The 230686-nt window shown below is 55.5% G+C and carries 189 protein-coding genes, 11 tRNA genes, 3 rRNA genes and 2 riboswitches (1 of these 205 running past the window's edge); of the genes, 125 read left to right on the forward strand and 78 right to left on the reverse strand.

Features of this window, described 5'->3' with window-relative positions:
• The 8 genes from ghrB to AC6I8T_RS00310 all read right to left on the reverse strand — a co-directional run.
• Positions 1-502, reverse strand: partial view of a glyoxylate/hydroxypyruvate reductase GhrB gene (gene ghrB, locus AC6I8T_RS00275; RefSeq protein ID WP_021183671.1) — the 5' portion only. 473 nt of this gene lie to the left of the window's left edge; only the first 502 of its 975 coding nucleotides appear in the window; it begins with the start codon at positions 500-502; its stop codon lies off the left edge, out of view.
• Positions 503-570: 68 nt separating this feature from the next.
• Complete coding sequence (locus tag AC6I8T_RS00280) at positions 571-1851, reverse strand: MFS transporter (protein ID WP_208724478.1); 1281 nt, start codon at positions 1849-1851, stop codon at positions 571-573.
• A 108-nt stretch (positions 1852-1959) separates the two neighbouring features.
• On the reverse strand, positions 1960-2901 hold the full coding sequence (locus AC6I8T_RS00285) for a sugar kinase (protein WP_208724479.1): 942 nt from the start codon (positions 2899-2901) through the stop codon (positions 1960-1962).
• Between the two features lie 10 nt (positions 2902-2911).
• Positions 2912-3658 (reverse strand): sugar phosphate isomerase/epimerase family protein, encoded by a 747-nt coding sequence (locus AC6I8T_RS00290; RefSeq protein ID WP_208724480.1) that lies wholly within the window; start codon positions 3656-3658, stop codon positions 2912-2914.
• 209 nt (positions 3659-3867) lie between these two features.
• Complete coding sequence (locus AC6I8T_RS00295) at positions 3868-4893, reverse strand: LacI family DNA-binding transcriptional regulator (RefSeq protein WP_021183675.1); 1026 nt, start codon at positions 4891-4893, stop codon at positions 3868-3870.
• 66 nt (positions 4894-4959) lie between these two features.
• Positions 4960-5952: a LacI family DNA-binding transcriptional regulator gene (locus AC6I8T_RS00300; protein ID WP_021183676.1), complete on the reverse strand. Its 993-nt coding sequence runs from the start codon at positions 5950-5952 to the stop codon at positions 4960-4962.
• 154 nt (positions 5953-6106) lie between these two features.
• The gene (locus AC6I8T_RS00305) at positions 6107-6769 is read right to left on the reverse strand and encodes an OmpA family lipoprotein (RefSeq protein ID WP_208724483.1); all 663 of its coding nucleotides are present in this window, start codon (positions 6767-6769) and stop codon (positions 6107-6109) included.
• Between the two features lie 110 nt (positions 6770-6879).
• On the reverse strand, positions 6880-7440 hold the full coding sequence (locus AC6I8T_RS00310) for a DNA-3-methyladenine glycosylase I (protein ID WP_208724484.1): 561 nt from the start codon (positions 7438-7440) through the stop codon (positions 6880-6882).
• Between the two features lie 143 nt (positions 7441-7583).
• Here AC6I8T_RS00310 and AC6I8T_RS00315 point away from each other — a divergent pair, with 143 nt between their 5' ends.
• The 5 genes from AC6I8T_RS00315 to AC6I8T_RS00335 all read left to right on the forward strand — a co-directional run bounded on the left by AC6I8T_RS00315 (position 7584) and on the right by AC6I8T_RS00335 (position 11652).
• A complete protein-coding gene (locus AC6I8T_RS00315) occupies positions 7584-8279 on the forward strand; it encodes an autotransporter (RefSeq protein ID WP_497833413.1) in 696 nt (231 codons plus the stop codon).
• 74 nt (positions 8280-8353) lie between these two features.
• The gene (locus AC6I8T_RS00320) at positions 8354-9022 is read left to right on the forward strand and encodes a hypothetical protein (RefSeq protein ID WP_036625895.1); all 669 of its coding nucleotides are present in this window, start codon (positions 8354-8356) and stop codon (positions 9020-9022) included.
• Positions 9023-9125: 103 nt separating this feature from the next.
• Complete coding sequence (gene dnaT / locus AC6I8T_RS00325) at positions 9126-9662, forward strand: primosomal protein DnaT (RefSeq protein ID WP_021183681.1); 537 nt, start codon at positions 9126-9128, stop codon at positions 9660-9662.
• On the forward strand, positions 9662-10402 hold the full coding sequence (gene dnaC, locus AC6I8T_RS00330) for a replicative helicase loader DnaC (RefSeq protein WP_021183682.1): 741 nt from the start codon (positions 9662-9664) through the stop codon (positions 10400-10402). The genes dnaT and dnaC overlap by 1 nt, the downstream gene beginning before the upstream one ends.
• 116 nt (positions 10403-10518) lie before the next feature.
• On the forward strand, positions 10519-11652 hold the full coding sequence (locus AC6I8T_RS00335; protein WP_208724486.1) for an ROK family protein: 1134 nt from the start codon (positions 10519-10521) through the stop codon (positions 11650-11652).
• Positions 11653-11702: 50 nt separating this feature from the next.
• Here AC6I8T_RS00335 and AC6I8T_RS00340 read toward each other — a convergent pair whose 3' ends face one another.
• The gene (locus tag AC6I8T_RS00340; protein ID WP_497833414.1) at positions 11703-13166 is read right to left on the reverse strand and encodes a sugar porter family MFS transporter; all 1464 of its coding nucleotides are present in this window, start codon (positions 13164-13166) and stop codon (positions 11703-11705) included.
• Between the two features lie 392 nt (positions 13167-13558).
• On the opposite strand from AC6I8T_RS00340, the gene AC6I8T_RS00345 reads away from it, so the two are divergent.
• Positions 13559-14551: a LacI family DNA-binding transcriptional regulator gene (locus AC6I8T_RS00345; protein WP_013507234.1), complete on the forward strand. Its 993-nt coding sequence runs from the start codon at positions 13559-13561 to the stop codon at positions 14549-14551.
• Between the two features lie 67 nt (positions 14552-14618).
• On the opposite strand, the gene AC6I8T_RS00350 is transcribed toward AC6I8T_RS00345, so the two are convergent.
• Together AC6I8T_RS00350 and AC6I8T_RS00355 are read right to left on the reverse strand one after the other, a co-directional pair.
• Positions 14619-15653, reverse strand: coding sequence for an acyltransferase family protein (locus AC6I8T_RS00350; RefSeq protein ID WP_415175192.1), 1035 nt, complete (start codon positions 15651-15653; stop codon positions 14619-14621).
• A gap of 238 nt (positions 15654-15891) precedes the next feature.
• Entirely contained in the window at positions 15892-17025 is a 1134-nt protein-coding gene (locus AC6I8T_RS00355) for an EpsG family protein (protein WP_021183687.1), read from the reverse strand.
• A 223-nt stretch (positions 17026-17248) separates the two neighbouring features.
• Here AC6I8T_RS00355 and AC6I8T_RS00360 point away from each other — a divergent pair, with 223 nt between their 5' ends.
• Positions 17249-18214 (forward strand): alpha/beta hydrolase, encoded by a 966-nt coding sequence (locus AC6I8T_RS00360; protein WP_244634005.1) that lies wholly within the window; start codon positions 17249-17251, stop codon positions 18212-18214.
• Positions 18215-18329: 115 nt separating this feature from the next.
• The gene (locus AC6I8T_RS00365) at positions 18330-18728 is read left to right on the forward strand and encodes a helix-turn-helix domain-containing protein (protein ID WP_208725477.1); all 399 of its coding nucleotides are present in this window, start codon (positions 18330-18332) and stop codon (positions 18726-18728) included.
• On the opposite strand, the gene AC6I8T_RS00370 is transcribed toward AC6I8T_RS00365, so the two are convergent.
• From AC6I8T_RS00370 to xylF, 6 genes are all read right to left on the reverse strand, one after another.
• On the reverse strand, positions 18685-19533 hold the full coding sequence (locus AC6I8T_RS00370) for a helix-turn-helix domain-containing protein (protein WP_497833415.1): 849 nt from the start codon (positions 19531-19533) through the stop codon (positions 18685-18687). The two genes, AC6I8T_RS00365 and AC6I8T_RS00370, sit on opposite strands and share 44 nt — an antisense overlap.
• Positions 19534-19564: 31 nt before the next feature.
• Positions 19565-19659: transfer RNA gene (locus AC6I8T_RS00375), tRNA-Sec, on the reverse strand.
• Between the two features lie 61 nt (positions 19660-19720).
• Positions 19721-20899, reverse strand: a complete 1179-nt coding sequence (gene xylR / locus AC6I8T_RS00380; protein ID WP_021183691.1) for a D-xylose utilization transcriptional activator XylR — start codon at positions 20897-20899, stop codon at positions 19721-19723.
• A gap of 93 nt (positions 20900-20992) precedes the next feature.
• Positions 20993-22174, reverse strand: coding sequence for a xylose ABC transporter permease XylH (gene xylH / locus AC6I8T_RS00385; protein WP_208724490.1), 1182 nt, complete (start codon positions 22172-22174; stop codon positions 20993-20995).
• Positions 22167-23693: a xylose ABC transporter ATP-binding protein gene (locus tag AC6I8T_RS00390; RefSeq protein WP_036625761.1), complete on the reverse strand. Its 1527-nt coding sequence runs from the start codon at positions 23691-23693 to the stop codon at positions 22167-22169. The genes xylH and AC6I8T_RS00390 overlap by 8 nt, the downstream gene beginning before the upstream one ends.
• Before the next feature lie 20 nt (positions 23694-23713).
• Complete coding sequence (gene xylF, locus AC6I8T_RS00395; protein ID WP_021183694.1) at positions 23714-24706, reverse strand: D-xylose ABC transporter substrate-binding protein; 993 nt, start codon at positions 24704-24706, stop codon at positions 23714-23716.
• Between the two features lie 366 nt (positions 24707-25072).
• Between xylF and xylA the strand changes: the two genes are divergently transcribed.
• From xylA to AC6I8T_RS00410, 3 genes are all read left to right on the forward strand, one after another.
• Positions 25073-26395 carry a xylose isomerase gene (gene xylA, locus AC6I8T_RS00400; RefSeq protein ID WP_021183695.1) on the forward strand — a complete coding sequence of 441 codons (1323 nt, stop codon included), beginning with the start codon at positions 25073-25075 and terminating at the stop codon, positions 26393-26395.
• Between the two features lie 17 nt (positions 26396-26412).
• Positions 26413-27855 carry a xylulokinase gene (gene xylB / locus AC6I8T_RS00405; RefSeq protein WP_497833416.1) on the forward strand — a complete coding sequence of 481 codons (1443 nt, stop codon included), beginning with the start codon at positions 26413-26415 and terminating at the stop codon, positions 27853-27855.
• 189 nt (positions 27856-28044) lie between these two features.
• Complete coding sequence (locus AC6I8T_RS00410; protein WP_021183697.1) at positions 28045-28977, forward strand: GlxA family transcriptional regulator; 933 nt, start codon at positions 28045-28047, stop codon at positions 28975-28977.
• Here AC6I8T_RS00410 and AC6I8T_RS00415 read toward each other — a convergent pair.
• The 10 genes from AC6I8T_RS00415 to AC6I8T_RS00460 form a co-directional block, all read right to left on the reverse strand.
• On the reverse strand, positions 28962-29957 hold the full coding sequence (locus AC6I8T_RS00415) for an acyltransferase (RefSeq protein WP_208724492.1): 996 nt from the start codon (positions 29955-29957) through the stop codon (positions 28962-28964). The two genes, AC6I8T_RS00410 and AC6I8T_RS00415, sit on opposite strands and share 16 nt — an antisense overlap.
• Positions 29958-30067: 110 nt before the next feature.
• Positions 30068-31183 carry a mandelate racemase/muconate lactonizing enzyme family protein gene (locus AC6I8T_RS00420; protein ID WP_021183699.1) on the reverse strand — a complete coding sequence of 372 codons (1116 nt, stop codon included), beginning with the start codon at positions 31181-31183 and terminating at the stop codon, positions 30068-30070.
• A gap of 34 nt (positions 31184-31217) precedes the next feature.
• Positions 31218-31973 (reverse strand): GntR family transcriptional regulator, encoded by a 756-nt coding sequence (locus AC6I8T_RS00425; RefSeq protein WP_021183700.1) that lies wholly within the window; start codon positions 31971-31973, stop codon positions 31218-31220.
• A 14-nt stretch (positions 31974-31987) separates the two neighbouring features.
• Positions 31988-33364, reverse strand: a complete 1377-nt coding sequence (gene allB / locus AC6I8T_RS00430; RefSeq protein ID WP_021183701.1) for an allantoinase AllB — start codon at positions 33362-33364, stop codon at positions 31988-31990.
• Positions 33361-34287 (reverse strand): ABC transporter substrate-binding protein, encoded by a 927-nt coding sequence (locus tag AC6I8T_RS00435; RefSeq protein ID WP_208724494.1) that lies wholly within the window; start codon positions 34285-34287, stop codon positions 33361-33363. Before AC6I8T_RS00435 ends, allB begins: the two co-directional genes overlap by 4 nt.
• Positions 34287-35339: an alpha-hydroxy acid oxidase gene (locus tag AC6I8T_RS00440; RefSeq protein WP_208724495.1), complete on the reverse strand. Its 1053-nt coding sequence runs from the start codon at positions 35337-35339 to the stop codon at positions 34287-34289. Before AC6I8T_RS00440 ends, AC6I8T_RS00435 begins: the two co-directional genes overlap by 1 nt.
• Positions 35326-36852, reverse strand: a complete 1527-nt coding sequence (locus tag AC6I8T_RS00445) for an amino acid ABC transporter permease/ATP-binding protein (RefSeq protein ID WP_497833417.1) — start codon at positions 36850-36852, stop codon at positions 35326-35328. Before AC6I8T_RS00445 ends, AC6I8T_RS00440 begins: the two co-directional genes overlap by 14 nt.
• 33 nt (positions 36853-36885) lie before the next feature.
• Positions 36886-37776, reverse strand: a complete 891-nt coding sequence (locus AC6I8T_RS00450) for a transporter substrate-binding domain-containing protein (RefSeq protein WP_208724497.1) — start codon at positions 37774-37776, stop codon at positions 36886-36888.
• 150 nt (positions 37777-37926) lie between these two features.
• On the reverse strand, positions 37927-38898 hold the full coding sequence (locus AC6I8T_RS00455; RefSeq protein WP_208724498.1) for a D-2-hydroxyacid dehydrogenase: 972 nt from the start codon (positions 38896-38898) through the stop codon (positions 37927-37929).
• A gap of 9 nt (positions 38899-38907) precedes the next feature.
• Positions 38908-39300 (reverse strand): RidA family protein, encoded by a 393-nt coding sequence (locus AC6I8T_RS00460; RefSeq protein ID WP_021183707.1) that lies wholly within the window; start codon positions 39298-39300, stop codon positions 38908-38910.
• A gap of 335 nt (positions 39301-39635) precedes the next feature.
• On the opposite strand from AC6I8T_RS00460, the gene glyQ reads away from it, so the two are divergent.
• On the forward strand, positions 39636-40547 hold the full coding sequence (gene glyQ, locus AC6I8T_RS00465) for a glycine--tRNA ligase subunit alpha (protein ID WP_021183708.1): 912 nt from the start codon (positions 39636-39638) through the stop codon (positions 40545-40547).
• Between the two features lie 9 nt (positions 40548-40556).
• Positions 40557-42626: a glycine--tRNA ligase subunit beta gene (gene glyS / locus AC6I8T_RS00470; RefSeq protein WP_208724499.1), complete on the forward strand. Its 2070-nt coding sequence runs from the start codon at positions 40557-40559 to the stop codon at positions 42624-42626.
• Positions 42627-42741: 115 nt separating this feature from the next.
• Here the strand turns inward: glyS and selB are convergent, their stop codons facing one another.
• The 7 genes from selB to fdnG form a co-directional block, all read right to left on the reverse strand.
• Complete coding sequence (selB, locus tag AC6I8T_RS00475; protein ID WP_497833418.1) at positions 42742-44610, reverse strand: selenocysteine-specific translation elongation factor; 1869 nt, start codon at positions 44608-44610, stop codon at positions 42742-42744.
• On the reverse strand, positions 44607-45986 hold the full coding sequence (gene selA / locus AC6I8T_RS00480; RefSeq protein WP_208724501.1) for an L-seryl-tRNA(Sec) selenium transferase: 1380 nt from the start codon (positions 45984-45986) through the stop codon (positions 44607-44609). The genes selB and selA overlap by 4 nt, the downstream gene beginning before the upstream one ends.
• A 12-nt stretch (positions 45987-45998) precedes the next feature.
• Entirely contained in the window at positions 45999-46610 is a 612-nt protein-coding gene (locus tag AC6I8T_RS00485; RefSeq protein WP_021183713.1) for a glutathione S-transferase, read from the reverse strand.
• 114 nt (positions 46611-46724) lie between these two features.
• A complete protein-coding gene (gene fdhE, locus AC6I8T_RS00490) occupies positions 46725-47654 on the reverse strand; it encodes a formate dehydrogenase accessory protein FdhE (protein ID WP_021183714.1) in 930 nt (309 codons plus the stop codon).
• Entirely contained in the window at positions 47654-48295 is a 642-nt protein-coding gene (fdoI, locus tag AC6I8T_RS00495) for a formate dehydrogenase cytochrome b556 subunit (RefSeq protein ID WP_036625907.1), read from the reverse strand. Before fdoI ends, fdhE begins: the two co-directional genes overlap by 1 nt.
• Positions 48295-49170, reverse strand: a complete 876-nt coding sequence (gene fdxH, locus AC6I8T_RS00500; protein WP_021183716.1) for a formate dehydrogenase subunit beta — start codon at positions 49168-49170, stop codon at positions 48295-48297. Before fdxH ends, fdoI begins: the two co-directional genes overlap by 1 nt.
• Before the next feature lie 11 nt (positions 49171-49181).
• Positions 49182-52229: a formate dehydrogenase-N subunit alpha gene (fdnG, locus tag AC6I8T_RS00505; RefSeq protein WP_208724503.1), complete on the reverse strand. Its 3048-nt coding sequence runs from the start codon at positions 52227-52229 to the stop codon at positions 49182-49184.
• A 147-nt stretch (positions 52230-52376) separates the two neighbouring features.
• Here fdnG and fdhD point away from each other — a divergent pair, with 147 nt between their 5' ends.
• Entirely contained in the window at positions 52377-53192 is an 816-nt protein-coding gene (fdhD, locus tag AC6I8T_RS00510) for a formate dehydrogenase accessory sulfurtransferase FdhD (protein WP_208724504.1), read from the forward strand.
• On the opposite strand, the gene AC6I8T_RS00515 is transcribed toward fdhD, so the two are convergent.
• Positions 53189-53965, reverse strand: coding sequence for a DeoR/GlpR family DNA-binding transcription regulator (locus tag AC6I8T_RS00515; protein ID WP_208724505.1), 777 nt, complete (start codon positions 53963-53965; stop codon positions 53189-53191). The genes fdhD and AC6I8T_RS00515 overlap by 4 nt on opposite strands.
• 173 nt (positions 53966-54138) lie before the next feature.
• On the opposite strand from AC6I8T_RS00515, the gene AC6I8T_RS00520 reads away from it, so the two are divergent.
• The 3 genes from AC6I8T_RS00520 to AC6I8T_RS00530 all read left to right on the forward strand — a co-directional run bounded on the left by AC6I8T_RS00520 (position 54139) and on the right by AC6I8T_RS00530 (position 57431).
• Complete coding sequence (locus tag AC6I8T_RS00520) at positions 54139-55479, forward strand: aspartate aminotransferase family protein (RefSeq protein WP_021183719.1); 1341 nt, start codon at positions 54139-54141, stop codon at positions 55477-55479.
• A gap of 180 nt (positions 55480-55659) precedes the next feature.
• Complete coding sequence (gene sodA, locus AC6I8T_RS00525; RefSeq protein WP_021183720.1) at positions 55660-56286, forward strand: superoxide dismutase [Mn]; 627 nt, start codon at positions 55660-55662, stop codon at positions 56284-56286.
• Positions 56287-56462: 176 nt separating this feature from the next.
• Positions 56463-57431: a VirK/YbjX family protein gene (locus AC6I8T_RS00530; RefSeq protein ID WP_021183721.1), complete on the forward strand. Its 969-nt coding sequence runs from the start codon at positions 56463-56465 to the stop codon at positions 57429-57431.
• A 4-nt stretch (positions 57432-57435) separates the two neighbouring features.
• Here the strand turns inward: AC6I8T_RS00530 and AC6I8T_RS00535 are convergent, their stop codons facing one another.
• The 12 genes from AC6I8T_RS00535 to AC6I8T_RS00590 all read right to left on the reverse strand — a co-directional run bounded on the left by AC6I8T_RS00535 (position 57436) and on the right by AC6I8T_RS00590 (position 70856).
• Positions 57436-57798, reverse strand: a complete 363-nt coding sequence (locus tag AC6I8T_RS00535; RefSeq protein WP_021183722.1) for a YibL family ribosome-associated protein — start codon at positions 57796-57798, stop codon at positions 57436-57438.
• Between the two features lie 200 nt (positions 57799-57998).
• A complete protein-coding gene (gene mtlR, locus AC6I8T_RS00540; RefSeq protein WP_021183723.1) occupies positions 57999-58544 on the reverse strand; it encodes a mannitol operon repressor MtlR in 546 nt (181 codons plus the stop codon).
• Positions 58545-58589: 45 nt separating this feature from the next.
• The gene (mtlD, locus tag AC6I8T_RS00545; protein ID WP_208724507.1) at positions 58590-59738 is read right to left on the reverse strand and encodes a mannitol-1-phosphate 5-dehydrogenase; all 1149 of its coding nucleotides are present in this window, start codon (positions 59736-59738) and stop codon (positions 58590-58592) included.
• 92 nt (positions 59739-59830) lie between these two features.
• On the reverse strand, positions 59831-61765 hold the full coding sequence (locus AC6I8T_RS00550) for a PTS mannitol transporter subunit IICBA (protein WP_021183725.1): 1935 nt from the start codon (positions 61763-61765) through the stop codon (positions 59831-59833).
• A 442-nt stretch (positions 61766-62207) separates the two neighbouring features.
• Positions 62208-62924, reverse strand: a complete 717-nt coding sequence (locus AC6I8T_RS00555; RefSeq protein ID WP_021183726.1) for a DUF3053 domain-containing protein — start codon at positions 62922-62924, stop codon at positions 62208-62210.
• A 182-nt stretch (positions 62925-63106) separates the two neighbouring features.
• On the reverse strand, positions 63107-64705 hold the full coding sequence (locus AC6I8T_RS00560) for a gamma-glutamyltransferase family protein (RefSeq protein ID WP_208724508.1): 1599 nt from the start codon (positions 64703-64705) through the stop codon (positions 63107-63109).
• A 9-nt stretch (positions 64706-64714) separates the two neighbouring features.
• On the reverse strand, positions 64715-65596 hold the full coding sequence (locus AC6I8T_RS00565; RefSeq protein WP_021183728.1) for an ABC transporter permease: 882 nt from the start codon (positions 65594-65596) through the stop codon (positions 64715-64717).
• Positions 65597-65598: 2 nt separating this feature from the next.
• Positions 65599-66540: an ABC transporter permease gene (locus tag AC6I8T_RS00570; RefSeq protein WP_497834275.1), complete on the reverse strand. Its 942-nt coding sequence runs from the start codon at positions 66538-66540 to the stop codon at positions 65599-65601.
• Between the two features lie 17 nt (positions 66541-66557).
• Complete coding sequence (locus tag AC6I8T_RS00575) at positions 66558-68030, reverse strand: ABC transporter substrate-binding protein (RefSeq protein ID WP_036625909.1); 1473 nt, start codon at positions 68028-68030, stop codon at positions 66558-66560.
• A gap of 53 nt (positions 68031-68083) precedes the next feature.
• Positions 68084-69145, reverse strand: coding sequence for an ABC transporter ATP-binding protein (locus tag AC6I8T_RS00580; protein ID WP_497833419.1), 1062 nt, complete (start codon positions 69143-69145; stop codon positions 68084-68086).
• Positions 69142-70137 (reverse strand): ABC transporter ATP-binding protein, encoded by a 996-nt coding sequence (locus tag AC6I8T_RS00585; RefSeq protein ID WP_021183732.1) that lies wholly within the window; start codon positions 70135-70137, stop codon positions 69142-69144. Before AC6I8T_RS00585 ends, AC6I8T_RS00580 begins: the two co-directional genes overlap by 4 nt.
• Positions 70134-70856 (reverse strand): FadR/GntR family transcriptional regulator, encoded by a 723-nt coding sequence (locus tag AC6I8T_RS00590; RefSeq protein ID WP_021183733.1) that lies wholly within the window; start codon positions 70854-70856, stop codon positions 70134-70136. The genes AC6I8T_RS00585 and AC6I8T_RS00590 overlap by 4 nt, the downstream gene beginning before the upstream one ends.
• Before the next feature lie 459 nt (positions 70857-71315).
• Positions 71316-71410: riboswitch (guanidine-I (ykkC/yxkD leader) on the forward strand.
• A gap of 61 nt (positions 71411-71471) precedes the next feature.
• On the opposite strand from AC6I8T_RS00590, the gene AC6I8T_RS00595 reads away from it, so the two are divergent.
• From AC6I8T_RS00595 to AC6I8T_RS00625, 7 genes are all read left to right on the forward strand, one after another.
• A complete protein-coding gene (locus AC6I8T_RS00595) occupies positions 71472-72530 on the forward strand; it encodes a putative urea ABC transporter substrate-binding protein (RefSeq protein ID WP_208724510.1) in 1059 nt (352 codons plus the stop codon).
• Between the two features lie 15 nt (positions 72531-72545).
• On the forward strand, positions 72546-73358 hold the full coding sequence (locus AC6I8T_RS00600; RefSeq protein WP_021183736.1) for an ABC transporter permease: 813 nt from the start codon (positions 72546-72548) through the stop codon (positions 73356-73358).
• A gap of 67 nt (positions 73359-73425) precedes the next feature.
• Positions 73426-74187, forward strand: coding sequence for an ABC transporter ATP-binding protein (locus tag AC6I8T_RS00605; protein ID WP_021183737.1), 762 nt, complete (start codon positions 73426-73428; stop codon positions 74185-74187).
• A gap of 11 nt (positions 74188-74198) precedes the next feature.
• On the forward strand, positions 74199-74909 hold the full coding sequence (locus AC6I8T_RS00610) for an urea amidolyase associated protein UAAP1 (RefSeq protein ID WP_497834276.1): 711 nt from the start codon (positions 74199-74201) through the stop codon (positions 74907-74909).
• Complete coding sequence (locus AC6I8T_RS00615) at positions 74909-75544, forward strand: urea amidolyase associated protein UAAP2 (RefSeq protein WP_208724511.1); 636 nt, start codon at positions 74909-74911, stop codon at positions 75542-75544. Before AC6I8T_RS00610 ends, AC6I8T_RS00615 begins: the two co-directional genes overlap by 1 nt.
• Before the next feature lie 79 nt (positions 75545-75623).
• Entirely contained in the window at positions 75624-79217 is a 3594-nt protein-coding gene (gene uca, locus AC6I8T_RS00620) for an urea carboxylase (protein ID WP_497833420.1), read from the forward strand.
• Between the two features lie 256 nt (positions 79218-79473).
• The gene (locus tag AC6I8T_RS00625) at positions 79474-79770 is read left to right on the forward strand and encodes an HTH-type transcriptional regulator (protein ID WP_021183741.1); all 297 of its coding nucleotides are present in this window, start codon (positions 79474-79476) and stop codon (positions 79768-79770) included.
• An 82-nt stretch (positions 79771-79852) separates the two neighbouring features.
• Here AC6I8T_RS00625 and AC6I8T_RS00630 read toward each other — a convergent pair whose 3' ends face one another.
• Positions 79853-80461, reverse strand: a complete 609-nt coding sequence (locus tag AC6I8T_RS00630) for an HD domain-containing protein (protein WP_208725480.1) — start codon at positions 80459-80461, stop codon at positions 79853-79855.
• A 61-nt stretch (positions 80462-80522) separates the two neighbouring features.
• On the opposite strand from AC6I8T_RS00630, the gene AC6I8T_RS00635 reads away from it, so the two are divergent.
• The 16 genes from AC6I8T_RS00635 (at position 80523) to AC6I8T_RS00710 (ending at position 102539) form a co-directional block, all read left to right on the forward strand.
• Positions 80523-80987: a MarR family winged helix-turn-helix transcriptional regulator gene (locus AC6I8T_RS00635; RefSeq protein WP_013507300.1), complete on the forward strand. Its 465-nt coding sequence runs from the start codon at positions 80523-80525 to the stop codon at positions 80985-80987.
• An 86-nt stretch (positions 80988-81073) separates the two neighbouring features.
• The gene (locus AC6I8T_RS00640) at positions 81074-81502 is read left to right on the forward strand and encodes an organic hydroperoxide resistance protein (RefSeq protein WP_013507301.1); all 429 of its coding nucleotides are present in this window, start codon (positions 81074-81076) and stop codon (positions 81500-81502) included.
• Between the two features lie 227 nt (positions 81503-81729).
• Entirely contained in the window at positions 81730-83424 is a 1695-nt protein-coding gene (gene eptB / locus AC6I8T_RS00645; RefSeq protein WP_497833421.1) for a kdo(2)-lipid A phosphoethanolamine 7''-transferase, read from the forward strand.
• A 123-nt stretch (positions 83425-83547) separates the two neighbouring features.
• Positions 83548-83624: transfer RNA gene (locus tag AC6I8T_RS00650), tRNA-Pro, on the forward strand.
• A gap of 708 nt (positions 83625-84332) precedes the next feature.
• Positions 84333-85943, forward strand: a complete 1611-nt coding sequence (gene dppA / locus AC6I8T_RS00655; RefSeq protein ID WP_208724514.1) for a dipeptide ABC transporter periplasmic-binding protein DppA — start codon at positions 84333-84335, stop codon at positions 85941-85943.
• Between the two features lie 201 nt (positions 85944-86144).
• A complete protein-coding gene (dppB, locus tag AC6I8T_RS00660; RefSeq protein ID WP_021183745.1) occupies positions 86145-87164 on the forward strand; it encodes a dipeptide ABC transporter permease DppB in 1020 nt (339 codons plus the stop codon).
• A gap of 9 nt (positions 87165-87173) precedes the next feature.
• Positions 87174-88076 carry a dipeptide ABC transporter permease DppC gene (gene dppC, locus AC6I8T_RS00665; protein WP_036625803.1) on the forward strand — a complete coding sequence of 301 codons (903 nt, stop codon included), beginning with the start codon at positions 87174-87176 and terminating at the stop codon, positions 88074-88076.
• Between the two features lie 12 nt (positions 88077-88088).
• A complete protein-coding gene (gene dppD, locus AC6I8T_RS00670) occupies positions 88089-89075 on the forward strand; it encodes a dipeptide ABC transporter ATP-binding protein (protein ID WP_021183747.1) in 987 nt (328 codons plus the stop codon).
• Positions 89065-90075, forward strand: a complete 1011-nt coding sequence (dppF, locus tag AC6I8T_RS00675; protein WP_208724515.1) for a dipeptide ABC transporter ATP-binding subunit DppF — start codon at positions 89065-89067, stop codon at positions 90073-90075. The genes dppD and dppF overlap by 11 nt, the downstream gene beginning before the upstream one ends.
• Positions 90076-91125: 1050 nt before the next feature.
• Positions 91126-91797 (forward strand): cellulose biosynthesis protein BcsO, encoded by a 672-nt coding sequence (gene bcsO / locus AC6I8T_RS00680; protein ID WP_497833422.1) that lies wholly within the window; start codon positions 91126-91128, stop codon positions 91795-91797.
• On the forward strand, positions 91788-92588 hold the full coding sequence (gene bcsQ / locus AC6I8T_RS00685) for a cellulose biosynthesis protein BcsQ (RefSeq protein WP_497833423.1): 801 nt from the start codon (positions 91788-91790) through the stop codon (positions 92586-92588). The genes bcsO and bcsQ (AC6I8T_RS00685) overlap by 10 nt, the downstream gene beginning before the upstream one ends.
• A gap of 51 nt (positions 92589-92639) precedes the next feature.
• A complete protein-coding gene (gene bcsA, locus AC6I8T_RS00690; RefSeq protein ID WP_021183752.1) occupies positions 92640-94745 on the forward strand; it encodes a UDP-forming cellulose synthase catalytic subunit in 2106 nt (701 codons plus the stop codon).
• Positions 94742-97261, forward strand: a complete 2520-nt coding sequence (gene bcsB, locus AC6I8T_RS00695; protein WP_208724517.1) for a cellulose biosynthesis cyclic di-GMP-binding regulatory protein BcsB — start codon at positions 94742-94744, stop codon at positions 97259-97261. Before bcsA (AC6I8T_RS00690) ends, bcsB (AC6I8T_RS00695) begins: the two co-directional genes overlap by 4 nt.
• Before the next feature lie 11 nt (positions 97262-97272).
• Entirely contained in the window at positions 97273-101076 is a 3804-nt protein-coding gene (locus tag AC6I8T_RS00700) for a cellulose biosynthesis protein BcsC (protein WP_208724518.1), read from the forward strand.
• A complete protein-coding gene (gene bcsD, locus AC6I8T_RS00705; RefSeq protein ID WP_021183755.1) occupies positions 101076-101522 on the forward strand; it encodes a cellulose biosynthesis protein BcsD in 447 nt (148 codons plus the stop codon). The genes AC6I8T_RS00700 and bcsD overlap by 1 nt, the downstream gene beginning before the upstream one ends.
• 9 nt (positions 101523-101531) lie before the next feature.
• Positions 101532-102539: a family 8 glycosyl hydrolase gene (locus AC6I8T_RS00710; RefSeq protein WP_036625810.1), complete on the forward strand. Its 1008-nt coding sequence runs from the start codon at positions 101532-101534 to the stop codon at positions 102537-102539.
• A gap of 292 nt (positions 102540-102831) precedes the next feature.
• On the opposite strand, the gene bcsC is transcribed toward AC6I8T_RS00710, so the two are convergent.
• Genes bcsC through bcsR form a run of 5 tightly spaced genes read right to left on the reverse strand, consistent with a single transcriptional unit; the run spans position 102832 to position 112160 of the window.
• Positions 102832-106323 (reverse strand): cellulose synthase complex outer membrane protein BcsC, encoded by a 3492-nt coding sequence (gene bcsC, locus AC6I8T_RS00715; RefSeq protein WP_497833424.1) that lies wholly within the window; start codon positions 106321-106323, stop codon positions 102832-102834.
• Positions 106316-108613, reverse strand: a complete 2298-nt coding sequence (bcsB, locus tag AC6I8T_RS00720) for a cellulose biosynthesis cyclic di-GMP-binding regulatory protein BcsB (RefSeq protein ID WP_036625822.1) — start codon at positions 108611-108613, stop codon at positions 106316-106318. Before bcsB (AC6I8T_RS00720) ends, bcsC begins: the two co-directional genes overlap by 8 nt.
• A 15-nt stretch (positions 108614-108628) precedes the next feature.
• On the reverse strand, positions 108629-111238 hold the full coding sequence (bcsA, locus tag AC6I8T_RS00725; protein ID WP_497833425.1) for a UDP-forming cellulose synthase catalytic subunit: 2610 nt from the start codon (positions 111236-111238) through the stop codon (positions 108629-108631).
• Positions 111235-111966: a cellulose biosynthesis protein BcsQ gene (gene bcsQ / locus AC6I8T_RS00730; RefSeq protein WP_208724522.1), complete on the reverse strand. Its 732-nt coding sequence runs from the start codon at positions 111964-111966 to the stop codon at positions 111235-111237. The genes bcsA (AC6I8T_RS00725) and bcsQ (AC6I8T_RS00730) overlap by 4 nt, the downstream gene beginning before the upstream one ends.
• Positions 111966-112160: a cellulose biosynthesis protein BcsR gene (gene bcsR, locus AC6I8T_RS00735; protein WP_021183761.1), complete on the reverse strand. Its 195-nt coding sequence runs from the start codon at positions 112158-112160 to the stop codon at positions 111966-111968. Before bcsR ends, bcsQ (AC6I8T_RS00730) begins: the two co-directional genes overlap by 1 nt.
• A gap of 197 nt (positions 112161-112357) precedes the next feature.
• Here bcsR and bcsE point away from each other — a divergent pair, with 197 nt between their 5' ends.
• From bcsE to AC6I8T_RS00765, 6 genes are all read left to right on the forward strand, one after another.
• The gene (gene bcsE, locus AC6I8T_RS00740) at positions 112358-113905 is read left to right on the forward strand and encodes a cellulose biosynthesis protein BcsE (RefSeq protein ID WP_208724523.1); all 1548 of its coding nucleotides are present in this window, start codon (positions 112358-112360) and stop codon (positions 113903-113905) included.
• The gene (bcsF, locus tag AC6I8T_RS00745) at positions 113905-114096 is read left to right on the forward strand and encodes a cellulose biosynthesis protein BcsF (RefSeq protein WP_208724524.1); all 192 of its coding nucleotides are present in this window, start codon (positions 113905-113907) and stop codon (positions 114094-114096) included. The genes bcsE and bcsF overlap by 1 nt, the downstream gene beginning before the upstream one ends.
• Complete coding sequence (gene bcsG / locus AC6I8T_RS00750; protein WP_208724525.1) at positions 114093-115748, forward strand: cellulose biosynthesis protein BcsG; 1656 nt, start codon at positions 114093-114095, stop codon at positions 115746-115748. Before bcsF ends, bcsG begins: the two co-directional genes overlap by 4 nt.
• A 240-nt stretch (positions 115749-115988) precedes the next feature.
• Positions 115989-118001 carry a biofilm formation regulator HmsP gene (gene hmsP, locus AC6I8T_RS00755; protein WP_200864661.1) on the forward strand — a complete coding sequence of 671 codons (2013 nt, stop codon included), beginning with the start codon at positions 115989-115991 and terminating at the stop codon, positions 117999-118001.
• A gap of 233 nt (positions 118002-118234) precedes the next feature.
• Entirely contained in the window at positions 118235-119521 is a 1287-nt protein-coding gene (locus AC6I8T_RS00760) for a dicarboxylate/amino acid:cation symporter (RefSeq protein ID WP_208724526.1), read from the forward strand.
• Positions 119522-119765: 244 nt separating this feature from the next.
• A complete protein-coding gene (locus AC6I8T_RS00765; protein ID WP_021183767.1) occupies positions 119766-121274 on the forward strand; it encodes a M16 family metallopeptidase in 1509 nt (502 codons plus the stop codon).
• A 3-nt stretch (positions 121275-121277) separates the two neighbouring features.
• On the opposite strand, the gene AC6I8T_RS00770 is transcribed toward AC6I8T_RS00765, so the two are convergent.
• Together AC6I8T_RS00770 and kdgK are read right to left on the reverse strand one after the other, a co-directional pair.
• A complete protein-coding gene (locus tag AC6I8T_RS00770; RefSeq protein ID WP_021183768.1) occupies positions 121278-122150 on the reverse strand; it encodes an alpha/beta hydrolase in 873 nt (290 codons plus the stop codon).
• Between the two features lie 356 nt (positions 122151-122506).
• On the reverse strand, positions 122507-123439 hold the full coding sequence (gene kdgK / locus AC6I8T_RS00775) for a 2-dehydro-3-deoxygluconokinase (protein ID WP_497833426.1): 933 nt from the start codon (positions 123437-123439) through the stop codon (positions 122507-122509).
• A gap of 247 nt (positions 123440-123686) precedes the next feature.
• Between kdgK and pdeH the strand changes: the two genes are divergently transcribed.
• The gene (gene pdeH / locus AC6I8T_RS00780) at positions 123687-124460 is read left to right on the forward strand and encodes a cyclic-guanylate-specific phosphodiesterase (protein ID WP_036625915.1); all 774 of its coding nucleotides are present in this window, start codon (positions 123687-123689) and stop codon (positions 124458-124460) included.
• Between the two features lie 62 nt (positions 124461-124522).
• Positions 124523-126583, forward strand: a complete 2061-nt coding sequence (locus AC6I8T_RS00785; protein ID WP_208724528.1) for an AsmA family protein — start codon at positions 124523-124525, stop codon at positions 126581-126583.
• On the opposite strand, the gene ppiC is transcribed toward AC6I8T_RS00785, so the two are convergent.
• Entirely contained in the window at positions 126584-126865 is a 282-nt protein-coding gene (gene ppiC, locus AC6I8T_RS00790; protein WP_013507331.1) for a peptidylprolyl isomerase PpiC, read from the reverse strand.
• Positions 126866-127029: 164 nt separating this feature from the next.
• On the opposite strand from ppiC, the gene rep reads away from it, so the two are divergent.
• Positions 127030-129054, forward strand: coding sequence for a DNA helicase Rep (rep, locus tag AC6I8T_RS00795; protein ID WP_208724529.1), 2025 nt, complete (start codon positions 127030-127032; stop codon positions 129052-129054).
• Positions 129055-129115: 61 nt separating this feature from the next.
• Here rep and ppx read toward each other — a convergent pair whose 3' ends face one another.
• Complete coding sequence (ppx, locus tag AC6I8T_RS00800) at positions 129116-130600, reverse strand: exopolyphosphatase (protein WP_497829852.1); 1485 nt, start codon at positions 130598-130600, stop codon at positions 129116-129118.
• A 7-nt stretch (positions 130601-130607) separates the two neighbouring features.
• Positions 130608-131903: an ATP-dependent RNA helicase RhlB gene (rhlB, locus tag AC6I8T_RS00805; protein ID WP_021183774.1), complete on the reverse strand. Its 1296-nt coding sequence runs from the start codon at positions 131901-131903 to the stop codon at positions 130608-130610.
• Positions 131904-132019: 116 nt separating this feature from the next.
• On the opposite strand from rhlB, the gene trxA reads away from it, so the two are divergent.
• The 16 genes from trxA to AC6I8T_RS00885 all read left to right on the forward strand — a co-directional run bounded on the left by trxA (position 132020) and on the right by AC6I8T_RS00885 (position 145646).
• Positions 132020-132352: a thioredoxin TrxA gene (gene trxA / locus AC6I8T_RS00810; RefSeq protein ID WP_021183775.1), complete on the forward strand. Its 333-nt coding sequence runs from the start codon at positions 132020-132022 to the stop codon at positions 132350-132352.
• Between the two features lie 347 nt (positions 132353-132699).
• Positions 132700-133959 (forward strand): transcription termination factor Rho, encoded by a 1260-nt coding sequence (rho, locus tag AC6I8T_RS00815; RefSeq protein ID WP_021183776.1) that lies wholly within the window; start codon positions 132700-132702, stop codon positions 133957-133959.
• 275 nt (positions 133960-134234) lie between these two features.
• The gene (gene wecA / locus AC6I8T_RS00820) at positions 134235-135311 is read left to right on the forward strand and encodes a UDP-N-acetylglucosamine--undecaprenyl-phosphate N-acetylglucosaminephosphotransferase (protein WP_208724531.1); all 1077 of its coding nucleotides are present in this window, start codon (positions 134235-134237) and stop codon (positions 135309-135311) included.
• A gap of 28 nt (positions 135312-135339) precedes the next feature.
• Positions 135340-136389 (forward strand): ECA polysaccharide chain length modulation protein, encoded by a 1050-nt coding sequence (gene wzzE, locus AC6I8T_RS00825; RefSeq protein ID WP_497833427.1) that lies wholly within the window; start codon positions 135340-135342, stop codon positions 136387-136389.
• A 10-nt stretch (positions 136390-136399) separates the two neighbouring features.
• Positions 136400-137524, forward strand: a complete 1125-nt coding sequence (wecB, locus tag AC6I8T_RS00830) for a non-hydrolyzing UDP-N-acetylglucosamine 2-epimerase (RefSeq protein ID WP_208724533.1) — start codon at positions 136400-136402, stop codon at positions 137522-137524.
• Between the two features lie 2 nt (positions 137525-137526).
• The gene (wecC, locus tag AC6I8T_RS00835; protein ID WP_208724534.1) at positions 137527-138786 is read left to right on the forward strand and encodes a UDP-N-acetyl-D-mannosamine dehydrogenase; all 1260 of its coding nucleotides are present in this window, start codon (positions 137527-137529) and stop codon (positions 138784-138786) included.
• 21 nt (positions 138787-138807) lie between these two features.
• Complete coding sequence (gene rffC, locus AC6I8T_RS00840; protein ID WP_208724535.1) at positions 138808-139515, forward strand: dTDP-4-amino-4,6-dideoxy-D-galactose acyltransferase; 708 nt, start codon at positions 138808-138810, stop codon at positions 139513-139515.
• Positions 139502-140632 carry a dTDP-4-amino-4,6-dideoxygalactose transaminase gene (gene rffA / locus AC6I8T_RS00845; protein WP_021183782.1) on the forward strand — a complete coding sequence of 377 codons (1131 nt, stop codon included), beginning with the start codon at positions 139502-139504 and terminating at the stop codon, positions 140630-140632. The genes rffC and rffA overlap by 14 nt, the downstream gene beginning before the upstream one ends.
• The gene (wzxE, locus tag AC6I8T_RS00850; protein ID WP_497833428.1) at positions 140632-141885 is read left to right on the forward strand and encodes a lipid III flippase WzxE; all 1254 of its coding nucleotides are present in this window, start codon (positions 140632-140634) and stop codon (positions 141883-141885) included. Before rffA ends, wzxE begins: the two co-directional genes overlap by 1 nt.
• Positions 141882-142952: a TDP-N-acetylfucosamine:lipid II N-acetylfucosaminyltransferase gene (wecF, locus tag AC6I8T_RS00855; RefSeq protein WP_208724538.1), complete on the forward strand. Its 1071-nt coding sequence runs from the start codon at positions 141882-141884 to the stop codon at positions 142950-142952. Before wzxE ends, wecF begins: the two co-directional genes overlap by 4 nt.
• Positions 142949-144292, forward strand: coding sequence for an ECA oligosaccharide polymerase (gene wzyE / locus AC6I8T_RS00860; RefSeq protein WP_208724539.1), 1344 nt, complete (start codon positions 142949-142951; stop codon positions 144290-144292). Before wecF ends, wzyE begins: the two co-directional genes overlap by 4 nt.
• 24 nt (positions 144293-144316) lie before the next feature.
• The gene (gene wecG / locus AC6I8T_RS00865; protein WP_437180268.1) at positions 144317-145066 is read left to right on the forward strand and encodes a lipopolysaccharide N-acetylmannosaminouronosyltransferase; all 750 of its coding nucleotides are present in this window, start codon (positions 144317-144319) and stop codon (positions 145064-145066) included.
• Positions 145067-145224: 158 nt separating this feature from the next.
• Positions 145225-145301, forward strand: a tRNA-Arg gene (locus AC6I8T_RS00870).
• Between the two features lie 64 nt (positions 145302-145365).
• Positions 145366-145441 (forward strand) — tRNA-His (locus AC6I8T_RS00875).
• A gap of 16 nt (positions 145442-145457) precedes the next feature.
• Positions 145458-145544 (forward strand) — tRNA-Leu (locus AC6I8T_RS00880).
• Positions 145545-145569: 25 nt separating this feature from the next.
• Positions 145570-145646 (forward strand) — tRNA-Pro (locus AC6I8T_RS00885).
• 621 nt (positions 145647-146267) lie between these two features.
• Here the strand turns inward: AC6I8T_RS00885 and hemY are convergent.
• Genes hemY through hemC form a run of 4 tightly spaced genes read right to left on the reverse strand, consistent with a single transcriptional unit; the run spans position 146268 to position 150302 of the window.
• On the reverse strand, positions 146268-147464 hold the full coding sequence (hemY, locus tag AC6I8T_RS00890) for a protoheme IX biogenesis protein HemY (protein ID WP_415174103.1): 1197 nt from the start codon (positions 147462-147464) through the stop codon (positions 146268-146270).
• A gap of 2 nt (positions 147465-147466) precedes the next feature.
• Positions 147467-148600, reverse strand: coding sequence for a uroporphyrinogen-III C-methyltransferase (gene hemX, locus AC6I8T_RS00895; protein ID WP_208724542.1), 1134 nt, complete (start codon positions 148598-148600; stop codon positions 147467-147469).
• Positions 148601-148623: 23 nt separating this feature from the next.
• Positions 148624-149364 (reverse strand): uroporphyrinogen-III synthase, encoded by a 741-nt coding sequence (hemD, locus tag AC6I8T_RS00900; RefSeq protein WP_021183789.1) that lies wholly within the window; start codon positions 149362-149364, stop codon positions 148624-148626.
• On the reverse strand, positions 149361-150302 hold the full coding sequence (hemC, locus tag AC6I8T_RS00905) for a hydroxymethylbilane synthase (RefSeq protein WP_208724543.1): 942 nt from the start codon (positions 150300-150302) through the stop codon (positions 149361-149363). The genes hemD and hemC overlap by 4 nt, the downstream gene beginning before the upstream one ends.
• A 314-nt stretch (positions 150303-150616) precedes the next feature.
• Here hemC and AC6I8T_RS00910 point away from each other — a divergent pair, with 314 nt between their 5' ends.
• From AC6I8T_RS00910 to AC6I8T_RS00955, 10 genes are all read left to right on the forward strand, one after another.
• Positions 150617-153175, forward strand: coding sequence for a class I adenylate cyclase (locus AC6I8T_RS00910; RefSeq protein WP_021183791.1), 2559 nt, complete (start codon positions 150617-150619; stop codon positions 153173-153175).
• 121 nt (positions 153176-153296) lie between these two features.
• Positions 153297-153500, forward strand: coding sequence for an LPS translocon maturation chaperone LptM (lptM, locus tag AC6I8T_RS00915; protein ID WP_208724544.1), 204 nt, complete (start codon positions 153297-153299; stop codon positions 153498-153500).
• Positions 153501-153530: 30 nt separating this feature from the next.
• Positions 153531-154355 carry a diaminopimelate epimerase gene (dapF, locus tag AC6I8T_RS00920; RefSeq protein ID WP_036625919.1) on the forward strand — a complete coding sequence of 275 codons (825 nt, stop codon included), beginning with the start codon at positions 153531-153533 and terminating at the stop codon, positions 154353-154355.
• Positions 154352-155056, forward strand: a complete 705-nt coding sequence (locus AC6I8T_RS00925; protein ID WP_208724545.1) for a DUF484 domain-containing protein — start codon at positions 154352-154354, stop codon at positions 155054-155056. Before dapF ends, AC6I8T_RS00925 begins: the two co-directional genes overlap by 4 nt.
• The gene (xerC, locus tag AC6I8T_RS00930) at positions 155053-155961 is read left to right on the forward strand and encodes a tyrosine recombinase XerC (protein WP_497833429.1); all 909 of its coding nucleotides are present in this window, start codon (positions 155053-155055) and stop codon (positions 155959-155961) included. Before AC6I8T_RS00925 ends, xerC begins: the two co-directional genes overlap by 4 nt.
• Positions 155961-156677 carry a 5-amino-6-(5-phospho-D-ribitylamino)uracil phosphatase YigB gene (yigB, locus tag AC6I8T_RS00935; protein ID WP_021183796.1) on the forward strand — a complete coding sequence of 239 codons (717 nt, stop codon included), beginning with the start codon at positions 155961-155963 and terminating at the stop codon, positions 156675-156677. The genes xerC and yigB overlap by 1 nt, the downstream gene beginning before the upstream one ends.
• 53 nt (positions 156678-156730) lie before the next feature.
• Entirely contained in the window at positions 156731-158893 is a 2163-nt protein-coding gene (uvrD, locus tag AC6I8T_RS00940; RefSeq protein ID WP_021183797.1) for a DNA helicase II, read from the forward strand.
• Between the two features lie 75 nt (positions 158894-158968).
• Positions 158969-159025, forward strand: coding sequence for a YsgD/CorL family protein (ysgD, locus tag AC6I8T_RS00945; RefSeq protein ID WP_367617716.1), 57 nt, complete (start codon positions 158969-158971; stop codon positions 159023-159025).
• 184 nt (positions 159026-159209) lie between these two features.
• Positions 159210-160163 carry a magnesium/cobalt transporter CorA gene (gene corA / locus AC6I8T_RS00950; protein ID WP_021183798.1) on the forward strand — a complete coding sequence of 318 codons (954 nt, stop codon included), beginning with the start codon at positions 159210-159212 and terminating at the stop codon, positions 160161-160163.
• A gap of 144 nt (positions 160164-160307) precedes the next feature.
• A complete protein-coding gene (locus AC6I8T_RS00955; RefSeq protein ID WP_021183799.1) occupies positions 160308-161360 on the forward strand; it encodes an AbrB family transcriptional regulator in 1053 nt (350 codons plus the stop codon).
• Here the strand turns inward: AC6I8T_RS00955 and rarD are convergent.
• Both rarD and AC6I8T_RS00965 read right to left on the reverse strand, forming a co-directional pair.
• Positions 161331-162230, reverse strand: coding sequence for an EamA family transporter RarD (gene rarD, locus AC6I8T_RS00960; RefSeq protein WP_208724547.1), 900 nt, complete (start codon positions 162228-162230; stop codon positions 161331-161333). The genes AC6I8T_RS00955 and rarD overlap by 30 nt on opposite strands.
• A 6-nt stretch (positions 162231-162236) precedes the next feature.
• Positions 162237-162707, reverse strand: a complete 471-nt coding sequence (locus AC6I8T_RS00965; RefSeq protein WP_021183801.1) for a thioesterase family protein — start codon at positions 162705-162707, stop codon at positions 162237-162239.
• A 187-nt stretch (positions 162708-162894) separates the two neighbouring features.
• On the opposite strand from AC6I8T_RS00965, the gene pldA reads away from it, so the two are divergent.
• From pldA to rhtC, 3 genes are read left to right on the forward strand one after another with little or no spacing between them, the layout of a single operon-like run.
• A complete protein-coding gene (gene pldA / locus AC6I8T_RS00970) occupies positions 162895-163773 on the forward strand; it encodes a phospholipase A (RefSeq protein ID WP_021183802.1) in 879 nt (292 codons plus the stop codon).
• A 21-nt stretch (positions 163774-163794) separates the two neighbouring features.
• Entirely contained in the window at positions 163795-165618 is a 1824-nt protein-coding gene (gene recQ, locus AC6I8T_RS00975) for an ATP-dependent DNA helicase RecQ (protein ID WP_021183803.1), read from the forward strand.
• 12 nt (positions 165619-165630) lie between these two features.
• The gene (rhtC, locus tag AC6I8T_RS00980) at positions 165631-166254 is read left to right on the forward strand and encodes a threonine export protein RhtC (protein ID WP_021183804.1); all 624 of its coding nucleotides are present in this window, start codon (positions 165631-165633) and stop codon (positions 166252-166254) included.
• Between the two features lie 70 nt (positions 166255-166324).
• Here rhtC and rhtB read toward each other — a convergent pair whose 3' ends face one another.
• The gene (rhtB, locus tag AC6I8T_RS00985; RefSeq protein ID WP_021183805.1) at positions 166325-166948 is read right to left on the reverse strand and encodes a homoserine/homoserine lactone efflux protein; all 624 of its coding nucleotides are present in this window, start codon (positions 166946-166948) and stop codon (positions 166325-166327) included.
• 104 nt (positions 166949-167052) lie between these two features.
• Between rhtB and pldB the strand changes: the two genes are divergently transcribed.
• The 3 genes from pldB to AC6I8T_RS01000 all read left to right on the forward strand — a co-directional run bounded on the left by pldB (position 167053) and on the right by AC6I8T_RS01000 (position 169944).
• Positions 167053-168045 (forward strand): lysophospholipase L2, encoded by a 993-nt coding sequence (pldB, locus tag AC6I8T_RS00990; protein ID WP_208724548.1) that lies wholly within the window; start codon positions 167053-167055, stop codon positions 168043-168045.
• A gap of 53 nt (positions 168046-168098) precedes the next feature.
• The gene (gene yigL / locus AC6I8T_RS00995) at positions 168099-168899 is read left to right on the forward strand and encodes a sugar/pyridoxal phosphate phosphatase YigL (protein ID WP_021183807.1); all 801 of its coding nucleotides are present in this window, start codon (positions 168099-168101) and stop codon (positions 168897-168899) included.
• A 178-nt stretch (positions 168900-169077) separates the two neighbouring features.
• Complete coding sequence (locus AC6I8T_RS01000; RefSeq protein WP_021183808.1) at positions 169078-169944, forward strand: carboxylate/amino acid/amine transporter; 867 nt, start codon at positions 169078-169080, stop codon at positions 169942-169944.
• Here AC6I8T_RS01000 and AC6I8T_RS01005 read toward each other — a convergent pair.
• Entirely contained in the window at positions 169941-170420 is a 480-nt protein-coding gene (locus tag AC6I8T_RS01005; protein WP_021183809.1) for a YehS family protein, read from the reverse strand. The genes AC6I8T_RS01000 and AC6I8T_RS01005 overlap by 4 nt on opposite strands.
• Before the next feature lie 53 nt (positions 170421-170473).
• Entirely contained in the window at positions 170474-171406 is a 933-nt protein-coding gene (gene metR / locus AC6I8T_RS01010; protein WP_497833430.1) for an HTH-type transcriptional regulator MetR, read from the reverse strand.
• Between the two features lie 177 nt (positions 171407-171583).
• On the opposite strand from metR, the gene metE reads away from it, so the two are divergent.
• A complete protein-coding gene (gene metE / locus AC6I8T_RS01015) occupies positions 171584-173854 on the forward strand; it encodes a 5-methyltetrahydropteroyltriglutamate--homocysteine S-methyltransferase (protein WP_497833431.1) in 2271 nt (756 codons plus the stop codon).
• Between the two features lie 43 nt (positions 173855-173897).
• On the opposite strand, the gene AC6I8T_RS01020 is transcribed toward metE, so the two are convergent.
• On the reverse strand, positions 173898-174734 hold the full coding sequence (locus AC6I8T_RS01020) for a dienelactone hydrolase family protein (RefSeq protein ID WP_208724550.1): 837 nt from the start codon (positions 174732-174734) through the stop codon (positions 173898-173900).
• Positions 174735-175035: 301 nt separating this feature from the next.
• Here AC6I8T_RS01020 and udp point away from each other — a divergent pair, with 301 nt between their 5' ends.
• From udp to tatD, 10 genes are all read left to right on the forward strand, one after another.
• The gene (udp, locus tag AC6I8T_RS01025) at positions 175036-175797 is read left to right on the forward strand and encodes a uridine phosphorylase (protein WP_208724551.1); all 762 of its coding nucleotides are present in this window, start codon (positions 175036-175038) and stop codon (positions 175795-175797) included.
• Between the two features lie 75 nt (positions 175798-175872).
• A complete protein-coding gene (locus tag AC6I8T_RS01030) occupies positions 175873-177141 on the forward strand; it encodes a tetratricopeptide repeat protein (protein WP_497833432.1) in 1269 nt (422 codons plus the stop codon).
• 82 nt (positions 177142-177223) lie between these two features.
• The gene (rmuC, locus tag AC6I8T_RS01035) at positions 177224-178738 is read left to right on the forward strand and encodes a DNA recombination protein RmuC (protein ID WP_208724553.1); all 1515 of its coding nucleotides are present in this window, start codon (positions 177224-177226) and stop codon (positions 178736-178738) included.
• Between the two features lie 75 nt (positions 178739-178813).
• The gene (gene ubiE, locus AC6I8T_RS01040; protein WP_021183817.1) at positions 178814-179572 is read left to right on the forward strand and encodes a bifunctional demethylmenaquinone methyltransferase/2-methoxy-6-polyprenyl-1,4-benzoquinol methylase UbiE; all 759 of its coding nucleotides are present in this window, start codon (positions 178814-178816) and stop codon (positions 179570-179572) included.
• A 12-nt stretch (positions 179573-179584) separates the two neighbouring features.
• A complete protein-coding gene (gene ubiJ / locus AC6I8T_RS01045; RefSeq protein ID WP_036625866.1) occupies positions 179585-180190 on the forward strand; it encodes a ubiquinone biosynthesis protein UbiJ in 606 nt (201 codons plus the stop codon).
• The gene (gene ubiB / locus AC6I8T_RS01050; protein ID WP_208724554.1) at positions 180187-181824 is read left to right on the forward strand and encodes a ubiquinone biosynthesis regulatory protein kinase UbiB; all 1638 of its coding nucleotides are present in this window, start codon (positions 180187-180189) and stop codon (positions 181822-181824) included. Before ubiJ ends, ubiB begins: the two co-directional genes overlap by 4 nt.
• A 110-nt stretch (positions 181825-181934) precedes the next feature.
• Positions 181935-182189, forward strand: a complete 255-nt coding sequence (gene tatA / locus AC6I8T_RS01055; protein ID WP_013507380.1) for a Sec-independent protein translocase subunit TatA — start codon at positions 181935-181937, stop codon at positions 182187-182189.
• Between the two features lie 2 nt (positions 182190-182191).
• A complete protein-coding gene (gene tatB, locus AC6I8T_RS01060; RefSeq protein WP_208724555.1) occupies positions 182192-182713 on the forward strand; it encodes a Sec-independent protein translocase protein TatB in 522 nt (173 codons plus the stop codon).
• Positions 182703-183473, forward strand: coding sequence for a Sec-independent protein translocase subunit TatC (tatC, locus tag AC6I8T_RS01065; RefSeq protein ID WP_021183821.1), 771 nt, complete (start codon positions 182703-182705; stop codon positions 183471-183473). Before tatB ends, tatC begins: the two co-directional genes overlap by 11 nt.
• A gap of 91 nt (positions 183474-183564) precedes the next feature.
• Positions 183565-184347, forward strand: a complete 783-nt coding sequence (gene tatD, locus AC6I8T_RS01070) for a 3'-5' ssDNA/RNA exonuclease TatD (RefSeq protein ID WP_208724556.1) — start codon at positions 183565-183567, stop codon at positions 184345-184347.
• On the opposite strand, the gene rfaH is transcribed toward tatD, so the two are convergent.
• Positions 184344-184832: a transcription/translation regulatory transformer protein RfaH gene (gene rfaH, locus AC6I8T_RS01075; protein WP_021183823.1), complete on the reverse strand. Its 489-nt coding sequence runs from the start codon at positions 184830-184832 to the stop codon at positions 184344-184346. The genes tatD and rfaH overlap by 4 nt on opposite strands.
• Positions 184833-185041: 209 nt before the next feature.
• Here rfaH and pepE point away from each other — a divergent pair, with 209 nt between their 5' ends.
• From pepE to fre, 3 genes are all read left to right on the forward strand, one after another.
• Positions 185042-185773, forward strand: coding sequence for a dipeptidase PepE (pepE, locus tag AC6I8T_RS01080; protein WP_497833433.1), 732 nt, complete (start codon positions 185042-185044; stop codon positions 185771-185773).
• A 73-nt stretch (positions 185774-185846) separates the two neighbouring features.
• The gene (ubiD, locus tag AC6I8T_RS01085) at positions 185847-187331 is read left to right on the forward strand and encodes a 4-hydroxy-3-polyprenylbenzoate decarboxylase (protein WP_021183825.1); all 1485 of its coding nucleotides are present in this window, start codon (positions 185847-185849) and stop codon (positions 187329-187331) included.
• 47 nt (positions 187332-187378) lie between these two features.
• Entirely contained in the window at positions 187379-188080 is a 702-nt protein-coding gene (gene fre / locus AC6I8T_RS01090) for an NAD(P)H-flavin reductase (protein ID WP_208724558.1), read from the forward strand.
• A 162-nt stretch (positions 188081-188242) separates the two neighbouring features.
• Here fre and fadA read toward each other — a convergent pair whose 3' ends face one another.
• On the reverse strand, positions 188243-189406 hold the full coding sequence (gene fadA, locus AC6I8T_RS01095; protein WP_021183827.1) for an acetyl-CoA C-acyltransferase FadA: 1164 nt from the start codon (positions 189404-189406) through the stop codon (positions 188243-188245).
• A 10-nt stretch (positions 189407-189416) separates the two neighbouring features.
• Positions 189417-191600: a fatty acid oxidation complex subunit alpha FadB gene (gene fadB / locus AC6I8T_RS01100; protein ID WP_208724560.1), complete on the reverse strand. Its 2184-nt coding sequence runs from the start codon at positions 191598-191600 to the stop codon at positions 189417-189419.
• A gap of 187 nt (positions 191601-191787) precedes the next feature.
• Here fadB and pepQ point away from each other — a divergent pair, with 187 nt between their 5' ends.
• The 10 genes from pepQ to birA all read left to right on the forward strand — a co-directional run bounded on the left by pepQ (position 191788) and on the right by birA (position 203342).
• Positions 191788-193119, forward strand: coding sequence for a Xaa-Pro dipeptidase (pepQ, locus tag AC6I8T_RS01105; protein WP_497833434.1), 1332 nt, complete (start codon positions 191788-191790; stop codon positions 193117-193119).
• Positions 193119-193751, forward strand: a complete 633-nt coding sequence (locus AC6I8T_RS01110; RefSeq protein WP_497833435.1) for an IMPACT family protein — start codon at positions 193119-193121, stop codon at positions 193749-193751. Before pepQ ends, AC6I8T_RS01110 begins: the two co-directional genes overlap by 1 nt.
• 14 nt (positions 193752-193765) lie before the next feature.
• Positions 193766-195217, forward strand: a complete 1452-nt coding sequence (gene trkH / locus AC6I8T_RS01115) for a Trk system potassium transporter TrkH (RefSeq protein WP_021183831.1) — start codon at positions 193766-193768, stop codon at positions 195215-195217.
• 17 nt (positions 195218-195234) lie between these two features.
• Positions 195235-195771 (forward strand): menaquinone-dependent protoporphyrinogen IX dehydrogenase, encoded by a 537-nt coding sequence (hemG, locus tag AC6I8T_RS01120; RefSeq protein WP_497833436.1) that lies wholly within the window; start codon positions 195235-195237, stop codon positions 195769-195771.
• Between the two features lie 380 nt (positions 195772-196151).
• Positions 196152-197693: ribosomal RNA gene (locus tag AC6I8T_RS01125) — 16S ribosomal RNA — on the forward strand.
• 90 nt (positions 197694-197783) lie between these two features.
• Positions 197784-197858 (forward strand) — tRNA-Glu (locus AC6I8T_RS01130).
• Between the two features lie 214 nt (positions 197859-198072).
• Positions 198073-200974: ribosomal RNA gene (locus AC6I8T_RS01135) — 23S ribosomal RNA — on the forward strand.
• Between the two features lie 105 nt (positions 200975-201079).
• Positions 201080-201195, forward strand: a 5S ribosomal RNA gene (gene rrf, locus AC6I8T_RS01140).
• Together the 16S, 23S and 5S rRNA genes with 1 tRNA gene alongside form the textbook arrangement of a ribosomal RNA operon.
• Positions 201196-201345: 150 nt before the next feature.
• Positions 201346-202383 (forward strand): UDP-N-acetylmuramate dehydrogenase, encoded by a 1038-nt coding sequence (gene murB / locus AC6I8T_RS01145; RefSeq protein ID WP_208724564.1) that lies wholly within the window; start codon positions 201346-201348, stop codon positions 202381-202383.
• Positions 202380-203342: a bifunctional biotin--[acetyl-CoA-carboxylase] ligase/biotin operon repressor BirA gene (birA, locus tag AC6I8T_RS01150; RefSeq protein WP_497833437.1), complete on the forward strand. Its 963-nt coding sequence runs from the start codon at positions 202380-202382 to the stop codon at positions 203340-203342. Before murB ends, birA begins: the two co-directional genes overlap by 4 nt.
• Positions 203343-203424: 82 nt before the next feature.
• On the opposite strand, the gene coaA is transcribed toward birA, so the two are convergent.
• Both coaA and AC6I8T_RS01160 read right to left on the reverse strand, forming a co-directional pair.
• On the reverse strand, positions 203425-204375 hold the full coding sequence (gene coaA / locus AC6I8T_RS01155) for a type I pantothenate kinase (RefSeq protein WP_209012100.1): 951 nt from the start codon (positions 204373-204375) through the stop codon (positions 203425-203427).
• A 96-nt stretch (positions 204376-204471) separates the two neighbouring features.
• Positions 204472-205074 carry a GNAT family N-acetyltransferase gene (locus tag AC6I8T_RS01160; protein WP_497833438.1) on the reverse strand — a complete coding sequence of 201 codons (603 nt, stop codon included), beginning with the start codon at positions 205072-205074 and terminating at the stop codon, positions 204472-204474.
• Positions 205075-205464: 390 nt separating this feature from the next.
• On the opposite strand from AC6I8T_RS01160, the gene AC6I8T_RS01165 reads away from it, so the two are divergent.
• The 13 genes from AC6I8T_RS01165 (at position 205465) to rpoC (ending at position 219649) form a co-directional block, all read left to right on the forward strand.
• A tRNA-Thr gene (locus tag AC6I8T_RS01165) sits at positions 205465-205540 on the forward strand.
• Positions 205541-205547: 7 nt separating this feature from the next.
• Positions 205548-205632 (forward strand) — tRNA-Tyr (locus tag AC6I8T_RS01170).
• Positions 205633-205822: 190 nt separating this feature from the next.
• Positions 205823-205897 (forward strand) — tRNA-Gly (locus AC6I8T_RS01175).
• A gap of 5 nt (positions 205898-205902) precedes the next feature.
• Positions 205903-205978 (forward strand) — tRNA-Thr (locus AC6I8T_RS01180).
• A 107-nt stretch (positions 205979-206085) separates the two neighbouring features.
• Complete coding sequence (tuf, locus tag AC6I8T_RS01185; RefSeq protein WP_013507398.1) at positions 206086-207270, forward strand: elongation factor Tu; 1185 nt, start codon at positions 206086-206088, stop codon at positions 207268-207270.
• Between the two features lie 228 nt (positions 207271-207498).
• Positions 207499-207882, forward strand: coding sequence for a preprotein translocase subunit SecE (gene secE / locus AC6I8T_RS01190; protein WP_497833439.1), 384 nt, complete (start codon positions 207499-207501; stop codon positions 207880-207882).
• A 1-nt stretch (position 207883) separates the two neighbouring features.
• Positions 207884-208429 carry a transcription termination/antitermination protein NusG gene (gene nusG / locus AC6I8T_RS01195; RefSeq protein ID WP_013507400.1) on the forward strand — a complete coding sequence of 182 codons (546 nt, stop codon included), beginning with the start codon at positions 207884-207886 and terminating at the stop codon, positions 208427-208429.
• 145 nt (positions 208430-208574) lie between these two features.
• A complete protein-coding gene (gene rplK, locus AC6I8T_RS01200) occupies positions 208575-209003 on the forward strand; it encodes a 50S ribosomal protein L11 (protein ID WP_013507401.1) in 429 nt (142 codons plus the stop codon).
• A 3-nt stretch (positions 209004-209006) separates the two neighbouring features.
• Complete coding sequence (gene rplA, locus AC6I8T_RS01205) at positions 209007-209711, forward strand: 50S ribosomal protein L1 (RefSeq protein ID WP_013507402.1); 705 nt, start codon at positions 209007-209009, stop codon at positions 209709-209711.
• Between the two features lie 352 nt (positions 209712-210063).
• The gene (rplJ, locus tag AC6I8T_RS01210; RefSeq protein WP_208724565.1) at positions 210064-210561 is read left to right on the forward strand and encodes a 50S ribosomal protein L10; all 498 of its coding nucleotides are present in this window, start codon (positions 210064-210066) and stop codon (positions 210559-210561) included.
• Between the two features lie 63 nt (positions 210562-210624).
• Complete coding sequence (gene rplL / locus AC6I8T_RS01215) at positions 210625-210987, forward strand: 50S ribosomal protein L7/L12 (RefSeq protein WP_208724566.1); 363 nt, start codon at positions 210625-210627, stop codon at positions 210985-210987.
• Between the two features lie 328 nt (positions 210988-211315).
• The gene (gene rpoB, locus AC6I8T_RS01220; RefSeq protein WP_021186424.1) at positions 211316-215344 is read left to right on the forward strand and encodes a DNA-directed RNA polymerase subunit beta; all 4029 of its coding nucleotides are present in this window, start codon (positions 211316-211318) and stop codon (positions 215342-215344) included.
• An 81-nt stretch (positions 215345-215425) separates the two neighbouring features.
• Positions 215426-219649: a DNA-directed RNA polymerase subunit beta' gene (gene rpoC, locus AC6I8T_RS01225; protein WP_021186423.1), complete on the forward strand. Its 4224-nt coding sequence runs from the start codon at positions 215426-215428 to the stop codon at positions 219647-219649.
• Positions 219650-219710: 61 nt separating this feature from the next.
• On the opposite strand, the gene AC6I8T_RS01230 is transcribed toward rpoC, so the two are convergent.
• The gene (locus AC6I8T_RS01230; protein ID WP_021186422.1) at positions 219711-219899 is read right to left on the reverse strand and encodes a DUF1127 domain-containing protein; all 189 of its coding nucleotides are present in this window, start codon (positions 219897-219899) and stop codon (positions 219711-219713) included.
• 174 nt (positions 219900-220073) lie between these two features.
• Here AC6I8T_RS01230 and AC6I8T_RS01235 point away from each other — a divergent pair, with 174 nt between their 5' ends.
• Positions 220074-221495 (forward strand): aminotransferase-like domain-containing protein, encoded by a 1422-nt coding sequence (locus AC6I8T_RS01235; RefSeq protein ID WP_021186421.1) that lies wholly within the window; start codon positions 220074-220076, stop codon positions 221493-221495.
• 62 nt (positions 221496-221557) lie between these two features.
• Here AC6I8T_RS01235 and thiE read toward each other — a convergent pair whose 3' ends face one another.
• The 3 genes from thiE to AC6I8T_RS01250 form a co-directional block, all read right to left on the reverse strand.
• Positions 221558-222193 carry a thiamine phosphate synthase gene (gene thiE / locus AC6I8T_RS01240; protein ID WP_497829886.1) on the reverse strand — a complete coding sequence of 212 codons (636 nt, stop codon included), beginning with the start codon at positions 222191-222193 and terminating at the stop codon, positions 221558-221560.
• A complete protein-coding gene (gene thiC / locus AC6I8T_RS01245; RefSeq protein WP_497833440.1) occupies positions 222190-224115 on the reverse strand; it encodes a phosphomethylpyrimidine synthase ThiC in 1926 nt (641 codons plus the stop codon). Before thiC ends, thiE begins: the two co-directional genes overlap by 4 nt.
• A 77-nt stretch (positions 224116-224192) precedes the next feature.
• Positions 224193-224294: riboswitch (TPP riboswitch) on the reverse strand.
• Between the two features lie 88 nt (positions 224295-224382).
• Positions 224383-224889 carry an Rsd/AlgQ family anti-sigma factor gene (locus tag AC6I8T_RS01250; protein ID WP_021186418.1) on the reverse strand — a complete coding sequence of 169 codons (507 nt, stop codon included), beginning with the start codon at positions 224887-224889 and terminating at the stop codon, positions 224383-224385.
• Between the two features lie 63 nt (positions 224890-224952).
• On the opposite strand from AC6I8T_RS01250, the gene nudC reads away from it, so the two are divergent.
• From nudC to AC6I8T_RS01280, 6 genes are all read left to right on the forward strand, one after another.
• Positions 224953-225726, forward strand: a complete 774-nt coding sequence (gene nudC, locus AC6I8T_RS01255; RefSeq protein WP_021186417.1) for an NAD(+) diphosphatase — start codon at positions 224953-224955, stop codon at positions 225724-225726.
• A gap of 39 nt (positions 225727-225765) precedes the next feature.
• Positions 225766-226833: a uroporphyrinogen decarboxylase gene (gene hemE / locus AC6I8T_RS01260; RefSeq protein WP_021186416.1), complete on the forward strand. Its 1068-nt coding sequence runs from the start codon at positions 225766-225768 to the stop codon at positions 226831-226833.
• Between the two features lie 2 nt (positions 226834-226835).
• The gene (gene nfi, locus AC6I8T_RS01265; protein WP_208724570.1) at positions 226836-227504 is read left to right on the forward strand and encodes a deoxyribonuclease V; all 669 of its coding nucleotides are present in this window, start codon (positions 226836-226838) and stop codon (positions 227502-227504) included.
• Positions 227505-227566: 62 nt separating this feature from the next.
• Entirely contained in the window at positions 227567-228157 is a 591-nt protein-coding gene (locus tag AC6I8T_RS01270; RefSeq protein WP_021186414.1) for a YjaG family protein, read from the forward strand.
• A 188-nt stretch (positions 228158-228345) separates the two neighbouring features.
• A complete protein-coding gene (gene hupA, locus AC6I8T_RS01275; protein ID WP_013507416.1) occupies positions 228346-228618 on the forward strand; it encodes a nucleoid-associated protein HU-alpha in 273 nt (90 codons plus the stop codon).
• Positions 228619-228685: 67 nt separating this feature from the next.
• On the forward strand, positions 228686-229351 hold the full coding sequence (locus AC6I8T_RS01280; RefSeq protein ID WP_208724571.1) for a DUF1481 domain-containing protein: 666 nt from the start codon (positions 228686-228688) through the stop codon (positions 229349-229351).
• Between the two features lie 39 nt (positions 229352-229390).
• On the opposite strand, the gene purD is transcribed toward AC6I8T_RS01280, so the two are convergent.
• Entirely contained in the window at positions 229391-230671 is a 1281-nt protein-coding gene (gene purD, locus AC6I8T_RS01285; protein WP_497833441.1) for a phosphoribosylamine--glycine ligase, read from the reverse strand.
• Positions 230672-230686 lie beyond the last annotated feature (15 nt).

Consider the following 230686-nt stretch of genomic DNA (forward strand, 5'->3'; position numbering starts at 1 on the left):
AGCCGAAATGCGCGCGTTGCGCCGCAGCCATGCCGATACGCCCCATACCCAGAATACCGAGGGTTTTATGATGGACATCCACGCCGTAATGTTGCGGGCCGATGCTGGCCTGCCACTGTCCGGCCTTCACCCAGGCATCCAGCTCGGTGACGCGGCGCGCGCTGCTCAGCACCAGCGCCATCAGAGTATCGGCTACAGTTTCAGTCAGCACCGTTGGTGTATGCATCAGCACCACACCGCGCTGGCTGAGTGCCGCGACATCGAAATTATCATAACCAACCGAGACGGTAGAGCAGGCACGCAGCGCCGGCATCTGTGCCAGCAAATCGCCATTCACTTTACCGCCGGAACCCAGCAGGCCCTGCGCCTGTTGAAACTGCGCCGCGTGCTGTTTGACGCTTTCTGGCGAAATATCGCTGACTTCGGTCACGGTGAAATGCGCATCCAGTTTGGCACGCAGGTCATCCGGCAGGCTCTTGTAAAGAATCACAGCAGGTTTCATCTTTTGCTCCCTGTAGAACGAGTGACGGGCGACAACGTCGCCCGGAAAAGTCATTTTCGCTTACGCTTTCAGGCGTGTTTTGCCCCGTGCAGCGGCGGCGCTTTGTTTTCGGCGGGTTTGACTATCAACGTCAGCCACACCGATGCCAGCAACGCTGCGCCCATAAAAATGTAAGAAGCCGACGGGCTGCCGGTTGCGCCATTAAGATAGCCTACTATCCATGATCCGACGAAGGATCCGAGTGCGCCCATGCTATTAATCAGCGCCATCGCGCCACCGGCCACATTACGCGGCAGCATTTCCGGGATGATGGCGAAGAACGGGCCGTATGGGGCATACATCGCACCACCGGCAATCACCAGCAGCGCATAGGACAGCCAGAAATTGCTGGAACCGACCAGGTAAGAACCGAGGAACGCCAGCGCACCAATCAGCAGCAGCGGCCAGACAAACAGTTTGCGATTCTGCATCTTATCCGATGCCCAGGAGACGACGATCATCGCAATGGTGGCGACCAGATAGGGCACCGCTGACAGCCAGCCCGCTTCCACCATTCCCATCTGCGTGCCGTTACGCAGGATCGAAGGCAGCCACAGCACGAAACCATACACGCCGATGCTCCAGGCAAAATATTGCAGGCACAGCAGAACAACGTTGCGGTTACGGAAGGCTTCCCCGTAGTTACGTACCGCTTTGATCCCTTGCTGCTCTTTCTGCAATTGCGCCTGCAACGCCGCTTTCTCCGCCTCGCTCATCCATTTCGCCTGCGACGGTTTGTCCTGCACCAAAAACCACCAGGCAACGGCCCAAATCACCGCCGGAATCCCCTCAAAGATAAACATTTCACGCCAGCCAAAGGAATCGATCAGATAGCCGGACACCACTGACATCCACAGCACCGTCACCGGATTACCGAGGATCAGAAAGGTGTTGGCGCGTGAGCGTTCGGATTTGGTGAACCAGTTGCTGATGTAGATCAGCATCGCGGGCATCACTGCCGCTTCCACTACGCCGAGCACAAAACGGATGGCGGCCAGCATCGGGATGTTGCTGACCACCCCGGTCAGCGAAGCACACAGCCCCCACAGCACCAGGCAGCAAAAAATCAGCTTCTTCACGCTGCGGCGCTCGGCATACACCGCGCCGGGGATCTGAAAGAAGAAGTAGCCGAGGAAGAACAGCGCACCGAGCAGCGATGACATGCCCTTGGTGATACCCAGATCGTCGTTAATCCCAGCGGCGGAGGCGAAGCTAAAGTTCGCCCGGTCCAGATACGCCAGACTGTAGGTGATAAACACGATGGGCATGATAAACCACCAGCGTTTTGGTGCGATTGTCTGCGTTTTCATAGGATTATCCTCAAGTGTAGCGGCGCGATGTATCGCGTGGTCCTCTGCGGTTGATGACCTTCACCCCGACCCTCTCCCATAAGGGAGAGGGGGGTTACCGCGACGGAATTAGTAATCGCCCAGCGTGGCGCGTGTTGGCAGTCCTTCGCTGTCGCCCGCCACCTGAATGGCCAGCGAACCAATTTTGTTGCCGCGCAGCATTGCCTGCGGCAGCGTTTTTCCTTCCAGCAGGGCGCTGATCAGACCGACGGCAAAACCGTCACCGGCACCCACGGTATCGACCACCTTGTCGACGCGAATCGGCGCCACCAGACCTTTGTCGCCTGCGGCGGTTTTGAACCAGGCACCATCGCTGCCGGTTTTGATCACCACCGCTCTCACCCCCTTATCGAGGTAGAAATCAGCGATGGCTTCCGGTTGACGGTAGCCGGTCAAAATCCGCCCCTCTTTCTCGCCCGGTAGCACCCAGTCGGCATATTCCGCCAACAGGTTCAGCTGCTTGCGCATCTCCTCTTCGCTGCGCCACAGCACCGGACGCAGGTTTGGATCGAACGAGATGGTTTTGCCGCGCGCGCGCATCTCTTTGGCGGCATGTTTGCAGAGCGCCAGCGAACTGTCGGAAATCGCGGCCGCAACGCCACTCAGATGCAGGTGGCGTGCGTTGCCGAAGTAATCGGCGTTGAAATCATCCGGTGACAGATGGCTGGCTGCGGAACCGCTGCGGAAATACTCCACTTCGGGATCGGAGCCATCTTCGACGCGCGATTTAAGCTGGAAACCGGTGCGGTAGCGGGCATCCGTGGTGACGCAGCGGTGATCCACGCCCTCTTTTTCCAGCTGTTGCCGGGTAAAACGGCCAAAGCTGTCATCACCGACGCGGCTGACCCAGCCGACCTGTAAGCCGAGGCGCGCCAGACCAATCGCCACGTTCAGCTCGGCACCGGCGATCCGTTTGATAAAGTGGTCAGCAGCGGCCAGATCGCCGGTCTGCTGCGCGATAAACATCGCCATCGCCTCGCCAATGGTCACGACATCAAGTTGGGTGGTCATCAGCAACTCCTTAACGGGCGCGCAGCAGGTCAACGTAATGGCGGGTTACCGCCAGCAGATCGTCGCCTTCCAGCGGGAATTCAATGCCGCGTGGCGCATCCGCAGGCAGAGCGTGCAGCAGGGCGCGCCAGTCTTCAGGGCTGTCATCCAGCGCGATAGCACGGAAGCTGTCGCGATGCGGTACCGCTGTTTTGACATGCACGTAGCCAACGTAATGGCTCAATTGCTGCGCGGCCAGACGTGCGTCTTCGCCGGTCCAGCGCCAGTTCGCCATATCAAACGTCATCTCCAGCGGCAGCGCCGCATCGCGCGCCTGATGGAAAAAGCGCTGCATCGGAGCCAGTTTGCAGTCGGTCGTTTGGTCGTTCTCCACCACCAGTTCGACGGGAGAAGCGGCCAGCACGGCGGCTAAGGCGGTGGTATGGAGATCGATAAAGTGACCGAGCGACAGTTTCAGCTGCTGCGCGCCAATCTGTTGTGCTTCGGACAGGAACTGCGCCAGATGCGGGTTCAGTGCGCCATCGGCCAGATACAGCGTTTCCGGCACTGAATAACAGGCGCTTAATCCCTGGCGGGTAATGGCTTGACCCAGAGCGGGAAGCTGCGATAAATCCTCCGCGCTGAACAGCTCGCGGCGAATCTCCACGCCATCCGCTCCCGCTTGTTTAATCAACGGCAGCAGGGCCGACTGACCACCAAGTTCTGCCACTTTGCTGCTGCCGTAAGCAGCGGTCACAACAATGATTTCTGGTTTCATCTCATCTCTCCGGGCACCCACGGCCTCCCAAACGTTATAAAAACGTTAGATGGAACCGGTTCCAAAGGGAAGATGCAGACGTTGGAAGTATGATCCTGCTCACGAAGTGAGCCATGAGTTGGGGGAGGCAAGATTCGTAGCGGCGCGATTTATCGCGCGGGGTTTACCCGGGATGGCTCAAAATTGCGCGATAAATCGCGCCGCTTCGATCAACCCAGCCGCTGGCTGGAGCCACGCACGATCAGCTCGCCGGAAAACACTTGTTCTGTGACGGGATGGTCATCGCCTTCAATACGCGCAATGACTTTTTCCAGCGCAGCATAACCGATTTGCCAGGTGGGTTGTTTGAGGGTGGTGATGCCGACGCCTGCCAGCGCGGCCCACTCCAGTTCATCGAAACCGAGCAGACCGATGGACTCGCCCCAGCTCAGGTTCAGCCGTTGCAACGCGCGCGCTACTTGCAGCGTTAGTGCGCCGTTAGCCGCCATCACCGCACAGCGTTTTCCAGCATGGCGCTGGTGGAAATCGCGCAGGGTGGCATCCATCTGCTCAGGTTGGTGCAGCGCAACTTCGGCGTTTTCCGCCTGTACCGCAGGTTGGGTTGCCACGGTGCTGAAGAACGACGCCAGACGCTCACGGCGGGTATTGACGCTGCCAAGCGGTTCGCTGAGGAACAACAGCGCTTCGTAGCCATTAGCCAGCAGATGTTTTGTCGCCAGTTGTGCCGCTTCCGGGTTATTCAGGCCCACCACATCACAGGCGAAATCAGGGATTTTACGGTCAATCAGCACCATCGGCAGCATCGACTGTTGCAGGCGTTTGAGGATGTCTTCGTGCATACCGACGGCGTTTACCACAATGCCTTCCACCTGGTAGCTGCTGAGCAGTTGCAGATAATGCTGCTCAAGATCCACTTCATTGTTGGTGTTGCACATCAGCAAGGTAAAACCGTGGGCGCGGCAGGCGGCTTCGATGCCGCTCAGCACATCAACAGAATAGGGATTGGTGATGTCGGCAATGATCAGGCCAATCAGGCGGGTACGGCCCCGCTTCAGCCCGCGTGCCATCTGGCTTGGGCGATAGTCGAGTTCGGCGATGGCGCGTTCGATACGCGCTTTGAGATCGGGCGACAGCAGATTTTGTTCGCCATTGAGGTAGCGTGAAATGCTGGTTTTACCGGTTTTTGCCGTGCGGGCAACATCGCTGATAGTCGCGCGGGGCGGCCTGGTCTTCATTGCATACACCTGGTTCAAAAGAAACAGGCGAAGACTACCACAGGAACGCCGCTCTGCAAGAATCGGCTAGTCAGAAGTGAGGTGCAGACGCGGTTGCCACAAGGTTTGTAGCTGATTGACCGGTGTCCCCTCCAGCAGTTGCAGCACCATCTCCGCCAGTTTTTCACCCACATGCTGTTGTGAGCATTGCAGGATGGCGTTGACCGGGTGGTCGATGATGGAATCATGCGGCAGCCCGTCGTAGACAAACAATCGGATCGCCTGTGGGCCGCTGAGCCGTCCGGCCTGTTGCAGCGCAATCGCGGCCCCTTCTCCCAGCGGGCTGCAATCGGTGATGATCGCCTGTGGCTGCTGTCCCTCAGCCAGCCAGGTCGCGGTTTGCTGATATCCGGCGCGGCGTGAAGGCGGTACGGTAGCCATCAACGGAACAGGCAACGGTTGATGTTGAGTAACGGTATCAAGGAAACCCCGGCGGCGATCGCGCACAAAGCTGCTGGGTTCATTACCCCCCAGCCACGCCAGGCGGGTTAATCCCGCGGCCAGGCAGTGATCGGTCGCCAGCTTTACCCCGGCGTAATTATCGTAATCAAACCAGGCATAAGGTTGCGCCAGTTGGCTGCGACCGAGTGACAGAAAGCGAAACCCCTTTTGTTGAAGCCGTTGCAGGCGAATGTCCTGCGGCATGGCATGGGTGACGATCAACGCATCAATGGCACCACTGCGCAGCATACGCAAGGTGCGTTGCTGGTCCTGCGGTTTATCGGCCAGCATTAGCAGGTCGATTTCATCGCGGGCAAGGCGTTGGTCGAGTGTTTGCAGCAATTCAATAAAATGGCTGTCGCTCAGGGGCAGGGAGCTGTCGGGAAACACCAGTCCGACGGTGTTGGCGCGGCCGGTCTTCAGACGGCGGGCTGCGGCGTTGGGGCGATAGCCGCGGCGGCTGGCTTCTTCTTCGATACGTTTGCGTGTAACTTCTGCCACATCATCATAGCCATTCAGTGCACGACTCACGGTGGTAACGGAAAGTCCGAGAACGGAGGCGATGGCTTTCAGCGACATGATGGGCTTCCATTGATCAATTTTTGATCAAGCTAACATAAAGAAATCGGCGGCTCTATCGGTTGATAATATTTGACAGTAATGGGTAGCAGCAAGTGCCAAAAGTGGCGTAAAAAAAGACAAAATGGGCCTGTCAATGCAGGCCCATTTATTATTACCCCAGTGGGGTGAGGGTGATTTCAACGCGACGGTTTTGTGCTTTACCTGCCTCGGTGCTGTTGCTGGCAACCGGGTTATCCGGCCCCAGGCCCTGGGTGCGCAGACGACTGGCTTCGACACCCTGCACAATCAGCGCGCTGGCCACGCTTTCAGCACGTTGTTGCGACAGACGCATATTCAGTGCGCGCGTGCCGGTGCTGTCGGTATATCCGGTCACGTTGACCGCCGTTTTTGGATACTCTTTCAGCACCATCGCCACGCCGGTCAGGGTGTTGGCACCCGCCGGTTTCAGGTTGCTGCTGCTGGAATCAAAGGTGACGTTATTCGGCATATTTAGCACGATGTTATCGCCCTGACGCGTCACGCTGACGCCGGTACCACGCATTTTGTCGCGCAGTTTCGCTTCCTGCACATCCATGTAATAACCGATACCGCCGCCTAATGCTGCGCCAGACGCCGCGCCGATCAGTGCGCCTTTACCGCGATCTTTTTTCGATGACGACATCATGCCAACACCCGCGCCCAGCACTGCGCCAAGACCAGCGCCAATGCCGGATTTACCCGCCTGCGATTCGCCGGTATAGGGGTTAGTCGTACAGCCGGACAGGGCCAGGCTGCCACTCAGTAACAAGGCAAGTGCAACAATGTGCTTATTCATTAAAAGTCCCTTAGATTTAAGTGGGGGAAAAAACCCCAAAACGGTGCTGATTATGCCGTCAAATCATGGGAAAAAACGTGAGAATAAGTCTTAAATTGTAAAGAAATGCCTTAACGGTTAGCGGGATGGCAAAAACAATCGGTTTGATGATCGTTAATCAAGCCACAAGCCTGCATATACGAGTGACAAATCGTGGGGCCGATGAATTTGAAACCACGCTTCTTCAGCGCTTTTGACAGTGCTATAGCAGGATCGGAGGTGGTGGGGGCCAGTTTGTAGTCGGCATAATTGTGTAAAATTGGCGTGTTATTGACAAATTCCCAGATAAAGCGGGAAAAGTCCTCTCCGTTGGCTTCCATCGCCAGATAAGCGCGGGCATTGGTAATGATCGCCGCCAGCTTGGCGCGTTGACGAATTAACCCGCTGTCCTGCATCAGGCGATCGAGATCTTGTTCATCCATTGACGCGATGGCCTGCGGATCAAACTGATGAAATGCTCGCTGATAGTTGGCGCGTTTTTTTAACACGGTAATCCATGACAACCCCGCCTGCTGCCCTTCAAGACATAACATTTCAAATAAGGCGCGCTTATCGGTTTGCGGTACACCCCACTCAGTATCGTGGTACGTCAGATAGAGCGGATCCTGTGTTACCCAGCCACATCGTTGCATTGCATCACTCCTTAAGCAGAGGAAAATACTTCGTTTCCCTTGACGTATTCAATAATCGGTTAATAGTTAATCAAAGGGCGCCGATAACTGTTATATCCAATACCTAAACGCCCGGTTCCTATCTGGCTCGTCAGGAGTCTTTCATGTTGCAGAAAAGTCAGCGGTCAGGCCAGCACAATCTTGCGCTGGTGATGGGGTGTGCATGGCTATTTGCCGTGTCCTGCCCGGTATTGGCCTGGGATGAGAACAGCCAGGGTCAGTCGGTAGCTTCACCGGATTACAACGCCATACTTGCCGAAAAAATTTCCCAAAATCACCTGATGTTGACAGAAAATAGCACCAATAATCTGATGGATGCCGCGCTGAATGCGCCGGGTGAGGCCGTGGTCAGCGTCCATACCGAAGCGGCCAGCGTCGGTGCTAACCCTTTTACTCATCGCATGTCGGCAGGCTGGCAGTTACCTGTCAATGAGACGCTCACGACCGGGCCGGTGGCGCAATACGCTGTCGACTCGTCACCGCTGAGCTGCCCGCAGTGCGAATTCGTTGAACCTGATAAAGATGATCACATTGCATCATTGGGGTGGCGCGTTGATTCCAGCCTTGGCTGGATAGCCCCTTACGCACAGATTAGCTACAGCCACCAATTGGGGGAGATGAATTTCACCCCGCGCAGTGATGAGGGGATCGCACGGGAGAACAACTGGATGGATGTCAGCGTCGGCGCCAATATGCCGCTGGGGCAACATCTGTCGGCTTTTGCCTCATTCTCGCAAAACGGTGCCATGAGCAGCGGTGAGCAGTTCATTTATAGCCTCGGCGTCAGCGCCAGTTTTTAATCGGCATAAAATGAGAAGTAAATAAGGATGATAAAAATATAATAAGGATGCTAATCATTATCATTGGTAACAACATGCGCGACAATTTATTTATACTTGGCCGTGAATTATCGGCTTTTTTCATCAGTGGGCTGGTTTTAGTTTTTGCGATGGCGATGGTCTACATCGACGTCAACTGGATGAACGATGCGATGAAGGAGACTTCATTCACCGAAGTGACGCAAGAAATCATGCTGGCAATTAACGCCGGACTGTTTTTTATCGCCTCACGCCAGCGACCCGCTTTGATTCTGGTGGGTGGATTCTTTACCTGCATGCTGATCCGCGAGCTGGATTTTCTGTTCGACATCATCAAGCATGGCTGCTGGGTATGGTTTGCTCTGGCAGTCACCGCAGCTTCACTGGCAATGGCCTTGCGTCAGCCTAAACAGATTTTACCGGGCCTGGTCGAACTGGTTCAGCACCGGAGTTGGCAAATGATGGCGAGTGGCTTGCTGGCTGTGCTGGTGTTCTCTCGCCTGTTTGGTATGCACCAGCTATGGGAGCATCTGATGCTGGATGGCTACAACCGCGTGGTGAAAAATATGGCTGAGGAAGGCAGTGAGCTGCTGGGTTACAGTCTTTGCCTCATCGCCTCGGTGCGTTATTTGTGGCAAACCCGTCCACAGCTCGCTAACGCCCCGGCTGCTGCCAAAGCGAGTTCCAATATGAATCACGCCCAGCCTCAGATCGCTACCCGCTAACCTTTTTTGGCGATCCTGCGCGCTAAAACAGGTACACTGCAACCATAGCGTCGGACGAGGAAATTCGTTCGACGCACTGGGTTTGTCAACGTCAGGTTTCTTCATGTCAGTCAAAATCTTAACTTCTACGTTGGTCGGGTTAGATGGCTTTTGCCATGACCCGATCGCGGTGCTGCAACAGGCAGAAAACGGCACGCTGGCGGTGTTGCAGCATAACGCGCCGGCGTTTTATGCGCTGACGCCACAACGGCTGGCGCAATTGCTGGCGCTGGAAGCCGCCGCGCAGCAACCCAACGATGTCACCCTGGATGACAGTTTGTTTGACACTCCGCTTGCCCCGATAGCGACGCCGGTCGGTAAATTTGCCATGTATGCGGGCTGGCAGCCCGATGCCGATTTTCAACGTCAGGCGGCAATCTGGGGTGTGGCGCTGAGTGAACCGGTGACGGCGGCTGAGCTGGCGACCTTTGTTGCTTACTGGCAGGCTGAAGGTCGTCTGTTTCATCATGTGCAGTGGCAACAGAAACTGGCGCGCAGCGTGCAGATGAACCGGGCCGCCAATGGCGGTCAGCCGAAGCGCGATATCACGCAGATCAGCAATACTGATTATGATATTCCCGATGGTTTTCGAGGTGAATGATGAAAACGCCGAACGATCTATTCAACCGCCTGAAAAAACTGATGCCGACAGAGGTAAAGCCAAAATTCACCAGTGGCGAGGAGCTGCTGGCCTGGAATCAGGAGCAGGGGCGTCTGCGTTCTGAGGCGATTGTGCGTGAAAACCGCGCAATGAAAATGCAGCGCATCATGGGCCGTTCCGGTATCCGTGAGTTGCATATGAATTGCTCGTTCGACAACTATCGGGTGGAAAACGAAGGGCAGCGCAAAGCGTTGAGTCTGGCGAGGGAATACGCTGCGGGTTTTGATAACAGTATCTCCAGCTTTGTGTTTTCCGGCCGCCCTGGCACCGGTAAAAACCATCTGGCGGCGGCTATCGGCAATGATCTGATTATTCGCGGTAAAAGCGTGCTGATTGTCACCGTGGCAGATTTGATGTCGAGCATGAAAGGCACCTTCAGCGGTGGCAGCGATATCACCGAGGAACGCCTGTTGCAGGATCTCAGCACCGTCGATCTGCTGGTGATCGATGAGATCGGTATGCAGAGCGAATCACGCTATGAAAAAGTGATCATCAACCAGATTGTTGATCGCCGCTCCTCGTCGAAACGCCCGACGGGCATGTTGTCAAACCTCGACCCTGCCGGTATGAACGCGCTATTGGGCGAGCGCGTAATGGACCGTATGCGCCTGGGCAACAGCTTGTGGGTACGCTTCGATTGGGAAAGTTACCGCAGCCGCGTGCGCGGCGATGAGTATTAATTATCCAACCTCATTTTATCTGGTGCGCTACGTCAAAAATGACAACAAAGTCTGAGATAAAGCGCACCCGTACACTGCTACACTGAACCTCTACCATTCTGCCGGTTGAGGTTGTCATGAAAACGATGGGCAAAGGGCCAGCGTTACTAAGACTGAATAACCTGAAGCGGGTGATGACGCAGCTGCGGCAAACCCGAGTGACCTCCCGCCAGGATTTAGCCCAGGCATTAACCCTCAGCAAAAATACCGTTTCGCTGATTGTGGATGATCTGCTGGCGCAGGGGTTAATCAACGAACTGGGGCCGGTGAGTGTCGCGGCTGCCGGGCGACCGAAAATCGAGATATCGCTACGCCCGGAGAAACTCAAAAGTGCGGGCATTATGGTCGAACGGCAGGCGATACACTGGCGAGTTTGCGACTATTTCTCGCAGGTGATTGCCGAGCAAACCTGGCGTTCGGAAACCAGCGACCCGGCGTTACTGCTCCAGGAGCTGGTGGAGTGCTGCCAGGCCCTGCGTGCAGCGCACCCGGAACTGATTGGCATCGCGATCGGTTTTCCTGGCATCGTCGATCCGCAACGCGGTTGGATGCATTTTTCTTCCCATCTTGGCTGGCAGGATGTTGATCTGCTGACGCCGCTACGGCGCGGGATTGACCTGCCACTGCGCATCATGAATAACGTCAAGGCAGCGGCTTTGCTGTCGGTGCAGCAACTGGCGTTAGACAAAAGCCAAAGCCATTTCTATCTCCGTATTGCCGAAGGGATTGGCGGGGCGTTGGTTCAGCACGGTGAAGTGTTTACCGGCAGCAGCTGGACCGCGGGTGAAGTTGGGCATCTCACCGTACAGCCTGACGGTCCACGCTGTAGCTGTGGCCGGCTGGGTTGCCTGGAAGCGCTGGTCAGTCAGCCAGCCATTCAACAGCAACTGTTGCGCCGCAAGCCTGGTTTGCGCTGGCAAAATCGTGACAGTGAACCGGCGATTGTGGATGCGGTATTGAGTGAGGCAGGGGCGCAGCTCGGCAGTGCGTTGAGTCAGGTGATGCTACTGCTTAATCCGGCCAGCATAATGATTGATGCCGCGTGGAATGCCTGCCCGGTCTTTACCAGAGCCGTACAGCAGGCGGCGGAGGCGAGTACGTTGGCGTTTACCTTCACCCATACCGCGCTGCATTTTCTGCCGCAGCGTATTGATCCTGCCAACGGTTTGGCGCTGGCAGTGATTGAACAGTATGAGCAGCGGATGGATTAACCTCTCTTCCGATGCGTAGCGGCGCGATTTATCGCGCGCCGCTATATGTGTTAATGACGCGGAATATTCAGCGATTCACTGGTTTTCGTGCTGCCGGTACTGGCCGGCACTTCGGCCTCAACATTAAACTTCTCCAGCACCAGACCGTGAATTTTCTCCAGCGATACCCCAGCGGTTTCCGGTAAATAACGGAAAGTGAAGAAGTACATACCGAGTGAGAAGATTGCGAACAGCAGCAGCGGGAAACCACCGTGGAACATGTCGATCAGCAGCGGATTGCTGTTCATGATCGGGAAGGTGGTGCTGATGACAAAGTTTGCCATCGACATCGCACAAATCGAGATCCCGACGCAGATGGAGCGAATTTCCGTCGGGAAGATTTCACCCAGCACCGTCCAGACAATCTGTCCCCAGGTCATGCCGAAGAAAATCATATACGCGAACAGGCCGATCACCGGCAGCAGGCCAGGCAGATGATAGTAGAAGGCAATAAACGAGTAAGCGAGGAAGATGCAGGAGGTGATTGCGCCAAGCAGCAGCAGCTTGCGACGTCCGACTTTATCAATCAGCGTCATCCCGGCCAGCACGCCGATGAACTGACAGACCGACAGCCAGAAGGTTTGTAACAACGCCGAATCGACACTCCCCGAGACGTTCTTCAGCAGCGTCGGACCGAAATACTGAATCACGTTAATGCCACTGATTTGGTTGCCTACCGCCAGACCGATGCCGATCACCAGCAAAGGCACGGTGGTTTTATCCAGACCGAAGCGCGCTTTATGCTGGCTTGCCGTCTCAGCGGAGAACGAGTGTTTGATCTCGCTAAAGACGCTCTCCGCATGTTCGCGATTGGAGATTTTGGTTAGCGTATCCAGCGCGGCATCGTACTTGCCTTTCAGCACGTTCCAGCGTGGTGATTCCGGGATAAAGGCGATAAAGAAGATAAACAGCGCGCACGGCACCAGCGCCGTCGCCAGAATGTAGCGCCAGCCCAGGGCGATCATCGCGTCAGGCAGCATCGATTTGGTGATGAAGTAGTTGGTCAGCAGCACCACCGATTGTCCACCGACACAACACACCGCATAAAGCGCCGTGGTGCGGCCACGAAATTTGGAGGGTGACAGCTCGGCCAGATAAATGGGAGAGATCACCGAAGCGAGGCCGATTGCCAGGCCACCGATCATGCGGAAAATGACGAACACCGTAAAATTATGCGCAATGGCGGTGCCAATGACCGAAACGGTAAACAGTAACGCGGTGATGGCGAGAGACTTTTTACGTCCCAGCACATCGCTCAAACGTGGCGCGATAAAGCAGCCGACCAGACTGCCAAGCAGGATGTTAGACACTGCCCAGCCGGTTTCTGCTGGCGTCAGTTGGAAGTATTCACTTAATGGTTCGATGGCACCGGAGATGATGGAAGAGTCATACCCCATCAGCAGTCCGCCAAATGCGGCGACGGTACAGCAGAGGATGACATACTTCATGTTGTAGCGTTTTTGCCTGGTATTCATTGTTATAGCCCCTTGTCTCTACGGCCTGAACGTTGCTTGTCCAGAAAGAGGAATGTTGTAGGTTGTCGATGTTCCGTTTCTTCACGCAGGGTACTCAATATTGAAATATATTTTCTAAATGGATATTTTTGGATCATTTTTTCCGAAATGTGTGAGGCGTGTTGCGAAAATTATGGTTTGAGTTAAATCGACTAATGTTTATCCAGATGAAATGATAGGTTTTTTGTCATTTTTGCCGAAGGGGGAGGTTGCACGGCTTGCTTTTTACTGGAATTTTCATTCTGAAAAGACGCGTTGAAAAGGGGCTGTAGCAGCGGCACTCCGTGGTTTCATTTTTTTCCGGGCAGCAGGCATAATACGTTGATTGAAAGGCCGTCTTTGCGGATATCGCGATGAAAACGCAGCGCATCACTCTGGATGATATTGCCACCCTGGCGGGGGTCACCAAGATGACGGTGAGCCGATATTTACGTACGCCGGAAAAAGTTAAAACGGAAACGGCCGACAAAATTGCCAGCGTGATTGCCGAGATCGGTTATACGCCCGATCCTGACAACCTTGCTCAGACCAGTTCCAGCCCACCGCGCATTGGTGTGCTTATTCCTTCCTTTAATAATCAAATCTTTGCCGACCTGCTGGCGGGTATCGAATCGGTGACCAGCGCTCAGGGGTATCAAACGTTGGTGGTCAATTACGACTACAACCCGCAACGGGAAGAGGAACAAATCGCCACGGTACTGGCGTTGAATATTAAAGGGCTGATCCTTACAGAATCGGTGCACACCGTACGCGCAGAAAAATACCTCAAAGCGGCCAGTATCCCGGTGGCGGAGGTGATGGGGCTGACCGAGGCGCGCGATCGTATCAATGTGGGTTTTGACAACTATCGTGCCGGTTACGACATGACGGCAATGCTGCTGGCAAGCGGCAAAAAACGCGTAATCTACTTTGGCTCCATGTCGGACCGTCGTGATGAACAACGCTACGCCGGCTATTGTGATGCGGTGTCAGCGGCGGGGTTGCCGGAAGGGCGCATTGTGCCGAACAAAGTCTCCTCAGTGTCGATTGGTACCGGCATGATGACGCTGGCGCGCCAGCTCTACCCGGATATGGACGCGATTCTGTGTACCAATGATGATCTGGCGGTGGGGGTGTTGCAGGAGTGCCATGCCGCTGGCATTGCGGTGCCTCAATCGATGGCAATCGCCGGTTTCCACGGGCTGGAAATTGGTCAGGTCACCACGCCCCGCCTGGCGAGTGTCATCACACCACGTTTTGAAATGGGTAAAGTGGCGACAGAGATTGTCATCAAAAAGATTAACCATCTGCCGACCATCGAACAGGTCAACCTGCACTATCGTTTATCGATGGGTGCCACCATCTGAATCACAATACCCACACCCCGTAACAGCGCGATTTATCGCGCTGTTTTCATTTGCGCGATAAATCGCTTTAATCGCGTGCGGTGCTGCCGGCGATGGAGGGTGGGGTGTGGTGCGCGCGTTTCAGGAAGCGGCTTTCCAGCAAATTCCATGAGGTGTAGGCCAGCGCCAGGGTGATAACAATCGTCATCAGCAAGCCCAGGTAAGCGTTGGCGGTGAAAACCCCAAAGTGTTGCAGCAGCTGAATAATCGGCCAGTGGTAGAGGTACATGCCGTAAGACAGGTCGCCATACTGGCTGATTTTAATCTCGCTACACAGGTTGGTGCAGAACAGAATCACCACGGAAGAGAACGCGATGGGTTCAATAAGGAAGGAGTAGTCGGTGTTTTTGAACAACAAAAACAGCACCAGCGAAACAATGGTGATCTCTTTCAGGCGGTCAAAAGTGGGTTGATGCGTTGCCAGCAGACTGCCAAAGAAGAAGAAAGAGGCGAGCGAAATAAACTGTTTCGCCAGGGTATCGGCTTTCGGACCGGTATACACCATCGAGAAAAAGAAGAACCACAGGCTGGAGATGATGAAAATCGCCGTCCAGACTTTCAACGGGCTCTTCTTCATCAGCGGCAGCACAAAGGGCAGCAGTACGTAAAGCGTCAGCTCGGCCTTAATCGTCCACAGCGAACCATCCATCGGCTGGTTGGGGTTATTGGTGAACACTCCGGGCAGCGAAGGCTGGATGAAGTTGAGGAACGAAAAGTTCGCAATGAGATACTTAATCGATTCTTTGTTCTTCAGAAAATCGACCAGAGGCAGCGTGGTGACGCACATCCCAATCACGAAACACATAATCACCACGAATATATAGGCGGGGAGAATGCGTTGTGCACGTTTAATAAAATAGGAGGTCAGCGATTTACTTCTCAAGTAACTTTTTGCAATAAGAAAACCACTTATTGCGAAAAATCCTCTTACGGCAAAATCACTATTCAGGAAGTGCGAGAGGAAACGAATGTCAGCATTTCTCGTCACTTCTGCCGAATGCACCAGTAACACGATAAAGGCGAGCGATAGTCGGACGATGTCGAAGTTATTTTTTTCGTTCATATCTGCATTCTTTCATTGAGTGACGTTGCGCCAGTAAAATCGTTATTAGATTTTACATAAGTTGTTAGGAATATTCCGATCACTGCTGACGCAGATGTACTACTATTAGAGTTTTAAAAGGTTCAAAAATCAAGTGAAGCCCTGATGAGGGAAGATATTCGGATTTTCCTTATGTGTCCATCGGGGTATTCTTAAATAGAGGAAGGTGCGCTGGCATTGGATGCCAGCGCATTAGAAATTAGCGGAATAACTGGAAGGTACGTGAAACTTCGTAGCCAGTAATCGACTGCTTACTTGAAATGGTATTGTAATATAGATAGTAAAGAACCATGAGTACCGTAATACCCACGGCCAGAACCTTCATTGCTTTCCTGGTTTCCCAGATACACAGAGAAATAAGTACCGGCTCAACCTGCAACAGATAGTTTGCCAAGCGGCCACCAGAGGCATAATCCTGCAATGCCATCCTTAAACCACTACCAATGGCAAACGTAATGACCAGAATGTAGTAGAGGCGAAACTTTTCTTCGTCGAAATTCTTTATTTTGTCACTTAGCAGCAGAAAGCTAAAAATGAAGACGAAGCCAATATTTTTCAGGTTGGAAAGCGTAATGATGCCTTGTTCCTGCGCGGAATCCTGGTTGGCATAGCCCATTGCCCTGTCGCCCAGAGAACCGATATGGCTGGAAATAAGAGAAATTAACGCCGAACTTCCCATAAAGGCCAGGGGTAGACTGGCGACGACGATAAGTATCGGAATGTATTTGTTTTTTCTGACAATTAATGCCATTGGGATCAGCAGTGCCACAATACCCGTAGCATGGCTGATAAACGACAGAATGAAGGTGGTGATCATCCCTGGTCTACTTCTGCGCGCGAAATGATAGACAAAGCCCATCAGAAACGCGGAACACAAACCAAAGCGGATCTGGTTCATGTCTTTATTGATAAACAGGTGCGCAGAATAAACAGCCAGGGCAACTAACGGTAATGGTGTCAGCTTACGGAAATAATGTGCGTTGACGCAGACCGCTATCATGGTAAAGACATAGATAAAAATATCCGGGTTAGCGGTAAATATTCTGGTGAAGCCTGCAATGGCATAAATAGCCGGTTCATAGCGGAAATTGACAACGGCATTCCAGAACCCTTCGATAATAATCTGATCGATGAATTGAGAAAAGAACTGGCGATACTGAAAATCATCCAGGCCCGTGCCCAGACCACGAATCCCGCCAAAGGTAAAAAGCACGACCACGGCAACAAAATAAATATATGATCGGATTCGCGCTGTGTTTTCATCTTTACTCAGCATGACTTCAACGATTGCAATAAAAGTCAAACTCAGGCTTATGATCCAGTAAATTCCCATGGTCACAGATTCTTATAGTTTAAAATTTACTTATAACATAGGGTGTTGTTAACGTAAACATGAGAAAAGTCTAATTTTTTCTGGTCCGGTATTATATTGAGTGAAAAAGGTGGTCATTATTTGCTATCTTTCCCTACAGATTCAATTGGACTTATTATAATGTTAGTTTTTTCTTCTGGGACAGGATTCTGATTCAGAATGTTGTGTCGTCATGGCACTCAGAATGAATGTTTATCATTGTTTTTATTCAGGATTTGGAGCCAGAGAGATGAAGTCACCTTTTTTATCTGCATTGATTTTCCTGTTTTATCTCCCCTGCGCCTTTGCCAATAAGGAAATTCCGATCTGGCCAAATGAAGTGTCAGGAAATAATACATTTATTAATTTTAGTAAAAACCCGGCAGATAATAATCGTGCTGTCACAAAAGTCGATTCCCCAGAAATAATTTATGTTCCTCCCGCCGGTAAAAATAATCATTCGGCTGTGCTAATCATTCCGGGTGGGGGATTTTCGTATATTATGCAAGATCTTGAAGGGTTAGATGTCGCGAAGGTTCTGAGTAAAAAAGGGTATTCTTCTTTTGTGCTGCTTTACCGTATGCCGCGTGGCGGATCTGACGTTAATCGAAATAATGCTTTTGCTGATGTTCAGCGTGCTATGCGCCTGATTCGCGCCGGTGCTGCTCAATATCGTATTGCGCCAGACCAAATAGGAGTGATGGGTTTTTCCGCTGGCGCATACCTGGCGGCGAACGTCAGCAATGATCCTGATGCCACCAATTACCCACCACGGGATGATGTCGATCAGGTTTCCGCCCGCCCCGATTTTGCGGCGTTGATCTACCCGGTGCTGTCACTACAGGATGGTGTGACTCATAACGGTACGCGTGCGGCGATGTTTGGCAAAGACATCAGCAACGACATCAAACAGCACTTCTCGCAGGAAGACCGCGTGACTGCCCATACGCCACCCACTTTTCTTGTTCAGGCGCTGAATGACGGCACGGCCTCGCCGCAAAACGCACTGCGTATGTTTGAGGCGTTGCGTAAAAATAAGGTGGCAGTTGAACTACATCTTTTCCAGCAGGGCGGGCATGGTTTCGGCATCGTGAAAAAACAGAATATCCCGGCAAAAAACTGGCCGACGCTGTTTAGTGACTGGCAGGCAAGTCTGGTGAAGCAACCCTGACCTGGCACTCGTGTGCACAATTTGGCGAGTTATCGATATTGATTGGCCTTAAGCATCAACATAGCCAGTTGCCGACTTTTTATAATCCTCCTGACTGACCGCATCAGGAGGAATGATGGATATTAACGTGGCCTTCATACATCAGTTGCTGCTGTGGATTGAGGCTAATATCGAACAAAAACTGATTCTGGAAACCGTTGCACAACGGGCGGGTTATTCGCAGTGGCATCTGCAACGCTTGTTCCGCAGTTATACCGGTATCGCACTGGGAACCTACATTCGCGAGAGGAAGCTCACGGCGTCGGTGATTGCGTTGTTAACCGACAATACCCCTCTGATGCATATTGCGTTGCAGTTTGGCTTTGACTCACAGCAGACTTACTGCCGCACCTTTCGCCGCATGTTCAACCTACCGCCAGGGGCATTTCGTCGCAAATATCAGCACAGCCTGCCGCATATTGATGGTCCGGCTAGCCTGCTGATGTTGCGTTCGCATGGTCATCCGGTGCGGTAAAATATTTTCCCGGTGTCGAGCCGAAGGCATGACGAAACGCACTGATGTAGCTGCTGACATTCTCGAATCCAACCTGCCAGGCAACTTGCTGCACGCTGTTGCCCGCGGCGAGTCCCTCCAGCGATTTCAACAGGCGTGAGGTCTGGCGATATTTTGCCAGGCTCATGCCAGTGGCACTGGCCCAGTGGCGGCTCAGACTTCTGGGGCTAAGCCCTGCCCAGCGTGCCAACTCGGGTCCGGTACGCATGTCAGATGGGTTGTCGATTAGCAAACGCGCTATCTGGAGCAAACGCGGATCTTCAGGTAAAGGCAGAGTGAGAGGCTGGACGGTGGCTTCATAGAGTTCATCGAGGAAAACTTCCCCCAACCGGTTGTAGCGTTCACTGCCCCAAAATTCTGGCGTTAAGGTCGCCAGCCGTTCGGCGAGAGGTTCCAGCACTGCCGGGCAGGATAACAATACCGGATGATCAGGCAATGGCGCGGCGAGATCTTCGTCAATCAATACGGTCCACCCCAACACCTGCCCGGGTCCAACGATCGCGTGTTCGAAGTGCGGTGGGATCCAACCGACTAAACGTGGTGGATTGGCAAAGATACCGGATGGCGTGTTAACCGTCATCAACCCCTGTTTCAGGCAATAAAGTTGTCCGGCAGCATGACGATGTGTGTGGCTCTCCCGATCCAATTCTTTGGACAACGATACGGCAATCACCTTCGGCGCATTCGGTTCCAGCAGCCGTTGACGCAACTCGTCTCTGCGTGGGTCACCCGCAAAAGGGATGTTATCGGATGGGTGGATTAACATGGGTTTTCCTGAAGGTCAGGCGTGAACAAGGTGGCGGAAGATCACAGGAGTCGAACCTGCCCGGGACCGCTGGCGGCCCCAATCGGATTTGAAATCCGACCGCCTCACCGGAGACGACGATCTTCCTTTACCGCAGCCGCAGAATTATAGCGGCAAACGGTGTGAAGTTGTTGATCTCACTCGTGCGTCACAGCACGTTTTCGCCGTAATGTTGCCGATACTCCTTCGGGGTGGTGGCGTAACTCTTCTTAAAGACCGAATAGAAATATTGTAATGAAGGGTAGCCGCACATCTGAGAGATCTCATTGATACTTAACGAAGAACTGGCCAGCAACTCACGCGCTTTCTCCAGTTTTTCGCGATGGATCATCGCATGAATGGTATCGCCGGTTTCATCGCGGAAGCGTTTTTCCAGATTGGAACGGGAGATGCCGATGGCGTCCAGTACCTGTTCGACCTTGATGCCTTTGCAGGCGTTAAAGCGGATGTAATGCATCGCCTGAATCACCGCCGGGTCACGCAGTGAGCGGAAATCCGTGGAGCGGCGGGCGATCACTTTTACCGGAGGTACCAGAATACGTTGCAGCGGCAGGGACTGTTTATCCAGTAACCGATGCAGCAGCTTGGCAGCCTGATATCCCATCTGACGCGTCCCCTGGGCCACTGACGAGAGCGCCACGCGAGACAGATAACGCGTCAATTCTTCGTTGTCGATGCCAATAACGGTGAGTTTTTCCGGCACCGGGATTTTCAAATACTCGCAAGCCTGCAACAGATGGCGGGCGCGGGCATCGGTGACGGCAATGATGCCGGTTTGCTGCGGTAGCGTTTGCAGCCAGTCAGCCAGGCGGTTTTGCGCGTGCTGCCAGTTTTCCGGCGCGGTTTCCATGCCCTGATAAACCACTCCCTGATAGCGCTCGCGTGCCACCAACTGGCGGAAGGCATGCTCTCGCTCCTGCGCCCAGCGTTTGCCGCTGGAAGCCGGCAGGCCATAGAAGGCGAAGCGGTTTATCCCTTTCTCTTTCAGATGTAAAAAGGCGCTCTCAACCAGCGCGGCGTTATCGGTGGCGATGTAATGCACCGGCGGGTAGTCCTGTTGTTGGTGGTAGGAACCGCCCACCCCAACAATGGGCACCGGCACATTCGCCAGTAATTTTTCGATTGAACTGTCGTCGTAATCGGCGATCACGCCATCACCCAGCCATTCGCGAATATTGTCGATACGACAACGGAAATCCTCCTCGATGAAGATATCCCAGTCAGTTTGCGACGCCTGTAAATATTCGCCAACGCCTTCGACCACCTGGCGGTCATACACCTTATTGGCGTTGAAAAGTAACGTAATGCGAAATCGTTTCTCATGCATAGTGGCGCGCTCCCTTAAACCCCCAGCGCATTGCATAGCACGGCTGGCTGAGGAGCAGAAAGAATTTGCGCCACATTGTGATCGCCCACGCGATTACACCCGACGCCGGGTGGCGGTATCCATCCACACCGCCAGCAGCAGAATCGCCCCTTTGACGATGTACTGCCAGAAGGTGGGAACATCCATCATGCTCATGCCGTTATCCAGCGAAGCCATAATAAACGCGCCCATCACCGCGCCAGCGACAGAACCGACACCGCCTGCCAGGCTGGTGCCGCCGATAACGCAAGCGGCAATGGCATCCAGTTCAGCAATGTTACCCGCCGAAGGTGAACCCGCACCCAATCGTGAGCTGAGGATTAAACCCGCAATCGCCACCATCACACCATTGATGGCAAACACCGCCAGCTTGGTGCGTGCGACGTTGATGCCGGAGAGCCGTGCTGCATCCAGGTTGCCGCCAATCGCGTAGATACGGCGACCAAAGGCGGTACGCGTTGCCATAAACATCCCGCCCAACAACAGCAGCGCCAGCAGCAGTACCGGCGTTGGCACGCCACGATAGTCGTTCAACAGCCAGATGGCGCCCAACACCAGAATAGCGGTGATTGCCTGACGCGCGACCGCACCACCCGCTGCGGGTTGCGATAAACCAAGCTGCTGACGACGCAGGCGTAAGCGCCATTGCCAGACAATAAACAGCGCCAGACCGGCAAAACCGAAACCAAACCCGACCCCGCCAGGCAGATAGCTTTGGCCAATCTGCGACATCGCCGGGCTGGTTGGTGCGACGGTGGTGCCATCGGTGATACCGACCAGAATGCCGCGAAAGGCCAGCATGCCCGCCAGCGTGACGATAAACGAGGGCACTTTGCGGTAGGCTACCCACCACCCATTCCAGGTGCCGAGCAGCAATCCCATCACCAGCGTGACCACAATGGTTAAGGGCAGCGGCCAGCCGAGCCAGACGTCGAAAATCGCCGCCGCACCACCGAGCAGGCCCATCATGGAGCCGACGGAGAGATCGATCTCTGCCGAAATAATGACAAACACCATGCCAACCGCGAGGATGCCGGTGATGGCGGTCTGGCGCAGCAGGTTGGAGACGTTACGCGGGCTAAGCCAGGCCCCGTCGGTGGTCCAGGTGAAGAACAGGGCAATCAACACAATTGCCCCGAGCATCACCAATACCTGCAAATTGGGGAGCGGAAATTTACCCGCGCCCGCTTTACCCGGCGTCGTCAGGCCGCGTTGTGTACTTTCGGTCTTAAGCATAGTGTTCACTCCGCAGGGCGGCTTCCATCACCTGCTCCTGAGTCAGGTTATCGTTAATCAGATCGGCTTTGATTTGCCCTTCATGCATCACCAAAACCCGATCGCTCAGGCCCAGTACTTCGGGCAGCTCGGACGAAATGACAATCACCGCAATCCCTTGCTGTACCAGCGCATTGATCAGCAGATAGATCTCCTGACGCGCGCCGACATCGATGCCGCGCGTTGGCTCATCGAGAATCAAAATTTGTGGGTTAAGCAGCAGGCATTTGGCGAGGATCGCCTTCTGCTGATTGCCACCGCTCAGGCGACCAATAGGGAGTTCTGACGAGGACGTTTTGACCCGCAACCGGGCAATGGCGTCGTTAATCGCATGCTGTTCTCGTGCCTCATCCAGCGTGGAGAGGCGCTGACTGAACTGATCCAGCGCCGCCAGGGTGATGTTTTTGCCCACCCCCATCAGCGGCACGATGCCATCTTTTTTGCGATCTTCCGGCACCATTGCAATGCCATGCCCAATGGCGTCGCGGCAGTCGTGAATCTGCACCTTGCTGCCGTTGATCGTAATGTCGCCCTGCCAGCGCCCCGGCCAGACACCAAACAGGCATTGCACCGTTTCGGTTCGGCCAGCACCCACCAGGCCTGCGATGCCAAGAATCTCGCCGCGTTTCAGGCTGAAGGAAACATTGTTGACGCGGCGGATATGGCGGTTAACGGGATGCCAGGCGGTGAGGTTATCGACTTGCAGTATCGTCTCGCCGATTTCATGTGGCGTATGTGGATAGAGCGCGGTGAGCTCGCGGCCCACCATCATGGTAATGATGTCATCCTCGCTCAGCCCGGCAGCATCGCGCGTGGCGATGTGCTGGCCGTCGCGGATCACGCAGATGGTGTCGGAAATCGCTTTCACCTCGTTGAGTTTGTGCGAGATGTAGATGCAGGCGATGCCGTGTTCGCGCAGGTTTTTGATAATGCTGAGTAGCACTTCGGTTTCCTGCTCGGTCAGCGACGAAGTGGGTTCATCCAGAATCAGCAGACGTACCTGTTTATTCAACGCGCGCGCGATTTCTACCAGTTGCTGCTGACCGAGGCCGAGATCGCCCACTCGCGTGTCTGGCGACACATTGAGTTTGACCCGTTCCAGTAATTGTTGGCAACGCAGCGTCATGGTTTCGTCATCCACCATGCCGTAGCGCCCCAGTTCGGCACCGAGGAAAATGTTCTCCATCACCGTCAGTTGCCGTACCAGCGCCAGCTCCTGATGGATAATCACAATCCCTTTGCGCTCGGTATCGCGGATGGTCTGCGCCTGAATTTCGTCACCGGCAAAATGGATACTGCCGTCGAAGTCACCGTGCGGGTATAACCCGCACAGGATCTTCATCAGTGTCGATTTTCCCGAACCGTTTTCGCCGCACAGCGACATGACTTCGCCCGCATCCAGCCGCAGGCTGACGTCATCCACCGCTTTCACCGCGCCGAAGCGCTTAGTGATATGGTTCATTTCCAGCAACATCGACATCTCTCCTTCGCGGTCTGCGCTTAGAGTTCGCTCTGCTTGTGGAAGCCGTCTTTAATCACGGTGCTTTCGATATTGCCTTTATTAACCTGGATCGGTGTCAGCAGACGGGACGGCACATCTTTTAAGCCATTGTTAAGTTTGCCGTTGCTGGCAGGTGTCTGACCGTCACCGAGTTCCACGGCGATTTTTGCCGCTTCGGTCGCCAGTTGCGTGATGGGTTTGTACACCGTCATGGTCTGCGTGCCATTTTCGATGCGTTTGATGGCGGCAAGATCGGCATCCTGGCCGGAAATCGCCACTTTGCCCGCCAGCCCCTGCGCGCTCAGTGCCTGAATCGCCCCACCGGCGGTGGCATCATTGGAAGCCACCACGGCATCAATATGGTTGCCGTTTGCGGTTAAGGCGTTTTCCATAATTTTCAGCGCATTTTCCGGTAACCAGGCATCAACCCACTGATCGCCCACGACTTTGATGCTGCCATTATCAATGTAAGGTTTTAAGACTTTCATTTGACCGGCGCGGAACAGACGTGCGTTATTATCCACCGGCGAGCCACCCATCAGGAAATAATTTCCTTTTGGTACCTGCTGCACAATACTTTCGGCCTGAAGTTCACCCACTTTTTCATTATCAAAAGAGATATAAAAATCAATATCGGCGTTATTAATCATACGGTCATAGGCCAGAACTTTAATGCCTTCACGCTTCGCTTCGGCCACCACGTTACTTAATACCTGGCCGTTATAGGGGATGATCACCAATACATCCACGCCGCGGTTAATCATATTTTCAATTTGCGACATTTGCGTTTCTTCGTTGCCGTTGGCGGATTGTACAAACACCTGGGCACCCTGAGATTCCGCTTGTTTTACAAAGATATCGCGGTCTTTCTGCCAGCGCTCCAGGCGTAAATCATCCATCGACAAACCGATTTTCACTTCTTTTGCCGCGCCAGCGTGGCTGACAAGTGCCAGGGCCGCGCAGACGGCTAACAGCGTTTTCTTCATGTTCATGGTGTTCATCCTGTAGGTGGAGGCTATTGTCGTTGTTTAGGGTATAAGGCTATGAACAGGGCGGTTGAATTGTTGACCTGAGTTTCCGGCAACATCAATTACTGATTTTTATCCGGCCATTACGTTTTTTGGTTTATTTGTGATTTTTTGAGCGCGATCGATATTTGGCGGTTTTCGGAAAAATGAATTGCAGCGGGATTGCGGGTTGGATTGCAATGAAATAACGACATTGTTTTGCGAGCTAACGCACAAATAATAATTATCTTAAGTTAAGTGTGAAATATCGTAATTGAGAAGCGGCAGAACGCATCACCACAATAATGGCTCACAGCTGACCATTCGGGTCCTCATGCTAAGGAGCAAAACATGCACGCCTATTTCGACCAGCTTGATCGCGTTCGTTATGAAGGGACCAACACCCATAATCCTCTGGCGTTCCGTCACTACAATCCTGATGAAGTGATTCTCGGTAAAACTATGGCTGAGCATCTGCGTTTTGCCGCCTGCTACTGGCATACCTTCTGCTGGAACGGTGCGGATATGTTTGGTGTCGGTGCTTTTGATCGCCCCTGGCAGAAGAATGGTGATGCGCTTGAGCGGGCGTTGCTGAAGGCGGATGTGGCTTTTGAGTTCTTCCATAAGTTGAACGTACCTTACTACTGCTTCCACGATGTTGATGTTTCACCGGAAGGCGACTCGCTGAAGACCTACCGTGATAACTTTGCGGTAATGACCGATAAACTGCTGGCAAAACAGCAGGAAACCGGGGTGAAACTGCTGTGGGGCACTGCCAACTGTTTTACCCATCCCCGCTATGGCGCGGGTGCCGCCACCAGTCCTGATCCGGAAATTTTTGCCTGGGCCGCCAGCCAGGTGTGCAGTGCCATGCAGGCAACACAAACGCTCGGCGGTGAAAACTACGTGTTGTGGGGTGGCCGTGAAGGTTATGAAACCCTGCTGAATACCGACCTGCGCCAGGAGCGTGAGCAAATTGGCCGCTTTATGCAGATGGTGGTCGAGCATAAACACAAAATCGGCTTCCAGGGCATGCTGCTGATTGAGCCAAAACCGCAGGAGCCGACCAAACATCAATATGATTATGATGTGGCAACGGTATATGGCTTCCTGAAACAGTTTGGCCTGGAGAAAGAGATCAAAGTCAACGTGGAAGCCAACCACGCCACGCTGGCCGGTCACTCGTTCCACCATGAAATTGCCACCGCGATTGCCTTGGGGATTTTTGGTTCGGTGGATGCCAACCGTGGCGATATCCAGTGTGGCTGGGATACCGACCAGTTCCCGAACAGCGTCGAAGAAAATGCGCTGGTACTCTACGAGATCATCAAAGCGGGCGGATTCACCACCGGCGGCTTAAACTTTGATGCCAAAGTGCGGCGTCAGAGCACCGATAAATATGACCTGTTCTACGGTCACATTGGCGCGATGGATACTATGGCGCTGGCACTGAAAGTCGCGGCGCGGATGGTGGCTGATGGCGAGCTGGATAAACGCGTGGCGCAGCGCTACAGCGGCTGGAACGGTGAGTTTGGTCAGCAGATCCTGAAAGGGGAATTCTCCCTGGCGTCGCTTGCTCAGCATGCCCAGCAACAGCAATTTAATCCGCAGCACCGCAGTGGACGTCAGGAACAACTGGAAAACCTGGTCAATCATTACCTTTTTGATTTTTAACCTTTCAGGAGAACAGCATGGTTATCGGGATCGATTTGGGCACCTCGGGCGTTAAGGTCGCGTTGCTGGATACGCAAGGGCAGGTGCTTGCCGTGGAAAGCGCGCCGTTGCAGGTGTCGCGCCCGCATCCTTTATGGAGCGAGCAGGATCCCGAAAGCTGGTGGCTGGCAACCGATAAGGCAATGCAGGCGCTGGCGCAGCGACATGACCTTGGTCATGTGCAGGCGATGGGTCTGAGCGGCCAGATGCATGGTGCGACGCTGTTAGATGCGCAGCAACAGGTGCTACGTCCGGCGATCCTGTGGAACGACGGACGCAGCAGTGAGCAGTGCCGCCAACTGGAGCAGCAGGTGCCGGATTCACGCACCATCACCGGTAACCTGATGATGCCCGGCTTCACGGCACCCAAGCTGTTATGGGTGCAGCAGCACGAGCCGGAAATTTTCAACCGCGTCGCTAAGGTATTGCTACCAAAGGATTATCTGCGTTGGCGCTTAAGCGGCGACTTCGCCACGGATATGTCGGATGCGGCGGGGACGATGTGGCTGGATGTGGCCCAGCGTGACTGGAGCGATAAATTGCTTCATGCCTGTGGCCTGCATCGTAGCCAGATGCCAACGCTGTTCGAGGGCAATCAGGTAACCGGTACGCTCCGACCTGACATCGCCAGCCGTTGGGGGATGCAGCCAGTGCCACTGGTGGCGGGCGGTGGTGATAATGCCGCCGGGGCGGTGGGTGTTGGCATGGTCGAGCCGGGGCAGGGGATGCTGTCGCTCGGTACCTCCGGCGTCTACTTCCTCGTGAGTGATGGTTATCTCAGCAACCCACAGCGCGCGGTACACAGTTTTTGCCATGCGTTGCCACAGCGCTGGCATCTGATGTCGGTGATCCTCAGTGCGGCCTCCTGTCTGGACTGGGCGGCCAAACTCACCGGCTGCGAAGATGTACCACAGCTTTTGGCTGAAGCTGAACGGGCGAGCAGCGATGTCTCACCGGTCTGGTTTTTGCCTTATCTCTCGGGTGAGCGCACGCCGCACAACAATCCACAGGCGCAGGGGGCATTTTTTGGCCTGACGCATCAGCATGGCCGGCCGGAACTGGCGCGAGCGGTGTTGGAAGGGGTGGGATTTGCCCTGGCGGAGGGCATGGATGCGGTACACGAATGTGGCGTCCAGCCAAAGACGGTGATGTTGATTGGCGGTGGCGCACGTAGCGCTTACTGGCGACAAATGTTATCGGATATCAGTGGGTTGACGCTGGATTATTGTCATGGTGGTGAAGTCGGCCCGGCACTGGGGGCGGCACGCCTGGCGCAGTTGGCCGTCGATGCCAACAGCGAACTGCCCACACCGGAACTGGCGCAACGCCATCAGCCGGATACGGCTCGCCATCAGGCTTATCAACCACAACGTGAGGTATTCGCCCGGCTCTATCAGCAACTGAAGCCGTTGATGTCCTGATACGTCAGCATGATGGCCGGAATTGGCATGGGTCTGGCCATAAAGTCAGGTAAGATGAGCACTGACGTAGCGGCGCGATTTATCGCGCAAGTTTTTGGCAGCGGGTATCCCGGCTCGAAAATATGCGCGATAAATCGCGCCGCTACGGGTTTAATGCGGGACGTAAACGGAACCAACCGGAGTATACCCATGCCGCAACCCGTATTTTTCCTGACGTTACCCGGCGTTATGGTGCTTGATCTCACCGGCCCGGCCGAAACCTTCCAGTTGGCTGGCGGTCACTTCTCGCTGCATTACATCGGCCCGGAAGCCAGCGTGCTCGGCTCCACCCACATGACCATCAGCAATATCGCGCCACTGCCCGAACGGTTACCGGCTAACAGCCTGTTGGTGGTGCCCGGTGTGCATGATTCGCGTACCTGCTATGACACCCCGGCGGCGACGCTGGCGCGTGACTGGCTGCGGCAGCAACGGGCGGATATTGAAGCCCAGCGCATCACCCTGGTCTGTGTCTGCTCCGGTTCATTGCTGGCGGCACAGGCGGGATTGCTGGATGGTGTGCTGTGCACCACCCATCATGAAGTGCTGCCGCGTTTGCAGGCGGCGGCCCCGGCGGCGCGGGTAAAAGAGAATCGCGTATTTATTGAAGATGGCGGCATCTGGACCAGCGCCGGGATCACCGCGGGTATTGATCTCGCGCTGCATCTGATTAACCGGCTATGCGGAGCGCGTCAGGCGCTGGCGGTGGCACGCGAGATGGTGGTGTGGTTCCGCCGTTCCGGTGATGATCCGCAACTCTCGCCGTGGCTGCGCTACCGTAATCACCTGCACCCGGCGATTCATCGCGCGCAGGATGTGATGATTGCCCATCCTGAACATGACTGGTCATTACCGGCACTGGCCGAGCGTGCCCACGTCAGCGAGCGGCATCTGACGCGTCTGTTCCGCCAGCATCTCGGCATCAGCGTGCGCGAATATCACGAGCAATTGCGGCTGGTGATTGCCCGGCAACGCCAGCAACAGGGCGAAGCTGCGGAAAAAGCCGCGCTGGCGGCCGGTTTCTCTTCTGCACGACAGTTGCGTCGTGCCAGGGAGCGCTGGGACGATCAACTCACCAGATGATGTTTATCTACCCGTTTAAGCAACATCGCCAGTAACAAGCTGCCGATTAGCGTTACGCCAAACACCCAGGGAAGATCAATCCACGGTTGTGCCATGTCGTCGTAATGATTGGTGCGCAGGAAATGGATAAACAGCGCGTGAAAGCCGTAAATGGGCAGGGAATAACGCGCTATGGTGGCTAAAATTGGCAAACTACGGCGATTGAGGACATTTTTGCTCAAGATCAGCACGCTGATGGCGGCAATAAACACCAGCGGCCCGCAGTAGAGATACCAGGTATCATTGAAGGCTCCGTTTATGCGCAGCATCTGTTTGGTGCCGAGCGCAATCCCCGCCACACAGGCAATAAACGCCAGCGCCGCCAGCCCGGTTATGCCGCGTTTTTCTGTGTCCATACAGCCAATCGCCCGTCCCAACAGCGCGTATAACAGGTAATAAATAGTGTCGCCGCTGACATACAAATTGACCGGCAACCAATGGAACGAGCCAACCGACTGGTTGATGGTATTGGGATTGGCGAGCACCACCAGTACCACCACCAGTAGCGCGACATAGCGTGGTGGCACATTTTTTACCTGAATCAACGGTGACAGCAAGTAAATACCGATAATCGCAAAGAAAAACCACAGGTGATAAAACACCGGCTTCTGCAACAATTTCAGCAGCGACCGCCCTTCGCTGATCGGCGTCAGCCAGGTGATATACGCCAGCGCCACCGCGCTGTAGAACAGCAGGCACAACACGATTCGCAGCAAATGCCGGCCTTGTGCGCTGCGCTCACCAAAGAACAGATAGCCTGAGATCATAAAGAACAGCGGCACGCAGACGCGCGAAACGGAATTGAGCAGGTTGGCGACGTCCCAACTGATGCCGGTTACCGCCAGCGGCCCGGTGATGTACCAGGTGGTGGTATGAATGACGATCACCATCAGGCAGGCGATGGCGCGTAAGTTGTCGATCCAGTAAATTTTTTGCGACATAGCTTCCCCGTGCGCAGAGCGTCCTGGTGGAGAAGGGTAGTCAGCGACCGGCGCGCCAACAACCTTTTGGCCTGAAATTCAGAGCCATCTGGCTGCTGGCGCGTTGACGGTTAATCACGCACGAGGAATTTTTCGATCACTGCTTCGTTCGGCTCCACGCCCAGGCCGGGTTCGGAAGGCAACCAGGCGTAGCCATCAGCGATGCGCACCGGATTTTTCGCCAACGAACGGCTGATCTCACCCGGCTCGACGCAATATTCCATCACCAGCGCATTCTCAATCGCGCACAGGAAATGCAGCGAGGCGGCGGTGTTGATATCGGTGGTGAAGTTGTGATTGCACACCTTACGACCGCGACTGTGCGCATAGCTGGCAATTTCCATCGCCTGGGTAAAGCCGGTGCGCGTCAGGTCAATCTGCACAATATCGATACCGCCTTCGTCGATCAGGCGCTGGAAGCCCACCACTGAACACTCCTGTTCGCCTGCCGCAATGTGCTGCTGGCAGGCTGTCGAGACCTGGCCGTAACCGGCGTAGTTGTCCGGGTGCAGCGGTTCTTCAATCCAGAACAGGTTCAGATGCTCATAACGCTGACCACGACGGATGGTGGTTTTGGCATCCCATACATGGCCGACGTCCAGCATCAGATCCACGCTGTCGCCCATCTCGCGGCGCAGCGCTTCCAGATAGCGTAAATCCAGCGCTTCATCGGTGCCAAACGGCTCCCAGCCAAATTTCACCCCGGTATGGCCGGTATCGATAGCGTGCTTCGCTCGCGCCACGGTGTCGGCCACGCTGAACTGGAACATATTCGAGGAGTAGACGCGCATTTTGTCGCGCAGCGCGCCGCCCAGCAGCTCGACAATCGGTTTACCCAACGCTTTACCTTTGATATCCCACAACGCGATATCAATGCCCGCCATCGCCTGCAACACGGCACCGCTGCGGCCATAGTAGATGGTGGCGCGATGCATTTTTTTCCACAACCGTCCGGTTTCCAGCGGGTTTTCACCGATCAGCAGCGATTTCAGGCCGGTGACCATGGTGTGGGAATAGGGGGCTTCGATGATGGCTTTGGTGACATAGGGGCTGCCATCCACCTCGCCCCAGCCGGTAATCCCGGCATCGGTGGTGATTTTAATCAACAACGCATCCTGTGAACTGTCGGTGCGCTGTTCAATGACCGGGAGGCGCAGGTAAAACGCCTCGACGTTGGTAATCTTCATCGTGGTTATCCTGGTGTAAAAGCAAAAAAAGGCGTCAACCGGCGCTGGAACGTTGCTGTCGGCGCTGCGAAATAATGGTTTCGTAGTCCACATCCAGAGCCTGAATGCGGATATGGTTTTCAATCTCGTCGGTCATTTTGGCGATATCGCCTTCCGCGAACACGTTAATCAGCCGCTGATGCTCTTCGATAATGTCGCTCATCGATTTGCCCATGGTGGAGAGGCCGAAAATCACCGTAAGCTGGCGCGCAATCGACTCCCACAAATTGCTCAACACCGGGTTCTGGGCAAAGCTGCACAGCGTGCGATGGAAATCGGTATCCGCTGAGGCAAAGCCATACACATCCTCGCGTTGCATCATCATCTGCATAGCGGCGACGCCCTGGTACAACTGGGTGAGCTGCGCGGCGCTGTTGCGCCCGGCTTCAATCGCCCGGCGGCAGGCCAGCGTTTCCAGTGGAATTCGCACATCGATAATCTGCTCCAGCCGTTGATGGGAGATCTCCATCAGGCGAATACCTTTGTACGGTTCGCTGGTCACGATGCCCTGACTTTCGAGAATGCGCAGCGCCTCGCGGATAGGGACGCGGCTCATGCCAAGTTTCGCCACCAGGTCCGGCTCGGCAATGCGGTCCCCGGGCAGAATCAGGCCGCGGGAGGCGGCGCTAAGAATGGCATCTACTGCATGATCGACCAGGGTACGCGGGCGCGCCGCGTTCCAGCTGTTTTCGGTCTGTTCTTCCAGTGCCAGTGGGGCGCTGTTTTTATTACGGGTCGACTTTCCTGCCATGGTAATCATCCTGTTTATGCCTGACGGGTCACGAACTGACCAAAGCCAGGTTCAACCTGTATCTGGGAATCCTGGTAAACGGTGACGCCACGAATGAGCGTGCGCACCACTTTACCCTGACAGCGCATGCCTTCAAATGCGCTCCATTTGCCCAGCCCCTGGAAATTTTCCCCGCTCACCGTCCAGCTCTGGCTGGCGTCGTAAAACACCAGATCGGCATCAAAGCCCGGCGCGATGGCCCCTTTTTTGCCCCACAGTCGGAAGGCTTTGGCCGGACCGCTGGCGGTCATGCGGGCAAATTCGGTCAGCGGCAGGCCACGGTCGATATGCGCCGCGCTGAAGAACATCGGGCTGAGGGTTTCCACCCCGGTCAGGCCCATACCGGCATCCCAGATGCTGAATTCACCGGCCAGCTTCTGCTCCGGCGTGTAGGGGCAATGGTCGGAAGCGATCATGTCGATATCGCCCCGCAGCAGCACCTGCCACAGCGCATCGACGACCGGACGTGGACGAATCGGCGGGCCGCAGCGGGCATTGGGACCGATGCGCACCAGATCTTCCTCATCAAGAATCAGGTAGTGCGGGCAGGTTTCGAAGCTGGCGCGCACGGTCTCTTTGGCGGCGATGATGGTTTCGGCGGCGCGTGCCGAGCTGACATGGACGATATGGCAGCGCGCGCCGGTTTCTGCGGCAATCGCCAGCACGCGTCCTACCGCTTCAATCTCGGCAATTTCTGGCCCGGCCAGCGCATGGGCGCGGATATCTTTACGCCCGGCGCGGCGTAGTTCGCTACCTGCGCCAATCAGAATGTCGTGGTTCTCGGCATGCACGCCGATCAAACCGTCGAAGGTCGCCAGTTCACGCATGGCGCGCAGCAGGCCGTCATCGTCAAGGCGCGGTAACCCTTTCGCATCCGTGGCATCACCATTCGGCGCGCCGCTACAGAGAAAGGCTTTGAATGCCAGTGCGCCCGCCTGATCCAGCGCGGCCAGTTCGTGGACGTTGCGACCATCCAGCCCGGCCCACATGGCGTAATCCACCGAGCAATTCTCAGCCAGCCAACTGCGTTTGGCGGTAAAGCTGGCGAGCGACGTGGCGGGCGGTAACGAGTGGGGCATTTCGACGATAGTGGTCACGCCATGCGCCGCCGCGCCGCGTGTGCCTTCGCGCAGCTCCTGTTCGGGGAAATCATGCGAGCCAGTGAAGTGGGTGTGTACGTCAATCGCTCCCGGCAGCACGATCAGACCGCTGGCATCAATCAGGTTATCCACCGTGCCGTCGTAAGCACCTGGCGTCAGAATGCCACTGATTTTTCCCGCTTCGATTAACAGGTCTGCCGGTGCGGCACCGCTTTCTGTCACGACCAGGCCGTTGATAATTAACTGTTTCATGATTCTGCTCCTGCCTGGGTCACCAGCGCGTCATAAGGTACGGGCTGAGAAGGATCGAGCCAGCCGATAGCACCGAGTAACTGGCTGAAGTGGTCAAATTCGGCGCGCGGGATGCGGCTATCCGGCGCAAACACCTGTGCTTGCTGATAGGCCGCCAGCCCGCTGACCAGCGCAGCAAACCGATAATCGGGATACCAGGGTTTCACCCGCTCAGCGAGGCGAGTGGCGTCATGCTGCGCGATCCACGCCAGCGCCTGCTGTGTTGCCGTAGCAAAGGCGGCAAAGGCTTCTGCTTTCTCGTGCAGTACATCGCTGCGGGCGATATAGGCGCTCCACGGCACCCTGCCGCACAGGCCCGCCAGGCTGATCACGCTCGCCAGTTGTCCACGGGTGATGGCAGGCGCGAGCGCATGCATGGCGTGCAACGCGTAATCCACCTCGCCCGTTGCCACGGTCGCAAAGTCATCTTCGGCATTGCCGCTGCCGGGCAGGATGCTGACATCCTCCAGCAGGCCATGTTGGGCCAGCAGCCAGCGAAAGGTCAGGCTGGCGGTGCCGACGTTACCCACATCCAGCACCCGCTTGCCACGTAAATCGCGCAGTTGAAAATCGGGCTGGGGTCGGGCCGCCGCGAGAAACCACGGGTTGGCGGCGACCGAGGCGCAGAAGCACTGCAACTCGGCACCGTGCTGCTGGTAATGCTTCATCACCACCATCGGGCCGCCGAGGGTTAAATCAGCCTCACGACTCAGCACCGCAGGCACCTGGCCGCCCTGAATGGTATGTCCACCGGATTCGCTGGTGGTGAAGGAGACTTTCAGCCGCTGCGCGGCATACAGGCCGAGACTTTCTGCCAGATAGTGGGCGCAGTAATAAATCCGTGATTCGCTGGCATCGCCCTGATTGAAAATTAAGTGATGCATCAGTCACGCGCCTCCGTGACAAAACTGCCGTTGAGCGCGCCCATGTCGCTGACCCCGCACCAGTGGCTGATGGCGCTGATGGCGTTGATCCAGCCGGAAAGCAGGTCAAACACCGCTGTCTCTCCGCCAGTGACCAGCGCGGTGATAACCGGGCGCACGCTCAGTGATAAGGTTGCACCGAGGCAGCGTGCGACCACGGCATCGCTGCCGCTGCGGATACCGCCATCCAGCAGCAGTGGCAGGCGCGTCACCGCCTGCAAATCGGGTAACTGATCGACCGGTGTCACCCAGCGCGCGCTCTGGCGCAGGCCGATGTTGGAGGCGATCAGGCCACTCACGCCGTGCGCCGCTGCCGGGGCGGCATCATCATGATGCAACACGCCTTTCAGCAGCAGCGGCAGACCGCGATCGGCGCAGTGCGTTGCCACTTCATCAATCTGTTGCCAACGCCATACCGGAAACGCCGGCAGGGGTTCCACTCCGGGTTGCGTGCCGCCGATGGTGTGCCAGCCGCGTTGTTTCAATGCATCGCCGACCGAGAACCCACCCGGTTGTAGGCCAGCGACCGGATGGACCGGTGCCAGCACCGTCAGCACGATTGCTTTAAAGTGGCTTTCTGCCGCTTGGTCAATCAACGCTTTGATCCGCGCGACCTCACCTGCTGCGCGCAGTTGCAGCCAGCAGCGGTCATACTCCGCACCAATCTGCGCCAGCGGCGTCACCGTCTCTTCGGAGATCACCAGCGGCAGTTGCAGACGTTTGCAGGCGCGGGCAATCGGCAGCAAACCTTCTTCATGGAAAATACGGTCCCCGGCAAAGGCTCCAACCCCAATGGGGGCAGCCCATGTCTGGTTCATCAGGGTGATGTGCGTGTCGATGCTTTCGTTGCCCTGCAACACGCGCGGCAGCAGGCGAAAACGGCGCAACGCCAGATGGTTGGCATCATTTTCGTCGCCAAAGGCATCCGCCGGTAGCCCCTGCATATAGCGAAACAACGGTTCGCCGAGGCGCTCGCGCGCCGCGCGTTCAAACGGTAATTCAGGCGTTAGCATGCTGCGCCTCCGTGGCGTTTTCGTGTTCAAGGAAAGTGGCAAAGGCTGGCGTGGTCGGGTTTTTCAGGATCGCTGGTGGCCCTTCTTCAATCAGCGCGCCGTTTTGCAGAAACACCACGCGATCAGCGACGCCAGCGGCAAAAGCAATATCGTGGGTGCTGATGATCATGGTGATACCGGTTTGCGCCAGGCTGCGCATGGTCTGGTTCACTTCTCGCACCAGTTCGGGATCGAGCGCCGAGGTCGGTTCATCAAACAGCAAGATTTGTGGTTCGGCGGCGAGGGCGCGGGCAATGCCGACACGTTGCTTCTGCCCGCCGGACAATTCATGCGGTAGCGAAGCCGCAAAATCACCAAGGCCGACCATTTTCAGTGCGCGCATTGCTTTGGCGCGTGCCACTTCCGGCTGCGCACCCTGGACGCGCAGCAAAATGCTCATCACGTTTTCCAACGCGGTGAGGTGATCGAACAAGGCGAAGTGCTGAAACACAATGCCGATGCCTGATTTGGCGCGGTTAACGGGCAGGTGACGCTGCCCCAGCGGCTTACCGTTGGCATCGGTGCCCATAAAATGCCCTTCGGTCTGAATGGTGCCCTTCAGGCGCGGCGTCAGCGCCAGAATCGATTTCAGCAGCGTACTTTTACCGGAACCAGAACGGCCCAGCAGTACCACCACTTCACCACGACGCACGGTGAGCGACAGGTCGTTCAGAACGGTTTTCCCGGCGTATTCGACGCACAGATTATCGATTTCCAGTACCGGCGCGGCGGTTTGCGTATCCCAACGGCGTTTCGGCAGGTGCATCGGCGTGATGTCGGCGTCCTGCGGCAGCGATGCCAGTCGGGCGCGGGCGCGACGGGCGCGTTCGTCGAGGTTATAGAATTTCTCCATCCACCACTGACCACCAGCCAGCAGCGTGGAGAGGATCAGATAGATACCTCCGGAAGCGACCAGCACCGGGATAAACAGGAAGTTTTGCGACACAATCGCCTGGCCGCGCATGGTCAGTTCATTGACGCCCACCACCGAGGCCAGCGAGGTGGATTTCAGCAGGCCAACGGTTTCGTTGCCCATCGTCGGCAGGATGGCGCGCAATGCCTGCGGGATCACCACATGGATCATCTCTTTGGTGCGCGAGTAACCAAACGCCTGCGCCGCCATGCTTTGGTCGCGATCGGTTGCCATAATGCCGCCACGAATGATTTCGGCGCAGAAGGCGGTTTCGTTAATCATCAATGCCAGCAGCGCGCTGGTGAACGGACTGAAGCGCAAGCCAAATTCCGGCAGCACGTTGTACAGCAGGATCAGTTGCAGCAGCACCGGGGTGCCGCGCAGGGTATAGATATAAATCTTTACCGGTAAGCGAATAAACAGATACTTAGAGGTGCTGGCCAGTGCCAGGAAAAAACCAATCACAATGCCGCCCGCTAACGCGCCGACCAGCAGTTCAACTGCGATCACGGCGCCCTGCCAGAGATAAGGCAGGGTTAAATATTTTAAGAAATCATCCACCACACTATCTCCGGCAGGCTTTCAGGAACGTAATTAACCGCGTGCAACCACCGGGCGTTCGGCGCTGCTGCCCTGGCCCCAGTAATCGAGCAGTTTTTTCTGTGCGCCGCTTTCCTGAATCACCTTCATGGCATCCAGCACCGCGCTGCGCAGCGTGGCGTTATCTTTGGCAATCGGGAAGCCCACCATAATCGGCAGATCCACGGTGAAGGCGCTGTCCAGCGTGCCATCAGCTTTGGCGATGGCACGGGCTGAGCCGGCTTCGGTCAGGTAAACATCGGCACGACCGCTTTTCACTGCCTGGATGCTGTTGTCGGTGTTCTGCACCATCAGCATGCTGACTTCCGGTTTCCCGGCGGCGGTGCATTTGGCGCTCTGCTCTGGCACCAGTTTGTTGGCTTCATAGGTGCCAGCGGCAGCGGCGACGGTTTTGCCACACAGATCATCAACGCTGTTGATTTTCTTCGGGTTACCTTTGGCGACCACGGAACCATCCTGCACCTGTACCGACGCAACGAAGGCGATCTGCTTCAGGCGTTCATCGGTGACGTACAGCATCGGGCCGATATCAGCACGGCCACTGGCGATGGAGGTCAGCAGCACGTTGAACGAACCGTTCTGATAGCTGTGTTTTGCGCCGAGGCAGCTGCTGATACGTTCGAACAGCGAAGGATCAAGACCTTCAATGATGCTGGGATCTTTCTCTGACGGCGCTTCAAACCCTTTGGTGTAGCCACCAAGGCCAACCACCAGATCTTTGCCTTTTAGTGACGGATATTTGGTTTGCAGCGTTTTGCACTGCGCCATGGCGGCGAAGTCGCTGGCGGTGGGTTTGATCGGATCAGTGGCCGCATGGGCGCTGGACAGGCCAGCCAGCAAAGTGCCGGTCAGGCCAGATAACAAAGCGAGGCGTGCAAATTTCATAATAAGGTTCCCCTGGTGCATGGTGAATGGTTAAGCGATGACCTTCTGATTTATGAACTTTTTGGTGCTGTTTTAAATTCGCGCGATAAATCGCGCCGCTATGCGTAAAATTCCCCATGTTTTGTAGCGGCGTGATTTATCACGCGTCCTTTAATATCCGCGAGCGACATCCACCTGATTACGCAACGCCCGACCACTGCGGAAGCGCACCAGGTTATCGATAAACACCTCAAGGCAACCCTCAAGGTAAGCGGCGTGATCGTCGAGGCTACAGTGCGGCGTCATCACCACACCGGGGGTGTGCCACAGCGGGTCGTCAGTGGGGAGCGGTTCCTGCGGATAGACATCCAGTACCGCGCCTGCCAGTTCGCCCGCGTTTAACTTCTCGCGCATCGCGTTGTAATCAAACACATCGGCGCGACCAACAATCACAATCCCCGCCCGCTTCGGCAGCAGGTCGAGACGGCGACGATCCAATAACCGGCGGGTTTGCGCCGTCAGTGGCAGCGTTGATACCAACACATCCACCTGCGGCAGCACTTCATCGATGGCATCGATGCTGATGCAGCGCTCCACCGGAGCGCTACATTCGCCGCTGCGCGTGACGCCAACCACGCGATAACCCTGTGCCGTCAGCAACCGGGCCGCTGCGGAGCCGATGCCGCCCACACCCAGCAGCAGCACGGTTTTGCCCCGCGCACAGCCACCGAAGCTCGGACGCCATAACCGCTGGGCCTGATCCTGAAGAAATCCAGGGATGCCGAAGTTAAACATCAGCGCCGCCATCAAAATAAATTCCGCGCCTTTGTCACCATGTACCCCCGAGGCGTTGGTCAGCGTCACGCCTTGTGGCAAATGAGGCAGCCACTGCTCGACACCCGCTGACATCACCTGTACCCAACTGAGGCGAGGGGCTGCGAACTGGTCGAGCGCCAGCTTGCGCCCGGCCCACAGAATGTCGGCATTCGCGAGGAAGGTGGCGCTGTGCGTGGCGTCGCTGTTTTCGGTCAGCGTGAAGTGGCTCCGCAGTTGCGGGTGTGTCTCCAGCCGCTGACGCAGCAGTTCAACGGGGAGTTGCAGTGCATCCGGGCCGTTGGCATCGTTTTCAATATGGATATGCATCGCCGCTCCTTAACGCATCGCGGTGACTTCCATCTCGACCAGCAGGTCAGGATGGTTGAGCTGAATGCCGACGGTGGCGCGCGCCGGGAACGGGAACGAGAAAAATTCGCTGTACGCCTCGTTCATGGCGGCAAAGGTGCTGAGGTCGGTGAGAAAAATGGTCACGCGCACCACGTTGTCGAAAGTCATCTGTGCGGCGCTTAACAGGTCGCCAACATTCTTCAACACCTGACGGGTCTGGCTGGCGATATCGTTACCGATGATCTGGCCGCTATAGGGATCAATCGCGACCTGGCCGGAGATAAACAGCATCGGCTCATGCAATACGGCGGCAGAGAGCGGTGCTGGTCCCATCGGGCGGTCGTTGGCATTCATGCCGGGATAGGCAATCGCGGTTTTCATGGTCAAATTCTCATCAAATTCGTTTCACCGCAATTTCGTATACGATTATACAAGTGTCAATGTGCGATTTTTGACCATGAGGTAAAAAAGGTGATGCGCGTCACGAAGTGGTGCAGATGTGGTATGTATTTATCTTTATGATTTTAAATCATTAAAATTGGTTTTTGGGCGGGATGTAATGGTGTGTCTATAATCGTATACGATTTTCTTATTGTTGCGTTTTAACGGTTTTTACCCGCGATGCCACCGTCAGGATTTCCGGCTGCACATTGCGCGACCAAAGGGTATACTGTCGCACTCTTTTTTAATCCACCCGTATCGCGTGCGAATTCAACATGCAAAAGTTTGATACCAAGACCTTTCAGGGCCTGATCCTGACCTTGCAGGATTACTGGGCGCGTCAGGGCTGCACCATCGTCCAACCGCTGGACATGGAAGTGGGCGCTGGCACCTCTCACCCGATGACTTGCCTGCGCGCATTAGGGCCAGAGCCCATTGCTGCTGCTTATGTGCAGCCGTCACGTCGTCCGACCGATGGACGCTACGGTGAAAACCCGAACCGTTTACAGCACTACTACCAGTTCCAGGTGATCATCAAACCTTCACCGGACAACATTCAGGAGCTGTACCTTGGGTCGCTGAAAGAGCTGGGTATCGATCCGACCGTACACGACATTCGCTTCGTGGAAGACAACTGGGAAAACCCGACGCTGGGTGCCTGGGGTCTTGGCTGGGAAGTGTGGCTCAACGGCATGGAAGTGACGCAGTTCACCTACTTCCAGCAGGTCGGCGGTCTGGAGTGTAAGCCGGTGACCGGCGAGATCACCTACGGTCTGGAGCGTCTGGCGATGTATATCCAGGGCGTGGACAGCGTTTACGATCTCACCTGGAGTGACGGCGCGCTGGGCAAAACCACCTACGGTGATGTGTTCCACCAGAACGAAGTGGAGCAGTCAACTTACAACTTCGAATACGCTGATGTGGACTTCCTCTTCACCTGCTTCGAGCAGTACGAGAAAGAAGCGCAGCACCTGCTGGCGCTGGAAAAACCACTGCCGTTGCCGGCGTATGAGCGCATCCTGAAAGCCGCGCACAGCTTTAACCTGCTGGACGCGCGTAAGGCGATCTCGGTCACCGAGCGTCAGCGCTACATTCTGCGCATTCGCACCCTGACCAAAGCCGTGGCAGAAGCCTACTACGCCTCCCGTGAGGCGCTGGGCTTCCCGATGTGCAATAACAACAAGTAAGAGGCAGCCATGACCGATAAAACTTTCCTGGTGGAAATTGGCACCGAAGAGTTGCCTCCGAAAGCGCTACGCAGCCTGGCGGAAGCCTTTGCTGCGCACGTTACCGCTGAACTGGATGCCGCCGGACTGGCGCATGGTGAGGTGAGCTGGTTCGCTGCTCCGCGTCGTCTGGCGCTAAAAGTGGCAAGCCTGGCGGCTGCACAGCCGGATCGCGAAGTTGAAAAACGTGGCCCGGCTATCGCTGCTGCGTTTGATGCTGATGGCAATGCCACCAAAGCCGCTGAAGGCTGGGCGCGTGGTAACGGCATCACCGTTGATCAGGCCGAGCGTCTGAGCACCGATAAAGGCGAATGGCTGGTATATCGTGCGCAGGTGCAGGGCGAAAGCGCCCAGACGCTGCTGCCTGCGATGATCGCGACCGCGCTCAGTAAGCTGCCGATCCCGAAACTGATGCGCTGGGGTGCCAGTGACGTGCAGTTTGTGCGTCCGGTGCACACCGTTACACTGTTGCTGGGTGATGAGCTGATCCCGGCTACCATTCTCGGAATTCAGTCCGATCGTGTGATCCGTGGTCACCGTTTTATGGGCGAGCCAGAAATTACCCTCGACCATGCCGATCAGTACCCGCAACTGCTGCTGGAACGCGGCAAGGTAGTGGCGGATTACGCGGCCCGTAAAGCACAGATCAAAGCCGATGCCGAGCAAGCGGCGCTGAAGCTGGGCGGCAATGCTGACCTGAGCGACAGCCTGCTGGAAGAAGTGACTTCGCTGGTGGAGTGGCCGGTGGTACTGACTGCCACGTTCGAAGAGAAATTCCTCGCGGTACCGGCAGAAGCACTGGTGTACACCATGAAAGGTGACCAGAAATACTTCCCGGTTTACGCCAACGACGGCAAATTGCTGCCGAACTTCATCTTCGTTGCCAACATTGAATCCAGCGATCCGCAGCAGATTATCTCCGGTAACGAGAAGGTGGTGCGCCCGCGTCTGGCCGATGCCGAGTTCTTCTTCAATACTGACCGCAAAAAGCGCCTGGAAGATCATCTGCCGCGTCTGGAAACCGTGCTGTTCCAGAAAGAGCTGGGTACGCTGCGTGATAAAACCGACCGTATTCAGGCGCTGGCTGGCTGGATTGCTGCGCAAATCGGTGCTGATGTGAATCACGCGACCCGTGCTGGCCTGCTGTCCAAATGCGACCTGATGACCAACATGGTGTTCGAGTTCACCGACACCCAGGGTGTGATGGGGATGCATTACGCGCGTCATGATGGCGAAGCGGAAGATGTGGCGGTGGCGCTGAATGAACAGTATCAACCGCGCTTTGCCGGTGATGCACTGCCGTCCAACCCGGTTGCCTGTGCCGTAGCGATTGCCGACAAAATGGATACCCTGGCGGGCATCTTCGGGATTGGTCAGCACCCGAAAGGCGATAAAGATCCGTTCGCGCTGCGCCGTGCTGCGCTGGGCGTGCTGCGTATTATCGTGGAGAAGAACCTGCCGCTCGATCTGCAAACCCTCACCGAGGAAGCCGTGCGTCTGTACGGCAGCAAGCTGAGCAATGTGAAGGTTGTGGATGATGTGATCGACTTTATGCTGGGTCGTTTCCGTACCTGGTATCAGGAAGAAGGCCACAGCGTGGACACCATTCAGGCGGTGCTGGCACGTCGTCCAACCCGTCCGGCAGATTTCGATGCCCGCATGAAGGCGGTTTCGCACTTCCGTACGCTGGAAGCGGCAACCACGCTGGCAGCAGCCAACAAGCGTGTTTCCAACATTCTGGCGAAATCGACCGAAACCCTGAACGACAGCGTGCAGGCTTCGTTGCTGAAAGAGAACGAAGAGATCCAACTGGCAACCTTCGTGACGGCCCTGAGCAGCAAACTGCAACCGTACTTCGCAGAAGGCCGCTATCAGGATGCGTTGATTGAACTGGCGCAACTGCGTGAATCGGTGGATAACTTCTTCGACAAAGTGATGGTCAACGCGGATGACCAGGCGGTACGTATTAACCGTCTGACGCTGCTGGCCCAACTGCGCGAGCTGTTCCTGCAAGTGGCGGATATTTCGCTGTTGCAGTAACGCGCACCAGGCAGTAGCTGAAAGGGACGAGAAATCGTCCCTTTTGTTTTTCCGTAGCGGCGCGATTTATCGCGCGATTTTTTTCTGGGCATTAATTGCGCGATAAATCGCGCCGCTACGAAATTGCGTGTTCGGAGGAACAGGCGTTAAACAACCGCGCATCGCGCAGCAGGTGCTCATTGCCGCGACGGCGGGTAAAACCGCTGCGGTCAAAGAATTCCAGAATCTGCACCGCCACTTTACGCCCGGTGCCAAGCTGGTTGCGGAAATCGGCGGCGGTGGTGCTGCCACCCAGCGCAGCGCGTTGGCGAATCAGATCGGCGAAGATCTGGATCTGGTCGCTGCGGTAGTAGCGATCACGCACGATCGCCGTGATATGACCGAGCCGTGCCGCAGTCAGCAGCAGGGCGCGAACCGTCAGTTCATCCTGCCGGAGTGCGGAGGAAATATCCCGCACCCAAAGTGGCTGGTCGCCAAACAGCGGCCCAGCCTGCTGCCATAACATCTCTTCCTGCGGGTTAAAGCGCGGTTCGAAGTTGGGGAGGTGCAACCAGCCGTGGCGTTGCTGAATCACCCCTTGCGCCAGCATCTGCTCGATTAACGCCAGCACCAGCCCGGCCGGGGCCTGTGGCAGCGCAATGCGCCGCAGGCGATCGTGACCAATACCCGGTTGTTCCTGGTGCTGCTGGTGAAAATGCGCCAGCGCGTCGCACAATTGCTGCTGCCAGCGGCTGGCCAGGGCCGGGTCCATCAACGCATGATGTAAACGCACCGGGGCAATACGGGCGAGCAGAGCATCCATCGCGGTCGGGGTCAGCTGTCGCGCCCATGCCAGTTCACTGTCGTCAGCCGGTTGATGCCTGAGATGGGCGCGCAGGTTGGTTTCATCATCATCAGACAGCGCCAGCTGCTCAAGCCAGGTCAGGTAATCGGGCTGGCGTTTACCGCGTTTTTTGCTGTTCAGCAGAATCACCCGTCCACCCGCCAGCGTGTGCTGCGCGTTGCTGTCGCGAATGATCAGATGATCATTATCCGCCAGCCACAGTGGGGTGCTGAGAACCAGTTCTCCCAGCTGCTCGCTGAGTAAGGTTAAACGGCCAGTGATATGGCTGGCGGCGTGATGGACGTGTACCGGTTGAGACGCATTTTTCTGGGGTTGCAGCAGGTTAAGCGCCACCGTGAGTCGCGTGGTGCCCTGGTCCTGCTGCTGACTCAGCAACCAGTCACCTCGGGTGATTTGCGCTTTTTCCACCTCGCCAACAATATTTAAGGCGATACGTTGCCCGGTCTGCGCGTGACTCACGGCCTGGTTCTGCGCATGCAGGGCGCGCACGCGCACTGGTTGGTTGACGCCGGTCAGCCACAGGGTATCGCCGATGTGGACTTCTCCGGCCAGCGCCGTACCCGTCACCACCAGCCCGGTGCCCTTGAGGGTAAAAGCACGATCGATGGCGAGGCGAAAACGGTAGCGGGGAGTAAACGGGGGTTCCGTCAGCCCAATCAGATGCTGGCGCAGGGCATCAATACCTTGCAACGTGGTGCTGCTGGTAACAAATTGCGCGGCATCAGGCCATCCCAGCTGTTGCGTGAGCTGCGCGACCTGCTGCTGCACTTCGTCAATGCGTGCGCCGTCGACCCGATCCGCTTTGGTCAACGCCACGCTAAGTGGCGGTTGCCCGGCGAGGCTCAGTAGCTGCAAATGTTCACGCGTTTGCGGCATCACGCCATCGTCACAGGCCACCACCAGCAACGCATGGTGGATGCCTCCGATGCCCGCCAGCATATTGGCGAGAAACTTCTCATGGCCTGGCACATCAATAAAACCGATCACCCGGCCATCGGGTTGCGGCCAGTAAGCATATCCGAGGTCGATGGTCATGCCTCGTCGTTGTTCTTCTGGCAGACGGTCAGCATTGATGCCGGTCAGCGCCTGTAGCAGCGCGGTTTTGCCATGATCAACATGTCCGGCGGTGGCGATGATCATGGCAGCAGATTCCGCAGAAAGGCGGTTTCATCTGTCAGGCAGCGCAAATCGAGCCACAGCTTGCCTTCCTGGAGGCGGCCAATGACCGGCTGCGGCAGGGCGCGCCAACGTTGTGCCAGGGCGTGTAGCGTGCCGCCCTGACCGTCGCGTGGGCTGAAGGTAATAGCAACGCTGGGGAGACGTTCTACCGGTAGCGATCCGCTGCCGATTTGTGACGAACAAGGGGCGATTGTCAGCGAAAAATCCTCACCAAACGCATTCTCCAGAGCAGGCAGCAGGCGTTCCGCCAGTTGCCGGATTTCCGCTGCGGGACGCGTCAGCAGGTGCAGCGTGGGTAGCGCAACCGCAAGATTCTCCGGGTGACGATAGAGTTGCAGTGTCGCTTCCAGCGCCGCCAGCGTCATTTTATCGACGCGCAGCGCACGTTTCAGTGGATGTTGTTGCAGTCGGGCGATCAACGCTTTTTTGCCGATGATGATCCCCGCCTGCGGGCCACCCAGCAGTTTGTCGCCGGAAAAGCTGACCAGGCTGACGCCCGCCGCTATCAACTGTTGCGGCATGGGTTCAGCGGGCAGACCGTATGCGGTCATGTCGATGAGCGAACCGCTGCCGAGATCGGTGATGACCGGCAACTGGTGTTCTTCTCCCAGCGCCACCAGTTCAGCCTCGGACACCGCATGTGTGAAGCCCTGAATCTGATAGTTGCTGGTGTGAACTTTCATCAACAAGCCGCTATCGTCGGTGATAGCGGCGCGATAATCTTTTAAATGGGTGCGATTGGTGGTGCCGACCTCCACCAGCTGGCATCCGGCCTGGCGCATCACGTCAGGAATACGGAACGCACCGCCAATCTCCACCAGCTCACCACGGGAAACCACCACTTCACGCCCTGGTGCCAGGGTCGCCAGCATCAGTAAAACCGCCGCCGCGTTGTTGTTGACGATACAGGCGTCTTCCGCGCCGGTCAGTTCGCACAGCAGGGCGGCAACCGCGCGATCGCGATGACCGCGCGCGGCATCATCCAGCGCATATTCCAGCGTCACCGGCTGGCGCAGACTGGCGGTGACAGCCGCGATTGCCGCATCGCTTAAACAGGCGCGGCCTAAATTGGTGTGCAGCACCGTGCCGGTCAGATTAAACACCGGGCGCAACGCGCTTTGGCGTTGTTGCTCACTGCGGCGCAGCGCTTCATCCGGCCAGTTAGCGTGCCAGGCGGGAAGTCCCTGATGTTGCTGGATATACTCGCGTGCTTCTTGCTGCATCGCGCGGAGCTGTCGGGTGGCAAAGGCGGTGCCTGCATCATCAATTAATGGCTGCAACGCGGGGTCGCGCAGCAGGCTATCAATGGCAGGCAGCTGACTAAACAGATTTTTCATTAAGCAGAACTTTTAACTGGAGGCCGGGACAGTGCGGGCAAAGCTCTCCCGCTTAAATAGCTTCTCTGCCAGTTTGATCAGTGCCGGACGATTGACGCACCAGTTCGGCACCACGCGGCGGAAATTAATGTAGCCAATCATGCAACCGGTGGCGATATCCGCCAGATTGAGGGTGTCGCTGTTGAGCAGATCGCCCTGAGCGGCAGCGATTTCCAGTGCATCCAGACCGCGCAGGATTTTTTCCCGGTTACGCAACAAAACCTCTTCGGATTGCTGATCTCCGGGGCGCATTTGTTCGCGTACAATCAGCAGGGCTGCATCGCTGATGCCGTCGGCCAGTTTTTCCAGTTGGCGGATTTGCAACGCGCGCCAGCGGTCATCAGGCAAAAGCTGAGGTGCTTCACCTCGTAGCTCGATGGCTTCGGCGATGATCGCCGAGTCAAACCAGGTGAGCTTGTTGTCATCAACCAGCGCCGGAACTTTACCCAGCGGATTGTAATGCGGCACATGGCTGTCAGCGTTCCACGGTGATTCGTTAACAAACTCGAAGACGATGCCCTTTTCCAGCATGATCACTGAAATTTTACGCACAAAAGGGCTGGTGTAGCTGCCAATCAGTTTCATCGAACGCCTCCGTGGTGTAGCGCGATTAATCGCGCGGTTTTTTTCGGGCACGGTTCACGATATTGCGCGATAAATCGCGCCGCTACGATGCGCAGAAATATGTAAAACGCAGAATTACCCTTCGCCTGGAAACAAAAACGGGTTCAGGCTACTACGGGAAAACCCTTCCTGCTCCATCCGCGCATCCAGCACCAGTGAAGCCAGGTCGTCTGCCACTGGCTCCACCGCCGGATCTTTCTCCTGGTACAGCATCTTCAGGTAGGTGCCGCAATCGCCACAGCTTTCGGCTTTTATCGCCGCCATCTCGCTGTCCAGCGACCAGTAATGCAGGTCACGCGTCTGCTCGCAATTAGAACATTTGCTGCGTACCACATACCATTCACTTTCGCACAGATTGCAATGCAGATAACGCAATCCCTGCTGACCGACATCCATATGTACCACGCTGGCGACCGGCACGCTGGCGCACACCGGACAGAACTGACGATGCTCGCCATATTCAGCACGGGCTTTACCCGGAATTAATGCCGCCATCTGCGCCCAGTAGATCGATAATGCCGCCCAGATAAACGGTGATTTATCGTTGCTGACCTGGGCGAAGTTACCTTCGAGCAGTGCAGTCGCCAGCGTCTCCAGTTCAGTCGCCGAGGCTTTCTCCAGATTCTCCAGCACCGCCAGCGCCTGACCGCTCATCTCTGGCTTCAGTTCGGCGATCAGCGAATGCAGTAGCCGTTGCCAGTGGGGATCGCGCGGGTAAGTGTGAATATCCAGCGGCGGGATGCCCTGTTCGGCACTTTGCGCCAGGCGGGCACGCAAATCGAGCTGGAGAGGATGGTCATACAGCACGATTTCCTGTGCCTGGGCGATCACGGCGGCAAAGCGCAGATAATCACCGAGCGGATTTTTCGCTGCCAGCTCGCGCAAACGGGCGGCCCGTCGGCTATACAAGTTTTTCAGCCGGGGGAAAAGTAACGGCGGAATGTTATCCGCCGTTTTCTTATCGCTTTTCTCCAGCTGGTCCTGCGGGATAATGCGAATACTCATCAGGGGCGTTTTTCCTGTTGTGTTTGGCGTTGGCGCTGCTCGCGATACCAGCGTGGGTGATGTTTCTTCGCCCACGCGGCAGGGACCCAACCTTCAACCATCGCGGTAATGGTGCCCTTAACCCACAAGGCAGCGTAGATATGCACCATAATCACGATAATCAGCGCCACGGCTGAGACCGAATGCACCACCAGTGCGGCGCGAATTAGCGGAATGGAGAAGGCACCGGCGAAGTATGGCCGCCAAATCACAATTCCACTCACCAGCAGCATGACTAAGCTGATGATAGCAGCCCAGAACACACACTTCTGCCCGAAGTTGTATTTGCCGGTATCACCGACCTCCTCATTGCGCACGATTTTGTGGATGTTTTTCGCCCATATGATGTCCTCACGGTTAATCAAATTCTGCCGCCAGTAACGTAAGAACATGATTAAAAAGGCAGCAAACATCACCACGCCAACAAAAGGATGCAGAATACGCGCCAGCTGCGGCGTACCCAAAACATGCATCAGCCAGTTAAACGACGGAAAAAAGAAACCTAAACCGCTGAGCGCAGCGAAGACAAAGCACAACGCCACAATCCAGTGATTGATGCGTTCCGGCGCGCTGTAGCGTACCAGGCGATCGCGCTTTTTCATCATTTTTCCTCCTCGTCCTCATCTACCCGGTTCGGCCCGACGCCGACGTAGTGGAACACCGCCGCCGCAAAGGTGGCAGCAAAACCCACCGCCGCCAGCGGTTTCCAGATGCCTTTCCAGAAGGTGACGGCGGAGCTGATGCTCGGGTTTTCCGGCAGGCCGTGGTAAAGCTGCGGTTTGTTGGCGTGGTGCAGCACATACATCACATGCGTACCGCCAACGCCTGCCGGGTCGTACAGCCCGGCATGGGCGTAGCCGCGTGTTTTCAGCTCCTCCACCCGTTCTCCGGCCAGGGTCTGCATATCCACTTTGCTGCCAAAATGAATTGCCCCGGTCGGGCAGGTTTTCACGCAGGCCGGTTCCTGACCGACGGTGACACGATCGACGCACAGCGTGCATTTATACACGCGGTTGTCCTCTTTATTGAGGCGCGGCACGTCGAACGGACAACCGGCGATGCAGTAACCGCAGCCGATACATTGCTCAGACTGAAAATCAACAATACCGTTGGCGTACTGAATGATCGCCCCTTCTGAAGGACAGGCCTTCAGACAGCCAGGATCGGCGCAGTGCATGCAGCCATCTTTGCGGATCAACCACTCCAGCTTGCCGTTCTCTTCAACCTCAGAAAAACGCATCACCGTCCAGGACTTGGCGGTCAAATCCGCCGGGTTGTCATACACCCCGACGTTATGACCGATCTCGTCGCGGATGTCGTTCCATTCCGAACAGGCGACCTGACAGGCTTTGCAACCGATACAGGTGGTGACGTCGATTAACTTCGCCACCTCCTGCTGATGGTTGCGCGCCTGCGGTGGCGGCGTCACGCCGTTGGTGGCGGAGCGGCGGATAATGTCTTGCGATTGATAAGCCATCTTCGTTCTCCTTACACCTTCTCGACGTTAACCAGAAACGCCTTAAACTCCGGCGTTTGTGTGTTGGCGTCACCGACAAACGGCGTCAGGGTATTGGCGATAAAGCCTTTTTTCGCCACGCCCTGATAACCCCAGTGAATCGGGATACCGATGGTATCCACGGTTTTGCCATCTACCTGCAACGGACGCAGACGTTTGGTGACCACCGCTTTGGCCTTGATATAGCCGCGATTCGAGCTGACTTTCACCGTGTCGCCCTGGGCGATGCCGAGCTTGTTCGCCAGTACTTCACCGATCTCAACAAACTGCTCCGGTTGCGCGATGGCGTTGAGCCGCGCGTGTTTGGTCCAGAAGTGGAAATGCTCGGTGAGGCGATAGGTGGTGCCGACGTACGGGAACTGTCCGGCGTTGCCCATCGCCGCCAGATCGTCCTTGAACACGCGTGCCGCCGGATTTGACACCACATTGGGGTGCAGTGGGTTGGTGCCAATCGGCGTCTCAAACGGTTCATAGTGTTCCGGGAACGGGCCTTCCGCCATTTTGTCGAGCGCGAACAGGCGGCCCATGCCATCGGGCTGCATGATAAACGGCCCGACGTTGCTGCCCGGGGCGGCGGTGCTGTAGTCCGGGATATCCATCCCGGCCCACTTGCTGCCATCCCATTTCAGCAACTGACGTTTGGCATCCCACGGGTTGCCTTGTGGGTCGGCGGAGGCGCGGTTGTAAAGGATGCGGCGGTTGAGCGGCCACGCCCAGCTCCAGTTCAGCGTGTTGCCAAGACCGGATGGGTCGGCGTTATCGCGTCGCGCCATCTGGTTGCCTTCCGGCGTCCAGCTCCCGGCAAAGATCCAGCAGCCGCTGCTGGTGCTGCCGTCATCTTTAAGATGCGCAAAGGTACTGAGCTGCTGGCCTTTTTTCACCAGCAGGGTGCCTTTGTCATCCATGATATCCGCCAGCGCCTTGCCGTTGCTCTCCATTGCCACCTCTTCCGACGCCGGGTTTTCTGGCGTCAGGTAGTTCCAGGTCATGTTCAGCACCGGTTCCGGCGCGGCACCGCCTTCGCGCGCATACATCTCGCGCAGCCGCAGGTAGATGCCCGCGAGGATTTCACCGTCGTTGCGCGCTTCACCCGGTCCATCCTGACCTTTCCAGTGCCACTGCAACCAGCGACCGGAATTGACGATTGAGCCATTCTCCTCGGCAAAACAGGTGGAGGGCAGGCGGAATACCTCGGTCTGAATCTGTGCCGGATCAACATCGTTAAACTCGCCGTGATGCTGCCAGAAGGTCGAGGTTTCGGTGTTGAGCGGGTCGATAGTGACGAGGAATTTCAGCTTCGACAGCGAATCAATCACTTTGCGTTTGTTGGGGAACGACGCCACCGGGTTGAAGCCCTGGCACAGGTAGCCGTTCACTTTGCCCTGCGACATCATCTCGAAGTACTGCAACACGTCGTAGCCTTTGTCCCACTTCGGCAGCCAGTCAAAGCCCCAGCTATTCTCCGCCTGCGCTTTGTCGCCAAAGAAAGCTTTCATCATGCTTACGAAGAATTTCGGGTAGTTGCCCCAGTAGTTGACCTGGCCGGGCAGCGCCGGTTTTGGCGTGTTGGCGTTGAGATAGGTTTGCAGATCGGTCTGCTTCTCCGACGGCAGCGTCATATAGCCCGGCAGGCTTTGTGACAGCAGGCCAAGATCGGTCAGCCCCTGAATATTGGAGTGGCCGCGCAGCGCATTAACGCCGCCACCTGCCATCCCCATGTTGCCAAGCAGTAGCTGAATCATCGCCATGGTGCGGATGTTCTGTGCCCCGATGGAGTGCTGGGTCCAGCCAAGGGCATACAGGAACGAGGTGGTGCGATCGCGCGCGCTGGTTTCGCCGATCAGTTCGCAGACGTGCAGGAAATCCGCTTTTGGCGTGCCGCAAATGCGTTCGACCATCTCCGGCGTATAGCGGCTGACATGCTGCTTCAGCAGGTTCCACACGCAGCGCGGATGGCTCAGGCTGTCGTCGCGTTTGGCGAAGCCGTCCTCGCCCAACTCGTAGTTCCAGCTGGTTTTGTCGTATTTACGGTTGTCAGCGTCATAGCCGCTGAACAGGCCATCCTCGAAATGAAAATCTTCGCGCACAATCAGGTTGGCGTTGGTGTACGCCTGCACATATTCATGCTGAATTTTGTCGTTTTCCATCAGCCAGCGCAGCACGCCCGACAGAAAAGCGATGTCGGAGCCGGAGCGAATTGGCGTATAGAAATCTGCCACCGATGCGGTGCGCGTAAAGCGCGGATCGATGACAATCAGTTTGGCTTTGTTGAAGATTTTGGCTTCCATCGCCCAGCGGAAACCGACCGGATGCGCTTCAGCCGCATTACCGCCCATTACCACAATCAGGTTGGCATTACGGATGTCGACCCAGTGATTGGTCATCGCACCGCGACCAAATGTTGGAGCAAGACTTGCTACCGTTGGTCCGTGTCAGACGCGTGCCTGGTTGTCGACCGCCAGCATACCGAGCGATCGGGTCATTTTCTGGGTGAGATAGCCGGTTTCATTGCTGGAAGCCGAGGCACACAGCATGCCCGTGGTCAGCCAGCGGTTGACGGTGACACCGGCGGCGTTTTGCGCCATAAAGTGGGCATCACGGTCGGCTTTCATCAACTTCGCGATACGGTCAAAAGCATCGTCCCAGCTGATGCGCTGCCATTTATCCGAACCTGGCGCGCGATATTCCGGGTAGTGCAGGCGACTGTCGCTGTGAACAAAATCCAGCAGACCTGCGCCTTTCGGGCACAACGCCCCGCGGCTGACCGGATGATCCGGATCGCCCTCAATGTGGAAGATAGTTTCTTTAGCGTTTTTTGCGCCATCGCCGAGGCTGTACATTAACAGGCCACAGCCGACGGAGCAGTAGGTGCAGGTATTACGGGTTTCGCGGGCGCGCAACAGCTTGTACTGTCGCGTTTCCGCCAGCGCCACCTCGGGGGTAAAACCGAGAAGGGCTGCCGTGGTCCCCGCCATACCGCCCGCGCAGATTTTGAAGAATTTTCTTCTGCTGACGTTCATGGGAGATAATCCTTGGTTCGACATTACTCACGTTTATTATTTTTGCGGTGCACTGGCTAAGGGTTCAAAATGACCCAACTAAAAAAGCGAGTATAGCGGCTAAATATTACCACTGCTTTTGTAAGGTTGTTGTGCGAGGCGAACAAAGTGACACAGAAAGATCAGGCTAATGTGAGTGAGATCTCAGGCGCGCGTCAGGCGCAGGTGTGGCAGCGGCGTGATATCACTCACGCGGAGCCTGACTGGCTGGCGCAGGAAGTTCCGGTGGCGTTGGTCTACAACGGCATTTCCCATGTGGTGATGATGGCGACGCCCAATGACCTGGAGGCGTTTGCCCTTGGCTTTTCGCTCTCTGAAGGCATCATCGACACACCACAGGATATTTTTGGTCTTGATGTGGTGCCCGGCTGCAACGGCATTGAAGTGCAAATCGAACTCTCCAGCCGTCGCTTTATGGCGCTGAAGGAACAACGCCGGGCGATGGCAGGCCGTACCGGCTGTGGCGTATGTGGTGTGGAGCAGCTGGATCAAATAGGCAAACCGATTACACCGCTGCCTTTTACCCAAACCTTTGCCCTTGAGCATCTCGATGCCGGATTAGCGCGTCTGCGCGACTTCCAGCCGGTGGGTGAATTGACCGGCTGCACTCACGCTGCTGCCTGGATGTCGCCGCAAGGTGAGCTGCGCGGCGGCTGTGAAGATGTGGGGCGTCATGTGGCGCTGGATAAGCTGCTCGGTTATCGCAGCAAGGCCGACTGGCAGCAGGGCGCGGTGCTGGTTTCCAGTCGCGCCAGTTATGAGATGGTGCAGAAGTCGGCGATGTGCGGCGTTGAAATTCTGTTCGCGGTGTCGGCGGCAACGCAGTTGGCGGTGGAGGTGGCGCAACGTAGCAACCTGACGCTGGTCGGTTTCAGTAAACCGGGCCGCGCCACCATCTATACCCACCCCCAGCGGTTGCGCTAAACCACCTGAACCTGCGCCAGCGCCTGTTGCAGCGCGCTGAGCGCACCGGGTTTCGCCTGACCCGCATCGCAAATCAGCAGATCAATCCCGGCAATCGGGGCGTATTGGGTACGGCTCACCACGCCCAGTTTGCTGTGATCCGCCAGCAGGATGGTGCGGCTGGCCTGCTGCACCATGGCGCGCGCAATCGCGGCTTCATGCGGGTGAAAGCTGGTGGCTCCGTGTTTGGCCTCAATGCCCACCGGTGACAACAGCGCCACATCGGCCCGATAGCGATAAATCTCGCCCACCGTTATTTCCCCGCGCGTCTGTTGTGCCCCGGCAGACATCATGCCGCCCAGCAAAATCACCTGATTATTCAGCGGCTCATGTTCTTCCGATGCGCTGAGCGCCAGCGCGGCTTGCAGGCTGTTGGTGATGATAGTCAGCCCGGACATGGTGCGCAGTTCTTCGGCCAGCAGGGTGGTGGTGGTGCCAGAATCGAGGAATAACGTCTGGCCGGGTTGCAGATGTTGTGCCGCAGCCACGGCAATGGCGCGTTTCTCCTTCGCCTGTGCGCTGCGACGTACGCGTAGCGGCGCTTCCGGCTGGCTGTCGACCGCGACTAAACCACCGTGGACACGCCGTGCCACACCCTGCGCTTCCAGCTCGATAATATCTCGCCGCGCCGTTTCCCGCGAAATGCCCAGCTCTTTGATGACGCGTTCGGTACTGACCTGATGATGTGTCGTCAGCAGCGCGCGAATGCGATGTAAACGGGTTTCCTGCAACATGACATTTCCCTGTAGCGAGTTCAGCGTGGGCCTAAGATTACCTGAGCTTCATCATTCCGTCATGTGTATTTGGTTGTATTTGTGTATTTGGTTGCATTTGTCGTAAAAACCGGCATGATATCAGCAGACGGTTATTACGCATGCACCCCTTTCACCTCGCAACGGGAGTTATCATGGCTACACGTTCCACTATCATGGATACCAACAGTTTTCGTGCTGAGCACGCCGACGGTCTGGACGCCGATACGCGCAAACTGACCGATAAACGCAGCAAAGTGCTGGGCGAGTCGTATCGCCTGTTCTACCGTAAGCCGGTGCATCTGGTGCGCGGTGAAGGGCAGTATCTGTGGGATGCCGCAGGTAACAAATATCTGGACGTGTATAACAACGTGGCGAGTATCGGTCATTGTCATCCGGCGGTGATTGAGGCGGTGAATCAGCAGATGAAGATGCTGAACACCCATACCCGTTATCTGCACGAACGTATTCTGGATTACAGCGAAGAACTGCTGGCGACCACACCGGATGCCATCGACCGTGCGATGTATATGTGTACCGGTTCTGAGGCCAATGACCTGGCGATTCGCGTGGCGCGCGCCTTTAGCGGCGGTACCGGGATTATCGTGTCGCAGGAGGCTTACCACGGCACCAGCGACCTGACGTCCGGCGCTTCTCCGGCATTGGGCACCGGTCAGCCGCTGGCACCGACGACGCGTCTGGTGCCGCCACCGGATCATTACCGCGTTAATGCGCCGGATCTGGGCGAGTGGTTTGCCAATGAAATCCAGAAGCAGATCGATGACATGAAGGCGCACGGTATCAAGTTCGCCGGTTTCCTCGCCGACTCAATTTTCTCCTCTGATGGCGTACTGCCGAACCCACCGGGCTTCCTGCAAAAAGCGGTGGATGTGGTGCATGCCAACGGCGGTATCTTTATTGCTGACGAAGTGCAGCCGGGCTTTGCTCGTACCGGGGATGCCTTCTGGGGCTTCGCCCGTCATGGGGTGGTACCGGATGTGGTCACCACCGGCAAGCCGATGGGTAACGGAATTCCGGTCTCTGGCCTGCTGGCGAAAAGCGATGTGCTGGCAGCGTTCAGCGACGAGATCCCTTACTTCAACACCTTCGGTGGCAACCCGGTAGCGATGGCGGCCGCGCAGGCGGTGCTCAAGGTGATCAAAGAAGAGGGCTTGCAGGAACACAGCCGCGTGGTGGGGGCGAAATTGCAGGCCGAGCTGGCGAAACTGATGGCAAGGCACGAGGCGATTGGCGATGTGCGAGGTGCGGGTCTGTTTATTGGTTTTGAACTGGTCTCCGATCGCAGCAGCAAAACGCCGGATAAAGCGCTGGCACTGGATTTAATCGAGAAGCTGCGTGATCACCATGTGCTGACCTCGGTGGCTGGCCCGTACGGTAACGTATTGAAATTGCGTCCGCCGTTGGCGTTCCAGGAAAGTGATATCGACTGGCTGGTCGGTGCGCTGGATAAATCGCTGACCGAGTTGGGTCGGTAAACAGTTCCCCTTTGTAGCGGTGCGATTGATCGCGCCGCTACGCCAAATTCCTCAAATCCTTATCATTACTAAGGCATTGATTACCCTTTTCCGGATCATGAATTTAACTATAATGATCCAACTGCTTACGCGGCACGCCAGCGAGGTCGTGCTGCTCAAACACTAATGGAGAGGAAGAACATGAGTTATTCACTGCCATCCCTGCCTTACGATTACGACGCACTGGAACCGCATTTCGACAAGCAGACGATGGAAATCCATCACTCTAAACACCACCAGGCCTACGTGAACAACGCCAATGCGGCGCTGGAATCACTGAAAGGTACAGAATTCGACGGTATTCCGGTTGAAGAGCTGATCGCTAAACTGGACAAACTGCCAGCAGACAAAAAAGGCCCGCTGCGTAACAACGCCGGTGGTCACGCGAACCACAGCCTGTTCTGGAAAGGTCTGAAAATCGGCACCACCCTCCAGGGTGAACTGAAAGCTGCAATTGAGAAAGATTTCGGCAGCGTTGAAAAATTCCAGGAAGAGTTTGAGAAAGCCGCTACCACCCGTTTTGGCTCTGGCTGGGCGTGGCTGGTGAAAAAAGGTGACAAACTGGCTGTGGTTTCTACCGCTAACCAGGACAGCCCGCTGATGGGCGAAGCGATCTCTGGCGCTTCTGGCTTCCCGATCATTGGTCTGGATGTGTGGGAACACGCTTACTACCTGAAGTATCAGAACAAACGTCCTGATTACATCAAAGCATTCTGGAACGTCGTGAACTGGGACGAAGCTGCTGCGCGTTTCGCCTCTGCTAAGTAAGTCATCGCCATTCTGAATGACATCAACCGGTGGACAGGTTCCGCCGGTTTTTTTAAACCATTTCTAAACAAACCACCTATTCCCGCCAGCTAAACCCTCAGCCGCTAACTTATTAACCTGTCGTTGATAATTTGGGGCATATAGTCGCGTCAGTTTTTCTCGACGAAATAATAATTATGTCCATGATAACCACTTCTGCGGCGAATAATGATTCGTCTACATCGCTGTTTTTTCAGTTAGTCACTGGAAAGTTTGTGCCAAATAAATTGTGGCACAGCAAAAGTTTCCGGTTTAAATTTGCTTTAAGATCGCTTGTTTATCCTGTTACGACTCACCGTTACCTGAATCAACTGGCCGCGCTGCCACAGCTGCCGCAAATGTTGACGGTACAAGGCTTGCTGCCTGCCAAACTGCATCGCCCTTATCTGCGGGCTGGTTTTAGCGTGGCGCAGCGCGCCCAGGCAATTCTTGACCATTACCACCTGATGGCTGCGCTGGAAAATACCACCCTGCGTCAGTTGCTGCAAAGTCCGGGTGATAATTTGCTGGCCAGCTTTAAAGGTAAAAATGACGAATCATTCGTGATTCACTGCTGTCCGGGCCGTTTTGACCGTGAAGGCGAGATTACGCTGGAATTACGCTATGAAGAGAAATTAATCGCCTCATTGTCTTTCTCTATTTTTAATGAGAACCAACAAAGAAGCTTATTAATTGGCGGGTTGCAGGGGCCACGAAAACATATTTCTAATGATGTAATTCGTGATGCTACTAAATCTGCCCAGGGTTTATTTCCAAAACGTCTGTTGATGGAAGTGGTATTTATTCTGGCGCAACAATGCGGCGTGCAGGCGATTAGCGCGGTGGGAGATACCACCCACGTATTTCGCAGTCTGCGCTACCGACACAGCAAAGGCGACCACTTCTTTGCCAGCTACAGTGAATTCTGGCAGTCATTAGGCGGAGAAGCGCGGGCGGATGGCGTATTTACGTTGCCGTTACAGATGGCGCGTAAATCACTGGATGAGATTGCCAGCAAGAAGCGTGCGGAGTATCGCCGTCGTTATGAATTGCTGGATAATCTGGCGCAGCAGGTGTTACAGGCGGCGGGTGTGACAGAGGTACGCGACGTATCGCACGCCGCGTAAGGAATCAGAACGGCTGCTTCGCGTAGCCGGTCATCACCGTCAGACCCATTTCACGTCCCAGCGCGGTCATTGGGTGTACCACCACCAGGCCGCGCACGCTTTTCTTCAGCGCACCCATATTCGCCTGCTCTTTTTTGGTGATCTCACGGCTGAACGGCAGCTTTTGCAGCTGTTGCGCCTCTTTACTCAGCTTCTCGTCACGCACATTGCGCAGACGTTCAATCTCCACCACCAGTGCCTCTTTCTCTTTCAGCAGTACGCCGAGTTTTTCGGCATCACCGGCTTCCAGCAGCTGGGGTTCTTTACGGTTCAGGGCATCCAGCTGATCGCTCAGGCGTTTGATCTCAGCTTTTTCTTGTTCTTTCATCGGGGAAACTCGTTAAGGAAAACAGGGAAAGGATACACCAAATCAGCACGGCTGTGCACCGCGCTGACTGTGCGCGATAAATCGCGCCGCTACCGGTTGCGTAATACGGGTTTGGTGTGGCGGCGTGATAAATCGCACTGTTACGGGTTGCGTAATACGGGTTTGATGCAGCGGCGCGATTTATCGCGCAAGGTTTTAGCTCAGACGGCGGGCTTTTTAAATGCCTGCTTGTGAGAAATGCGGGAAATCAGTTCAGTGAGCGACAGTACCATCGTCGAACGTACCATCTGCAAATAGCGCTGTTGTTGCATGGCGCGCAGTTCGTCGTCGTCACGGGTAAAGTCGGGTTTTGGCGGCCAGGCGGCGACGCAGTGCAACTCGCTAAAAGGGCCGAGAATCTCATCGTCGGTGAACCGGTACTCAAAGGTGTCGTGGTTCAACTCTTCACGCAGTGCCAGCAACAGCTCACAATCTTCATATTCATGGCGATTGATCACGCCAAGACCGTAGATCAGTTTCAGCCGAACCGACATCTCGCCGAGCGGGCCGTTGCCCAGCAGCAACGGCTCCACGGCGTATTTGACGGCGTAATCATCCTTACGGAAAACCTGCAAAACCAGCAGGTTAACCGCTTCGGTCAACAGCTCAACGGCGGCGATCAGGAAGCTTCTCACCGAACGACCGGCGTTCAGGCGCTCAAGCACCCGGTTTTCAAAAGCTTGCTTCTCTTCCATTATTGCCTGCATCGTTCAGCTACCGCCGTCTGGCGTGATGAGTCTAAGTGGCGCGCATTATGCCATAGCGTTGTAAGCGCTCACCACTGAGGTGACTACTTCGCTGTTGGCATCCAGCCCGGAGATCTGCGCCAGCGTGGCCTGTGGGCCTTTTTCCGCCAACAGGGCTTCCAGCTCCTGCGCTTGCGGGTCCTGCGCGCTGCGATAATGCATCGCGGCGGCAATGCCCTGCACCAGGTTGGCGTGCGGCAACTGATATTCCAGCGTGCCCAGCGTCGGTTTGATCAGGCGATCGCCCGCGCTCAGCTTACGCAGCGGCTGACGACCCACGCGCTCCACGTCATCTTTCAGATACGGGTTCTCAAAACGGCTGAGGATTTTCTGAATATAGGCGGCATGTTTATCTGCCTCGAAACCGTAACGTTTGATCAGCACTGCGCCGCTCTCTTCCATCGCACCCTGCACCACGGTACGGATTTTCTGGTCAAGAATGGCATCGCGAATGGTGGCGTGACCGGCCAGTTGGCCGAGATAGGCGGTGATGGCGTGGCCGGTGTTGAGGGTAAACAGCTTACGCTCGACAAACGCCATCAGGTTATCGGTCAGTTCCATGCCTGGGATGTTCGGCAACTCGCCTTTGAACTGGGTTTTATCGACGATCCACTCGCTAAAGGTTTCAACGGTGACTTCCAGCGGGTCGTTGCTGCCTGCTTCTGACGGCGGCACGATACGGTCCACTGCGGAATCAACAAAGCCGACGTGCGCTTCAACCCAGGCGTGATATTGCTCTGGCAGCGCTTTCAGGACGTGTTGTTTGAGCTGGCTGGTGCCACGCACCATGTTTTCACAGGCAATAATGTTCAGTGGACGGACATTACCGTTATCGCGGCGGTTGGCCAGACCTTTGGCAACGCCACCGGCGATGCGCTCCAGAATCTGCGGGCCAACCGCCGTGGTAACGATATCAACCTCAGCAATCAGCGTGACGATAGCGTCGCTGGTGCTGTTCACCGCGCTGACGCTTTTGACAATCTCAACTTTCGCCTGCTCGCCAACCACATGAACCGGATACTCATGACGGGCGTTAAGGGCATCAAGAACCACCTGATTCACATCCGCAAATACCAGTTCGATACCGGCATCAGCCAGCAGCTTACCGATAAAACCACGGCCGATGTTACCTGCTCCAAAATGTAACGCTTTCATAATTTGACCCATATCAAATGACGATGGGGCGGGCATGTCCGCCCCGGAAAGTGGGGACGGGCATACCCGCCCCAGGGATATTAACGATTTGTTCAGGCGGTGGTTTTGCTACCAGACAGCAAATCCAGCACGTCTTGCACGTTGGTGGTGTTCGCCAGCTTCTCAATCACGCTTTCGTCGTCCAGCGCGTTAGTCAGGCTGGTGATGACCTGGATGTGTTCGTTATTGCGCGCAGCAATACCGATCACCAGGCGAGCCACTTCGTCAGACTCTTCACCGAACTGCACGCCCGCCGGATACTGGCAGAACACTACGCCGGTTTTCAACACGCGATCTTTAGCTTCCACCGTGCCGTGCGGTACGGCAATCGACTCACCGAGATAAGTCGGGGTCAGCTTTTCACGCTCCAGCATCGCATCCACGTATTCCGGCTGCACGTAGCCGCCTTTTACCAGTTGCTCACCGGCAAAGCGAATCGCCTGCTCTTTGTTGCTGGCGCTCAGGCCAAGGAACACGTTGTTTGCACCCAGTTTAAACAGATGCGCGTTACCGGCATCGAAGCTGTCAGCCAGCGTGGTCTGCACGGTTTCGCGATGGGCTTCGCTACGATTGGCCGCCACCAGACGCTCGGTCAAATTGGTGTACAAGGCACTGTCGAGGAAGTTGTTCAGCGAAATATGCTGGGCCTGCGGTGCCTGACGCATCGCACGCTCGGTCAGATCGCGGTGGGTGATCACCAGGTCCACATCACCCGGCAGGGCGTTAATGGCGCTGTTGGTCACCGAAATGTTGCTCAGACCGGCATCCTGCACTTTCTTACGCAGTACGCCTGCACCCATTGCACTGGAACCCATGCCGGCATCACAAGCCACGATGATTTTACGTACGTGGTTCAGGTCAACGCTCATCGCATCACCGGCAACCGGCGCACCTGCAACGCTCTGGCCTTTAGACTGGGCTTTCATGTCCTGCATACGCTTGGTGGCGGCTTCGATGTCGTCTTCATCTTTTACTTTGCTGGTTTTCAGCAGGATTGAAGAGATGACAAAGGAAACGGCGAACGCAGCGATAATCGCGGTCACGTTAGCAAAGTAAGTACCTTTTGGCGTCATCGCCAGCACTGCCAGGATGGAACCCGGAGAAGCCGGAGAAACCAGGCCGCCGTGCAGTACGGTCAGGGTGAACACGCCAGTCATACCACCGAGAATTACCGCCAGCAGCAGACGCGGTGCCATCAGTACGTACGGGAAGTAAATTTCGTGGATACCACCCAGGAAGTGGATGATGGCAGCACCACCGGCTGATTGTTTGGCGCTACCGCGACCAAAAATCATATACGCCACCAGTACGCCCATACCCGGACCTGGGTTGGCTTCGATCAGGAAGAAGATCGATTTGCCCACTTCGCTCGCCTGCTGGATACCCAGCGGAGAGAAGATACCGTGGTTGATGGCGTTGTTGAGGAACAGGATTTTCGCCGGTTCAACAAAGATGGAGGTCAACGGCAGCAGGTTATTCTGCACCATCAGATTTACGCCTGCGGCGAGAATATGGGACAGACCTTCCACCAACGGACCGATACCGATAAACGCCAGCAGCGCCAGCAGCATACCGATGATACCGGCGGAGAAGTTGTTCACCAGCATCTCGAAGCCGCTTTTGATCTTGCCATCAACGGCACGGTCAAAGTGTTTGATCGCCCAGCCGCCCAGCGGACCGGCAATCATGGAGCCGAGGAACATCGGCATATCCGCACCGACAATCACACCCATAGTGGTGATTGCGCCGACCACGCCACCACGATCGCCACCCACCAGACGACCACCGGTGAAACCGATCAACAGCGGCAGCAGGTAGGTAATCATCGGGCCAACGAGTTTCGCCAGCGTCGCGTTTGGAATCCATCCGGTTGGAATGAACAGTGCAGTGATGATACCCCAGGCGATAAACGCACCGATGTTAGGCATCACCATGTTACTCAGAAAGCGACCAAAGCTCTGAACTTTGACCTTCACTGATGAGGACATAAACCCACCCCTTATTGAGACGCGCTGCAATAAGAGAGCGCGTTTGTTTTTGTTAAGACGTTACGGCGGGGGCCGTGGCATTACTGTATGCAGGCGGACTCTAGCACTAGTTTATGACGCTGCGTAGAGCGTGGGTAAAGTGTGATATAGATCACGCTAAGTTGGGGTGAGAAGGGTGCTATTAGGTGATATTGATCACAAAAATGCCGTGTAAGAAAAGTACGATGCTGAATATTTAGACAAATCAGGAGGCTAAATGTGACATTTATCACTTTTTTACTTATGGGGTTTGTTTCATAAATGTGATGAGGATCACAAACAATATTTGGTCGAAAATGCGCCAGATCACACTCTGCCGCAGCAGGAAGAATCAGAAAAGCGGAATGTAAGGAAGTGACAAAAGTCTGAAAAGCGGGTAATCCATGATTACCCGCCTGAAGAATTACTGAAAACCGCTTTGAACAGTATTCTGCGCCTGGGTCAGAGCCTGGGCATTGCTGGAGAGGGTGCTCATCAGCGTGTTGTATTGGGTGGCCTGATCCTGGGTCGGGAATTGCACGCCGCCATCATTGAAAGTCACGCGTGTACCCTGCGATTGCAGGTAATCACCGGTCTGTACCGCCGCCTGGCTCAGCGCCTGCAACTGTGGCAGCAACGGGATCAGGGTGCTGGCCGGTTGGGTGACCACTTTGGTATAGACGCTGTCATACACTTTTTTCAGGTCATCTGGCTGTTTCAGCGCAGCATGGCTGCTGTCGGCCTGCATTTTGGCGCTCTGAATTTGCTGTGTCAGCACGCTCAGATTGCCGCTGGCCTGGCGCAGCGTGTCACGACGCGTCAGGTAATCCTGCGGTACACGAATGGCCGCCAACTCATCGACCACCGGACGCATGCCCTGTTCAACGGCCTGATTCACCTGCTGCGAGAAACCATAAAGAATGGCGTAATCACTCGCGTAGTTGCCGAACGTTTGCTTCTGGTTTTCGCTCAGGCTGGGCAGATGCTCGCCGCTGCGCATGACCGTGTTCTGGAGAAAATCAGTAAAGGCTTTACGCTGATCGCCCTCTTTGTCGCCACAGGCGGTAAGTTGCAGCACTGCGAGCAGCGTGACGACCAGCATGCCGCTACGCATCCAGATGCGGGAAATTCCTGACGCCATATTCAACTCCTGTAAGTCACCTAATGGCAGATTTCAATTCGATGGGAAAGGTCCTAAAGGATAGAACAATGGCCTGGTGCACACAACGGCGGGGTGAGGTAAAAACTGCGCGATAAATCGCGCCGCGACGCTTCAGTGCACGTAGCGGCGCAATTTATTGCGCGGGGAATCACTGGCTGGCGTCAATACACCAATGCTTGTCCATCTTTGCGGCTTTCAGTGGCAGCGATATAGAACCCTTGCGGGTCGCGCACAATCGCCTGGGCACCGCCGAAGTTGTAGCCCTGAAGCGGGTCCTCCACCACAATCTGATGGCCCATGCCACGTAGCGCTGCGATCGCATTACGATCCATCCCGGCTTCAACCACCACTTCGCGCCCCTGTACCACGCGCCAGCGCGGGGCATCAATTGCCGCCTGTGGGTTCTGTTTATGCAGCATGATGCGTAGCGCCATTTGCAAATGGCCCTGCGCCTGCATTGGACCGCCCATCACGCCAAACGACATCAGCGGCTGGCCGTCACCGTCCAGCGCAAATGCCGGAATGATGGTATGGAACGGACGTTTGCCGCCGGCCACCACATTGGGGTGCTCTGGATCGAGCGAGAAGCCTGCGCCACGGTTTTGCAGGCTGATGCCGGTGCCGGGGACCACAACGCCAGAACCGAAGCCCATAAAGTTAGACTGAATAAAGGACACCATCATGCCGCTGGCATCGGCGGTGGAGAGATACACCGTGCCGCTCTGCTGTGGTGAGCCGTAGGTAAAATCAGAGGCGCGCTCCGGGTCGATCAAGGCGGCACGCTGCTTCAGGTAGTCGTCGCTCAGCAACAACTCAGCCGGGAACTCCAGATGGTCCTCATCGGCGACGTAACGTTCGAGGTCAGCCAGCGCCAGCTTCATCGCTTCAATTGACAGATGCAGCCACGGCACGCTGTCCGGCGTGTAACGACCAATATCACAATGCTCCAGAATGCCGAGGGCGATCAGCGTGGCGATGCCCTGGCCGTTGGGCGGCAGTTCCTGCACCGATCCCCCGGCGAAGGGCTGCGACAGCAGCGTCACCCAATCTGCACGATGTTGGTTGAGGTCTTCCAGCGTCAGCGCCGCGCCATGCTCGGCAGCGAAGGCGGCCATTTGCTGCGCCAGCTCCCCGCGATAGAAGGCTTCACCCTGGGTTTCAGCAATTTTTTGCAGGGTGGCAGCCTGTGCCGGATTGCGGAACACTTCTCCGGCACGCGGCGGGCGGCCATCCGGCGCAAAGCAGGCGCTGAAGCCGGGTTGACCTTTCAGTTTGTTGTAGCCGCGCTGCCACAGTTGGCCAATCAGCGGCGAAACCGGAAAGCCATCGCGCGCGTATTCAATCGCCGGTTGAGCGAGGGTAGTGAGTGGCAGGGTGCCGAAGCGTTCCGCCAGCGCGACCCAGGCCGAGACTGCGCCCGGAACGGTGACGGCTTCCCAGCCAATTTCCGGCATAGTTTTTTGCCCGGCGAAGCGTTCCGGGTTCCATGCCGCCGGGGCGCGACCAGAGGCATTCAGGCCGTGCAGCGCTTTGCCGTCCCAGATAATGGCAAAGGCATCGCTGCCAATGCCGTTACCGGTAGGTTCCAGCACCGTCAGCGCCATAGCGGTGGCAACCGCGGCATCTACGGCGTTACCGCCCAATTGCAACATACGGATACCGGCCTGCGCCGCCAGCGGCTGCGAGGTGGCGACCGCATTGCGTCCCATCATCGGGGCACGGTGTGAGGCGTAGCTAACGTTAAAATCCAGTTCACTCATAACCTTTCCTTAATGTGAGTCATTGCGCGGATCGAGCGCGTCGCGCAGTCCGTCACCCAGCAAGTTGAAGCCCTGCACGGTGAGAAAAATGGCCAGACCGGGGAAGATCGACATCCACGGAGCCTGTTCCAGATAACCTTTGGCGGTGTTCAGCATCGCGCCCCACGAGGGCGATGGCGGTTGCTGGCCCAGACCGAGAAACGACAGGCTGGCTTCGGTGATAATTGCCGAAGCAATCGCCAGCGTGGCCTGCACCAGAATCGGCGACAGCACATTCGGCAGCACGTAGCGCAGGATGATCCAGCGATCCGGCAGGCCGATGGCGCGTGCGCCGTCGATATACTCTTCATGACGAATGGCGATCACCTGGCCGCGCGTCAGGCGGGCGAAAATCGGCATCGCCGACAGGCCAATCGCGATCATCGCGTTGGACAGGCTCGGACCGAGGAACGCGCCGAGCGCAATCGCCAGAATCAGAAACGGGCAGGCGAGCAGCGCTTCGATAAAGCGCGAGATAATGCCGTCACACCAGCCCTGCCAGTATCCGGCGATCAGTCCAAGCGGGACGCCAATCAGAATGGCGATCAGTACCGAGATGCAGCCCGCCAGCAGCGAAGTACGTGCGCCCCAAATCAGCCGCGACAAAATATCGCGTCCCAGTTCGTCGGTGCCGAACCAGTGCAGCACCGAGGGCGCTTTGCGCACCGCGAGAAAGTTGGCTTTGATCGGATCGGCGGGGGCCAGCCAGGGGGCCAGCAACGCCACCGCGACAAACAGCACCACAATCACCGCGCCGATCAGCGCGCTTTTATTACGCAGAAACTTCTTCAGCACCCGGCGATTCGGCTTTGCTACGGCAGGCACAGCGCCAGCGGTTAAGACCTCGCTCATGGTTAGCCTCGCATTTTCGGGTTAATTAACAGATACAGCACATCGGCCAGCAGGTTGAGCAGTAGAAAGCCGATGGCAACCACCAACACCACGCCCTGCACCACGGCGTAATCGCGGTTAAACACCGCATCGACAATCATCTTGCCGAAGCCGGGCAGGGTAAAAACCTGCTCGGTCAGCACCGCGCCACCCAACAACTCGCCAAACAGCAGGGTGGTGAGGGTGACGATCGGCATCAACGCGTTGCGAAAGGCGTGCTTCAGCACCACTTTCGGTGCCAGCAGGCCTTTGGCGCGCGCGGTACGGATATAGTCGGCTTTCAGCACCGCAATCATTGAGGCGCGGGTATGGCGCATCAGGGTGGCGGCAAGGCCAGTGCCGAGCACCAGCGCGGGTAGCAGCAGGGTTTTCAGGTTCTGCGCCATGTCTTCGCTCACCGGCACAAAACCGGACGCCGGCAGCCATTGCAGATGCACCGAGAACAACAGGATCAGCAGAATCCCCAGCCAGAAGTGCGGCACCGAGATCCCCGAGAGCGCGACAAAATTGGTGGTGTGATCCACCCAACTGTCTTTACGTACCGCCGCGATAATCCCCATGCTGATGCCGATCAGCAGCGCAATCAGCATCGCCAGTAGCGACAGCTCCAGCGTCACCGGCAGCTTGCTGGCAATCAATGCGGTCACCGGCTCTTTGGTGCGCAGTGACATACCGAGGTCGCCCTTCAGCGCATTGCCGATCCACGCGAAATATTGCGTGGGAATCGGCTCATCGAGATGGTATTCGGCGCGTAGCTGAGCGATGACCGCCGGATCGCGCTCCTCACCGGCCATCGCCAGCACCGGGTCGCCCGGCAGCAGCTTTTGCAGCGCGAACACCATCATGCTCACCAACAGCAGGGTCGGGATGGCCAGCAGCAGCCGTTTAACAATCAGTTCCAGCATCATCGCTCCTTAGCGGCTTACTGCGCCATGCTCACGCCTGCCAGGCGCACCAGCCCGTCCGGCCAGGCTTTAAAGCCCTGCAATTTTTTCGTCATGCCAAAAATACGTGGCTCAAAGTAGAGGTAAGCAATCGGCATATCGGTTTGCAGTTGGTTCACTACCTTGGTGTAAAGCGCCTGGCGTTGTGCCTGATCGTTGGTTAAACGCGCCGCGTTCAGCCATTCATCCACCTGCGGGTTGCTGTAGCGACCATCGTTGAGGGTGCCTTTGCTGTTAATAAACGAATAGATGCTGCCATCGGGATCAGGACGGCCAGACCAGCCGGACAGGCTGAGCTGATAATCACCGCGCTGCTGACGATCCAGCAGGGTCGCGAACTCGCTCATTTGCAGATTGAGGTTGAAACCTGCTTCGCTCACCATCGCCTGAAGCACCTGACCGACCTGCTGCGCGGTCGGGTTGTTGGTGACCAGCAACGTCAGATTCAGTGGGGTGGTGACGCCCGCCGCCTTCAGCAGCGCTTTGGCTTTCTCCACATCACGCGCTGGAGTTGGAAGGTTGACGTGATACGGGCTGACCGGGGAAAACGCCTGATTAGCCGGGGTGTACAAACCTTCGAATGCCACCTGATTCAGCGCATCGCGATCAATCGCCAGCGAGAAGGCTTCCCGCACGCGCGGATCTTTCAGCGGGCTGTTGGCATCGACTTTGCCGTTGTTAATGTTGAAGGTGATGCCCTGATAGCCAAGACCGGTAACTTTCGCCAGCGCCAGCTTGCTGTCGCCTTCGACAGTTTTCACATCGCTGGCCGCCACGCCTTCGGTCAGGTCGAGATCGCCCGCGCGCAGGTTGGCGAGGCGCACGGAGGCATCAGGAATCGGCAGGAAAATCACTTTATCGAAGTGGTACGCGCCTTTGTTCCAGTAATGATCAAAGCGTTTCAGCACGATGCGGTCCTGCTGCACGCGGCTTTCAAACTGGTACGGACCGGAGCAGACCGGATGGGTGGCGAAGTCGGGTTTCTTCGCGGCTTCTGGCGCTAACATTGCACCGGCACGGTCGGTCAACTGGCTGAGCAGCGCGGCATCCGGGGTTTTCAGGTGGAATTTCACCTGCAACGGCCCGGTCACTTCGACGCTCTGAATCGAGGATATTTCGCTTTTACGCAGTGAACCCGGCAGGGTCAGCGCACGTTCGATGTTGAATTTCACCGCGTTGGCATCGAATTTCTCACCATCGTGGAAGGTCACACCGTCGCGCAGGTTCATGGTCAGGGTTTTGCCGTCGTCGCTCCACGCCCAATCGGTGGCGAGGCCAGGAATCACTTTCAGGTTCTCATCGACATCGACCAGACGGTCGCACATGGCCGCAAACACAAAACGCCCATAGTAGGTACGCGCCAGATGCGGATCGAGCATGTCCGGGTCAGCACCCAACCCGATACGAATCACGCTTTCAGCATGGCTGTGCGCACTGGCACCCAGCAACATCAGACCACTAAGGGCAGTTAATAACGCTTTCTTCACGGCTTATCTCCAGAGGGTTAGGCTTGCTGATTGACCGCCTGCTCGAACAGCGCACGGCGACGTAAAAAGGCGGCGGAGGGTGGCGCAATCACAATCGCGCTGCGGTCACGGTTAATCTCCTGCCAGCGGTGGCAGGCGATCTGTCGCCCACCACTCAGTACCTGGTTGATCGGTTCAAACTGGCGGCATTCGGCGGTGGCCCACGGGCAGCGGGTATGGAAACGGCATCCGGTGGGGGGATTGGCCGGATTCGGCAGATCGCCCTGCAACATCGGGATGGAACGGTTGGCTCCGGGCTGCATCTGCGGCGCAGAAGCGATTAACGCCTGGGTATAGGGATGGAGCGGCGCATCGAAAATTTCATCGACGGTTGCCAGCTCGACAATCTGGCCGAGGTACATCACCGCCACGCGGTCGCTCATATGACGAATTACCGCCAGACCGTGCGCCACGATGATCATCGTCAGTCCAAATTGCTGCTTCAGGCTCTCCAGCAGGTTCACCACCTGGGCCTGCACTGAGACATCCAGCGCCGATACCGGCTCATCGCCCAGTAATAATTTCGGCCGCGAGGCGAGGGCGCGCGCAATGCCGATGCGCTGGCGCTGACCACCGGAAAACTCGTGCGGATAACGCTCCGCCCAGGCTGAGGGCAGACCGACGGTGCGCAACAGCTCCGCCACGCGCGCATGGCGCGCCTCACGGTTCAGTTTGTCGTGCAACCATAACGGCTCACCGACAATCTCTTGTACCGTCATGCGGGGATTGAGCGAGGCGAACGGGTCCTGGAAGATAATCTGTAATTCGCGACGCAATTGGTTAAGGCGCGCCCCGCTGGCGTGGGTGATGCTCTCGCCCTCGTACATCACCTCGCCGCTACTGGCACCGAGCAGGCGCAGCAGCAGACGTCCCAGCGTCGATTTACCGGAGCCGGACTCACCGACAATCGCCAGGGTTTCGCCTGGCATCACCTGTAATGACACGCGATCCACTGCGGTGACGCCGTGATTGCGTTTAAACAGACGATGCGGTCCGGCGAAGGTTTTGCTTAAGTCGCGACATTCTAAAATCGGTTTCATGCGATCTCTCCCAGCGTAACGTGCTGTTCCAGTGGGGCGCGAAAACAGGCCACCTGATGATCGGTTGCCAGCGCGCGCAGCGTCGGACGGTTGTGATGGCAGCGCTGTTCTGCAAACGGACAGCGGGTAGCGAAACGGCAGCCTGCGGGCATGTTCTCCGGTAGCGGTACGGCGCCGGGAATGGTCGCCAGCGCGCCACTGCGCGCGCTGAGGCTGGGGATCGATCCCATCAGCCCGATGGTGTAGGGATGTTGCGGATCGTTGAAAATCGCTTCCACCGTGCCGCTCTCCACCACCTGACCGGCGTACATCACCGCCACGCGCTGCGCCACTTCCGCCACGACGCCGAGGTCGTGGGTGATCATCAGCACCGCCGTGCCGGTTTCCTGTTTCAGGGTGTTGAGCAGGTCGAGGATTTGCGCCTGAATGGTAACGTCGAGCGCGGTGGTCGGTTCATCGGCGATCAGCAATTTCGGCTGATTGATCAATGCCATGGCAATCATTACGCGCTGGCGCATCCCACCGGAAAGCTGATGTGGATAAGCCTTGAGACGCATTTCTGCCGCCGGAATCTGCACCTTTTGCAGAATCGATAGCGCGGTCGCCATCGCGGTACGACGATCAACGTTACGGTGGCGTATCACCGCTTCGCTCAGTTGGTCGCCCAGCGTAAAGGCCGGGTTCAGCGAGGTCATCGGCTCCTGAAAAATCATCGCCAACTGATTGCCGCGCAGACTGGCGTAGTCGCTGCTGCTGAGTGCGCGCAGGTCGCGGCCATCAAAGCGCATCTCACCCTGTAAAATTTGTGCGCTGCCGGGTTGCAGGCCCATGAGCGTCAGCGAGGTGATGCTTTTGCCGCAGCCGGATTCGCCGACCAGCGCCAGCGTTTCCCCGGCGTGCAGCGTCAGGGAGATGTCGTCCAGCACCGTGACCGGCGAGCCGCGAAACTGCACGCGCAGGTTGTTGACCGATAACACAGGTTGGGCGCTCATGGCGTCTCCTCATGGCCGGTGTACAGGGTTTCCATCAGCGCCTGTTGCAGCGCCAGCAGGTGCTCACGCATCGCTGCGGCCGCCTCATGGGGCTGGCGGTTGGCGATATGGTTCAGCAGGCGCTGATGGTGGTTGTCGTAGTTATCAAGGCGCGCCGGGGTACGCGCCTGCACCCGCAGATGCTGCCAGCCTGGATCGCGGCGCACCGCATCGATGGCATCGAACAGTCCCAGCATCAGGCGGTTACCGGCGGCTTCGGCAATGGCGCGGTGAAAGGCGCTATCCCACAGCTCGTGCTGGTCGCCATCTTCCGGCGCGACAATGCCCTGCATGCGTTCAATCAGGCGCTTCATCAGGGCGATCTGTTCTTTACTGGCGCGCAGCGCAGCAAGACGCGCCAAACCTGGCTCCAGCTGTAGCCGCGCTTCCATCACTTCCAGCAGATTCGACTGCTGTGGCAAATCATGCAGCGCCAGTGGCTGCACCGGTGCGGCCGGGCCAACGAAGGTGCCTTTGCCCTGTTTACGCCAGATGCGGCCTTCTTCTTCCAGCACATCCAGCGCGCGACGGATTTCACGACGACCCACGCCAAAGCGTTCGGCCAGTTCACGTTCGGTCGGCAGTGCGCGATCGGGCGTGTGCTCCTGCTGTTGAATCAGCTGGCGCAATTGCTCCAGTGCGGAACTGGAGTTGATGGCAGGTTTTGGCGTGTCATTCATAATTGGTTCGCCTGGTTATTCATCAAAGATGTTGCGATGCGATTAAACGCGTCATGCTGCCCTAATCGTAGCGGCGCGATTTATCGCGCGCTTAAGCTGTTTCACGGCTGCTTAGACCTGCGCGATAAATCGCGCCGCTACGGGAGGGGGCTGTTATCAGCTTAGGCAAGAAGTGAACCAATTTTTAATTGGTTCGGTAATGAATAAATAACCCTATGATCGTTAAGAAAAAGTTTTTTCGTGCCAGATGAAAAGTGAGAAGGGCGTCAACTTCCAGCCTGTTTGCCTGCAACATCCTGGTGCGTGGTTGCTGCATCGCTGTGCATCTTTAGGCCGTCCTGGCGCGGTTTTTTATAAATAATCCATATATTTCAATTTCATATAATATTGGCACTTTTTTTGCCTGACTATTAGCAGATGCAGGAGCGATAGCGGGTAACCGATGTCGCCAGACAATTTGCAATGGGTCACTAGGGTTCCGATCGCGAGATGCTGGTCCGAGAGTGACCGACCGTCCTCTGACGGTTACACGGCGGGATAAAAGCCCGGGAGGAAAGCGAGATCGTTACTCGCCGCCTCCTGCTTTATTCGTCCGCTAACGTCAGAGGAACCACCATGATCAAAGCCTGCCTTCGTTTGCTGTTGCTTTGCACCATCGCGCTGTTCAGCGTTAACACGCTGGCCGCCGCGAAACCTTCCTTCAAGATTTGCTGGTCCATCTATGCAGGCTGGATGCCGTGGGATTACGCCCAACAGAACGGCATCGTGAAAAAATGGGCCGATAAATACGGCATCGACATCCAGTTTGTACAGGTCAACGACTATATCGAGTCGGTCAACCAATACACCGCAGGCGGCTTTGATGGCTGCACCATGACCAACATGGATGCCCTGACCATTCCGGCCACCGGCGGCGTTGATAGCACCGCGCTGATTGTCGGCGACTACTCCAACGGTAACGACGGTATCCTGCTGAAAGGCGCGGATAGCGTGGCGGCGCTGAAGGGCAAACCGATCAACCTGGTGCAATTGTCGGTATCACATTACCTGCTGGCTCGCGCACTGGAGAAATCCGGTATGAGCGAGAAAGACGTCAAGGTAGTGAACACCGCCGATGCCGATCTGGTGGCGGCGTTTGGCACGCCGGACGTCAGCTCCATCGTCACCTGGAACCCGCTGCTGGCGGAAGCGAAGAAGGTGCCGAACAGCCATCTGGTTTTCTCCTCGGCGCAGATCCCGGGCGAAATTCTTGACCTGCTGGTGGTCAACACCAACACCCTGAAGAAATACCCTCAGCTGGGCAAAGCGCTGACCGGTGCCTGGTATGAAACCCTGCAAACGATGGCAGGTGAAGGGGCGACGGCGAAAAAAGCCCGCACCTTTATGGCGCAGGAGTCAGGCACCGATCTTGCGGGTTTTGACCAGCAACTGGCGGCAACGCATCTGTTCAGCGATGCCAAAACCACCCTCGATTTCGTCGACAGTCCCCAGTTGAAAGCCACGATGCAGTTGGTCGCCGAGTTCTCCTTCAAACACGGTTTGTTGGGTGAGGCGGCGCCGAGCGCAGATGTGGTTGGCGTGGAGACACCGGCCGGTAACTGGGGCAACGCAGGTAACATCAAACTGCGTTTCACCGATGAGTTCACCAAACTGGCGGCCGCAGGCCAGCTGTAAGCGGAGGCAAATCCGATGCGTAAACTGATCAACTACCAACCGCTGCCGATGGGCCGCCTGTTGCTCGGTGTGCTGCCGCTGCTGGCGGTGCTGCTGGTCTATCTGTTCGCGTCGGATGCGCGTTTAAGCCTCAATGCGGCGGATAAGCTGCTGCCGGGTTTTAACGCGATGGGCGACGCCATCAACCGGATGGCGTTTCAGCCCAGCCCGCGCACCGGTGAATATCTGCTGTGGACCGACACCGCCGCCAGCCTGATGCGTTTGCTGAGTGGCGTACTGATCAGCGCGATGCTGGCGCTGGCGATTGGCCTGTTCACCGGCGCGCTGCCGGTGGTACGCGCGGTGCTGGCCCCGCTGGTGACGCTGTTCGCGCTGGTGCCACCGCTGGCGATTCTGCCGATTCTGTTTATCTGCTTTGGCCTTGGCGAAGTGTCGAAAGTGGTGCTGATTGTGATTGGCATCACCCCGCTGATTGCGCGTGATTTGCAACTCCAGGTGGAGAAAATCCCGCGCGAGCAACTGGTGAAAGCACAGACGCTGGGCGGCCACAGCGCACAGATTTTGTGGCGGGTGATCCTGCCACAACTGATGCCGCGCCTGTTCGATGCGGTGCGTCTGTCGCTCAGTTCGGCGTGGCTGTTCCTGATCGCCGCAGAAGCGATTGTTGCCACCGAAGGACTCGGTTATCGCATCTTCCTGATGCGTCGCTATCTGGCGATGGACGTGATTTTGCCTTACGTCGCCTGGATCACCCTGCTGGCCTTTGCCCTCGACCTGCTGCTGCGGCTGATTAGTCGTCGCTGTTGGCCGTGGTACTACGCCAAGTAAAGCCTAATAGGTCGGTCGGTAGCGCCGCGACGCATAAGTGCCTGAAAGGCCAAATAAGGAGCGCATCATGCCCTTACTGCAACTGAAAAATCTTGAGAAGCACTACGGTCAGCAAGTGGTGCTGGAACGTCTGAACATCAGCGTGGAAGAGGGGGAGTTTGTGGCGATTGTCGGGGCGTCCGGCTGCGGCAAAACCACCTTCCTCAATATGCTGCTCGGCACCGAAGCCCCCACCAAAGGTCAATTGCTGCTGGATGGCGAACCGATCCCCGATGAACCCGATGCCCATCGCGGCGTGGTGTTTCAACGCTATTCGGTGTTCCCGCATCTGACGGTGCTGGGCAACGTGATGCTGGCGGAAGAGTTCAGCACCGCCCGTTGGCTGGGGCGCGTCTGGGGACGTAAGCGTCAGGCGATCCGTCAGCGTGCGCAGGCGATGCTGGCGCAGGTGGGCCTTGAACATGCGCAAAGTAAGTATCCGCACCAACTGTCCGGCGGGATGCAGCAGCGTCTGGCGCTGGCGCAGGCATTGATGAAGCAGCCGCGTATTTTGCTGCTGGATGAACCCTTTGGCGCGCTCGATCCGGGCATCCGTAGTGAAATGCACCAGCTGATCACCCAGCTTTGGCAGCAGCACGGTCTGACCATCTTTATGATCACCCACGATCTGAAAGAGGGTTTCAGCCTCGCCTCGCGTCTGCTGGTGTTCGACAAACTGCGCCACGATCCCCACGCGCCGGAAGCCTGGGGCGCAACCATTACCTACGACCTGCCGCTCGATCGGCAGCGACCTGCCGATGCAGCGTTGCCGGAATCGCAGGTTGCCTGAAGGAGAGAATGATGACGACTTCGTATCAAACCCAATTACCGGCTGGCTCGCACTGGTCATTTGTGATGCGCAGCGGCAGCGCGCTGACCCTCACTGATGTGGCAGGCGGAGCCAATGTTGGCATGTTGTTTTACAACCCGGAAAACTTGCTGGAGCGTTACAACGCGCCGGACACCCTCAAGTGTCAGCACACCTTTCGCCTGACTGCCGGGCACTGCCTCTACTCCGACATGGGGCGCATCTTCTGTGGCATTGAAGCCGACAGCTTCGGCTGGCACGAGAGCGTGTGCGGCACGCTGAATGCGCAGCAGACCGCCGCGTTATTTGGCTCCAGCGATTATCAGCAGGCGCGTAATCAGCGCCATCAGAACGGCTACGACAGTTTCCTTGTCGAGCTGGCGAAATATGGTCTTGGCAAGCGGGATATGGCGGCCTGCATCAACTTTTTCGCCCAGGTACGCGCCGACGACAACGGTACGTTGCAACGTGAGCAGCAGGGCGCGCAGGGTGCCGAAGTACGGCTGCGTTTCGCGATGGATACGCTGGTGCTGCTGCATACCTGCCCGCATCCACTGACGCCAGGCGGTGACTATCCGCACGCGCCGCTGGGATTGCAGATTGACGCGCAACGCGCGCCGCTGCCGGAGATTTGCCTGCAACGCGCGGAAAACCAGCGCGGTCTGCGCAATAACGCCCTTTATCAATTGCAGGGAGAGTTGTGATGATCAAAGAAAGTTTACTTAATCCGGCTGAGGCGCATGTTCAGCAGCAGATTGGTGCCGGGGATTACTGGCTGCATCGCATCGAAAAAGGTCAGACGTTGCGTATTACCGATCTGGAAGGCAATCAGGCGGCGGACACGCTGTTTTTCAATGCCGACGATACTGCCGAGCGCTACAGCATGAGCGACACGCTGCGTGGCCAGCACAACGTGTTCCTTACCGCAGGCAGCGTGCTGCGTTCCAATGACGATCGCCCGATGTTGACCATCGTCGCCGATACCTGTGGCCGCCACGACACCCTTGGCGGTGCCTGTGCCACGGAAAGCAACACGGTGCGTTATGACCTCGAAAAGCGTCATATGCACGCCTGCCGCGACAGTTGGATGCTGGCAGTAGCGGAGCACCCGGAGTACGGCCTGACGCGCCGCGATATCACCCACAACATCAACTTTTTCATGAACGTGCCGGTGACGCACGAAGGTGGGCTGACCTTTGCTGACGGTATCTCCGCGCCGGGTAAATATGTCGAGTTGGTGGCGCAGATGAATATCCTGGTGCTGATTTCCAACTGCCCGCAGCTCAACAACCCCTGCAACGGTTACAACCCCACGCCGATTTTAGTCAGCGTGTGGTGATCATCTGACGCAACGGGACGACCCGTTATCTGCCGTCAATGCCAGCGCAGGACGACCTGCCGGAAAGAGAGTAGAAGTCATGATTGAGCGTGTATTGATTGCCAACCGTGGCGCGATTGCGGTGCGCATTATCCGCACCTTACAAGCGATGAACATTAAGGCGATTGCGGTGTATGCCGAAGCCGATCGTCATGCGCGCCATGTGCGGCTGGCCGATGAAGCCTGGTCGCTGGGCGCAGGCCAGGTGCGCGATACCTATCTGAACCAGGACAAGCTGCTGGCGATTGCCGCCGAGAGCGGCGCGCAGGCGCTGCACCCTGGTTACGGTTTCCTGAGTGAAAACCCCGAATTTGTTAACCGCTGCGAGGCCGCGGGCCTGCATTTTCTCGGACCGAACGCGCAGCAGATGGCGGCCTTTGGTCTGAAGCATCGCGCCCGCGCACTGGCGCAAGAAAATAATGTGCCGTTGCTGTCGGGCAGTGGACTGCTGACTTCACTGGAGCAGGCACAGGCTGCCGCAACGGAAATCGGCTATCCGGTGATGCTGAAAAGCACCGCGGGTGGTGGCGGCATTGGTATGCAGCGTTGCGATGATGCGCAGCAACTGGCTGATGCCTTTACCCGCGTAAAACGTCTGGCAGGCAACAATTTCGCCGACGATGGCGTATTTTTAGAGAAATTTATCGCCCGTGCGCGTCATATCGAAGTGCAGATCTTTGGCGACGGCGCAGGCGAGGTGATTGCGCTGGGCGAGCGTGATTGCTCGGCACAACGCCGTAATCAGAAAGTGATGGAAGAAACCCCGGCACCGGGCCTGAGTGACGCGGTACGTGCGGAGTTACAGGCTACCGCAGTCCGGCTGGGACGTGCGGTGAACTACCGCAGCGCCGGGACGGTGGAATATGTTTATGACGAGGGCAGCCAGCAGTTCTGGTTCCTGGAAGTGAACACCCGTTTACAGGTGGAACATGGCGTCACCGAGATGGTGTACGGCGTGGATTTGGTGCGCTGGATGGTTGAGTTGGCACAGCAGACGCTAGCGCCGCTCACCAGTTTGCAGCCAGTGGCAAACGGCCACGCCATTCAGGTGCGGTTGTACGCCGAAGACCCGGCGAAGCAGTTCCAGCCCAGCGCCGGTCTGCTGAGCTATGTGGCATTTCCTGCTGAGGTGGAAAACGTCACATTGCGCGTCGACAGCAGCGTCGAAGGTGGCATGGAGGTTTCGCCGTTCTACGATCCGATGCTGGCAAAGGTGATTGTGCAGGGTGCAGATCGCGATCAGGCGTTGACCGGACTGGCGCAGGCGCTGAACGCGACGGAACTGTATGGCATCGAAACCAACCTGTTATGGCTGCGCCATCTGCTGACCCTCGCGGAGGTGCAGCAGGGACGCATCATTACCGCCACCCTTGGCGGCGTGCAGTGGCAGCCGCCGACGCTGGATATAATCAGCGGCGGTACCCTGACCACGGTACAGGATGCGCCGGGCCGTGTCGGCTACTGGCATGTCGGCGTCCCGCCCTCCGGCCCGTTCGACAGCCGTGCCTTCCAGTTGGGTAACCGCCTGTTGGACAATGATCCGCTGGCTGCCGGGCTGGAAATCACCCTGCGTGGACCAACCTTACGTTTCAACCAACGCTGTAGTTTTGTCCTGACTGGCGCCCCCCTGGCGGCGCAGCTTGATCAACACTCGCTGGCAATGAACCAGATTATCTGCGCGCAGGCCGGACAAACTCTGACGCTGGGCGACGTGCGTGACGGTAGCCGCAGTTATCTGCTGCTGGCCGGTGGATTGGATACACCGCGTTATCTGGGCAGCCGCAGCACTTTTACGCTGGGCAAATTTGGTGGTCATGCCGGGCGCGCGCTACGGGCGGGGGATGTACTGCATCTGGCGGCACCGGCCGAATTGCCCGAGGCGCAGCTGCCGCAGGCGTTGTTGCCTGAGCTGAGCGGCCACTGGCAGTTGCGGGTGATTTATGGGCCGCATGGCGCACCGACTTTCTTTACCGACGACGATATCCGTGAGTTTTTCGCCGCTGAGTGGCAGGTGCACTACAACTCCAGCCGCACCGGCATTCGTCTTATCGGGCCGAAACCCACCTGGGCGCGTAGTGATGGTGGCGAAGCGGGGATGCATCCCTCCAATATCCACGACAATGCTTATGCTTTTGGCACCGTCGATTTTACCGGCGATATGCCGGTGATCCTCGGCCCGGATGGCCCGTCACTCGGCGGGTTTGTGTGTCCGGCCACGGTGGTTGAGGCCGATCTGTGGAAGCTCGGTCAGTTGAAAGCCGGGGATCGGGTGCAGTTTCTGCCGATCGATCTGGCGAGCGCCGATCAACTGGCGCAAGCGCAACGTGAGGAGATCGCCAGCCTGCAACCTCAACCGTTAACGGTAAGCGCAGCGCTGCCCCTGATTGATCCAGTGCTGCACCAACATGCAGCAACCGGTGCGCTGCCATCGCTTTGTGTACGCGCCGCCGGTGACCGTTTTCTGTTGGTGGAGTATGGCGATCTTCTGTTAGATATCGCGCTGCGTTTTCGTGTCCATGCGTTGATGCAGTGGCTGGAGGCCCATCCGCTGCCGGGTCAGCTGGAATTGACGCCAGGCATCCGTTCCTTACAGGTTCATTACGACGCGCAGCTTTGTTCAAGAAGTGAGCTTCTGGCGCACATCTTGCACGCAGATAATGTACTGGGAACCTTAGCTGATGCCGCCGTGCCTTCGCGCACCGTGTGGCTGCCGCTCAGCTGGGATGATGAAGCCTGCCGTATCGCGATCCAACGCTATAGCCAGTCTGTCCGACCCAATGCGCCCTGGTGTCCGAGCAACATCGAATTTATCCGTCGTATCAACGGTCTGGAGAGCGTTGAGGCGGTGAAAGAGATTCTGTTCAGCGCCGCGTATCTGGTGATGGGGCTGGGCGATGTGTATCTCGGCGCACCGGTAGCGACTCCGCTTGATCCGCGTCATCGCTTAGTGACCACCAAATACAATCCGGCGCGCACCTGGACGGCGGAGAACTCGGTGGGTATCGGTGGTGCCTATCTGTGCGTATACGGCATGGAAGGACCAGGGGGTTATCAGTTTGTCGGGCGCACCTTGCAGATGTGGAACCGTGACCGCCAAACGTCAGCGTTTAGCCAACCCTGGCTGCTCCGCTTCTTCGACCAGATCCGTTTCTATCCAGTGAGCGCTGACGAGCTGCTGGAGATTCGTGAACGTTTTCCGTGGGGGGATTATCCACTGCGGATGGAGGAGGGGGAATTCCGCCTCGACGATTATCAGGCGTTGCTGGCACAGCAGGCGATGGACATTGACCGCTTTCAGCAGCAGCGTCAGCAGGCGTTCGACAGCGAGCTGGCGCGCTGGCGCGCTGAAGGGCAGTTTACCTTTGATAGCCAGTTGCCGGAGTCGGCCGATGAAGAGACCCGTATTCCCGCCGATTGTTGTGGCGTGGAGAGTCAGGTGGCAGGCAGTGTCTGGCAGTGGTTGGTGGCACCAGGCAGTGACATTGAAGCGGGGGCTACCGTTGGTATTCTCGAGTCAATGAAGATGGAAATCCCGATCGTCGCGCCAGTTAGCGGAAAAATCCATAGCCTGCAACGACAGGTCGGGCAGCAAGTACAGTCGGGTCAGTTACTTATGGTGATCGATCCGGTCTGAGCATAATTTAGATCAATAAATCATCATTAAAAAAGCAGCAAAGCCGGGGATCTGACCCATACTTAAAACCCGGCCAATTGTTGCATTGTTCTGGCATCTTTATCGCAGTGTGCAACAGGCTGTGTCCCGTAGCGGTTTCATAATAAATCTTCTTAAACCGTTGCGGGATGCAGCCTGAACCGGTCGGTTTCAGCGTTTGCGGACGCTTTACCTCTCTACTTTCACGTGATTCATAGTGAGTTTTAAGGAGTTCTCTATGGAAATAAAAGATCCAATGGTCGAGTTACTTAGTAGTCTTGAGCAGATTGTTTTGACACGTGATGCACAGCCTTCTGTATCTGAAATCGCCCTTCAAAAGGCGTCAGTTCCCGAGCCACAGCGTTTACGAGAGATGACCGGCATGCAGGTTGATGAATTTGCCCGCGTGATGGGGGTGAGCGTCTCTTCAGTGAAAAGCTGGGAGGCGCAACGTACGCGCCCTTCCGCTACGGCGCGTAAATTGATGAAGCTGTTGCAGGCTAATCCCTATCTGGGTCGACAACTACTTGAGTAAACACCGACTATTCGGTTCTGACCCGCCTTGATGGCGGGTTTTTTTTGTTTGTCATGAGCACCGGCAGTCGTAGCGGCGCGATTTATGTGTCAGGGTTGGTCAGCATCACCCCATATTTGGCCGCCTGCTTCACAAACCAACTCTCCGGCACGCTGTGCGGCGGCTGCGCCAACTGGGTCAGCCCCTGGCGAATTATGTTATCCGCCTGCTGCCAGAGATGTTTATCCCCTTCATTTAACAGCTGAATTTGTATCTGTTTTTCCACCAGATAAACCCGGGCGAAGTCGGCATCGAATTGCACAATGGCACGGGTGTTATCGATGATGTCAGCCAGTTTGATAGTTTGCGCCTCGGGTGACGCCTGCGCGGTATGGCGAAAGTAGGCCAGCTTGCGTGCCGCGCGGTTTTTCGCCTGTGGCTGAGCGCTGTCGGTGAGCATATCCACCAGTTCAGCCACGCGTGGGCCGAAGAGGCGGGTGATGTCTGCCAAAGTGCTGGCGGTGTCTTCCACCGTGTCGTGCAGCCAGGCCGCTGCCAACATTGCTTCGTCATCGGTCACGCTACGCACCAGCTCGACCACCGCCGCCGGGTGGACGATATAGGGTTCATCGGTATATTTGCGCCGCTGTCCGGCTTCGGCATGAGCCTGGGTGGCATAGTGACGCGCCTGATCTTCCAGTGAATCCCGCATCATTGTTTGCTCCGTAAAAAGTAGCTTGCAATTGTCTAGCGCGCTATCTATATTAAATCGCATGAACAGTAATCAAGATGACAAAAAAGTGTCGCAGACGCCACTCAAGCTGGATCAGCATCTCTGTTTCGCCCTCTATTCGGCGAATCTGGCGATGCACAAGGTCTATCGTCAGCTGCTGGGACAGCTGGAAATCACCTATCCGCAATATCTGGTGATGCTGGTGCTGTGGACGCAGGATGATGTGACGGTATCGGAGATCGGCGAGCAGCTGTTTCTCGACTCCGCTACGTTGACGCCGTTGTTGAAACGGCTGGAAAGCGCCGGGCTGTTGCGCCGCGCGCGCTCGCGTCAGGATGAACGTCAGGTTGTCGTGACCCTGACCGACGAGGGAAGGGCATTACGCCAGAAAGCGGAATCCATTCCGGAAGCGATCAAATGCGCTGCGGCTTGTGATGATGAGACGCTGCTGGCGCTGAAAAACCAGTTGGATGATCTGCGCGACAATCTGAATCGCGCGAAGTAGTTCAGTGCGGGTGCGCTGCACCCGTATCATATCAGGCTGCGCTATGTAAGTAGCGCGCGATAAAATAGCGAATTAGTGAGGTTATCATGTCTTTAGAAAAAGTTGTTTATACCGCAAAAGCCAAAGCCACCGGTGGTCGTGATGGCCGCGCTACCTCTTCTGATGGCGTGCTGGATGTGAAACTGGGCGTGCCAAAAGAGATGGGCGGTGCAGGCGGTGAAGTGACTAACCCGGAGCAACTGTTTGCTGCTGGTTATTCTGCCTGTTTCCTCGGTGCGATGAAGTTTGTCGCGGCGCGCGATAAATTCGCCATTGCGAAAGATGCGTGGATTGAAGGTGAAGTCGGTATCGGCCCGATCCCCAACGGTTTTGGTATTGAAGCCAAACTGAATATTCATCTGCCGGGGATGGATGCCGCTGAAGCGCAGAAACTGGTCGATGCTGCGCATATCGTCTGCCCTTACTCTAATGCCACCCGTGGCAATATCGATGTGACGCTGAATATCATTAACTAAACCTGCCTTATTCGTAGCGGCGCGATTTATCGCGCGGGTTTTATCCTGTACAATAATCCCGCGCGATAAATCGCGCCGCTACGGCAAAATTGCTATGCCCTCGGTTCAGATTCCTCCCGAACAGTTCCTTGCATCACGCTTTTCTGCGGTAAAAGCGAACTCTATTGCCTTTACATAGTCCCACTTTAGGGTTACCGCTCCGACACCAGCCGGGAATAAATAAATTCATGAATTATATTAAGACCTTAACGCAGCAGAAACTGTCATTGATGCTCGCGCTGTATATCGGCATTCTGTTGAATTTGCCGATTTTTTATCGCCGATTTGACGGCTTTCTGACGAAATCCTCACTGACAAATTGGGCTTCGGCGCTGGTTGAAGTGGTCGCCGCCGTGCTGCTGACCTTCTTCCTGATGCGACTCTTGTCGCTCGGCGGTAAATGGGCTTACCGCGTGCTTGCCAGCCTGCTGGTGGTGATTTCGGTTGCTGCCGCCTATTACATGGCGTTTTTTAACGTGGTGATTGGCTATGGCATTGTCGCCTCGGTAATGACCACCGATGTGGATCTGTCAAAAGAAGTGATCGGCCTGCATTTCGTGCTGTGGATGGTGCTGGTGAGTGCCCTGCCGCTGCTGATGATTTGGCGCAACAACCTGAGTAAGACGCTGATTGAGCAGCTGAAAACCCCAGGCCAGCGCATCAAACCAACCCTGATTCTGTTGCTGAGCGTGGCGCTGGTGTGGCTGCCGATTCGCTATTTTGACAAGCTGCAAAAAGCCAACGAAGAGATCACCAATATCGATCTGCCCAGCTACGGCGGTGTGGTGGCGCACTCCTATCTGCCTTCAAACTGGATTGCCGCGCTGGGGCTGTTTGCCTGGACCAAACTGGATGAAGAAGTGGACAGTCAGGCGCTGCTGGACCCGGCGAAAAAGTTTACTTATGTGGCCCCGGCAGGAATTGATGATACCTACGTGGTGTTTGTGATTGGTGAAACCACGCGCTGGGACCATATGGGGTTGTTGGGCTATCAGCGCGATACCACGCCGAAGCTCTCGAAAGAGAAAAACCTGGTGGCGTTCCGCGGCGAGTCTTGTGATACCGCCACTAAGCTGTCGCTGCGCTGCATGTTCGTACGCGAAGGCGGCACGATGGATAATCCCGGTCGTACCCTGAAAGAGCAGAACATTTTCGCGGTACTGAAAGAACTGGGTTTCACCTCCGAGTTGTTCGCCATGCAAAGTGAAGTGTGGTTTTACGATAACGCCGATGTGAATAACTTCTCTTTCCGCGAACAAATTGGCTCTGAGAAGCGTAATCAGGGAAAACCGGTGGATGATATGCTGCTGGTGCCGGAATTGCAGGCATCGCTGGAGCGTTATCCACAAGGTAAGCATCTGGTGGTGCTGCATACCAAAGGTTCACATTACCTGTATTCGCAGCGTTATCCGCGCAGCTTCGCCCGCTACCAACCGGAGTGTATGGGGGTGGATGAAACCTGTAGTAAAGCGCAGTTGATTAACGCTTATGACAACTCGATTTTATACGTCGATACGATGCTCGATAGCGTGTTTGATCAGCTGCGTGATAAGAAGGCGATTGTGTTTTATGCCGCTGACCACGGTGAGTCGATCAGCGAGAATATGCATCTGCACGGTACACCGCGTGAGATGGCACCACCGGAGCAGTTTCGGGTACCGATGATCGTCTGGGCCTCGGATAAGTATTTGGCCGACCCCAACAATCGCAGCAATTTTGAGCGTTTACAGGCGCAGCAGCGTGTTGGCAAGACGCATCGTCACGTCGAGTTGTTTGATACCATTCTCGGCTGTCTGGGCTATACCTCACCGGACGGCGGTATTAAAGCGGCGAACAACTGGTGTCAGGCACCGGCGGTTACCTCTGAGGCCAAACCGCTGTAATTTTGCCTGAACTTATTGAGCAGCGGGGGCTTTTTCTCCGCTGCCTGCTTTCCAGGCGATCGCATGGAATTGCACAAAAAGGGATTGACGCTCCCGGAGTGGCGCAGTAAGATGCGCCCCCATCGGTGAGTGGCGCAGCCTGGTAGCGCACTTCGTTCGGGACGAAGGGGTCGGAGGTTCGAATCCTCTCTCACCGACCAAATTTAAGAAACCTGCTTGTAAAAGCGGGTTTTTTTTCGTCTGTATCATCCGTAACGGCGCGATTTATCGCGCCGTTACGGCCTGGTGTGGCCCAGGATTAAGTTTTAAAAGTTAACAATTCACCCCTTACGTCTGGCAATCGTCCATTAGTCGTCATTATTCCTGTTCACGGCTATCAATCCCTTGCCACTTCTCAGCCTGCCGCTTAATTCGCGACACATTCTTCTTATGACCGCTTTTTGCTTTTTGCTGATTTCTTATGCCATTAGTACAGCATATTTCTCTGCCTGAACGTCATAACGCACGGGGAATCGTTCATATATTCAACATTTACCGGTAATATTTGTATGTTTTTTAGCGGTGATAATCACTGTCATTTGGTGGTTTTACCAGATAATCACTCGGCATAGCGCGCTTTATCACCTTTTTAAATATTGGCTTACCGGTTGAAGGGTGTTTTTTATCGTTGCTTGCGGTTACTCACACTCTCTGTAAATAACCCCACCTTGTATTGACGTTCTTTGCAACTGTTGACAAATTGATGCGTCAATAGATGCAGAGTCCGACGCGTCTGGCAGATTCCACGGTGCCAGCGCAACAAAAACAACGATTCGCATTTTGGTCACAAAAGTGACTTGCCTGAACCGCATAAAAAAATCAGAGGTCAGGCGCAACGCACACAACATCACATCACAATGGAGCAAAACATGATCAACTCCCTGGCTAAATCCAGGATGCTGAAGGTCGGTCTGAGCCTGATTGCTATGACCGTTGCCGCGGGTGTCCAGGCGAAAACCCTCGTTTACTGTTCAGAAGGTTCGCCGGAAGGCTTTAACCCTCAGCTGTTCACCTCTGGTACTACCTACGATGCCAGCTCCGTACCGATCTACAACCGTCTGGTTGAATTCAAAATCGGCACCACAGAAGTGGAACCGGGCCTGGCTGAAAAGTGGGATGTGAGCGCTGACGGCAAAACCTATACCTTCCATCTGCGCCAAGGCGTGAAGTGGCAAACCACCAAAGACTTCAAACCGACGCGTAACTTCAACGCTGATGACGTGATTTTCTCCTTCGAGCGTCAGCTCGATAAAAACAACAAGTACCACGGCGTTTCTGGCGGCAGCTACGAGTACTTCGAAGGCATGGACATGCCGAACTTGATCAGCAAAATCGAGAAAGTGGACGATCACACCGTTCGCTTCGTGCTGACCCGTCCGGAATCTCCGTTCCTGGCCGACCTCGGGATGGACTTCGCCTCTATCCTGTCGAAAGAGTACGCGGATAACATGCTGAAAGCCGGTACGCCGGAAAAAGTGGACCTGAACCCGGTAGGTACCGGTCCGTTCCAGCTGCTGCAATACCAGAAAGACTCGCGCATCCTCTACAAAGCGAACCCGGATTACTGGGGCACCAAACCGAAGATCGATCGCTTAGTCTTCTCCATCACGCCAGATGCTTCCGTGCGTTACGCCAAGTTGCAGAAAGGCGAGTGCCAGGTGATGCCGTACCCGAACCCGGCTGATATCGCCAGCATGAAGAAAGACAAAAACATCAATCTGATGGAACAACCGGGTCTGAACGTCGGCTACCTGTCGTTCAACACCGAGAAAAAACCGCTTGATAACGTGAAAGTGCGTCAGGCTCTGACTATGGCGGTGAACAAGCAAGCCATCATTGATGCGGTTTATCAGGGTGCTGGCCAGGCCGCGAAAAACCTGATCCCGCCAACCATGTGGGGTTACAACGACGCGGTGCAGGATTACCCGTATGATCCGGCTAAAGCCAAAGCGCTGCTGAAAGAAGCGGGCCTGCCAGATGGCTTCACTATCGACCTGTGGGCGATGCCGGTACAGCGTCCGTACAACCCGAACGCCCGTCGTATGGCGGAAATGGTTCAGGCTGACTGGGCGAAAATCGGTGTCAAAGCCAACATCGTTACCTACGAGTGGGGCGAGTACCTGAAGCGTGCCAAAGCGGGTGAACATCAGAGCGTGATGATGGGCTGGACCGGTGATAACGGGGATCCGGACAACTTCTTCGCCACCCTGTTCAGCTGTGCAGCGGCGAAAGACGGTTCTAACTACTCACGTTGGTGCTACAAGCCGTTTGAAGATCAGATTCAGCCAGCCCGTGCTGAAGCCGATCACAACAAACGTATTGAGTACTACAAACAGGCACAGGTGATTATGCATGACCAGGCTCCGGCGCTGATCATTGCGCACTCGACTGTGTATGAGCCAGTCAGCAAGAAAGTGACCGGCTATGTGGTTGACCCGTTAGGTAAACATCACTTCGAAAACGTCGATATCCAGGAATAACCTTTCGGATTATGGCGGTCAGGGCCGACGCCGTCGGCCCTCGGGCGGCTTCTTCGCCGCCCGCACTCCGCACTTTTTTTCCGGCTAATTTCTTTTTATTGAAGCGCTTCTGGCGTCGCGTTCGGCTATGTGCCGGATGCATGTTTTGAGCAATGTAGTCCCCGGCGGCAACGCTGCGGGAAATGACTGAGAGTACGGCTTATGCTGCAGTTCATACTCCGACGTCTGGGCCTTGTCATCCCAACGTTTATCGGTATTACCCTGTTGACCTTTGCGTTTGTTCACCTGATCCCCGGCGACCCGGTACTGATCATGGCGGGTGAGCGTGGTATTTCGCCCGAGCGTCATGCTCAGTTGATGGCGATGTTTGGTCTTGACCAACCCCTGTGGAAACAATATCTCACCTACATCAACGGCGTGTTGCACGGTGATTTAGGTATCTCGCTGAAAAGCCGCATTCCGGTGTGGGACGAATTCGTACCGCGCTTTAAAGCCACGCTGGAGCTGGGCATCTGCGCAATGATCTTCGCCATTGCCGTCGGCATTCCGGTCGGCGTACTGGCGGCGGTCAAACGCGGTTCTGTCTTTGATCACACCGCCGTGGGCATCTCCCTGACCGGCTACTCGATGCCGATTTTCTGGTGGGGCATCATGCTGATCATGCTGGTGTCGGTGCAGCTCAACCTGACGCCGGTCTCTGGGCGTGTCAGTGACACCATCTTCCTTGATGATAGCCATCCGCTTACCGGCTTTATGCTGATCGATACCCTGATCTGGGGCGAGCCGGGCGACTTCAAAGATGCGGTGATGCATATGATCCTGCCTGCCATCGTGCTGGGGACTATCCCGCTGGCGGTGATTGTGCGTATGACTCGTTCCTCCATGCTGGAAGTGCTGGGCGAAGACTACATCCGCACCGCGCGTGCCAAAGGGCTGACGCGTATGCGGGTGATCGTGGTGCACGCCCTGCGTAACGCCATGCTGCCGGTGGTGACGGTTATCGGTTTACAGGTCGGTACGCTGCTGGCCGGGGCCATCCTGACAGAAACCATCTTCTCCTGGCCGGGCCTTGGGCGCTGGCTGATTGAAGCGCTGCAACGCCGCGATTATCCGGTGGTGCAGGGCGGCGTGCTGCTGGTGGCGATTCTGATCATCCTGGTCAACCTGTTGGTTGATCTGTTGTACGGCGTGGTTAACCCACGTATCCGTCATAAGAAATAAGGGGGCATCATGTCTGCTGTTGATCCCGCAAGCGTAAGCGCTGCACCCAAGCCGATGACCCCGATTCAGGAATTCTGGCACTACTTCAAACGTAATAAAGGCGCGGTTATTGGCCTGGTCTTCATCATCCTGATGCTGCTGATCGCCATCTTTGCTGAATTCCTGGCGCCGCATGCCCCTGCGGAACAGTTCCGCGATGCGTTGCTGCATCCACCAGTGTGGCAGGAAGGCGGCACCTGGAAGTTTATCCTTGGCACCGATGATGTTGGCCGCGATATTCTGTCGCGCCTGATGTATGGCGCACGCCTGTCGCTGCTGGTGGGCTGCCTGGTGGTGGTGCTGTCGCTGATCCTCGGGGTGGTTTTCGGTCTGATGGCCGGTTACCTCGGTGGTGTGGTTGACGCCATCATCATGCGCCTGGTCGATATTATGCTGGCGCTGCCGAGTCTGCTGCTGGCGTTGGTGCTGGTGGCGATTTTTGGTCCGTCGATTGTGAACGCCGGGCTGGCGCTGACCTTTGTGGCGCTGCCGCACTATATCCGTCTGACGCGTGCTGCGGTGCTGGTGGAAGTGAACCGCGATTACGTCACCGCTTCCAGCGTGGCGGGGGCGGGTACGCTGCGCCAGATGTTCGTCAATATTCTGCCTAACTGCCTGGCACCGTTGATTGTGCAGGCGTCGTTAGGTTTCTCCAACGCCATCCTCGATATGGCGGCGTTGGGCTTTCTCGGTATGGGGGCGCAGCCGCCGACACCAGAGTGGGGCACCATGCTCTCCGACGTGTTGCAGTATGCGCAAAGTGCCTGGTGGGTCGTGACCTTCCCTGGAGTGGTCATCCTGCTCACGGTTCTGGCATTCAACCTCATGGGCGATGGTTTGCGTGATGCACTCGACCCGAAACTCAAGCAGTAAAGAGGCACCGAGATGGCGTTATTAAATGTAGAAAAACTGTCGGTGCATTTTGGCGACGAAAAAACACCGTTCCGAGCGGTTGACCGTATCAGCTATCAGGTTGAGCAGGGCCAGGTGGTCGGCATTGTCGGTGAGTCTGGTTCCGGTAAATCGGTTAGCTCGCTGGCGATTATGGGCCTGATTGATTATCCCGGTCGGGTGATGGCAGAGAAGCTGGAATTCAACCAGCGCGACCTGCAACGCATCTCCGAAAAAGAGCGCCGCCAGCTGGTGGGTGCGGAAGTGGCGATGATCTTCCAGGACCCGATGACCAGCCTTAACCCGTGTTACACCGTGGGTTTCCAGATTATGGAAGCGCTGAAGGTGCATCAGGGCGGTAGCCGTAGCACCCGTCGTCAGCGCGCGATTGATCTGCTGGAGCAGGTGGGGATTCCCGATCCGGCTTCACGTCTGGATGTGTATCCGCATCAGCTGTCGGGCGGGATGAGCCAGCGTGTGATGATCGCCATGGCGATCGCCTGCAAACCTAAGCTGCTGATCGCCGATGAACCCACCACCGCGCTCGATGTGACCATCCAGGCGCAGATCATTGAACTGCTGCTGGAGCTACAAAAGCAGGAGAACATGGCGCTGATCCTGATCACCCATGACCTGGCGCTGGTGGCGGAAGCGGCGCAGCACATCATCGTTATGTATGCCGGACAAGTGGTGGAAAGCGGCAAAGCGGCGGATATCTTCAAAGCCCCGCGTCATCCTTATACCCAGGCGCTGCTGCGTGCGTTGCCGGAATTCGCGGCGGATAAAGCGCGTCTGGCCTCGCTGCCGGGCGTGGTGCCGGGTAAATACGACCGCCCAACCGGCTGCCTGTTGAATCCGCGCTGCCCCTACGTGACCGATCGTTGCCGTAGCGAAGAGCCTGAACTGCGCGACATTCCGGGCCGTCAGTCCAAATGTCACTTCCCACTGGATGATGCCGGGAGACCGACTTATGAGTCATGAGAAAACACAGCAGGATTATCTGCTACAGGCGATTGACCTGAAAAAACACTACCCGGTGAAGAAAGGGTTGTTCGGCCAGGAGCGTCTGGTCAAAGCATTGGATGGCGTATCGTTCAATCTGGAACGCGGCAAAACGCTGGCGGTGGTCGGGGAGTCGGGCTGTGGTAAATCCACGCTGGGCCGTCTGCTGACCATGATTGAAACCCCAACCGAAGGCGAGTTGTACTGGCATGGTCAGGATTTGCTGAAGCATGACCCGCAGGCGCAGAAACTGCGTCGCCAGAAAATCCAGATTGTGTTCCAGAACCCCTATGGTTCGCTGAATCCACGCAAAAAAATCAGCCAGATTCTGGAAGAGCCGCTGGTAATCAACACCACGTTGACCAAAGCGGAACGTCGGGAAAAAACGCTGGAGATGATGGCGAAGGTTGGTCTGAAAACCGAACATTACGATCGCTACCCGCATATGTTTTCCGGCGGTCAGCGTCAGCGTATCGCCATTGCCCGCGGCCTGATGCTGGACCCGGATGTGCTGATCGCCGATGAACCGGTATCGGCGCTCGACGTCTCGGTGCGTGCGCAGGTACTGAACCTGATGATGGACCTGCAACAGGATCTCGGTCTTTCCTATGTGTTCATCTCTCATGATTTGTCGGTGGTGGAACATATCGCCGATGAAGTGATGGTGATGTACCTTGGCCGCTGCGTAGAGAAGGGGAGCAAAGAGGCGATTTTCAGCAATCCGCGCCATCCCTACACTCAGGCGTTGTTGTCGGCCACGCCGCGCCTCAATCCGGATGAACGTCGTGAACGTATCAAACTGACCGGCGAGCTACCCAGCCCGCTTAACCCGCCGCCAGGTTGCGCCTTCAACGCGCGCTGTCGTCGCCGTTTTGGCACCTGTGTACAGTTGCAGCCCAAGTTGAAAACGTACGGTGAGCAGCAAATCGCCTGCTTTGCCGTAGACCAGGATGAGAACCAGCCGATCACTGGCGCATAAGTTATCTTGCAGAGATAAAAGGCCCCCGTTGGGGTAATGCTGGTCAGTTAAGACCATATTCGGATAAGGCTGCCATTGTTTAAAGAATGGCAGCTTTTTTTATGCGTACTCTGCTGTGGGCCATCGCCCCTCTGCGGCTGCCGGGCAGTCCTCGCGCCGCTGACGCGGTGCCTTCGGCTTCAACGTCGTGCCGACGGACCGTTCGGGGACGTCCATCCCTGTCCACCCCGAACTGACTCACGCATCCCTGCGTGAGTCTCCTGGCCCAACGTCAAAGCCTCAGCGCTGCGGATAGCCCTTTGCAGCAGCAGAGGGGCGATGGCCTTCACAATTGTGCCCTTTCTGGCAACACACACCGAAGCTTTGGAGCAGGCTGGGGCCGCTCAGGGGCAGGCAATCCGCTGCGCTGAACAGAGTGAGTCTGCCAGGAGAGCGCGCATGGATGCGCGCGAAAGGCGGGGTGGGACAGGGATGTTCCATCCACGCCGGTCCGTCAGGCAGATGAATGCCGTGAAGGCACCGCGTCAGCGGCGCGAGGACCGCCAGCCCCTGAGTGACACCAGACTGCGTTATCACCGATTGCTTAACTGACCAGCATTACCCCGTCGGGGCTTTTTTCATTTGTTAGTCTATACTTCAAAAAAATTAACGACTGACGTATCGATTATGAACCCATAGCAAAATTCATTACCCGATTGCATCAGTCATTCGCTGGTATTAAAAATTGTTTCGTCCGTTAAGACAAATTCCGAATTTTGTCAAATTTGTGTGAGATTGATCACGCAGGTGAAAAATCCGTAATTTGCAGAGGGTTAGAAATTTTTCAGTGAGTTATGAAAAGATTATCACCGTGATTATTTCAGTTAACCGATATTAATTAATTTCAGGTCATAAACAGAATGAGAGTTATTTTGCACCCTTTTTTCAATCACAAAGATAAAACTCTTTTATTGAATTCGGCGTTTTAATAATCAGATTTCTCTCACTGTGTTTTAATGTATGTGATATATTCGCGAAAAATTCCCCCCCTCCTTTTACAGGCCCCTGGTCATGAAGAACTACGACGATTTGCAGCGTTTTAAGGAAAAAACGCAGACGCTGGATATCGCTTTTAAGGATATGTCCGGGCAAACGCAGGAAGCCGACCAGAGTCAGTGGGCGATTATCCGTCAGCTGGCTGCTGATGAAGATCAGGAAACGTTAGGCGGCGGCCAGCGTATCGATCTGCCGCAGCCACAGCCGATTCGCGGCAACGAATTCGATGCACCACCACAACAACCGCAGGTCGCGCCGGTCGCCAGTAGCGTACGGGGTTCGATTCTGGATAGCCTGGCAGCGACGCCAGCAGCGGGGGAGGCCCCGACAGCGGTGTCATCATTGTTCCCGCCAGCCCCGGCTAAACCCTCGCCTTCAGCCACACCTGTGGCACCGAAAGCCACTCATGTTGAGCGGCAGGCAACAACGTCGCTGTTTCCGCCCCCACCGCCCAAACCGGTTGAAGCGCCTGTGGCACCCACTGTGGTGCCGGAGCCGGCAGTGGTTCCGGCACCGGTGGCCGTTGCACCGCCCCCCGTTTTTGCTGCCCCAGTCGCACCGGCGCAACCCGCTGCGGTACCGTCACGCTTTGGCGCATTATTCCGTTCGCGGCCTGCTGAGCCTGTGAACCTGTCGAAAGAGACATTACTGAAACCGTTACTGGAGAAGATTGCGCTATGCCGTTAGTTTGTGTGTGCTCGCCTAAAGGGGGAGTAGGGAAGACCACAATGGCAGCCAACCTGGCCTGGAGTCTGGCCCGCGCAGGCAGCAAAGTTTTGGCAATTGATTTTGACGTACAAAATGCGTTGCGCCTGCATTTTGGCGTGCCGCTGCATGATGGTCGCGGTTTTGTGGCGCGTTCCGAAGAACAAGCCGACTGGAGTCAGTCCATTCTCACCACCGGCGGCAATATTTTTGTCATGCCATATGGCGAGGTCACGGAACAACAGCGCGAACGTTTTGAAGAGAACCTGAGTAAAGATCCGCATTTCCTGAAACGCGGCCTGGATACGGTACTTAATTATCCCGGCCTGGTCATCATCGCGGATTTTCCGCCAGGGCCAGGTCCGGCGTTGAAGGCGATGACGGCACTTGCCGATATGCATTTAGTGGTGATGCTGGCGGACACCGCTTCGGTGTCTTTACTGCCGCAAATTGAAAACGACCGCATGATTGGTCAGCCACTAAATAATAAACATGGACACTATTTTGTGCTCAACCAGAGCGATAACCGCCGCAATATAAGCCGTGATGTCACCGCTTTTATGCAGCATCGTCTGGGTGACAATTTATTGGGTGTGGTGCACCGGGATGAAAGCGTCGCGGAAGCCAATGCGTCACAGCAATCTGTTTTTGATTTCAGCCCTGCATCTGCGGCAGCGTTTGATATTGAGCTGGTTGCCAAGCGTGTCTCCAATATTCTGAATATCTCCGTGGGCAACGGTGAAGTTCAGGCACCCATTCGCAGTCATTATTAATAGCCTGGCATTGTCAGGCGAATAATAACAACACAGCTCCGCAGGTGAATCATGAGTAAACTCGCGTTTTACCTGCTGCTGCTGGTGCTTGCACCGGTCGCAGCGGTAATCATCATCACGCCGATGGATAGCCAGAAACAATATATCTTTGGCTTAATCAGCATTGGCATGCTGTTTTTAATGGGCTTAAGCAAAAGCCGTAAAATAACCGTGGTGATGGTCATCCTCTCCGCCCTGATGTCGACCCGCTATATCTGGTGGCGCACTACGGAGACGTTGCACTTTAATTCCGAGATTGAAGCCATTCTCGGTATCGGTTTATATCTTGCCGAATTGTACGTCTGGCTGATCTTAATTCTGGGTTTCCTGCAAACCACCTGGCCATTAAAACGCACCATTGAACCGCTGCCGGAAGATACCAGCCTGTGGCCAACGGTCGATGTGTATGTGCCTTCTTATAATGAAAGCCTCGATGTGGTACGTGATACCGTTCTGGCGGCACAGTGTATTGATTACCCGCGCGACAAGCTGAAAATTTATTTGCTGGATGACGGCAAACGTAGTGAATTTGCCATGTTTGCGGCAGACGTCGGGGTCGGTTATATCACCCGTGACGACAACCGCCATGCGAAAGCCGGTAACCTCAACCATGCGATGAAAATCACGAAAGGTGAGCTGATTTGCGTATTTGACTGTGACCACGTTGCCACCCGTACTTTCCTGCAAGCGACGGTGGGACCGTTCCTGAAAGATCCGAAGCTGGCGCTGTTGCAAACGCCGCACTACTTCTACTCACCCGATCCGTTCGAACGTAACCTGCGCGCTGCGCGCAGCATCCCGAACGAAGGTTCGCTGTTCTACGGCCCGGTGCAGCAAGGCAACGATAACTGGAACGCGACCTTCTTCTGCGGTTCCTGTGCGGTGATTCGCCGTAGCGCGCTGGAGGAGATTGGCGGGTTTGCGGTGGAAACCGTTACCGAAGATGCCCACACCGCATTGAAAATGCAGCGTCTTGGCTGGGGTTCTGCCTTCCTGTCGATTCCACTGGCGGCCGGACTGGCGACCGAACGTCTGGGTCTGCACGTCATTCAGCGTACCCGCTGGGCGCGTGGCATGACGCAGATTTTCCGTGTCGATAACCCGCTGTTCGGGCGTGGTCTGAAGTGGCAGCAACGCCTGTGCTACCTCAACGCGATGTTGCACTTCCAGTTTGGTCTGCCGCGCGTGGCGTTCCTGACGGCACCGCTGGCGTATCTGCTGTTTAACCTCAACATCATTCACTCGTCGGCATCGTTGATTTTCGCTTACGTGCTGCCGCACCTGGTGATGTCGCTGTACGTCAACTCACGTATGAATGGCCGGTTCCGTTACACCTTCTGGGGTGAGATTTACGAAACGGTGATGTGTTTCCACCTGGTTATCCCGACCATTTTGACCATGTTCTCGCCGAAACACGGTAAGTTCAACGTCACCGATAAAGGCGGGGTGCTGGATCAGGGCTTCTTCGATTTCCACATCGTGCGCCCGCATGTGATTGTGGCGGCGTTGCTGACGATAGGGATTGTGGCGGGTGTGGTGCGTGCCACCATGCATGATTACTTCGGGGTGGATCCTTACGTGATTGCCCTTAATGTCGGCTGGGCGGTGTTCAGCCTGATTATCCTGATGGCGGCGATTGCCGTAGCGCGTGAAACCAAGCAGGTGCGTAAAACCATCCGTATTGAAGTACAGATCCCGGCGATTATTCACTACGCCAGCGGTATCTCGTCGCGCACCATGACCAGCGACCTGTCAATGGGCGGCGCACAACTCGACGCGCCCGATGATCGTCATGAATACGATGAAATCGAAGAGATCGATCTGCTGCTGAAATCAGGTGCCATTACCATTCCGGTGAGCAAAATCTCTGGCGATGACGAAACCATTCGTCTGCGTTTCGAAGCCATGCCGCTGTCGCGTCGCCGCGAACTGGTGCGTGTGGTGCTGGCGCGTGCCGATGCGTGGATTCAGCCGCAGTACAAGCAGGACAATCCATTGTTGTCGCTCGGCACCATTGTGCGTACCGTTTTCGAGCTGTTCTGGCTGACATGGAAAGATCGTCGTAATAAGGGCAAGCAGGAGGCTCAGCCTGCCGTCAAAGAGGACAGCGCCGCATGAAAAATTTGACGCAAACGTTGCTGGCGAGTTCGCTGGCAACCGCGCTGCTGCTCGTGCCCGCCTGGGCGGAAACGCCAGCCACGGTAACGCAGGACAGCTCTGCACTGGGGCAAATTCCACCACCGCAGGGCCTTGATAACAATGCCGATGCACAACTGAAAGAGGCGGCAGGTAGCACGCCTTATACCCCGGCGGAAACCACGCCAGCGGTCAGCGCACCCGCCGAGAATGCGCCTGCGGTAGAAAATGATGCACCCGCCGCCGCCAGCGAGTCTCCGGCTCCGGCACCCGAGATGGTTCTGCCGACACCTGCTGCGGCCCCGGTGCCAGCGCCGGTCGTCGCCGCGCCGCTGAATCAGCCGGTCAGCACCGTGATTTCGGTGGCACAGATGGGCCAGAAGCAGGGCATCGTGTTAACCGGTGGTCAGTTGCAGTCCGGCATCGTGTTTACCCTGCCGGGTGACGAGGTGATCACCAATGCGCGCCTCAACCTGTCGCTGCGTGTTTCTGCTGCGCTGGCATCGCGTAATACCTCGCTGCAACTGATGTTGAACGGCCAGCCATTGGGCACGTTGCCACTGGGTTCCACCGACAGCGATACCAGCGATTATCAGCTCGATATCCCGGCGGCGATGGTGGTGTCCAGCAACAACCTGAGCTTCAAAATCAACGATGCTGACAAGTTGTTGTGCGAGAAAGAGAGCGCGCAGCAATATCAGGTGACCATCCTGCCGAAAACCACGCTGAGCATGGAAGGCCAGCAGTTGAACATCGGCACCAGCCTGCGTAACTTCCCGCGTCCGTTTATTGATCCGCTGCGCATGACGCCTGCCAGCGTCACCATTGGCTTTGCCTCAAACGTGACGCCGGATACCGTCAGCGCCGCTGCGCTGGTAGCGTCCTGGATGGGCATTCAGTCGGATTACCGTGGCATCCGCTTCCCGGTGGTACGCGGTGATTTGCCGGAGCACAACGGCATTCTGTTCGGCCATCCTGGCGATAAAATTGGTCCCCTGACTTTCCCGGCGGCCAACGGCCCGACCTTACAGATGGTCGATAACCCGCTCAACCCGGTGTACAAACTGCTGCTGGTGAGCGGCGCCGATGATACGCAACTGCGTCAGGCGGCCAATCGTCTGACGACCCAGCCGCTGACCACCGATGCCAGCAACCTGAATGTGCAGCCGCAGCCGATTGCGCTGCGTAAGCCGTATGACGCCCCGCGCTGGATCAATACCAGCCGTCCGGTACGTTTGAGCGAGCTACTGCGTAAAGATCAAAGCCTGACCACCACCGGTATCTGGCACGATGCGTTGAGCGTGAACTTCCGCGCCGCGCCGGATCTGTTTATGTGGGATGGCGACACCATTCCGGTCAACCTGCATTATCGTTTCCCGTCCGAAAGCTGGATCGACGAGAACAATTCGTTCCTTAACGTGATGCTGAATGGCACCTTCCTGCGCAACCTGACGGTCAATAAAGTCGGCCTGCTGGAGAGTGCCTGGCATCGTCTCGGTGGCGATGCGCGTCAGGAAAACTATGCGCTCAAGCTCGATCCTTATCTGATTTACGGTGACAACCAACTGTCGCTTTACTTCAACATCAAGCCGAAAGCGGATGCCCCTTGCGGCGTGTTGCTGAACAACAACATCAAGAGCCGCATTGAGGATGACTCGTCGATCGACCTGAGCCATACACGCCACTTCACCATGCTGCCGAATCTGTCGTACTTCGTCGGTGCTGCCTTCCCGTTCACACGTCTGGCTGACTTCTCGCAGACGGCGCTGTTGCTGCCGGAAAAACCAAGCGATGCCGAGATCTCCACGCTGCTGGATATGGCAGCGCGTGCCGGTAACGCCACAGGCGTGCCGCTGGCGCAGAACCAGGTGTTATTCGGGATGCCGAATGGCGGCACCAACCTGTCGCGTCTGGAGCAGAGCGACCTGCTGGCGGTCAGTACCACGCAAAACACCACCTTTAACCAGGCGATGCTGGCGGGAACGCCGTATGAAACCAGCGGCAATACGCTGGGCGTGAAAGATCCCACTACCTGGGACAAGCTGCGCGGCTGGTTGATGGGCGACTGGTATCGTCAACAACTGGATGCCGATCGCTACTTCTCCTCCAACGAGGCGTGGCGCGGTTTTGTCAGCTATCGCTCGCCGTGGAACCCCGATCGCCTGGTGGTGATGACGGTGGCGACCAGCGATGACCAGTTACTGCGTCTGCACAACGATTTGAACTCGGCGCGTATCAACGCCGGTATTCGTGGCGATACCGCCATCATCACCGATGAAAACGGTATCCGCAGCTTCCGCGTCGGGCCGCAGTTCCCGAGCGGTGAAATGCCCTGGTACATGATGGTGGTGTGGTATGCCAACCAGCACTCCGTGCTGATGGCGCTGGCCGCATTGCTGGTTTCAGCGCTGGTGGGCAGTGGTGCCTGGGTGATGCTGAGACGTCATGCATGGCGACGTCTTAACCCGCAAGGTGATAGCAAGCCCGGCAAGAAGTAAGGATAAAAATAATGAAAAAACATCTGATAAGCGCCGGTATTCGCCATGCCCTGATTCTGGGTGGGGCACTGACTCTCTCTCAGCCGCTGCTGGCGGCGGAGAGCACCAACCCTGCGTTACAAGCGCTGTTCGATCAGGCGGCTTACTGGCACCAGAAAGCGCATGACGATTTAGCCCAGGCCTCGCTGCAAAAAGTGCTGATGGTGGAACCCAATAACACCCAGGCGCTGTACCTGCTGGCGTTATATGCCCAGCAAAGTGGCGATAACGTGGGCGCCGCGCAATGGCGCGCCCGCCTGAACCAGGTGTCGCCCAACGATGCGCATCTGACGGAGCTTGATAACGCTCGCCAGCTGCAAAGTATCCCGCAGTCACAGTTGTCACTGGCGCGTCAGCAGGCGCGCAGCGGCAACATCGCCGCAGCTTTGCAAACCTGGCGCAATACCTTTAGCGGCAATGAGCCGCCGCCGAGTGTCGCTGCCGAATATTATCTGACGATGGCCGGTGACCGATCGATGCTACCGCAGGCGGTCGAAGCGTTGCGTCAATTCTCCGCCGAACATCCGCAGGATACCGGGGCCAAACTGGCGCTGGGCAAGGCAATGACGTACCAGGAATCGACGCGTCGCGAAGGTATCGATCTGCTGGCGACGATGGCCGATGGCAACAAAGATGCTGACCGTTCGCTGCGCCAGGCGCTGCTGTGGCTTGGCCCGCAGGCTTCTGATGCGTCGTTGTATCAGACCTGGCAGCAACGCCATCCGCAGGACAACGCGGTGATGGATTATTACCGTAAAAATGTCGGCGGCGCGGAGAAAGGGGCTGGCTTTACAGCCCTGAACAGCGGCGATGTCAGCAGCGCCCAGAACAACTTCCAGAAAGTGTTGCAGGCCAACCCGCAGGATGCCGATGCGCTGGCCGGTATGGGTTACGTGGCGCAGCGCGCCGGACGTTATTCTGAAGCGGCTGATTACCTGACGCGCGCTGCGCAGTTGGGCGGGGATCAGAGCGAACAGCGCCAGAAACAGGCGGCTGATGCCCGTTTCTATGCGCAACTGGCAACGGCCCAGCAGGCACTGAAGAATGGCGACAGCGCTCAGGCGCTGGCGTTGAGCGAGCCACTGACTCAGGCTGAAGGCGAGAAAGGCACTTCAGCCAAATTGTTCCGCGCAGATGTGCTGCGTCGTACCAATCAGTTACCGCAGGCGGAGCAAACTTACCGTTCGATCCTGCAAAGCGAGCCGGATAACCGTAACGCGAAAGAAGGGTTGTTTTACGTGCTGCGTCAGCAGAATCGTAGCGCCGAAGCCAATACGTTGTTGGCCTCGCTGCCGGACAGCGTGCGTCAGAGCGTGGCACCGCGCGGCAGCAGCACCGATCCAATCCGCCAGCAGGCGAAGCGTGAGCTGGCGGCAGGTAACAATGCTGCGGCGATTGCCACCCTGCAACAGGGCATCGCGCGTAACCCTAACGATGGCTGGCTGCGTCTCGATCTGGCGCGCATCTATCGTGGTCAGGGCGATAGTATGATGGCGGCGAATATTATGCAGCCGACCATGCGTACCGGTGCCAGCACCAATGAACTCTACGCCGGTGCGTTGAATGCCAGCGAAAGCGGTGCCTGGCAACAAGCCAGCCTGCTGCTGGCGCGCATTCCCAACAGCAGCAAAAGCAGCGACATGCGCGAACTGGCGCAACGCGTGAACTTTAACCTGCAAATGAACACCGCCGATCAGTATCTGGCGCAGGGTTCGAATGCCGCAGCAGCGAATACGCTGCGCGCGCTGGCGTCGAATCCGCCAGCGAATCCGGTGGACGCGGGTAATCTGGCGCAGAAACTGGCGAAAGCGGGTGACCTCACCACCGCGGTGTCCGTGGTGCGTAGCAATATGCAGCGCGGCGTGCAGGGCAACGCCGGCGATTACGCTGCGCAGGTGGCGGTCCTCAATCAGGCCGGTTTGACCACCGAAGCGCAGAGCTTCCTCAGCAGCCCGGAATTGCAGGCTCGCAGTACGCCGACGCAATTGGCTGGGATTCGCAACGGCTACGTTATCAACGAAGTGGATCGCCTGCGTGAGCAGAAACAATACGCCGCCGCTTATGACAAACTGGTGGGGGCGCTGCAACACGATCCGCAGAACCGCGATCTGATGTTCGCGATGGCGCGTCTGTACCAATCCGGCAAGATGAACAAAGAAGCGGGCGTGGTGTATGACTACCTGATGACCCAGGACACCCCGACCCAGGATGCGCGTGAAGGGGCGATCAATGTGGCGCTGGCACAGAACGATGTGCAGAAAGCCAATACCCTGACGCGTGGCCTGCGTAATGAGCAAACGCCGGACCGTCTGCTGTTGCTGGCGCGAGTGGCGGAAGCCAACGGTGAGCACAGCCAGGCGATGAGTTATCTGCGCACCGCCCGCGGCCAGTTGATTGGCTTGCAGGGTGCACAAACCGGCAGCGTACCGACCGTGGGTGGTCTGGCGTTGGCGGATAACCCGTTTATCAACCGCAGCACCTCACCGGTAGGGCGCACGCCTTCCAGCTACGGTACGGTGATGCCGTGGCAATCCTCGCCGGATGCCACCAGCAGCGCCAGTGGCGTAACGCTGGCGAGCAATACCCCGGCGGTGCAGCAGAGCCGTACACTGAAGCAGATCGACGATATGATGGACGATTTGCAGGAGAAAACCGGCACCTGGACTCAGGGCCAGTTGCAGGTACGTGGACGTGATGGCGAATCGGGGCTGAGTAAGTTGACCGAAGCCAAAGCACCGCTGACCTTCTCCACCGTGCCGTTTGGTGATTCGCGCTTCGACTTTACCATGACGCCGATTTCCCTGTCGGCGGGCAGTGCCGCGGGCGATGCCTGGCGTCGTTTCGGTACTAACGCGCTGATTCAGGGCGGCGTGGTTGCGGCGGGTGATGCTGAAGTCACCGATGTGCCTTCTTCTTCGACCAATTCGCAGAAAGGCAACGGGGTTGAGCTGAATATGGCGCTGCGTGGCGATAGCTACAAAATCGACCTTGGCAGTACGCCGCTCGGCCAGGATCTCAGCACTATGGTGGGTGGCATCCAGTGGTCGCCGAAGCTGACTGACTTCCTGACGCTGATCCTGACCGGAGAGCGTCGTGCGGTAACGGACAGCCTGCTGTCGTATGTTGGCGCAGAAGATACCGCCAGCGGTAAGAAATGGGGCCAGGTGACGAAAAACGGCGGCAACGCGCTGCTGAGCTACGACAACGGTGACGCCGGTTTCTATGTTGGTGGTGGTGCCTACAGCTATATTGGCGAGAACGTCGCCAGCAACAACAGCGTGCAGGCCACCGCAGGCGCCTATGTACGTCCGTTCCATTACGACGACCGCGAACTGAAGGTGGGTATGAGCCTGTCGTGGATGGACTTCTCGAAAAACCTCAGCTACTTCAGCTATGGCCAGGGCGGTTATTTCAGCCCGCAGAACTACGCATCGATCTCGTTCCCTGTCGACTTCTCGCGTACCTTTGATGACCTGAAGGTGAATATCGGTGGTTCGATCGGTTATCAGTCCTACAGCCAGGACAGAAGCGCTTACTTCCCGAATGATCCTTCATTGCAATCTCAGTTGCAGGCAATGGCGGATGCGGGTTACGTCAAGAGCGCCTACTACGAAGGCGATAGCAAAAACGGCATTGGTTATAACCTGCATGCCGGGGCTGACTATAAGATCAACAAAGATCTCACCCTGGGTGGTCAGTTAGGCTATGACACCTTCGGTGATTACAACGAGACTACCGCGAATCTGTACTTCCGCTACATGTTCGGAGACAACTAATGAGTGAGCAATTGGCAGCCCGCGTCAATCACCCGCATCAGCCGGGCTGGTTTGATCTGGTTAGCGTGATGATTGAAGGCATGCTGGATAATGCCGGAGAGGAAGCCGAAGGTTTCCTCAACCAGGTGGGCGAATCGCTGGCGGCGCGCTATCCTTTGGCGGAGGCGCGCACCGTTCAGGATCTTGAGCGTGAAATGAATTTGCAGCTGGCGCGTTTTAGCTGGGGCTTTGCCCAATTACAGCCGATGGAGAACGCCATTCTGATTCAGCACCATGCGTTACCGGCGGGAGACAACCGGGTGAATAGCGAACGCTGGCAGTTGGCATTTAGCGCCGTGCTGGCCGGGGTGTATGCCCGCTGGCTTCAGGACCAGGGCGGCAGCGTCAAGGTTCCTCTTACCCTTGAAAAGCTCGATGGCAGTACGCTGCACTACCGATATCAATAGGAAGCTGAGATGAGTGTTAAGCCGTTCTGGCGTCAATGGATACTCTGTTTCATGGTGATGTTTTTTAGTGCCCAGGCGGCCGCAGATGGCTGGAGTACCTTTAAAAGTCGCTTTATGAGCAACGATGGTCGTATCAGCGATACCGCCAATAACAACGTCAGCCATACCGAAGGCCAGGGCTACGGCATGTTGCTGGCGGTAGCCAATGACGATCGCCCGACCTTTGATAAGCTGTGGCAGTGGACGCAGACCCATCTGCGCAATCCGCAAAACGATCTGTTTTACTGGCGTTATACCCCAGGTGCGACCGATCCCGTCGCTGACAAAAATAACGCGTCGGATGGTGATGTCCTGATTGCCTGGGCCTTGCAGCGTGGGGCGCAGAAGTGGTCCTCTGCCAGTTACCAGCAGGCGTCTGATCGTATCCAGCGGGCGATTGTGAAGCACAACGTGATCACCTATGCCGGGCATACCGTGATGCTGCCGGGTGTGCAGGGTTTCAATAAAACCAGTTTTATCGTACTCAATCCGTCCTATTTCCTGTTCCCGGCATGGCGTGAGTTTGCTGAGCACAGCCATTTGCGCGTCTGGAATCAGTTGATTGATGATGGCATGGACCTGCTGGGCGATATGCATTTCGGCAAAAGTGGTTTGCCGCTCGATTGGGTGGCGCTGAATGCGGATGGCTCGGTTGCGCCAGCGGTCGGGTATTCCAACCGCTTTAGCTATGACGCGATTCGTATCCCACTGAATATCTGGTGGTACGATCCGCAAAGCCTGCGTCTGGTGCCCTACCAGCGTGTCTGGCAGGCCTATGGGCGCTTAACCACCCCGGCGTGGTTTGATGTGCTGGCGAACACGCCCGCGCCTTACAACCTCGACGGCGGCTTGCTGGCGATTAGGGATTTGACGCTGAGCGAGACGGGTTATCTCAGTGACCGGCTGGCACCGGATCAGAACTACTTTTCTGCCAGTTTGCAGTTGCTGACCTGGATGGCATATCAGGAAAGGCGCTGATGCGCTGAAGTTTGGGGGCGGTTTCGTTCGCACTGGCGTGATTTCGTTCGCCACAGGCTGAAGTAGTTTCAGTTCGCCGGTGCGGCGACCGAGCAAAGGGCGCCTGGCCGCGCCCTCTGCACTCCCCGGCCCTGCGCCAGCCTCTTTTTTTGCGCGATAAATCGCGCCGCTACGGGTAACGTGCTGCCATTTGTAGCGGCGCGATTTATCGCGCAATTAAGAGAGCACCTGGTTTTCAGACGATGGGGCGGGCGGAACCTTCTCAGATCCAGACCACTGCCAGGCGAACCCATCATTTAAAATCCGCATACGGAATCAACGGTTGCGGCGGCATATCCATATCACCGTTCCAGCCCGCCATCGAATAACGCACATACAGCAAGCCGTGGCTTGGGGTGTAATCTTTCGCCTGCTGAATATCCATCGCCACCCCGACAAACCAATGCGGGGTTACGCGCCGCTCCACAATCGCCTGTAGGGTATAACCCACGCCGCTGCCGGAACTGCTGTCTGAGTAGGGATTCGACGCCAGTTCAAACCCCGGATTGACCGGATAACGCTGCTGCGCATCGGTTTTGGAATGCGACCAGGATACCGAGCCGCCGAGATCAAATGACCAGTTCTCGGTACGCTGGCGATATGTCACCGGCACCGAGAACGACAGATATTGCTGCGGGCTGTAGTAGCCACCCTGACCGAAGGTGTAATCGCTTAAATCCTTCTGGTAGTGCCACAGCATACTGTTCAGGCCAACGGTGGCGCGGCGGTTGTCCTCGTTGATCAACTTGTAGTAGTAACCCGCCATCATACGTTCGCGGGTGTTGTCTGCGACATTTTCCCCGGTCAGTTGATGCGCGCTGAGATCTGCCCAGACGCCATGCGCGCCACCCTGGTCATAACTCAACCCGAGCGAACCGCCAGTGGCGACCACGCCGCCCCAGGTTTTGCCGCCGTTGGTGGCGGGATCGCGTGCGCCCGCATAGGCCAGCAGCGAGCTGGAGATCGGGCGACGGGAGGCCGTCAGGGTGACGCCAATATCGTCCACATCGGTTTTCCAGCTCAGACCGCCTACCCAGTTGGTGACTTCAAAGCCGAGCGGCGTGGTACCGATATCGCCGGACCAGCGGTCGTTATGCCAGCCTACGCCAATCGCCGTACCTTCATCGCGCTGGGTGAAATCGCGGCTACAGCCGCCGGAATTGGCATCATTACAACTACCGAAGCGATCGTTGTGGCTGTTGTTTTCGGTGGCAAAGGTGCCTGCCGACACCAGCACATGATCGACGCGGACAAAACTACGACCATCGGCCAGCGGCGTCTCCGCCTGCAACATGGTGGTGTGCGCAGTAAAATCTGAGCGGCCACCGGTGCCCTTGTCGCGCGAGTAATCCTGTTCCAGCGTGACGGTGGTGTCCTGCTGGCGATAAAGATCGGCGGCATCGCTGCGAATACCGCGCTTCAGCCAGTCATCCTGTGGTTGATTACGGGTCAGCCGGGTGTAGCTGTCGTTATCCTCTGGCACGGTTGCGCTGATGCCGCTGGCAGCCATCGCCAGCCGGTAATCCTGCTGCGCCTGTGCGGGCTGGCGTAAGTGGGTTTCCAGCCGCGCCGCATCGCGATACACCAACGCTTTACTTTGCGAGGGCGCTTCCTGGGCGGCGCGGGTTTTTAACGTGTTAAATAGCCGCTGCGCCCGCAGGTTGTCGCCGCTGTTTTGCCAGGCAAGCGCCACCCGACGCCCGCTGTTGATACTTTCTTCTGCCACGCTATCCGGCAAGCTTTGTAACGCCTGACGCGCTTCCTGTGGGCGTTTCAGCGCAATCAACGCTTCAATACGCCCGAGGGCGGCGTCGTTATTATGCGCATCCTGGTGCAGCACCTGCTGGTAACCTGCCAGCGCTGTGTGCGCATCGCCGCGCTCCAGTGCCCAGTCGGCCAGCGTGATATCACGGCGTGAAGAGGCGGGTTGTTGTTTTAACAACGCGATCGCTGCCGCTTCATTGCCGCCATCGCGTAGCGCATTGGCGCGGGCAAAGACTTTTTGCTGATTCAGCCGATCGGCCAGTTCATGCATGTTGTCATCCCAGCGCGCCTGCGGCAGGCGATTGAGCGCCGCCAGCGCCGCGTCATCCTCATCGCCGGAAGACAGCCACAGCGCCCAGGCATACAACGCACTCGGATCCTGCGGGTGCTGGCGCACCATCGCTTCCATCACCGTGCGCCCCTGCGCGGCTTCGCCACTGTTGCGTAACGCCCCGGCCAGACGGTACGACAGCCAGATATCGTTGGGAGTATCCTGGGCCGCCTGACGATATTTCACCACCGCCTGATGCCACTGCCCCTGTTCCGCTAACGCATCAGCTTCGGCGCGCAGGCTATCGCTACGCAGAGTACGCAGCGTGTCGGCTAATCCGCGTTGCTGGGCGGCGGGCAGGGCGTTGATAAACGCCATCGCCCGCGCCGGGGATTGTTGCTGGTATAAACCCGCCAGGCGGCGCACCGCCGTGGTGTTACCACGATCAATGCGCAGCGCCAGTTGCCAGTAGCGTTCGGCCTGGGCCTCGTTATGGCGCGCCTTCGCCACATCGCCGAGTCCGATCAGCGCCCAACTGTCGCTGTTATCAATCACCTGGGCGTTGCGATACTGACGTTCCGCCCCATTGAGATCGCCTTTTTTCAGCGCGTTATCACCATTGTTGATTGCCAGCCAGTAACGGTTGGTTTGCAGCAACGACTGCCATTTCCCCACCTGGGTGCTGGCCTGACCGTGTTTGATGGCTTTTTCTAACCACATAATGGCCGCAGCACGGTTGTTGGCGCGCGCCTGGGCCTGGCCCATCGCCCCCATCAGTTCGGCATCATCAGGCGTGGCTTTTAGCGCCGCGCTGAGGGAGGCAATCGCCCCTGCGCCGCCTCCGGCATCAACCAGCGCCAGCCCGCGCATGCGCTGCCGATAGGCCGGATCGGCCAGCAGTTTTTGCTGCCGCGCCAGCTCCTCCTGTCCACGTTGTTGTGCATCGCCAGAGGTAAATACGGTGAGATATTGTTGCAGGCTGGCGACACTCTGGTCGCTGACGGGCTGATTCTGGATCTGCTGTAGCCAGAGTTCTGAAGCGGCATCGCGGCCACCATCGCGCCTGGCGAGGTTGCGCAGTTGCGTTAGCGCTGCGGCTGGCTGATTGTTATCAAAGGCCATGCGCGCCAGTTGTAGCTCCACGCCGATATTACCGGGGTAGCGTTGTTCCAGCGCCTGTAATTGGCGATAGGCCGTCTGCTGCTGACCGGGCAGACGCGCCACCAGTTGCCAGTATTCCAGTTCGGTGTTCACATCCGGGAACACGCCGTGAAACAGCGCGTCCCACGCTTCTTTCGCTTCCGCTATGTGACCCGCGGCCGCCAGCAGTCGGGCTTGTTGCAACTGCTGACGGCCTTCGGCTGACATCAGTTTCATACCGGCTTCGGATTCATGGGCGGCGGCGGATTGCGGTGCCACACGTTTCAGTTCATCCAGTAACGTTTGTGCCTTCGCCAGATCGCCCTGACGCAGCGCCATGCGGATTTGCGCCGCCAGCACCTGCGGGTTGTCAGGATCGATTTTTTCCAGCCGGTAGAGCGATTGCTGCACCAGGTCATACTTGTTGGTCGACTCGCCGGTGCGGATCTGCATCAGTAGCCATTCGACCGGCGAAACCTGTGGACCGGCGGGCGCGGCGACCGCGCCCGCCAGCATCCCCAGCGTGGTGCTGAGCAGCAGCCCGAACCGCAGCGCGCGCGCTTTATTCATCGTCGTATTCTTCTGCCAGACGACGGCGGCTCACCATACGCATCAGACGCCATGCCATCAGGGCAAACAGCAGCACTACCACCACAGCACACAGCGCCAGCCAGACCGGATGCGTTGCCAGCATATTCCACAGACGCTCCCACCACGGCAGATGACCGACGAAATAGGTATCGCCAACCCGCAGGCTGTAGACACCAGACTCGCGAATGATCGAAGCCGAACCGAAAATCGCCGCGCGTTTGCCGCTATCCTGCATCGCGTTGTTGAGCAGATCCCAACCACGCGGGCTGTCGGCCAGCAAGGCGACCACGCTACGTTGATCAAAGAACGGCGACTGGAAGCCGACAATCACGCCCAGCGGGCCGCGTGAACTGATGGTGGTCTGACTTTCGACAGCGCGATCGCTGGCAGAAACCGGGACGTTAGGTGCGGCGATGGGGCGTGCTGGCATGTTGATCCAGCTACGGGCCGCCTCAACCAGCGCATTGATCTTGCGGTCATCCTGGAGATCGGCCGGGATGCTGCCGATCATCAGCAGATCGGCGTCGCTGCTTTTGGCTTTGCTCCAGTCGTCGCTCATTTGCACGCGCAACGCCGGATAGCCAGTTTGCGCACCGATGCTGCCCAGCGCATTCAGCAAGGTGGTCACTTCGTTGCTGCCTGGTTTTGGTTGTACCAGCACCAGCGACTGCGCCATGTCGGCGTAGCGGCTATAAGGGAAACCGGCGTTGGCGTACGCGGCCAGCGATGGCATTTCGATGTAGTGGCGATAGCCGGAGAAATCGATGCTGGAATGATCGTCAATCACCACATGATGGCCGACGGCGGTGACGGTTTCGCAACGGCCATCGGCAGTACCGCCAATAAAGGTGTTGGCGTAATCAAAGTCAAAACGCAGTTGGTTGACCACGCCAAGGCGCAGCGCCGGAATGGTCAGCTGGCGGCTGCTGTCCTGCAAGCCCTGAATCAGCGGGATATGCAGCAGTTGCTTGCCGCCGGTGTCCTTCGGCATCAACGGATAGTCCTGCATAAACTGATTATTCAGGTGTACCGCCAGGCGCGATCCATCCTGCTGCATCGGCGAGGTGTAGCGATAAATCAGGTCCATATCGATGCCGCGAGCACGTACCAGGAACAGATCCGGCGGCAGGTTGAGCGTCAGCGCGATCGGGTTGGGTTGCAGGCCGTCGGATTGCAGTTGGTTTTGGTACTGCGTCAGCTCGGCAAAGGTGGTCCGTCGGTCGGTGCGTACCCAGTTCGGCGCGTCATAGGCTTTACGCGGAGCCAGTAATTTGACGTCATCCACCGTTGAGGTATCACCGCGCAGCAGCAGCTCGCCCTGGGCAATGCCTTCGACGGCGGTCAGCAAATCTTTGTCGTCGCGACCGAGAATCAGCAGCATCTTCTCATACGGATTCTCCGGCTGGCTGACCATCATCACCGTCGGTTTTTGTACAGGCGGCATCTCCTTCAGGAAATCAGGACGCTGATCGTTAGTGGCGAATACCACCGCGTGTTGTTCTTTTGGCAGTTGGTTATACAGCACCGGGAAGGTCTGGCCGCGCCACTGCGCCTTGCTGCCAAAATACGAGGCGAGAATCGCGGCGGCACGTTGTTGTTGCAGGTCAGGTGCGGCGCTGAATACCATCGGCAGTTGCAGCGGTCGGCTGTCGCGGCTGTCGAAGAAAGGCTCCGGGAAGTGCGACAGATCGTTTTTCAGCGGCAGTTTTTGCAGCGTCAGGTCGAGCTTGCTCTCCTTGCCGATATCCAGCCAGATGGTGCTGTTGGCCGGGTTTTCACACACGTTGGCGTAATGGCCGACCAGTTCCAGCCGCACGCGGTTGAAGTCAGTGATAAAGCGCGGATCAATCGCCAGTTGAGTCTGATTCTCTTTGCCGAGCTGATCGGCGGTGATGGTGATCAGGCTGACCAGTTCATCGTTGAGATATACCTTAAGTTGCGACAGCGTCGGGATTAACGCCGGTGACGGACGATAGTTGAGGGTGAGTAGCGCGCGCGTCACCACCTCATCACTGCGCACGCCAAACTCAATCTGACCGGTCGGCCCGGTGCCGCGCAACGTCATGCTACCCGGTGGCGGCGCGACCAGGTTGAACAGCAGTTGGCTGTCGCGCAGCGGTGCACCCGGCAGTGTCTGGTCGCTCACCACTGGCAGAGGGCTTTGTGCCGCCGCCTGGGGCGCAATCGGAGCAGCTGGTTGCGGGGCAGCCTGAGCCAGTGTAGCGGTGCTCAGGAGCAGGGCGGTGAACCAACTCAGTTTTTTCGTCATGGTCATATCATCAACTTAATGAGTGTTTTCTATTTTCACGCGGCCAGGTTGTTGTGGCAGCAGTGAGGCCAGCCAGTGCACCAGCGTGGTGAGCAGGCTGAATAAACGACGCAGCGGCGTTGGGCCGTACTCCGCCAGACGCAGGTAACCTTTAAAGCCCAGTACCATAATGTCGGCGAGGCTTTGTACCGGTTTGTCTTCCGGGAAACCGTCCTGCCACAGCGCCCAGGTATCGGCGCGGGCAAAGGTACACTGAATAAATTCAATGTGTTGTTCAGTGGATAGCTGATGCAGGCGGATACCGGCGCGGCGGCCAAAGACGCGTTGTACCTGGCAGGGGAAACTGAACTCCTGCTGACCGCGGCGCAGCAGCAGCCACACCGGTTCATCCTCTTGCAACGCATCTGCTTCGCGCAGCTCAACACCAACGCCACCGTCCGAGTAGTCGCGCAGCGTGCAGGGCACCATATGACCATCTTCGCGTGCAATGGCGGCAGGCATGGCGATCTCGACACGGTGCGCTTCGCGAATCTGCCGGGCCTCTACCGACACCGCCACGGCACCACCGAGGATGACCATGTTGTAGATCACCCAAATCAGACTGACCCAGATGGTCAGGATTTCATTGGATGGGCCGTAAGCCATGCGCCAGAAGGCCATCACAATCCCCGCCAGATTCAGCAGCACCAGGAACATATAGGGTTTGGTGATCACCCAGTCGAGATGGCGTTTCTCGACCAGTCCACCCTTGGCGGTCACGTTGAATTTGCCTTTGTGCGGATTGAACAGCGCTACCGTGGTCGGTCGGGCGATGTACCAGGCCAGCACCGTTTCATACACTTCACTCCAGAAGGAGTGACGCCAGCGGCCCTGAATGCGTGAGTTGGTCAGGCTGGTGTGCAGCATATGGGGCAACACATAAATAGCGATCGCCAGTGCCGGGGCATAGATGATGTAGGCGTGGCACAGCAGGAATGCCAGCGGTGCCAGCAGGAAAATCAGCCGTGGAATCCCCGCGAGGAAATGCAGCATGGCGTTGGCATAACACAGGCGCTGCACCAGTTTTAAGCCTTTGCCAAACAGCGGGTTATCCAGTCGGAAAATCTGTACCATGCCGCGCGCCCAGCGGATGCGCTGACCGATATGCGCCGACAGACTTTCAGTAGCCAGACCCGCCGCCTGTGGAATGCGGATATAGGCCGAGGTATAGCCGCGACGATGCAGACGCAATGAGGTGTGCGCATCTTCCGTCACGGTTTCGACCGCAATGCCGCCAATCTCATCCAGCGCATTGCGGCGCAGAACGGCACAGGAGCCGCAGAAAAACGCCGCATCCCAGGTGTCATTGCCATCCTGCACCAGGCCGTAAAACAGTGAGCCTTCATTTGGCGTCTGGCGGAAGCGGCCGAGGTTGCGCTCGAAGGGATCCGGCGAGAAGAAGTGATGCGGCGTCTGCAACATCGCCAGCTGTTTATCTTTCAGGAACCAGCCCATCGTCATTTGCAGAAACGAACGCGTCGGCACATGGTCGCAGTCGAAAATCGCCACATATTCGCTCTGGCAACGGGTTTTCAGCGCATGGTTGATATTGCCCGCTTTGGCGTGTTCATGCGTGGGACGCACCACATACTGCACCCCGACACTGGCGGCAAACTCGCGGAATTCGTCGCGTGTGCCGTCATCGAGAATATAGATATTCAGCTTATCGCGCGGCCAGTCGATACCCATCGCGGCGTAGATGGTCGGTTTCACCACACTGAGCGGTTCGTTATAAGTGGGCACCAGAATATCCACGCTCGGCCAGACGGTGATCTCCTCTGGCATCGACAGTGGATGGCGGTTGAGCGGCCACAGCGTCTGGAAATAGCCCAGCACCAGCACCGTCCACGAATAGGTTTCCGCGCCAATCAGCAGCAAGCCGAAGGCGAGGCTAATCGGATCGTCCCAGTTGAGGGTTTCGGTGTAGCGCCACCACAAATAGCGGCAGGAGACGGTGAGCGACAGCACGATCAGCATGATGGTGGAGAGCCGCCCCGGTACGCGGCGAACCAGCATCGCCAGCCCCCACAGCAGTAGCACGAAGACAAACTGCGTCATGATGCCGAAAGGTTGCGAGATACACAGCAACGCCAGCAGGCTGGCAGCAATGGCGGCGGTGATAAACAACAACTGGCGTGCGCGTGGTGGCAACCGTTGCAGACGCTGTTCGCTGCGTCGGATGACGCCACGTTTTTTCAACTGCAATGGCAGCGCGCCCAACCATTGATTGAGTTGTCGACGCCAGCGGAACAGCGGCTTAAAGGCGTTATTGAAGCATTTACGCTCGCTGCGTTCGCTATCGTCGAGCGGCAAGACCAGCAACAGCCACAGGCTTTGCAGTGCATAGCGCAGCACATCGAGCGGACGCGGGCGTTGCAGGGAGATTTGCGGGAAGTAGCGATGACGTTGTTGCAGGATGCGCTGCCAACCCGGTGTCTCCAGTCGCAGCAGTGACCAGGCAAGGATGCACCACATCAAATGCAGGATGAGGGTCGGCCAGGGTGTGCCATGGCGACGCGCCTGGCGGGCGCGTTGTTGCAACGCCTGCCACGCCTGCGGGATGAGCAGCCAGCGTAGCGGATTCATTTGCCTGCCCCGGCCACATTGAGCAACAGCCAGTTTGCCAGGGTGTTGACCTCTTCACTGGCAAGCGCGTGCGGGCGATATTCAGCCAGCGGTTGTTTCATCATCAGCGCTTCCGCCAGCGCTTCATCGCGATGAATGACCTGCGGAATCAGGTTGCGCAGTGAGCTAATCCACAGTTGATGCAAATCCTGCTGTAGCTTGCTGTTGGCATTGAACTGGTTGATCAAAAACAACGTGTGCGGCAGAAAACGCGGGTGATGCAGACGCAGCTGACAGTTGGCATCAGGGGTGAGTATCTGAAGCACCTGGTCTGCGCTGTGCAGGAACGGCAGGTGCCAGGGAGACACGTCTGCCGGTAAATCCAACAACAACCAGCGGTACTGAGATTTGAGCGTAGCGAAAGCATTAAGCAACGGTTCAGCAAATTTTTCGTCGAAGCTGCGAATACTTAATGTCTGCTGATGGGTTGTTGCGCCAAAAGGTAAGAAATCTAACCCCGGGCGGTAACGCTGTGCAGTCTGTTGCCAGGGCTGCTGATTGAGCAGGGCGGGCATCCATCCGGCGTCATGATTCACTGGCAAGTTGAAGTGGGTAGCCAGTTGATTCGCAGGGGAAAGATCGAGCACCAGCACCGATTCCTGTAGCGCGTTCAGCGCCCAGCCAAGCGCCGCGCAGAGCGCAGTGGCGCCACAGCCGCCGCGCAGTCCCTGAAGAGCAATCACCGGCATTAGTGTTCAGACTCCTGAGTGGCGGATAATTCCTGCAAAAGCGGCCAGTGTGACAAAAGGGTATTCAGGCGCTCTTCCCGGGCAATATCAATGTAGTGAAACGCCTGCAATGAAAAGGCCTCACTTAAGGTATTAATGTCATCCTGTTCTTCACGGGTTCGCGATACCAGCGAAAAGGCATTTTCTGTTTTCATTACTTTTTTGCCAGCTAAAAACGACAATCGAAGAGTTACGATTATATTTATTGATATAAGTTTAACGTTGGCGAAAACGATAAACACCCGCACAGATCAATGCGTTTTGAGTTAGTTCAACGTTTTTTTATTTCAGCAGTTCCAATCGTCGCCGTCTATAATAAACTAGCCTGGATTGTACAGATCGCGAATCTAATATGAAAAATCACTATGCGCTCGGCCTGCAACAGGTTCAACAGGAATTAATTACACTGCAAACGCCCGGACTTTACTGGATCACCTGCCAGCGGCAGGAGGATGCGCGATCGTTTCTGCGTCAGGTGATAAGCCAGCAACAGGCTGCCACACTGATTAGCTCAGACGAAAAACCGCAGGCATTGCTGACGCCCGATCCGACCGGTGGCCCGGCGCGTATTCCTTTATTTTCGTTGCCGGCCAATAAACTCTCCCTGCAACAACTGCAAGGAGATTTTGCGCGTGTAATGAATAAGCGCAGTGGTCTGGTGTTGTTTTATAGCAACGCCGCACATTGGGTTAAATTATCGCAGGAAGAACTGGCGATTTGGCTGAAGCGCATGCGTCGTCAGTTAATTGAAAAAAACATGACGCTGCTGATGATAACTTCTGGCACATCAATAATTAACCTGCGGAATTATCTCCAGCGTTATTTTCGCCAGATTGATGGTGTCGCTCATTTAGATTATCAACAGGATAGCTGGCAATATCGCATTAACTGGTGGTATTCCGCTGACCAACTGTTAGCGGATCGCGCGATTCGCCTGAATTACATCGAAAATCAGTTTATTGCTGCCAGCGAAGAGGAACAAAATATTCCGCTCAGCCTGAACGATGAGAATCAATTTCTTGCCGAGCAGGGCGTGCTGGAAGGCGCTCCACCTTTTTCCGCGCAGTGGCAATTGTTTAGCGACAATGATGGGGTTTACTCGCGCGCGCAACAGGCCAACGCCGCGACGGTGATCTTTAGCCTGGCAAATAACCATGATATCAACGCCCTGGCAAAAATGGTCCATAGCCTGCGACGCTCGCGTGGTAACGCGCTGAAGATTGTCGTACGCGAGATGAATACCAGCTTGCGATACAGCGATGAGCGCCTGCTGCTGGCCTGCGGCATCAATGCAATTGTGCCCACGGCGGCAACTTTGTCGCGCTTCCTTACCACGCTGGAAGGGATTCAGGGGCAGCAGTTTACCCGTCATGTGCCCGCTGACTTGCCTGCGTTGATGCAGGCTTTACAGCCGTTGCAGCAGCGCGGTTTTCTGCCATTGAATGCGTTTTGTGGCGCGGTACAGAAGCTGATGAAAAACACGCTGTTACCGGAAAACGATAAAGGTTTGATGGTCGCGCTGCGCCCGGTGCCGCAGCTGAAGCCGGAACAGGTGTTGACGTTGTGTAAACCGCGCCGTTTCGGTGACCTGGTGACGCAGTTGGATGATCGTCTCTACCTGTTCCTCTCCTCATGCCGTTTTAACGATTTGGACATTGCGTTGAAATCCATTTTCTCGCTGCCGCATGACGAGTTGTTCAGCAATCGCATGGTGTGGTTCGAAGACAACCAAATCGTATCGGAAGTGAATAAAATCAGTCAGCTGACACCGGTGACGCACCAGGATCTGCCGGTGGAGCCGGTGACCCTGGCTGCAACAGCGCCAGACCCGGTGTCGCATGAACGCGCGGCACCACTTCCTCAGCCGATTACCCTGAATATTGATGGAGCGCAGTCCTGATGACACTAATGGATTGGGTGCAGGTCATCATCCTGCTGCTACTGATTCTGCTATTTCTCAAATCCCTGTTGGTGCGCTGGCTGCCGCGTAGTAGCAACAGCCTGCTGATGCGCCTGCTTCCGGCTCGTGCGCTGAAGTCCGAGGGAGTCTGGCAACGGAATACGACGAAAACGGATAGAAAACCGTCATGAGCGATAAAAAATCTTCGGCAAGCGGCTGGTCGCTGCACGGCTCCTGGTGGCGTGGCCTTGGCGGCTGGAACTTCTATTTTCTGCTGAAGTTTGGGTTGCTGTGGTATGGCTACCTGAACTTTCACGCCCTGAGCAATCTGGTGTTTCTTGCCTTTCTGCTGTTCCCGCTACCCTCGCAGCGCTGGCATCGGCTGCGTAACTGGGTGTCACTGCCGATTGGCTTTGGTCTGTTCTGGCACGACACCTGGCTACCTGGTCTTAGCTCGATTCTCAGTCAGGGCGATCAGGTTGCGGGGTTTTCGACCGCTTACCTGTTGGACCTGCTCGATCGCTTTATCAACTGGGAGATGATCGGCGCCGCCTTTGTGCTGTTGGTGCTGTATCTGTTTGTCGCGCAATGGATTCGCATTACGGTGCTGGTGTCGCTGCTGTTGATTTGGCTGAACATCGTTACCATTGCCGGGCCATCCTTTAATTTGCTGCCGGGCAAAGCTGCGACGCCGGAAGTGGTGTTGAATGATCAACCGGCTGTGGCCGGTAAAACGCCCGATGTGCTCGATCAATCTGCTGCACCCACCAGCGCCAACCTCACCGCGTGGCTTAACCGTTTTTATGACAGTGAGCGGCAGCGCGTGACCCATTTCCCGGATAGCCTGCCCGGCGATTCGCAGCCGTTCGATATTCTGGTGCTGAATATTTGTTCGCTGTCCTGGTCGGATCTGGATGTGGCGCAACTGCGGAATCATCCGTTGTGGCACCACTTCGATATCATGCTGGATAACTACAATTCGGCCACCGGTTACAGTGGCCCGGCAGGGATTCGCCTGTTGCGTGCCAGCTGCGGGCAGACCTCGCACAGCGATCTGTATAAACCCGCCGATCAGCGATGCTATCTGTTTGATAATCTTGCGAAGCTGGGCTTTAAGCAGGAGCTGGTGATGGATCACAACGGTGTCTTCGGCAACTATCTGAAAGAGATGCGCGAGGACGGGAATATCCAGGCCCCGTTAATGTCGCAGGCGGGTATCGCGCCAGAACTGACCTCGTTTGACAGCTCGCCAATCTACAATGATGGTCAGCTATTGCAGCGCTGGCTGGATGACCGCAGCAAAAGTAACGATGCACGCAGCGCCACTTTCTATAACCTGATTCCGTTGCATGATGGCGTCCGTGAACTGGGCAGTACGCGCACGGCCGCCTGGCAACCGCGCGCTAAAATGCTGTTTGACCAGCTCGATACTTTCCTGACCAATCTGGAGAAATCGGGCCGTCGCGTGATGGTGGTGGTGGTGCCGGAGCATGGTGCGGCATTGCAGGGCGATAAGATGCAGATGTCAGGTCTGCGCGATATCCCCAGTCCGTCGATTACCCATGTGCCGGTGGGCATCAGCTTTATCGGTATGAAGGCACCGCATCAGGGCCAGCCACTGACAATTAATACCCCGACCAGCATGCTGGCGCTTTCCGAGATCATTTCCCGTGTGGTGGATGGCCAGGTGTTCAACGCGCCGAATGTGAATATGTCCGCGTTGACCGATAATCTGCCGCAAACGCCAGTGGTGTCGGAGAATGATAACGCGGTGGTGATGATGTATCAGGGCAAGCCGTGGATTCGCCTGAACGGCGGTGATTGGGTGGCGTATCCGCAATAAATAATGGCCTGACACCGAAGCGGCGTGATTTATCGCACAATCTTTTGGTCGCGTGAAGCAAAACCCACGCGATAAATCACGTCGCTACGGATGTGTATTTATCCGAATAACGTCGTTTGATACCACGCGAACCCCGATTTTGCGACTTTCTCCCGGCGAAAAAAAACCGTGATCTGGGATATACTTGCTGCGCATTTTCCTGTCTGATAACACGGCTTAGAGTTGCCAGGAGAGATTTTGTTGCGCGTCAGTCGTTCCTTAACGATAAAGCAGATGGCCACAGTCTCCACCGTGGCGTTAGTTACCATCTGTATTTTTATCGTCATTCAGTTATTTCATTTTGTGCAGCAGCGCAGGATTGACTACGCCCAACAAATGGAAAATGTGGCGCATACCGTGCGTCAGCCGCTGTCTGAAGCGGTCCTGAAAGCCGATATTCCTCAGGCAGAACATATCCTTAACACCCTCAAGCCCGCCGGTATTTTGTCGCGTGCGGATGTGGTGTTACCCAATGCATTCCAGGCACTGCATGCCGATTTTGAGGTAGAGAAGCCGGTGCCGGTGCTGGTGGCGCGTTTATTTGAGTTACCGGTGCAAATTACCTTACCGCTTTATTCTGTTGAGCGAACCGGGCTGCCAAAACCGATTGCTTATCTGGTCCTTCAGGCGGATTCATCAAGGGTGTATCAGTTTATCCTGAGTACGCTTTCAACCATGATTACCACCTATTTATTGCTGGCGCTGATTTTGTCGGTGTCGATTAGCTGGTGTATTAACCGGCTGGTGGTCCATCCGCTACGTAATATCTCGCGTGATTTGCAGGAATTGCCACCGCAGGCCATTCTGACGCATAAACTCACGCTGCCGGAAAATCATCGCGATGATGAAATTGGCATGTTGATTCGCAGCTATAACCGTAATCAGCAGGTGCTGGAGTCAATTCATGATGAGATGAGCCGACTGACTACCCATTTTGCTGTTACTGATTTGCCAAATCGTACGTTGTTTCTGGCTCTGCTTGATCAACATATCCATCACCGGCATCGCCCTGACCCCTGGGGGGTGATGGTGATTCGCATTGATACGTTGCAGGAAGCCAACGGGGTACTGAGTGACGATCAGCGCGATACCCTGATGCTGACGTTGGTGGAGAAAATTCGCAGCACGATTGACGATCATACGCTGCTGGCGCAAACCGGACCGAGTGACTTTGCGTTGCTGCTGAAGCGTGCGCACAACCCGTTCCGGGCGATGCGCCTGGCGCGCAACCTGATGTTGCGTATCAATCAGCCGGTCAATCTGCAACAACTTCAGTTACGTCCCAACGCCAGCATGGGTCTGGCGCTGCATGACGACACCCCAATCTCCGCCAGCGAGCAGCTTGATCGTGCGACTTCAGCGATGATGTCGGCACGTCATCAGGGTAAAAATCAGATCCTGTTTTTCGATCCGGCACTGACCGAGCGGGCGCAAAAGCGCTTAACCCAGGAACACGACATTTTGCAGGGGTTGCAGGATGAGGAGTTCGCGCTTTATCTGCAACCACAAATCAATATGGCCACCGGTGAGCTGGCGGGAGCGGAAGCCTTGCTGCGCATGCGTCAGCCGGATGGTAGTTGGGGATTGTCGGAAGAGTTTATTGCCAGCGCGGAAGAGATTGGCGTGATTGCTTCGATTGGCCGCTGGGTGTTCGAAGAAGCGTGTCGCATTATCGCCGCCTGGCAGAAGCAGGGAATTAACATCCCATTGAGCGTGAATATTTCGGCGGTTCAGCTACGGGATGCCAGCGTGGTGACTCATTTGCAGGGGTTGCTGGAACGTCATCGTATTACGCCGGGTAACTTTGTGCTGGAAATCACCGAAACCGCCAAGATTGGCGATGCCGAGCAGGCGATAGCGCTGCTGCGCATGTTGCAGCAAACGGGTGTCGCTGTGGCACTGGATGATTTCGGCATGGGTTACTCCAATCTGAACTATCTGCATCAGTTTAAAGCATTGCCGGTCAACAAGTTAAAGATGGATCGCAGCTTTGTTGCTGCGCTGCCGGATGATGACACTATGGTGCGTATCGTGGCTGCCATCGCCGATATCATCCATCTGGATGTTATTGCTGAAGGCGTGGAAACGGCCGAGCAGCGCGACTGGCTGTTGGCACGCGGTATTACCATCGGTCAGGGCTATCTGTATGCTGAAGCACTGCCGCTCAACATCTTCAATCAACGCTGGCTTGACAAGCTATCACCCACCAAATAATCACCTGATTTATTGATTTTCCTTGCGAATTTACATAACTCTCGCTTGCTGAAGCGTTTCAGTTCATAGTTAGAGTTTTGTAACTTTTGTAAGGAATGTAAGCCTATATTAATCGCGTTAACCGGATGTTATTTTCCTCAACGTCGGCAGGGCCTTTCCCGGACCCGCTACATGGCATGACATCATTAAATTAAATAAATGACGGATAAATCCGTCTTCACTGGACACCTGTTATGAAAACCTCGCTGTTTAAAAGCCTCTACTTTCAGGTGCTGGTTGCCATTGGCATCGGCGTTCTGTTAGGCCATTTTTATCCTGAGTTAGGCGCGCAGATGAAGCCGCTCGGAGATGGCTTCGTCAAGCTGATCAAGATGATCATCGCCCCCGTGATTTTTTGTACGGTGGTGACCGGTATTGCCGGCATGGAGAGCATGAAAGCAGTTGGGCGGACTGGCGCAGTGGCGCTGCTCTATTTCGAAATTGTCAGCACCATCGCGCTGATTATTGGCCTGATTGTGGTCAACGTGATTCAACCTGGCGCGGGCATGAACATTGACCCCGCCACGCTGGATGCGAAAGCGGTTGCCATGTATGCACAGCAGGCGGAACAGCAGGGCGTGGTTGCCTTCCTGCTGGATGTGATCCCCAATAGCGTGATTGGTGCCTTTGCCAGCGGCAACATCTTGCAGGTGCTGCTGTTCGCGATTCTGTTTGGTTTTGCCCTGCATCGTTTAGGTGACAAAGGCACGTTGATTTTCAACGTGATTGAAAGCTTCTCGAAAGTCATCTTTGGCATCATCAATATGATTATGCGTCTGGCCCCGATTGGTGCATTTGGTGCGATGGCGTTCACCATTGGTAAATACGGTGTCGGTTCGCTGGTACAACTCGGTCAGTTGATTATTTGTTTCTATATCACCTGTATCTTGTTCGTGGTGGTGGTGCTCGGCCTGATTGCCCGCGTGGCAGGTTTCAACATCTTTAAATTCGTGGCGTATATCAAAGAAGAACTGCTGATCGTGCTGGGCACGTCCTCTTCGGAGTCTGCGTTGCCGCGTATGCTGGACAAGATGGAACGGCTTGGCTGTAAGAAATCGGTAGTAGGTCTGGTGATCCCGACCGGTTACTCGTTCAACCTTGACGGTACCTCCATTTACCTGACGATGGCCGCCGTATTTATTGCGCAGGCAACCAATGCGCATATGGACGTCATCCATCAGATCACGTTGTTGGTGGTGCTGCTGCTGTCGTCGAAAGGTGCGGCGGGTGTGACCGGCAGTGGCTTTATCGTGCTGGCGGCAACCTTGTCGGCGGTGGGACATCTGCCGGTGGCCGGACTGGCGCTGATTCTGGGGATTGACCGCTTTATGTCCGAAGCGCGCGCCCTGACTAACCTGGTCGGTAATGGTGTGGCGACCGTGGTGGTGGCGAAGTGGGTCGGTCAGTTGGACGAGCGCCAGTTGAATGAGACGCTTTCTTCAGCGAAAAAGGTGAAAAACGCACCGGAATCTTCGCTGTAAAGCGACAATTGCGTTAATTTTCCGGGAAATGCCCGCTGTGACTTGCCCTCACAGCGGGCATTTGCATAATAAACCCCATTGATTTTTTTCCCGGTTTTTCACCTCGTTGCGCGACATCCCGGCCATCTTGTGGTCAAAGAGTCAGTTGAAGAATAAACGTGGCGGCAAACTGCCGCATCGGTCAGCCTCTGAGCGACCGCACGCGCCGTGATAACGAGTGTTGATCTGTTTGATAGGGGTTCACATGCAGGGCACCAGAATTCGGCTTTTGGTTGGCGGATTGCTGTTGGCAGCATCCGGTTTTGGCGTGCATGCCGAAACACTCCAGCCTGATCCCGCCTGGCAGGAAGGCAAACTGGACAATGGTTTTAGCTGGCAATTGCTGACAACGCCGCAGCGTCCCAGTGACCGCATAGAGCTGCGCCTGATCGTTAACACCGGTTCGCTGGTGGAGAGTGCACAACAAACCGGCTTCAGCCATTTGTTACCGCGTCTGGCGTTGGTGCATAACACCGCGCTCGATACCAATCAGCAACGCGCTTTATGGCAACAGGCGATGGATCCGCATCGTCCGCTGCCGCCTGCCATATCGTCATATGATTTCACCCAATACAATCTGAGCCTGCCGAATAACCGTCCGGAGCTGCTGAAAGAAGCACTGAACTGGCTGTCGGCGACCGCAGGCAAGATGGCACTGAATGAACAGGTGGTGACGACCGCGCTGAGCGCGTCCGATCCAATCGCCACCTGGCCGCCCAACACCCAGGATGTCTGGTGGCGCTATCGCCTGAAAGGCTCAACGCTGCTGGCGCACGATCCTGGCGAACAACCTCGCGCGCCAGTCGATATCGCACAGCTGAAGAATTTTTATCAGCAGTGGTACACGCCAGACGCCATGACCTTATATGTGGTCGGCAATGTTGACAGCCGCAGTCTGGCGGAGCAGATCAACAAAGCTTTTGCGCCGCTACAAGGTAAACGGGCATCGCCGGCGGCAATGCCGACGCTGTCGCCGTTGCCGCATCAACCGGTGAACCTGGTCAATGGGGCGATAAATCAGGATCGTCTGTCGTTGGTGTGGGACAGCCCGTGGCAACCGATTCGCGATTCGCAGAACCTGGAGCGTTACTGGCAGAGCGATCTGGCGCGTGAAGCCTTGTTCTGGCATGTACAGCGTGCCCTGGCCGACAGCAAAGCGCAGAGCGTTCAGGTGGGCTTCGACTGTCGTGTGCTGTATCAACGCGCCCAGTGCGCCATCAATATGGACAGCCCTAACGCTTCACTGCCCCAGAATATGAATCTGGTAGCAAAAGAGCTGGCGGCGGTGCGTGATAAAGGGTTGCCGCAGGATGAGTTTGACGCGCTGATGGCGCAAAAGCTGCTGGAGCTGAACAAGTTGTTCGCCACCTACGCACGTACCGACACCGATATTTTGATGGGGCAGCGTCTGCGCTCACAGCAAAATGCGGTGGTAGATATCGCTCCGGAGCAATATCAAAAACTGCGCCAGTCATTTCTTGGCGGGTTAACGCGTGATCAGCTTAATCAGGAACTGCGTCAGCAATTGACCCAGGAACTGACGATGGTGTTGATCCAGCCGGAAGGTGAAGCGGAAACCAATGTGAAAATGTTGCAGGAAAGCTGGGATAAGGTGATGACACCACCAGAGACACCGACCACCCCAGCCAGTCCGGATGATGTCAAAAACGACGGCAATGCCAGCAGCAGTGAGCTGGCCCCGCCATCGTCATAAGCCTCAGGTTTTTGCCCGCAGCCACTCGGTCACCAGCATCGGCCAACTGGCTAAGGGCAAATCCGCCACGCCACGGATGCCAAATCCGTGGCCGCCTTTCTGATAAAAGTGGATTTCTGCCGGTACGCTGTGTTCGCGCAGCGCGCTGAAGAACACCATGCTGTTATTGATTGATACCGTTTCATCGTCAGCCGCGTGGATCAGCAGCGTCGGCGGCGTCTGGCTATGCACCCGTGTTTCCAGCGAATAGGCATCTATGGTTTTTTGATCCGGCCAGGCACCCAATAGCCGGGTGCGGGTACTTTCATGGGCCAGCCCGTCACGCATGCTGATCACCGGATAAATCAGCACCATCGCGTCAGGTCGGGGCGAGAGGCTGTCAGCCTGATCCTGCACCGGGTAGATTTTCTCAGAAAACCGCGTGCCGAGGCTGGCGGCAACATGGCCACCGGCGGAGAAACCCATCATCACGATATATTTGCCGTTCATCGCACGCTGCGCCCGATCGCGCAGTACCCGCACGGCACGCTGCGCATCGGCTAGCGGCGCATCCGGGCCTTCGTGATGACCGTCGTAAGGTAAACGGTAGGTCATGACCGCCAGTGTGTAACCCATTGAGGTAAAGAACGTCGCCAGTGCGCTGCCCTCGCGATCGATCAACACCCGTTGATAACCGCCGCCCGGAGCCACCAATAGCGTAATACCGTTGGAGTTTTCGGGGTGCCAGATAGCCATCTCCGGGCAGCGTACCCCGGTGGCAGCACGATCATAGGGTTCATATTCTTTGGCGAGATCGACAATCTGCGGCTGTGCGCGTGAGTCGCTGGCACCCGGTGCATCACCGTGCGGCCAGATATTAATAATTTCTGTGTGCATAAATCGGTCCTGAGCGAATCATGTTGTCGTTTTTGTGGTCGCGGCCGGATCAACAGCATCCTGCTGTTATTGATTAAAACATGGTCTTTTTTATGGCGATCGTCCAGCCGAAAAGCCGTAATTCAGACAGAATCGGACTATGCCTGGCGCACCTTTTTGTTGCCATAACGTATTGAATTTAAAATTATATCTTAAGCCTGGCTAAAGTAGTCAGGCATGGATTGGCAGGAAAATGGATCTCAGCAGGCGTCAGGGGAAACTGCCGGGAGGAAGTGCTGATTTAAGGTAAATTTCTGGCAATTGTTTGTTAGCCAGCGTGATGTTTGAGACGCCCTGACGTGCAGGGCGTAGAGGCATTACTGTGGCATTGCGTCCAGAGGGATGATCGCGCCGCGATGTTGAATCACGGTGCTGGCGGTGAGATGACCGCGGGCGGCGGCGGCATCCGGTGCCGCACCCTGTAAACGCAGCGCCAGATAGCCTGCGCTAAAGGAATCGCCAGCGGCAGTGGTGTCGATCACTTTCTCTTTTGCCAGTTTGATGGCGGGCACGTCGTAAAGCGGCGCATCACCAACGGCCACCAAACAGGATTCAGCGCCACGTTTGATAACAATCTCCTGCACGCCTGCGTTGCGGGTGCGGGCAATCACCGCTTCCAGTGGCTGTTCACCCCATAACAGATGTTCATCATCCAGCGTCAGAAAGGCGATATCGGTATGCTGCAACATCGCAGCATACGCCTGCTGCGCACTGGCTTTATCGGCCCACAAGCGCGGGCGATAGTTATTATCAAAAATCACTTTGCCGCCGTTCTGGCGGCACGCGCTGAGCAGGTTCATCAGCTTCTCGCGGCTGGCGGCAGGCAAAATCGCCAGGCTGATGCCGCTGAGATAGAGATAATCGTAATGGGCCAGTTGTTGGCAAATGGCCTCAGATTGCGGGCTGTCGAGCCAGTAGCGCGCAGCGGCATCGCTACGCCAGTACCAGAAGGTCCGCTCGCCGTGCTCGTCGGTTTCGATGAAGTACAGACCCGGCATTTTGTTGTCGAGTCGCTGGATCAATCCCGTTTGAACCTGCTCCTGCTGCCAGGCGGCAATCATCTGGTCACTGAAGCTGTCGGTGCCGAGGGCGGTTACGTAATCAACGCGCAGCTGCTCAATGTCAGACTGACGCGCCAGATATACCGCGGTATTCAGCGTATCGCCGCCAAAGCCGCGTTTGATGTTCTCACCTTTTTCGGACAGCTCAATCATGCATTCGCCAAGGATGGCGATTTTCTTCTGCGTCATGGTCTTCGGCCTGTAGTGAATTCTTCCCCTAGTCTCGCGTCTGGTATGGCAGCCGTCAATGTTTTTCAAAACGGCGTTTTAATTCCACTTAAGGTGTGAAACAGGGGGTTTAAGGGTAATTTAGCCGCGAAATTGTTGCTTGTTTTACCGATTAAGCGTGAGACGCACTGTTACACTCAAGAGCTCGTGTGGCTGCTCAGGATGATGATGCTATTTGCAGGCACTCACCACCTACCAGGAAAAAACCATGGTGATGAAGAATTTTAGTCATCGACTGCCTTCTTCAATTGAACTGGAGCAACAACAGGAAACGCGTCTCTTCTGGCAGCAGTGCCAACGATTCTATACTTTCCAGCCGATCTACCAGGTCTCGGGCCACTTACTGGCTATTGAATTACTGACTGCGGTGACACATCCATCCGCACCAGAAAAAAGGCTTTCGCCGGAAATCTATTTTGATGCGCTGGAGATTTCTCAGCGTCTCGATGTGGTGCAGGAACAGTTGGAGCTGCTGATGCAGTGGTCGGCTCTTTTTAATCAGCGCCAACTGGTGGCTTCGGTCAATATCGATGGCCCTACGCTGCTGGCAATCCAACAACATCCGCAAATCCGCAGCCTGATAACCCAACTGCCGTGGGTACGCTTTGAACTGACAGAACATCATGTGTTGCCGCAGGAAGAGATGATTGCGCAGATGCCGGAGCTTGGCCCGCTGTGGCTGGATGATTTTGGTTCCGGTATGGCGAATTTCTCCGCCCTGACCGAGCTGCGTTATGACTACATTAAGTTGTCACGCGAGCTATTTATGCTGCTGCGTTCTACCGACGAAGGTCGCAGCCTGTTTTCTATGCTGTTGGCCTTAATCAACCGTTATTGCAACGGGGTGATTGTCGAAGGCGTGGAAACCGAGGAAGAGTGGCAGCAGGTGCGTAGCTCGCCCGCAATGGCCGCACAAGGTTATTTCTTCTCCCGCCCGGTTCCGTTTAGCGAACTGGAAAACATGGCGCTGGCGCTTCCCTGATAACGTTCCTCAACGTCTCGACTATCTTTAAATGAGACGTGGAAGGACAAGGAGGAAGCAGCATGTCACGAACAGGAAAAGTCCTGAGTTGGGTCATCGGGATTTTTTTGTTGCTGGTTGTGGTGATGGTGGTCGTGATTGCGACCTTTGACTGGAATCGCCTGAAACCAACCATCAACCAGAAAGTCTCGGCAGAATTGAATCGACCTTTCGCCATTCGCGGCGATCTCGGTGTAGCCTGGGTACGCAATCGTGAAGAACCCGGCTGGCGTAGCTGGGTGCCCTGGCCGCAGGTGCATGCCGACGATATTATGCTGGGTAATCCGCCCGCTATCCCTGATGTCACCATGGTGCATTTACAGCGCGTCGAGGCGACGTTAGCGCCGCTGGCGTTGCTGCATAAACAGGTTTATCTGCCGTGGATCAAACTCCAGCAACCCGATGCACGCCTGGTGCAGACTGCGGATAAACAAAACAACTGGACCTTCAACCTTGCCAGCAATAACAACGGCGAGGCCAATGCGGCCCCTTCGGCCTGGACGTTCCGTCTCGATAATATCCTGTTCGATCAAGGGCAGGTACGCTATCGCGACGCCATTAACAAAGCGGATGTCAGCGTCACCCTCAATCCCCTCGGCAAGCCGGTGCCCTATGCGCAGGTGGCGGGAGGTGATGATAAACAGCAGGGTGCCGGTGACTTTGTCTTTGGCTGGCAGGCGAGCGGCACCTATAACAATCAGCGCTTAGAGGGCGAGGGCAAAATTGGCGGCATGTTGTCACTGCGCAGCCAAACCACGCCGTTCCCGTTACAGGTTGATGTACGCAATGGCACCACGCGGGTACGCGTCGAAGGGACATTGCAGGACCCCCTGAATCTGGGTGGGTTGGATGTACGGCTGCGTTTCTCCGGCGATACGCTGGCGAATCTGTACGGTTTGGCTGGCGTGCTGTTACCCGATACGCCGCCCTATGAAACCGATGGTCACCTGATTGCGCGTTTTAACGACGACAAAGGCCCAGTGTTCCGCTACGAAAAATTCAATGGTCATATCGGTGACAGCGATATTCATGGTTCGCTGGTGTACCGTCAGGGCAAACCCCGCCCGAGCCTGACCGGCGATCTCTCGTCGAACCAACTGCGTATGGCCGATTTGGGGCCGTTGATTGGGGTCAATTCTGGTAAGGGCAGTGAGAAAACGCAGCAGGCGAAAGCACAGCGTGGCGAAGCCTCGACGCAGCCTGCCGATCGTGTTTTACCGCACGACAAGTTCGATACCAAAAATTGGGACGTGATGGATGCTGATGTGAAGTTGAGCGGTAAGCGCATCGAACATAGCAATTCGCTGCCGTTAAGCGATCTTTATACCCATTTGCAGCTTAATAACGGTGATTTGCGCCTTGATCCGCTGCGCTTTGGTATGGCGGGTGGTGCGCTTAACTCCACCATCCATCTGGAAGGGAACCGCAGCCCCATGCGTGGCCGGGCGGATGTGCATGTGCGTAAACTTCAGCTGCGGCAGTTATTTCCCAATGTGCAAGCGATGCAGAAAAGCCTTGGTCAGTTGAACGGTGACGCCACGTTAAGCGGCACCGGTAATTCGGTGGCTGATTTGCTGGGCACCAGTGATGGTGAGTTGAAGCTGTTGATGAACGATGGGTTGATCAGTCGCAGCCTGATGGAGATTGCCGGACTGAATGTCGGTAACTATGTGGTGGGTAAACTGTTTGGCGATGACGAGGTGCGTATCAACTGTGCGGCCACCGATCTCAACATTCGCAATGGGCTGGCGACGCCCAAACTGTTTGTCTTCGATACCGAGAACGCGGTGATTAATGTGTCAGGCAGCGCCAACTTTGCTAATGAGCGCCTCGATTTGACCATCGATCCCGAGAGTAAAGGTATCCGCATCATTACGCTGCGCTCGCCGTTGTATGTGCGCGGCACCTTCAAAAAACCGGATGCCGGGGTGAAAGCTGGGCCGTTGATTGCTCGCGGTGCCGCAGCGTTGGCATTAGGCGCGGTGGTGGCACCGGCCGCCGCGTTGCTGGCGTTGGTTTCACCCAGCGATACCGACAGCAATCAATGCAGCAACGTGTTGCAGCAGATGAAGCAGAAGAAATGATCAGTTACGCCACAGCACCTTAATGATGTGGTAGCCAAAGGCGGTTTTCACCGGTCCATAGGGTTGCAGCAATGGGCAGCTGAAGACCGCTTTATCAAAGGCCGGGACCATCTGACCTTTTCGGAACTCACCTAAATCGCCGCCGTTACGTCCGGAGGGGCAGGTGGAGTGTTTCTTTGCCAGCTGTTGGAAGTTCGCACCTTTTTCCAGCTGGGCCAGTAACGCTTTTGCTTTTGCTTCATCCTTCACCAGGATGTGTAAAGCTGCCGCGGTTTTCGCCATGATTCGGTCCTGTTGTGTATAATCGTCGCGCATTATAGCCTGCACCGAATGGTAGCGGCGCGATTTATCGCGCTGTTAAGGTGCTGTGTGATGCCCTCATCCCGACCTTCTCCCGCCAGCGGGAGAAGGAGATGTGCAATATGTTAACTGAGTGAATTTCCGTTATGCGTTTAAACCCCGGCCAACAACGTGCTGTCGAATTTGTCACCGGTCCCTGTCTGGTGCTGGCCGGTGCTGGCTCGGGTAAAACCCGTGTGATCACCAATAAAATTGCGCATCTGATCCGCGACTGCGGCTATCAGGCGCGTCATATCGCCGCCGTGACCTTCACCAATAAAGCTTCGCGCGAGATGAAAGAGCGTGTAGCGCAGACGCTGGGGCGTAAAGAGGCGCGCGGTCTGATGATCTCGACCTTCCATACCCTGGGGCTGGAAATTATCAAACGCGAATATGCCGCGTTGGGGATGAAATCGAGCTTTTCCCTGTTTGACGATCAGGATCAGCTGGCGTTGCTGAAGGATTTGACCAAACAGTGGCTGGAAGAAGATAAGACCCAGTTGCAGCAGCTGATTTCGACCATTTCCAACTGGAAGAACGATTTGGTTGATCCCCAGGGTGCGGCAGGGATGGCGAAATCTCAGCGTGACCAGATTTTTGCCCATTGCTACCAGTTGTACGATCAACACCTGAAAGCCTGCAATGTGCTGGATTTTGACGATTTGATTCTGTTGCCGACGCTGCTGCTGAAACGCAATCAGGAAGTCCGGGAACGCTGGCAGCAGCGCATCCGCTACCTGTTGGTGGATGAATATCAGGACACCAATACCAGCCAGTACGAGCTGGTGAAACTGCTGGTCGGCGCACGGGCACGTTTTACCGTAGTGGGCGATGATGACCAGTCGATTTATTCCTGGCGCGGCGCACGGCCACAAAACCTGGTGCTGCTGAAAGAGGATTTTCCGGCACTGGAAGTGGTCAAGCTGGAACAGAACTATCGGTCGTCTCAGCGCATCCTGAAGGCTGCCAACATCCTGATTGCCAACAATCCGCATGTATTTGAAAAGCGACTGTTTTCTGAGCTGGGGATCGGTAGCGAGCTGAAGGTGCTGATGGCAAACAATGAGGACCACGAGGCGGAACGCGTGGCCGGCGAATTGATTGCGCATCACTTTATCAACAAGACGCAGTACAAGGACTACGCCATTCTCTATCGCGGCAACCATCAGTCGCGCGTGTTTGAGAAGCTGCTGATGCAGAACCGTATTCCATATCGTATCTCGGGGGGGACTTCATTTTTCTCCCGCCCGGAGATTAAAGATTTGCTGGCCTACCTGCGGGTGCTCACTAACCCGGAAGATGACAGCGCGTTTCTGCGTATTGTGAATACGCCGCGGCGTGAGATTGGCCCTGCCACGCTGCAAAAATTGGGTGAATGGGCCACGCTGCGCAACAAGAGTTTGTTCAACGCCAGTTTCGATATGGGGTTGGGACAGACCCTGACCGGGCGTGGACTGGAGCATCTGCAACGTTTTACCGCCTGGCTGAATGAGATCATTCAACTGGCTGAGCGTGAGCCAATCAATGCGGTACGCGATCTGATTCGCGGTATTGATTACGAAAGCTGGCTGTTCGAAACCTCCCCCAGCCCGAAAGCCGCTGAAATGCGCATGAAAAACGTCAATATGTTGTTCCAGTGGATGACGGAAATGCTGGAAGGCAGTGAGCTGGATGAGCCGATGACGCTGGCGCAGGTGGTCACCCGTTTCACGCTGCGCGATATGATGGAGCGTGGTGAGAGCGACGAAGATGTCGATCAGGTTCAGTTGATGACGTTGCATGCTTCAAAAGGGTTGGAGTTTCCGTATGTTTATCTGGTGGGAATGGAAGAGGGGCTTCTGCCGCACCAGAGCAGCATTGATGAAAACAACATCGAGGAGGAGCGCCGTCTGGCGTACGTCGGGATTACCCGTGCGCAGAAGGAGCTAACCTTTACGTTATGTCGGGAGCGCCGTCAGTATGGCGAGTTGGTGCGACCGGAGCCGAGCCGCTTTTTACTGGAACTGCCGCAGGATGATATGGAATGGGAGCGCGAGAAGAAAGTGGTGAGCGCTGAGGAGCAAATGAAAACGAGGCAGACTCGCGTCGCCGGTTTACGTGCGATGCTGGAGAATGCAAAAAAAGGCGCGTAGCGGCGCGATTTATCGCGCAGGTTTTAAAAGAGCGCGATAAATCGCGCCGCTACGGGGTACATCAGGACAGGGTTAATAACCAGTGCACATAAGACTGGAAATGGCTTTCCTGCTCCAGCAGCTCCGCCCTTAACGGATGCGCCTGCAACCAGCCCGGAGGCAACGTCAGATGCAGCGCATCATCATCCGCCTGCAAACGTACCGCTGGTAAGGTGTCATCGCGACGACGGCTGGAGAAGATAATCGCCAGACGCAATAAACGGCACAGACGCTCAGCCAGACGCGGTGGCACCGCATTCTGCTGTGTCAGTAGCGCCAGATCGATGCTGCCGCTCTGGTTCTGTAACAGGCAGGCCAGCAATTTTTTCTGGGCGGGGGTAAAGCCGGGAAGATCGAGATGGCGAATCAGGTAAGCAGCGTGCTGGGAAGCCTGGCGGAAATCAACACTCAGGCCAATTTCGTGAATCGAACAGGCGCTCAGCAGCAGATCGCGACATCGATGATCCAGCTTCCATGCGGCGCTTACCTGACGGAAAAAGCTTTCAGCCAACTGGCGCACGCGTTCGGCCTGATCCACATCAATGGTAAAACGGCGCTGGACGTTTTGCAGAGTACGGCTGCGAATATCGCGATCAATGGGTTGATGCAGCATGCCATACACCAGCCCTTCGCGCAGTGCGCCACCGGCCAGCGTCATACTTTCGATATTCAGTTCCTGAAAGATGGCGATCAGGATAGACAAGCCGCTGGGGAACACCAGCGCGCGCTCCAGGGTCAGCCCTTCAATCTCCAGTTCCTCGAGCTTGCCACATTGAATGGCACGCTGTTTCAACTGTTGCAGTTTGCTCAGGGTAATGCGTTCATCCATCCCCTGCGCCACCATAATTTCCTGTAGCGCCTGCACGGTGCCTGAGGCACCCACACAAATCTGCCAGCCTTTTTCGCGCAGTGCCGTCGCTACCGGGCGGATCATCTCACGCGCTGCCTGTTCGGCCTGAGCAAAGTTCTCCTTTGCCAGATGACGATCGCTGAAGTAACGCTCCAGCCAGGTGACGCAGCCCATCGACAGACTAAACAGCGTTGTCGCATGAGAACCCTCACCGGTCACCAGCTCGGTACTGCCGCCACCGATATCGACGACCAGACGCTGATCGGAGCCACCGGTGGTATGCGCCACACCCTGATAAATCAGGCGTGCTTCCTCTTCGCCACTGATGACGTTAACCGGGCAGCCAAGGATCTTTTCTGCGGTAGTGAGGAAGTCCTGCGCGTTGGCAGCAAGGCGCAGCGTGGCCGTCGCAACCACGCGAATCTGTTCAGGAGGAATGTCCTGGAGTTGTTCGGAGAAAAGTTTCAGGCACTGCCAGCCACGTTGCATTGCTTCTGCCGAGAGCTGGCTCTCTTTGTCGAGACCCGCAGCCAGGCGCACCTTGCGTTTTATGCGCGCGACCGTCTGAATGCTGCCAGAGACTTCGCGCACCACCAACATATGAAAACTGTTGGAACCCAGATCAATCGCAGCATAAAGGGACGATGCGCTTAGCATGGTGTGCTTAACCCGAACGTTTACGGTTGTTGTTACGCGGTGCGCCACTGCGACGGTTGGTGTTATTGCCACCACGACGCGGGCCATTGCCTGAGCGGTTACGGGTCAAACGTTTCGGTGGTGGCAGGTCGTTCAACAGCGCTTCGCTATTGTATTTGCTCACCGGGATACCGTGGCCGATATACTCTTCAATGGCTGGCAGATTCAGCGCGTACTCTTCACAGGCGAGGCTGATGGAGTGACCGCTGGCACCCGCGCGGCCGGTACGGCCAATACGGTGCACGTAATCTTCACGATCGTCGGGCAGGTCGTAGTTAAATACATGGGTCACCGCAGGGATGTGCAGACCACGAGCAGCGACATCGGTTGCTACCAGAATATCAACATCACCTTTGGTGAAATCGTCGAGAATACGCAGACGTTTTTTCTGCGCCACGTCACCGGTCAACAAGCCAACGCGATGACCATCGGCGGCGAGATGGCCCCAGATGTCTTCACAACGGTGCTTGGTGTTAGCGAAGACGATGGCACGGTCTGGCCACTCTTCTTCCAGCAGGGTTTGCAGCAGACGCATCTTCTCTTCGTTTGAAGGATAGAAGAGTTCTTCTTTGATGCGATGGCCGGTTTTTTGCTCCGGTTCCACTTCCACATATTCGGCGTTGTTCATATGTTCGAACGCCAGTTCACGCACACGCCAGGAAAGGGTGGCGGAGAACAACATGCTCAGACGTTGCGTCGCAGGAGGAACACGGCGGAACACCCAGCGGATGTCTTTGATAAAGCCGAGATCGAACATGCGGTCAGCTTCGTCCAGCACCACCACCTGAATCGCACCCAGGTTGATATGGTTCTGTTTAGCGTAATCGATCAGGCGACCGGTGGTACCCACCAGAATATCCACGCCTTGTTCCAGCACTTTCAGCTGTTTATCGTAACCGTCGCCGCCATAGGCCAGACCCAGCTTCAGGCCGGTGGCCTGTGCCAGCGGTTCTGCATCGGCATGGATCTGTACCGCCAGCTCGCGCGTAGGTGCCATGATCAAGGCGCGCGGCTGATTCACCTGACGGCCTTCAGCCTCAGGATGCGTAAGAAGATGATGAAACGTTGACGTCAGGAACGCCATCGTTTTGCCGGTACCGGTTTGCGCCTGACCCGCGACGTCACGCCCTGAAAGCGTAAGAGGCAACGCGAGCGCCTGAATCGGCGTGCAGTTATGAAAGCCTTTCTTTTCAAGGGCTTCCACTACCTTTGGGTGCAGGGCGAAGTCGGAAAACTTCTGTTCTGTTAAGTGTGTTTTGCTCATAGTGTGGTAGAATATCAGCTTACTATCGCTTTACGAAAGCGTATCCGATGAAATAAAGTCAACCTACGTTGGTAAATATTACGCCAATTCGCCAGGCATAATCTTTGGAGTAAAACATGAGCAGCGATAAAATCGTTCACCTGACCGATGACAGTTTCGACACCGATGTGCTGAAAGCAGACGGTGTGACACTGGTAGATTTCTGGGCTGAATGGTGTGGTCCTTGCAAAATGATCGCACCGATTCTTGATGAAGTCGCAGAAGAGTACGACGGTAAGCTCACCATCGCCAAGCTGAACATTGACGACAACCCGGGCACCGCGCCGAAGTACGGCATTCGTGGTATCCCAACCCTGCTGCTGTTCAAAAACGGCGAGGTGGCGGCAACGAAAGTTGGCGCGCTGTCAAAAGGCCAGCTTAAAGAGTTCCTGAACGCTAACCTGGGCTAAGCCCGGCGCGGTGTTTCGTCCGCAGTGGCGAATTTTTTCTCCACTGCTGGACGTCTCCCTTTTAGCGTGATAAGTTGTCAATACTGCATTACGCACTTACCTTGTAGTTTGCATCTAAAAGATTTCCCTTGTCAGACCCTATTCGCATTGAACGTTTTCGTGGTTTGGCAATCTGACGGCTAGTACCCCTGGCAACATTATCGACCGTCTCCTCGCTTTCTATCGCCATCCCTGACGATATCCGTCGAGCAGAGTCGAAAAAGAGCCATTAAACAGGCATGGAATATTCGCCATACCATTCACGACAAACATTTCGAGAATTACCCCGAGTTTAAGAACCCATCACTATGAATCTTACCGAATTAAAGAATACGCCGGTTTCTGAGCTGATTACTCTCGGCGAAAATATGGGGCTGGAAAACCTGGCGCGTATGCGCAAGCAGGATATTATTTTCGCCATTCTGAAGCAGCACGCGAAGAGTGGCGAAGACATCTTCGGTGATGGTGTGCTGGAGATATTGCAGGATGGATTTGGTTTCCTCCGTTCCGCAGACAGCTCCTACCTCGCCGGTCCCGACGACATCTACGTTTCTCCCAGCCAAATTCGCCGCTTCAACCTCCGCACAGGTGACACCATCTCCGGTAAAATTCGCCCGCCGAAAGAAGGTGAGCGTTACTTTGCCCTGTTGAAGGTGAATGAAGTTAACTACGATAAGCCGGAAAACGCGCGTAGTAAGATTCTGTTCGAAAACCTTACGCCGCTGCACGCTAACAGCCGTTTGCGTATGGAGCGTGGTAATGGTTCTACTGAAGACCTGACAGCGCGTGTTCTGGATCTGGCTTCACCGATTGGTCGTGGTCAGCGTGGCTTGATCGTGGCACCGCCGAAAGCCGGTAAAACCATGCTGTTGCAGAACATCGCCCAGAGCATCGCCTACAATCACCCGGATTGTGTGCTGATGGTGCTGCTGATTGACGAACGTCCGGAAGAAGTGACCGAGATGCAGCGTCTGGTTAAAGGCGAAGTTATCGCATCAACCTTCGACGAACCGGCTTCCCGCCATGTGCAGGTTGCGGAAATGGTGATCGAGAAAGCCAAGCGCCTGGTTGAGCATAAAAAAGACGTCATCATTCTGCTCGACTCCATCACCCGTCTGGCTCGCGCCTACAACACCGTGGTTCCGGCCTCAGGTAAAGTACTGACCGGTGGTGTGGACGCCAACGCCCTGCATCGTCCGAAGCGTTTCTTCGGTGCGGCGCGTAACGTGGAAGAGGGCGGCAGCCTGACCATCATCGCTACTGCGTTGGTTGATACCGGTTCGAAGATGGACGAAGTGATTTACGAAGAATTTAAAGGTACCGGCAACATGGAATTGCACCTTTCCCGTAAAATTGCGGAAAAACGTGTGTTCCCGGCGATCGACTACAACCGTTCCGGTACCCGTAAAGAGGAACTGCTTACCACCTCTGAAGAGTTGCAGAAGATGTGGATCCTGCGCAAAATCATCCATCCGATGGGTGAAATCGACGCGATGGAGTTCCTCATCAACAAACTGGCAATGACCAAAACCAACGACGAATTCTTCGATATGATGAAGCGTTCCTGACGTGTCAGTGGCGAAAAGTCTCTCAGACAGACTTTTCGCACAAATTGCCAGGATTTATCGCCAACGCCACGTCTTAACGTGGCGTTTTTTATTTTCGGGCATTAGGATTATGCGAGCCGGGAGTATTGATAATGACTGTGGCGGAAGTGCTGGTTTTTTAACCAAACGCGCACCTCTGGAGCAGAATTAGGACTAAGGATGAACGGCAAAGGCAAAAAGTTCGCCTATTGTTGTCCACGATTTTAGCTGAGAGCGTTAATGTGAATTTACTCACTATGAGTACTGAGCTTGGTTTAGTTTTTCTGTTTTCCTTAGCGTTCCTGTTTTTTGCTCGCAAAGTGGCTAAAAAAATCGGACTGGTTGACACGCCAAACTCCAGAAAACGCCATCATGGAGCGATTCCGCTCGTCGGCGGGATTTCCGTCTATGCGGGGATCTGCTTCGCGTTTCTCATTTCGAATTACTATCTCCCACATTCTTTGTTGTACCTCGGCTGCGCCGGGGTGTTGGTGTTGGTTGGCGCGCTGGACGATCGCTTCGATATCAGCGTGAAAATCCGTGCTACGGTGCAGGCTACGGTCGCGGTAGTGATGATGGCCGGAGCCAAACTCTATCTGCTTAGCCTCGGTTTTATTATCGGTCCGGTCGAACTGATTGTCGGGCCGTTTGGCTATGTACTGACGCTGTTTGCCGTTTGGGCGGCAATTAACGCCTTCAATATGGTGGATGGGATTGATGGCCTGCTGGGCGGGCTGTCGTCAGTCACCTTCGGTGCGATGGGGATCATTCTTTACTTTGACGGGCAAACCAGCCTGTCAATGTGGTGCTTTGCCATGATTGCCGCCACCATCCCCTATATCCTGCTTAACCTTGGTTTCCTCGGACGGCGTTATAAAGTGTTTATGGGTGATGCAGGCAGTACCATGATTGGTTTCACCATCATCTGGATCCTGCTGGAAACCACCCAGGGATTAAGTCATCCGATAACCCCGGTCACCGCGTTGTGGCTGATTGCCATTCCCCTGATGGATATGGTTGCCATCATGTATCGCCGTCTGCGCAAAGGGATGAGCCCATTTTCTGCCGATCGCCAGCATATCCATCATCTGATCATGCGTGCGGGTTTTACGTCACGACAGGCGTTCCTGTTGATTACCGTGGCGGCGGCGATTCTGGCGGGTATTGGTGTCCTCGGTGAGTATTTGGCCTTCATCCCGGAGTGGGTGATGCTGTTGTTGTTTTTGTTGGCATTTTTCTTCTATGGCTATTGCCTGAAGCACGCCTGGCGTGTGGCACGCAAAGTTCGCCGAATCAAACGTCGCTGGCAAAGCGTTGGCGATGATAAGAAATAAATCAGTACCCAGAAAAGGATCCCTTGTTATGACCTCTGGAGTTGTGGAGAACGAACTGGATATTCGCGGCCTGTGCTGTACGCTATGGCGTGGTAAACGCTGGATCGTTGGTCTGGCGTTGCTGTTCGCGTTGCTGGCATGGCTGGTGTCTATGCTGATGAAACAGACATGGAGCACCACGGCGATCACCGATCGACCCACCGTCAACATGTTGGGGGATTACTTCGTCCAGCAGCAACTGCTCAAAAACCTTGATGTGCGTAACAACACGCTAAATCTCAGCTCGCCTGGGCCAACGGTCATGGATGATGTCTACCAGGAATTCATCATGCAACTGGCATCATGGGACACTCGACGGGATTTCTGGTTGCAGACCGACTACTATAAAAGCCGCAAAAGCGGTAACGCCCACAACGATGCGGCGTTACTTGATGATCAGATCAACAATATTCAGTTCACACCTGCCGATCCGGCTCACAATACGCTGAACAGCGTCAGGCTGGTGGCCGAAAGCGCCAGTGATGCCAATAACCTGCTGCGACAGTACATTGCTTACGCTAGCGAACGGGCCGCGCGCCATTTGAATGCGGAGCTGAAAGGTGCCTGGCAGGCGCGAGCCGAACAGTTGCAGGCGCAGGTGAAGCGTCAGGAAGATGTGGCACAGGCGGTATTTGCCCGGCAGCGTCAGCGTATTGAGCAGGCGCTGAAAATCGCCAGCCAGCAAGGTATCAAAGAAAACCGCGCGCCGGTGATGGGTGAAACGCTACCGGACAGCGACCGCTTCCTGCTGGGGCAGCAAATGTTGCAGGCGCAGCTCGATACCTTGCAGGCCAGCGGTCCGGCGTACGATTTAAGCTATGATCAAAACAGAGCAATGTTGAGTACATTGCAGGCCGGGCCGCGTGTGGATAAACAGTTTCAGACCTACCGCTATCTGCGTACACCAGAAGAACCGGTGAAGCGTGATAGCCCACGTCGGCTGTTTATGATGATCATGTGGGGCGTCATCGGCGCGCTGGTGGGAGCGGGGGTTGCATTGGTGCGCCGTCCGCGCCCGATGTCACCAACGAGTCATTGAGAGAAGCCGCGTGAAAGTTCTGACCGTATTTGGTACTCGTCCTGAGGCAATCAAAATGGCACCGCTGGTGCAAGCGCTGGCCCAGGATTCGGCGTTTGAATCGCGCCTGTGCGTCACCGCCCAGCATCGTGAAATGCTTGATCAGGTGCTTCGTTTGTTCAATCTGCAACCCGACTATGACCTCAATATCATGCGACCGGAGCAGGGGCTGACGGAAATCACCTGCCGTATTTTGCAGGGCATGAAAACCGTATTGGCCGATTTCCGTCCCGATGTGGTGCTGGTACATGGCGATACCACCACGACGCTGGCTGCCAGCCTGGCGGCGTTTTATCACCAAATCCCGGTAGGGCATGTGGAAGCCGGTCTGCGAACCGGGAATCTGATGTCGCCCTGGCCGGAAGAGGCTAACCGTACCCTGACCGGGCACCTGGCAAGTTATCACTTCACGCCAACACAAAACTCACGAGAGAATTTGCTGCGCGAAAATCTGCCGGAACAGCGGATTTTCGTCACCGGCAATACGGTGATTGATGCCTTGTTGTGGGTGCGCGATCGCGTACTGGACGACGCCGATCTGAACGCCCGGCTGACGGCGCATTATCCGTTCCTCGACCCGGAGAAAAAGCTGATTCTGGTCACCGGGCATCGACGGGAGAGTTTTGGCGACGGTTTTGAACGCATTTGCAGCGCGCTGGCGCAGATTGCCCGTCGGCACCCGCAGGCGCAGATCGTCTACCCGGTGCACCTCAATCCGAATGTCAGCGAGCCGGTCAATCGTATTCTGAGCGGGATCGAAAATATCGTTCTGATCGAGCCGCAGGAGTATCTGCCATTTGTCTGGTTGATGAACCGCGCATGGCTGATCCTCACGGATTCTGGTGGTATTCAGGAAGAGGCGCCGTCACTTGGCAAACCGGTGTTGGTAATGCGAGACACCACCGAACGCCCGGAGGCGGTTGCTGCTGGTACGGTCAGGTTGGTGGGTACGGATATTGATAAAATTGTGGCAGAAGTCAGCCTGTTGCTGGACAACGATGAAGTCTGGCAGGCGATGAGCCATGCGCACAATCCTTATGGCGACGGCCAGGCCTGCGCGCGCATTTTGCAGGTTCTTAAAAATCATAGAGTTTAACCATGAGTTTTCACACCATTTCCGTTATTGGACTGGGTTACATTGGGCTGCCGACCGCAGCCGTTTTTGCCTCTCGGGAAATTAAAGTGGTGGGCGTTGATATCAATGCCCACGCAGTCGAAACCATCAATCGTGGTGAAATTCACATTGTTGAACCGGAACTCGACAAGGTGGTCCACGAGGCCGTGCAGCGCGGTTTTCTGCGCGCCACGACCCAGGTGGAAGCAGCCGATGCCTTTCTGATTGCGGTTCCCACGCCTTTTATCGGTGATCACCAGCCGGATCTCAGCTATGTCCAGGCGGCAGCGTCTTCTATCGCTCCGGTATTAAAAGCGGGCGATTTAGTGATTCTCGAATCCACTTCCCCGGTTGGGACGACGGAACAGCTGGCCGCCTGGCTGGCGGCTGCGCGTCCGGACTTGCGTTTTCCGCAGCATGGTGAGGCACCCGATATCGCCATTGCCTACTGCCCGGAGCGCGTGTTGCCTGGCAAAGTGATGGTGGAGTTGATTGAAAACGATCGCGTGATCGGTGGCATGACACCCGCTTGCTCCGCGCGTGCCAGCGAGTTGTACCGCATCTTCCTGCGTGGTGAGTGTGTAGAAACCCACGCGCGCACGGCGGAGATGTGCAAGCTGACAGAAAACAGCTTCCGTGACGTTAATATCGCGTTTGCCAATGAACTGTCACTGATCTGCGCTGAACAGGGAATTAATGTCTGGGAACTGATTGCGCTGGCGAATCGCCACCCACGCGTCAACATTCTGCAACCCGGCCCTGGTGTGGGCGGTCACTGCATTGCTGTCGATCCCTGGTTTATCGTGGCGCAAAACCCACAGCAGGCGCGTCTGATCCGCACCGCGCGAGAAGTTAACGATGCCAAACCGCTCTGGGTTTTGGATCAGGTGAAGCAGGCGTTAGCCGAATGCCTGACCGCCAGTGGCAAACGCGCCAGCGAAGTGAGTATCGCCTGCTTTGGCCTGGCGTTTAAACCCAATATTGATGACCTGCGTGAAAGCCCGGCCATGACCGTGGCAGAACTGATTGCCGATTGGCACAGCGGCGCCACCTGGGTAGTTGAACCGCATATCAACACGATCCCTAACCGCCTGGCGGGTAAAGCTACGCTGGTAACGACCACCGAGGCACTCCAACAGGCTGATATTTTGGTGATGCTGGTTGATCACACGCCGTTCCGCGCCATTGATGCCGCGCAGGTCACGCAAGCGTGGATTGTCGATACTAAAGGGGTTTGGCGATGAAACACATTCTGGTCAACGACGATGTCCATCTGTGTCAGCATTAACCCACTGCCGTGGGAGAGTGGCTTCTTTAGCCTGAATACCGCGCGCCTCGAAATCGATGGCGACACACCGCTGGCGCACGCATTGCAGCAGCCCTGTGGCTTGTGGCAAATCAAGGTCGCGGCTGAACGCAACGATGTGATCGATGCCATCAGCCAGCATGGTTTTCAGTTGGTGGAAGGGGAAGCCGATCTCGCCATCAATATCAAACGTACCGAGCGGCAAACTGGCGTGCGCATCGCGCGTGAAGCGCAGATCCCGGCATTGCGTGCCGCCGCCGGAGTGGCGTTTCGTCTGAGCCGCTTTCGTACCCCGTGGTTTAAGGCGGATGACAGCAGCCGTTTCTACGCACAGTGGATTGAGAACGCAGTACGCGGCACGTTTGATAACCAGTGCCTGATTGCCTGCGATGAACAGGGCGAATTGCAGGGTTTTGTCTCGATACGCGAGCAGGACGGTGATGCGCGCATTGGGCTGCTGGCAGTGTTGCCGGAAGCGCAGGGTAAGGGTATCGGCCAGCGCTTGCTGCTGTCGGCCGCTGACTGGGGGCGGGTGCGCCAGCTTAATCGGCTACGTGTTGCTACCCAACTCAGCAATCTGACGGCGATGCGTCTCTATTTACGCAGCGGTGCACGGCTGGAAAGCACGGCTTACTGGTTCTACAGGAACGCACATGATCCCATTTAATGCGCCCCCGATCGTGGGCAGCGAAATTGAATATATGCAATCGGCGATGGCCAGCGGCAAGCTCTGCGGCGATGGCGGCTTTACCCGGCGTTGCCAGCAATGGATGGAGCAGCATTTCGGCAGCAAAAAGGTTCTGCTGACGCCTTCCTGCACGGCCTCGCTGGAGATGGCTGCGTTGCTGATTGATATCCAGCCCGGCGATGAAGTGATTATGCCGAGCTACACCTTTGTATCCACGGCCAATGCCTTTGTGCTGCGTGGTGCCACAATCGTGTTTGTGGATGTGCGTCCCGATACATTGAACATCGACGAAACCCTGATTGAAGCGGCGATCACCGAGAAAACCCGCGCTATCGTGCCAGTTCATTACGCCGGTGTGGCCTGCGAAATGGACACCATTATGGCGCTGGCGGCAAAGTATCAGCTTTACGTGATTGAAGATGCAGCGCAGGGGGTGATGTCAAACTACAAAGGGCGTGCGCTTGGCACCATCGGTCATATTGGTTGTTTTAGCTTCCATGAAACCAAAAACTACACCGCAGGTGGTGAAGGCGGAGCTACGCTGATCAATGACGCAAAAATGGTCGAACGTGCCGAGATAATCCGGGAAAAAGGCACCAATCGTAGCCAGTTCTTTCGCGGCCAGGTGGATAAATACACCTGGCGCGACATCGGCTCCAGCTATCTGATGGCGGATTTACAGGCCGCATATCTCTGGGCGCAGCTCGAAGTGGCCGAGCGTATCAATCAGCAGCGCCTGCGCCTGTGGAATAACTATTATGCGGCGCTTCAGCCGCTGGCGGCTGCCGGACGCCTTACCTTGCCGGTGGTGCCAGGCGACTGCCGCCACAACGCGCATATGTTTTACATCAAACTGCGTGACAGCAGCGATCGTCAGGCGCTGATCAACTGGATGAAAGAAGCCGAAATTCTCACCGTTTTTCATTACATCCCACTGCATTCATCACCGGCGGGCGCGCGTTTTGGCCGCTTCCACGGCGATGATGTTGTCACCACCCGTGAGAGCGAACGTTTGCTGCGTTTGCCACTGTTCTACAATCTGTCGGACAACAATCAGCGCACGGTGATCAATTCCCTGTTGAGCTTCTTTGCCTGATGTCACTCGCTAAAGCCTCGGTGTGGACCGCGTCGTCCACGCTGGTCAAAATTGTTGCCGGGTTGCTGGTGGTCAAATTGCTGGCCGTCAGTTTCGGCCCGGAAGGTGTCGGCCAGGCCGGAAACTTCCGTCAGCTGATTACCGTGCTCGGCGTGCTGGCCGGTGCCGGCATATTTAACGGCGTGACCACCTATGTGGCGCAATTTCAGCAGCAACCCGCGTCGCTACGGGCTGTCACCGGAACGGCATCCGCGCTGGTGCTTGGCTTCTCCACGCTAGTGGCGGTGGTGTTTTTGCTGGCTGCGGCACCAATTAGCCGGGCGTTATTCGGCCACGATCATTATCAGGGCGTGGTACGCATCGTGGCATTTCTCCAGCTTGGTATCGCTTGGGCGAATCTGACGCTGGCATTGTTGAAAGGTTTTCGTGATGCACGCGGTAACGCGTTGGCGCTGATTGCCGGTAGCCTGATTGGCGTGGTGGCATATGCGCTGTGCTGGTGGATCGGCGGTTACGCCGGAGCATTGGTTGGATTAGCGCTGGTGCCTGCGCTGGTGGTGATCCCAGCGCTGATGATGTTGCGACGTCATCAGCAGGTGTTGCCACTACGTTGGTTAAAACCGGTCTGGGAGCCGGAACTGGCGCGCAATCTGGCGAAGTTTACCCTCATGGCGCTGATCACCTCGGTGACGCTGCCGGTGGCCTGGGTGTTGATGCGAAACCTGCTGGCGCAACAGCAAGGCTGGGCGCAGGTCGGGTTGTGGCAAGGTGTCACCAGCATTTCTGATGCGTATCTGCAATTTATCACCGCCACCTTTAGCGTCTGGCTGTTGCCAACCCTGGCCCGGCTGGAGCATAAGCCACAGATTGCGAGGGAAATTTTGCGCGCGCTGCGCTTTGTTTTGCCCGCGGTGGCGGCTGCCAGCTTCTGCGTCTGGTTATTGCGTGATGTGGCCATCTGGCTGCTTTTCTCCACAAAGTTCGCCGCGATGCGCGATCTGTTTGTCTGGCAACTGTGTGGTGACGTGTTCAAAGTCGGTGCCTATGTCTTTGGTTACCTGGTTATCGCTAAAGCGTCGCTGCGTTTCTATATTTTGACGGAAGTCAGCCAGTTCATCTTACTGATGGCGTTTTCCCACTGGTTGATTCCGCTACATGGGACGGTCGGTGCCGCACAAGCCTACATGGCGACCTACATTTGCTACTTTGCGCTCTGCTGTGGCGCCTTCACCCTTTATTGCCGAAGAAAATGACGTTAACTCATGTGCTGGGATCGGATATCCCCCATCATAATCACACCGTGCTGCGCTTCTTTAATGATGTGATCAGCGCGCAACTGCCGCAGGAGACGCCTCGTCGATTTATGGTGGTCACACCAACGCCAGACGCATTACAGGCTTATCAGGCATTGCAAATTGAAACCTTTCCCGACAAGCGGGCGCTGGCACGGGCGGTGATCAACCGTGCGACAGACCGGCAGCAGCGCTTCTTTTTCCACGGGCAATTTAATCCCGGGCTTTGGCTGGCGTTGTTGAGTGGCAAACTGCGACGCAACCAGGCGTTCTGGCATGTATGGGGCGCAGATTTATATGAAGAGGGCAGCGGTCTGAAGTATCAGCTGTTCTATCTGCTGCGGCGTCTCGCCCAAGGACGTATGGCGCGCGTGTTCGCGACACGCGGCGACCTGTACCATTATCAGCAACGGCATCCGCGGGTGCCGACATCTTTGCTTTATTTCCCGACACGGATGCCGGAATGTGCCGTGCCTGTTGCGACAGAACCGCATGATTTTACCGTGTTGTTGGGTAATTCGGGCGATCGCAGCAATCGCCATATCGCGGGTTTGCAGGCGATCAAGTCACAGTTTGGTGACCAAATAAAGGTGGTGATACCGCTTGGCTATCCCGCTAATAATGATACATATATTAACGAAGTCGCTACTGAAGCCGCGTTACTTTTCCCCAATGGGCAGGTTACGCTGTTGCGCGATAAGATCGATTTTGACGCCTATCTTGCGCTGCTCAGCCGTTGCCACCTGGGTTATTTTATGTTTGAACGCCAGCAGGGGATTGGTACCCTTTGCCTGCTGATTCAGGCTGGCATTCCGTTTGTTCTCAGCCGCAAAAACCCGTTCTGGCGCGATCTTAGTGAGCAGGGATTACCGGTGTTGTTCAGCGACGATGCTCTGGACAGCGCTCGGGTCGCAGAGGCACAGCGCCAGCTGATGCAGTGCGATCCTGCCTCCATCGCATTCTTTGCCCCCGGCTATCTGGCAGGGTGGCGCGAGGCACTCACTCTGAGTGAAACGGAGAACTTATGACCCTCTTGCAGTTCAGCGGTCTGCTGGTGGTGTATTTGTTCTCGCTGGGTTTTATCCTGACTCTGACCTGGCGGGAATTTAAACGGGTGCGTTTCAACTTCCACCTGTTCTTTACCATTCTGTTTTTACTGACATTTTATTTTGGCTTTCCACTGACCAGCATTCTGGTGTTCCGCTTCAATATGGCGGTGGTGCCCGCAGAATTTCTGTTGCAGGCGCTACTGGCTGCCACCAGTTTCTATGCCATCTATTACGTGAGCTACAAAGTCCGTTTGCGTCCGGCCACTCGCGTGCCGCGCAAACCCTGGTTGCAGATGAACCGGGTGGAAACCCATCTCACCTGTCTGCTGTTGGCGCTGGTGGCAATCGGCACCGTAACGGTGTTTTTCCTGCATAATGGCCTGCTGCTGTTCCGGCTGACGGCCTATAACCAGATCTTCTCCAGCGAAGTCTCCGGTGTGGCGCTAAAACGCTTCTTCTACTTCTTCATCCCGGCGATGTTGATTCGTTACTTCCTCAACCCGACACTGCGTCAGTGGCTGCTGTTTTTGCTGGTTTCCGTGGCTTTTGGCCTGCTGACCTATGCGTTGGTGGGGGGCACGCGCGCGAACATCATCATCGCCTTTGCGTTGTTCCTGTTTATCGGTATTACCCGCGGCTGGATCACGCTGTGGATGCTGGCCGCTGCGGGGGTGCTGGCGATTGGCGGCATGTTCTGGCTGGCGCTGCGACGTTATAACCTCGATGTGATGGGGGATGAGGCGTTTTACACCTTCCTTTATCTGACGCGCGATACCTTCTCTCCGTGGGAGAATCTGGCGTTGTTGTTACAGCATTACGACAAAATCTCGTTTCAGGGCTTGGCCCCAATGTGGCGTGATTTTTACGTATTTATTCCCAGCTGGCTGTGGCCGGGACGTCCGTCGATGGTGCTGAACAGCGCTAACTACTTTACCTGGGAAGTGCTCAATAACCACTCCGGGCTGGCGATCTCGCCAACGTTACTTGGGTCGCTGTTGGTGATGGGTGGCGTGTGGTTTATTCCGCTGGGTGCCGTTGCGGTGGGCCTGTTAATGAAAGGCTTCGATACGCTTTACGCGCGTGGTCGTCATGAGACTAATCGTTATAACGGGGCCATTTTGCAAAGTTTTTGTTTTGGTGCGGTGTTTAACATGATCGTGCTTGCGCGTGAAGGGCTGGATGCCTTCGGTTCACGCGTGGTGTTTTTCTGCGTTATTTTTGCCGCCTGCTTATTGGTGGCGAAGTTGCTTTACTGGCTGCTGGATCGTGCCGGATTGATCCGACAACGCGGTGAGCCGGTGTTACCCAGCCCTTTTTAACCTCCGGGGACAACAGGAAAACGTTTGACGTTGAATACGATAAAAAAAGAGGAGCCGCGTTATTCGCTACGCGGTATCGATCTCTACGCTTTTCAGGATGGGGCGTCCTTTCTCGACTTTCTTCTGCCTGACGAGAAGCCGCGCAGTGGCACGCTGGTGGCGATCAATGCCGAAAAAATGTTGACGCTGGAAAGCGATGCACAAGTCCGTGCGTTGATTGAGCAAGCCGAATTTAAATATGCCGATGGCATCAGCATTGTGCGTTCGTTACGCAAGAAATATCCGCAGATACGGGTAAACAGAATTGCCGGAGCCGATTTGTGGGAGGCATTGATGGAACGTGCTGGCCGCAGTGGCATCCCGGTCTTTTTGATTGGCGGTCGTGACGCCGTGTTGCAGGAAACTTGCGAAAAACTACGCCGTCAGTGGCAGGTGAACATTGTCGGCAGCCAGGATGGCTATTTTACCCTGGATGAGCGCGAGGCGTTATTTACGCGTATTGCTGCCAGCAAAGCGCAGATTGTGACTGTCGCGCTGGGATCGCCGCGTCAGGAGTTGCTGATGCGTGATTGCCGCGCCCATTGGCCCGACGCGCTGTATATGGGGGTAGGTGGCACCTACGATGTGTTTACCGGACGGGTGGCGCGCGCGCCCCGTAGCTGGCAAAAACTTGGGCTGGAATGGCTGTATCGCTTGATTCGTCAGCCTTCGCGCTGGCGACGCCAAATAAAGTTGCTGAAATATTTAGGCTATCACTGGCGCGGCGATCTCTGATATTGCTGATTAATGCAGCAATTTCTGGTTGGGGCAGGCATAAAGTGCAGTATTTATCGACGGAATGCACAAAGCGTAACCAAACGCGTTTTTTTATGAAAAAAGCACTGGACAGTCTGGTATCAGGTCCGTAGTATGCACATCCGCAACGGCGCTACGCGCCCGTAGCTCAGCTGGATAGAGCGCTGCCCTCCGGAGGCAGAGGTCTCAGGTTCGAATCCTGTCGGGCGCGCCATTAAGTTTGTGCGCAAGAGCTTCGGTGGTTTTAAATACCGCGTTAGGCAGTAAAAAGATTTATGGTGGCTATAGCTCAGTTGGTAGAGCCCTGGATTGTGATTCCAGTTGTCGTGGGTTCGAGTCCCATTAGCCACCCCAGATTTTGCTGGGACATGCGAAGGTGGCGGAATTGGTAGACGCGCTAGCTTCAGGTGTTAGTGTCTTAACGGACGTGAGGGTTCAAGTCCCTCTCTTCGCACCAGGCAAAATATTAAGATAAAAAAAATCGGCGAGTAGCGCAGCTTGGTAGCGCAACTGGTTTGGGACCAGTGGGTCGGAGGTTCGAATCCTCTCTCGCCGACCATCTTAATATGAAAAACAACCTGCTAAGAGCAGGTTTTTTTTCGTCCGTAGAAAAGTGATTTCATGCCATTGTCTCTGTTCTGAGACATGCAACTTAATGATTTATATGTATTTTACATATCCTTGCATTGCCTGTCGCTCAGCGGAGACAATCTGAAGCTGGTTTGTCGCTGTTTCCCGACATCATCGTTTGGCTTTACCATACCTGTTAAAATAACCATTTGATAAATATAGATTTAATTTGTCATCTGCAAACCTGGCACGGCTTGTGCAATAATATCTTCGTAGATGCTCATTCCACCTCTTATGTCTGCTGATGCTGCATAAACCTGGGAATGATGCAGAGCCCCTTACGGTATCCGTTGTCCAGCCAGGCAGCATCGCGCAAGCCTTACTGCAAACCCGGACATTACGTTGAGTCGGATACCATCAGTTGTCTTACCGACCTGATCTTACACCTGCCTCTGGCAGGTGTTTTTTTATCTGCAAAATCTACGCGATAAATCGCGCCGCTACGCATCACATACATTCTGTAGTGGCGTGATTTATCTCGCCTGATGATAGAATTTGGCGAAAAAAAAGCCGGGCAAGCCCGGCGTGCACAAAAATAACAATCGAGAAATCAGGCGCTGGGGTTGTTCTTCAACGTCAGCAGGAGTCCTTCACGACGCATCTTCGCCGCTTCTTCCGGCCGGTGCATGCGATCGTAGACATCCGCCAGCCATGCGTAATCAAACGCATCGGGACGCTGCGCCAGTGCCTGCTGGAAGGCTTCTGCTGCCTGCTGCCACTCGCCGTGACGCATCAGCATCTGGCCCAGCGTGCTGTGCAGCAGCGGTGTTGCGCCATGCTGTTTAATTTGATTGCGCAGCGCTTTCTCCAGCGACTCTGGATCGCCGCTTTTGATACGCGGCATCAGCAGCACCAGACGATCGTCATACTGGCGCTTCAGCCCATCCAGCACGATAGCTTGCGCGGTATCCGGGTCATCGCACTCAATCAGATGTTCCGCCATTGCCACCTGCAACGCAGTTTCCTGACGGGTTTTACGGCTCTGATTTTGCCACCAGCGTTTCAGGCCATCGCTGCCCTGGTCGGCCATCGCCTGATTCATCAGGCCCAGCCATGCTTGCTGCTGGAGCGCTGCGCGCTGGGTATCATCGTTGATCTGCACTTTTTGCATCGAGGGCAGGATATCCAGCAGCGCGCCCCAGGCACCCGTACGGATATAGGCCTGCTCAGCCAGACGTAACACTTCAGGGTGACGTGGTGCCACTTCCAGCAAACGGTCGATGCCATGACGGGCGGCGTGGTCTTCATTGCGCGCCAGTTGCAGACGAACTCGGGTAATCTCCACCGGAATGGTGTCGTTTTGCGACAGCTCGGCGGCACGTTCCAGATGCTGATTAGCGCGAAGCTCGTCGCCACGCTGCTGCGCTGCTTCTGCCGCCAGCAGATAGTTAGCGACTGGCTGGTCGGCGTGATCGGCATCTTTCGACAGCAGTTTCTCAACTTGCTTGTAATCGCCTTCTGCCAGCTTCATCAGCGCGGTTTGAGTATGACGCTGCGCGCGACGACGCTTACGACCGGTAAACCAGCCACGGGTACGTGCGCCGGTACGGAACAGACGGCGCAGTACCCACTCAACGAACAGAATCACCAGCAGGCTGAGGATCAGGATGATGGCCAGGCCGGTAACGCTGGTTTCAATGTTCCAGTTGTCGGTCTGGATCAGCACATAACCCTGATGACCGGCCAACATTGGGCCGAGCACCACACCGGCGATCAACAGCAGAAAAAGTACCAATACTTTTAGCATGCTTAGCCTCCCTGCTGGTCAGCCGCAACCGATGGCTGCGCCAACAGATTACGCACGCGGGTTTGCATCAACTTATCCAGCAGTTGCTGGCTTTCCAACGAATCAGGGACATCCATCGAGATACTTTGCTGGCTCAGCTCGTCCAGCTGATCAAGGAAGGCTTTGGTAGCGGCATCATTGGTGTCATACCAGGCACGTACCCAGGTGGAGACGGCATCAATCGATTGTTTGTAGATTTCGTCCTGATGGCGTGGCACGGCCTGGGCGGCGATCAGCAGACGCGAACGGATATTTTCTCGCAGATAGACATCCTGGTTCGGCGCCAGCAGCGGCTGCGCGGTGTTATCGCGGCGGCGGATGGTGATAAAGCCGTCCATAAAGTTGTGCCAGCTTTTCACCAGATTCTGCCGCCATTCATGCAGTGAGCTGGAAAGCTCGCCGCTGTCGGCATCCATCGGCGAATCGTCGTTGTCGTTATCTGCCAGTCGCAGGTTATCCACGCCGTTCGACAGTTGGTTCAGCTTGAGGATGATGCCGTCGTAATCGACCTGGCTGACGGCTGCAAGCGAGCTGATATCCTGAGTCAGGGCGCGACGTACATTCATTACGCTCGGATCATTCATTTCCGCGAGGCTGGTGTCTGCGCTTTTCAGCAACGCGGCTGCGGTGGTGACATCCTGATCGCTCCACAGCTTACGCCCCGCCAGTTTGACCAGATAATCGGCCTGCGCCAGCAGCCAGGTGCGGGTATCGTTACCCGAAATAGTGGCGACTTTTTGCCGTAAGGCTTCCAGCTCTTTGGCGCTGGCGTCTTGTTGGTTACGTGCTTCCTGCAAGGCGCTGTTGGCGCTTTCCAGTTGCTGCGTCAGCTGTTGTTTATCGCTGCCCAGTTGCTGTTGCAGTGCGCTCAGTTGCTCACTCAGATTCTGGTTAGTCTGAGCCTGTAAGTCGGCCTGGTGTTTCCCATTCAGGTAAAGGCCCGCGCCAATCGCCAGCGCAATCACAATCGCCACCGCACCCAGCACCTTGCCATCGCGTTTGTTGTCGCGCGGTGATTTTTTAGCTGGAGGAGTAGCGTTGTCGCCCGCTGGTGTGGTTTCGTCAACCACGGCGGAGGAGGCTTTTTGTTCCGTCATTGCGGCTCATCCCAATGTTAAGTTCAGCGTAACGCACGCAGCAGCGCATCGTTATCGGCACCATCGGCTACATCAATATCCTGCCAGCCCAGTGTGGCTGCCAGGGTAGCCAAACGTTCACTGACGACCACCAGCCGACAGTGTAATAACCATTCCCGTCGATCGATTGGCGGAAACAGCGCAAACAGTTGTTGTAACATTTCACCGCTGGTCACCACCAGCGTGGTAATTCCGCGATCGCGCCAGCGACGCCCCTCAACGGCACCGTCGTAGGTTTTTTCGCAACGTTGGTAGCATTCGCAGTAACGCACATCGGCACCGCGTTCCGTCAGGGTATCTGCCAGCAACTCACGACCGGGACTGCCGCGCAGAATTAAGGCACGTTTGCCGTTCACCTGTTGTAAACGGTTGAGACGCACCAGTTCTTCGCTGGTTTCCCGCGCATGAGGATAGTCTACTTTCAGATTACTGACGGTATGCAACGCCAGCGCGGTGCTGCGGCCAATGGCGTAGTAATCAAGATGCGTGGGCCAGGCGAAGCCCTGACTTTGCAACGCCGGGTGGGCAAAGGTCACCACCTGTTGTGACAACAAGAACACCAGGTCACCGGGTTGCAGTGCGGCAAGTTGTTGTGGCAAGTGAACAATATCGCGACCCGGTGTGAACTCAATCAGCGGTAAGATCCACGCCAGTTTCCCCTGGGTTCGCAAACGTGCGACCAGTTCACTGGCTGCTGGCTCGGGACGGGTCACGAGAATGGTCATGCAGGCGGCTGCCCCTGATAAACCTCACGCAGAATCTCGCGTGCTCCATTTTCCAGTAGCTCTTCCGCCAGCGAAATACCCATCTGCTCCGCCTGATCACGCGAGCCACGACGTTCGCCGGTGATCATCTGGCTGCCATCTGGTGAACCCACCAAACCACGCAGCCACAGCTGATCGCCTTCCAGCACCGCAAAGCTACCAATCGGTACCTGACAGCCGCCTTCCAGACGGGTGTTCATGGCGCGTTCAGCGCGCACGCAAACCGCGGTATCGCCGTCATTCAGCGCCTGGAGCAGGGCGATCAGTTCGGCATCGTCAAGGCGGCATTCAATGCCGACTGCACCCTGACCGACGGCCGGTAATGAGATTTCAGCGGGTAACGCGAAGCGGATGCGCTCTTCCAGGCCAAGACGCTTAAGGCCCGCAGCAGCCAGAATGATGGCGTCATACTCACCGGCATCCAGTTTGCCCAGGCGGGTGCCGACATTGCCGCGCAGCGAGCGAATCACCAGGTCGGGACGGCGTGCGCTGAGCTGGCACTGACGGCGTAAGCTTGAGGTGCCGACGACCGCGCCCTGTGGCAGTGCATCGATAGAATCGTAATGATTGGAGACAAAGGCGTCGCGCGGGTCTTCGCGCTCGCAGATGGTGACCAGGCCGAGTCCTTCAGGGAAATCTACCGGCACATCTTTCATCGAATGCACGGCGAGGTCGGCGCGATTTTCCAGCATCGCCAACTCCAGCTCCTTGACGAAAAGCCCTTTTCCCCCCACTTTAGCCAGCGGCGTATCAAGGATGACATCACCTTTGGTGACCATTGGCACCAGCTCTACGCGCAGACCAGGGTGCGCCGTCATCAGGCGTTGCTGGACATATTGTGCCTGCCAGAGTGCGAGGGGACTTTGTCTTGTAGCAATTCTGAAAATTTTGTCTAACATGCTGTTAACCGTTTTGATCGTTCATCGAATATCCTACCATCGATAGGGGAATGCTGTCAGTTTCAACGGATTGAAAAGACTCTGATGTCAGATTTCGCCGCGATCACCGGGGAATAATCTGAGGTCATAGTCCGAAAACGCAGGGGTTAGTTCGGAACGTGCTAAACTGTTAAGTAGCGCAACTTTCTTTACGGTCAATCTGCCAGGTGTTAGATTGATCACGTTTCCAGCAATAATTTGCCCGATATCTTTATTATTAAGTGGCAGGTTTCGGAAACAGGGTGCTTAACACTGGGACAATCAGGCGAAACGTCTTGTACCTCTACATTGAGACACTGAAACAGAGACTGGATGCTATCAACCAGCTGCGTGTAGATCGCGCGCTGGCTGCGATGGGACCTGCTTTCCAGCACGTCTACAGTCTGCTGCCAACATTACTGCATTATCATCATCCGCTGATGCCGGGTTACCTTGAGGGTAACGTTCCACATGGCATCAGCTTTTACACGCCTGATGAAAACCAACAGCAACTGTTGCAGGATCTGGCGGGTAAACAGCCGCTGCATCTCAGCACCGGTGCCAAAGGCGAAATGCCGATCACCGGCATCTACTCAATGGGCAGCACCTCCTCTGTCGGCCAGAACAGCGTCTCCGATCTTGATATCTGGGTTTGTCATCAATCCTGGTTGGATAATGAAGAGCGCCTCAACCTGCAACGTAAATGTACCTTGTTGCAGAAATGGTGTGTCTCAATGGGGGTGGAAGTCAGCTTCTTCCTGATCGATGAGAACCGTTTCCGTCATAACGAAAGCGGCAGTCTCGGTGCAGAAGATTGCGGCTCGACCCAACATATTTTGCTGCTGGATGAATTTTACCGTACCGCTGTGCGTATGGCCGGTAAACGTATCCTGTGGAACATGGTGCCCGGTGAAGAGGAGCATCATTACGACGATTACGTCATGTCGCTGTACGCCCAGGGCGTGCTGACACCGAACGAATGGCTTGATCTTGGTGGCCTCGGCACCCTGTCAGCCGAAGAGTATTTCGGTGCCAGCCTGTGGCAGCTGTATAAAAGCATCGATTCACCGTACAAAGCGGTGCTGAAAACGCTGTTGCTGGAAGCCTATAGCTGGGAATATCCCAATACCCAACTGCTGGCGATGGACATCAAGCAGCGCCTGCACGACGGCGAAATTGTCTGCTTCGGTCTTGATCCCTACTGCATGATGCTGGAACGCGTGACGCGTTATCTCACCAGCATTGACGATTTGGCGCGTCTTGATCTGGTGCGTCGCTGCTTCTACCTCAAAGTATGTGAAAAACTCTCCAGTGAAGAGAGCCATCACCGCTCCGGCTGGCGCCGCGAAATCCTGTCGCAGCTGGTGAAAGAGTGGGGCTGGGACGACGAGAAGCTGGCGGTGCTGGATAATCGCGCGCAGTGGAAAATCGAGCGCGTGCGTGAAGCGCACAATGAATTGCTGGATGCGATGATGCAGAGCTATCGCAACCTGATCCGTTTCGCACGCCGTAACAATTTAAGCGTCAGCGCCAGCCCGCAGGACATCGGCGTGCTGACGCGTAAACTGTATGCTGCCTTTGAAGCGCTACCGGGCAAGGTGACGCTGGTGAACCCGCAGATTTCGCCCGACCTGTCGGAAGATAATCTGACCTTTATTCATGTCCCGGCTGGTCGCGCCAATCGCGCAGGTTGGTATCTGTATAACCAGTCGCCGGACATGAGTTCCATCATCAGCCATCAGCCGCTGGAATATAACCGCTACCTGAACAAACTGGTGGCGTGGGCGTGGTTTAACGGTTTGATGACCAGCAAAACCCGGCTGCATATCAAGGGCAATGAACTCTGCGATCTGCCGCGTTTGCAGGAGCTGGTGAATGATGTCTCGCATCATTTCCCGCTGCGCGTACCGGCGCCGACGCCAAAAGCGCTCTACAGCCCGTGTGAAATTCGACACCTGGCGATTATCGTTAACCTCGAACACGATCCCACCTCCGCGTTCCGCAATCAGGTGGTGCATTTCGATTTCCGTAAACTGGACGTGTTCAGTTTCGGTCAGCAGCAGCAATGCCTGATTGGCAGCATTGATCTGTTGTACCGCAACTCGTGGAATGAGGTGCGTACGCTGCACTTCAGCGGCGAGCAGGCGATGATCGAAGCGCTGAAAACCATCCTTGGCAAAATGCATCAGGATGCTGCCCCGCCGGATACGGTAGAGGTGTTCTGCTACAGCCAGCATCTGCGCGGCCTGATTCGTACTCGCGTCCAACAGTTGGTGTCAGAATGCATCGAGTTGCGTCTTTCCAGTACCCGTCAGGAACCGGGCCGCTTCAAAGCATTGCGCATGGCGGGCCAGACTTGGGGGCTGTTCTTTGAACGCATGAGCGTGTCGGTGCAGAAACTGGAAAATGCGGTCGAGTTCTACGGCGCGATTTCCAATAACAAGCTGCATGGACTGTCGATAAAAGTGGAGTCGAACCAGACGCCGCTGCCACCGGTGGTTAACGGCTATGCCAGCGAAGGCATCATCCAGTTCTTCTTTGAAGATACCAATGATGATCGCGGCTTCAACATTTATATCCTCGACGAAACCAACCGCGTTGAGGTGTACCATCATTGCGAAGGCAGCAAAGAAGAACTGGTGCGTGACGTCAGCCGTTTCTACTCGTCATCGCATGACCGTTTTACCTACGGTTCCAGCTTTATCAACTTCAACTTGCCGCAGTTCTATCAGATTGTGAATGCTGGCGATCGCTTCCAGGTGATCCCCTTCCGCAGTCAGACGCTGACGCAGCTGTGTGCCACACAGCCTGACAACGACAACGGCGATTTCCAGCCGCGTTATCAAATGCACTGATCCTGCCCGCGCTCGCGTGGCAGGTGTCGGACCTGTAACGTGTTTGCCGGTATTTCCTGTTGCTTTTACAACGTCAACTGCGATGATAAGCATCCAGGAAAGGACAGAAAGAGCAGACAGAATGAGACAAATGATACGTCAGCTAGGAATGGCGCTGGCACTAGTCGGCTTAGCAGGCTGTGGTCTGAAAGGCCCCTTATATTTTCCGCCTCCGGAACAACCGAAAAAAACCAATACCCAGCCCACTGACCAGCAGCAGCAAGCAGCGAAAAGTGCGGATGTGGGTGGTTTAGTTACCGACAAACAAGGCATGCAGGGGAATTAATCTCCCATGAGTAATCCGGCGGAGCAGAAAATGCAGTTCTCGAAAATGCACGGTCTTGGCAACGACTTTATGGTCGTGGACGCCGTGACGCAAAACGTCTTTTTTTCGCCGGAGCTGATTCGCCGTCTGGCGGATCGCCATCTGGGGATCGGTTTCGATCAACTGCTGATTGTCGAACCGCCTTACGATCCGGATCTTGATTTCCACTATCGAATTTTCAACGCTGATGGCAGTGAAGTGGCGCAGTGTGGCAATGGTGCGCGCTGCTTCGCCCGTTTCGTGCGTCTGAAAGGGTTGACCAACAAAAGCGATATCCGCGTCAGTACCCAAACTGGCCGGATGGTGCTGAGCGTCACCAATGACGAGCTGGTGCGCGTCAATATGGGTGAGCCAAACTTCGAACCCCAGCAGGTCCCGTTCCGCGCCAACAAAGCCGAGAATCTCTATCTGCTGCGCGTGGCCGACCAGACCGTGATGTTTGGCGCCGTGTCGATGGGTAATCCGCATTGCGTTATCCAGGTTGAGAACGTGAAAACCGCGCCGGTGGAAACCCTCGGCCCGGTACTGGAAAGCCATGAACGTTTTCCGGAGCGCGTGAACGTCGGCTTTATGGAAGTGGTCAATCCAGAACACATTCGTCTGCGCGTTTATGAACGCGGCGCGGGTGAAACCCAGGCTTGTGGCAGTGGCGCGTGTGCCGCTGTTGCTTGCGGTATTCAGCAGGGCATTCTGGCGGAGAAAGTCCGCGTTGATCTGCCCGGCGGAACGCTGCATATTGCCTGGAAAGGGGCCGGTCAACCGCTGTTTATGACCGGGCCAGCCACACACGTCTACGATGGGTTTATTCATCTATGAAAAATGTCGAAGAGCAGACCGACAGCGCGGTGCTGCTGGACGATCAGGCGGTCAGCGCATTTCTGCGTCAGAACCCCGATTTTTTTATTCGCAATGCGCGCCAGGTCGAACAGATGATGGTGCCGCATCCGGTACGCGGCAGCGTGTCGCTGGTGGAATGGCATATGGCGCGGCAGCGCAACCATATCCAGCAGCTGGAAGAGGAGATCACGCTGTTGATGGAGCAGGCAACGGCCAACCATCAACTGTTTGATCGCCTGCTGTCGTTACAGGGGCATCTCGCCGCCGCAGATAGCCTGCAAGATATGCTGACGCGCCTGCATCGCTGGGCGCGTGAGTTGGGCCTTGCCGGAGCCAACGTACGCTTGTTCAGCGACAAATGGCACATCGGCGCACCGTCCGATTTCACCCAGTTGGGCCTGTCACGCCAGGCGTTTGAGCCGTTGCGTATCCAGCGCTTCGGCAATGAACACCATTACCTTGGTCATCTCAATGGCCCTGAGTTGCTGCTGCTGCTGCCGCAGGCGAAAGCCATCGGTTCCGTAGCCATGTCGCTGATGGGCGATCGCGGTGAACTGGGCGTGTTGATCTTCAGCAGCCGTGACAACCAACATTATCAGGCGGGCATGGGAACGTTGCTGCTGCAACATCTGGCGCTGATGCTGCCAGAATTGCTGTTACGCTGGGTCGAACGTGCATGAGCAGCGACAGCCCGCTGCTTCCCGCCGTTGAGGGCTTCCTGCGTTATCTGAAAATCGAGCGCCAGCTTAGCCCGTTGACGCAGCAAAACTATGCTCGCCAGCTTCAGGCCATCATCCCGATGGTTGATGAGATGAAAATCACCGCCTGGACACAGCTTGAACCGGCGCAGGTACGTAACATCGCCGCGCGCAGTCGCCGTGCGGGTTTAGGTGCCAGTAGCCTGGCGTTACGCTTGTCAGCGTTGCGCAGTTTCCTGGACTGGCAGGTCAGCCAGGGGATGCTGAGCGGTAATCCGGCCAAAGGCATCGCCACCCCGCGTAATGCGCGTCATCTGCCGAAAAATATGGATGTCGACGAGGTCAATCAACTGCTGGAAATTGACCTCAACGATCCGCTGGCGGTACGCGATCGCGCCATGCTGGAAACTATGTATGGCGGAGGGTTGCGTCTGTCGGAGCTGGTGCATATGGATATCCGCCATCTGGATCTGGAGGCGGGCGAAGTCTGGGTACTGGGCAAAGGCAGCAAAGAACGCCGCGTGCCGATTGGTGGCACCGCAGTCACCTGGTTACAGCACTGGCTGCCGCTGCGAGCCAGCTTTGCACCGCAGGATGACGCGGTGTTTGTCTCCAGCCGTGGAAGTCGTATTTCGGCGCGTAACGTGCAAAAACGCTTTGCCGAATGGGGCATCAAACAAGGCGTTGCCAGCCACATCCACCCGCATAAGCTGCGCCACTCTTTTGCTACGCATTTGCTGGAATCGAGCGGCGATCTACGTGCGGTGCAGGAGCTGCTCGGCCACGCTAATCTCTCGACCACGCAAATCTATACCCATCTTGATTTCCAGCATCTGGCCTCGGTGTACGATTCCGCACACCCACGCGCCAAACGAGGAAAGTCGTAATGAAGTTTTACCGTCCACTGCGTGCGATCAAAGCGATCACCTTTGATCTCGATGACACCTTATATGACAACCATCCGGTGATCCGCAAAACCACCGCAGAATCCCATGCGGCGTTACAGGCTTATCATCCGGCCTTATGCGATTTCACCCCGGCAGAATATCAGGCGCTGCGTGATGAATTGCTGGCGCGCGAGCCGGAGATTTATCACGACGTGTCCGAGTGGCGACGTCGTTCGGTCGAACTGGCGTTGATCAACATCGGTTTATCCACAGCGGAAGCGACCGCAGGCGCCAGTGAAGTGATGAGCGTGTTTCACCGCTGGCGCAGCGAAGTGGACATGCCGGAAGAAACGCATGCGACCCTGACCGCGCTCGGTAATAAAGTCCCGCTGGTGGCGATCACCAATGGCAATGCCGATCCGCAAAAACTTGGGATCTCACACTATTTTGAGTTCGCGCTGCGCGCCGGACCACATGGCCGCGCGAAGCCGTGGCAGGATATGTATCAGCTGGCGTCGGAACGTTTAGGCATTGCCCCGGAACACATTCTGCATGTGGGTGACGATCTCACCACCGACGTTGCCGGTTCGCTACGTGCCGGGATGCAGGCGTGCTGGATTAACCTGCGCGACGGCAACCTGATGCACATTGATGATGCGCGTCTGCTGCCGCATGTTGAAATTTCGCAGTTGGCATCACTGACCTCGCTGCTATAATGGCTGTATATTTACCCAGCTATTGGGTGATCTTCTTTTTTTAAACGGTGCTTATGGACGTTTCTGATCTGCTTAACGGCTTAAATGACAAACAGCGCGAGGCGGTCGCCGCACCGCGCAGCAACCTGCTGGTGCTGGCCGGAGCAGGCAGTGGCAAAACCCGTGTGCTGGTGCATCGCATTGCCTGGCTGTTGTCAGTAGAGAATTGCTCGCCTTACTCAATTATGGCGGTGACCTTTACCAACAAAGCCGCCGCAGAGATGCGCCATCGTATCGATCAACTGATCGGCACCAGCCAGGGCGGCATGTGGATCGGCACGTTCCACGGCCTGGCGCACCGTTTATTGCGCGCCCACCATCTTGATGCCGGGCTGCCGCAGGATTTTCAGATCCTCGACAGCGAAGATCAGCTGCGCTTGCTGAAGCGTCTGATCAAAGCGATGAACCTCGATGAAAAACAATGGCCTGCGCGTCAGGGCATGTGGTACATCAACGGCAAGAAAGATGAAGGTCTGCGCCCCAAACATATTGAAAGCTACGGCAACCCGGTGGAGCAAACCTGGCTGCGGATTTATCAGGCGTATCAGGAAGCCTGCGATCGCGCCGGTCTGGTGGATTTTGCCGAGCTGCTGCTGCGTGCGCACGAACTGTGGCTGAATAAACCCCATATCCTCAATCATTACCGCGAGCGTTTCAGTAACGTGCTGGTGGACGAATTCCAGGACACCAACAACATTCAATACGCATGGATTCGTATGCTGGCGGGTGATACCGGCCGGGTGATTATCGTTGGCGATGATGACCAGTCGATCTACGGCTGGCGTGGTGCGCAGGTGGAAAACATCCAGCGGTTTTTGCAGGATTTCCCTGGCGCAGAAACCATCCGCCTGGAGCAGAACTACCGTTCCACCAATAACATCCTGAAAGCGGCGAATGCCCTGATTGCCAACAACAATGGCCGCCTCGGTAAAGAGTTGTGGACCGATGGCAGCGATGGCGAACCGATCTCCCTCTACTGCGCCTTTAACGAGTTGGATGAAGCGCGCTTCGTGGTCAACCGCATTAAAGCCTGGCATGAGAACGGTAACGCGCTGGCCGACTGCGCGATTCTGTATCGCAGCAACGCCCAGTCACGCGTGCTGGAAGAGGCGCTGCTCCAGGGCAGCATGCCATACCGGATCTATGGCGGCATGCGCTTCTTCGAGCGTCAGGAAATCAAGGACGCACTGGCTTATCTGCGTCTGATGGCGAACCGCAACGATGATGCGGCGTTTGAACGCGTGGTGAATACTCCGGTCCGTGGCGTAGGCGATCGTACCCTTGACGTGGTACGTCAGACGGCGCGCGAACAACAGCTGACTCTGTGGCAGGCAACGCGTGAACTGCTACAAAATCGGGTGCTGGCGGGGCGTGCAGCCTCGGCGCTACAACGTTTCTGCGAACTGGTGGATGCGTTGGCCAGTGAAACTGCGGAACTTCCGCTGCACGTACAAACTGATCGGGTGATCAAAGATTCCGGGCTGTGGCTGATGTACGAGCAGGAGAAGGGCGAAAAAGGCCAGGCGCGTATCGAAAACCTTGAGGAACTGGTGACGGCCACGCGTCAGTTCAGCTACCAGGATGAAGACGAAGATCTGATGCCGTTGCAGGCTTTCCTCTCCCATGCAGCGCTGGAAGCAGGAGAAGGCCAGGCCGACAAATGGCAGGATGCTGTTCAGTTGATGACGCTGCATTCGGCGAAAGGTCTGGAGTTCAGCCAGGTGTTTATCGTCGGGATGGAAGAAGGCATGTTCCCAAGTCAGATGTCACTCGATGAGGGTGGCCGTCTCGAAGAGGAGCGTCGTCTGGCTTATGTTGGCGTGACGCGTGCGATGGAAAAGCTGACGCTGACTTATGCGGAAACACGGCGTCTTTATGGTAAGGAAGTGTATCACCGGCCATCACGTTTCATTGGTGAACTGCCGGAAGATTGTGTGGAAGAGGTACGTTTACGTGCCAGCGTGAGCCGTCCGGTCAATCATCAGCGCATGGGAACACCGATCGCGCAAAACGACAGCGGCTTCGCGCTGGGCCAACGTGTACGCCATGCCAAATTTGGCGAAGGTACCATTATCAACCTCGAAGGCAGCGGCGAGCACAGCCGTTTGCAGGTCGCTTTTCAGGGACAGGGCATCAAATGGCTGGTTGCTGCCTATGCGCGGCTGGAAACGGTGTAGCGCGGTTGCGCTGCCTTGACGACTTTTTCGTCTCAGCGTAACATGCGCCCACTATTATCATGAGAGGACAATGCCTTGGACACGCCCAGTCGATGCTGGCTCAACCCCCTGGTTCACAGGAATAACATCTAAGGCTACCTCTTAGCTGGTAGCCTTAGCGGTTATCAGCGACCTCCCTTTTTGTCCCGTCGCATGAGTCAGCACTGATTTACCCCTGGAACGAAAGTTTCGGTGTTCAGGCTTTGCCGTGCCCGTTTTGCGTAAGCGCAACGGTTCACCGCCTTGTCCCATTAAGTCTGCAATGGGGAGTATTGCTATGCTGAGCGCATTTAAACTGGATCGCAGCCGCCTGACGCGTCTCGAACTGGAAGACCATAACGACAAACTCAACGCGTCCGTGTGGGTCGATTTGATCGAGCCCGATGAAGGCGAGCGCGAACGGGTGCAAAGTGAGCTGGGCCAGAGCCTGGCAACACGCCCGGAGCTGGAAGACATCGAAGCCTCGGCGCGTTTCTTTGAAGACGAAGATGGCCTGCATATTCACTCCTTCTTCTTTTATGAAGATGCGGAAGATCATGCCGGTAACTCGACCGTGGCATTCACCATCCGTGAAGATCGCCTCTATACGCTGCGCGAGCGTGAACTGCCCGCGTTTCGTCTCTATCGTATGCGCGCCCGTAACCAAACCCTGATTGACGGCAATGCGTTTGAACTGCTGCTGGATCTGTTTGAAACCAAAATCGAACAGTTGGCGGATGAGATCGAAAACATCTACAGCGCGCTGGAAAAGCTGAGCCGCGTGATTATGGAAGGGCAGCAGGGCGAAGAGTACGACGAAGCGCTGTCGCGTCTGGCGGAACTGGAAGATATCGGCTGGAAGGTCCGTCTGTGTCTGATGGATACCCAGCGTGCGCTGAACTTCCTGGTGCGCAAAGCGCGTCTACCGGCGAACCAACTGGAGCAGGCGCGTGAGATCCTGCGCGATATCGAGTCTCTGCTGCCGCACAACGAATCGCTGTTCCAGAAGGTTAACTTCCTGATGCAGGCGGCGATGGGCTTTATCAACATCGAGCAGAACCGCATCATCAAAATCTTCTCGGTAGTGTCGGTGGTGTTCCTGCCGCCCACGCTGGTGGCGTCCAGCTATGGGATGAACTTCGAATTTATGCCAGAACTGAAGTGGAGCTTTGGCTACCCGGCGGCGATTGGGTTGATGATTCTCGCGGGTCTGGCACCTTATCTCTACTTCAAACGTAAAAACTGGTTGTAACATTGCGCGCTAAACCGCGCCGCTACGCATGCAATATGTAACAATTGTCGGGCCGTCTACACGGCCCGATTTTCTGGCTATAAATCACAATTCTGCGTAACCTGTTCTTTCCTGCTGATTAACTAATTCGTTGTATCCCACCTTATGGCGCGTCTCTCTTTGCGACAGCAGTGGACCATTCTGCTGATTGCTTCACTGATTCTGGGAATTATCTTCCAGTTGTTTCACCTGCCTGCGGCGTTGTTGCTCGGCCCGATGATTGTCGGCACCGTCATGGGACTCTCTGGCGCGTCGGTGCGCATCGATAAACGCTTGTTTGTGCTGGCACAAGCAGTATTGGGTTGCATGATCGGGCAAACCCTGTCACCGGCGATACTGCCACCCCTGTTGCAGGATTGGCCGGTGGTGCTGGCGGTGTTGGCACTGACGCTGGCCGCCAGCGGGTTGTCTGGCTTCCTGCTGGTGCGTTTCAGTAATCTGCCCGGACCAACCGGTGCCTGGGGCTCCTCTCCCGGTGGTGCCTCGGCGATGGTGGCAATGGCCGGTGATTTTGGTGCTGACGTGCGGCTGGTGGCGTTTATGCAGTATCTGCGCGTGTTGTTTGTTGCCACGGCCGCTGCGGTGGTGGCGCGTATCGGGCTGGGTAGCAGCGGCGGTAACGCCGAGCTGGTCTGGTTTCCTGCACTCAACAGCAGCTTTCTTCTGACGTTAGTGGTGATGGTGGCCGGTGCCTGGCTGGGGCAAAAGTTACGGATTCCGTCTGGCGCGTTGTTATTACCGGCGCTGATTGGCGCCACGATGCAGGGCACGGGCGTGGCGACGTTACAGGTGCCGGAATGGCTGCTGGCGCTGGCCTATGCGTTAATCGGCTGGAGCGTCGGACTGCGTTTCACCCGCCCGATTTTCCTGCTGGCGCTACGCACTCTGCCGCAAATGGTGGTGTCGATTATTGGTCTGATGTTGCTGTGTGGTGGGCTGGCGTGGATGCTGACGCGGGTGTTGCACGTCGATCTGATGACGGCTTATCTGGCAACCAGCCCTGGCGGGCTGGATACGGTGGCGATCATCGCCGCAGGCAGCCGGGTCGATATCGCTTTTGTGATGGCATTGCAGACCTTGCGTCTGTTCACCATTTTGCTTACCGGCCCAGCGCTGGCGCGTTTTATCTCACGCTACGCGCACGCGCGTGCGAGCTGAGGCAATCGCGGCATCGACAATAAAAAAGGCGAGCGCCAGCCAGATAAAGCCAAAGGTCACCATTTTATCTGGCGTGACGGTTTCGCCATAAAACACCACCGCCAGCAGGAACATCAGCGTTGGACCGAGATACTGGAAAAAACCGATCGTTGAGAGACGCAAACGCGTGCAAGCGGCGGCAAACAGCATCAGCGGTACCGTGGTGACAATCCCGGCGGCGACCAGTTTCAGGTTAAGGCTTATCGGGTTGGCGCTCAGATGGCTGGTGGCGCTATCGGCAAAACCAAACAGATAAATCGCCGCCAGCGGGAACATCCACAGCGTCTCAATCAGCATACCGCTCTGCGCATCGACCTGAATTTTCTTGCGCATCAGGCCGTAAAACGCAAAGGTCAGCGCCAGCCCGAGGGCAATCATCGGCACCGAACCAAACTTCCACAGCTGTACCAGCACCCCGAGCGCGGCAAGCAGTACCGCCAACCATTGCAGGGGACGGAAGCGCTCGCGCATAAACAACATCCCCAGCACCACGTTAAACAATGGGCTGATGAAATAGCCGAGGCTGGCTTCAAGGATGTGCTGATTATTCACCGCCCAGATATACAGCAGCCAGTTACCGCCTATGGTGAAGGCGGTGAACGCCAGCAACAGCACTTTTTTTGGCTGGCGCATCACGCTGCATACCTGGTTCCAGTTACGGCTGAGGGTGATCAACAGCAGCATAAACAATGCTGACCAAATCACCCGATGCGTCATGATTTCAAGTGGAGGGACAACCTTGACCAGCTTGAAGTAGGCCGGTGCCACCCCCCACAGGAAATAGGCGCCGAGTGCATAGCCGATACCCTGGCGCGTTTGTTGTGTATCCATGATTTCCTAACCGATCAGATAAGTCGCAGTGGCGGTAGCGATGTAATCACCCTGCTGGTTATGCATTTCAACGCGGGCGACCGCGACTTTATTACCGGCACGCAGCAGGCTGCTGGTGGCGACAAAACGCTCGCCGCGACCCGGACGCAGATAATCCACGCGCATATCAATCGTACCCATCCGCGACAAGCGCTGGCGCAGCTCCTCTTCGCTGATGTTCTCCTGGCGCGTCAGCGAATGACTGACGCAAACCAGGCCAGCGGCAACATCCAGTACCGAGGCGATCACGCCGCCATGCAAAATACTTTGCGCGGCATTCCCCACCAGCATGGTTTTATTGGCAAAACCCAGTTCGGCGTAATCGGGTTCGAGCCGATCCAGTTCCAGCCCAAGTGCCTGATTAAACGGCATATGATAAACAAAAATTTCGCCAATCAGACGGCGTGCTTCCTGCGGTGTCAGCATCGGTGATGACATGGTGGTGGCCTTCAAACAACCCCTTGTACGGGGCGATGGATGTTAAAGAATTGTGTATATTATGCCGCGTTAGAGCCGCTTTCCAGTTTCAGAAATCGTCGCTAATCAAGGGTTAAGTTTGTGTGTAGAATGACCTGCTTTTTTAAACCGTTACCAAACGACTATGCAGTGCCCACTGGAGAATTCTATGCGTAAGCAGCGCGCCTTGCTGGCAGCGGCTCTGTTAATTCCTGCTATGGCGCAGGCGGATGAAGCCACGATTAAAGAGGTTCATGATGCACCAGCGGTAAAGGGCAGTATTATTGCTAACCTGCTGGAGAAACACGATAACCCATTCGTGCTTTATCCCTACGAAAACAACTATCTGCTTTACACCTACACCAGCGACATGAACAAAGAGGCCATTTCCTCTTACGACTGGGCAGACAAAGCCAAAAAGGATGAAGTAAAATTCCAGCTCAGTCTGGCCTTTCCGCTGTGGCGCGGTATTCTGGGCGACAATTCGGTACTGGCGGCGTCTTATACCCAGCGTTCCTGGTGGCAGCTCTCCAATCGTGGCGCCTCTTCACCGTTTCGTGAAACCAACTATGAGCCGCAGATTTTCCTCGGCTGGGCGACGGATTACTCGCTGGGTGGCTGGACATTGCGCGATGTGGAGATGGGTCTGAACCATCAGTCAAACGGCCGCAGCGATCCGACTTCGCGTAGCTGGAACCGCGTATATGCGCGCTTGATGGCGGAGAACGGCAATTTCCTCGCCGAGATCAAACCCTGGTATCGTATCCCGGAAAGCGCCAGCAATGATGACAACCCGGATATCACCAAATACATGGGCTATTACCGCGCGAAGCTGGGTTACATGTACGGCGAAAGCATTTTTAGCGTGGAAGGCAATTACAACTGGAACAGTGGCTACGGCGGTGCAACCTTTGCCTGGAGCTACCCGATCAGCGAGCATGTGCGTTTTTACACGCAGCTGTTTAGCGGCTATGGTGAATCGCTCATCGACTACAACCACCGCCAGACGCGTGTGGGTGTCGGCGTAACGCTCAACGATCTGTTCTGATAAGCAAACAACAGGATTACCGTGGCAACATCGGCAGTGCTCAATCAGGAAACGCTGGCGCAGCAGGTATTACAGGATACCTTCGGCTACCAGCAATTTCGTCCCGGCCAGCAAACCATCATCGAAACGGCGCTGGCAGGGCGCGATTGCCTGGTGGTTATGCCCACCGGCGGGGGCAAATCGCTGTGTTATCAAATTCCGGCGCTGGTGCGTGAGGGATTAACGCTGGTGGTTTCGCCGTTGATTTCCCTGATGAAAGATCAGGTCGATCAATTGCTGGCTAACGGTGTGGCTGCGGCCTGCCTTAACTCCACCCAGACGCGTGAAGAGCAGCAACAGGTGTTTGCCGATTGTCGTAGCGGTCGCCTGAAACTGCTCTATATCGCGCCTGAACGCCTGATGATGGATAACTTCCTCGACAGCCTGCACCACTGGAATCCGGTGATGCTGGCGGTGGATGAAGCGCACTGTATCTCGCAATGGGGCCACGATTTCCGCCCGGAGTATGGTGCGTTGGGCCAACTGCGCCAGCGCTTCCCGGAGCTGCCGGTGATGGCGCTGACCGCCACCGCTGACGAAACCACGCGTAATGACATCGCGCATCTGTTGCAGATGCACGATCCCCTGATTCAAATCAGTAGCTTCGATCGACCGAACATCCGCTATACGCTGGTGGAGAAGTTCAAACCGACCGAGCAGTTGCTGCGCTATGTTCAGGACCAGCGCGGCAAAAGCGGCATTATTTACTGCAACAGCCGCGCCAAGGTGGAAGACACCGCTGCTCGCCTGCAAAGCCGTGGTCTGAGCGTGGGTGCTTATCATGCCGGTATCGACAGCGCCCAGCGTGCGCGGGTGCAGGAGGCTTTCCAGCGTGATGACCTGCAAATTGTGGTGGCTACCGTGGCGTTCGGCATGGGCATCAACAAGCCCAACGTCCGTTTTGTGGTGCACTTTGATATTCCGCGTAACATCGAATCCTATTATCAGGAAACGGGCCGCGCCGGACGTGACGGTCTGCCTGCCGAAGCCATGATGCTGTACGACCCGGCCGATATGGCCTGGTTGCGTAAATGTCTGGAAGAGAAAACGCCTGGGCCGTTGCAGGATATTGAACGCCATAAACTCAATGCGATGGGCGCGTTTGCTGAAGCGCAAACCTGCCGTCGTCTGGTGCTGCTCAACTATTTTGGCGAGGGACGTCAGCAGCCGTGTGACAACTGCGATATCTGCCTCGATCCACCGCGTCGTTACGATGGTCTGGTGGAGGCGCAGAAAGCGCTGTCCAGCATTTATCGCACCGGGCAGCGCTTCGGCATGGGCTATATTGTTGAAGTTTTGCGCGGTGCCAGCAACCAGCGTATTCGCGATAACGGGCACGACAAATTGCCGGTTTACGGCATTGGCCGGGATAACAGCACCGAACATTGGGTCAGCGTGCTGCGTCAGCTCATCCATCTCGGAATGGTGACGCAAAATATCGCCATGCATTCCGCGTTACAACTTACCGAAGCGGCTCGTCCGGTGCTGCGTGCAGAAATCCCGCTGATGCTGGCGGTGCCGCGAATTGTGACGGTGAAAACGCGCAGCAGCTCGCCGAAGGTCTATGGCGGCAATTACGATCGCAAACTGTTCGCCAAGCTGCGTAAGTTACGTAAAGCGATTGCTGACGAGGAGAATATTCCGCCCTATGTGGTGTTTAACGACGCCACGTTGATTGAGATGGCGGAACAGATGCCGGTGAGCGCGTCAGAAATGCTGAGCGTGAACGGTGTCGGCCATCGCAAACTGGAACGTTTTGGTAAACCGTTCCTGGTGATGATCAAAGAACATCTTGATGAAGAGTAAAGGAAAAAAAGCATGTTGATGTTATTCGCTACCGTCGCACTGGTACATCTGGTCGCGCTGATGAGTCCTGGCCCGGACTTCTTTTTTGTCTCGCAGACCGCTGCCAGCCGCTCGCGTAAAGAAGCGATGATGGGGGTGCTGGGGATCACGCTGGGAGTAATGGTGTGGGCCGGTGTGGCGCTGATGGGTCTGCATCTGATCCTGGAAAAAATGGCGTGGCTGCATCAAATCATCATGGTAGGTGGCGGCTTATATCTGCTGTGGATGGGCTGGCAGTTGATGCGTTCGGCGCGTCAGCGTCATCAGCAGCCAAACAGCGAAGCACCCGTCGTGGAGCTGCCGAAAAAAGGGATGAGCTTCCTTAAAGGCTTGCTGACCAACCTCTCCAACCCGAAAGCCATTATCTATTTCGGCAGCGTGTTCTCGCTGTTTGTTGGCAATGATGTCGGCGCAATGGAGCGCTGGGGATTATTCCTGCTGATTCTGGTGGAAACCTTCGCCTGGTTTACCGTGGTGGCGGCGATTTTTGCTCTGCCGTGGATGCGTGATAAATATCAGCGCATGGCGAAGTGGGTTGATGGTATGGCGGGTGTCCTGTTTGCCGGCTTCGGCATCCACCTGATCATTTCACGGTAATTTTATCCGTAGCGGCGCGATTTTTCGCGCGGGTTTATAGGCGCACGATAAATCGCGCCGCTACGAACTATCAGGCGATTCTGCGCGCGCTGGCTAACAACGCACCGACGGCCATAAACAAACCACCAAACGTTCGATTCATTGCCTTCATCTGCTTCGGCCCTTTAATCCAACCGGCGATGCGGGTGGCGAGCGTGGCATAACCAATCATCACGATAATATCTACGACCACCGTGGTGACGCCGAGCACCAGATATTGCATCAGCTGTGGCTGGTGCGGCTGAATGAACTGCGGGAACAGCGCGGCAAGAAACACAATGCTTTTGGGGTTAGTCAGGTTAACCAACACCGCGCGCTTAAACAGGCGACGACGCGGCATCGCTTTGGCGACAGCATTGAGATCCAGCGCGCCACCCGAGCGCCATTGCTGAATACCCAGCCACACTAAATAGGCGGCACCGGCCCACTTCAGGATTTCGAACGCCAGCAGCGACTGAGAAAACAGCGCGCCAAGACCCACACCCACCAGCACGATATGTACCGACAGACCAATTTGCAGGCCAGATATCGAGGCCACTGCGCCGCGATAGCCGTGACTGATGCCGGTGCTCATGGTGTTAATCGCGCCGGAACCCGGCGAGAGGCTAAGGATGGTTGTGGTAAGCAGGTAGGTTAACCACCATTCAATGGTCATGTGTGACATTCCCTGATGTAAGCGAAGTGTGACACAATACGCCAGAAAATCGCGGCACGCTATGGAGTGGACGTGTGGCGTTGACGTTTTTTTCAGGAGGGCGGATGCAGAAGATAAAACAGAGTTGGCTCAGGCGTGAAAAGGCGTTTGCCTCCTTTGCTACCGGTCCGCTGCTCGACTTCTGGCACCGTCGTGAAGAGTGTGAATTTACCGGCGTGGGGAATCTCACCCTGCGCTATGTTCGTTTCACTTCTCCGCAACATCATCGTGTCATTCTGATTGTTCCCGGACGTATTGAAAGCTACATCAAATACCCGGAGCTGGCCTATGACCTGTTCCACTGTGGTTTTGATGTGGTGATTATTGACCATCGAGGTCAGGGACGCTCCGATCGTCTGTTGGAAGATTCCCACCGCGGGCATGTGGTGGATTTCAATGATTACGTTGACGATCTGGAAACGCTTTATCTGAAAGAGATCGTCAGTGGCCATTACCAGCAGCGCTATGCGCTGGCGCATTCGATGGGCGGGGCGATCCTTGCGCTGTTTCTGGCGCGTCAGCCACGGGCGTTTCACGCCGTGGCGCTGGCGGCACCGATGTTTGGTATTACCTTGCCGCTGCCGCCTTTCCTCGCGCACCGCATTCTTGACTGGGCAGAGAAAATGCCCGCGCTGCGCGATGGTTATGCCCTCGGCACCGGGCGCTGGCGGGCCCATCCCTTCGGCATCAATCAGCTGACCCACAGCCGGGAACGTTATCAGCGCAACTTGCGTTTTTACGCTGACGATCCGGCGATTCGCGTCGGTGGCCCGACTTACCATTGGGTACGTGAAGGGGTGCAGGCGGGTCGCAGCATTATCAGTCAGGTGAATAACATCACCACGCCGATGCTGCTGATGCAGGCCAGCGAAGACCGGGTGGTGGATAACCGCTCGCAGGATTTGTTTTGTGAGGCGATGGCAGCAGCAGGGCATCCCTGCGAGGGTGTCACGCCTTATGTGATTGAAGGCGCGCGCCATGAGATCCTGTTTGAAACAGACGCGATGCGCGCCCAGGCGCTAAATGCGGTGGTGGATTTTTTTGCGCGCCACGTTTAATTGATTTTTTATTTTCCGGCTACGGCCAACCGACATTAATACCAGAGGTTTCCATGTACCACATCGTCGCATCCGACCTGGATGGCACGCTGCTCTCACCAGACCATCGTCTGACCCCTTTCGCCCGCACCACGTTGCAGGAGCTGGTGGCACGCGATGTCCATTTCGTTTTTGCCACCGGTCGTCACTATATCGATGTGGGTCAGATGCGCGACAAACTCGGCATCCCGGCTTATATGATTACCTCCAACGGCGCACGCGTGCACAATGCTGACGGCGAGTTGATCTTCAGCCATAACCTGGATGCCGACATCGCCCAGGATCTGTATGGCCTGAAATACCACGATGAACAGGTTCTGACCCACGTTTACCGTGACGACGAATGGTTTATCAGCCGTCACCGCCCGGCGGAGCAGGATTATTTTCGTGAATCGGTGTTTAACTACCAGGTTTACCAGCCGGGGATGCTGCCGAGCGATGGCATCAGCAAAGTGTTCTTTACCTGCGACGATCCTGAGCATCTGATCCCGATGGAGCAGGCGATTGAGGCGCGTTGGGGCGATCGGGTCAATGTCAGCTTCTCGCTGCCGACCTGTCTCGAAGTGATGGCGGGGGGTGTCTCCAAGGGACATGCGCTGGAAGCGGTGGCAAAACAGCTCGGCTATTCATTGAAAGAGTGCATCGCGTTTGGTGATGGCATGAACGATGTCGAGATGCTCAGCATGGCCGGTAAGGGCTGCATCATGCGTAATGCCCATCAGCGTCTGAAAGATACCTTGCCTGCGCTGGAAGTGATTGGCAGCAATGCCGAAGACGCTGTACCGCAGACGTTGCGTAAATTGTTCCTGGCATAACCTGATCCGTAGCGGCGCGATTTATCGCGCAATTTCGTGTGCGTTGCAGGAAAAACCCGCGCGATAAATCGCGCCGCTACGGGGTGCTTGTGTTTTATCCGATTGTAAACCAGATAATTCAACGAGGCAGCGACAGTTTGTTTACACTAACGGCACTGTTCATTTTGGGATCGTTACCGTGCTGTTATTGATCGTTACCACCATTCTGTGGGCTTTTTCCTTTAGTTTAATCGGGGAATATCTGGCGGGTCAGGTGGATTCCTGGTTCTCGGTGCTGATGCGCCTGGCGCTGGCAGCCATTGTGTTCCTGCCCTTCCTGCGCTGGCGTGGCTATCGCGCTTCAACCATCTTGCTGTATATGCTGGTGGGAATGCTGCAACTGGGTGTCATGTACCTGCTGAGTTTCGAAGCCTATCTCTATCTGAGCGTCACCGAATTCCTGCTGTTCACCGTGATGACACCGCTGTATGTCACCCTGATTTATGATTTGCTCAGTCGGCGTCCACTGCGCATCGGCTATGCCTTTAGCGCCATGCTGGCGGTGATTGGCGCGGCGATTATCCGTTACGACAAAGTCAGCGATCATTTCTGGTTTGGCCTGCTGCTGGTGCAGGCGGCGAATATCTGCTTTGCCATTGGCATGGTAGGTTACAAGCGTTTGCAGGAAACACGTCCGATGCCGCAGCACACCGCCTTTTCCTGGTTCTACCTCGGCGCGGTGATTATTGCGGTGATTGCCTGGAGCCTGTGGGGTAATCCCAACAAACTGCCGACCACTTCGCTGCAATGGGGCATTCTGGTGTGGCTCGGCGTTGCGGCGTCTGGCCTGGGATACTTTATGTGGAACTACGGCGCGACCCAGGTGGATGCGGGGACGCTGGGGATTATGAACAATATGCACGTTCCGGCTGGCTTGCTGGTGAACCTGGCGATCTGGCAGGAAAAACCGCACTGGCCCAGCTTTATCGCTGGAGCCATCGTGATTTTTGCGTCACTTTACGTTCATAAACGCTGGGTGTTGGGAAAGACCACCACCAGCCATTAAGCCTTTTTGACGGGGGTTGGACGCTGCACCAGCGTCAACCCCTTCAAAAAGTTACGCAGAATCTGGTCACCGCACTCGCGATAGTTTTTATGATCCGGGTTACGGAAAATCGCGCCAATCTCCGCCTGAGAAACTTTAAAGTTCGCCTTCAGCAACACCTCGGGGATATCCGTGGTCTTCAGGGCAAACGCGATGCGCAGTTTCTTCAGGAAAATGTTGTTATTCATCCGGCGCTCAATCGACGGCGCAGGCGCATCTTCGCTTTTACCACGACGATGGAAAATTAAACCGTTAAGGAAATACCCCATCAGCACGTCAGGGCAAGGACGATATGCAGCGTCATCGTCCTTCTTCAGCCATGCCTGAACATCTTCCAGCGGCACATCGCTGCCTGCCAGCGCAAAAATCTCCACCACTTTGCTGTCGCTCAGGTCCAGCATATAGCGCACACTGCGCAGCACATCGTTATTAGTCATGGTGAAAATCTCCTGGTCGCGGGTTAAGGCGGCGCATTATAGAGCAGGCTAACTCAGGAAGACAGGGGCTGTAACGAACCCGGACGCGCAGCATCACGTACAAACGGCAAATGTTCGCAGGCATGCTGACGGGCAAAGCGCACAAACGCCTCCAGCACCGGCTGACGCTGCTCACCATCGCGCATCGCCGCATACAAACGGCTCCACAACCCATCGCCCAACGTTTTCGTCACCACCAACCCCTGTTGTTCAAAACTCTCCACTACCCAATGTGGTAACGCCGCAATGCCCATACCGGCTGACACCATCTGAATCAACAACAGGGTATTATCGACACTCTTCAGGGCTGGGCTGATGCCTGCCGGTTGCAGGAAGTTTCGCCAGATATCGAGACGCTGACGCTGCACCGGGTAAATCATCAGCACTTCATCTGCCAATTCTTCCGGTGAAATGTGCTCAACGTTTGCCAGTCGATGATCCGGGGCCATCACCAGGCGCACCTCAAAATCGAACATCGGCGAATAGAACAAACCGCTGCGCGGCAGAATATCCGAGGTCAGCACCACATCCAGCTCACCCTGTTGCAAGGCTGGTTGTGGGTCAAAGGTCACGCCAGATTTAAAATCCATCACCACCTGGGGCCAACTCTGACGGAAATTATTTAACGCAGGCGTCAGCCACTGAATGCAACTGTGACACTCAATCGCAATACGCAGCGTGGTTTGATGCGGCTCATGACAAGCCTGCAAGGCTTGCTGAATCTGCGGCAGGATCTGCTCAGCCAGTTGTAACAGGATCTCCCCCTGTGGCGTAAAGCGTAGCGGCTGGCTCTTACGCACAAACAGGCGAAAGCCCAGCCGTTGCTCCAGATCGCTGAACTGATGAGACAACGCCGATTGCGTTTGATGAAGCTGGGCAGCGGCGGCAGCCAGCGAACCGGTATTCCTTAACGCTTGCAGCGTTCGCAGGTGTTTGAGTTCGATCATGAGAATCCTTCACATCGAGATTGAACAATTTGCGCTTGAGGAACATACAGTACCCGCAGAATATAGCGGTGTAAACATCTGGACGGCTAAACATCTCCAGCAAGCGTTGTGACCAGTCTATGTTGGCCCTGATTTGAAGCGCGTGCTGCACAGTTAAGAATACCTGGAGAACAACAAATGACCATTCTGAACCACACACTCGGTTTCCCTCGCGTCGGTTTGCGTCGTGAATTGAAAAAAGCTCAGGAAAGCTACTGGGCAGGTAACAGTTCACAGGAAGAGCTGCTGGCTGTGGGCCGTGAACTGCGTGCGCGCCACTGGCAACAACAGAAAGATGCGGGTGTGGACCTGCTGCCCGTGGGCGACTTCGCCTGGTACGATCACGTACTGACCACCAGCCTGCTGCTGGGCAACGTACCGGCACGTCATCAGAATAAAGAGGGTTCAGTCGATCTCGACACCCTGTTCCGCCTGGGCCGTGGCCGTGCACCGACCGGTGAACCGGCGGCTGCCGCGGAGATGACCAAATGGTTTAACACCAACTATCACTACATGGTGCCGGAATTCACCCGTGGGCAGCAGTTCAAACTGACCTGGACCCAATTGCTGGACGAAGTGGACGAAGCGCTGGCGCTCGGCCACAACGTCAAACCTGTGCTGCTCGGTCCGGTGACTTACCTGTGGTTGGGTAAAGTGAAGGGTGAACAGTTTGACCGCCTGTCATTGCTGCCAGCGATCCTGCCGGTCTACCAACAGGTGCTGGCTGAACTGAAAAAACGCGGTATCGAATGGGTGCAGATTGATGAACCGGCACTGTCGCTGGAACTGCCAGCGGCGTGGCGCGCGGCGTTTCAACCCGCTTATGACGCGCTACAGGGTGCAACCAAACTGCTGCTGACCACCTACTTCGACAGCATCGGCCAAAACCTGGAAGTGATCAAAGCGCTGCCGGTGCAGGGCCTGCACGTTGACCTGGTACACGGCAAAGACGATATTCAACAGCTCCACCAACAACTGCCTGCCGAATGGCTGCTGTCGGTCGGGGTGATCAACGGTCGCAACGTCTGGCGTGCTGATCTCAGCCGCTGGTTTGAGCGCCTGCAACCGCTGGTGGGGCAACGCCCGCAACTGTGGATTGGCTCCTCTTGCTCCCTGCTGCACAGCCCGATCGACCTGAGCGTGGAAACCCGCCTGGATGATGAAGTCAAAAGCTGGTTCGCCTTCGCCCTGCAAAAATGCGCAGAGCTGGCATTGTTGAGCAAGGCATTGAATAACAATGATGCCCAGTCACTGGAAGCCTGGAGTGCGCCAATCCGAGCCCGTGCCCACTCCAGCCGGGTGCACAATGCCGCCGTGGCGCAGCGTTTGGCCAATATTCAGGCCGCAGATACTGAGCGTCACAGCGCTTACCGTGAACGCGCCAAAGCGCAACGTAACCGCTTCAATCTGCCCGCATGGCCAACCACCACCATTGGTTCATTTCCCCAGACCACAGAAATTCGCGGCCTGCGCCTCGACTTCAAAAAAGGCAACATTGATGGCGGCCACTACCGTACCGGCATCGCTGAACACATCAAACAGGCGATTGTCGAGCAGGAACGCCTCGGTCTGGACGTGCTGGTGCACGGCGAAGCGGAGCGTAACGACATGGTCGAATACTTCGGGGAAAATCTCGATGGCTTCATCTTTACCCAGAACGGTTGGGTACAGAGCTACGGTTCACGCTGCGTCAAACCGCCAGTGATCATCGGTGATGTCAGCCGCCCGGCAGCCATCACCGTGGAGTGGGCGAAATATGCGCAGTCGCTGACCGACAAACCGGTCAAAGGTATGCTTACCGGTCCGGTCACCATCTTGTGCTGGTCGTTCCCGCGCGAAGACGTCAGCCGTGAAACCATCGCTAAACAGATTGCGCTGGCACTGCGCGACGAAGTGGCCGATCTGGAAAAAGCCGGTATCGGCATTATCCAGATTGACGAACCGGCGCTGCGTGAAGGCCTGCCGCTGCATCAATCTGACTGGGCGGCGTACCTCACCTGGGCGGTGGATGCGTTCCGTCTCAACGCCGCCGTGGCGCAGGATGACACCCAGATCCACACCCATATGTGTTATTGCGAGTTCAACGACATCATGGACTCGATTGCCGCCCTGGATGCCGACGTGATCACCATCGAAACCTCACGTTCCGACATGGACCTGCTGGATGCGTTTAAAGAGTTTGAATACCCAAATGAAATCGGCCCAGGTGTGTATGACATCCACTCACCGAACGTACCGAGTGTTGAATGGATGGTGGATTTGCTGCGTAAAGCCGCGCTGAGTATCCCGGAGCAACGTCTGTGGGTGAATCCGGACTGCGGTCTGAAAACCCGAGGTTGGACAGAAACCCGTCAGGCACTGGCGAATATGGTTATCGCGGCGAAGCACCTGCGCGGTGAAACAGCCTGAATGCTGTGTTGACACTTTGGGGCGCGCAAGCGCCCCTTTTTTATTACGCGTCAGGCGTGACGCCATACTGTTGGAACCACGCCAGCATGCGCGTCCAGCCATCTTTTGCGGATTCCGCATGATAGCTCGGACGGTAATCAGCGTTGAAGGCATGACCCGCTTCGGGATAAACCACAATCTCCGCTTTGGCATTGGCGGCGTGCAGCGCCTGGCGCATCTGCTCAACGCTCTCCAGCGGAATCCCCTCATCCTGACCACCGTACAGGCCCAGCACCGGGGCATTCAGATCAACCGCTATATCAATCGGGTGCTTCTGCTGCTTGAGCGTCTTATCACCCACCAGGCGACCATACCAGGCGACCGCCGCACGCACCTGCGGATTGTGCGCGGCAAACAGCCAGCTTATGCGGCCGCCCCAGCAGAAACCGGTAATCCCCATACGCCGAATATCGCCGCCGTTGCGGGCGGCCCAATTGGCGACATGGTCGAGGTCGGATAACACCTGTGAGTCCGGCACTTTGCTTACCAACTCTTTGAACAGGGTTGGGATATCGGTGTATTCGCTCGGATCGCCCTCGCGGAAATAGAGTTCCGGTGCCACCGCCAGATAACCCTCCAGCGCCAGACGGCGGCAGATATCCCGGATATGCTCATGCACGCCAAAAATTTCCTGGACTACCAACACCACCGGCAATGTCCCTTGATACTCTTTCGGGCGGGCATAAAACGCGGGCAGATTTTCCCCCTGGCTCGGAACCGAGGTTTCTCCGGCATGGATTGCCTCGCTGTGGGTAAGGATGGTGCTGCTGGCGGTCGGTTGGACGGCGGGAGCAAAGCCACCCGTTGCAGATTTTTGTGCCATATTGTCTTCGGTTTTCATTGTTCTCTCCATGCTGGCAAGTGCGCAATCACGTAACTATAGCCTGGCCGTAGAGGCCGGGCGGGTGTAGGTTTCAGAGGGGATACGCATGAATTCTTCTTCTCTATTAACACCGCCGACTGAACTTACACAGCACCGGATGTAGCAATTCAGAATGGCAGACCGCTGATGTGTGACTTAAATCACGAAAATATTTTCTGTTAATGTAACTTTCATTATTTATAGTGAAATTACTCACATATTTATCGCGTCTGCTGACGTAAAGTGGCGCGCATATCCCTATATCTACCAGGAGTCTGTTATGGCCCAGTCTGACGTTTTCCACCTTGGCATCACCAAAGCCAGCCTGAAAGGAGCCACACTGGCCATCGTTCCCGGTGACCCGGAGCGCGTGAAGAAAATTGCGGCGTTGATGGACAACCCGCAACATCTGGCGTCGCACCGTGAATTCACCACTTATCTGGCTGAACTGGAGGGGAAACCGGTGGTGGTGTGCTCCACCGGCATCGGCGGGCCGTCCACCTCAATTGCCGTCGAAGAACTGGCGCAACTCGGCGTGCGCACCTTCCTGCGCGTGGGCACCACCGGCGCGATTCAGCCGGGCATCAATGTCGGTGACGTGTTGGTCACCACCGCATCAGTACGCCTGGACGGTGCCAGCCTGCATTTCGCACCGATGGAGTTCCCGGCAGTAGCCGATTTCACCTGCACCACGGCGCTGGTGGCGGCGGCGGAAGCCTGTGGCGCAAAAACCCATATCGGCATCACCGCGTCGTCAGATACCTTCTATCCCGGCCAGGAACGTTACGACACTTTTTCCGGGCGCGTGGTCAGCCGCTTCCAGGGTTCCATGAAAGAGTGGCAGCAGATGGGTGTCCTCAACTATGAGATGGAATCCGCTACACTGTTAACCATGTGCGCCAGCCAGGGGCTGCGAGCCGGTATGGTGGCGGGTGTCATCGTGAACCGTACGCAGAAGGAGATCCCGGATGCGGCGACCATGAAACAAACCGAAAGCGATGCGGTGAAAATTGTCGTTGAAGCTGCGCGCCGGTTAATGTAGCGCGCCCGGCAGCGGGCTATGGTTCGCTGCCCGTTAAGGATGCGCGCAAGTTCAGCGGATTACTGAGAGTCTTTTATGCGCAAAACTGTTGCTGTTCAACGCCCGGCCTTTATGACCAACCCGGTAGCGATGCAATCCCGTGTCGAAGGTGCGGCCGCGCGCTTCCGTCAGGCGATGGCGGCGGCGGATTATCCCGCCGCCCGCCGCTGCTGTGAAGACGTGCTGCGTGTGATGCCACATAACATGCAGGTGTTAAGTGACTACGCGTTGACTTTGATGCGCACCGGTGATTACAACAAGTCCTACAAAACCTACCTGAAAATCTATCAAGCCTCCGCCGACCAGCGGGCACAGGCGTCTGAAACCTGGCTGGATGGCCTGACTGAAGTGTGCGGCTGGCTCAATAAAGCGGATGAGGTGGCGCGTTACGGGCTGGAATCGTTGCAGCAATCTGATGCGAAGTTCAGTACCGGGCAGAAGCACCCGATCCCGGCTGAGGCACCACCGGCTTTTGATGCCAGCAAGCCCCAGGAAAATATCATCGCCTTTAGCCTGTATGGCAATCAGCCGCGATATTGCGAAACCCTGATTAAAAACGTTGAGGTAGCACGCGAACTCTACCCGGCCTGGACCTGTCGCGTTTATCTGGATGACAGCGTACCGCAGCATGTCTGGCAACGTTTGCAGCAGCCTGATGTGCAACTGGTCGACATGTCTGAGGAAAAAACGTTGTTCCCGACGTTGTGGCGTTTCCTGGTGATCGACGACCCCAGCGTCAAACGCTTCATCGTACGTGATGCCGACTCACTCCTTTCTGAACGTGAAGTGGCCGCAGTCGATGCCTGGCTGCATTCGCCTTACTGGTTCCATCATATGCGCGACTATTTTACCCACACCGAGTTGCTGCTGGCGGGGATGTGGGGAGGTTGTCATGGCGTATTCAGCCAGGTGGAACAACAGATGCGGGATTTCATCGCTGAGTATCAGGGCAGCGAACGTTTTACCGACCAGTTCTTTCTGAAACGGGCGCTGTGGCCGACAGTACGTGACAGCATCCTTAATCACGACGATATTTTCCGTTTTCATCATGCTCAGGCGTGGCCCGCACATCCTCCAATCCGCTGGCAGACGGACAAGTTTCATGTAGGCAGCAATGCCGGGTTTTCCAGCATGGCGGGGAAAGCCAGCGTGGCGGATGCCGAGTGGCAGCAGGTTACACTCACCTGGGCCGGGCAAAGCTGGAGCTATCCGGCCAGAGTGCGCAACGGCGAATGGGAACTACCGATGCCATTTTTCCTGATAGAGGCGTGGAAAGCAGGTGAGTTAACGGTGCAGACGTTATAAGCCGCTATCCGGCAGAATTGTCTGGACATTCATACAGTACGCCTCTACCTTTTCCCTCAGCGAGACGATCCGCGGGGGAATTATGGATCAGCAACTTATCATCATTAGTGGCGCATTGGCGTTGGCCGGTTTTGGCATCGGCTGGATTGTGGCGCAGATGCGAGCCGGTCATCAACAGGCCAGCTTCTTAACGGAACGCCGCTTATCTGAAGAGGCGCAACTGCGTCAGCAGCAGCAACTGGAGCTGGCACAGCAGCAGGTGCAATTGCGCGAGCAGGAACTACGCCAGCTGCACGGTGCGTTGAGCGGTGCACAGGAGCGCCTGCAACAACTCGATTACTGGCGCGGCGAAAGCGAACAGCTCAGCCGTGAACTGCGCAATCAGCTGGAGGTGAACAGCGCGCAGGAAGCCGAATTGCGTGAAGTCACCATCCGCCTTGAAGAGACACGCTTTGCCGCTGAGGAGAAACAGCGTCTGCTGACCAACAGCGAACAGCGCCTGAGCGCCCAATTCGAAAATCTTGCCAATCGCATCTTCGAAAACAGCGGTCGTCGTGTTGATGAACAAAACCGCCAAAGCCTGAACAGCCTGATTGGTCCGCTGCGCGAGCAACTGGACGGATTTCGTCGTCAGGTGACAGACAGCTTCGGCCAGGAAGCGCGCGAACGTCACACGCTGGCGCATGAGATCCGTCAGCTGCAACAACTGAATGCGCAGATGGCGCAGGAAGCCATCAACCTTACCAAAGCCCTGAAAGGCGACAATAAAATCCAGGGGAACTGGGGCGAAGTGGTGCTTGGCCGAGTGCTGGAGGCTTCCGGCCTGCGCGAAGGCCATGAGTATGAAACCCAGGTCAGCGTGCAGCTGGAATCGCAGGGCAGGATGCAACCGGATGTGATCGTACGTCTGCCGCAGGGCAAAGATGTGGTGATTGACGCCAAAATGACGCTCATCGCCTATGAGCGCTACTTCAATGCCGAGGATGAAGCCACGCGCGAGCAGGCGATTCAGGAGCACATCAACGCGGTGCGCGGTCATATTCGCCTGTTGGGGCGAAAAGATTATCAACAATTGCCCGGTTTACGCTCTCTGGATTATGTGTTGATGTTTATCCCGGTTGAACCGGCCTTTCTGCTGGCGATCGATCGTCAGCCGGAGCTGATCAGCGAAGCGTTGCAGCAGAACATCATGCTGGTCAGTCCCACGACGTTGCTGGTGGCGCTGCGCACCATCAACAACCTGTGGCGTTATGAGCATCAAAGTCGCAACGCCCAGCGTATTGCTGACCGCGCCGCGCGCTTGTACGACAAAATGCGGCTGTTTGTCGATGACATGAGCGGCATCGGTCACAACCTGGATAAAGCGCAGCAAAGTTATCATCTGGCGATGAAAAAGCTGGCGGAGGGGCGTGGCAATCTGATTGCGCAAAGTGAAGCCTTTCGTTCGCTGGGTGTGGAGATCAAGCGTCCGATTAATCCGCAGCTGGTGGCCCAGGCACAGCCGGAGGAGTCTGATAATGATTGGGCCGATGATGAGCAGCCTGATGAAAAAACAACAGATTCTTCCGCCGCTTCCCTGCGCCGTATCAACGAATAACGCGCCGGTCGCGTGCCCGGCCAGCGCAACTCTGATACACTTCGCGAAGTATTGTTTGTGGAACAGGTAAAACCCATGGCAGATGAATCACAGCAGGAAACTACCCACTTTGGCTTTCAGACCGTCGCCAAAAGCGAAAAGGCAGATAAAGTCGCCGACGTGTTTCACTCCGTAGCGGCAAAATATGACCTGATGAACGATCTGATGTCGTTTGGCATCCATCGTGTCTGGAAGCGTTTCACCATCGACAGCAGCGGCGTTCGCCGTGGGCAGCGCGTGTTGGACCTCGCCGGTGGTACGGGCGATCTGACGGCAAAATTTTCCCGTCTGGTGGGCGAAACGGGCCAGGTGGTGCTGGCGGATATCAACAGCTCAATGCTGAAGATGGGCCGCGAGAAACTGCGTAATCTTGGCATTTCCGGCAACGTCAGCTATGTGCAGGCGAATGCCGAAGCGTTGCCATTCCCGGATAACTATTTCGATTGCATCACCATCTCTTTCGGTCTGCGTAACGTAACCGAGAAAGAGAAAGCGCTGGCATCGATGTTCCGCGTGCTGAAACCGGGTGGCCGTCTGCTGGTGCTGGAGTTCTCCAAACCGTTGCTGGAACCGCTCAGCAAAGCCTACGATGCTTACTCGTTCCATATTCTGCCGCGCATTGGTCAACTGGTGGCGAAGGATGCAGAAAGCTATCGCTATCTGGCGGAATCCATCCGTATGCATCCCGATCAGGAAACCCTGAAGGCGATGATGAATGACGTCGGTTTCGAAAATACCACTTACTTCAACATGACTGGCGGCATTGTCGCGCTGCATCGCGGCTTTAAGTTCTGACAAATCATGGCGATGACTTTCACTCCTTTGATTACTGGCGGTCTTGAGACCGCCCTGAATCGTGTTTTATACCGCGATCGCAGCCTGAAAGCCGCGCGTCAGCGTCTGGCGGGTAAGGTGCTGATGCTGCGCTTGCAGGAACTCTCCTTCCCGCTGGTGCTGGTGTTCAGCGAAAACCAGCTGGATGTGCTGAGTGACTGGCAGGACAGCAGCGATTGCACTGTCAGTTTACGTTTCAGCACCTTGCCGAAATTACGTGACCGCCAGCAACTCACCAGCCTGATTCGCAGCGGCGAACTGGAAGTGGAAGGCGACTTGCAGGTGGTGCAGCAATTCTCGGCGTTAATGGATTTAGCGGAGCTGGATCCGGCGGAATATCTCGCGCCGTGGATTGGCGATATCGCCGCACAAGGTATTAGCCAGGCTGCACAGCGGGCGCTGACCTTTGTTAAACACGAGGTTACGCGTCGGCAGGATTATCTTGGTCAGACGCTGACGGAAGAGTGGCGACTGGCTCCGGGTGCGCTGGAACTGGCCTGGTTTTGCGAGGAAGTGGAAGCGATGGACCGTTCGCTTGATGCGCTTGAGGCGCGTTTAGCACAGCTGGAGGCGAAATGACGCTGGGAGAAATTCGGCGCTTATATTTTATTGTTAAGGTCTTTCTCACCTATGGCCTTGATGAACTGATCCCACACATGCGCATCACGCTGCCGCTGCGTTTATGGCGGCGCTGCATTTTCTGGCTCCCCAACAAACACAAAAGCGAATCAATGGGCGTGCGTATCCGTCTGGCGATGGAGCAGTTGGGTCCGGTGTGGATCAAATTTGGTCAGATGCTGTCAACGCGTCGTGACCTGTTTCCTCCGGCGATTGCAGATGAACTGGCGATTTTGCAGGACCGCGTCGCACCGTTCGATGGTGTAAAAGCCAAAGCGCAGATCGAGAAAGCAATTGGCGGCCCGGTTGAAACCTGGTTCGACGATTTTGAAATCACCCCGCTGGCGTCAGCGTCAATTGCTCAGGTTCATACCGCGACGCTAAAAGAGAATGGCCGCGAAGTGGTGATCAAGGTTATCCGTCCCGATATCTTGCCGGTGATCAAAGCGGATATGAAGCTGATCTACCGTCTGGCGCGCTGGGTACCGCGTTTGTTGCCGGATGGACGCCGTCTGCGCCCGCTAGAAGTGGTGCGCGACTATGAAAAAACCCTGATTGATGAACTCAATTTGTTGCGTGAGGCAGCAAATGCCATCCAGCTGCGCCGTAACTTTGATCAGAGCCACATGCTGTATGTCCCGGAGATTTTCTCCGACTATTGCAGTGAATCGATGTTGGTGATGGAGCGCATTTACGGCATCCCGATTTCTGATGTCGCGACGCTGGAGCAACATGGCGTCAATATGAAACTGCTGGCCGAGCGTGGCGTTCAGGTGTTCTTTACCCAGGTGTTCCGCGACAGTTTCTTCCATGCCGATATGCATCCCGGCAACATCTTCGTCAGCTATGACCACCCGGAAGACCCGCAATATATCGGTATCGACTGCGGTATCGTTGGCTCACTGAACAAAGAAGACAAGCGCTACCTGGCGGAGAACTTTATCGCCTTCTTCAACCGCGATTACCGCAAAGTGGCGGAACTGCACGTTGATTCTGGCTGGGTACCGCCAGATACCAATGTGGAAGATTTTGAGTTCGCGATTCGTACCGTATGTGAACCCATTTTCGAGAAGCCGCTGGCGGAGATCTCCTTTGGCCATGTGCTGCTTAATCTGTTCAACACTGCGCGTCGCTTCAACATGGAAGTGCAGCCGCAGCTGGTGCTGTTACAAAAAACGCTGCTGTATATTGAAGGCATTGGTCGCCAACTCTATCCGCAGCTCGATTTGTGGAAAACCGCGAAGCCCTTCCTGGAAGACTGGATTAAAGATCAAATCGGTATTCCGGCGATCCTGCGTGCCGTGAAAGATAAAGCCCCATTCTGGGCCGAGAAACTGCCGGAGCTGCCGGAGCTGTTCTACGACAGCATGCGTCAGCATAAATTGTTGCAGCACAGCGTCGATAAACTGGTCACGGATATGAACGCGCAACGCAGCCGACATCATCAGGCGCGTTATCTGTTCGGGGTAGGGGCTACACTGTTATTAAGTGGCACCGCAGTGCTGCTGAGTCGGCCTGACTGGGATTTCTTCCCGGCGATATTAATGGCCGCAGGCATCGTGACCTGGCTGATAGGCTGGCGCAAGACAAACTGATTGTCAGCCAGATCTAAAACGCGTAATGTCGCAGGCTAAGGCCCGAAATCATATGGGCTTTCTGTGTGTTACATACGACAGTTTTTCACAGAATATTAGAGGCATATCTCATGGGCGGTATCAGTATTTGGCAATTGTTAATCATTGCCGTCATTGTTGTACTTCTGTTCGGTACCAATAAGCTACGCAATCTGGGTTCGGATTTAGGTTCTTCCATTCGTGGTTTCAAAAAAGCTATGAGTGATGAAGACGAAAAAAAGGATCAACCGAAGGAGCAGGACGCTGACTTCAACGCCAAAACCCTGGCAGATAAACAGCAAACCTCGGCAAGTAAAGACGACGCCAGGAACGACAAGCAGGTATAACCGTGTTCGACATTGGTTTTAGTGAACTGGTATTGGTGTTCGTTATCGGGCTGATTGTTCTCGGCCCGCAACGATTACCGGTTGCGGTAAAAACCGTAGTGGGCTGGATTCGGGCGATTCGCTCGCTGGCGGCTAACGTACAGCATGAACTGGCGCAGGAACTGAAACTGCAGGAGCTGCAAGATAGCCTGAAGAAGGTGGAAGAAGCGGGCCGTGGCACGCTGTCACCGGAACTGAAAGAATCGATGGAAGAGCTGCGTAAAACCGCTGACTCCATGAAACGTTCTTATCAGCAGAGCATCGATGTAGAGAAAGCGGAAGATGAAGCCAATACCATTCATACGCCGCCGCCTGTTGCTCCTGCATCGCCGGTAACACCCGCGACAGCGGAACATCAGGCCAGTGCTCCGGCGCAGACGCCGCAAACCGCGCCGTCTGCCGTGGAGCAGTCCGATTCCGCCAGTGCATCTCACAGCACAGCGCCAACCGACCCGCAGGTGATGAACGATAAACATGGCCGTTGAAGATACCCAACCGCTCATCAGCCATCTGATTGAGCTGCGTAAACGTCTGTTAAACTGCATCATCGCGGTATTTGTCATCTTCCTGGCGCTGATTTACTTCGCCAACGACATCTACCATATGGTGGCAGAGCCGTTAATTAGCCAGATGCCCGCCGGTGCCAGCATGATCGCCACCGAAGTTGCGTCGCCTTTCTTTGCCCCGATTAAACTCACCATCATTGTGTCGGTGTTTCTTGCCGTGCCGGTGATTCTGTATCAGGTATGGGCCTTTATTGCACCGGCGCTCTACCGTCATGAGCGCCGGCTGGTGATGCCACTGTTGTTCTCCAGCACCTTTTTGTTTTACGTCGGCGTGGCATTTGCTTACTTCGTCGTGTTCCCACTGGCGTTTGGCTTCTTTGCCAAAACTGCGCCGCAGGGTGTGCAAATCGCCACGGATATCACCCACTATCTCGACTTCGTCATGACCCTGTTCCTGGCGTTTGGGGTCGCGTTTGAGGTGCCGGTCGTGATTGTGCTGCTGTGCTGGACTGGAATCACCACGCCGGAAGACCTGAAAAAGAAACGTCCATATATTCTGGTTGGCGCATTCGTTGTTGGGATGTTGCTCACACCACCGGATGTTTTCTCACAAACTTTGCTCGCTATTCCGATGTACTGCCTGTTTGAAGTCGGCGTATTCTTCTCCCGTTACTATGTGGGGAAAGGACGCAAGGCGGAGTCAGAATCGGTGGACGAGGAAAATCACACCGAATCCTGATGCTTTCTTGCAGCAGATCCCGTGTGCGAGCGGGATGACGATAAATCTAAACCGCCCACCCGTTGGGCGGTTTTTTTATTTGGGAAGAAACATGTTTGATATCGGTGTAAACCTGACCAGCACGCAATTTGCGAAAGATCGCGAACAGGTCGTAGCGCGTGCGCGCGAAGCAGGCGTCACCGGCCTGTTAATTACCGGCACCAACGCACTGGAAAGCCAACAGGCGCAGCGGCTGGCGGCACTGCATCCAGGCTACTGCTGGTCAACTGCGGGTGTTCATCCGCACCATGCCAGCGCATGGTCAGCGGAAACCGCCAATACCCTGCGTCGTCTGGCGGAGAGTGAGCAGGTGGTGGCGATTGGCGAATGCGGGCTGGATTTTAACCGCAACTTTTCGGCGCATGATCAGCAGGAATACGCCTTCGATGCACAACTTCAGTTGGCCGCCGAGCTGCAATTACCGGTTTTCCTGCATTGCCGTGAAGCGCACGCGCGTTTCGCTGCGATCCTCCAACCCTGGCTGCCGAAACTGGTCGGGGCGGTGGCTCACTGCTTTACCGGTACCCGTGAGGAGCTGGAATCCTGTCTGGCGATGGGACTGTCGATTGGCATTACCGGTTGGGTGTGCGACGAACGGCGTGGCATGGAGCTGCGGGAGCTGCTGCCGTTGATCCCGGCAGAACGTCTGCTGCTGGAAACCGACGCGCCGTATTTGCTGCCGCGGGATATGCATCCGCGTCCGACCTCGCGCCGCAACGAACCCTGTTTTCTGCCGCACATCGTGCAGCAGGTGGCGTTATGGCGTAATGAGGCGGCAGAGACGTTGGGCGCGCAGGTAGTCGCTAATGCGCGTCAGTTGTTCAGGCTGGCTTAGGCTTTACGGAACTGTTTGTTATCCACACTGCGCATTACCTGTTTATTCAGCAGGTTAAGCAGCAGGATTGAGCGGGTTTCACCATCCGGCTCGGCAAAAATGGCACGCAGACCCTCAAAGGTGCCTTCGGTGATGATCACTTCATCACCGACTTGTGGCGTCTCTGGATCGATCAGGATCTGAGGCGCATCACTTTGCAGCGCTTCGATCACCTCATAGGGTACCGTAGCTGGCATCGTGCCGAAGCGAACAAAGTGGCTGACGCCACGCGTGCTGCTGATGGTGGTGGTGTGAATCGCTTCCGGATCGAACTCGATAAACAGATAGTTGGGAAACAGTGGCTCACTCACGGTGGTACGTTTACCACGAACGATTTTCTCCAGCGCAATCATTGGGCTGAGACAATTCACTGCCTGCCGCTCAAGATGTTCTTTCGCGCGCAACAGTTGTCCACGTTTGCAATAGAGTAAGTACCAGGATTCCATAACTGCTCCCAAAGAATGGACGCTAAGAATAGCAAACCTGCTGTCAGAGTTATAGCGCATCAGCCGGGGGAAACGCAGCCGCGAAACAAATTTCACTACGATTTTTCTGAGTCTTAACCCTTTAATGACGTTTATCGCAAGAAAATTGACGTCTGGCGATAATCTGTATCAGACTCCTTCTCCATCTTATGAATGAAAAGGACCGTCTGATGGAACTGTTCCTGTTAAGTAATGGCAAGCTGGCCGATGATGCGCCGTTGTTGAGCTACGCCCACCCGCAGCTGCATGCGATGATTGCGCAACGCGGTATTACCTCCGCCGTACTGGTGCCTTACGCGATTATTCGTGGTGATCATGCCCAGCGCGCGCAGGATCTCAGTGACTCTCTCGGTGTCCAGGTGCGTACCGTGCATGAGTTCGACTCACCGGTGGCTGCCATTGAACAGGCAGAGTTGATTCTGGTCAGCGGCGGTAACACCTGGCTGCTCAATCAAATGCTGCATGAGCATGGGTTAATTGTGGCGATTCAGCGCGCGGTGCGTGAACGTCAGGTGCCTTATGTTGGCTGGAGTGCCGGATGCAATGTGGCAACCCCGTCGATCCGTACCACCAATGATATGCCGGTGCGTAGCAGCGTGGTCTTGCCTGCGCTGGGACTGTTTCCGGTGCAAATCAACCCACATTATCTCGATGCGCACGTCAGCGGCCATATGGGCGAAACCCGTGATGAACGGCTGGCGGAGTTTTGTGCGGTCAACCCGCATGAGTCGGTGATTGCCTTACGTGAAGGCAGCTTCTTGCACGTTAGCGAAAATTGTCTGCGTTATTACAGCGCGCGTGGGGAAGATTTTAAGGTGTTCCGCCACGGCGAGCCGATCGCCGCCTTCCATGACGTGCTGGCGCTGCAATCGTTGGTGCCATTTTCCTGTCAGCCCGTCTGACGAAGAAACCTCAACATGCCCGCAGAATCGGCCCTATAATGGCCGATTCCTCTGGGCTGGAAGTTAACCCTACATGAAATATCAGGATTTACGTGATTTCCTTGCGCTGCTGGAGCAGCGGGGCGAGTTAAAACGCATCTCTCAGGCGATCGATCCCGAACTGGAGATGACCGAAATTGCCGACCGCACTCTGCGTGCCGGTGGCCCGGCGCTGCTGTTTGAAAACCCGAAAGGTTATGACATGCCGGTGCTGTGCAACCTGTTTGGTACGCCCAAGCGCGTGGCAATGGGCATGGGCCAGGAAGATGTCAGCGCACTGCGCGAAGTGGGTAAACTGCTGGCGTTTCTTAAAGAGCCTGAGCCGCCGAAAGGTTTTCGCGATCTGTTCGACAAGATGCCGCAGTTTAAGCAGGTGCTGAACATGCCAACCAAGCGGTTGCGTAATGCGCCGTGCCAGGAAGAAGTGTTTAGCGGTGACGAGGTCGATTTATCGCGCATCCCGGTAATGAAATGCTGGCCGGACGACGCCGCGCCGTTAATTACCTGGGGTTTAACCGTCACGCGTGGACCGCATAAAGAGCGGCAGAATCTCGGCATCTATCGTCAGCAGGTGATTGGCAAAAACCGTCTGATCATGCGCTGGTTATCACATCGCGGTGGCGCACTCGATTTTCAGGAGTGGTGCAAAGCCCATCCCGGCGAACGTTTCCCGGTTGCGGTGGCTCTGGGGGCGGATCCCGCCACCATCCTCGGCGCAGTGACGCCGGTGCCGGATACGTTGTCCGAATACGCCTTCGCGGGCCTGCTGCGCGGCAATAAAACCGAAGTGGTGAAGTGCCTCTCCAACGACCTGGAAGTACCCGCCAGCGCTGAAATTGTGCTGGAAGGCTACATCGAACCCGGCGACATGGCCCCTGAAGGTCCGTACGGCGACCACACCGGCTACTACAATGAAGTAGATAGCTTCCCGGTGTTTACCGTGACGCACATAACGCAACGTCGTAACCCGATTTATCACTCAACCTATACCGGCCGTCCACCGGATGAACCGGCAGTGTTGGGGGTGGCGCTGAACGAAGTGCTGGTGCCGATTCTGATTAAGCAGTTCCCGGAGATTGTGGATTTTTATCTGCCGCCGGAAGGGTGTTCGTATCGGCTGGCCGTGGTGACCATGAAAAAACAGTACGCTGGTCATGCCAAGCGCGTGATGTTTGGCGTCTGGTCGTTCCTGCGGCAGTTCATGTACACCAAATTTGTTATTGTGTGTGACGATGACGTCAATGCGCGTGACTGGAACGATGTGATCTGGGCCATTACCACCCGTATGGATCCGGCGCGTGACACGGTGCTGGTGGAAAATACGCCGATCGATTATCTCGATTTTGCGTCACCGGTTTCCGGGCTGGGTTCGAAGATGGGCCTCGATGCCACCAATAAATGGCCGGGCGAAACCACGCGTGAGTGGGGCACACCGATTGTGAAAGATCCGGCGGTCACGGCGCGTATCGACGCCATTTGGGATGAGTTAGGCATTTTTGCCGAGCCGCCACAGCGCTGATGGCGGCGAGCAAACCATAAAAACAAACGACCCGACAGAGGGAACGCATGACAACGTTAAGCTGCAAAGTGACTTCGGTTGAAGCAATTACGGATACCGTCTACCGCGTCCGTTTGATCCCGGAAGCGGATTTTAGCTTTCGTGCCGGACAGTACCTGATGGTGGTGATGGATGAGCGCGATAAGCGTCCCTTTTCCCTCGCCTCTACGCCGATGGAAAAAGACATCATTGAGCTGCATATCGGTGCCTCTGAGTTGAATCTCTATGCGATGGCGGTGATGGAGCGTATCCAGAACCAGCGTGAAATTACCGTGGATATGCCGCACGGCGATGCCTGGCTGCGCGAAGAGAGCGATCGTCCCATCATCCTGATTGCCGGCGGTACCGGTTTCTCCTACGCCCGCTCCATTCTGCTGACCGCGCTGGCGCAGCAGCCCGATCGTGATATCGCCATTTACTGGGGCGGCCGCGAACTCACGCATTTGTACGATCTTGACGAACTGAATGCGCTGGCGGTGAAACACCCACATCTGAAGGTGATTCCAGTGGTGGAGCAGCCGGGAGCAGGTTGGCAGGGACGTACCGGGACGGTGCTGACGGCAGTGATGCAGGACTACGCCACGCTAAGTGGGCACGATATCTATATTGCAGGCCGGTTTGAAATGGCGAAGATTGCCCGCGAGCGCTTCTGCGCGGAACGCGGTGCGCTGGAAGCGCAGATGTACGGCGATGCCTTTGCCTTTATCTGATAGCGGCTAAGCCATCGTAGCGGCGCGATTTATCGCGCAATTTTGTGCGAGCTGGCAGAAAAATCCGCGCGATAAATCGCGCAGCTACGTGGGTATGTGTTGGTTGCATAAGGCAAAAAAGCCCGCCCGAAAGGGCGGGAAATCATGCAGGTGGTCAACGTATTAAAGGCGTTCGAATACCGTGGCGATGCCCTGGCCTAAACCGATACACATGGTGGCCAGGCCAAACTGCGCATCCCGACGTTCCATCAGATTCAACAACGTGGTGCTGATTCGTGCCCCGGAACATCCCAGCGGGTGGCCAAGCGCAATCGCGCCACCATTCAGATTGACCTTCTCATCCATCAGCTCCAGCAGGCCCAAATCTTTCAGGCATGGTAACGTCTGGGCGGCGAAGGCTTCGTTCAATTCAAACAGATCAATATCTTGTACGGTTAAACCGGCACGCTTTAGCGCCAGCTTACTGGCCGGGACCGGACCGTATCCCATAATCGATGGATCGCAGCCCACTACCGCCATGCTGCGAATACGCGCACGCGGCGTCAGGCCAAGCTCGCGCGCACGGCTTTCGCTCATGATCAGCATCGCGGCCGCGCCATCGGAAAGGGCGGAGGAGCTACCGGCGGTCACGGTTCCGTTGACCGGGTCAAACGCCGGTTTCAGCGCCGCCAATCCTTCCAGGCTGGCGTCTTCGCGGATGACCTCATCAGCATCATAGCGTTTCAGCACCCCGTCGCCGTCGTGACCGTAGGTGGGGATAATTTCACGCTTAAAATCGCCACGCTGGGTAGCTTGCCAGGCACGCTGGTGTGAACGTAACGCAAAGGCATCCTGTTGTTCACGGCTGATATGGTGCATACGTGCCAGCATTTCGGCAGTCAGGCCCATCATGCCGGCAGCTTTGGCGACGGTGCGGCTCAGGCCGGGATGGAAATCCACGCCATGATTCATGGGGACGTGACCCATATGTTCCACACCGCCAATCAGGCAGCTTTGTGCGTCACCGACCATAATGGCGCGGGCGGCATCGTGCAGTGCCTGCATCGATGAACCGCACAAGCGGTTAACGGTGCTGGCGGGGACGCGATGCGGGATTTCTGCCAGCAACGCAGCGTTACGGGCAATGTTGAAGCCTTGCTCCAGCGTTTGCTGTACGCAGCCCCAAATAATGTCGTCCAGGGAAGCGGGATCAATCGCCGGGTTACGACTCAGCAGTTCACGCATCAGGTGAGCAGAGAGATCTTCCGCACGGACCTGACGAAATGCGCCACCTTTGGAACGTCCCATTGGCGTGCGGGCGGCATCGATAATAACCACATTTTCCATTTTATTATCCTCAGGCACTTTGCAGCGCGGCTTCATCAATGGGGAGGGCTGCGGGATACCAGCTTTGATGCTGGTGAGCTTTCTGCACCAGCAACTCCGGCAGCGCATACAGGGGACCGAGCGCGGTGTAGCGTTTGGCCTGATCAACCACCGTGCTGTTGCCCAGCGTATCCATATAACGGCAGGCACCGCCACGGAACGGCGGGAAACCGAGGCCATATACCAACGCCATATCCGCTTCGGCCGGGGAAGCGATAATCTTCTCTTCCAGGCAGCGCACAACCTCGTTCAGCATTGGCAGCATCATGCGGTTAGCAATCTCTTCATCGCTGAAGACACGCTTCGGCTGGCAGACGTGTTGCAGTAACGTATCCACTTCCGCATCGGCCTGTTTCTGCGCTTTGCCCTTTTTGTCCTCGGTCCAACGCCAGAAACCCAGACCATTTTTCTGCCCATAGCGACCGGCTTCGTACAGAACGTCAATGGCGTCGCGATAATCTTTTTGCATCCGTGAGGGGAAACCCTGCGCCATTACCTGCTGGGCGTGATGAGCGGTATCGATCCCTACCACATCCAACAGCCATGCTGGACCCATCGGCCAGCCAAACTGTTTCTCCATCACTTTGTCGATCTGACGGAAATCGGCACCATCACGCAGCAACAGGCTGAAGGCGGCGAAGTAGGGGAACAGCACACGGTTAACAAAGAAGCCGGGGCAGTCATTGACCACAATGGGCGTCTTACCCATCTTGCTGGCCCAGGCGACCACCTTACCGATTGTCTCTTCAGATGTTTTTTCGCCACGGATCACTTCAACCAGCGGCATACGTGGCACCGGGTTAAAGAAGTGCATGCCGCAGAAATTTTCTGGTCGTTGCAGCGATTGCGCCAGCAGGCTGATAGGAATGGTCGAGGTGTTGGAAGCCAGAATGGCATCATCGCGCAGATGCTGCTCGGTTTCGGCCAGCACTTTAGCTTTGATTTGCGGGTTTTCCACCACCGCCTCCACCACCACATCCGCGCGTGCAAATCCGGCGTAGTCCAGCGTTGGCTGGATGGTGGTCAGCACGCTGGCCAGCTTCGCGCCATCAATCTTGCCGCGCTCCAGCTGTTTGTTCAGCAGCTTGCTCGCTTCTTTCATGCCGAGCGCCAGCGCCTGCGGATTGATGTCTTTCATCTGCACCGGTACGCCTTTCCACGCTGACTGATATGCAATGCCGCCGCCCATGATCCCGGCACCCAGTACCGCCGCCTGCGCTGGCGTTGTGGTGGCATTGCCGCGTTTTTTCGCCTCGGCTTTGACATATTGATCATTGAGGAAGATGCCGACCAACGAGCGTGCCACATCACTTTGCGCCAGCGGCACAAATGCAGCGGTTTCCAGTTTCAAGGCATCATCGCGTCCGAGTGTGGCAGCCGCTTCAATGGTTTTAACTGCGGTGATCGGTGCCGGGTAATGTTTACCCGCCGTTTGCAGCACCATGCTTTTGGCGATGGTAAAACTCATCGCCGCTTCAATTGGGCTGAGTTTCAGTGGCGCCAGTTTCGGTGCGCGACGCGCCTGCCAACTGCCCTGCACCATAGCGTCCCGCAACACGGTTAATGCGGCGCTGCGCAGTTTGTCGCTGCTGACTACCGCATCGATCAGGCCCAGTTTCAGGGCGCTGCTGCCATCGACATCTTTGCCTGCGGCGATAATCTCCAGTGCACTGTCGGCACCCAGCAGACGCGGCAAACGCACGCTACCACCAAAGCCCGGCATGATGCCCAGTTTGGTTTCCGGCAGGCCAATGCGCAGTTGTGGGGTTCCGATGCGGAAGTCGGTTGCCAGTACGCACTCGCAACCACCACCCAGGGCATAGCCATCGATAGCGGAGACGGTAGGGACCGGGAGATCTTCCAGACGATTAAAGATGCTATTGGCAAACGCCAGCCACTGGCTCAGTTTTTCAACTGGCGCATCAAACAGGGAAAGAAATTCGGTGATGTCGGCACCGACGATAAACGCCGGTTTGGCCGACGTGAGCAACAGGCCGCGCAATGTGGGCTGCTGCTCCAGTACACCCAGCGCCTCACCCAGCGAGGCTACGGTTTTGGTATCGAGTTTGTTCACCGAACCGGGCGCGTTGAAAACCAGCTCGGCGATGCCATCGTCGAGCCAGCGAACAGAAAGGGTATCGCCTTGGTAGAGCATGTCCGTCTCCTGAAACCGCGAAAGTTGATCTGGTCATACCAGATGATCGTGAGTGTGAGTTCGATGTTAATTTTTTGCAAACAAGAGTTTGATTATTTGATACAGCGATCACAGCGCGCAGGGGCACGGCATCACGGACGCGGCTATGCTACACTGCGGCCATTTTCGCGATATTGGAGACAAGTTCATGGATTCACTGAAAACCCTGTATCACGCGCATATCAATACGCTACAACAGCGTGCGCAGCAGGTGCTGGCGCGTTTTAAACTCGATGCTATGTTGATTCACTCTGGCGAGTTGCTGACGGTGTTCCTCGACGATCACGACTATCCATTTAAGGTGAATCCGCAGTTCAAAGCCTGGGTGCCGGTGACGCAGGTGCCTAACTGCTGGTTATGGATTGACGGCGTGAATAAACCGAAACTGTGGTTCTATTCACCGGTGGATTACTGGCACAACGTGGAGCCGCTGCCGAATAGCTTCTGGACCGGAGATGTTGACGTTATCGGCCTGAAAAATGCTGACGAAATTGCACAACTGCTTCCGACCCAGCGCGACAATGTGGCTTATATCGGGCCAGTGCCAAACCGTGCCACCCAGTTGAGCATCAAGGCGGATAGCATCAACCCCAAAGGGGTGATCGATTTCCTGCATTACCATCGCAGCATCAAAACCGACTATGAACTGGCCTGTATGCGTGAAGCGCAGAAGCTGGCAGTGGCGGGACATCGTGCGGCCAAAGAAGCCTTCTTCTCTGGCATGAGTGAGTTCGATATCAATATCGCTTACCTGAGTGCGACCGGCCACCGTGATATCGATGTGCCTTACGGTAACATCATCGCGCTGAATGAACATGCCGCCGTGCTCCATTACACCAAACTGGATCATCAGCCGCCCGCGAAGCGCCACAGCTTTTTGATTGACGCCGGTGCTGAGTACCTTGGTTATGCCGCTGATTTGACGCGCAGTTACGCCGCCCAGGCGAAATCACGCTACGCCGAGATGGTTGAAACCATGAACAAAGAGGAGCTGGCGCTGATTGCCACCCTTAAAGCGGGCGTGCGATATACCGATTATCATCTACAGATGCACCAACGCATTGCGCGTATGCTGTTGAAGTTTGAACTGGTGAAGGGACTGAGCGAAGAAACGCTGGTGGCGGAAGATTTAACCGGTCCATTTATGCCGCATGGTCTTGGTCATCCGTTGGGGCTTCAGGTGCATGACGTGGCCGGTTTTATGCAGGATGATAAAGGTACGCACCTGGCCGCTCCGGCACAGTATCCGTATCTGCGCTGCACCCGCGTGCTGGAGCCAGGCATGGTGCTGACCATTGAGCCGGGCTTTTATATTATCGATTCACTGCTGGCTGCACTGCGTACCGGTAAGTACAAAGATCACTTTGACTGGCAGGCGATCGATGCGCTGAAACCGTATGGCGGCATCCGCATTGAGGATAACGTGGTGATTCATGCCAACCGGATTGAAAACATGACGCGCGATCTGCATCTGGCCTGATGGACGCTTATGACATTCCCGCTGAGGCGGTCAGCCTTAGCGAGGAAACCATCAAAAAAAGCCGCTTTATCACGCTGCTGGCGCACACCGACGGCGTGGAAGCGGCGCGTGCTTTTGTTCAGCAGATTAAAGCTGAACACCCCACCGCGCGACATCATTGTTGGGCATGGGTGGCGGGCGCGCCGGATGATTCGCAGCAACTGGGTTTTTCTGATGATGGCGAGCCATCAGGTACCGCAGGCAAACCGATGCTTGCTCAGCTAATGGGGAGCGGTGTGGGGGAAATCACTGCGGTGGTGGTGCGCTATTACGGTGGCATTATGCTCGGCACCGGTGGGCTGGTGAAAGCCTATGGCGGCGGTGTGCAGCAAGGATTAAAACAGCTGGCGCGTTGCCGTAAGGTACCGATGCAATCTTTTACTCTGCAATGTGACTATGCACAGCTCAGCGATATCGAGCGCCTGCTGCAGCGTTTTGACGGCAAGGTCGAAGAGAGCCATTATCTTGATCGCATCACGCTGCGCCTGGCATTACCGCATAGCCAGATCGATGGCTTTCGGCAAAACCTCTCTGATTACAGTCGGGGCATGCTGACGCTCATCCCACTGGAAAATTCAAGCATATCTCTTTGAAAGGAAAAGGCTGAATGCATTTTCGCGCCATTACCCGCATTGTGGGCCTGCTGGTGATTTTGTTCTCAGTAACCATGATCCTGCCAGGTCTGGTGGCCTTAATTTATCGTGACGGTGCCGGACGGGCGTTCAGTCAGACCTTTATGATGGCCATTGTCATTGGTTCACTGCTGTGGTGGCCGAACCGCAAACAAAAGACCGAGCTGAAGCCGCGCGAAGGTTTTCTGATCGTGGTGTTATTCTGGACCGTGCTGGGCAGCGTGGGGGCCATGCCGTTTATGTTTGCCGAGCAGCCGCACCTGTCGGTGACCGATGCGTTCTTTGAATCCTTTTCCGGTTTAACCACTACCGGGGCGACGACGCTGGTGGGGCTGGATTCGTTGCCCAAAGCGATTCTGTTCTATCGGCAGATGCTGCAATGGTTGGGGGGGATGGGGATCATTGTGCTGGCGGTGGCGATCCTACCGATTCTCGGTGTGGGTGGGATGCAGTTGTATCGCGCTGAAATGCCCGGACCGCTGAAAGATAACAAAATGCGACCGCGTATCGCAGAGACGGCAAAAACCCTGTGGTTGATCTATGTTCTGCTGACCATCGCCTGTGCCGTGGCGCTGTGGCTGGCGGGGATGCCGGTGTTTGATGCTATCGGCCATAGTTTTTCCACCATCGCCATCGGTGGCTTCTCGACACATGATGCCAGCATTGGCTATTTCAACAGCCCAACAATCAATACCATCGTGGCGGTATTCCTGCTGATCTCTGGCTGTAACTATGGCTTGCACTTCTCTTTATTGAGTGGCCGCAGCCTGAAAGTGTACTGGCGCGATCCGGAGTTTCGGATGTTCATTGGCGTGCAGTTGACGCTGGTGGTGATCTGTACCGTGGTGCTGTGGTTCCATGATGTCTATTCCAGTGGCTTACAAACGCTGAACCAGGCCTTTTTCCAGGTGGTATCGATGGCCACCACCGCCGGATTCACTACGGACAGCATCGCGCGTTGGCCGCTGTTTCTGCCGGTGCTGTTGCTGTGTTCCGCTTTTATCGGTGGCTGTGCGGGTTCGACCGGTGGCGGCCTGAAGGTGATCCGTATTCTGTTGCTGTGCAAACAGGGTTCGCGTGAGCTGAAGCGCCTTGTCCACCCTAACGCGGTTTACACTATTAAGTTGGGGAACCGTGCATTGCCGGAACGCATTCTGGAAGCGGTTTGGGGATTCTTCTCCGCTTATGCGCTGGTGTTCCTGGTGAGTATGCTGGCAATCATCGCCACCGGTGTCGATGATTTCTCCGCTTTTGCCGCTGTTGCCGCGACCCTCAATAACCTCGGACCTGGGCTGGGGGTGGTCGCCGATAACTTTGCTTCGATGAATGATGTGGCGAAGTGGATATTGATTTCGACCATGCTGTTTGGCCGCCTTGAGGTGTTTACTTTGCTGGTGCTCTTCACCCCGACCTTCTGGCGCGAGTGATAAAACGGGATAGTGTAATGAAAGCGTTGATTGTTTATTCCAGCCGTGACGGGCAAACACAGAAAATTGCCGGACGTATTGCGCAAAACCTGGCACCGCAACAGTTGTGTGATGTGATTGAGATATCACAGACAGCGACGCTTGATTGGGCGCAATATGATCGGGTGCTGATTGGTGCCTCGATTCGCTATGGTCATTTCCATCCGGCATTAATGAAGTTTGTCACTCAGCATTTGGGAGAGTTGCAGCAGCGTGTTAGTGGTTTCTTCAGTGTGAATCTGACAGCACGTAAAGCAGATAAATGCACACCGGAGACTAATGCTTACACCCGTAAGTTTCTGGCCCAGTCACCCTGGCAGCCAGACTGCTGTGCGGTATTTGCCGGTGCGCTGCGTTATCCGCGCTATCGTTGGTTCGACCGCGTCATGATTCAGTTGATTATGCGTATGACGGGCGGGGAAACAGATACTTCTAAAGAGGTGGAGTACACCGATTGGCAAAAGGTCGCGCTTTTTGCCCAGGATTTTGCGCAGTTACCAGGCAAATCGTTGTGAAATAGACCGCTTTGGTGAAATTTAGTCCGAACGATCATTTTTTTGCAATAAACGCTTGTCAGTCAGAATTATCTCCCTATAATGCGCCTCCACTGACACGGCAAAGCGGCAACGCAGACGGTCAGCGAGGGACGAAGTGATTCATCCCGCCAGAGAAAAATCTCGAAAAAGAGATTGACTCTGAAGGAGGAAAGCGTAATATACGCCACCTCGCGACAGACGGTTAACCCGCTGCTCGCACTGCTCTTTAACAATTTATCAGACAATCTGTGTGGGCACTCGCAGGATTGATATCAAAAGTCTACGGACTTAAAAAATATCAAGTCTCAAGAGTGAACACGTAATTTATTACGAAGTTTAATTCTTTGAGCATCAAACTTAAATTGAAGAGTTTGATCATGGCTCAGATTGAACGCTGGCGGCAGGCCTAACACATGCAAGTCGAACGGTAGCACAGAGGAGCTTGCTCCTTGGGTGACGAGTGGCGGACGGGTGAGTAATGTCTGGGGATCTGCCCGATGGAGGGGGATAACTACTGGAAACGGTAGCTAATACCGCATAACGTCGCAAGACCAAAGTGGGGGACCTTCGGGCCTCACACCATCGGATGAACCCAGATGGGATTAGCTAGTAGGTGGGGTAACGGCTCACCTAGGCGACGATCCCTAGCTGGTCTGAGAGGATGACCAGCCACACTGGAACTGAGACACGGTCCAGACTCCTACGGGAGGCAGCAGTGGGGAATATTGCACAATGGGCGCAAGCCTGATGCAGCCATGCCGCGTGTATGAAGAAGGCCTTCGGGTTGTAAAGTACTTTCAGCGGGGAGGAAAGGATGATGTTTAATACGCATCATCATTGACGTTACCCGCAGAAGAAGCACCGGCTAACTCCGTGCCAGCAGCCGCGGTAATACGGAGGGTGCAAGCGTTAATCGGAATTACTGGGCGTAAAGCGCACGCAGGCGGTCTGTCAAGTCGGATGTGAAATCCCCGGGCTTAACCTGGGAACTGCATTCGAAACTGGCAGGCTAGAGTCTTGTAGAGGGGGGTAGAATTCCAGGTGTAGCGGTGAAATGCGTAGAGATCTGGAGGAATACCGGTGGCGAAGGCGGCCCCCTGGACAAAGACTGACGCTCAGGTGCGAAAGCGTGGGGAGCAAACAGGATTAGATACCCTGGTAGTCCACGCTGTAAACGATGTCGACTTGGAGGTTGTGCCCTTGAGGCGTGGCTTCCGGAGCTAACGCGTTAAGTCGACCGCCTGGGGAGTACGGCCGCAAGGTTAAAACTCAAATGAATTGACGGGGGCCCGCACAAGCGGTGGAGCATGTGGTTTAATTCGATGCAACGCGAAGAACCTTACCTGGCCTTGACATCCACGGAATTTGGCAGAGATGCCTTAGTGCCTTCGGGAACCGTGAGACAGGTGCTGCATGGCTGTCGTCAGCTCGTGTTGTGAAATGTTGGGTTAAGTCCCGCAACGAGCGCAACCCTTATCCTTTGTTGCCAGCGATTCGGTCGGGAACTCAAAGGAGACTGCCGGTGATAAACCGGAGGAAGGTGGGGATGACGTCAAGTCATCATGGCCCTTACGGCCAGGGCTACACACGTGCTACAATGGCGCATACAAAGAGAAGCGACCTCGCGAGAGCAAGCGGACCTCATAAAGTGCGTCGTAGTCCGGATTGGAGTCTGCAACTCGACTCCATGAAGTCGGAATCGCTAGTAATCGTAGATCAGAATGCTACGGTGAATACGTTCCCGGGCCTTGTACACACCGCCCGTCACACCATGGGAGTGGGTTGCAAAAGAAGTAGGTAGCTTAACCTTCGGGAGGGCGCTTACCACTTTGTGATTCATGACTGGGGTGAAGTCGTAACAAGGTAACCGTAGGGGAACCTGCGGTTGGATCACCTCCTTACCTGAAGATACTTTCCTTCGAAGTGCTCACACAGATTGTCTGATGAAAACGTAATGAGCAAGACGGCTGCGAAGTCGTGACACTTCATGTGTCCCCTTCGTCTAGCGGTTAGGACTCCGCCCTTTCACGGCGGCAACAGGGGTTCGAATCCCCTAGGGGACGCCACTTGCTTGGTGACAGGTGAAAGGTGTCGCTGCTCAGTATCTCAAAACTGGCTTACGAGTCATGTTTGAGATATTTGCTCTTTAACAATCCGGAACAAGCTGAAAATTTGAAACGACACGTTGTTTCATTTCTCCGTAATAAGAAATGAAAACGATGTGTTCGAGTCTCTCAAATGCTTGCAGTCTGCATGCGTGAAAACGCCTGTGGGTTGTGAGGTTAAGCGACTAAGCGTACACGGTGGATGCCCTGGCAGTCAGAGGCGATGAAGGACGTGCTAATCTGCGAAAAGCGTCGGTAAGGTGATATGAACCGCAACAGCCGACGATGTCCGAATGGGGAAACCCAGTGCATTTATGCACTATCGTTAACTGAATACATAGGTTAACGAGGCGAACCGGGGGAACTGAAACATCTAAGTACCCCGAGGAAAAGAAATCAACCGAGATTCCCCCAGTAGCGGCGAGCGAACGGGGAACAGCCCAGGACCTGAATCAGTTTGTGTGTTAATGGAAGCGTCTGGAAAGTCGCGCGATACAGGGTGACAGCCCCGTACATGAAAATGCACAGATTGTGAGTCCGATGAGTAGGGCGGGACACGTGGTATCCTGTCTGAATATGGGGGGACCATCCTCCAAGGCTAAATACTCCTGACTGACCGATAGTGAACCAGTACCGTGAGGGAAAGGCGAAAAGAACCCCGGCGAGGGGAGTGAAACAGAACCTGAAACCGTGTACGTACAAGCAGTGGGAGCACCTTCGGGTGTGACTGCGTACCTTTTGTATAATGGGTCAGCGACTTATATTCTGTAGCAAGGTTAACCGTATAGGGGAGCCGCAGGGAAACCGAGTCTTAATTGGGCGTTAAGTTGCAGGGTATAGACCCGAAACCCGGTGATCTAGCCATGGGCAGGTTGAAGGTTGGGTAACACTAACTGGAGGACCGAACCGACTAATGTTGAAAAATTAGCGGATGACTTGTGGCTGGGGGTGAAAGGCCAATCAAACCGGGAGATAGCTGGTTCTCCCCGAAAGCTATTTAGGTAGCGCCTCGTGAACTCATCTCCGGGGGTAGAGCACTGTTTCGGCTAGGGGGCCATCCCGGCTTACCAACCCGATGCAAACTACGAATACCGGAGAATGTTATCACGGGAGACACACGGCGGGTGCTAACGTCCGTCGTGAAGAGGGAAACAACCCAGACCGCCAGCTAAGGTCCCAAAGTCATGGTTAAGTGGGAAACGATGTGGGAAGGCCCAGACAGCCAGGATGTTGGCTTAGAAGCAGCCATCATTTAAAGAAAGCGTAATAGCTCACTGGTCGAGTCGGCCTGCGCGGAAGATGTAACGGGGCTAAACCATGCACCGAAGCTGCGGCAGCGACACTATGTGTTGTTGGGTAGGGGAGCGTTCTGTAAGCCGCTGAAGGTGGACTGTGAGGTCTGCTGGAGGTATCAGAAGTGCGAATGCTGACATAAGTAACGATAAAGCGGGTGAAAAGCCCGCTCGCCGGAAGACCAAGGGTTCCTGTCCAACGTTAATCGGGGCAGGGTGAGTCGACCCCTAAGGCGAGGCTGAAAAGCGTAGTCGATGGGAAACAGGTTAATATTCCTGTACTTGGTGTTACTGCGAAGGGGGGACGGAGAAGGCTAGGTTATCCGGGCGACGGTTGTCCCGGTTTAAGCGTGTAGGCTTGCATTCCAGGCAAATCCGGAATGCTTTAAGGCTGAGGCGTGATGACGAGCCACTACGGTGGTGAAGTAACTGATGCCCTGCTTCCAGGAAAAGCCTCTAAGCTCCAGGTAACACGAAATCGTACCCCAAACCGACACAGGTGGTCAGGTAGAGAATACCAAGGCGCTTGAGAGAACTCGGGTGAAGGAACTAGGCAAAATGGTGCCGTAACTTCGGGAGAAGGCACGCTGGCATTAGGTGAAGGGACTTGCTCCCGGAGCTGAAGCCAGTCGAAGATACCAGCTGGCTGCAACTGTTTATTAAAAACACAGCACTGTGCAAACACGAAAGTGGACGTATACGGTGTGACGCCTGCCCGGTGCCGGAAGGTTAATTGATGGGGTTATCCGTAAGGAGAAGCTCTTGATCGAAGCCCCGGTAAACGGCGGCCGTAACTATAACGGTCCTAAGGTAGCGAAATTCCTTGTCGGGTAAGTTCCGACCTGCACGAATGGCGTAATGATGGCCAGGCTGTCTCCACCCGAGACTCAGTGAAATTGAAATCGCTGTGAAGATGCAGTGTACCCGCGGCAAGACGGAAAGACCCCGTGAACCTTTACTATAGCTTGACACTGAACATTGAGCCTTGATGTGTAGGATAGGTGGGAGGCTTTGAAGTGTGGACGCCAGTCTGCATGGAGCCAACCTTGAAATACCACCCTTTAATGTTTGATGTTCTAACGTAGGCCCGTAATCCGGGCTGCGGACAGTGTCTGGTGGGTAGTTTGACTGGGGCGGTCTCCTCCCAAAGTGTAACGGAGGAGCACGAAGGTTGGCTAATCCTGGTCGGACATCAGGAGGTTAGTGCAATGGCATAAGCCAGCTTGACTGCGAGAGTGACGGCTCGAGCAGGTGCGAAAGCAGGTCATAGTGATCCGGTGGTTCTGAATGGAAGGGCCATCGCTCAACGGATAAAAGGTACTCCGGGGATAACAGGCTGATACCGCCCAAGAGTTCATATCGACGGCGGTGTTTGGCACCTCGATGTCGGCTCATCACATCCTGGGGCTGAAGTAGGTCCCAAGGGTACGGCTGTTCGCCGTTTAAAGTGGTACGCGAGCTGGGTTTAGAACGTCGTGAGACAGTTCGGTCCCTATCTGCCGTGGGCGCTGGAGAATTGAGGGGGGTTGCTCCTAGTACGAGAGGACCGGAGTGAACGCACCACTGGTGTTCGGGTTGTCATGCCAATGGCATTGCCCGGTAGCTAAGTGCGGAAAAGATAAGTGCTGAAAGCATCTAAGCACGAAACTTGCCCCGAGATGAGTTCTCCCTGACTCCTTGAGAGTCCTGAAGGGACGTTGAAGACGACGACGTTGATAGGCCGGATGTGTAAGTGCAGCGATGCATTGAGCTAACCGGTACTAATGACCCGTGAGGCTTAACCTTACAACGCCAGAGGCGTTTTGAGTTGAGAGACGCGAGAATTTTCAGCATTGTTCGAACGGATTGATTCGTATGGCCTGCGAGGGCGGTACGGATAAACAGAATTTGCCTGGCGGCTGTAGCGCGGTGGTCCCACCTGACCCCATGCCGAACTCAGAAGTGAAACGCCGTAGCGCCGATGGTAGTGTGGGGTCTCCCCATGCGAGAGTAGGGAACTGCCAGGCATCAATTAAGTGAAGAAGCCCTGAACGAAAGTTCAGGGCTTTTTTACGTTTAAGAATCGTCTCTCAGATGATGAAAAACCACGAAAACATCCCACTCGTTACTAACTGATCAGGTAAACTACGGCCAGATTAATCAGTTAAGGCCGTGAAATGTCCAGCCCCAACACTTCTCTTAAAGCTTTCAATACACTTGGCCTCGAGGTCAGTGCGAAACATATCGTTATTGCTGATACCGCAGAAGCCATCATTGATGCATGGCAGGATTGTGTCCAGCAGACACAGCCATTTATGGTACTCGGAGGCGGTAGCAATGTGCTGTTTCTTGAAGACTTTCAGGGTACTGTCATTATTAATGCAATCAAAGGTATAGCCATAGAAGAACATACCGAAGCATGGCAGTTGCATATCGGGGCGGGAGAGAATTGGCATGAACTGGTTGAGCATACTTTAAAGAAAGGAATTACGGGTCTTGAGAACCTGGCGTTAATTCCAGGTATGGCGGGTTCAGCTCCTATCCAAAACATCGGTGCTTACGGGGTGGAATTCAAAGATATCTGCCATTATGTTGATGCTTTGCATCTGCCCACCCAGAAAATCGTGCGACTGGATCGTGAAGAGTGCGCATTCGGTTATCGTGACAGTATTTTCAAACATGCAATGAAAAACGATTACGTCATTGTAGCGGTTGGATTACGCCTGACAAAACAATGGCGGCTTGTACTGAGTTACGGCGACCTGGCACGACTGAATCCTGCAACGGCCAGCGCGTGGGATGTATTCAATGCGGTATGTCAGATGCGTCAGAGTAAGCTGCCTGATCCCAGCGTAACGGGTAATGTGGGGAGTTTCTTTAAAAATCCACTGATTACTGCCAACCAGGCTGCTACGTTATGTGCCCAGTGGCCGACGATGCCACTTTATCCGCAACCTGATGGCGAGGTAAAACTTGCCGCGGGTTGGTTGATCGATCAATGTCAGCTGAAAGGCTATCGGGTTGGTGGTGCTGCTGTGCATCGTCAGCAGGCGCTGGTGCTGATCAACGAAGATCGAGCGACACCTCAGGACATTGTTCAGTTGGCACGGGAAGTACGAAGCCATGTCGGTGAAAAATTTAATGTCTGGCTGGAGCCGGAAGTTCGTTTTATTGGTGCGCAGGGCGAACGCAATGCCGTTGAGGTGATCTCATGAAAGACCACAGTGTTCCGTTAAAACTGGTCGCTTTACTGGCAGATGGGGAATTCCATTCTGGTGAGCAACTGGGCGAAGTTCTGGGGATGAGCCGGGCAGCGATTAACAAGCATATACAAACGCTGAAGAGTTGGGGACTGGATGTTTATACGGTTACCGGGAAGGGTTACAGCCTGCCTGCTCCCATTCAGTTGCTGAACGAAGAAGAGATATTGTCGCGGCTGCATCAACCTAATCTGGCCGTTATTCCGGTGATTGACTCTACGAACCAATATCTGTTGGAGCGCATGGATCAGCTGGTTTCAGGCGATGCCTGTATTGCAGAGTATCAACAGGCAGGACGAGGGCGTCGCGGCAGGCAGTGGTTTTCCCCTTTTGGCGCCAATTTGTATATGTCGATGTACTGGCGACTGGAGCAAGGGCCAGCTGCTGCGATGGGGCTTAGCCTTGTTATTGGCATTGTCATGGCCGAAGTTATTCAGTCCCTCGGTGCAAAAGATGTACGAGTTAAATGGCCGAATGACCTCTATCTGCATGATCGGAAATTGGCCGGTATTCTGGTTGAACTGACCGGAAAAACGGGCGATGCGGCGCAAATTGTCATTGGTGCAGGTATCAATCTTGCGATGCAATCAGAAGGCGCAACACAAATAAATCAAGGCTGGATTAACTTGCAAGAGGCTGGAGTGCAGATCGATCGCAACCAGTTGGCTGCTCAGTTGATTAACAGCCTACGGGAAGCTTTGCCATTATTTGAACGTGATGGACTGGCACCTTTTATTGAGCGTTGGGATGCATTGGATAACTTTATTAATCGGCCAGTCAAATTGCTAATTGGCGATCGCGAAGTGCATGGCATAGCGCGTGGTGTTGATAAGCAAGGTGGTTTATTGTTGGAACAGGATGGTGCTGTTAAGGCATGGGTTGGTGGTGAAATTTCATTACGACCCGATAATTAACCAGCGGCTATTTCGAATGCCAGGACAGCCTCGTCACTGATAATAAAGCCCTGAAAAATACAGGGCTTTATTGTTTTTGTATTTATTTTCTCAGTCGTACATGTTGTACGGCATGATCAGCTGACTTCGTCATGATAAGGCTGGCCCGCTCACGAGTCGGAAGAATGTTCTCTTTAAGATTCAACCAGTTAATCTCTTTCCACAGACTGCGAGCAATGCTGACGGCGTCTTCTTCAGGCAGTTGAGAATAATGATGGAAATATGAATCTGGATCGCTAAAGGCACCTTCACGAAATTTAAGAAACCGATTGATATACCAGCTTTCGAGCAGATCTTCAGGTGCATCAACATATATGGAGAAGTCGACAAAATCCGAGACAAATACATGATGCGGATCGTGAGGATAATCCATTCCGCTTTGCAGCACGTTTAAACCTTCAAGGATCAGAATATCAGGCTGTTTAACAACTTTATCGCCGTCGGGAATAACATCATAAATCAGATGTGAATAAACCGGGGCAGTTACCTGGCTGGCACCGGACTTTAGGTCGGAGACAAAATTGACCAGTCGATGCATATCGTAGGATTGCGGGAAGCCTTTCTTTTTCATCAACCCGCGTTGTTTCAGAACCGCATTTGGGTGGAGAAAGCCATCTGTGGTGATCAATTCTACTTTGCGATGTTCCGGCCAACGGCTGAGCAGTGCCTGCAACACGCGGGCGGTGGTACTTTTACCCACAGCGACACTGCCAGCAATGCTGATGATATAAGGGATTTTCTGCGCGTTGGTGCCAAGAAACTGTTCAAGCACAGCCTGGCGTCGCAGATTAGAACTGATGTAAAAATTTAACAGGCGCGATAACGGCAAATAAATCTCCGCGACCTCTTCCAGCGAGAGATCCTCGTTGATGCCGCGCAATCGTTCGATTTCACCCTCTGCCAGTGTCATCGGCACTGAGTCGCGCAAGGCAGCCCATTGCTGACGATCAAACTCCAGGTAGGGCGTAGTAAGTGGCGTCGTCTTTTTACTCATAAGCATGCATCTGACAGCAAATTCTGGCTCATCTACACCTTGCAGCATCAGGCATACAGCGATGTGTCGAACTCAGTTGCACGTCACAGGGGTAATTTAACGAGAACAATGGGCAGGAGGGTAACACCAGTGTGACTTTAAAAAGAAGTAAAATGATAAAAGCGAGCACGCTTTCGTAAGCGCGCCCACATTTTTCTTGTCACTCAGTAGGTTGACGAAGCATCTTCTGGTGCGCCTGGTCGCAAGCGTTTGTAATAGATGGCATCCCGGATGGGGATGCCCATCAGCGCGCTGCGAATAATCAGGCAACTCTCCAAGATAATGATATCCCTGAGTCCGATAAAAGGCTTCTGCTGGCGAGCCTGCCATGACATCGAGATAAAGCAACCCGCGATGACAGGCTTCCGCTTTTTGCTCCAGCACCTGCATGAGCTTAAAGCCAATCCTTTCACGACGTGCTTGCGAATGAACCAATAAATGGAGGATCTCAGCCCGGTTCTGGCCATCGGGACGCTGGCAGATACTGAGTTGCACACTGCCGACAAGCCCGGATTCATTCAATGCCACCCATAATAGCAACTCATGTCGCGCCAGGCGGTCGCGTAAACCGTGAAAGTAACGTTCTGCGGCCTGATGTTGTTCCTGTCTACTCGATTGCCGAAATGGCGACGTCATATTGTGTGAGATAGCGTCAATCATCAATGCGGCCAGAGCATGGCGATAACGAGGTAATGTGGTGGCATTGAGTAAAAAATATTCATGCGAAATCCTCCTTGTCTGGGCTGGTTTACCTAAATAAGCAAATTACGCGCCAGCCAAAAAACAGCTGACAAGGGGAGGATGTCATGCAATGTGCATTAGTTTGCACAGACAGATGGCAACGTGACTCAGAATTGTGCAGCTGTTTAGAGAAAAATCTATGTCGGAGTGGCAGGATTTCACGGGTAAAAAAGCAGCAACCCTGAACAAATTTGCCGCAATTTATGATTGATTTGCGAGGATTTGCACAAATAGTAATCGATAGCGCGATTTTGGCAATTTTTTTGTTGCATCCTGCATCCGCACTTCCTAGAATGCGCGTCACTTGATGCCGGCTTAGCTCAGTTGGTAGAGCAACTGACTTGTAATCAGTAGGTCACCAGTTCGATTCCGGTAGCCGGCACCATCAAGTAGGTGGGATTCCCGAGCGGCCAAAGGGAGCAGACTGTAAATCTGCCGTCACAGACTTCGAAGGTTCGAATCCTTCTCCCACCACCATCTCAACCTCCTGGTTGAGCGTCAGATGAGGTCGTCGTCTGATGGGTGAGTTCAATTCTCTCACCTTCGAATTCAGACTGAGCGTTGGCACAGTCAAAGTTAGCCGGAAATACTGGCTGACTCGAATAATAGAGGGTCTTCTTTTATTATTCATAAGCTACAGAAAGAACAGGTAGCCGAGTTCCAGGATGCGGGCATCGTATAATGGCTATTACCTCAGCCTTCCAAGCTGATGATGCGGGTTCGATTCCCGCTGCCCGCTCCAGATGTGCTGATATGGCTCAGTTGGTAGAGCGCACCCTTGGTAAGGGTGAGGTCCCCAGTTCGACTCTGGGTATCAGCACCACTTCCTTTATCTCTCTCCTGATTCTCTCTCTGTAAAACTAACAGTCAGGCATAGCCTGGTTGATGTGACGATATCTTTGATATATCCATGTCTTAGAGGGACAAGCGATGGCTAAAGAGCAATTTCAACGTAACAAACTGCACGTAAACGTGGGCACCATCGGTCACGTTGACCACGGTAAAACCACTCTGACTGCTGCAATCACCACCGTTCTGGCTAAAACCTACGGCGGCCAGGCTCGTGCATTCGACCAGATCGACAACGCGCCGGAAGAGAAAGCTCGTGGTATCACCATCAACACTTCTCACGTTGAGTACGAAACCCCGACTCGCCACTACGCGCACGTTGACTGCCCGGGCCACGCCGACTATGTGAAAAACATGATCACCGGTGCTGCTCAGATGGATGGCGCAATCCTGGTTGTTGCTGCGACTGACGGCCCGATGCCGCAGACCCGTGAGCACATCCTGCTGGGTCGCCAGGTAGGCGTTCCGTACATCATCGTGTTCCTGAACAAATGTGACATGGTTGATGACGAAGAGCTGCTGGAACTGGTTGAGATGGAAGTTCGTGACCTGCTGTCACAGTACGACTTCCCGGGCGACGACACTCCGATCGTTCGTGGTTCAGCTCTGAAAGCGCTGGAAGGCGACGCAGAGTGGGAAGCGAAAATCGTTGAGCTGGCTGGCCACCTGGATACTTACATCCCGGATCCGGTTCGTGCAATCGACCTGCCGTTCCTGCTGCCGATCGAAGACGTATTCTCAATCTCAGGCCGTGGTACTGTAGTAACCGGTCGTGTTGAGCGCGGTATCGTTAAAGTTGGTGACGAAGTAGAAATCGTTGGTATCAAAGCGACTGCGAAATCAACCTGTACTGGCGTTGAAATGTTCCGCAAACTGCTGGACCAGGGTCAGGCAGGCGAGAACTGTGGTGTTCTGCTGCGTGGTATCAAGCGTGAAGACATCCAGCGTGGTCAGGTACTGGCTAAGCCGGGCACCATCAAGCCGCACACTCAGTTCGAATCAGAAGTGTACGTACTGTCTAAAGACGAAGGCGGCCGTCATACTCCGTTCTTCAAAGGCTACCGTCCTCAGTTCTACTTCCGTACTACTGACGTAACAGGTTCAGTAGAACTGCCGGAAGGCGTAGAGATGGTAATGCCGGGCGACAACATCAAAATGGTTGTTACCCTGATTCACCCGATCGCAATGGACGAAGGTCTGCGCTTCGCAATCCGCGAAGGCGGCCGTACCGTTGGTGCGGGCGTTGTTGCTAAAGTTATCGCTTAATCCCGATAATATTTGACGCAATGCACACGGAAAGGGCATCATTTGATGCCCTTTTTGCACGCTGTTGTATAGAACCTGGCTCATCAGTGATTTTCGGTCATAATCATTGCTGAGACAGGCTCTGTTAAGCGGTGCAGGATACCGGGTTGCGCTTTAAGAGCTTACTCGGTTTGGATGCCTCGCCATGCGGGGCAGAATAGTTTCTGAATTATAGTGGCAGGTTGGTTTATGAGTGCGAATACCGAAGCTCAAGGGAGCGGACGCGGCCTGGAAACCGTAAAATGGCTGGTTGTTGCCGTATTACTGGTTGTCGCTATTGTTGGTAATTACTACTACCGCGATGTGACACTGCCGTTACGTGCGCTGGCCGTAGTGGTTCTGATTGCAGTGGCAGGCGGCATTGCGTTGCTGACCACAAAAGGCAAAGCGACAGTTGCGTTTGCGCGTGAAGCAAGAACCGAGATGCGTAAGGTCATTTGGCCGACTCGCCAGGAAACACTGCACACCACGTTAATCGTTGCCGCGGTAACTGCCGTGATGTCACTGATTTTGTGGGGACTGGATGGTATTCTTGTCCGACTTGTATCGTTTATCACTGGCCTGAGGTTCTGAGATGTCTGAAGCTCCAAAAAAACGCTGGTACGTCGTGCAGGCGTTTTCCGGTTTCGAAGGCCGCGTAGCCCAGTCGCTGCGTGAGCACATCAAATTGCACAACATGGAAGAGTTGTTTGGCGAAGTCATGGTGCCGACTGAAGAAGTCGTGGAAATCCGTGGTGGCCAGCGTCGCAAAAGTGAGCGCAAATTCTTCCCAGGTTACGTATTGGTTCAGATGGTAATGAATGATGCCAGCTGGCACCTGGTGCGTAGCGTACCGCGTGTGATGGGCTTCATTGGTGGTACATCTGACCGTCCAGCACCGATCAGCGATAAAGAAGTTGATGCGATTATGAACCGCCTGCAGCAGGTGGGTGATAAGCCGCGTCCAAAAACGTTGTTCGAGCCGGGCGAAATGGTACGCGTCAACGACGGTCCTTTTGCCGACTTCAACGGTGTGGTGGAAGAGGTGGATTACGAAAAGAGCCGCCTGAAAGTCTCTGTTTCCATCTTCGGTCGCGCTACCCCTGTCGAGCTGGATTTCAGCCAGGTAGAAAAAGGCTAACGCCCGAGACATTTTTGTAGTTGCAGCAGGCGCGGAATTTATCTACAATTTCGCGCCTTTTGTTTTTATGCGCTGGCAACAGCGTGTGAATTGTCATCACGGGGAGCCTGTTTTGCAGGCGCTATAACCCAATAGAGGAAATATCATGGCTAAGAAAGTACAAGCCTACGTCAAGCTGCAGGTTGCAGCTGGTATGGCTAACCCGAGCCCACCGGTTGGTCCAGCTCTGGGTCAGCAGGGCGTTAACATCATGGAATTCTGTAAAGCGTTCAACGCGAAGACCGAATCTCTGGAAAAAGGTCTGCCGACTCCTGTTGTTATCACCGTATACAGCGACCGTTCTTTCACCTTCGTTACCAAAACACCTCCGGCTGCCGTACTGCTGAAAAAAGCAGCGGGCATCAAGTCTGGTTCTGGTAAGCCGAACAAAGACAAAGTCGGTAAAGTAACCCGTGCTCAGGTACGTGAAATCGCAGAAACCAAAGCTGCGGACATGACTGGTGCTGACGTAGAAGCGATGACTCGCTCTATCGAAGGTACTGCTCGTTCCATGGGCCTGGTAGTGGAGGACTAAGAAATGGCTAAGCTGACCAAGCGCATGCGCGTGATCCGTGACAAAGTTGATGCAACTAAACAGTATGACATCAACGAAGCTGTTGCTCTGCTGAAAGAACTGGCTACTGCTAAGTTTGTAGAGAGCGTAGACGTTGCTGTTAACCTCGGCATCGATGCTCGTAAATCTGATCAGAACGTACGTGGTGCAACTGTACTGCCGCACGGTACTGGTCGTTCAGTACGCGTTGCCGTATTTACCCAGGGCGCAAACGCTGAAGCTGCTAAAGCAGCTGGCGCAGAGCTGGTAGGTATGGAAGATCTGGCTGACCAGATCAAAAAAGGCGAAATGAACTTTGACGTTGTTATTGCTTCTCCGGATGCAATGCGCGTTGTTGGCCAGCTCGGCCAGGTTCTGGGCCCGCGCGGTCTGATGCCAAACCCGAAAGTGGGTACTGTAACTCCGAACGTTGCTGAAGCAGTTAAAAACGCTAAAGCAGGTCAGGTTCGTTACCGTAACGACAAAAACGGCATCATTCACACCACCATCGGTAAAGTGGACTTCGACGCTGACAAACTGAAAGAAAACCTGGAATCTCTGCTGGTTGCGCTGAAAAAAGCAAAACCTGCTCAGGCGAAAGGCGTGTACATCAAGAAAGTTAGCCTGTCCACCACCATGGGCGCTGGCGTTGCCATCGACCAGGCTGGTCTGAACGCAGCAGCAAACTAATTGCTGCTTGAAACGGGCGAAAAATTCATCTAGAATCTTACGCCCGTTGTTCTGGTTGAGTAGTCAATTCAGAACCAAGATTCATAGTGAGTGGAAGATAAAGGTTCATCCCTTTGTTATTCAGTCACTAAGGTTGGAGCCAGGCCTTATCCTGGCCTCCGTCCAAGACCGCAGGAGCGCGACATCTTCGGATAAAACGCTTAATCCCCTGCGTAGACGGTGACAGAACCAAAAAGAATTTTTTCTTAACTGGATTCTGCTCACCGTGTAATAGCGCTTTTCGCCTTCGGGTGAATAAGTGAAGTGAGTTCCGGGGAAATCCTTCCCCGGTCAAATCCAGGAGCAAAAGCTAATGGCATTAAATCTTCAAGACAAACAAGCGATTGTTGCTGAAGTCAGCGAAGTAGCCAAAGGCGCGCTGTCAGCGGTTGTTGCGGATTCCCGTGGCGTTACCGTTGATAAAATGACCGAACTGCGTAAAGCAGGTCGTGAAGCTGGCGTTTACATGCGTGTTGTTCGTAACACCCTGCTGCGCCGCGTCGTTGAAGGTACTCCTTTCGAGTGCCTGAAAGACACGTTTGTTGGTCCGACCCTGATTGCATACTCTTTGGAACACCCGGGCGCTGCTGCTCGTCTGTTCAAAGAGTTCGCGAAAGCGAATGCAAAATTCGAGGTCAAAGCTGCAGCCTTTGAAGGTGAGCTGATCACGGCGGCCAATATTGACCGTCTGGCGACTCTGCCGACTTACGAAGAAGCACTGGCACGTCTGATGTCGACCATGAAAGAAGCCGCTGCCGGCAAACTGGTCCGCACTCTGGCTGCTGTTCGCGATGCAAAAGAAGCGGCTTAAGGCCCACTCTTTTCCTTCGTACTTTATCGCATAAACTTATACTGATTCTTAGGAACAATTGTTATGTCTATCACTAAAGACCAAATTCTGGAAGCCGTTGCCGCTATGTCCGTAATGGAAGTAGTTGAGCTGGTTTCTGCTATGGAAGAAAAATTCGGTGTTTCTGCTGCTGCTGCTGTAGCTGTTGCTGCTGGCCCGGCTGAAGTTGCTGAAGAGAAAACTGAATTCGACGTGGTCCTGAAAGGTGCTGGCGCGAACAAAGTTGCCGTCATCAAAGCAGTACGTACTGCAACTGGTCTGGGCCTGAAAGAAGCCAAAGATCTGGTTGAAGCTACTGGCGTGATCAAAGAAGGCATCAGCAAAGCTGACGCTGCTGCTCTCGAAGCACAGCTGAAAGAAGCTGGCGCAGAAGTTGAAGTTAAGTAAGACAACCCTCGGGTTGCAGTCTGAGTAGTTTCAGGCTGATGGCTGGTGACTTTTTAGTCACCAGCCTTTTTGCGCTACAGGGGAATGATGGCGTTTCGCACTGTTTGTCCATTGTTTCTCTTCAATATCTTTTTCTATCGACGACTTAATATATCGCTTTCCTGTGAGGGTTCCCTGCCTGCGCAACGGCGATGAAATGATTTAAGAGTGATAGAAAGATGTATTGCATGGGGTGCTACGCATCGCATGAAAAACAAAATAGTGTTGCATGAACTGTCCCTTCAGGACGGACAGAGTGGGTCGACTTGTCAGCTAGCTGAGGAACCCTATGGTTTACTCCTATACCGAGAAAAAACGTATTCGTAAGGATTTTGGTAAACGTCCGCAAGTGCTGGACATACCTTATCTCCTTTCTATCCAGCTTGACTCGTTCCAGAAGTTTATCGAGCAAGATCCAGAAGGTCAGTATGGACTGGAAGCTGCATTCCGTTCCGTATTCCCGATCGCGAGCTACAGCGGCAACTCAGAGTTGCAGTATGTCAGCTATCGCCTGGGCGAACCTGTCTTTGACGTAAAAGAATGTCAGATCCGTGGCGTGACTTTCTCTGCACCGCTGCGCGTCAAACTGCGTCTGGTGATCTACGAGCGCGAAGCGCCGGAAGGCACCGTCAAAGACATTAAAGAACAAGAAGTTTACATGGGCGAAATTCCGCTCATGACCGAAAACGGTACCTTTGTAATCAACGGTACTGAGCGTGTTATCGTTTCTCAGCTGCATCGTAGTCCTGGCGTTTTCTTTGACAGCGATAAGGGTAAAACGCACTCTTCCGGTAAAGTGCTGTATAACGCACGTATCATCCCTTACCGCGGTTCATGGCTCGATTTCGAGTTTGACCCGAAAGACAACCTGTTCGTCCGTATTGACCGTCGTCGTAAGCTGCCGGCCAGTATCATCCTGCGCGCGCTGCATTACACCACGGAGCAGATTCTTGATCTGTTCTTCGAAAAAGTGGTGTTCGAAATTCGCGACAACAAATTGCAGATGGAACTGGTGCCTGAGCGCCTGCGTGGTGAAACCGCCTCCTTCGATATCGAAGCCAACGGCAACGTCTACGTTGAGAAAGGTCGTCGCATCACTGCTCGCCACATCCGCCAGCTGGAAAAAGACAATATCCAGCATATCGAAGTACCGGTTGAATACATTGCCGGTAAAGTGGTGGCTAAAGATTACATCGACACCAATACCGGTGAGTTGATCGTTGCAGCGAACATGGAGCTGTCACTGGATCTGCTGGCTAAACTGAGCCAGTCCGGGCACAAGCGCATTGAAACGCTGTTCACCAACGATCTGGATCACGGTCCGTACATTTCTGAGACACTGCGTGTTGACCCAACCAATGATCGCCTGAGCGCGCTGGTTGAGATCTATCGCATGATGCGTCCTGGTGAGCCGCCGACGCGTGAAGCGGCAGAAAACCTGTTCGAGAACCTGTTCTTCTCTGAAGATCGTTACGATCTTTCTGCGGTTGGCCGCATGAAGTTCAACCGTTCTCTGCTGCGTGACGAGATCGAAGGTTCCGGTATCCTGAGCAAAGACGACATCATCGAAGTGATGAAGAAGCTCATCGATATCCGTAACGGTAAAGGCGAAGTGGACGATATCGACCACCTCGGCAACCGTCGTATCCGTTCTGTTGGCGAAATGGCAGAAAACCAGTTCCGTGTTGGTCTGGTGCGTGTAGAGCGTGCGGTGAAAGAGCGTCTGTCTCTGGGCGACCTCGATACCCTGATGCCTCAGGATATGATCAACGCTAAGCCGATTTCAGCTGCCGTTAAAGAGTTCTTCGGTTCCAGCCAGCTGTCTCAGTTTATGGACCAGAACAACCCGCTGTCTGAGATCACGCATAAGCGTCGTATTTCAGCCCTCGGCCCAGGCGGTCTGACCCGTGAACGCGCTGGCTTCGAAGTGCGTGACGTACACCCGACTCACTACGGTCGCGTATGTCCAATCGAAACGCCGGAAGGTCCGAACATCGGTCTGATCAACTCGTTGTCCGTGTACGCACAGACTAACGAATATGGCTTCCTGGAAACGCCGTACCGTCGCGTTGTTGACGGTAAAGTGAGTGACGAGATCCATTACCTCTCTGCAATTGAAGAGGGTAACTTCGTTATTGCTCAGGCGAACACCAACCTGGCCGAAGACGGTTCATTCGTTGACGATCTGGTTACCTGTCGTAGCAAAGGCGAATCAAGCCTGTTCAGCCGCGACCAGGTTGACTATATGGACGTTTCGACCCAGCAGGTTGTTTCTGTTGGTGCGTCACTGATCCCGTTCCTGGAACACGATGACGCCAACCGTGCATTGATGGGTGCAAACATGCAACGTCAGGCGGTTCCGACTCTGCGTGCTGATAAGCCGCTGGTTGGTACCGGTATGGAGCGTGCTGTAGCGGTTGACTCCGGTGTAACTGCCGTAGCTAAACGTGGCGGTATCATCCAGTACGTTGATGCTTCCCGTATCGTGATCAAGGTTAACGAAGATGAGATGTATCCGGGCGAAGCCGGCATCGACATCTACAACCTGACCAAATACACCCGTTCGAACCAGAACACTTGCATCAACCAGATGCCGTGTGTGTCTCTGGGCGAACCGATCGAGCGCGGCGACGTGCTGGCTGATGGCCCGTCTACCGACCTCGGTGAACTGGCGCTGGGCCAGAACATGCGCGTAGCGTTCATGCCGTGGAACGGCTACAACTTCGAAGACTCCATCCTCGTATCTGAGCGTGTTGTCCAGGAAGACCGTTTCACCACCATCCATATTCAGGAACTGGCTTGCGTGTCTCGTGACACCAAACTGGGGCCAGAAGAGATCACCGCTGACATCCCGAACGTGGGTGAAGCTGCGCTCTCCAAACTGGATGAATCCGGTATCGTTTACATCGGTGCTGAAGTGACCGGCGGCGACATTCTGGTTGGTAAGGTAACGCCGAAAGGTGAAACCCAGCTGACGCCGGAAGAGAAACTGCTGCGTGCCATCTTCGGTGAAAAAGCGTCTGACGTGAAAGATTCGTCACTGCGCGTGCCGAACGGCGTTTCCGGTACGGTTATCGACGTACAGGTCTTTACCCGCGATGGCGTGGAAAAAGACAAACGTGCGCTGGAAATCGAAGAGATGCAGCTCAAGCAGGCCAAGAAAGACCTGTCTGAAGAACTGCAGATCCTCGAAGCTGGCCTGTTCGGTCGTATCCAGGCGGTACTGATCTCGGGTGGTGTTGAGGCTGAGAAGCTGGACAAGCTGCCGCGTGAGCGCTGGCTGGAGCTGGGCCTGACCGACGAAGAGAAGCAGAACGCGTTGGAACAGCTGGCTGAACAGTATGACGAGCTGAAGCATGAGTTTGAGAAGAAACTCGAAGCGAAGCGTCGCAAGATCACCCAGGGCGATGATCTGGCACCGGGCGTGCTGAAAATCGTTAAGGTGTATCTGGCCGTTAAACGTCAGATCCAGCCTGGTGACAAGATGGCAGGTCGTCACGGTAACAAAGGTGTTATCTCCAAGATCAACCCGATCGAAGATATGCCTTACGACGAAAACGGCACGCCGGTTGACATCGTACTGAACCCGCTGGGCGTACCGTCACGTATGAACATCGGTCAGATCCTGGAAACCCACCTGGGTATGGCGGCGAAAGGTATTGGTGAGAAGATCAATGCCATGCTGAAGAAGCAGGAAGAAGTCGCCAAACTGCGTGAGTTTATCCAGCGTGCTTACGATCTGGGCACCGACGTGCGTCAGAAAGTTGACCTGAACACCTTCAGCGACGACGAAGTGCTGCGTCTGGCAGAGAACCTGAAAAAAGGTATGCCGATTGCGACTCCGGTGTTTGATGGTGCGAAAGAGAGCGAAATCAAAGAGCTGTTGCAGCTCGGCGGCCTGCCTTCTTCCGGTCAGATCACTCTGTTCGACGGCCGTACCGGTGAGCAGTTTGAGCGTCAGGTAACCGTAGGTTACATGTACATGCTGAAACTGAACCACCTGGTCGATGACAAGATGCACGCCCGTTCCACCGGTTCTTACAGCCTGGTTACTCAGCAGCCGCTGGGTGGTAAAGCACAGTTCGGTGGTCAGCGCTTCGGTGAGATGGAAGTGTGGGCACTGGAAGCATACGGTGCCGCCTATACCCTGCAGGAAATGTTGACCGTTAAGTCTGATGATGTGAACGGCCGTACGAAGATGTATAAAAACATCGTCGATGGCAACCATCAGATGGAACCGGGCATGCCGGAATCCTTCAACGTACTGTTGAAAGAGATTCGCTCGCTGGGTATCAACATCGAGCTGGAAGACGAGTAAGCACTCGCATTTGTACTGGTTATGGGATGTTCGGCTGGGGTCGAACATCCCTGAGAGTCTCACTCCGACGGGAGCTAATCCGTGAAAGACTTACTTAAGTTTCTGAAAGCGCAAACTAAAACCGAAGAGTTTGATGCGATCAAAATTGCTCTGGCTTCGCCAGACATGATCCGTTCCTGGTCTTTTGGTGAAGTTAAAAAGCCTGAAACCATTAACTACCGTACCTTCAAGCCGGAGCGTGACGGTCTTTTCTGTGCCCGTATTTTCGGACCGGTAAAAGATTATGAGTGCCTGTGCGGTAAGTACAAGCGCCTGAAACACCGTGGCGTGATTTGTGAGAAGTGTGGCGTTGAAGTCACGCAGACCAAAGTGCGTCGTGAGCGTATGGGCCATATCGAACTGGCTTCGCCGACTGCACACATTTGGTTCCTGAAATCACTGCCGTCCCGTATCGGTTTGCTGCTGGATATGCCGCTGCGTGACATCGAGCGCGTGCTGTACTTCGAATCCTATGTGGTTGTCGAAGGTGGCATGACCAACCTCGAAAAACGTCAGATCCTGACTGAAGAGCAGTACCTCGACGCGCTGGAAGAGTTCGGTGACGAATTCGACGCGAAGATGGGTGCGGAAGCGATCCAGGCCCTGTTGAAAAACATGGATCTGGAGCAGGAGTGCGAGCAGCTGCGTGAAGAGCTGAACGAAACCAACTCTGAAACCAAGCGTAAGAAGCTGACCAAGCGTATCAAGCTGCTGGAAGCATTCGTTCAGTCTGGTAACAAACCAGAGTGGATGATCCTGACCGTGCTGCCGGTACTGCCGCCGGATCTGCGTCCGCTGGTTCCGCTGGATGGTGGTCGTTTCGCAACGTCAGATCTGAACGATCTGTATCGTCGCGTGATCAACCGTAACAACCGTCTGAAACGCCTGCTGGATCTGGCTGCGCCGGATATCATCGTACGTAACGAAAAACGTATGTTGCAGGAAGCGGTTGATGCGCTGCTGGATAACGGCCGTCGTGGTCGCGCCATCACTGGCTCCAACAAGCGTCCGCTGAAATCACTGGCAGACATGATCAAAGGTAAGCAGGGTCGTTTCCGTCAGAACCTGCTGGGTAAACGTGTTGACTACTCTGGTCGTTCGGTTATCACCGTAGGTCCATACCTGCGTCTGCATCAGTGCGGTCTGCCGAAGAAAATGGCACTCGAACTGTTCAAACCGTTCATTTACGGCAAGCTGGAACTGCGTGGCCTCGCCACCACCATCAAAGCCGCGAAGAAAATGGTTGAGCGTGAAGAAGCGGTGGTGTGGGACATCCTCGACGAGGTTATCCGTGAGCACCCGGTTCTGCTGAACCGTGCACCGACTCTGCACCGTCTGGGTATCCAGGCGTTTGAACCTGTTCTGATCGAAGGTAAAGCGATCCAGTTGCACCCGCTGGTTTGTGCGGCATATAACGCCGACTTCGATGGTGACCAGATGGCAGTTCACGTACCGCTGACGCTGGAAGCCCAGCTGGAAGCGCGTGCGCTGATGATGTCTACCAACAACATTCTGTCTCCGGCGAACGGCGAGCCAATCATCGTTCCGTCTCAGGACGTTGTTCTGGGTCTGTACTACATGACCCGCGACAAAGTGAACGCCAAAGGCGAAGGCATGGTGCTGACTGGCCCGAAAGAAGCTGAGCGTGTTTACCGCGCTGGCCTGGCCGAGCTGCATGCCCGCGTAAAAGTGCGTATCACCGAGTACAGCAAAAACGAACAAGATGAATTCGTTGCGAAAACCAGCCTGATCGACACCACCATTGGTCGTGCGATCCTGTGGATGATCGTGCCGAAAGGTCTGCCTTACTCCATCGTCAACCAGGCGCTGGGTAAAAAGGCAATCTCCAAAATGCTGAACACCTGTTACCGCATTCTGGGCCTGAAGCCGACCGTTATCTTTGCTGACCAGACCATGTACACCGGCTTTGCTTATGCAGCCCGTTCTGGTGCCTCTGTTGGTATCGACGACATGGTTATCCCGGCGAAGAAAGCTGAGATCATCGCAGAAGCAGAAGCTGAAGTTGCTGAGATCCAGGAGCAGTTCCAGTCTGGTCTTGTAACCGCAGGCGAACGTTACAACAAAGTCATCGATATCTGGGCCGCCGCTAACGAACGCGTTTCCAAAGCGATGATGGATAACCTGCAAACTGAAACTGTGATCAACCGTCACGGCGAAGAAGAGAAGCAGGTTTCCTTTAACAGCATCTACATGATGGCTGACTCCGGTGCGCGTGGTTCTGCGGCACAGATTCGTCAGCTGGCAGGTATGCGTGGTCTGATGGCGAAGCCAGATGGCTCCATCATCGAAACGCCGATCACCGCGAACTTCCGTGAAGGTCTGAACGTACTCCAGTACTTCATCTCAACCCACGGTGCGCGTAAAGGTCTGGCGGATACCGCACTGAAAACCGCGAACTCCGGTTACCTGACCCGTCGTCTGGTTGACGTGGCACAGGACCTGGTGGTGACCGAGGACGATTGTGGCACCTTCGAAGGTATCATGATGACCCCGGTTATCGAGGGTGGCGATGTTAAAGAGCCGCTGCGTGAGCGTGTACTGGGTCGTGTGACCGCAGAAGACGTGCTTAAGCCGGGCACCGCAGACATTCTGATCCCGCGTAACACCCTGCTTGATGAGCACTGGTGTGATGTGGTTGAGCAGAACTCTGTTGACGCCATCAAAGTGCGTTCAGTTGTAAGCTGTGAAACCGACTTCGGTGTGTGTGCACACTGCTACGGTCGCGATCTGGCGCGTGGTCACATCATCAACAAAGGTGAGGCCATCGGCGTTATCGCAGCACAGTCCATCGGTGAGCCGGGTACTCAGCTGACGATGCGTACGTTCCACATCGGTGGTGCGGCATCGCGTGCGGCTGCTGAATCCAGCATTCAGGTGAAGAACAAAGGTACTATCAAGCTGAGCAACGCGAAAACCGTTACCAACTCCTCCGGGAAGCTGGTGATCGTTTCTCGTAACGTTGAGCTGAAAATGATCGACGAGTTCGGTCGTACCAAAGAAAGCTATAAAGTGCCTTACGGTGCAGTGATGGCGAAAGGTGATGGTGAGCAGGTCAACGCGGGCGAAACCGTGGCGAACTGGGATCCGCATACCATGCCGGTAATCACTGAAGTGAACGGTTTCATCCGCTTCACCGATATGATCGACGGCCAGACCATTACCCGTCAGACTGACGAGTTAACCGGTCTGTCATCACTGGTTATCCTTGACTCTGCTGAGCGTACTTCAGGTGGTAAAGACCTGCGTCCGGCACTGAAAATCGTTGATGCGAATGGCGATGACGTTCTGATCCCGGGCACCGACATGCCGGCTCAGTACTTCCTGCCGGGCAAAGCGATTGTTCAGTTGGAAGATGGCGTGAAGATCAGCGCAGGTGATACCCTGTCGCGTGTTCCGCAGGAATCTGGCGGTACCAAGGACATCACCGGTGGTCTGCCGCGCGTTGCCGACCTGTTCGAAGCGCGTCGTCCGAAAGAGCCAGCAATCCTGGCGGAGATCAGCGGTATCATCTCCTTCGGTAAAGAGACTAAAGGTAAGCGTCGCCTGGTAATCACCCCGGTTGATGGCAGCGATCCGTACGAAGAGATGATTCCGAAATGGCGTCAGCTCAACGTATTTGAAGGTGAGCGCGTTGAACGTGGTGACGTCGTATCTGACGGCCCGGAATCTCCGCATGACATTCTGCGTCTGCGTGGCGTTCATGCTGTTACCCGTTACATCACTAACGAAGTGCAGGAAGTTTACCGTCTGCAAGGCGTTAAGATTAACGATAAGCACATTGAAGTCATCGTACGTCAGATGCTGCGTAAAGCGACCATCGTCAGCGCCGGAAGCACCGACTTCCTGGAAGGTGAGCAGGCTGAAGTGTCTCGCATCAAGATCTCTAACCGTGATCTGGAAGCGAACGGCAAGTTGGGTGCCACCTACATGCGCGACCTGCTGGGTATCACCAAAGCGTCTCTGGCAACCGAGTCGTTCATCTCTGCTGCATCGTTCCAGGAGACCACGCGTGTCCTGACCGAAGCTGCGGTTGCAGGCAAGCGCGACGAACTGCGCGGCCTGAAAGAGAACGTTATCGTGGGTCGTCTGATCCCGGCCGGTACCGGTTACGCTTACCATCAGGATCGTATGCGTCGCCGTCAGGCGGGTGAAGCACCGGTTGCACCGCAGGTTACTGCGGATGAAGCCTCTGCCAGCCTGGCTGAACTGCTGAACGCCGGTCTCGGCGGTAGCGACGACGAGTAATCGTTCGTCAGTTAGCCAATAAAAAACCCTGCTTCGGCAGGGTTTTTTTTCATCTGTATTCTCAGTTTCTGCGGTCGATATCGCCGCGCGTCAGCCCAATATCCCGTAACTGGGTATCGCTGAGGTGCGACAATATGCGTCGGGTCTGCCGACGTAAATGCCAGGATTTCACCAACTGCCGCACCGCTCGGAAGATATCCAGTAAGGTGATATTGAAGGGTTTTGCCGCCCGGTTTTGATCGAATTCCATAATCCTGCCCTCGGTATGATGTCTGAGAAGCATTGTCCGTTTTCCACCTATTCCAATACAGATTCAATAAACACATTTATTAAACATACAGATTGCGCTGTGACCAATCTGAATGGTAAAAATTAATCCAATCTGTACTGGTTTTTTCCTGTTGGAAATCATGTGAGGCATACGATGACGCGTTACCAGCATCTGGCGGGCTTGCTCTCAGACCGCATCGAGCAAGGGTTATATCGCAGTGGAGAGCGCTTGCCATCGGTGCGTACGCTCAGCATTGAACATGGTGTGAGTATCAGCACTGTCCAGCAGGCTTACCATTTGCTGGAGGAGAAGCAGCTGATCGTGCCGCAGCCTCGCTCCGGCTATTTTGTGGCGACACGTAAAGCCACGCCGCCTGTTCCTGCCATCACCCGTCCCGCTCAACGCCCGGTGGAGATCACCCAGTGGGAATCGGTGCTGGAGCTGCTCAGCAGTCGCATCGAGGGGGACGTGATCCAACTGGGCAGTGGCATCCCGGATCTGACGCAGCCAACGCTGAAACCGCTGTGGAAAATCCAGAGTCGTATGGCGCAGAAGCAGGATATCAACCTGCTGAGCTACGACACCCTGTTGGGCCTGACATCGTTGCGGGAACAAATCGCACGCCTGACGATTGATAGCGGTTGCCAGCTTAGCGCTGACGACATTGTGGTGACCACCGGTTGCCACGAAGCATTGTCGGTTTCTATCCGCGCCGTTTGTCAGCCAGGGGATATCATTGCGGTGGAATCGCCCACGTTCCACGGCACCATGCAAACCCTACGCGGTTTTGGTATTCGCGCCATTGAGATCCCGACCGACTCGGTGACGGGTATCAGCCTTGAAGCGCTGGAGCTGGCGTTCGAACAGTGGCCCATTAAAGCGGTGGTGGTGGTACCTAACTGTAATAATCCGTTGGGTTTTATCATGCCGGAAGCGCGTAAACGGGCGCTACTGACGTTGGCACAACGCTTCGACGCCGCCATCATCGAAGATGATGTGTATGGAGAGCTGGCGTGGGAGTATCCGCGCCCCATCAGTATTAAGTCGCTGGATATGGATGGGCGAGTGCTGCTGTGCAGCTCGTTTTCCAAAACGCTCTCGCCTGGCCTGCGTGTCGGCTGGGTTGCACCGGGGCGTTATCGCGAACGGGTGCTGCACATGAAATATATCGGCACCGGATCTTCCGCGACCATGACGCAGCATGTGGTGGCGGAGTTTATTCGTCTGGGTCATTACGGGCCGCACTTGCGGCGTATGCGCCAGGTTTATCAACGCAATTACGAGACCTTTAGCTGCTGGGTACGCCACTATTTCCCGTGTGGTATTTGTGTGTCACGCCCACAGGGTAGCTTTCTGATGTGGATCGAACTGCCGGAAGCCTTCGACGCGGTGCGCCTCAACACGGAACTCCGCGCCTCGAAGATTCAGGTGGCGGTGGGCTCGCTGTTTTCCGCATCGGGTAAGTATCGCAACTGCCTGCGTCTCAACTATGCGCTACCGATTACCGATGCCACCGAACAGGCGATTGCGCTGGTGGGTGCTGCGATTGAACGCGCGATGTTGGTCTGCGCCTGATCGGTAGCGGCGCGATTTATCGCGCAATTTAGTGCGCAATAAATCGCGTCGTCAGCCGTGTTTTACGCCGTGACGGTGGGTTCCGTCAGCGCCAGCAACTCTCGCGTGGCCGCCAGCCAGTCGGGTGCCTGAGTGATGGCGCTAACCACCGCGATGCTACCCACGCCGGTCGCCAGCACCTCTGGTGCGCGCGCCAACGAAATACCGCCAATGGCTACCGTTGAAATGCCTTCCAGCCGCGCCAGATGACGTGTTAACTCTGCAATGCCTTGCGGTTCTGATGGCATCTCTTTAGTTTGTGTCGGGAAAATATGCCCCAGCGCGATATAGGAGGGGCGCAGCGCCAGCGCCCGATCCAGTTCGGCATCATCATGGGTGGATAAGCCGAGGCGCAAGCCCGCCTGACGAATTGCCTCCAAATCGGCCACATCCAGATCTTCCTGGCCGAGATGCACGCCATAGGCGTTGTAGCGAATTGCCAGGCGCCAGTAATCATTGATAAACAGGCGGGCGCGATATTGTTTGCCGAGTGCGATAGCCTCCCGCACCGCCTCTTCCACTTCATGATCTTCGCAATCTTTAATACGCAGCTGAATGGTGCGTACTCCCGCTTCCAGCAAACGGGCAATCCACTCAACGCTATCGACAACCGGGTAAAGTCCTAAACGTGGGGCGGTACTGGGGAAGGCGGCGGTCATACATTTTCCTCTTTCAGGGCATCGGCGGCATGATAAAGCTCACCGCCACGGCTACGGAAGGCATCTGACATCTGCGCCATCCCGATTTCAATCGGCTGGGCTTCCGCCTGCTGACGGGCGGCAAAGTCACGCACTTCCTGGGTGATTTTCATGGAGCAGAATTTCGGGCCGCACATGGAACAAAAATGTGCCACTTTGCCCGACTCCTGCGGCAGTGTCTCATCGTGATAAGCGCGCGCGGTATGTGGGTCGAGCGCCAGATTGAACTGGTCCTCCCAGCGAAACTCAAATCGCGCTTTCGACATGGCGTTATCGCGGATCTGGGCGCCAGGATGGCCCTTCGCCAGATCGGCGGCATGAGCGGCAATTTTATAGGTGATCAATCCCTGTTTCACATCTTCCTTATTCGGCAAACCCAGATGTTCTTTCGGGGTGACGTAGCACAGCATCGCACAGCCGAACCAGCCAATCATCGCGGCACCGATGCCAGAAGTGAAATGATCGTAGCCGGGGGCGATATCGGTGGTCAGTGGGCCGAGGGTATAGAACGGGGCTTCGTGACAATGTTCCAGTTGTTCGGTCATATTGCGGCGAATCATCTGCATCGGCACATGCCCCGGACCTTCGATCATCACCTGCACATCATATTCCCAGGCGATTTTGGTCAGCTCACCCAGCGTATGTAGCTCGGCAAACTGCGCTTCATCGTTGGCATCCTGAATCGAACCCGGACGCAGTCCATCACCCAGCGACAGAGCAACATCATAGGCAGCACAGATTTCGCAAATCTCACGGAAGTGCAGATACAGGAAACTCTCCTGATGGTGCGACAAACACCACTTCGCCATGATTGAACCGCCACGCGAAACGATGCCGGTCAGACGTTTCGCCGTCATCGGCACATAACGCAGCAGCACGCCGGCGTGGATGGTGAAGTAGTCAACGCCTTGTTCGGCTTGCTCCAGCAAGGTGTCGCGGAAGATTTCCCAATTCAGATCTTCCGCGATGCCGTTTACCTTCTCCAGCGCCTGATAAATCGGTACGGTGCCAATCGGCACCGGGCTGTTACGCAAAATCCACTCGCGTGTTTCATGGATATAACGGCCGGTCGAGAGATCCATCACCGTGTCAGCCCCCCAGCGTGTCGACCACACCAGTTTCTCCACTTCCTCTTCAATTGAGGAGCTGACCGCCGAGTTGCCGATGTTGGCATTCACTTTGACCAGAAAATTGCGGCCAATGATCATCGGCTCAGATTCAGGGTGGTTAATGTTGGATGGGATGATGGCTCGCCCTGCGGCGACTTCCTGACGCACGAACTCGGCGGTGATATTTTCCGGCAGATGCGCACCAAAGCTATGGCCAGGATGTTGTTGTAGCAACACTTCGCCACGGATGCGCTCGCGCCCCATGTTTTCACGAAGTGCAATAAACTCCATTTCCGGGGTAATGACGCCCTGACGCGCATAATGCAACTGGGTAACACGGCGGCCTGCTTTGGCACGTCGCGGTTGGGGCAGATGTTCAAAACGCAGGTGATCCAGCCCCTCATCTGCCAGGCGTTGCTGTGTATAGCTGGAGCTGAGCTGGTCGATGGTTTCACTGTCGCCGCGTTCCGCGATCCAGTTGGCGCGCAGTTTGCTCAACCCCCGATGAACATCAATCGATGCATGCGGATCGCCGTAAGCCCCGGCCGTGTCATATATCGGCACCGGTTCGTTGGCTTCGTATTGCGGATTATCTTTACTGCCGCCGGTCAGGGTCGGGCTGAGCTGAATCTCACGCATCGGCACACGAATATCATCACGACTGCCGGTGATCCAGATACGTTTAGAATTGGGGAAGGCAGTGCCCTGGAGGGAATCAATAAATTCCTGCGCCTGGGCGCGTTGTTCACGACGAGAAGTTTTTACAACAGACATAGCAAGTTTCCTGTAAATGATGGAAGTTGCTTGTCCGGAGTCCGGAAGGAGTAACAGAAACGGCGCGCGCACCGGCTGTGATATTTACTCTTGTTCCCTTCGCAGGTACTAACCTGATCAGGTTCCGCGGATCCCGAATTAACGGTCTCAGCCCAAAATGGGCACTCCGACAAGAAAATATTTACGGTGTTAAACCGTAAAATAAAAAAGCCCTCGTAGCATAGAAGGGCTTTTTACGAATAACAAGTCTTTTACAAATGCGGGCGGCTAAGCAGGGCGGGCGATGATGCTTTCATTCGCTACCGGCGTATGCGCCAGCTGATTGTCCCATGCCAGATGCACCAGCTTATCTTCCAGCGTAAAACGCGACTCCAGCACTTCACCCACTTCAGACAGCGCCTGCTGGAAGGTGACGCAGTTGTCATCGGTGATGGCCTGTTGAAGATGGCCGTCATACAGTTGCATCATTCGTTCGGTATTGGCTTCCAGTGACGGGTAGATTTGCGCGGCGGCGATCATCGGGCTGTCACCTTGCATCTCACTGATAATATGTTCATAAATGCTGAAATGGCCGGCGGAGAGATAATCCACCAGGTTATGACAAAAGGCATCCAGCGCCTGTTCGTCCAGGGCACTCAACGCATCTTTTTTGGGCTTCATGCCAACCAACTGGTAGTAAGTCACAAGTAGCTGACGACGCGCGTGTAGCCATGAATCGACCAATTCGTTACCGCGGCCTACACGCTCGGTCAGGTCATCTAACTGAGTAAGCATACAAGGCTCCATGTGGGTTATAGTGGTTCATTCTGCGAATAGACGCTAAGGATGACGATTTAAATGCAACGTGAGATCTCAAGCGTAGACGCTGGCTGGTGGATTGTCAGCCATGAACAAAAACTTTGGCTGCCACAGGGTGAGCTGCCGCACGGGACGGCGGAACAATTCGATCTGGCGGGCAGCAGCGGCATGGTGATTGGCGAATGGCAGGGTGAAAACGTCTGGCTGGTGCGTGAATCACGTTCTGACAATATGGGCTCAGTACGCCAGTTGATTGACGAAGATGTCGGCCTGTTCCAGCTTGCCGGGCGTGGCGTGCAACTGGCGGAATTCTTTCGTTCGCATCGCTGGTGCGGCTATTGCGGCCACGAAATGCATTTGAGCAAACGTGAGTTTGCTTGCCTGTGCGGTCACTGCCGTGAACGCTATTATCCGCAAATCGCGCCCTGCATCATTGTGGCGATTCGGCGCGGAGATGAGATCCTGCTGGCGAACCACGCAAAGCATCGTAACAACGTCTACACCGTACTGGCCGGTTTTGTTGAAGTGGGGGAAACCCTCGAACAGGCAGTGGCGCGTGAGGTGATGGAAGAGAGCAATGTACGAGTGAAAAACGTACGTTACGTCACCTCACAACCCTGGCCATTCCCCCATTCGCTGATGATGGCCTATATGGCGGAATACGATGGCGGGGAGCTACAGCATGACGGCAAAGAACTGCTGGATGCCGGCTGGTTCCGCTACGATGCGTTACCTTTATTACCGCCGCCGGGTACCGTCGCGCGACGTCTGATTGAAGATACCGTTGCCCACTGTCGCGCCAGCGCGCTGTGAAAATGCTACACTGGCGCCCTGTCAGTGAGAGAGCCAATTATGAGTGAACTGAAGAACGATCGTTATCTGCGCGCCCTGTTACGTCAGCCGGTGGATGTCACCCCGGTTTGGATGATGCGACAAGCCGGGCGTTATCTGCCGGAATATAAAGCCACACGCGCCGAGGCCGGTGACTTTATGTCGCTGTGTAAAAATGCTGAGCTGGCCTGTGAAGTCACGCTGCAACCGCTGCGTCGCTATGCGCTGGATGCGGCAATCCTCTTCAGCGATATTCTCACCATCCCGGATGCCATGGGATTGGGCCTGTACTTTGAAACCGGTGAAGGCCCCCGTTTCTCTCACCCGATTACCAGCCGCGCTGACGTCGACAAACTGCCGGTACCTGACCCGGAGCAAGAGCTGGGTTATGTGATGAATGCGGTGCGCACCATTCGCCATAACCTGAAAGGCGAAGTGCCGCTGATCGGTTTCTCCGGTAGCCCGTGGACGCTGGCTACCTACATGGTTGAAGGGGGTAGCAGCAAGGCCTTCACCAAAATCAAAAAGATGATGTACGCCGAGCCACAAACGCTGCATGCGTTGCTGGATAAGCTGGCCGACAGCGTGATCCTCTATCTGAACGCGCAGATCAAAGCCGGTGCGCAGTCGATCATGGTGTTCGACACCTGGGGCGGCGTGCTGACCGGACGTGATTATCGCGAGTTCTCGCTTTACTACATGCACAAAATCGTTGATAGCGTGCTACATGAGAACGAAGGTCGCCGTGTGCCGATCACCCTGTTCACCAAAGGTGGCGGGCAATGGCTGGAAGCGATCGCGGAAACTGGCTGTGATGCGCTGGGCCTGGACTGGAGCACCGATATTGCCGATGCCCGTCGTCGCGTCGGCCACAAAGTGGCGTTGCAGGGCAATATGGACCCGTCAATGCTCTACGCCCCACCGGCCCGTATCGAGCAGGAAGTGGCTGGCATCCTTGAAGGGTTTGGCAAGGGTGAAGGCCACGTCTTCAATCTGGGCCACGGTATCCATCAGGATGTACCGCCAGAGCATGCCGGTGCCTTTGTTGAGGCGGTGCATCGTTTGTCACGTCCTTATCATCAGGGCTAGCGATGGATTTAGCGGCGCTACGCACGGAACAGCAACAGCGCGCAGCTGACGTGGTGCGGCAGGACGATTTTGAGGTGCTGCCGCCCCGTTTGATTGCCGGTGCCGATGTCGGGTTTGAACAGGGCGGGGAAGTGACGCGCGCCGCGCTGGTGATTCTTGAGTACCCCTCGTTGCAACTGGTGGAGCATCAGATTGCCCGCATCAGCACCACCATGCCCTATATCCCCGGTTTTTTATCATTCCGCGAAGTGCCCGCTCTATTAGCTGCCTGGCAACAACTCCAGCATCAACCGGACCTGTTATTTGTCGATGGGCATGGCATCTCGCATCCGCGTCGGCTCGGTGTGGCGGCGCATTTTGGCTTGCTGGTGGATGTACCGACCATTGGTGTGGCAAAGCGGCGCCTGTGTGGCCAGTTTGATACGCTGGATGAAGCGCCGGGCAGCCGTCAGCCGTTGCTGGATAAAGGCGAGCAGTTGGGTTGGGTGTGGCGCAGCAAGGCGCGCTGCAACCCACTTTTTATCTCCACCGGCCATCGTGTCAGTACCGACAGCGCATTGCAGTGGGTGGAAAATTGCATGGCGGGTTATCGCCTGCCTGAGCCGACACGCTGGGCCGATGCGGTAGCTTCTGGTCGTCCGGCCTTTCTGCGCAGGCAAAATGCGCGTTAACGCTGTTTGCGCGCGGCTTTTGCGGTACACTGCCGCCAGCTAAATTATTGAGAGCAAGTTTGATGTTACAGAACCCCGTCCATTTGCGCCTGGCGAAGCTGGAAAGCTGGCAGCACGTCACCTTTATGGCCTGTCTGTGTGAACGTATGTTCCCTAACTACTGGGCCTTCTGTCAGCAGACCGAATTCGCCGATCCGCAGCTTTATCGCCGTATTCTCGATTTAGTCTGGGAAAGCCTGACGGTCAAAGGCGCTAAAATCAATTTCGACAGCCAACTGGAGAAGCTGGAAGCGGTCATCCCCAATGGCGACGATTTCGATATCTATGGCGTGCATCCGGCGATTGATGCCTGCGTGGCATTGAGTGAAGTGCTGCATGCTCAGCTCAGTGGCGAAACCCTGGAACATGCGGTTGAAGTGAGCCGCACCTCAGTGACCACTGTCGCTATCCTCGAAATGACCCAGGCTGGACGCGAAATGAGCGATGAAGAGCTGCGCGAAAACCAGGCGATTATTGACGAATGGGATATGCAGTGGGAGATTTTCCGCCTGTTGGCAGAATGCGAAGAGCGCGACCTCGAGCTGATTAAAGGGTTACGTTCTGACCTGCGCGAAGCGGGAATCAGTAACATCGGTATAATTTTTCAGCAATAAGGCGAGAAAACGTGACTTCAGGCCCGAATTAGCGCGCCTGGAGGCTTCACATCAGCCCCCTGTCTGGTCTACATTTGGGGGGCTGAAAATTGTGGCTATCGGTGCGTGCAGGCTGAAGAGTGCCAGAATATGGCTTTTCCCTCGCACTCGTTGCTTAGCAAGCGATAAATACACTTTAAGGATAACTTATGAACAAGACTCAACTGATTGATGTGATCGCGGAAAAAGCAGACCTGTCAAAAACCCAGGCTAAAACTGCTCTGGAATCTACCCTGGCTGCGATCACTGAGTCTCTGAAAGATGGTGATGCTGTACAACTGGTTGGTTTTGGTACTTTTAAAGTGAACCACCGCGCTGAGCGTACCGGTCGCAACCCGCAGACTGGCAAAGAGATCAAAATCGCTGCGGCAAACGTACCGGCGTTCGTCTCTGGTAAAGCGCTGAAAGACGCTGTTAAGTAAGTTTCCGCGACGCGGTATAGCTTTAAAAGAGGGGCGACATCGCCCCTTTTTGTTTCCGGGGCCTGCCATGCTGAAACGTAATTATCAGCGCGTCTGCGCCCTGTTATGTGGTGCGCTGCTGACGGGCTGTAGCACGACTCCTGATCTTCCTGCCTTTACCGCCAGCGGCTATCTTGCCGATCGTGGCGTGGTGCGTATCTGGCGCAAAAATAGCGACCATCAATCAATTCACATGCGTACGGTCTTCACGCCATTCAATGGTGATGCAATGGAGACAACGGACTACAGCTGGCTGGACAACAATCTTATCAGCGTGCAACGTCAGGTCGCGGGCGAGCAGACGGATGACGTTACGTTACGTTTTGATCAGCAGGGCAACCTCAATTTTATGCAGCGACAACTGGCTGGACGTCGTGAGGCGGTAAGTAGCGACAGTATCGAGCTGTATCGCTTCGATGCGCAGCGCATGCTGGCGCAGAGCAATGCCTTGCTGAATGGCCGTGTATTGCTAAGCCAGGGGCACTGGCTGGGCGATACTCAGGTACGCAACTGCGAAGGGAAGGTGGTGAATGCGCCTTTCGATAGCAGCATCCAGGCAACGCTGGCACAGCAGCAGCGTAATACATCCTCACCGTTGATGGTGGCCTGGCTGGAAGCGCCTGAAGGGGTGCAGCTATTGCATATCACGCCCACGGACGAATGTAGTTGGCAGCCGAAAGAGAGCGACTTCTGACCGGGAATGAAGAAGGGGCACTGTGCGTGCCCCTGCTGATTATTTGCGGTTGATGGCGCGATAGCCGATATCGTGGCGGCAGAAGCTGCCTTCCCAGGAGATAGACTTCGCCAGTTCGTAGGCACGCTGCTGTGCGGCAGCAACATCTGCGCCCAGCGCGGTGACGCAAAGTACGCGACCCCCATTGGTGACCACCAGGTCATCCTTCAGCGTGGTACCGGCGTGGAACACTTTACCATCTGCAACTTCTTCCAGCGGCAGGCCGTGAATCTGGTCGCCGGTGTTGTAGTTGCCCGGATAACCACCGGCAGCCAGCACCACACCCAGTGACGGACGCGGATCCCATTGTGACGTCTGCTGATCCAACTTGCCGTCACAGGCCGCCAGACACAGCGCCACCAGATCGGACTGCAAACGCAGCATGATCGGCTGGGTTTCCGGATCGCCAAAGCGGCAGTTGAACTCGATCACTTTAGGCTGACCGGCTTTATCGATCATCAGACCGGCATACAGGAAGCCGGTGTAGGTGTTACCTTCGGCTTTCATGCCGTTCACGGTTGGCCAAATGATCTGATCCATCACGCGCTGGTGGATCTCATCGGTCACCACCGGTGCCGGAGAGTAGGCACCCATGCCTCCGGTATTCGGGCCGGTATCGCCGTCACCGACACGTTTATGATCCTGGCTGGTGGCCATCGGCAGCACGTTGTCGCCATCAACCATCACGATAAAGCTGGCTTCTTCGCCATCAAGGAACTCTTCGATCACGATACGGTGGCCGGCATCGCCGAACGCGTTGCCTGCCAGCATATCCTGTACCGCGTCTTCCGCTTCTTGCAGCGTCATCGCCACGATCACGCCTTTACCGGCGGCCAGACCATCGGCTTTGATGACGATCGGTGCGCCTTTCTCACGCAGATACGCCAGCGCCGGTTCTACCTCGGTAAAGTTCTGGTATTCAGCGGTTGGGATCTGCTGACGTGCGAGGAAATCTTTGGTGAAGGCTTTGGAGCCTTCCAGCTGTGCGGCTGCCTGCGTCGGGCCAAAAATTTTCAGACCCGCGGCACGGAACGCATCAACGACACCAATCACCAGCGGCGCTTCCGGGCCGACGATGGTCAGGTCAATTTTCTCCTGCTGAGCAAAGACCAGCAGCGCGGCAACGTCGGTGGCGCTGATAGCGACATTTTGCAATGCCGGTTCCAGTGCGGTGCCTGCGTTACCAGGTGCGACAAACACGGTTTCTGCCAGCGGTGACTGCGCAGCTTTCCACGCCAGAGCGTGCTCACGTCCACCATTGCCAATGACTAAAATTTTCATCTGTTACGCTCCCAA

Source organism: Pantoea sp. X-Soil-OKNW-556 (genome assembly GCF_059730695.1).

What these genes read in the sequence shown, in the direction of transcription:
- thiE (WP_497829886.1), bottom strand. Translation starts at nt 222,193, where the DNA reads ATGACCGCCGCCTTCCCCAGTACCGCCCCACGTTTAGGACTTTACCCG.
- hemY (WP_415174103.1), bottom strand. Translation starts at nt 147,464, where the DNA reads ATGCTAAAAGTATTGGTACTTTTTCTGCTGTTGATCGCCGGTGTGGTG.
- AC6I8T_RS00560 (WP_208724508.1), bottom strand. Translation starts at nt 64,705, where the DNA reads ATGAGTGAACTGGATTTTAACGTTAGCTACGCCTCACACCGTGCCCCG.
- AC6I8T_RS01005 (WP_021183809.1), bottom strand. Translation starts at nt 170,420, where the DNA reads ATGACTAATAACGATGTGCTGCGCAGTGTGCGCTATATGCTGGACCTG.
- AC6I8T_RS00280 (WP_208724478.1), bottom strand. Translation starts at nt 1,851, where the DNA reads ATGAAAACGCAGACAATCGCACCAAAACGCTGGTGGTTTATCATGCCC.
- purD (WP_497833441.1), bottom strand. Translation starts at nt 230,671, where the DNA reads ATGAAAATTTTAGTCATTGGCAATGGTGGACGTGAGCACGCTCTGGCG.
- dapF (WP_036625919.1), top strand. Translation starts at nt 153,531, where the DNA reads ATGCAGTTCTCGAAAATGCACGGTCTTGGCAACGACTTTATGGTCGTG.
- AC6I8T_RS00440 (WP_208724495.1), bottom strand. Translation starts at nt 35,339, where the DNA reads ATGCTAACGCCTGAATTACCGTTTGAACGCGCGGCGCGCGAGCGCCTC.
- corA (WP_021183798.1), top strand. Translation starts at nt 159,210, where the DNA reads ATGCTGAGCGCATTTAAACTGGATCGCAGCCGCCTGACGCGTCTCGAA.
- rpoB (WP_021186424.1), top strand. Translation starts at nt 211,316, where the DNA reads ATGGTTTACTCCTATACCGAGAAAAAACGTATTCGTAAGGATTTTGGT.
- AC6I8T_RS00295 (WP_021183675.1), bottom strand. Translation starts at nt 4,893, where the DNA reads ATGAAGACCAGGCCGCCCCGCGCGACTATCAGCGATGTTGCCCGCACG.
- AC6I8T_RS00770 (WP_021183768.1), bottom strand. Translation starts at nt 122,150, where the DNA reads ATGCACACAGAAATTATTAATATCTGGCCGCACGGTGATGCACCGGGT.
- rep (WP_208724529.1), top strand. Translation starts at nt 127,030, where the DNA reads ATGCGTTTAAACCCCGGCCAACAACGTGCTGTCGAATTTGTCACCGGT.
- trkH (WP_021183831.1), top strand. Translation starts at nt 193,766, where the DNA reads ATGCATTTTCGCGCCATTACCCGCATTGTGGGCCTGCTGGTGATTTTG.
- nfi (WP_208724570.1), top strand. Translation starts at nt 226,836, where the DNA reads ATGGATTTAGCGGCGCTACGCACGGAACAGCAACAGCGCGCAGCTGAC.
- AC6I8T_RS00955 (WP_021183799.1), top strand. Translation starts at nt 160,308, where the DNA reads ATGGCGCGTCTCTCTTTGCGACAGCAGTGGACCATTCTGCTGATTGCT.
- tuf (WP_013507398.1), top strand. Translation starts at nt 206,086, where the DNA reads ATGGCTAAAGAGCAATTTCAACGTAACAAACTGCACGTAAACGTGGGC.
- AC6I8T_RS00350 (WP_415175192.1), bottom strand. Translation starts at nt 15,653, where the DNA reads ATGAACGAAAAAAATAACTTCGACATCGTCCGACTATCGCTCGCCTTT.
- udp (WP_208724551.1), top strand. Translation starts at nt 175,036, where the DNA reads ATGGCCCAGTCTGACGTTTTCCACCTTGGCATCACCAAAGCCAGCCTG.
- hemD (WP_021183789.1), bottom strand. Translation starts at nt 149,364, where the DNA reads ATGACCATTCTCGTGACCCGTCCCGAGCCAGCAGCCAGTGAACTGGTC.
- bcsE (WP_208724523.1), top strand. Translation starts at nt 112,358, where the DNA reads ATGAAAAATCACTATGCGCTCGGCCTGCAACAGGTTCAACAGGAATTA.
- wecA (WP_208724531.1), top strand. Translation starts at nt 134,235, where the DNA reads ATGAGTACTGAGCTTGGTTTAGTTTTTCTGTTTTCCTTAGCGTTCCTG.
- dppB (WP_021183745.1), top strand. Translation starts at nt 86,145, where the DNA reads ATGCTGCAGTTCATACTCCGACGTCTGGGCCTTGTCATCCCAACGTTT.
- bcsQ (WP_497833423.1), top strand. Translation starts at nt 91,788, where the DNA reads ATGCCGTTAGTTTGTGTGTGCTCGCCTAAAGGGGGAGTAGGGAAGACC.
- nudC (WP_021186417.1), top strand. Translation starts at nt 224,953, where the DNA reads ATGCAACGTGAGATCTCAAGCGTAGACGCTGGCTGGTGGATTGTCAGC.
- xylB (WP_497833416.1), top strand. Translation starts at nt 26,413, where the DNA reads ATGGTTATCGGGATCGATTTGGGCACCTCGGGCGTTAAGGTCGCGTTG.
- yigB (WP_021183796.1), top strand. Translation starts at nt 155,961, where the DNA reads ATGAAGTTTTACCGTCCACTGCGTGCGATCAAAGCGATCACCTTTGAT.
- AC6I8T_RS00410 (WP_021183697.1), top strand. Translation starts at nt 28,045, where the DNA reads ATGCCGCAACCCGTATTTTTCCTGACGTTACCCGGCGTTATGGTGCTT.
- xylR (WP_021183691.1), bottom strand. Translation starts at nt 20,899, where the DNA reads ATGCATGAGAAACGATTTCGCATTACGTTACTTTTCAACGCCAATAAG.
- ppiC (WP_013507331.1), bottom strand. Translation starts at nt 126,865, where the DNA reads ATGGCGAAAACCGCGGCAGCTTTACACATCCTGGTGAAGGATGAAGCA.
- AC6I8T_RS00315 (WP_497833413.1), top strand. Translation starts at nt 7,584, where the DNA reads ATGTTGCAGAAAAGTCAGCGGTCAGGCCAGCACAATCTTGCGCTGGTG.
- coaA (WP_209012100.1), bottom strand. Translation starts at nt 204,375, where the DNA reads ATGAGTAAAAAGACGACGCCACTTACTACGCCCTACCTGGAGTTTGAT.
- AC6I8T_RS00530 (WP_021183721.1), top strand. Translation starts at nt 56,463, where the DNA reads ATGTCCATGATAACCACTTCTGCGGCGAATAATGATTCGTCTACATCG.
- rhlB (WP_021183774.1), bottom strand. Translation starts at nt 131,903, where the DNA reads ATGAGCAAAACACACTTAACAGAACAGAAGTTTTCCGACTTCGCCCTG.
- fre (WP_208724558.1), top strand. Translation starts at nt 187,379, where the DNA reads ATGACAACGTTAAGCTGCAAAGTGACTTCGGTTGAAGCAATTACGGAT.
- AC6I8T_RS00455 (WP_208724498.1), bottom strand. Translation starts at nt 38,898, where the DNA reads ATGCATATCCATATTGAAAACGATGCCAACGGCCCGGATGCACTGCAA.
- AC6I8T_RS00765 (WP_021183767.1), top strand. Translation starts at nt 119,766, where the DNA reads ATGCAGGGCACCAGAATTCGGCTTTTGGTTGGCGGATTGCTGTTGGCA.
- murB (WP_208724564.1), top strand. Translation starts at nt 201,346, where the DNA reads ATGTCCAGCCCCAACACTTCTCTTAAAGCTTTCAATACACTTGGCCTC.
- tatC (WP_021183821.1), top strand. Translation starts at nt 182,703, where the DNA reads ATGGCCGTTGAAGATACCCAACCGCTCATCAGCCATCTGATTGAGCTG.
- AC6I8T_RS00710 (WP_036625810.1), top strand. Translation starts at nt 101,532, where the DNA reads ATGAGTGTTAAGCCGTTCTGGCGTCAATGGATACTCTGTTTCATGGTG.
- rmuC (WP_208724553.1), top strand. Translation starts at nt 177,224, where the DNA reads ATGGATCAGCAACTTATCATCATTAGTGGCGCATTGGCGTTGGCCGGT.
- rffA (WP_021183782.1), top strand. Translation starts at nt 139,502, where the DNA reads ATGATCCCATTTAATGCGCCCCCGATCGTGGGCAGCGAAATTGAATAT.
- rhtC (WP_021183804.1), top strand. Translation starts at nt 165,631, where the DNA reads ATGTTGATGTTATTCGCTACCGTCGCACTGGTACATCTGGTCGCGCTG.
- metE (WP_497833431.1), top strand. Translation starts at nt 171,584, where the DNA reads ATGACCATTCTGAACCACACACTCGGTTTCCCTCGCGTCGGTTTGCGT.
- ubiB (WP_208724554.1), top strand. Translation starts at nt 180,187, where the DNA reads ATGACGCTGGGAGAAATTCGGCGCTTATATTTTATTGTTAAGGTCTTT.
- AC6I8T_RS00555 (WP_021183726.1), bottom strand. Translation starts at nt 62,924, where the DNA reads ATGGCGTCAGGAATTTCCCGCATCTGGATGCGTAGCGGCATGCTGGTC.
- uvrD (WP_021183797.1), top strand. Translation starts at nt 156,731, where the DNA reads ATGGACGTTTCTGATCTGCTTAACGGCTTAAATGACAAACAGCGCGAG.
- AC6I8T_RS00640 (WP_013507301.1), top strand. Translation starts at nt 81,074, where the DNA reads ATGTCTTTAGAAAAAGTTGTTTATACCGCAAAAGCCAAAGCCACCGGT.
- rhtB (WP_021183805.1), bottom strand. Translation starts at nt 166,948, where the DNA reads ATGACCATTGAATGGTGGTTAACCTACCTGCTTACCACAACCATCCTT.
- AC6I8T_RS00595 (WP_208724510.1), top strand. Translation starts at nt 71,472, where the DNA reads ATGATCAAAGCCTGCCTTCGTTTGCTGTTGCTTTGCACCATCGCGCTG.
- AC6I8T_RS00580 (WP_497833419.1), bottom strand. Translation starts at nt 69,145, where the DNA reads ATGAAACCGATTTTAGAATGTCGCGACTTAAGCAAAACCTTCGCCGGA.
- AC6I8T_RS00365 (WP_208725477.1), top strand. Translation starts at nt 18,330, where the DNA reads ATGGATATTAACGTGGCCTTCATACATCAGTTGCTGCTGTGGATTGAG.
- dppD (WP_021183747.1), top strand. Translation starts at nt 88,089, where the DNA reads ATGGCGTTATTAAATGTAGAAAAACTGTCGGTGCATTTTGGCGACGAA.
- wzxE (WP_497833428.1), top strand. Translation starts at nt 140,632, where the DNA reads ATGTCACTCGCTAAAGCCTCGGTGTGGACCGCGTCGTCCACGCTGGTC.
- AC6I8T_RS00615 (WP_208724511.1), top strand. Translation starts at nt 74,909, where the DNA reads ATGATCAAAGAAAGTTTACTTAATCCGGCTGAGGCGCATGTTCAGCAG.
- bcsC (WP_497833424.1), bottom strand. Translation starts at nt 106,323, where the DNA reads ATGAATAAAGCGCGCGCGCTGCGGTTCGGGCTGCTGCTCAGCACCACG.
- kdgK (WP_497833426.1), bottom strand. Translation starts at nt 123,439, where the DNA reads ATGACGCAGAAGAAAATCGCCATCCTTGGCGAATGCATGATTGAGCTG.
- bcsO (WP_497833422.1), top strand. Translation starts at nt 91,126, where the DNA reads ATGAAGAACTACGACGATTTGCAGCGTTTTAAGGAAAAAACGCAGACG.
- AC6I8T_RS01030 (WP_497833432.1), top strand. Translation starts at nt 175,873, where the DNA reads ATGCGCAAAACTGTTGCTGTTCAACGCCCGGCCTTTATGACCAACCCG.
- AC6I8T_RS00535 (WP_021183722.1), bottom strand. Translation starts at nt 57,798, where the DNA reads ATGAAAGAACAAGAAAAAGCTGAGATCAAACGCCTGAGCGATCAGCTG.
- AC6I8T_RS00390 (WP_036625761.1), bottom strand. Translation starts at nt 23,693, where the DNA reads ATGTCGATGTTGCTGGAAATGAACCATATCACTAAGCGCTTCGGCGCG.
- allB (WP_021183701.1), bottom strand. Translation starts at nt 33,364, where the DNA reads ATGAAACAGTTAATTATCAACGGCCTGGTCGTGACAGAAAGCGGTGCC.
- AC6I8T_RS00415 (WP_208724492.1), bottom strand. Translation starts at nt 29,957, where the DNA reads ATGTCGCAAAAAATTTACTGGATCGACAACTTACGCGCCATCGCCTGC.
- rarD (WP_208724547.1), bottom strand. Translation starts at nt 162,230, where the DNA reads ATGGATACACAACAAACGCGCCAGGGTATCGGCTATGCACTCGGCGCC.
- rplJ (WP_208724565.1), top strand. Translation starts at nt 210,064, where the DNA reads ATGGCATTAAATCTTCAAGACAAACAAGCGATTGTTGCTGAAGTCAGC.
- hemG (WP_497833436.1), top strand. Translation starts at nt 195,235, where the DNA reads ATGAAAGCGTTGATTGTTTATTCCAGCCGTGACGGGCAAACACAGAAA.
- AC6I8T_RS00355 (WP_021183687.1), bottom strand. Translation starts at nt 17,025, where the DNA reads ATGGGAATTTACTGGATCATAAGCCTGAGTTTGACTTTTATTGCAATC.
- AC6I8T_RS00605 (WP_021183737.1), top strand. Translation starts at nt 73,426, where the DNA reads ATGCCCTTACTGCAACTGAAAAATCTTGAGAAGCACTACGGTCAGCAA.
- hupA (WP_013507416.1), top strand. Translation starts at nt 228,346, where the DNA reads ATGAACAAGACTCAACTGATTGATGTGATCGCGGAAAAAGCAGACCTG.
- AC6I8T_RS00600 (WP_021183736.1), top strand. Translation starts at nt 72,546, where the DNA reads ATGCGTAAACTGATCAACTACCAACCGCTGCCGATGGGCCGCCTGTTG.
- AC6I8T_RS00520 (WP_021183719.1), top strand. Translation starts at nt 54,139, where the DNA reads ATGGCTACACGTTCCACTATCATGGATACCAACAGTTTTCGTGCTGAG.
- xylF (WP_021183694.1), bottom strand. Translation starts at nt 24,706, where the DNA reads ATGAACATGAAGAAAACGCTGTTAGCCGTCTGCGCGGCCCTGGCACTT.
- selB (WP_497833418.1), bottom strand. Translation starts at nt 44,610, where the DNA reads ATGATCATCGCCACCGCCGGACATGTTGATCATGGCAAAACCGCGCTG.
- AC6I8T_RS00450 (WP_208724497.1), bottom strand. Translation starts at nt 37,776, where the DNA reads ATGAAATTTGCACGCCTCGCTTTGTTATCTGGCCTGACCGGCACTTTG.
- lptM (WP_208724544.1), top strand. Translation starts at nt 153,297, where the DNA reads ATGAGACAAATGATACGTCAGCTAGGAATGGCGCTGGCACTAGTCGGC.
- AC6I8T_RS00515 (WP_208724505.1), bottom strand. Translation starts at nt 53,965, where the DNA reads ATGTTGCAGGAAACCCGTTTACATCGCATTCGCGCGCTGCTGACGACA.
- ubiE (WP_021183817.1), top strand. Translation starts at nt 178,814, where the DNA reads ATGGCAGATGAATCACAGCAGGAAACTACCCACTTTGGCTTTCAGACC.
- bcsB (WP_036625822.1), bottom strand. Translation starts at nt 108,613, where the DNA reads ATGACGAAAAAACTGAGTTGGTTCACCGCCCTGCTCCTGAGCACCGCT.
- trxA (WP_021183775.1), top strand. Translation starts at nt 132,020, where the DNA reads ATGAGCAGCGATAAAATCGTTCACCTGACCGATGACAGTTTCGACACC.
- pldA (WP_021183802.1), top strand. Translation starts at nt 162,895, where the DNA reads ATGCGTAAGCAGCGCGCCTTGCTGGCAGCGGCTCTGTTAATTCCTGCT.
- fdhE (WP_021183714.1), bottom strand. Translation starts at nt 47,654, where the DNA reads ATGAGTATTCGCATTATCCCGCAGGACCAGCTGGAGAAAAGCGATAAG.
- rfaH (WP_021183823.1), bottom strand. Translation starts at nt 184,832, where the DNA reads ATGGAATCCTGGTACTTACTCTATTGCAAACGTGGACAACTGTTGCGC.
- AC6I8T_RS00360 (WP_244634005.1), top strand. Translation starts at nt 17,249, where the DNA reads ATGAATGTTTATCATTGTTTTTATTCAGGATTTGGAGCCAGAGAGATG.
- AC6I8T_RS00550 (WP_021183725.1), bottom strand. Translation starts at nt 61,765, where the DNA reads ATGTCCTCATCAGTGAAGGTCAAAGTTCAGAGCTTTGGTCGCTTTCTG.
- tatD (WP_208724556.1), top strand. Translation starts at nt 183,565, where the DNA reads ATGTTTGATATCGGTGTAAACCTGACCAGCACGCAATTTGCGAAAGAT.
- metR (WP_497833430.1), bottom strand. Translation starts at nt 171,406, where the DNA reads ATGATCGAACTCAAACACCTGCGAACGCTGCAAGCGTTAAGGAATACC.
- selA (WP_208724501.1), bottom strand. Translation starts at nt 45,986, where the DNA reads ATGAAAAATCTGTTTAGTCAGCTGCCTGCCATTGATAGCCTGCTGCGC.
- AC6I8T_RS00310 (WP_208724484.1), bottom strand. Translation starts at nt 7,440, where the DNA reads ATGCAACGATGTGGCTGGGTAACACAGGATCCGCTCTATCTGACGTAC.
- AC6I8T_RS01270 (WP_021186414.1), top strand. Translation starts at nt 227,567, where the DNA reads ATGTTACAGAACCCCGTCCATTTGCGCCTGGCGAAGCTGGAAAGCTGG.
- AC6I8T_RS01110 (WP_497833435.1), top strand. Translation starts at nt 193,119, where the DNA reads ATGGACGCTTATGACATTCCCGCTGAGGCGGTCAGCCTTAGCGAGGAA.
- AC6I8T_RS01020 (WP_208724550.1), bottom strand. Translation starts at nt 174,734, where the DNA reads ATGAAAACCGAAGACAATATGGCACAAAAATCTGCAACGGGTGGCTTT.
- AC6I8T_RS00335 (WP_208724486.1), top strand. Translation starts at nt 10,519, where the DNA reads ATGAAAACGATGGGCAAAGGGCCAGCGTTACTAAGACTGAATAACCTG.
- AC6I8T_RS00290 (WP_208724480.1), bottom strand. Translation starts at nt 3,658, where the DNA reads ATGAAACCAGAAATCATTGTTGTGACCGCTGCTTACGGCAGCAGCAAA.
- secE (WP_497833439.1), top strand. Translation starts at nt 207,499, where the DNA reads ATGAGTGCGAATACCGAAGCTCAAGGGAGCGGACGCGGCCTGGAAACC.
- ubiJ (WP_036625866.1), top strand. Translation starts at nt 179,585, where the DNA reads ATGACTTTCACTCCTTTGATTACTGGCGGTCTTGAGACCGCCCTGAAT.
- AC6I8T_RS00485 (WP_021183713.1), bottom strand. Translation starts at nt 46,610, where the DNA reads ATGAAACTGATTGGCAGCTACACCAGCCCTTTTGTGCGTAAAATTTCA.
- rho (WP_021183776.1), top strand. Translation starts at nt 132,700, where the DNA reads ATGAATCTTACCGAATTAAAGAATACGCCGGTTTCTGAGCTGATTACT.
- xylH (WP_208724490.1), bottom strand. Translation starts at nt 22,174, where the DNA reads ATGCTTAAGACCGAAAGTACACAACGCGGCCTGACGACGCCGGGTAAA.
- birA (WP_497833437.1), top strand. Translation starts at nt 202,380, where the DNA reads ATGAAAGACCACAGTGTTCCGTTAAAACTGGTCGCTTTACTGGCAGAT.
- AC6I8T_RS00635 (WP_013507300.1), top strand. Translation starts at nt 80,523, where the DNA reads ATGAACAGTAATCAAGATGACAAAAAAGTGTCGCAGACGCCACTCAAG.
- xerC (WP_497833429.1), top strand. Translation starts at nt 155,053, where the DNA reads ATGAGCAGCGACAGCCCGCTGCTTCCCGCCGTTGAGGGCTTCCTGCGT.
- glyQ (WP_021183708.1), top strand. Translation starts at nt 39,636, where the DNA reads ATGCAAAAGTTTGATACCAAGACCTTTCAGGGCCTGATCCTGACCTTG.
- bcsD (WP_021183755.1), top strand. Translation starts at nt 101,076, where the DNA reads ATGAGTGAGCAATTGGCAGCCCGCGTCAATCACCCGCATCAGCCGGGC.
- bcsA (WP_497833425.1), bottom strand. Translation starts at nt 111,238, where the DNA reads ATGAATCCGCTACGCTGGCTGCTCATCCCGCAGGCGTGGCAGGCGTTG.
- AC6I8T_RS00575 (WP_036625909.1), bottom strand. Translation starts at nt 68,030, where the DNA reads ATGTTGCTGGGTGCCAGTGCGCACAGCCATGCTGAAAGCGTGATTCGT.
- pldB (WP_208724548.1), top strand. Translation starts at nt 167,053, where the DNA reads ATGCAGAAGATAAAACAGAGTTGGCTCAGGCGTGAAAAGGCGTTTGCC.
- bcsR (WP_021183761.1), bottom strand. Translation starts at nt 112,160, where the DNA reads ATGAAAACAGAAAATGCCTTTTCGCTGGTATCGCGAACCCGTGAAGAA.
- AC6I8T_RS00300 (WP_021183676.1), bottom strand. Translation starts at nt 5,952, where the DNA reads ATGTCGCTGAAAGCCATCGCCTCCGTTCTCGGACTTTCCGTTACCACC.
- AC6I8T_RS00785 (WP_208724528.1), top strand. Translation starts at nt 124,523, where the DNA reads ATGTCACGAACAGGAAAAGTCCTGAGTTGGGTCATCGGGATTTTTTTG.
- wzyE (WP_208724539.1), top strand. Translation starts at nt 142,949, where the DNA reads ATGACCCTCTTGCAGTTCAGCGGTCTGCTGGTGGTGTATTTGTTCTCG.
- AC6I8T_RS00760 (WP_208724526.1), top strand. Translation starts at nt 118,235, where the DNA reads ATGAAAACCTCGCTGTTTAAAAGCCTCTACTTTCAGGTGCTGGTTGCC.
- wecC (WP_208724534.1), top strand. Translation starts at nt 137,527, where the DNA reads ATGAGTTTTCACACCATTTCCGTTATTGGACTGGGTTACATTGGGCTG.
- pepQ (WP_497833434.1), top strand. Translation starts at nt 191,788, where the DNA reads ATGGATTCACTGAAAACCCTGTATCACGCGCATATCAATACGCTACAA.
- AC6I8T_RS01230 (WP_021186422.1), bottom strand. Translation starts at nt 219,899, where the DNA reads ATGGAATTCGATCAAAACCGGGCGGCAAAACCCTTCAATATCACCTTA.
- glyS (WP_208724499.1), top strand. Translation starts at nt 40,557, where the DNA reads ATGACCGATAAAACTTTCCTGGTGGAAATTGGCACCGAAGAGTTGCCT.
- rplL (WP_208724566.1), top strand. Translation starts at nt 210,625, where the DNA reads ATGTCTATCACTAAAGACCAAATTCTGGAAGCCGTTGCCGCTATGTCC.
- hemC (WP_208724543.1), bottom strand. Translation starts at nt 150,302, where the DNA reads ATGTTAGACAAAATTTTCAGAATTGCTACAAGACAAAGTCCCCTCGCA.
- mtlR (WP_021183723.1), bottom strand. Translation starts at nt 58,544, where the DNA reads ATGCAGGCAATAATGGAAGAGAAGCAAGCTTTTGAAAACCGGGTGCTT.
- pepE (WP_497833433.1), top strand. Translation starts at nt 185,042, where the DNA reads ATGGAACTGTTCCTGTTAAGTAATGGCAAGCTGGCCGATGATGCGCCG.
- rplA (WP_013507402.1), top strand. Translation starts at nt 209,007, where the DNA reads ATGGCTAAGCTGACCAAGCGCATGCGCGTGATCCGTGACAAAGTTGAT.
- dnaT (WP_021183681.1), top strand. Translation starts at nt 9,126, where the DNA reads ATGTCAGTCAAAATCTTAACTTCTACGTTGGTCGGGTTAGATGGCTTT.
- uca (WP_497833420.1), top strand. Translation starts at nt 75,624, where the DNA reads ATGATTGAGCGTGTATTGATTGCCAACCGTGGCGCGATTGCGGTGCGC.
- AC6I8T_RS00610 (WP_497834276.1), top strand. Translation starts at nt 74,199, where the DNA reads ATGACGACTTCGTATCAAACCCAATTACCGGCTGGCTCGCACTGGTCA.
- AC6I8T_RS00630 (WP_208725480.1), bottom strand. Translation starts at nt 80,461, where the DNA reads ATGCGGGATTCACTGGAAGATCAGGCGCGTCACTATGCCACCCAGGCT.
- AC6I8T_RS00925 (WP_208724545.1), top strand. Translation starts at nt 154,352, where the DNA reads ATGAAAAATGTCGAAGAGCAGACCGACAGCGCGGTGCTGCTGGACGAT.
- pdeH (WP_036625915.1), top strand. Translation starts at nt 123,687, where the DNA reads ATGGTGATGAAGAATTTTAGTCATCGACTGCCTTCTTCAATTGAACTG.
- AC6I8T_RS00585 (WP_021183732.1), bottom strand. Translation starts at nt 70,137, where the DNA reads ATGAGCGCCCAACCTGTGTTATCGGTCAACAACCTGCGCGTGCAGTTT.
- AC6I8T_RS00340 (WP_497833414.1), bottom strand. Translation starts at nt 13,166, where the DNA reads ATGAATACCAGGCAAAAACGCTACAACATGAAGTATGTCATCCTCTGC.
- nusG (WP_013507400.1), top strand. Translation starts at nt 207,884, where the DNA reads ATGTCTGAAGCTCCAAAAAAACGCTGGTACGTCGTGCAGGCGTTTTCC.
- AC6I8T_RS00590 (WP_021183733.1), bottom strand. Translation starts at nt 70,856, where the DNA reads ATGAATGACACGCCAAAACCTGCCATCAACTCCAGTTCCGCACTGGAG.
- dppA (WP_208724514.1), top strand. Translation starts at nt 84,333, where the DNA reads ATGATCAACTCCCTGGCTAAATCCAGGATGCTGAAGGTCGGTCTGAGC.
- AC6I8T_RS00305 (WP_208724483.1), bottom strand. Translation starts at nt 6,769, where the DNA reads ATGAATAAGCACATTGTTGCACTTGCCTTGTTACTGAGTGGCAGCCTG.
- ubiD (WP_021183825.1), top strand. Translation starts at nt 185,847, where the DNA reads ATGAAATATCAGGATTTACGTGATTTCCTTGCGCTGCTGGAGCAGCGG.
- fdxH (WP_021183716.1), bottom strand. Translation starts at nt 49,170, where the DNA reads ATGGCTTATCAATCGCAAGACATTATCCGCCGCTCCGCCACCAACGGC.
- rffC (WP_208724535.1), top strand. Translation starts at nt 138,808, where the DNA reads ATGTCCATCTGTGTCAGCATTAACCCACTGCCGTGGGAGAGTGGCTTC.
- hemX (WP_208724542.1), bottom strand. Translation starts at nt 148,600, where the DNA reads ATGACGGAACAAAAAGCCTCCTCCGCCGTGGTTGACGAAACCACACCA.
- bcsQ (WP_208724522.1), bottom strand. Translation starts at nt 111,966, where the DNA reads ATGCCGGTGATTGCTCTTCAGGGACTGCGCGGCGGCTGTGGCGCCACT.
- AC6I8T_RS01160 (WP_497833438.1), bottom strand. Translation starts at nt 205,074, where the DNA reads ATGATTGACGCTATCTCACACAATATGACGTCGCCATTTCGGCAATCG.
- sodA (WP_021183720.1), top strand. Translation starts at nt 55,660, where the DNA reads ATGAGTTATTCACTGCCATCCCTGCCTTACGATTACGACGCACTGGAA.
- mtlD (WP_208724507.1), bottom strand. Translation starts at nt 59,738, where the DNA reads ATGAAAGCGTTACATTTTGGAGCAGGTAACATCGGCCGTGGTTTTATC.
- AC6I8T_RS00285 (WP_208724479.1), bottom strand. Translation starts at nt 2,901, where the DNA reads ATGACCACCCAACTTGATGTCGTGACCATTGGCGAGGCGATGGCGATG.
- yigL (WP_021183807.1), top strand. Translation starts at nt 168,099, where the DNA reads ATGTACCACATCGTCGCATCCGACCTGGATGGCACGCTGCTCTCACCA.
- AC6I8T_RS01235 (WP_021186421.1), top strand. Translation starts at nt 220,074, where the DNA reads ATGACGCGTTACCAGCATCTGGCGGGCTTGCTCTCAGACCGCATCGAG.
- AC6I8T_RS00435 (WP_208724494.1), bottom strand. Translation starts at nt 34,287, where the DNA reads ATGCATCACTTAATTTTCAATCAGGGCGATGCCAGCGAATCACGGATT.
- AC6I8T_RS00370 (WP_497833415.1), bottom strand. Translation starts at nt 19,533, where the DNA reads ATGTTAATCCACCCATCCGATAACATCCCTTTTGCGGGTGACCCACGC.
- AC6I8T_RS00420 (WP_021183699.1), bottom strand. Translation starts at nt 31,183, where the DNA reads ATGAAGATTACCAACGTCGAGGCGTTTTACCTGCGCCTCCCGGTCATT.
- AC6I8T_RS00320 (WP_036625895.1), top strand. Translation starts at nt 8,354, where the DNA reads ATGCGCGACAATTTATTTATACTTGGCCGTGAATTATCGGCTTTTTTC.
- AC6I8T_RS00460 (WP_021183707.1), bottom strand. Translation starts at nt 39,300, where the DNA reads ATGAAAACCGCGATTGCCTATCCCGGCATGAATGCCAACGACCGCCCG.
- bcsB (WP_208724517.1), top strand. Translation starts at nt 94,742, where the DNA reads ATGAAAAATTTGACGCAAACGTTGCTGGCGAGTTCGCTGGCAACCGCG.
- bcsA (WP_021183752.1), top strand. Translation starts at nt 92,640, where the DNA reads ATGAGTAAACTCGCGTTTTACCTGCTGCTGCTGGTGCTTGCACCGGTC.
- AC6I8T_RS00570 (WP_497834275.1), bottom strand. Translation starts at nt 66,540, where the DNA reads ATGCTGGAACTGATTGTTAAACGGCTGCTGCTGGCCATCCCGACCCTG.
- AC6I8T_RS00565 (WP_021183728.1), bottom strand. Translation starts at nt 65,596, where the DNA reads ATGAGCGAGGTCTTAACCGCTGGCGCTGTGCCTGCCGTAGCAAAGCCG.
- AC6I8T_RS00345 (WP_013507234.1), top strand. Translation starts at nt 13,559, where the DNA reads ATGAAAACGCAGCGCATCACTCTGGATGATATTGCCACCCTGGCGGGG.
- hemE (WP_021186416.1), top strand. Translation starts at nt 225,766, where the DNA reads ATGAGTGAACTGAAGAACGATCGTTATCTGCGCGCCCTGTTACGTCAG.
- tatA (WP_013507380.1), top strand. Translation starts at nt 181,935, where the DNA reads ATGGGCGGTATCAGTATTTGGCAATTGTTAATCATTGCCGTCATTGTT.
- AC6I8T_RS01250 (WP_021186418.1), bottom strand. Translation starts at nt 224,889, where the DNA reads ATGCTTACTCAGTTAGATGACCTGACCGAGCGTGTAGGCCGCGGTAAC.
- dppC (WP_036625803.1), top strand. Translation starts at nt 87,174, where the DNA reads ATGTCTGCTGTTGATCCCGCAAGCGTAAGCGCTGCACCCAAGCCGATG.
- fadA (WP_021183827.1), bottom strand. Translation starts at nt 189,406, where the DNA reads ATGGAAAATGTGGTTATTATCGATGCCGCCCGCACGCCAATGGGACGT.
- thiC (WP_497833440.1), bottom strand. Translation starts at nt 224,115, where the DNA reads ATGTCTGTTGTAAAAACTTCTCGTCGTGAACAACGCGCCCAGGCGCAG.
- AC6I8T_RS00425 (WP_021183700.1), bottom strand. Translation starts at nt 31,973, where the DNA reads ATGGCAGGAAAGTCGACCCGTAATAAAAACAGCGCCCCACTGGCACTG.
- AC6I8T_RS00700 (WP_208724518.1), top strand. Translation starts at nt 97,273, where the DNA reads ATGAAAAAACATCTGATAAGCGCCGGTATTCGCCATGCCCTGATTCTG.
- bcsG (WP_208724525.1), top strand. Translation starts at nt 114,093, where the DNA reads ATGAGCGATAAAAAATCTTCGGCAAGCGGCTGGTCGCTGCACGGCTCC.
- bcsF (WP_208724524.1), top strand. Translation starts at nt 113,905, where the DNA reads ATGACACTAATGGATTGGGTGCAGGTCATCATCCTGCTGCTACTGATT.
- xylA (WP_021183695.1), top strand. Translation starts at nt 25,073, where the DNA reads ATGCACGCCTATTTCGACCAGCTTGATCGCGTTCGTTATGAAGGGACC.
- dnaC (WP_021183682.1), top strand. Translation starts at nt 9,662, where the DNA reads ATGAAAACGCCGAACGATCTATTCAACCGCCTGAAAAAACTGATGCCG.
- rplK (WP_013507401.1), top strand. Translation starts at nt 208,575, where the DNA reads ATGGCTAAGAAAGTACAAGCCTACGTCAAGCTGCAGGTTGCAGCTGGT.
- AC6I8T_RS00965 (WP_021183801.1), bottom strand. Translation starts at nt 162,707, where the DNA reads ATGTCATCACCGATGCTGACACCGCAGGAAGCACGCCGTCTGATTGGC.
- eptB (WP_497833421.1), top strand. Translation starts at nt 81,730, where the DNA reads ATGAATTATATTAAGACCTTAACGCAGCAGAAACTGTCATTGATGCTC.
- ppx (WP_497829852.1), bottom strand. Translation starts at nt 130,600, where the DNA reads ATGCTAAGCGCATCGTCCCTTTATGCTGCGATTGATCTGGGTTCCAAC.
- wzzE (WP_497833427.1), top strand. Translation starts at nt 135,340, where the DNA reads ATGACCTCTGGAGTTGTGGAGAACGAACTGGATATTCGCGGCCTGTGC.
- AC6I8T_RS00625 (WP_021183741.1), top strand. Translation starts at nt 79,474, where the DNA reads ATGGAAATAAAAGATCCAATGGTCGAGTTACTTAGTAGTCTTGAGCAG.
- fdoI (WP_036625907.1), bottom strand. Translation starts at nt 48,295, where the DNA reads ATGAAAAAGCGCGATCGCCTGGTACGCTACAGCGCGCCGGAACGCATC.
- dppF (WP_208724515.1), top strand. Translation starts at nt 89,065, where the DNA reads ATGAGTCATGAGAAAACACAGCAGGATTATCTGCTACAGGCGATTGAC.
- wecF (WP_208724538.1), top strand. Translation starts at nt 141,882, where the DNA reads ATGACGTTAACTCATGTGCTGGGATCGGATATCCCCCATCATAATCAC.
- fadB (WP_208724560.1), bottom strand. Translation starts at nt 191,600, where the DNA reads ATGCTCTACCAAGGCGATACCCTTTCTGTTCGCTGGCTCGACGATGGC.
- AC6I8T_RS01280 (WP_208724571.1), top strand. Translation starts at nt 228,686, where the DNA reads ATGCTGAAACGTAATTATCAGCGCGTCTGCGCCCTGTTATGTGGTGCG.